Origin of the sequence: Candidatus Soleaferrea massiliensis AP7, from assembly GCF_000820765.1 — a bacterium.
GTDB classification, from domain to species: Bacteria; Bacillota; Clostridia; order Oscillospirales; family Ruminococcaceae; genus Soleaferrea; species Soleaferrea massiliensis.
In genome coordinates, this window is sequence record NZ_CCYH01000029.1 from 1 (window position 1) to 230,686 (window position 230,686).

Sequence of the window (230,686 nt, forward strand, 5' to 3'; positions counted from 1 at the left end):
GACCACAGGGGCCGCAGGGCATCCAGGGCATTACCGGACCGCAGGGGTCGGAGGGACCGCGCGGCATCCAGGGCGTCACCGGTGCTCCGGGCGAAACAGGTCCACAGGGAGACCCCGGCAGCACTGGTCCGATTGGTCCCACCGGACCGCAAGGCCCGCAGGGAACCGTTGGGCCGACCGGCGCACAGGGCATTCGTGGAGACACCGGACCGATTGGGCCCGCCGGACCAACCGGCATCACCGGGCCGACCGGTCCCATCGGCGACATTGGAGCAACGGGGGCAACTGGCGCAACCGGTGCTACAGGCGCCGCAGGACCGACCGGCGCTACAGGCTCCACCGGCGCTGCGGGGGCAACAGGCCCGACGGGCGCAACCGGAGCTACAGGCCCTACTGGACCAACCGGGCCGGTTATAAACGTCACGGCATCCCTTTCCAGCCATGCCGCACAGACCTTCACAGCCCCCACCTATGGTCTCATCAGCTTTGACCGGGCATTTGGAATCAACAACACCTCGCTTGACGCTTCCGGCAGAAATCTGCAGATACAGGAAAGCGGCATGTACATGATCAGTTACGGTGTGCTGTCCACTACCGGAGCCCCCGGCACCTTTACGATCAGCTTCACACCCGGCGGATATGACGATTCCGGCGAACTGCGGCTGACCGCGAACTCCATGGTATCCGGCGTCATCATCCGGCGGATGGGAGCGGGAACACTCGTTGGCCTGCATATTGATTCCGTAGACAACAACACCACCATCTCCCTCCCTGCCACCACCAGATATGCCAATGCTTATCTGGCCGTAGCGCGCATCGGTCCATATCCCGATACATAAAAGCATCATGAAAACCGGCGGTGTTTTGTGAAACGCCGCCGGTTTTTATGATGACCCAAAAGACAGTACCCGTCAGGCAAATAATCTGTATCAATCGGCTTCACAGGTATTTACATTATGAAATGGGTGTGCTACAATGTTTAGCAAACAGGATGTTCAATATTTTATAACACATTTTTAATTTATTTTATTTCTTAACAACTTTAATTAATAAAATAAAAGAATGTTACATGGGCAGACCGTAACTTCATGGTACAAATCTCCATACTTCCCTTTTTTGCGTGCCAGACGAGGCAAATCTGGAAAACGATCAGACAAACGTCCATACCAAAGCATTGATCGTTCCTTGCATCTTCGTTTCCCGAAAAGCCCGTCTCACATACATCCCGCACCGTTTCGGTCCGGGTATATCCGTACACACACCGCCGGCTTGTCAGGCTGAAAGGAGGCTGCCGCCTGCCGGTAAAAAGAGAAAAAATGAAAAAACAAAATGGAGGAACCAACATTGAAAAAGAGGCTATTTTCGCTATTTTTATCTCTCACGATGGTTGCAGGCAGCATCAGTGTTCCGGCCGTCTTTGCTCAAAACAATGCCGATTCCAATTCATCCCGCTATGAGGCGGTGCATGAAGCGGCCGAGGAACGAAAAATCTCCTTCAACGAGGACTGGAAATTTTATCTGGAAGAGGGACAAAGCGTCCCTGATGCATCGAAAAAAGACTTTGACGACTCCTCGTGGAGAACGCTCAGCCTACCGCACGACTACAGCATCGAACAGGATTTCGACCCCAATTCCCCGGGCGGCAGCAACACCGGCTTTCTGAATGGCGGTGTTGGATGGTACCGCAAAACCTTCGTACTGCCCAAAGAGATGGATGGGAAGACCATCACCATCAACTTCGGCGGCGTATACATGGACTCTTCAACCTATGTCAACGGAAACTTCGTCGGCAACTACCCGTATGGCTATACCGCGTTCTATTATGACATCACCGACCAGGTCGTCTGCGACGGCGTAACCCAGAATGTCATCGCCGTCAAGGTCAACCATGAGGACCCCAGCAGCCGGTGGTATTCCGGAAGCGGCATCTATCGGAATGTCGACCTCGTGGTAACCGATCCGGCCCATCTGAGCCGGTACGGCACCTATGTGACAACGCCGAATCTGGAACAGGAATATCAGAACGGCCGCGCCGTGGTCAACGTCAAGACCAAGGTACAGAACGACGGCGAACAGCCTGCCGATGCGGCGGTGAAGACCACCATCTATGACGACGAGGGCAACCTCTTCGCCGATACCCAGACAACCGGCGTGCAGAGCGTCGGCGCGGATGTTGTCGAGTTCGAACAGAACATCGAGACCACAAAGCCAGCGCTCTGGTCGACCGACGAGCCAAATCTTTACACGGTCGTCACCGAAATCACCGTGGGCGGCGCTGTCGTCGACACCTATGAGACGACGCTCGGCTTCCGCTGGTTTACCTTCGATCCAAACGACGGCTTCAGCCTGAATGGACAGTGGATGAAGATCAACGGTGTCTGCATGCATCACGATCAGGGTGCGCTCGGCGCGGTCGCAAACTATCGGGCCATCGAACGGCAGATGGAGATCATGAAGAGCATGGGCGTCAACGCCATCCGCACCTCGCACAATCCGGCCGCGGACGAGCTGTATGAGATCTGCAACAAAAAAGGCCTGCTGGTCATGGATGAATCGTTCGACTGCTGGGAATCCAACAAACGATCCAAGGACTACGCGCGGTTCTTCAGCAAATCCGCCACCCATCCTGACGCTGCGGGCATGACCTGGGCGGAATACGACATCAAGCAAATGGTGGACCGCTCCAAAAATGAACCGTCCGTCTTCATGTGGTCGATCGGCAACGAGATCGTCGGCGCAAGCGTCGGCACCGCACAGAAGCTGAACCGCTGGGTCAAGGAAATCGACGACACCCGTCCGACCATCCAGGGCTTCAACAACTTCATCGGCAGCTTCAACAACGCCGGATCCAAAGAGGTCGCCAAACAAAGCGACATCGCAGGCTTCAACTACGGTGAGAAGAACAACGGCTACAGCTTGGACGCGGCGCATCGCGAGTTCCCCGAATGGCTGATCCTGGCAAGCGAAAGCTCCTCGGCAGTCCGCAGCCGCGGGCACTATGCCAACGACGACCAGCTTTATATCCGCAGCAGCTACGACGGTTCCGGCACGGTCGGATGGGGCAGCTCGTTTGAGGACACCTATCAAACCGTACGCGACCGGAAATTCGTCATGGGCGAATTCATGTGGACAGGCTTCGACTATATCGGGGAGCCTTCCCCCTATAACAACAGCTTCCCGTCTAAAAGCTCCTACTTCGGCGCGGTGGATACCGCCGGCATCCCGAAGGACGCCTACTATATGTATCAGAGCGTCTGGACCAGCGTCGAAGAAAATCCGATGGTCCATCTGATGCCGCACTGGAACTGGGAAGGCAGCGACCAGCCGATCCGCGTACAGGCATACTCCAACTGCGCGAAGGTTGAGCTCAGACTCAATGGAAAGACGCTGGGCACCCAGTCCTACGAGCAGAAAACCACCAATTACGGCCTGCCGTATCAGGAATCCTCCGATGGACATCAGTACCTGCAGTGGAGTGTCCCGTTCGAGGAAGGCACGCTGGAAGCCATCGCGATGGACGCGGACGGCAACATCCTTGCGCGTGACAGCTACACAACCGCCGGCGCGCCCGCATCGGTGGAGCTGACGCCGGACCGCAACATCATCACGGCGGACGGAAAGGACCTCTCCTACATCCTGGTGGAGATCAAGGACAAGAACGGCAACATCGTCCCGACCGCTGAAAACCTGGTCAATTTCCAGATTTCCGGTGCCGGCAAAATCGTCGGTGTGGACAACGGCAATTCGACCTCCATCGAATCGTATCAGGACAACAAGCGCAAGGCGTACAGCGGCAAGGCGATGGTGATCGTACAGTCGACCAAGGAAGCCGGTCCCATCACGCTGAAAGCATCGTCCGCAGGGCTTCGCGGCGACAGCACGGCCATCTTCACCGCGGACCCCGAACGGGAAGATGAAAATTATCTGCTCGGTTATGAGAGCTTTGCAGACGTACTGACCGAGCGCGGTGAAATTCCACAGCTTCCGCAGGCCGCGACCGCAATCTACAGCAAGGGCGAAACCAAAGAACTCGCCGTCAGCTGGAAGCCGTATGACGAAGGTCTGCTGGAGCAGATCGGCGCCTTCAACGTGGAAGGTACTGTCGATGAAACCGGCGACACCGTCAGCGTGCGGGTTGTCGTCGCGGATGTCATCGGCTACAAGGATGTCAGCATTGTGACCGCGCGCGGCACGGTTCCCCAGCTTCCCGATACAGCCGACGCCGTCTACAGCACCGGCGAAACCCGTCCGGTTCCGGTTACCTGGGAACCTCTCACCGCAGAGGATGTCGCAGAGGTCGGCACCTTCGTCAGATACGGCACTGTGGACTCCGACAGCCGGAGGGTCAGGATGAACGTCCGCGTGGACGAAGCCGAGGTGAGCTACCGCTACACCGACGTCGCCGCCAAGACGGCTGAATGGCCGGTTGAACCGAGCGCATCGTTCGAACAGGGCGGCGATTACATCCGTTATATCAATGACGGCATCGTCGGACGCAACTCGGCAAACCGCTGGACCACCTGGATGAGCGATCATTCCAAGTTCCCGCTGACCGCCTGGACACAGCTGACCTTCCCCGAAGAGATCACAACAGGCCGTGTCGGCATGGACTTCTTCTACAACACCGAATGCGGCGCGCCGCCGAAGATGACCATCCAGTACAGCGACGACGGCGAAACCTGGACGGACGTCACCGGACAGGACAACTTCAGCACATTTGATGAGACCAAAGAGAACTACATCAATTTCGATCCGGTCACAACCAAATACCTGCGCTGGTACATGTCCTCCGAGACAACGCCGAAAAAGTGCTACGCATTGACCGAGCTGCATGTCTACACGCCGGCCCAGGAGATCGTCACGCCGCCAAAAGCCAACCGCACCGCTAAGCTTGACAGCATCACCGTCGGTTCAGAAGCGCTCGAAGGCTTCGATCCCGACACCATGAGCTATACGGTTGATCTCCCCTACGGCGCAGAAATCCCCGAAGTAACCGCATCCGGCGAATCCAGCCGCGCAACCGCCTTTGTGGTCCCGGCCATCAGCGCCGCCGATCTCACGCAGATTCTGGTCACCGCTGAGGACGGGGAGACCGTCAACGTCTACACCATTCAGTGGAACGAACAGGCGCCGGTGCTCCACGAGGCCGCGCTTGAAATCGAAAAAACCGACCTGACCGAAGACGATGTTCTTCCGATTGTCCTGACCGCCAAAAAACAGGATGGCTCGGTCGTTTCCAACAGCCTGTTGGATGTCAGCTATACCATTGACTCTACCGACGGCGGAGAAATCCAGATTGTGGACGGCAAGGTGTACGCCTACACGGCCGGCACCGTTTCTGTTACGGCCGTCGTCAGCTATGAAGGCGTCACGGTGGAAAGCGCGCCGCTGCTGCTCAGCATTGCGCCGAACACCGTCAAGAAAACCATCATCTCCTATGAATCCGTCAGGATCACGACCGATAAGGGCATCGCGCCGGTGCTGCCGCAGAAGGTTCGGGCTGTCTTCGACATCGGACTGCCGCGCGAGGTAACGGTGAACTGGGATGAGATCCCGGCAGACCGTTACGCGAAGTTCGGCGAATTCACGGTATCCGGCACGGTGGACGGACAGGATTTGAAGCCTGCCGCGAACGTTCTGGTCAAGGGTGTAGTCGGCGTCCAGCAGTTCTCGGCTGTCACGCCGCTCGGCATGATCCCGCTGCTGCCGGACCGCGCATCGGTGTATTTCAGCGACGGCAGCGTCGATGAATATGCGGTCGACTGGAATGAAACAAGCCAGTCCCCGTTTATGGTGGACGGCGCTATCGTCACGGTCGGCGGCACCGTCAAGGGCGTCACCTATTCGGATGGCGGCGCGGTGACGGCGCAGACCTCCATCCGCGTGACCGGCAACACCCGTAAGGGCGACAACTTCACCGGCTATAAGAACGGTTTCTATCTGCCGCTCGGCATCGCGTCCTTCACGAATCCGCTCGGCGTCTCCAAGGACAGTGCTTCGAAGCTCAACGACAACATCATCTCCCATGAAAACGCCGGCAACAACCGCTGGACCAACTGGACCAGCGCCGGAAGACCGGACGGCGATTGGGCAGGCGTCATCTTCGGCCTGGAGGAGATCACCTCCCGCTATATTGACAACCTGGAAATCGATTTCTACATCGATCACGGCGCGTCCCTGCCCGCCTCTTATGAAATCCAGTATTACGACGGACCGGCATTCGCCAAGCCGTCCAACCCGGACAACGTCGATGCGGCACACCCGCTGTCAGACGATAAAAACTGGAAGAGCGTCGAACATCTGACGCTGGATGCTCCGGATGCGCTCAGCGAGACGGACACCAACTATTTCAGCTTCGACGCGGTCAAGACCTGCGCCATCCGCATCAATATGAAGCCGCAGTCCGGCAAAGCTCTGGCCATCACCGAAATGGTCGCCTATGACAAGGTGCCGACCGCAAATTCCGCCATCCGGACTGACAGTATCCTTGTGGACGGAAAACCGCTCGATGGATTTGACGAGACGGTTACCGGCTACAACTATACCGTCAGCGGCGACACACTGCCTGAAATCACGGTGCAGACCGGTTCAAACAACGAATCCGCAACGATCGTGAACGCCAAGGACGCAAACAGCGAAGCAAAGATCATCGTGAAGGCGGAGGATGGCGTAACCAGCAAAACCTACACCATTCGGTTCAGAAAATCATCCGGCATGACCTTAGAGCAGGCTGCGGACGCACTGGAGCAGGTGCATGCAGACGAAACCAACGTCCCGCTTTCCCTTGAAATGCGCGACAGTCTCGAGGAACTCCGCGCGGCTATTGGCAATCCTCAGCTTGGCGAGGATGAGAAAGACGCTTTAATCCAGAAGGCGGAAGCGCTGCTTGCGCGCGCCGGAACAGAAGCGCCAACCAAGCTTGGCGACACGGACGGGAACGGAACGCTCAGTATCGTCGATCTGATTCTTGTCAAACAGGGCATTCTGGGTGTGACGGACCTGACACCTGCACAGAGAACCGCCGCGGACTGCAGCCAGGACGGCAAAATCAACATTTTTGACCTGCTGCGTATTAAACTCGATATCCTGAATGGAAATCTATAAGTATTGAGAATGCGGCCAAATCCCGTATCAGAAACGCCATGGACAGATCTGTCCATGGCGTTTCTATATGGAAACCTATAAAAATGCTGATCTTACATCTCATATCCGCAGCCTGTCAGAATCTTTAACGGTATTTCTGCCAAAGCATGCGGCAGACAGATAAACCGATATGTTACTCCCCTGCCTGATCATTTTCCGTATAAGGACGGACATGTGCCGTTTTTCATTCAGGACAGCAACGACTCGATCAAACCGCTGCAGGAATTGGGGCTGGCGGTCGGTTCCAGACGCGCCATCACCCGGCCGTCGCGGGAGATCACAAATTTCGTGAAATTCCATTTGATATCCGGTTTGTCTTGATAATCCGGATCATCCTTTGCAAGGATATCATCCAGCACACCGGTCAGGGAATGGCCTTCATCGAAACCGCGGAAGCCTTTCTCCTTCACTAGATACTGGAACAACGGCAGCGCATCCGGACCTTTGACCTGCGTTTTGGCAAACAGCGGGAAGCTAACGCCGTAATTTCTGGTGCAGAATTCCTGGATTTCCTCATTGCTGCCGGGGTCCTGTTCGTGGAACTGGTTACAGGGAAAACCCAGCACAACAAAGCCTCTGTCTTTGTATTCCTGATACAGCTCCTCCAGTTCCTGCAGCTGCGGTGTAAAGCCGCATTTGCTGGCGGTGTTGACGATCATCAGAACCTTTCCCTGGAAGCTGTCCAGACCGATCTCCCTGCCGTCCATTGTTTTGACGCGAAAATCATAGATATTCATGTAATACCGCTCCTTTCTATGATTTATTATGGGACTAATCCTGATTGGTATGCGCCGCAGTTCAATTTTTCATTCCAGATGCATCCGTTTCAATTCATCTGATGTTATTCCTAATATAGCATTCATGTCCCCTGCCTTTATTTCAGATACGGCTTCATATTCACCACCTTTACTCCAGATACGGCATTCAAATCCCCCGCTTTTACTCTAGATACTGTATTCAAGTCCAACCACCTTAATTCCAGAGCCGGCACTCAAGTCTATCCGCTTTTATTCCAGATAGGGCACTCAAATTTATTCGTTTTAATTGCAGGTATGGTACTCGTATCCTTCCGACGAACCGGCCGCTGCGTTAAAAGCCGCAAAAGAGCCTCATGCCGCAAAGCTGAGCTTTGCGGCATGAGGCTTTATGGTGTATATAAGCTATGGTTTAGCCATTGAGGATATCAAACTTGACAGCCACGAGGTCAAAGATGTTGAGGATGCCGTTGCCATCTTTGTCAGCCGCGGCAAAGTATGCGCCTGACAGCTCGTCACGGCCCAGAATCGACGACTTCATGCCAAGCAGATCTGCGATGCCGACGAGTCCGTCTCCATCGACATCGCCGGATACAACCACCTCCAGGGTGTCGACCGCTTCGCCGTTTACATAGGAGACCACCTTGCATCCGGTTCCCACAAAGCCGCTTTCGACCGGGGTTCCGTCTGCATGGGTCACTTCAATCGTGACGCCTTCCTTCTGGGCGAACAGCGCAATCAGTTCGTCCGCGGTCAGTTCCTTTGGCGTACCGGAGACATAGCCGTTTTCGCGGTCGATCTCCAGGGAATCCGCATCCAGCGTGCCGTCTACGACATTGACAACGCAGGTCGCCTGCTTGTCGCCGACCGTCGCCGTGATGGTCGCGCTTCCCGTTCCGATGCCGGTTACAACGCCGTTTTCATCGACGGCTGCAACCAGCTCGTTGTCAGAGACATAACTGACCGGTTCATTGTACAGGTTGGTCGGATAGATATCCGCTGTGAGCGCCTTCTGCGCGTCCTTAGCAAGATTCAGCGCGGTTTCGCGCAGCTCGATGCCTTCCAGCGGCGGCATGTTGTATACGCGGATCTCTGCGGCAGACGCATAGTTGCCAACCGATGTGACCGCATACAGACGCAGGTTGGTGACCTCCATCTCTTCAAACTCGATGGTCTTCCAGCCGTCCGAACGCGCGAAGGTGCCGGTTGCGACTGTCTGATAGGTCTGTCCGTTGTCGGTGCTGGCTTTGAGCTCATAGTTCAGGATGGTTCCGTTGCCGGCGCCGGCTCTCGGCAGGTACTGGTAGCTGTTGACCTTGGTAGGACCGTCATTGAACTTGAGGTCGATCCACATCTTGTCACGGGATACGCCGTCCCAATCGGTGTGCCAGAGGGTATTCTCCTTGCCGTCCAGTACCTTGTCGGCCGATTCGCTTGCGGAGTTGGAATCGCCGCAGGTTGCAGTCAGGGAACCAACCGGAATAGCCGTGCTGAACGCCTTGGTCTTGATCATGACAGGCTCGCTCAGATTGCCTGCGGCATCCCTTGCCACGACCTTGTAATAGAAGTATCCGTCGCGCACGACGTCTTCCTTGAAGGATACTGTCGACGATACCTTCAGCAGGCTGTCCGCACCCGGCACAAACTCTGCGTGGTCGGCGCCGTAGATGTCGTACTTGACAAAACCGCTGTTGTCGGCGGACTCGTTCCAGGTCAGGGAGACGATGCCCTTCTCATCCGCCGTTGCTCTCAGGTTGGAAACCGCGCTCGGCGCGATGGTGTCCTCTTCGCTCTGATCCTCTTTGAAGGTCAGCGTGAAGTTCACCGTCTCGTTCTGCGGCGCATCCAGGATGATTTCCGCATAGTTGCCGAACGGATTGATCTTGCAGCTTGCGGTGACATTTTCATTGTCGATCGAGAAGTTCTCGATGGCCAGGTTGTTGTCGTTCAGCGAGATGATCGCCTTGTAGCTGTCGTTTGCAACGATGTCAAAGGTTCCGGTCATGGTCATGGAAGCCTTGTCGTAGCTGACATCCTTCGCGTCAAACGCGCCCTGCAGGACATGACGGCTGGTCGAAAGCAGATACGGATCCTCACGGACTTCGCGGACTGCCATGGTCTTCATCTCGTTCTTGCGGATATCCAGCGACAGGATGTCGGAGCCTTTAAAGCGGCCGATGTAATCCCAATCCCAGAAATCCCAGATTTCATACTCTTTATCCGAATCCAGTCCAACGCCGCCGAACGCGCTGTCTTCTCCAAGGTCGGCGCTGATGGTCTTGGTCTGATTGCTGGTCTGGTTCCAGAACAGCAGGATGTGGTCGTCATACGAGGAATCAAATTTATAATCCAGGACTTCCGGGTTGATGTCGTATCCGCCCTCGAACAGGCCGACCGGTCTGGCCGCGATGCCGTCGATCGGGAACGGTACGATCTTGCCGATATCCTTGATTTTTTCGTCGCTCATGCGGTTGACGCTTTCACCCAGCGTGGTCTTGCCGAAGAAGAAGCCGGTACCGGTGATCTGTGCTCTTCTGAGATCGGCATCGTCGCTCTCGAACACCTTAACGTCGGAGTAAAGCAGCTTGGTCTTTCTGTGGCGGTACCACTGATTGACAGCCACCTTCGCGATGTTCGGATTGAATTCGTTGGTGTCGCCGATGTTGCGCTGGATGTCTATGAGACCGATGGCAAGGTCCGAACCGCTGTATTCCCAGGAGTTCTCACTGACACGGACATCTCTGCCGACATACTTCTTCGGCAGCGCATAGATGTTGCGGTATGCGGAGACCGCCGTCGCATACTTGTCCTCAAAGCCGCCGGTCTTGTCCAGCAGATAGCCGCCGCCGGTTCCCTTGTACTGGCCCGCATAATCGTAGAAGATCGAGCGCAGTCCCGCATCCTTCAGGTTCTGGTAGACGCCCTTCATATGTTCGATGAAATCCGGATCGGTGTAGTCCGGTCCCTCATTCGGGTCGTTGTACAGCATGTGTCCCGGATACTGTTCGCAGTAATCGTCGGAACGATAGGAAGCCTGCATATAGGTTCCGCCTTCGCCGCCCGCGGCCTGCATGCCCGCAATCCAGTCCTTCATGGTCGGATAGGTCGGGGTCAGATGTCCGAAGGAAAGCCAGTGCGCGTCATCCCACCAGAGCTGCTCGTTCGGATTGACATAGGTGTCCGGCTCGACGCGCAGATTCGGGCGTGCATAGTTTGCAAGGCCCCTCGCATACAGGTCTTTGACCTCCTGCACCGCGAAGTCCGCATTGTTCGCGCCGGGGGTAAACCAGTTGACATACCACAGGCATTCATAGATATACGGGTCAAAGTCCATCAGCTGGACATCCATCGCCACAGCCTGCTTGGCCGCGTACTGATCCAGAGAGTCATACGGGTTCTTTTCGGTGAAGTTGATCAGCGCCTTGTCTCCGACATACAGCTGGCCGTCGTCGACAAGCTTGCCGGTGTTGTCATAGATTCTGATCTTCGCGTTGATGCTCTTTCTGCCGCGGTTTTCAAGCGCGCCGTTTGCATCAAAATTCGTGTCGATGGTGTTCTGAAATTCATAAGTTGTGAGTCCGCCGATCAGGAAGCTTTCCAGCTGCGGCTTGTTGCGGTAAGAGATCATCAGGTTGTTTTTGGCGGAGGTGTTGACGCCCTGCTTGACCTGCGGGACGGTCCAGTTGCCCTCGCCGGTCAGGACCGCATGGTTCTCCGCCGGGTTTTCACCTGCAAAGATGCCGCCCTTTTCCGAATAGTTTGCAACCATCGGATACATCTGCATCAGCTTGACACCTTCGCCGGAATGGTTGACAAGGCCGCCGCGCATGACGATATCGCCGCTTGCATCCTCCAGCGCGACATCAAAGACGATGCTGTTCATGCCTGCCTTTTCGCCGATCAGCCGCAGGGTTTTGCCCGCTTCGCCGTCGGCCGTGATGTCTTCCATTTTGAAGGCATAACCATTTATGCTCTTCTCGTCGTTGACCTGGCAGTACGCGTTCAGCACATACGGCTTGCCGCTTTCCTGCTCATAGGCGCTGTAGTAACCGGTCCGCAGATCGAACAGAATGCGCACATCCTTGTTCTGGATCATCGCAAAGCGGCCGGAAATGGTGGAGATCTCAGCCTTCTCAGGCACCTCGACACCGTTCATCGAAACAATCGTTACCTGATCTGAAACCTCGGGATTGCTGTTGGAAACAGCCTTGACATCAAAGCTGCCGGCCTTATTGATCTGTACCAGGCCGTTTTCATCGATCGATGCGATTTCAGGATCTTCCGAAATGATCGACCAGGTGACCGACGGATCGGTTGCGTGCTTCGGCAGCACCGACGCAGCCATCTGCACTTCGCCAAGCTCGGTGCGGATCGTTTCGCCGTCCGCCGGTGCGACAGAGAGCCTTCTGACCGGTACAGTGTCCCCATAATCGGTGTCGAAGAAGATGCCGTTCACAAGCGAATTGGTTTTCAGCGGGCTGTAATTCTCGTTGTTGAACACAACATCGATCGAACCCTTGAAGAAGGTCGTGATGTATTTGCCTTTTGAAAGCTCTTCCATGACGATCCTGTCGCTGACCGGCGTCTGTGTGCCGGACTCAAAGAGCTGTACGCTCTGTTTTCTGCCGTTTTCATTCTCCGAAACCGTATAGAAGGTGATCTGATGCAGCTCGTCGTCGTTCGCTTTGATGCGGACAGTCTGGCGCTTATCGTCAAAACGGTAGCTGATCTTGCGGTTGCCGTCCGGGTCGGACGGATCCTGCAGGCCCTCGGTATACTGCGCGCCGGTTTTCGCGATGTAGCCGCCGCTGCGGTCTTCGGTGATGTAGTTGATTGAATCGATATAGTAAGGCAGGTCTTCAAGATCCGTGCTGCCGTTCCAGCCGCACAGGACATAGCCGTCCTGGCCATATGAGCCGATCCAGTTGCCCTTGCTGGTGTCGTCGGTCATCCAGGAGGCAATGCCTTCGGACAGAACCGTGACGACCATCTCACCGCTCACACCGGAGCCGTCCGCCGCTGCCGCGGTGACCTTGTATTTGCCGCCGCTCTCGACGGTCAGCCTGCCGTCGTCCGTGATCGAGACGGCGCCCGCGTTCTCGCTGTCCAGCGCTTCAGCCGACCAGCTTACATCCTTGTTGGTTGCGGCATAGGGAAGCACCGTCGCCTGCATCTCAATCGGCATATCGGACAGCGTGAAGATGGCATTGCCGCTTCTGGTGGTCACTTCGACGCTTTCCGCCGGAACGTTTTCCAGCATGCCGGTGTCGAAGAAGATGCCGTTGACCAGCGTGTTGGTGTGCAGAGGATTGTAGACCTCGTTGTTCAGCACGATGTCAACCGAGCCGGTAAAGCTTGCGGTCACATATTTGCCTTCCGAAAGCTTTTCCATGATCAGCGCATCGGTCAGAGCATAATTCGTATCCGCGCGGAACATCTGCACGCTCTGTTTTCTGCCGTTCTCGTTCTCCGCGACAGCATACAGCGTTACCTGATGCACCTCATTGTCATTCGCTTTGATTTTGATGGTCTGGCGCTTGTCATCGAATCGATAGGAGATTTTCCGCGTGCCGTTCGGGTCAGCTTTGCTCGGCAGGCCGTACTGCAGGTCGCTGCCGGTTTTGGCGACATAGCCGCCGCTGCGGTCCTCGGTCACGTAGTCGATGGAATCGATGTAATCCGGCAGATTCTTCAGATCGTTTTTATTGTCCCATCCGCACAGGACATAACCGTCCTCGCCATATGCACCAATCCAGGCATTCTGCGTATCGCCATCCACCTTCCAGGCCGATTCGCCGCTGTCTGCCGCGGCTCCAATGATTCCCGTCGAGAGGATCATGGCGCCGGCAAGCACTGCTGCAAGCGCGCGCTGTAATCTTCGTTTTTTCACAAAATTCACTCCTCTTTTTAATTTCCGTCTTGTTTTTTATCTCTATACGATCATTGCGATGGATAAAATCACTGCCTCCTTATATCAAAAATATATGTATGGATAGGTTTAGCAATTAAAGTATATCATTTCAAACTTCATAAGTACATGCAATATTCTACGATTTATTAGTAAAATTCTACGGTATTTTATCCTTTGTATGACTTAAATAATACTTTTTCAAATTCTATTCGAACCAAGGAAACCGTTCCATGATGCATATTCCAGCAGTTCCGTATTTCCATTCTTTGAAGCTCTGGAAAACGGTCGTCATTCCGCCACATATGCTTTCAATTCTAAGCGCACATACCTTCAGGCCCGCAAAAATAAAAAGTCGTGTGGACGGGCCTTAATCCCCACACGACCTTTTATTTTCAGCTGTCAGAAAAAACACACCATTCGCTTTACGTTTTACGCAGCACCACTCGTTTCGCCAATATTTGATTTTTTCCGCAGCGTCATAAAAATAGCATAACAATTCTTTCCTCGTTTTTCAATAACCTCGATCCATAGTTTTTTGTTAAATTTCATTTTACTGTGAGAAATCTGCGATCTTCTATTGCGTCTGCTTCACTCATTATTTTTCCCGCGGCGATTTACGGATTGGATAGATTGTGCTATACTGGTTCATAATGAAAGTTATTGTTCCAGCCGTTGACGTGATTCAGCAAACAGCTGTCTGACCAACCTGAAAAGGAGGAAATCTTTATGCAGCAGAAAGTAAGGGAATATGCCCTGATTACCCTGAGCACGTTTATGATTGCCGCCGGCGTCTACTTTTTTAAATTCCAGAACAATTTCTCCTTCGGCGGTGTGACCGGTGCGGCCGTGGTCATCAGCAAATTGTTCGGCGGGGCCGTATCATCCTCCACCGTCAACTTTGTCATCAGCATGGCGCTGCTGGTCGTCGGGTTCGTTTTCCTAGGAAAAAAATGCGGCATTAAGACGACCTATTCCAGCATCCTGCTTTCGGTCCTGATTTCGGTGTTCTCGTTTCTCTGCCCGCTGGATGGGCCGATCACCGACAGCCCGATGCTGGAGCTCTGCTTTGCAATCGGACTGCCCGCGTTTGGTTCGGCGCTGCTCTTCAACATGGGCGCCTCCTCCGGCGGAACGGATATCATTGCAATGATTGTCAAGAAATACAGCCGCTTCAACATTGGACGGGCTTTGCTGTTTGTCGATGCCCTGATCACACTGAGCGCATTCCTTGTTTTCGATCTGACAACCGCGCTCTACTCCATTTTGGGTTTGATGATCAAATCCCTGATGATCGATACGGTGATTGAGAGCATCAATCTGTGCAAATACTTCAACATCGTATGCGTCAATCCCGAACCGATCTGCGACTATATCACGCAGACGCTGAACCGGAGCGCAACCATCTGCGATGCAGAGGGCGCCTTTTCCCAGGAAAAGAAGACCATCATCTTTACGGTGGTCAACCGGCCGCAGGCGGTGCAGCTGAGAAAATTTATCAAACAGGAAGAGCCTTCCGCCTTTATCCTGATTTCCAATACCAGCGAAATCATTGGACGTGGTTTTCATCAGACCGTTTGACGGATAGCTCTGCAAAAAAACAGCCTCTTCTTTGTATAGGAAGAGGCTGTTTTCCATATGAAAAAGTCTTATCATTACCCTTTCAGTGGCAGACCTGCCTCAAAAACCCCAAGTTTTTGAGGACATCATTCTTGAAAACGACAATTTTAATCAATACATACTAACAGTCAAACGCCGCAGCCCAGTCAGCCTCCTTGAAACCAACCAGAACGGTTTCCGGCGTGATCAGCAATGGACGTTTGATCAGCATGCCGTCGCTGGCAAGCAGCATCAATTGTTCCTCCTGTGTCATCGTTGGCAGCTTATCCTTCAGTCCAAGCGACTGGTATACCCGTCCGCTTGTGTTGAAAAATCTTTTCAGAGGCAGCCCTGAACGGCTTTGCCATGCCTTCAATTCCTCAGCCGTCGGCGTCTCCTCTACTATGTGCCGGCCGGCATATGCGATCCTGCGCTCATCCAGCCATTTTTTCGCTTTTCTGCAGGTGCTGCAGGCCGGATATTCTATAAATTGGGTCATTCCTGTATCCCCCTTTCCTTTGTCCATGCGTTTTCATAGGCCATTCGGGTAATCGGGTCAAAACAGACCATTCTCACCAGTGTGAGCCTATAGTCCTTTTTCAGAACATCCAGTATGGCGTGTACGGCAATTCCGGCTGCACGTTCAAGCGGAAAACGGTAAACACCGGTGCTGATTGACGGGAACGCCACAGTATGGCATCCATTCTGCACCGCCAGCGCCAGGCTACTGCGGTAGCAGCTTTCCAGCAGTGCGTCTTCCCCGTCATTTCCGCCGCGCCATATGGGACCGGGCGTGTGAATCACGTACCTCGCGGGCAGATGATATCCTGCTGTTATTTTTGCCTTGCCGGTCTGGCATCCGTGCAGGCCGCGGCACTCCTCAAGAAGCTGCGGACCTGCCGCGCGGTGGATGGCTCCATCCACACCTGAACCTCCCAGCAGCGACGTGTTGGCGGCATTGACAATCGCGTCAACCTGCTGCTCGGTGATATCCCCTTCTGCAACCTCAAACCGCATCATGAATTCCCCTTCCAATATGTTTGAGCTTCCTGAACAAAACCGCTTCTTCGCATCTGTTCTTTACATCAGTTACTATCAGCCGCTCCCCCTGCCCGCGTGGCATTTGAAAATCATCCTGCAAAGGCCTTCTCCGCATCCCACTCTTTTCGGCGGCCCAGCATAGATTCCCGGCACAGATTTTATCATTCTGATGCCCCGGCGGACAGGGATTTGCGATAAACCTCGGTATAAACAAGCTTCCCTTGAATCCGCTGAGATTTCATCAGGCTGATGGATGAAACCTGCTGTATGAGTTCCGGAACGGATTTTGCAAAGGCATCCGCGTCAAATCCTGGTTCTGGGACCATCTGCCTTCCAAGCGTCAGATGCGGCCTGAATGGACGGTCTTCCAGCTGAAAACCCGCTTTTGTGAGGTTTTTGAACAGCTGTCCATAGAGAGTTTCAAGCTCCCCGCAGGCAGTCACGCCTATCCAGTAAATATCTCCGCCGCTGCGTTTGAACCGCCCAAACCCACTCATACTCAGTGTAAAAGCTTTCGCCGAAATCGCGTTCATGGCCGAACGGACAGACGCCACCCTTGTGGTTTCGCCGATAAAGGCGAGCGTCAGATGCAGATTTTCCCGTCTTGTCAGATTGCCCTGGATCAGACCGGGTTTTAAACGCCGCATGATTCCGCACAGCTGGTCCTTGACATCTTCCTCGAAGTTGATTGCTATAAACAGCCTCATCGCTTTCCCTGCCTTTCTATCAATCGGCGCTTTGCAGATTCTCCCTGCTCAGCCGCTCGACGATTTCCACATCCGCCGGACAGAATGGATATTCCGCAAGCTCCCGCGGTTTTACCCATCGAATCTGCCGATGTACCCGTTTCTCAATCGACCCGGATTGTATCTTCGCCAGATAAAAGACAAAGTGGAACGGCTTGTCTTCATAACAATAATCTGTGCCGGCAAACTCCTTTAGAATTTCAATCTCAATATTCAGTTCTTCACGGCATTCCCGGATGGCACAGTCCGCATATTGCTCCTGACCTTCGCGCTTCCCGCCGGGAAATTCCCACAGCAGGGAGCAGTTCCCGCCCATACCGCGCTGACAGATCAGTATTTGTCCATCCTTTAAAAGAATAGCCGCTGCTATTTCGGTCATATCAGTTTCCCCTTCCCTCTGCTGCCGCGCCAAAACGCATACGGTCTTGTTCAATCAGCTTCCGTTTTTAAACGGGGGACAACCGTTTGAACCAACTGCAGCTTCTGAGCACGGGACAGCCGTTTGATTTCACATTCCCGCTTCATCGCAGCCGATCTGTCAGGAAGAAACTCCGAATAAGCCAGCCTGACCGGACGGCGCACACGGGTATACTTGGCACCTTTTCCATCATTGTGCATTCGCATCCGGTTGTCCAGGTCATTCGTCCATCCGGTGTACAGCGTCCCATCTGCACACCACAGCATATAGACACATGGCATTTTCTGCAATGCGGCTTCCCCCTCTCCTGTACAGGGTATCGTTATGCATTCATTATATCCAAAAAACAGAAAAAAGGCAATGGCCTTCGGTGTTTTCCCGGCCATTACCTTGATTCTGTCTGGATTTTTTACAAATATTCCCATATCGAAACGCATGGAGAAACGCCCCCATAGTTCGGTAGCCTTTACTCCGCCTATGCTTCCCTGTCAGCCGCTTTACAGCTTTTACATTCGGATGCCGCGACCAAATCGACGCTGTACGAGCAGGCTTCTTCGGTTTCCAATGCAACTAAAAAAACCGTTTTTCATTTTTGACACAAAAATGTGCAAACCTTCAAAACGGATTCTATAATCCAATATAAGCGCATTTAGAGAATCATGCTGTTTTGCTCAATCTCTTATTTCGATATCGTCCTTTGCGACAATAATCGTCTTTTATCGACATCCATCCTACTTTATAATGAAAAGATAAATTTCCGGCCCGCCGATTGAAGTATAAAAATGTGGGAAAGCTATCCTCAGGCAGATCTTTCAAACAATCTTTCTATACTTTCTTCCGATTGTATGAGCTTTTTGATCGCAAGCGCTTCATCCAACGTAAATTTGCTGTCCCCTTTCAGCTTCAGCAACAGGGTATTGTAGCCTATGCCCAGCTGCTGTGCCATTTCCCTTTTTGTCATACCGATGGATACAAGCTGTGCTTCAATTTGCTTATACATCATCTTTTCACTCCCATTTTGACACGTAATTTCGTTTTTTCACTACAATATTAACACGATATTATAATGTTGTCAACCATTTTCTGTTTATCCCGGGTTGATATTGCTGGAAGTATTGTTGAAATTCTACGAATCGCATGATATTATGATATTACCACGAGAAGAAAGGGTTGATTCTGTGAGCAGAGAAGAATATATCAAGGAGTTAATCAAAGAAAAAGGGCAAACTATTAAACAGTTTGCACAACAAATCGACATGCCGTACAGCACGTTGTTATCTATGTTGAACGGTTCTATCGGCGGTGCGGCCGTTGACAATGTCATTAAAATCTGCAAAGGGCTGGGCATCTCGATCAATGACCTGCAGAAAGCAGTCGATGAGACGCCTCAATCCCCCGCCCTGCAGCTCAGCGACCATGAACGGCATCTGGTCATGCAGTACCGCAAAAACAAGCAGATGCAGTCCGCAGTCGACACGCTTCTGGGACTGTAAACGGCTTTCCATTCTTCCTTATATTCAGCCATGAATCAATCGTCTCGATTATGGGGTATTTGCCGTTGTGCACATCTGTATGGCAATGTATAAGCATGGGACACACGGCAGATACTATAATTACGAAAGGGGTGTTAACATTATGCAGGATATCAAACGACAGATCATTGCAGAGATCGATGACAGAATGGAAAGACTCAAACAACATCGGGACGATCGAATTGTCGTCACCGGCAATCAGTACGAAGAACTCAACCAGGCTTTATCAAAGGTGATCGGTGTTCCGCTCATCGAAGAGCTGGACAGTCTCAAATCTTACGTACAGCAGCTGTAAACATCTGAAGAGCGCATCAAATGATCCACGGGATTTTTTGTATGCGCTCTTTTCTTTTTGCCGCTGTCCTGCGGCCCTTCTCAAAAATTCGTCCCGGCTTCGCGCTGTAAATATGGTATTATTCCGATGCAGACAATCATATAATAGAGGTAATAGAATGCGTATACGGAGGAATCTGCATGAAAAATTCAAATACTGAGCCGAACAGGGAACGTGCCATAGCCGTGAGCGACAGCGCGCCCTATCCTGAAATCACAGCGGAGCATGTGGACATCAAATATGTGCGGTGGATGACCCAGGACATGGCGGCCTCCAACAGTGAGATGAGCTCCATTTACATGTATCTCTATCAGCACTGGACCTATAAAGAATCTCAGCCGAAGTTCTCCGAAACCATGCGCAGGATTGCCATGGTGGAAATGCATCATCTGGATATTCTGGGTACAATGGTTGCCGGATCCGGCGGCAGCCCGAAATGCCGCTCTGTCTGGGGAAACAACCGTGCCTTCTGGAACGGCGGCATGGTCAGCTACCGGCAAAATTACCGGCAGGCATTGCTCGGCAACATCCAGGCGGAACAGATGGCGTACAATCAGTACATCACACAATCCAACACCTGCCAGGATGAACAGCTGGCCGCCGTTTTCGCCCGGCTTGCCAAAGACGAACAGATACATATTGATATTTTCAAAAAGTTCCTGTCCGAAATTTAAAAGGAAAACAAAGAAGGCCGGATGCTGTTATCCGGCTTTCTTTATTTTGTCCGCACAAAGCTGCCCATCTCCGGGTGTTACTGGCTCTTTTCCTGAAAATCAGGACATGCGGTATCCCCTTCGCCGATGCGCGTGCCTTCACCGATCCGGTAATTCCGGCTGAAGAAAACGCCTTTCTTTTGGCAGAAACAATAAAGAGAGCGGATATAGAGGGTGCTGCGGTCATCCCGGTAAAAATAGCGGCAATCCCTGCAATACCGGGCCGGTCTATTCTTCATTCCGGCTCATCCATCCCTTCAAACGCTTTCCCAATGGGTTCCCTGATCAGCAGGGACGCCTGATGATCGGCCGGCGTAGGGGATTGATTGATCAGGACCAGCTTGTTCCCGCGATAGTACCTCAGCAATCCCGCCGCAGGATATACGACAAGCGAGGTCCCGCCGACAATCAGGACATCCGCCTGTTCAATGTAAAAAACGGCGCGTTCCAGAACATCCGCATCCAGCGGTTCTTCGTAAAGCACAACATCCGGCTTGATGACGCCGCCGCAGGAGCAGCGCGGAACGCCCTGTTCCTTCAAGATATCCTGCAGGCTGTAGGCACGGTGACAATCCATACAGTGGTTGCGATGGATGGACCCATGCAGCTCCAGCACATTCCGGCTGCCTGCCATCTGATGCAGCCCGTCGATATTCTGGGTGATCACCGCTTTGAGCCTTCCGCCGGCTTCGAGCCGTGCCAGCGCACGATGCGCCGCATTTGGCCGCGCGGACGGGCAGATCATCCTGTCCCGGTAAAAGTCATAGAACGCCCCGGGGTTCTGCATGAAAAAATGATGGCTGATGATGGTTTCCGGCTCATACCGGTACTTCTGGTGATAGAGGCCGTCGGCACTCCGGAAATCCGGGATGCCGCTTTCCGTTGAAACACCCGCTCCGCCGAAAAATACAATGTTGCCGCTGTTTTCCAAAACTGCTTGCAGCGCCTGATTCATCGCTGTCCCTCCTTTTTCTTTCAGTATAGCACGTACGCATCCTTTTGCATAGATGTCCGGACCCATCAAATTTAAACTTATTTTATCGCGCCGGTTCTTCCATCTTCTCTAAAAAGATGTTATAATAACGGTATCAAGAAGCACAGCGAGGAAGTGAAAAAATGAAACGATGGATCATGCTTCTGCTCAGTGCAGTCCTGCTGTTGGTATCGGCTGGCTGCAGAGCGGAACCTGAAACAAGCAAACAGGGAAAAAACCAGGCGCCTGCTATCAGCGTCACAGCAGAGGAGATAACCATCCCTTCCACATACGGCCTGAATCAATGGGACGGCAGCGTTTATGACCGGGAAGATACGTTTCTATCACTGATGTCCCCCGTGCAGGACATCAAGGACCTGCCGAACATCAGGCTGCATCAAACCATCCGCATCGAGCTTGATGGGGCGGCTCCCGATTCCTATACGCTGACCGATCAGATATTGACAAAGGAGGGTAAGCTGCGGTATGGGAACGCGGCTACGCAGGATGTGCCGATCACCTTTTCCGGCAGTCACTGTGAATTTGAACTTCTTCCCAACTACGCGGCATCGCTCAGTTCCAACGTCAAGGACTATGAGCCGGGCGCTACCATCCGGGGTTTCCGGCTGACCTGCAGCTGGGGAGATAACGAATGTGAGTATGCGTTTGTACTGCGCACCAATGCCTTTTAATAACAGCAGCTGTACGGCATGAAGAAAATAAGTTTGAAACGAATGTTTGGCAGAAAAAACATCTTCCATTATTGTTTGTACCGGTCTTATGATGAAGCGCAAGTGTACTGTAAAAGTTAAAAAAAGAGCATTTATTGATTCTTCCAGTCTGCACTCCATGTTATTCTAAGTCTTGTGCTGTCCAGAATTTAGCCCAAATCCCGCTGTATCTTACGAACATCCGGGCGCACCCCAAACATATGAAACATTTTGAAAGATGCATCATATAGAAACCCGTGTACAAATCATGATATCTGCTTTAATCATGCGAGTGCGCTTGACAAATTTGTATGGAGGAAATGATCATTGATAATAAAAAAAGTGGTGGGTACAAAAAAGGAATTTATTGATCTGCTGTTGTTGGCTGATGAACAGGAAAACATGATCGACAAATACCTTGAGAATGGTGAAATGTTTGTATTGGATGATAATGGAGTAAAAGCTGAGTGCGTTATAACCAAAGAATCTGATGGTATTTATGAGCTTAAAAACATTGCTGTTTTGCGCCTGAGCATCAACGGAAAGGCTATGGGAAAAGCCTGATAGAATTCCTGTTTGCACATTATACCGACTGTAAGGTTTTATTTGTTGGAACTGGAGACTGTCCTTCGGCCCTGTCCTTTTATCATCGCTGCGGCTTTACAGAATCTCACAGAATCAAGAACTTCTTTATAGATCATTACGACCATCCAATGTTTGAAGATGACATACAACTGGTTGATATGGTTTATCTGAAAAAAGAACGATAAGGTTCAATCCGTCAGGTCAATTGAATGGCATCATTCTTGTGAAAAGATATGCTATTCTTTTTGACTTTCAATAATGGCAAGAAGGACACAGCCATACATAATACTGTACTGCTGTTGTTGGAGGCTCTTTCCCTCTGTGAATGCTTCACTGGGGCTGGTATACCTTCTTTAGAGGCGGCAAAAACAGATGCTATATGGCAGCCTTTCTTGCGGCCTGTTAGATCATCAGAAATGGAGTGCATATACCGTCTGCTGGATTGAAACGGTTTTGATGGATTTTACCCATTTCCCAGAAAGCGCGCTTCATGCGTGATTGTATATTGATTTTCCAACTGAAAAAAACAAAAATTTATCCCCATCTCCCAGCTCTGCAAAACAATGCCGCAAGAATTTATAAGACAATTTCTAGTATATATCGTACTATTGTTTTATGCGGACTTATAAGCTCTCCTATAAAAAGTTGTACGGCTTTATGAACTGCTTTTTTAATCTGAATAAGAAAGAGTGTTTCGTTCTGCACACACGCAGAATGAAACACTCTTTTTTGATATCCGAATGATTTTAAAATGGCCGATACTTCATGGTAATACTTGAGGAAACAATTCAATTGTGTCCCCAGGCATCAAAATCCCTCGGGCAAGCTTTCCGTCACAATCCTACAGAACGATAATGCGATTTAATCGAACCTTCTGGTAAAGATATCGCTTTCCTTCAAAAGGCTCTCCACCGTCTCGAAGCCCAGCCGATGCAGCAGCTCGATGACATAGGGGTTGTCCAGCGGCGTCGGATATGCCGCTTCATCCCCATATACATCCACATGCTCCGCTCCCACCTGGCGGTCAATCAGGACGCGCGGGCCGCCGACACAGCCGCCGACGCAGCCCATTCCTTCCAGAAAGTTGGAGGTGTTCTTTCCCTCCTTGAGGTCGTTGAGCATCTCTTTGCAGGCGGGAACGCCGTTTGCCTGCCTTGCATGCACCTTGATCTTCCTGTCCGGATTCAGCCGGCGGACGGTGTTTTTGACCGCTTCACTGACGCCGCCGGTGCGCGCATAAATTCTGCCCGCGCGTGAGGAGTGATCCCGGTCATCCTCTTCCATTTTGGCCGGATCAATTCCGGTGAAATCAAATACATCCTGAATCTCCTGGAAGGTCAGCACATAATCGACCGCGTCCGCGACATCCTTCTCCCGCGCTTCGGCCTTTTTGGCAATGCATGGACCGATGAACACGACCTTCGCGTCCTTTTCCAGATGCTTGATGGTGCGTCCGCAGGCCACCATGGGGGAAACCGAGCCGGGTACATGCGGCACAAGCTGATGATACACCCTGCGGATCATGCCGATCCACATGGGACAGCAGCAGCTGGTCAGCAAAAAATCCTGGTCGGTCTGGATGGTCGCGTCAAACTCGAGCGCTTCCTTCAATGTCAGGACATCCGCAAACAGCGCAACCTCGACCATGCCGGTAAAGCCCAGCGCTTTGAAGGCACTGCGCAGCATGCCTGGCGTCACCTGCGTGGAGAACTGGCTGATGAAAGCCGGGGCGATGATTGCAAAGATCGGTGATTCGGCTTTTTTCAGTTCACGCAGCACCGGCAGGACATCCTTGCTGGCGACAAGCTTCTTGGATTTACAGTTATCGATGCATTCGCTGCATCCGACGCATTTGTCGTCAAATACCGCAACATTGCCGTTTTCATCGATTTCCAATGCATCGAAGAGACAACGTCCCAGACAGCTGGTCTTGTCGTCATCCGAGCAGTTGCAGTTTCCAACCCGCCAAACCAGCGGGTATTTCTCCGGATTGAGCAGGCACTCCAGCTGATGCGGGTCGAAATCCTCTTTCCGGATTTTTTTAAGCTCCTCTTCCGAAGCATCCTGAGCGGTCGCTTTGACCAGCCGGCCATACAGTTCATTAAACGAAGGCATTGTATCAGATCCTTTCTACGCAGGCGTTTTTGTCATACTCTTATAATATCACCATATCTTTGCCAAATTATGATGACAGCCCAAAAACAATACAAAGATCTTATGAAACACAGCTTGAAAAAGAAACATATGCAATTGTGAAGGATTAAAATCCTGGTCTGTCAATCAGAAAACTGCTTCTTTCATTGTAGCCACAGCAATCAAAAAACTTATGCAATACACATATCCCGTTTAGTAAATTGGACGCATCTCACCTTTCGCAATAGAACCATATGCCGTTTTTGCCAAACGCAAAAGGACCGGGGAGAATTCCCCGGTCCTTTTAAAATGATTATGGCAGATATTACTGAGCGTTCTGCTGATTCTGAAGCTCCAGCTTCCATTTCAGCAGGTCGAGGACATTGACTTTTCCGTTGCCGTCATAGTCGGCAAGGATTACCTGTTCTGGTGTGAATTCGCGCTGGCCGCCGATATACTCTTTGATCCAGGCCAGGTCTTCTTCATCCAGAACGCCGTTGCCGTTGACGTCGCCGCGTACAACGTTCAGTTCCTTATAAGCGGCGCCCAGGGCGGCAACTGCGTCGTCGACATCCTTCTGGGATACATCTGTTCTGTTGTATACATCCAGAACCTCTGCATAGACCTCCTGGAATGCCGCCCACTTCTCAGCGGTGTAGTTGGATTCGTCGAGCAGCTTGGACAGCATGATCATGCCGCAAAGCTCAGATTTATCCACAACAACCTTGGAAGCGTCAAATGCAATGATTGCCGCGCGCAGATCCTTTGCTGCCGCTGCAATCTCTTCCATCGATGCGTCTTCGACCTTGTCGGCGACCTCCTGTGCCGCCGCGATAGCAGCTGAGAAGGTATCGACCGCTTCCTGAGGAGTCTGGCCGTCCAGGATGCCCGGTACAGCTGCTGCGAGCTTCGCATTGGCTTCTTCGATGATCTTGGAAAGCGGAGCGGTCGAGGTCATGAATCTCGGCTCAATCCAGCATGCATGGTCATACAGTGTGTCGTCATATTCGTCAACGACCAGTTTCAGAATATCGTAACCGACCATCGGTACATTGACTTCTATTGTCTCGGAATTGACATCCATAAACTGCTCATACAGGAGTTCATCGTCGCCATAGACCTTGTAGACCACATTGCCGTGACCCTGTGCCTTGTCGTTTTCCTTTACTTCGTCGCCAAGGCCGATCTTCGCGGTGAAGACACCCGGCGCGCCGTTCAGGTAATAGGTGACAGTACCCGGTGCATTGACCTGGAAGCCGCCGTCCGGTCTGCTGTAATCGACGCCGTCGAGCATCAGAGGACCGCCGTCCACGTTCTGGCCGTCCACAGGATTTCTCCAGTATCCGGCAGCGGACATGGCGTTTGCGATGGTAAGCGCGCCGTTGTTGATGACGGTCGGCTCGTAGGATGTGATCTGCGGGTCAATCCAGTCCGCATGGTCGAAGTCCATGTTGCCGCACTCGTCGACAACCAGTCTCAGATAATCGTGGCCGAGCAACTTGACGTCGATGTCCTTCGCAGCGCCCTTCCACTTCATCGTACCGCTGTCGAACAGGAGCTCGTCATCGCCGTAAACAAGGAAGCGGATATCTCCGTTGCCGCCGGAATCATCGTCGGAACCGCATTTCGCTGTGAACTGGATGCCGCGTCCGCCGATGTAGTAAACCAGCTCGGACGGCGCATGGGTACCGATGCCCTTGTCATAGGTCACGCCCGCGATCGTCAGCTTGTTGCCGTTGATCGAGCGGTCCTGACGGATGGTGCCCCATCCAGCCTTGCCGGATGTCCAGTTGTGTATGGTCAGAGGACCGTCCGGAAGCGGGTCGCCGGTCGCGGCGCCCCTGACGGTGACGATGCTGTCAAAGGTCACCTTGCTGATCTCCTTGTCGCCTGCGTACAGCAGATCCGCGACGATGGTCAGCGGAGCGTTGTCAAGCGCGTCCTCGCCGGCTGTGATTTCCCACTGCACGGTGAAGGTGCCGCCGGTCGACAGGTCGTTGCCAACGGTGGAGGTAAGCGGTCTGACCTTGAAGCCTGCCGGCAGGTCCAATTTCAGTCCAACGTTCTCAACATCGATCTTGCCGCCGTTTGTGAACTTCGCAGAGACAATCGCGGTCTCTCCGGCCTTCAGCGTATTCTTGGAAAGGGAACCGATGACATACGCGCCCTTTTCAATGTTTTCGTTCGGCTCGATGATGTACATCTTGACGCCGTGGGACGGAACGACTGCGGATGCGATCGCGGAATCAAATTCCACATTGGTGCCGTCTTCGTTCTTCTCCCATACGTCTTTCAGATGATAGACATAGGTTTTGTCCAGATTGTAGTGGTTCTCATAATAGTACTCGTCTTTCTCTTTGACCAGATTGCCGATCTCCGCAATTTCCATGCTCATCGGAGCCGCTTTCGCGGAGCGGTTGAACATGACTAAGGAAATCCTGCCGCCGGTCAGAGGCTTGACAAGGTATTCGAGATCGCCGTCGTCTTTGAACTTGATGCCCTGAATGCACAGTTCATCCTGGTCAACTGCGATAGCGTCTTCATTTTTGATGATCTGCAGCACTTCGCCCTCGTCCTCGAGCTTTCTCAGGTCGTTGCCGAGGATCAGCGGGGATGCCATCTGGCACCACAGCGTGAAATGCGAAATGTTTTCGTCGTGGGTCAGAGAACCGTTGCCGACCTCGAGCATATCCGGGTCGTTCCAGCCGTAGTCCTCTGTCTCGCCATGATATTTGCCTGCGTACTCGTACAGGTTGACGTTGACGTCATAGATGCTCATGACGGAATTCCAGTTTGCACTGATATCTCCGGTGGTTCTCCAGAGGTTGCCGGTCTCTCCGCCCCAGATCCAAGGCTGACGGCCGCCCCATTCGCAGATGCTGAATGCGATCGGTCTGTTCGGCTGATTGTTCTCTTCAGCGTATTTCTGAGTCGCCTGCATGAGGTTGTCTCTCATAACGCCGTAGTTGTATCTCGCGGTGTCATAGTCTCTCTTTGCCGTGGTAATCGGGTTGTAGAAGCGCAGGGTGTTCTCGCCCGCTTTGAGCTCCAGCATCGCCGCCGCACGGCTGCCCGGTGCGCCGCCGTTGTAATTTGTCGCCGGAAGCATCATGCGGTACGGGTGCTTGCTGTCGCCGTTGATGTCGACAAACATCGGAACCTCGGTGCTGCTCGGTTTCTTGTAGAAGTCGAGATTCAGCGCATAGGTGCCGTCCTCCGGAACGGTGACCGTGAAGGTCGCGGAACCGGCGTTGTTGCCCAGGCCGTCGATGTAGCTGGTACCGACCATCTTCGCGGTGCCCTCCAGCTTCGCGGAGGTCGCCTTGTATTCATAGATCTCGGTTCCAGGCGTGTTCGGCTTGCCGATCTTCAGGCCATAAATGCCGTAAGCGGTGGTGGACAGCTGCACATTGTGGCAGTAGTCATACTTGAAGTAGTCGATTCCCCATTCCGCGAAGCTTGTGGCATCCGAATACTCACGGAATTCGGACGCAGGCATATCCTGACAGGTGAACAGGCCGTTCGAGGTGTAAAGGCCGATCTTCAAATCCCTGTCATGGGTATAATCTGCAAGCCATTTCATGCCGTGCGGGAAACGCAGCGGGTCATTCTGAAGCCTGCCGTTGACATCCCTTTCGGACGACTGCCAGTTGTCGTCGAGGTTGACATACTCATAACCAACGTCTCTCAAACCGTGTTCCACCATGGCGTCTGCGGTGTCTTTGATCAAATCTTCGTCAATGTTGGCCCAGAAAGCATTCCAGCTTGACCAGCCCATCGGCGGAGTCTTTCCCACACCGTTGTCATGTGCGCTTGCTCCTGCTGTCAGCATAGCGGCAGCCAGAAGAACGGTTGACACGGATGCGGCAACTTTTGTTGTTTTCTTCATGTTGAATCCTCCTTGCTTGAAATTTTGATCTTCTTTAGGTTCTTGACATTTATAATCTCTGCAAGCTCTGGCGGCAGACTGGCAACGTCAAGTTCTGTCGGAAAAGTGCAGCAATGTCCTGCTATAAACTCTTCAAATTCGCTCACATACCGCGCTCTAACCGCTGTCCGGTGGATAAAGCAGGGATGATGGTCGTCAAAGAATCTGACGCATCCCTTCAAAATCCCCGCCTCCGTAAACGGAAGCTCCGAGACAGCACAGCGCAGAATGTCCGAGCCCTCCAGTGTCAAATATAGTTCAGCCATGTTTTATCCCCTCCAAAGGTTGTAGACGCCCAGGGCCGTAAAGCCCAGGAAGAGGATGAACATCAGCAGTTTGATCAGGGATTCCCTGTTCGCAAATTTTCCCGCCACGTCCGTATACTTCTTTCCTTTATAAACAAGCAGTGTGACTATGACGGCCGGAAGCGACATCATGACCGCATAGATCAGGAAGACAAACGCGCCGATGAGCATATCGCCCGCGCTGGAGTTGAAGTAGTACAGCACGGTTGCGGCGAACAGCTGGCCGGTGCACAGGAATTCTCCGACGGCGACAATCGCGCCCGCGATCAACGCCGCGATGAACAGCGCCCTGCCGGTGGAAATCTTTTCAATATGCTTCTCATAAAACGCCTTCATCTTCGGCGGGAACTGCAGAATCGCCTTGCCGGACTGACCCTTCTTCGCGCGGATAAAGTCGATCAGACTCAGCACCGCGAAGATCACGCCGATCACGATAACAAGAATGGCGATGGCCAGATTGATGCCGGAGATGACCGCCTTGTCAATGACGCTGAGCAGTCCGAAGAAGACCGTGCCCAGCAGGAAATACATGATGACGCGGCCGACCACGAAGCCGAAGCCGCCGCCCAGCACCTTGCGCCTGTCCGCAATCAGCAGAGAAAACAGCAGCAGAATCAGCGACATCGAGCACGGGGAAAGCCCGCCGATAAGACCGGAAAGCGCAATCCAAAGCACGTTGACAATCGTCATCGGTCCGCCGCTTTCGCCCATCGCGCCGCCTTCGCCGCTCGAGAGGACATCGACCAGGTTTCTGCTGATCTGGTCGTATCCCACCAGATAGCCGCCGTCATACAGGATGATCGGCACCCGCTGCTCCTCCGGCTTGACGTTGTGCTGGTTGTAAAGGTCGTTGATGCGTTCTATTTCAGCAATGTCGCCGGCGTTGATCTTATCCACCTTCAGCGGCTTCACTGTGGTGGTGCCGTCGTCATTCTTCACTTCAATTTCAGTGATCCCCTCGAGGAACTTGTTCACCTTTTCACAGTCCGAGCATCCATCCGCGTACAGGTACTTGACCGATACGTTTTTCGACGCCTTGCCGGTATTTTCCCGCAGATAGGTCGCGACACTGCCCTTAAAGTTGTCGCCAAGCTCCTGCGAACCGATCATGACCGCATCGCCGATAAAGACAATCGGCTGCAGCATCAGCTTTTCCTCATCGATGTCGTGGTTCTGGAATTCCACCTTGAGCTTTTCCAGATTCTCCTCGACCGCGACGTTGTAGGCTTCCAGATTGACCGTGACGTTCGGAAAATCCATCTTCACCATGGCCCGGATGTTGTCCTCCACCGTCTTCTCCTCTTCGCAGGTCAGGCAGCGGTTATAAAAGTAGTAGATGATGTCCACTTCGCCCGGTGACTGATCGGCATCCGGATTGACCGACACGGTGTCCTCCGCGGAAAGCGAACCGCCGTCATCCGTGTGTCCGCCGGCCGGCGGCTGTGTGGTATCCTCGCCGTTGATCTCCCCATAGGTGACGATTGGACCGTCGCTGTTATCCGCCGCGCGCACTGCCGAAAAAAGCAGGGAGGACAGGATCAGCAGCAGCATGAGAACCGAAATATATTGTAAAGACCTGTGATGTTTGTGCATAAGCGTTACTCCTCAACTATGTATTTGCCGATTTTTCAGAAACCCGTTCATAGATCCTCTCTTTCATTCCCTCATAGATTGCAGAACTATGAAATCCTCAGTGGTATATTTGAAATGTTCAAATGAAGACATAACTCCATATTCTATAATCCTTTTTTAGTTTACCACGATCTGAATAGATTGTAAATATAAAATTTCTACGATTTACCTGCAATAATCTACGATTTCCTTTTATTTGATAGGTTTATGGCCGTAATTCTCAGTCTTGCACTGATTAACCAATTTCCTTTTCCCATTTTTCATGGCCATACCGCACATGAATATGCTGAAAATCCATCCGCTTCAATAATCTATTTGACAAATTGATGACAATGTGTTATTCTTTGATTGAATAAGTAATCAATCAAAGAAAGGTGGTATCCTGCTTTTGCCGAGAAGTGCAGACAGCTTTAAAAAACTGCGGGAATTTTCCCAGCAGATGATTCTGGACAAAGCGCTGAAGGTTTTTGCCAAAAAAGGGTTTGACGCCACCAAGATGGCCGACCTCAGCAAGATCATCGGGATCAGCCAGGGGCTGATCTATCACTATTTCCCCTCCAAGGAGGAGCTTTTCAACACGCTTGTGAAGCGTGCGACCGATATCAGCGCCCGGGCTCTGCGGTCGATTGCCAATATGCAGGCCTCACCCAGGGAAAAGATCGAGGCTCTGTCCAGGCGCATGGTCCAGCTGGCGGCGACCGACGAGGTTGCGGTCAACAACTTTATGCTGATGATCCAGGTCGGCATGCGGAATGGCTTCAATGAACAGGTACAGGCATATGACAGCACGCCCGTACGTATGCTGAAAGAGATCATCGAAGAGGGTCAGCGGTGCGGGCAGGTTGTCATGGGCGACCCCATCCGGCTGACATATCTGTATTGGGCGTGCGTGGAGGGTATCTGCGTCAACAAGATCACCCATGGAAACCAGTTTCCAATCCCGGAAGCGCAGCAGCTGAACCGTCTGCTTCTGGTTTAACATACATTCCTATTCTAAATTAAAAGGAGAATATTTCAATGAGGAATAAAATCAGCAATATCCTGTGGGGACTTTTACTGATCGCACTCGGCGTCGCCTTTGCGGGCAGCGTCGTGGGGCTTTGGCATTTTACAATCTTTTTCCGCGGATGGTGGACGCTGTTCATCATCGTCCCCTGCCTGATCAATATGATCAGACGCGGCATCCATATCGCCAACACGATCGGCCTGCTGGTCGGCGTCATGCTGCTTCTGGCCGCGCAGGGCGTCCTGTCCGGTCTGATGATCGGCAAGCTGATCTTCCCGCTGATCCTGGTCATCATCGGCTTCGGCATCATCTTCCGGGATCTGTTCGGACGGCGCATCAAGCGCATTGAGGGGCTTAATTCCGGAGCGGAGATGGACTATACCGCCATTTTCAGCGCACAGAAGGTTCAGTTCCCGCCGCAGCCGTTTGAAGGCGCCAACATCACCGCCATCTTCGGCGGCGTGGATCTGGATCTTCGCGGAGCGGTCATCAGCCACGATATCGTGATCAACGCGACCTCGGTCTTCGGCGGCAGCGATATCTTCGTCCCGTCAAACGTCAAGGTCGTCGTATCCTCCCTGCCGATCTTCGGCGGCGTCAGCAACAAAAGCATTAACAGCAAGGATGCGGACGCTCCGACCGTCTATGTGAAAGCGACCTGCATCTTTGGAGGAGTTGATATTAAATGAATACAGCACAGCGCGTGATAAAATATGTGGCGATGACCTTTGCACTGCTGCTTGCGGCCGGCATCATCGCCGCAATCTTTAATGTGGGAATCGGGGTAATGAATATGTTTGGCATGACTTCTTCCTCCAGCGGCACCATCGACTTCAATGAAACCTATCAGAATGTCCAGAATCTTGAGATTTCCTGTTCGTATGGCGAGCTTGAAATTATACCGTCCAACGAATTTCGTGTTGAAGCGGCCGACGTCTCCTCCGACTTTAAAAGCGAGGTCAAAAACGGCACCCTTGTCGTGAAGGACCGCCGCGGTTTCGGTTTCTTTTCCGGTTTTGGCGCGCATTCCAAGATCATCGTCTATCTGCCGAAGGACCAGTCCTTTGAATCGGCCAAGGTGGAATGCGGCGCCGGCGAGGTCCATGTGGACCAATTGATCGCAGATAAGCTGAAGCTGGAAATCGGCGCGGGAGCCTTCTATGCCAAACAGATCGAAGCGGATGAAGCCGACATCAAAGGCGGTGTCGGAGAGCTTCGCATCACCGATGCAAAAATCAACGATCTCGATCTTGATTCCGGCGTCGGCCAGTCGACCATTGAAGGCATCGTGACCGGGGACAGCAAGGTCAACACCGGCATCGGCCAGGTGAGCCTGACGCTTGACGGCCGCGCAAACGATTATTATTTTGATTTGAAAAACGGCATCGGTGAAATCTCCGTCGACAACCAGTCCTATCATGGGGACAGCAAGGTGGGCGACAAATCGGCTGCCAATCGCTTCAAGATCAACGGCGGCATCGGTCAGGTCACGGTTCGATTCGGCAACTGACAGCCAGCGATTTTTGATACCACCATACTGTTATGGCGGTATTGGCCAGATGGTTCATATAGTACATCATATGGCATTCAGAGCCTTATACTGACGAATGTTCGTTATATTGTTGAAAGCGGCACAGTCATGAATCATGACTGTGCCGCTTTGCGTTCAGATACACTGGAAGACGGCATCCTGCTATTACTTGTATGGATAATTGGGTGCGCAAAGTCATTTTTCTTCTACTGCTTCGGCCTTATGTTGTTTTCTTTTTTCTGAACTGTTGTGCTTTCTATGTTCATTTACAATTGCACTGATTTTTACAGTGCTGAAGAAGGTTAAAAGACATCTGTATTTCCGGAAGAAAGCTCATTTCCCGTCGAAACAGCCAGCGCTGCTCAGAAAAGTTGGGCTCATCCATCATTTTCCGCATTCTGCGGACATACGTTATAGAATAGGGAATTCTATAGAGTGTGAGTGTGGTGGAATTATGAAAAAAATCCGCGTATTCTTTCTGAACGCCTTTATCCTGACGGCAACCTCTTTCTTCATGAACCTAATCGGCGTTTGGTTCAACCTGTATGTGACCAACAAGATCGGCGTGACGGCGATGGGTGTGTTCCAGCTGGTCATGTCGGTTTATATGTTTGCCGTGACGCTGGCAACCTCCGGTATCAATCTCGCGACGACGCGGCTGGTGGCCGAGGAGCTTGGGCGCGGCTGCATTGCCGGCGTGAAGAGCGCCATGCACAAATGCCTTGCCTACAGCGCGGTGTTCGGAACGGCTACCGCCGTGATCCTGTTCACGAACGCCCAGACAATCGGCGCCCGCTTCCTGGGGAATGAGCAGACCATCCCCGCTTTGAAGGTTCTGGCCGTCAGTCTGCCGTTCCTTGCCATGGCCAGCGTGCTCGGCGGCTACTTCACAGCGGTGCGCCGCGTGGTCAAGAGTGCCTCGACGCAGATATTGGAGCAGTTCGTCAAAATCGGCTGCACCATGATCGGTCTCAATATCCTGATGCCGAAGGGGCTGGGATACGCATGCCTTGCCATCGTGCTGGCCGGAACCATTGCGCAGGTCGTTTCCTTCCTGCTTTCCTTCCTGCTGTATTTCTTCGACAGCCGGCGTTACCGGACAACACAAAAGCCCTCCCCCGATATCGCCAAAAGGATGTTCGGCATCGCGCTGCCGATCGCTTTCAGCTCCTATCTTCGGATGGGCCTTTTAACCGTTAAAAATCTTCTGGTTCCGATGCAGCTCAAAAAATCCGGCGTCAGCAGCGACGGCAGCTTTGCCGTGTTTGGGATGATCCAGGGCATTGTGATGCCGGTCATCCTGTTTCCGCTCTCCATTTTGACCGCGTTCTCCAGCCTGCTGGTTCCCGAGCTTGCGGAATGCTACGCGCTGAACCCGCACATCGATGAGAACCGGCGGGTGCACTATATCATGACCAGGATGTTTCAGGCCGCCATGCTCTTTTCGATCGGCGTATGCGGCATCCTGTTCTGTTTCTCCTCTGAAATCGGGAGCGCGCTGTACGACAACAAGAGTGTCGGCGCATATATCCGCATCTTTTCGGTGCTTGTCCCGGTCATGTACCTCGACAATGCCGTGGACAATATGCTCAAAGGTCTCAACGAACAGGTCAGCTCGATGCGCTACAATGTGATCGACGCGTTCATCAGCCTGGTGCTTGTGTATACGATGCTGCCGTTTAACGGCGTGCGCGGATACATCTGCGTCATCTTCATCAGTGAAATTCTCAACACTGCTTTAAGCTTCAACCGGCTGATCACCGCTACCAATTATAAATTTCAGGTTTTTACCTGGCTGGTCAAGCCGCTTGGATGCATCGCCGCGGCCACCATCTCGGTGAGGCTGCTGATCGGCGCGCTGCATGTCCCGTTCAGCTCCGGCATACTGGAAGCGGTTTGTGTGATAGCCGGTTCCTTCGTCCTATACCTCGTCCTGCTGCGGCTGACCGGATGCTACAGCACCGAAGACGCGCGCTGGCTCAAAGGCGTCCTGCATCCTTCCAAGGCTGCGGCCCGGCATTGTGATTGAGGGCCGGCTTCTGTTCCAGGATGAGAACGCTTGATCAAGCTGTGACACAGTCATACGATACAGTAAAAAATAAATCTCTGCGCAAAGAATGCTGCCTGGGTGCAGCGTCCAGCTTCCTTATTGCGGCTCCGTATCATTATGATGCACACGATGCTACGGAGCTTCATTCCTTTGGCAGGTGTTCTTTCCATTCCTCTATAGACGACCGGATCTGTTCAACAATCCGGTCGTCTTTTTCATCCTTTGGAAGATGCCGGACCAGTTCATCCAGTGACCGATGCAGCTGCTCCATCTGTTCTTCCAGAGGATTCCCCTCTTTATGATCCTGTTTCTTCATATTCAGCATCCCCTGATGTAACAAATAGACGAACGCTCGTCTTCTAACCGCTGTCCCCTGCTATTCGAACCGCGGGTTTAGACATCCACGCCTAAAAACTGCTTGACCAGCAAACCGACAACAAAGGACAGCGTCGCCACGCCCAGGCTGATGCCGGCCATCTCCAAAAACCTGCTGCGGAATTGAAGCCCCTGCGCGACAGAGATGTAGTAGTTGAATACAAAGATGATCGCCACGACGATCACGAGCATCGTGATCAGAGACGCCCAGAAGGCGTTTTCCGGCATGAGCAGATAGGGCAGCACCAGCAGCGCCACCGTGATCAGATAGGCGATCCCGGTATAGATGCTCGATTTCAGCGCGTCCTTCCTGCCCTCGCTGCGTGCGGACAGGAATTCCGACGACGCCATCGAAAGGGTTGCGGAAATGCCGGTGATCAGTCCGGACAGCGCCACCAGGCTGTTGTTCTGAAGCGCAAAGGTAAGGCCTGCCAGCGTACCGGTCAGCTCCACGAGCGCATCGTTCAGGCCAAGAACCATTGAGCCGACATAGTGCAGACGTTCTTCATCCAGCAAGGCAAGCAGCTGCGCCTCGTGCCGCTCCTCATCCTCGCTGATTCCGCGCGCTTCGGGCACCTCGTCCACCAGCCGGATGTACTTCTCCGTGCCGCGGTCCTCCCCCTTTTCCATCAGCTTCAGCGTGAAGGTGAAGCCGAAAAGCAGGCTGATCAGCGAGTACCAGAACACCTTCAGGCGGTTTGGCTTCGCCTCAATCCCGGTATATCCCTTCCAAATGCCCGCATGTCTGCGCTCATCCTCGCCGATGCGGGTCAAAACCTCTCTGTTGTGCGCATCCTTTGTGCGGGATGCAATCTTCCGATAGACATAATACTCGGTCATCTCATTTCGCTGCAATTTCAGCAGTGCGGAAACCGTTTTTTCACTGAGCTGATTCGACATGAAGATTCTCCCTTTCCACCCTTATTATTCAAAACCTTGTATGACAATTGTATCACAGATTTCTCGTCCTGTACAGCTGTCTTTGACAAATTTTTTATTTTTTCTTCAATCTAAAAAGTTCCGGATACAGGACCACTCTTTCTGCAGTCGCTGCATCGAGAACTGTGCGTTCGCCGGGCTTGTGGAGGGAAGCTTCAGGCAGGGCAGATCGATCTTCACCTTGCAGAATTTCTGATAGAGCTGCATGGCTTTGGCTCCATTCAGGAACACCTGCCGGATTGGGCACTGTTTGACAAGCTCCTCGACCGGATTCGGAACCGGATTTGTGATGGAACTGTCAGCGGCGCCGACGACATCACAGCTGTGCAGCACATCCCAGAGGGCGATGTCATGCCGCGTCAGCATCCGCTTTTTTTCATCGACGCTCTGCGGGACCTGCTCGTCCAGCAGAGACGCCATCAGCGGCCAGAACCGGTTGAAGCGATGCCCGTAATAGAACTGCACCTCCCGCGACGCGGGCGACGGGTAGGTGCCAAGAATCAGAATCTTGGAGGTTGGCGTAAAAACAGGATCAAAGGACATCGGGCGTTCCCCCTTCTTCCGTATGCAGCGTGAACCGCCAGCAGCAGGCACAGTCAGGATCGGTCACCACGGGATGGCAGCTCACCGCTTCACAGGTAAACCTGTCGTCAATGACCTTGGCAAAGCCGCTGTATTCAATCAAACCGACTTCACGGCAGGGATGCAGCTCCATCCCCTTTCCGGTCCGCGCGTCCTGCACGCGGCAGTGAAGCGTGCGGTAGGTCAGCGTATTTCCGTCAATCAGGATTTCGTCGTCGTTGATGTTGGCATAGAACCGCAGCCGCAGCGCCTGCCGAAGCCCTTCGATGCCCGCACGCTCCTCCAGACGCAGGAACTTCTTGATCCGCCTGGCCTCGGTGACGGTAAAACGCCGCCAGGCATTCGCATCGTGCTCCATCGCCTCATCCATGCCGAACTTCTGTTCCACCGACTGGAACCAGACTCCGTCCATTGCCAGCCAATTCTTTGCATAGAGCTCGATCAGTTCGATCAACTCTTCCTTCGAATATGCCTGTAAACTTTTGTTCTGCAACAGTATCCCCCGCTTCAAGCTTTTCTTTTATTATAACATGAAATTCTACAGATTCCAAAGGCTTTCGATCAACATTTTATTATTTTCAAATAAAAGGACACCGCTTCTTTTTGAAAGCGATGTCCTTTTATAAGCTATATCAAACATTTATGCATCTTTTTTAACAACCGGCATCCATACCTGCGTGGTATATCCCGGCACACTCGGATCTCCCTCGGGATAGACCTCGATGTCCGGCGCCTGCGCATAGTCGTAGCCGGAGGAGGGCAGCCATTCGGTCACAATACGCCGCTGCAGCTCCTGCATGGACTGGGGCATCGGGCCTGTGCAGTCGAAGACGGCCCAGGTCGCCGCCGGCACCTCGTAGGAATACATGCCGTCCGGCACCTCTTTGTCGGTCGGCGCCGCGATGTAATAGTAATAATAATCTTCCCCATCCATGCAGGTGCTGACGCCCATCACGCCAAACGGAGGCTGGTTGACCAGCGCGCCGATGCGTTCGACCATCCCCTCCTGATAGCACTGGCCCCAGAACTGCGGCACCTGCTGAAAATTCTGTTCCACGTCAAATCTGAGCTTTACGCGCGCGCCGACGATACGGAACGCCTCTTTGGTGATAATTTTGTAATTCATTTCAGTATCCCCTTTGATTGATATGGTGAAGGTCATACGGGGATAGGCTTTGAGCTGAACGCCCTGTTCCCGCGCCGCGGACGGCGGCAGGCCGTGAACCTGCTGGAACGCGCGGGTAAAGGATGTCGGCGACTCGTAGCCGTATTTCAGCGCCGCATCCAGCACCTTGATATCACTGCACTGCAGTTCAAACGCGGCGGCGGTCATCCTTCTTCGGCGGATATATTCACTCAGCGGTACGCCTGCGATGTAGGAAAACATCCGCTGATAGTGGTAGGTGGAGCAGCACGCAATCCTTGCGGCTTCGTGGAAACTGATCTCCCCCGCCAGATTCTGTTCAATGTAATCCACCGACTGATTCAACCGGCTCAGCCAATCCATCGTATCATCTCCTTCTGTTATCAGGATACCTGATTTTGTCCGGCCTGTCCTCTCATTTGATGCACAGAATCGAGAGACCGCCGAATTTATGTGTATTCATTATAGGGGATGCCGATCATCGTGTCAACCGGCAGGTTTCCCCAAAAGTATTCGTATAAGAATAAATTCAATTCAAAGAAAATGCATCCATCCATTTTAGAAGGTAGAAGCAGTCACGAAATCCTTGTTGATAACTCTCATCTTCACAGATACAAATTTGACGGCTTGTGATCTCTCCTAACCGACAGACTGTCTCCGGGTCTTCTTTAAGTTTGTCTGATATTTCATTTAACAGTTTGATAAATTCCTCACCAACCATTTGCGTATGTGGATCATCTTTTCTTCTTTGGATCGCATGCGCTCTTCTTAATGCGGTTTCAAAAGGACTACTCACGACTTCAACTCCCTTTCTCTATTTTTTTAATTTGTCGTACATTTCAATAATACTCAATTTTACCAACTCCGCTTTGCTAATCTTTAATTTTTGTGCGCAAACGTCTAACTCGGCTTCTGTATCGGAATCTAATTCCAATACCAAAATACGATTAGAGGGTTGCTTATCAGTAGCTCTTTTCCTGTTATCTGAAAACATTTTTACCACCTCATTTTTCTGGGCAACTATATTCTACATTACATGCCCATAAAAATCAAGTATTCTGACGTCTATTGTCGAAAATATTTTTATTTTACAGTACGACATTTTAAAAGGCGATTGTGAAAATCACAATCGCCTTTTTATGACATCTATTTTTCAAGTTTACTGTGAATTTGATGAATGCCACGTCGAACGACTTCTGCTTTGGAGATTTCCAAAAAATCAGTACATTCTTCCAGCTTCATTTCTGTCTCTTGATCAAGCATTACTTTTAAAACAATTGTTTTTGGATTATCAGTTGGACGTCCTCTTTTTTTCTCCCCCAAGTTCTATCACCTCGCCCGAAATTTTAAGTATCTATATCATAAATTATTTGACCATGAAAGTCAAGCATCCCGATAAATTTGCTGCTTTCTTTAGAATGGGGTAAAAATTATTCAAATAAGCAAGATTATAAGTAGGATACACTTATCATATTTCTCCACATGCCGTTTTACTGCCATAGCCCCGCTAACAAAAGTCCGCAGGCGGCTGTGCACTGCACAGCCGCCTGCGATTGGGTGAAGATATTCAATCAGATGTGATGATTATCTTTTGCGTCTTTTGATACCAGCCGCCGCAACACCGCTAAGCATGAGCAGCGCCATGGCCAGAGCGATCGGAGAGCCGTCGCCGGTGTTGACGTTCTTCTTCGGTGTGTTAGCCGAAGCGGAACCGGTGCTGGCGCTGCCGGAACCGTTGACATTGCTGCCCGGTTTCGTGCTGCCGCCATTGCTGTTATCCTTGTCATTGTTTTTGTCGTCATCTTTATCGTCGTCTTTGTCTTTATCGTCATCCTTGCCATCGTCAGGAACCTTTACAAGAGCTCCCATCTTTATGGAGACATTGTCCTGAGCCGCTTTAACCTGCTCTTCGGTAGCTTCTTTGTTTTCCAGAACTTCCTGTGCTTCATCGACTGCCAGCATCAGAAGCGCAAAGCTTTCAGCGGTGTAATCAGCTGCGTCAAGCTCATTCGCCTCGTTGACCAGATTCTGAAGCTGCTCTTTGTTCGGGATGCGTCTGAGACCGACGATCGCGTCCATCAGATTCGACCATGCCGGCATGATTTCATCATCCAGTGCGTACTTGTCGTCCGCAACCTTCTGAGCGGCCTTCATGGCGGATTCAAATTTCGCATAGGTGCTCGGGATATACAGGTCCTTCTCCGCTGCGATACCGGCAGCAAGCTCGAGTGCTTCGTACAGGTCGCTCTTGTCGCCCTTGAACTCGAGATAGCTGATGGCGTCGATCAAGCGTTCTTCCGCATCGCGGATGGTTTCCTGAGAAACGGTCGGACGGGAGGAGACCGCGTTGTTGTAAACGCTGTTTGCAAAGCCGAGGGAATCGTTGAAGTATTCTACAGCCGCTTCAACCACGCCGTTCAGCGCGCCGTCGACCTTGAGCTGCTGCGCCTTGTCGATGAGGTACTTCAGGGTGTTGACCTTGAGATCCGGTTTCTTCTGGGTGAACAGCCAGTCAAACACGTTGGTGCGATATTCTTCGGAATAGTAGTTCTGCGCCATGCGCACCCATACCCAGTGGTCGTTCGGATAGCCGTTTTCGCCCGGGTTCAGATGGGTCCACTTGATGTTTCCGCCGATCGAGGTCAGGGTGTTGTACGCCGCCTCGGTCGCCGCCAGGGTGTCGTTTCCGGTCTGGAACATCCAGATTGGGAGATCCTTGACTGCGCTCAGAACCTCTGCGCTCTCGTTGCTGCCGCCCGGTGCGGTGATCGCCGCCGCGAACAGTTCCGGCTCGGTCAGGATGGAGCTCCAGGTTCCAGAGCCGCCCATCGAACAGCCTGCAATGTAGACACGGCTCGCATCGATGTCCGGATACTGCTCAAGCAGTTCCTTGACCAGGGCTACGACTCTGTCGCCTTCCCATCTGTTCGGATGGACGACCTGCGGAGCCACGACATAGGCCGGGTACTTCGACTGATTCATCGGATCTGCGAAGGCCAGTCCGCCGCGGTTTGCAAGCAGCTGCGCTTCGTTTGTACGGACGCCAAGGCTTCTCTCGCCTGCGCCATGCAGCCAGATGACCAGCGGATAGCTCATACCGGCATCCTTTTCCGGTGTAAAGAGACGGTACTCATAACCGGATGCCTCACTGGTCTCAAAGGAGAAGTCATCGACCACTTCGTTGACGATACCGGCACACTCGAAGTCGTAGTATGCCGCAGTTACGGTATTTTCACCGATTTCAAAATCGTTGGCCTGGGTCACTTCATAGTTCAGGGTCAGCGGGATGTTGACCGAACCATTGTAGAGCAATGTGGAAGCGCCTTCGACGGTGAAGCCGACTTCGAGTTCCAGAATGATGTAACGGCCCTTGGCATCGCCCTTGCCGTCGATTTCCTTGTCATTGCTGACATAGGCGTTCACGACTTTGCGGTCGCCTTCATATACGGTCGAGCCGTCCAGCGGGTTGATGTTGGTGGTGCTCACCGCGAAGGTATCCGCATTGATGGCCAGTCCGTCAACCTGCGTCTTGGTGTCGATGACAACCGCTTTGACGTTGTTGCCGTAATCATAGGTTTCGGTAACCAGTTCAAAGTTGCCCTTGGTGTTCTTCTGGGCAAACAGCCAATCGAACACGTTGGTTTCATATTCTTCGGAATAGTAGTTGTTCAGCGGGAGAATCCAAGACCAGTGTCCGTTGTAGTTGCCGGATCCGCCTTCTTCTTCGTACGGAATGTTGGCTGGCTCGGTGTATTTGAGGTCCGCCGGATTCATGCCTTTCAGCTGGGCAATGGTGTTCTGCGTTCTGCTGACATTGATGGTCGGGTCGTCAGCCGCGTGGAAGAACCACATCGGGGTATCCTTCACGGTCATGGCCTCGTCGTCGGTCCAGGAACCTGCTGGACAAATTGGCACTGCTGCTGCGAAGTATCCCGGATATCTTTTCAGGAAGGTCAATGTTTCGCCGCCGCCCATTGAGCAGCCGGAAATATAGACGCGGTCCGGATCAACCTTGCCTTCCGCGGCAAGTCTGTTGATGACTGCGATGACCTTATCGGTGGAGTACTCGGCATTGCCCTGCTGCGGAGCCAGCACATAACACGGATAATCGTCCTGAACCCAACCGATGCCGCCCATGTTGGCACGGAGCTGCACGCCTTCGTTTTCTGCGGATTCACGATAGGTCTCGCCGCCGCCGTGGTTCCACAGAACCAGCGGGAGCGCTTCGCCGTTTTCGGCTTCGTCCGGTGTATAGATTCTGTATTTCGTGCCTTCCTCTTCTCTGTACTCAAACTCGTCGACGATCTTGGTGGTCTCGCGGGCCTGTTTGTAAACGGTGTCGGCCGGAATGCCTGCGATGTCCTTGATCTGTTCGACGGTATAGTTCATGTCGAGCAGCTTATTGACGCCTCTGTAGATCAGAGCGGTTGCGCCCTGCACAGTGAAGCCGTGTTTGAGTTCCAGAACGATGTAGCGGCCGCTTTCCGCCTCCACGCCGTCCACATTCTTGTTGTCGCTGACATATGCTTTTGTGATGGCCCTTTCGCCTTCATATACAACGGAACCATCAAACGGGCTGATGTTCTTCGCGGTGACCTCGAAGGTATCCGTATTGATTGCGGAAGCACTGATTTCTCTCTTCGCATCGATGACGACCGCGACGGTATCCTGTCCATATTCGAAGACTTCGGATACGATGTCAAAGCCCATCTTGTTGTTCTTCTGGGCAAACAGCCAGTCAAACACGTTGGTTTTGTATTCTTCGGAATAGTAGTTGTTCAGCGGGAGAATCCAGGACCAGTGTCCGTTGTAGTTGCCCGAACCGCCTTCTTCCTCATACGGGAGGTGAGCCGGCTCGGTATACTTGAGGTCCGCCGGTGCAAGGGCTCTGAGCTGTTCAACGGTGCCGCGGGTTCTGTCGACCTTGATGGTCGGATCATCTGCGGCGTGGAAGAACCACATCGGCAGATCTTTCACGAGAGCGGCTTCGTCGTCGTTCAGCGTGCCTGCCGGGCAGATGGGAACCGCTGCCGCGAAGTAATCCGGATAATTTTTCATGAAGTTGAGGGTTTCCGCGCCGCCTGCGGAGCAGCCTGCCACATAGATGCGCGAGGAGTCAACCTTGCCTTCTGCAACCAGCTCGTCGATGGCTGCGATGATCTTGTCTCTCGAGTACTCGGTGTTGCCTCTCTGCGGAGCCAGCACATAGCACGGATATTCATCCTGTACCCAGCCGGTGCCGCCCATGTTGGCACGGATCTGTACGCCTTCGTTTTCTGCGGATTCACGGTAAGTCTCGCCTGCGCCGTGGTTCCACAGAACCAGCGGGAGCGCGCCGTCCGCATCCGGCGAGTAGAGTCTGTATTTCGCGCCGTCTTCTTCTTTGTATTCAAATTCGTCGACGACCAGTGTTCTTTCAGCGGATTTGCTGTAAACCGTTTCGGTTGTGAAGCCTGCAAAGTCTTTGAGCTGCTCGACGGTAAAGTTCATTTCCAGCAGCTTGTTGACGCCCCTGTAAACCAGCGCAGTCGCGCCCGGTACGGTGAAGCCGTGTTTGAGTTCCAGCACGATATAACGGCCGCTTTCTGCCTTCGCGCCCGGATCCTTGCTGGCGCTGACATACGCGTCGGTGATTTCCCTTGCACCTTCAAAGGCGACGGCGTCATTAAACGGGCTGATGTTGGTGGTGGAAACCGCGAAGGTGTCTTTATCAATATCGGATGCACTGACTTCCTGTCTCGCATCGATGACAACCGCCGTGGTGTCCTGTCCATATTCAAACACCTCGGAAACAACGTCGAAGCCGAGCTTTTCGTTCTTCTGGGAGAAGAGCCACTCATATACGGTGGTTCCGTATTCTGCGGAATAGTAGTTGTCGGAGGTAGGCACCCATACCCAGTGGTCGTTCGGATAGCCGTTTGCGCCGGGTTCGAGATGGGTCCATTTGATGTTTCCGCCGATCGAGGTCAGCGTTTCAAACGCCGCCTTGGTTGCCGCATAGGTGTCGGTTCCGGTCTGCAGCATCCAGATCGGGAGATCCTTGACCGCGCTGAGCGTCTCGGCGCTCTCATTGCTGCCGCCCGGGCAGGTCAGAGCCGCTGCGAACAGGTTCGGATTGGTCAAAATGGTTCTCCAGGTTCCGGAACCGCCCATGGAGCAGCCGGTGATGTAAATTCTGGAAGTGTCGATATCCGGATTGTTCGCAATGACTTCATTGATCAGGTCGACAACTCTGTCGCCTTCCCAACCGGTTCTGTTGACACACTGCGGAGCCAGCACATAAGCCGGACGTTCGGACTGGTTCGCAGGATCTGCATAGGCAACCGCGCCGCGGTTCGCCATGATCTGCGCTTCGTTTGTTCTGACAAAGCTTGCTTTTTCGCCGGAGCCGTGCAGCCAGACAACCAGAGGATATTTCTGGCCGGCTTCCTTTTCCGGGGTAAAGAAGCGGTATTCATAACCGGAAGCTGCGCTGGTCGCAAACGCGAAGTCATCCACAACTTCGTTGATGATGCCGGATTTCACATACTTTATGTCGCCAGCCTTGACGCTGCCGATATCTTTGACCTGTTTGACTTCATAGTTCAGGGTCATGGGAATATTGAGCCCGCCGGTGTAGATCAGCGTGGATGCGCCGTCCAGCTGGAAGCCTGTTTCCAGTTCCAGAATGATGTAACGGCCGGAAGCATCCCCCTCGCCGTCAATGATTTTGTCGTTGCTGACATATGCGTCTGTGATCGGACGGCCGCCTTCATATATCACCGAATCGTCCTGCGGGTTCAGATTGGTGGTATTGACTGAGAAGCTGTCCACATCGATGTCGCCGGCCTTAACCGAACCCTCTGTGTCGATAACCACAGCTTTGACATCCTGGCCGTAACCGTAAACCTCGGTCACCAGTTCAAAGTTGTTGGCCTTTCCTTCGTCCCCTGCGAATGCGGGAAGCATCGGAACCATTGTAGAGATCATTGCAACGGATAATACGGAAGCTAAAATCTTCTTGAATCTCTTCATTTTACATGTTCCCTCTTTCTGTATTTTTTAAATTTCCGAATACGGACGTCTGTCCCCCTTTCTTTATTGTATTGATAGAAACCCTTGTGACAAGAGTTTTCACACGCTGTAAGAAGTAAACCGTTACCATACCCGCTTCACATGCCTTTTCGACCTTCCTTTGAACATCGTCCTTTTTTCTTCATAATTCTATGTTATTTTTATTAATTTTTATCGCATTTCCATCTGCATTATAGCATAAATACACAAGATAACAAGCGAAAAAAATCCAAATTCCATGTGACAAAATCCAAATATTGTTTTCATTTTTCACATCAGTTTCACTATTTGAAAAAAATACCGTCAGTTGTTTCAATTTATCATACTTTATGGTGAAAAAATGCAACAAAAAAAGGATCTCTTTCTTTGACAAGAGATCCTTTTTTCCAGTTTAAAAATCCTGGTCACAGTGCTCCGGCAGGATAATCCTGATCGATGTTCCTTTTCCTGGCGCACTGTCCGCCTGTATCCGATAGTTTCCATGATATAAGAACTCCAGCCGCATGCGGATATTGTAAATGCCGATGTGTTCCGGTTCCCCGTCTACGCAGGGTTTGGGCGGCTTATCGCGGAAAAACCGGCGGATTGTCTCATCCTCCATACCGACGCCGTTGTCGGTCACTGTGATGACGATGTTCTCCCGCTGCCCCGCGACCGAAACCTCGATAATGCCGTCCACAATCTGCCGGTTCTCATCCTTATGCAGCAGAATGCCGTGCTTGATCGCGTTTTCAACCAGCGGCTGCAGGATGTTCTTCGGGATGTACAGCGACAGATCCTGTTCTTCCGCCAAAAAGCGGAGCTCCATGCGATTGTGGCACAGATACTCCTGAATCAGCATGTACTGCCCGAGCACCTGCTTTTCCTTTTCCACCGTGTCAAAGGTCTTGTAGTTTTTCATGCTCAGCCGGTCCTTGAGCGTCCCGATCAGCGCTCTGTTGACCGCGACGATCTCCTGCGACCGGTCCATCTTTGCGAGAAAGCTGATGGTGTTCAGCGTGTTGTAGATGAAATGCGGGTCTACCGAAGAAACCATCAGGCTGTACTGCATCCGCTGTTCCCGCTTCTGGTGCCGGATAATTTCGTGAATGTTGTCCTTGATCCGGGATACCATCAGGTTGAAGGTCCTCGCCAGGTTCCCGATTTCGTCCCCGCTGCTATCGTCGAGCTTCACATTGTAATCCCCGCCGCGCACCCGGTCCATCTGGTGTGAAAGCCTGGTCAGCCGTCCCAGCACGCCTTTGAGCGTCAGGCAGACGATGACAATGAAGACCGCGAACAGCGCAAACAGAATGCCCTGGAACATCTGGAAGGTCTGTTCATAGGGCGCAAGCAGCACATTCTTCGGCACATGGATGTACAGCTTGAGATTTTCATAGGAGTAGGTGCAGCGCACAGCGAAATCGATGCCGTCGTCGTGATAGAAATACAGCGTCTCATACTGCTCGCCGTCCAATACCTCCTGCGGATACTCTCCCAGCCTGATATGGGAATCCCGCTCGTTTAAGTTCCGGTACAGGATTTCGCGGTCCTCCTTCACAAAGGCATAATCCTCAATTCCAATCTTCTCAAGCCGGGCGAACAGGTTTTTGATATCCGAAAACTCCACAATGGACATCCCGTAGCACATCTTTTCGGAAGCCAGAAACGGATCCTCGACACACATAAAGGAATAATCCCGGCCATTCCGCCGCACGGTGAAGATCGGCGAATACTCAAATTTCAAGGTTCCCTCCGGCTTCGGGTCCTGTTGGATTTCTCGATACCAGTCGGAATTCACGATGGCAGGGATCAAATCCCTGTTTTCCGGGCGGCAGAACACGTCCCCGTCCTCGGTCGTCACCATCATATAGCTCATCACGCTGATGGCGCCGGGTTCGTCGAGATACGGCGAGCGGTTGCCCAGCGTGAAGGTCGGCAGCAGCGCTTCAATTTCCTGCCGGACCGCGTCTTTCTCAGCGTCGGGCGCATCATACGCATCCAGAAGGCCGAGCAGTGTCTCATCATATCCGAAATTGCGCACCCAGGGGTTGTTGCGGGTATAGATGTAGCTGATTCCGGTTGCGCTGGCGCTTGCAAGGCCGGAAATGTGGTTGCAGAAATAGGGCTTCATCAGCTCATAGAAGATGGATGGAAGCATCATGCTGACCGCCAGCAGCAACGCCAGGCCGATGCCCAGAATGATGGTGATGCTCTTCTTTGTGACGGTATTGAACCGCGGTTTTCTCAGCTTCATTTCGGATCCTTCCTGTATTCCTGCGGGGATACGCCGCAGACCTTCTTGAATACCCTGGAAAAATAGGAGACCGTCGAATATCCGACCATCGAGCAGATTTCCGTAATCTTATACCGGTCGGAGCGCAGCAGGCGTTTGGCATTCTCCATGCGCACGTTGGTCAGGTACTTCCAGACCGTATCCCCGGTTTCCTCCTTCATGATCGCATTCAGCCTGTTTAAGCTCAGGCTGACACGTTCCGCAATATCCTCCGCGGTCAGATCGTAATCGGTGTAGTGCTGATTGATGTAGGCGACCACGCGGCGCACCTCGTCGGAGTACCGGCAGGCTCCGTTGTCCTGCCAGCACTCGGAAAGCTGCATATATTTCTGTTTGATCCACTGCACGATGTCAGCCGCGCTGTACCAATAGGAAGCCGCCTGATGGTCAAACAGCTGAAAGACATCCCCCGTCCTGTAGTCCACCACCCGCTGGTGGTAAGGCTTCAGGCAGGATAAAAAACATTCCACCATCCGGCACAGCGCCTCATAATCCTTTACCTGCGCAATCTGCAGGTAGCAGGCGTCGAGCTTCATACAGATGTCGTCGATGCGGTTGTTCTTCAGCAGCGACTCGATCTCCTCGGCGTCCAGCCTGACGCCGCTGGAGACGTTTTCCGGATGCTCCGGCGCGGCAAACACCATCGACATGGCATAGAAATACCGCTGCCGTGTAAAATCCCCGCACCGGTAATACCGTTCGATGCATTCCGATACCGGCGCATCCTCACACATGCACAGGACGGAAAAGCGCGCGTGCAGACCTGTCTGCAGCGCATTGCGCAGCTCATACGCTTCATTCTGTCCGGTGTGAACCGCATTCAGAAGCACCAGATACCGGTACTTTTCCGCCTTGATCACAGCGAAGACACGGCAGGGGGAATCGTAGCAGATTTTCTTGACGGTGTTTTCGTGCACCTCCTCGGTGCTGCACTGGGAAAGCGCCGAAATGGCAGGCAGGATGTGATCCTGCTCGACCAGCAGCAGGCTGCAGGCATCCCGGCAGAATTCCCCGCAGCGCTCCCGGAACTGGGCCTGATCCAGATAGGGATAATCGGACAGCAGCGCCGTGAAATTGCCCTCCTCGTAGTATTTGCTGCGGGAGCCCTTCTGCCTCAGCAGCTCCCTGACAGCGCTGAGCTTCTGCAGCAGGGTGTCCTCTTCCGTCTCATGCTTCAATACGTAGTCAAAGACTCCCAGATTCAGCGCCGACCGCACATAGCTGAATTCCTCATAGCTGGAGAGGAAGATCACAACCGTTTCCGGGGAAACCTCTTTGATCCGGCGCGCAAGCTCGATGCCGTCCATCCCCGGCATCTGGATATCGGTGATCACCAGCTGGGGACGGTATTTCTGGAAGTCAATGAACGCTTCAATGCCGTCCACCGCAGCGGAAATGATATGAAAGCCGTTCTTTTCCCAATCGATTAAACTGCTGAAATATTCCAAAGAAAGCTTGTTGTCGTCTGCCAGCAATACCTTTATCACTTGAATTCCTCCGTCGCCCTTTTCTTTGTCAATGATTCTTTATAATTTAAAACATCGTACAAATTTATCAGCAAATTTTCTATTTTATATGACTATAATAACATATTTTCTCTCTTTTTTCTACACAATCCTACATATCCAGAGAATAATTTGCATTCCAAAATACATCGGAGCATATTTTTACGATGACCGTCCATGCTTTCTATCGATAGGCATTGTCCCGAAGCTGCTTTTACCCGGCTGATTCAAAAATTTCATCTTTATGCGCAGCAGGTACCAAAGCAGCCAGGCATATCCATCCTTTTACGGAACAGATATCACAATGGTCTGTGCATGCTCATCCTTTTACAATACTGATATAACAACAGTCCAGGCATGTTCATCCTTTCGCGGAACAGATATTGAAACGGTTCAGGCAGGCTCCTTGCATATCGCAGGAAAATAGTCTATGATGGGTATCAATCCTCCACTATAACACCAGGGTTATTCGATCCTTTATCATACCAGGGGGAGGTGTGTCCATGAACACCTATTATACATCTGAAGTGGCGCGCATCATCGGCATCCATCCGAATACGGTGCGGCTTTACGAAAAACTGCAGCTGATTCCCGCGCCGGAGCGCAGGGCGAACGGCTACCGGATATTCACAGATTTCCATATCGAACAGTTTCGGCTCGCAAGGACCGCGATGCAGGTGGAGGTGCTGCAGAACGGGCTGCGCAAAAAGGCCATCCGGATCATTCAGACCGCCGCGCAGAGGAATTTTACCGAAGCCAAGCTGCTGGCCGCGCAGTACAAAGCCGCCATCCGCCGGGAACAGCGCAACGCGGAAGAAGCCATCGAAAGCGTCCATGAGATCCTATCCGGCAGACGCGCGGCGCATCATCCGCCTTTAAAACGGCAGGAAACCGCCGACCTGCTGGGAATCTCGGCGGATACGCTGCGTAACTGGGAGATGAACGGGCTACTTTCGGTCAAGCGCAGACAAAACGGATACCGGGTCTACACCGATTCGGATATCCGCCGGCTGAGAATCATCCGCTCGCTGCGGTGCGCAAACTATTCCCTTGCCGCCATCCTGCGTTTGCTTCACGCGCTGTCAGAAAACCCGCAGACCGATCTCAGACAGGCCATCAACACGCCGCGTGAGGACGACGACATCATTTCGGTCTGCGACAGGCTGCTCACCTCTCTGCGGCAGGCCGAACAGAATGCCGTTGAGATACAGAAGCAGCTCGATCAAATGCAGCGCAGATTCGGCTGAACCCTCCACCTTAACACCAGACTTCCGTCTGGTGTTATTCTTTTATCATCATAAAGAACAGGAGGAAAAACGCAGTGGAAAAAACCATCGATGTCAAAAATTTATGCAAATCCTATGCCGGCATCCCGGCGCTGACAGAGCTGAGCTTTACCGTTTCCAGAGGGGAGGTGTTCGGCCTGCTCGGCGCCAATGGAGCCGGAAAAAGCACGGCTCTGGAGTGCGTTTTGGGCACCAAATCCGCCGACAGCGGGTCCGCGCGCATTCTGGGGATGAATCCCGCAGCCGACCGGAAAATGATCTTTCAGCGGGTCGGCGTACAGTTCCAGGAAAGCAGCTTCCAGGACAAGATCACCGTACGCGAGCTCTGTGAGGAAACTGAAACCCTTTACCGCTCCCCCGCCGGTTACAGCAGCCTGCTTGCCCGGCTTGGGCTGGATGGGAAGGCGAAAAGCCCGGTCAGCGAGCTGTCCGGCGGGCAGAAGCAGCGGCTGTTCATCGTCCTGGCCCTGATTCCCGGTCCCGAGGTCGTCTTCCTCGACGAGCTGACCACCGGGCTGGATGCCAGAGCGCGGCGAGATGTTTGGAAATACCTGCTTCGTTTGAAGAAAGAGGGGCTCACGATTGTGCTGACCTCGCATTTTATGGATGAGGTGGAGGCGCTGTGCGACCGCCTGTGCATCCTGCGGAAGGGACGGACGGTGTTCTCCGGAACGGTATCCGAGACCATTGCCGCGAGTCCCCATGATTCCCTGGAAGACGCCTATCTCTGGTTTACAGGAGAGGAGGAAACTGAATATGAAAGCGTTTAGAACCATGCTGAAAACAGAGCTGAAATTGTCCCTGCGCGGGATGGACATGTTCATCTTTGCAATCTGCCTGCCGGTTGTGATGATGGTAATCCTCGGCATCCTCTATGGGGACGCGCCCGCTTACGCCGGGGCAAACCACACCTTCCTGCAGCAGTCGTTCCCGGCCATCTCCACCATCGCCATCTGCGCGGGCGGCGTGATGGGGCTGCCGCTGGTGGTCTCCGATTACCGGCACAGGAAAATCCTGAAGCGTCTGCGCGTGACACCTGCCGGCCCTGTCCTGATCCTGATGGTACAGGCGGTCATCTACGCGCTGTACGCGGCTGTTTCACTGATTCTTGTCTACCTCACGGCGGCGGTCTTCTTCGGCGTTTCCTTCACCGGATCGGTGCCGCTGTTCCTTTTGTACTACGTACTGGTCATGCTGTCGATGTTCAGCATCGGCATGATGGTGGGCGGCATCGCGCCGAACAGCAAGATGGCGGGCCTCATAGCAAGCTTACTGTATTTCCCCATGCTGATCTTTTCGGGCGCCACCCTGCCCTACGAGGCCATGCCCGCCGCGCTGCAGCATATAGCGGATGCGCTCCCTCTGACGCAGGGCATCAAGCTGCTCAAGGCCGCCTGTCTGGACCTTCCCACGGGCGACGTCATCCTTCCAATTCTGATTATGGCCGCCCTGACCGTCGTCTGCGCAGGCATCTCCATTCGGTTTTTCAGATGGGAATAGCCGTATAGCCTGCAAAAATCCCCTGCAGGCAGCTTATCTCAGGCTGCCTGCAGGGGATTCGTCTGTCCATTTTCCACTTTGGCTGTTCGCTTTTTGCTCTGTCTGTTCGTTTTCCGCACGGAACATCTATTTCACATGCCTGTCAGATCAAAGCCTTCTTTTATCGGATCCTGCCTGCTTTTCACAGATGTGCCGGCGTGTTCATGCATTCCCCGATGGTGCCGCATCTTCATGACGATGGTTCGTCTGCTTCCTGCCCGCGGTACAATATCCGGTGGCTGTGACCGACGCGACCAGCGTTCCCAGCTCATCGCGGACATCGATCTGGTAGTAGCTGGTGGTCCTGCCATTCTTCACGCAGACCGCTTCGGCAATCAGCTTTTTTCCCTTCGCAACGCCCAAAAACGTGATGTTGGAGCTGAGCGATACCGTCCCAGTGCTCTGCCAGTTGGACGCGACCGCAAACGCAAAATCCGCCAGCGTGAACGACACGCCCCCCATGACCGCGCCCATCGCGTTTCTGTGCCGCGCCTGCAGCAGAAGGCTGCACTTGGCGTAATGATCGCCGATTTCATCGATGACCGCGCCGTTCTCGGTTGCAAACCGGTCCTCTGCAAAGATTGCCCGGACCTCTTCTATGGATTTCATTTCCATGATGACCTTCTCATTCCTTTCAAATTGCATGCATCCGCATTTGCGGTTCATGCCATACCGGACTGGATGCATGTTACGCCCAGATAAACAATTCCACCGTGGGAAGGGATACACCATGTCCTTCACCGATGGAGCATCTTTCAGTCCGTGCATATGGATTCCTATCTGTTATTTTATAAAAGTACAGAGCTTGTGTCAATACCATCAAACCATTTGTTCCGTTTTGAACGGCAGATATGCTTGAGCGGCACATGGAAATCAGCATTTCCATGCTTCATCCATTCAAACCCGTGCGTTCCTGATTCGCCCGCAGGTCTTCTCCCATCAGCTGCAAACCCCGGATACAGACCTCGACGTCTGCATCCGGGGTTTGCTGCAGGGATGGCATTCAACCGGCAGCGCGGTGTTTCTGACGGGGGACTGCGGAATGTCCTGTCATCCTCATGAAGGCTGCCAGAACGCCTGCCAGAAGCAGGACTCCCGCTGCCGAATAACCAAGCACCACCGGCACTCCATGCGCTGTTATGATGCCGCTCGCCATATTGAAAACCGGCAGCAGCGAGCACCACCATGCAAAATCCAGCCCCATCGAATAAAGTACCACGGGGACCAGCAGCACCAGCATACTCGAAAACAGGGCCTGCAGATGGTTTTTCAGCCTGTCGGAAAGGAACAGCACGATCAGGGTGATCACCGCGATTGTCAAAAGCTGCATGGCAAACATCAGGACCACCCACAGCACAATCGGCAGATTGAGCCCCATCTCCTGATAGCCGGGCAGGCTGCGCGTGGAAGCTGTGAATTGATTCATCGGACAGCAGCGCAGAATCTGCGCCACGCGGCAAATCCACAATACCAGGCTGACTGCGAATGCCGCCGCTAGGCTGATCACGATCTTGCACCGGACAATCCGCCTTTTCCCCTGCGCCGTGGACGCCAGCAGATTCCAGGATTTCTTTTGGTATTCCATAGAGAAGACCGCGCTGAACGCCAGAATGACACAGGCCGTGAGCAGCACGAAATCCATCAGGCTGCCGTTGTCCGTCATGCCAAACAGCAGCAGATAGCCGGTATCATAGATGAAAGTCCCATCCGAGCCTTTGACATACTCGTACTGCCGCAGTACCCGCTGAAAAGAGGGATAAAACGCGGTTTCACTGTAATACGGCGCCTTCATGGATTCGCCGGTCTGCTCGTCGATTTCCCCGGAAGCCACCAGCGCGTCAATCCTGTCGATCTGGGAAAACGCCTCCTCGTATTTATGGTTTTCCGCCGCGATCCGCTCCTCCTTTTTCGGCGTCAGCTTTCCCTCCAGCTGCAGCATAACATCCTGGTAATAGGTTTCCGCCGGCGTCAAAACGTAGGTTTTGGAAAGATGCTGGTAGCCCAGCAGCACGCTGAAGAGAAGCAGGATGATAAGCGCCCTGTTCATAATCAGGATTTTGTATCCCTCATGCCGGTACAGGCTTCCATGCTCCTTAAACCGGATGGAAAACGGGAGACGCAGCGCGGAAAGCCCCAGGTTCCTGCACTTTAAGAATGAAAAGACGCTGAGAAGGCATCCTGCCAGCAGATAACCGCCCAATGCGATCCAGGACATCAGCAGCCGGGATACCGGATAGCCAAAGAAATTGAAATTCAGATAGCTTCCATACAGGTTTTCCGTTTTCATAAGCCCGAAGAAGTTCAGGAATTTCAGCCAGTTTGCTGAAGAATAGGATGGCACAAAGAGATAGAGCGCAAGGCATAGGCCAAGCAGCAGCAGGCCTGCCAGATAGGGGGCAAAGCTGTGCTTTGCGAGAATGGCCGCCAGCATCAGGAACGCCCCGAACGCAAACAGCGCCGCCGCCTTGGTCGCCACCGTCAGCAGCAGGTACGAAAGCACCGTAATGGGCAGGTTGCTTTCGATGAGGGGGGAAACGGACTGGATACTTCTGAACAGATCGCCGATCCCTGCCGTGCCCGCGAAGAAGAGCAGGTTTGCTCCGTAAAACAGGACGGCTGCCGCGAAGCAGTGAACCGCCAGCGCGGACAGCTTCGCCAGGATGCTTCCGGTTCTTCCTCTGAGAGACGCCCTGGTGATATAGAAGAGCTTCTTTTCCTTCTCTTCAAAGATCAGGCTTGAGGCAAACAGGAACACCGACAGCAGCAGAAGGAGATCGGTGGCGGCTGACTGCGTGGCGGAAACAACGCCTTTGGACGGGTAAAAGCTCGTGTGCACGCCGCCTAAGCCCGCATAATCCGCCGCCTCCCGCTCAATGTTCCGTTCGGAAAAGGCGTCGGTTTCCCCCGATGAAAAGATGGAGATGCCCAGCATCGTCTCCTTGCGGGTCTGGATGTCCTTTAGATAGGCGTCATAGGAGAAAACCCTCTGCGCCTCCTCATAGACCTCTGTGATCAGCGCGGCTTCCTGCTCCAGCGTGCCGGTATATTTCAAATAGCTTCCATCCATATAGCTGTCATAATACCGCTCAAACACGCCCGGCTGCTCCGCCATCATCTGCTGCGCCGCCGCCTTGCCGGCATCGTCGGAAGCGGCGCGGGCATTCAGCACATCCCGCACCAGCCGGACGCCCTGGATGTCCTGGTACAGCTGCTCCACACAGCGCTGCTTTTCGGATTCTGACATCCTTTCCAGCTCGCTTCCAAGCGCCTTGTACGAGCCGGGCTGTGGCGTCGTTCCGTCGGACAGGCCGGAGTACCACAGAATAAAGATGTTGACCGCCAGCATCGCCGCCACGGCCAGGAGAAAGCTGCGTCTTCTCCATATCTTGTGAAGCTCAAAAAACGTCAGCTTATTCATGATCCGCTTCCTCTCCGAACAGCTTCATATAGACCTCCTCCAGATCCTTTGCACCGCCGAACCCGCTGCACAGGGCATCCACGGTATCTCTCGCAGCCACCTCGCCGGCCTTCAAGACGATGATCTCCTTCGCTATGGACTGGATGTCGGACACGACATGGGTCGCCATCAGCACAATCCTGCCTGCTGAAAGCTCCTTGATCTTTTCCCGGATGCGCACCCGTTCCTTGGGATCGAGTCCCGCGGTGGGTTCGTCGAGGATCAGCAGCCTGGGATCTCCCATCATGGCCTGCGCGATCAGAAGGCGCTGCTTCATGCCCCCGGAATAGGTGCCGACAGGCCGGTCGAGCTTCTCCAGCAGATTGACATAGCCCGCAGCATGCTCGATCTCGTCGTGCATCTGTTTTTTGCGGATGCCTTTGAGCGTGCCCATATAGCAGAGGAACCGCCTTCCGGTAAAGGATTCGTAAAGGCCCTGCTGCTGCGGGGCGTATCCCAGCAGGCTGCGGTACTGTGCACCCAGCTTCTTTACAGCGATCCCATCCCAGCAGACCTCGCCGCTGTCCGCCTTCAAATTGTCGGTGATGATGTTCATCAACGTGGACTTGCCGGCCCCGTTTGGACCGAGCAGACCATACACGCCCTCCGAAAGGGAAAGGGAAACGGCCTGCAGCGCATATTTCTCCCCGTACCGCTTGGTGACATGTTTGATTTCAAGCATTCCTTTGCACCTCACATTCCTGTTCCAATCAGATCGATGGGCTGATAGTTCGCCCGGCCCTGATAGAGATCTTCTTTGGCTATCAGCGCATACTGGTATCCGTAGATGCTGTACTGTCCGTTGTCATAGGCGGTGTCCAACTCGGCATCGATATCGCTGATCACCAGGAAGGCGTCCTGCATCTCCGCAAGGATTTCGATGGGGGTTTCCATGACGGACACCGTCAAGTCAGAGCGGTCGATCGTTCCATCCCGCAAATGGATGAAATACTGCGCCCGGTCCGTGCCGTCCCATGTACCGCAGAGCAGGACATCCCGATAAGCGGACAGGATCTGGCCTGCCTGCGTCTCGGCAAGGACGCTTTCTTCCTTTGTCTTCAGATCAATCCGGTTGACGCGTCCTTCTCCCTGTGAAGATACGTAGAGCGCGCCATCCCGGACCGCAGAGGTGTTGAGGTTCTGGTTCCGCAGCTTTACGAGCAGCTCCGTGCTGCCGTCGGACGGACGGAACGTGGATATATGGGTTTGAGAATTCCTGTACGCATCCAGATAGGTGTCTTCATCGAACCTCTCCTGCTCGGTCAGTTCGCGGTCAAACACAATCTGGCTAACCACCAGGGCGTCATCGAAGGCGCCGATAATCTTCCAGTCTGGCTCCAGCGTGCATACCGCGCTGGATTTCCAGGAATCCGTGTCCACCTCGATCAACGTGCGCTCCGTGGAGGTGACATAGCCGGTTTTGTTGTCCGCCTGCCCGCTGGCAAGCTTTTTGATGACAAAGTAAAGCGACCGGTCCCCTGCCAGAACGATGTCCTCCACCCAGAGATCCGCGGCAAAGGCGTAAACCTGCTCCCTGCCTGTTCCATCGAGATTCATGCGGTACAGGCAGGCCGGAGATCCGCTGAGCGAAGAGCCGCCTTCCTGCATCGGGCTTTTCTCATCGCCGCCCTGCTCGAAGCTCGTGCCGTCCTGATCCTGCTCATGCGAGAATACAAAGAGGGAGTTGTCGTACACGAACAGGCTTCCCGCAGGGTCCGCATCCTTTTCCAGAAAGAGCGCCGGGCATTCGGCCGTGTCATGGGCGCAGCCGGGACGGTTGCAGAGATAGATTTCCTTCCTTGTTTTGTAGTCCACATACATCATATGTCCTGCAAACACGCCGTCCTTCATCCGGGGGCCTTCGTAGGTCAGATAATAATACCCGTCTTCGGTCGCACATTTTAACCTGCCGCTGCCGAGGACAGTAAAGCCGCCGTCAGACGGTTCGGACGGCGTTTCGGAATCCGAACCGTTTGACGAAGCGCCGGAAGACCGGCCGGCATCGGATTGATTCGAAGCGGCGGCGTTGTCCGGGGATTGGTCACAGCCGGCAAAGAGCAGCAGCAATGCTGCGGTGCAAAGCATGAGAATCCATCTTTTCATAAAAAAATCTCCTTATCCGTTTGATAAGGAGATTGTAAGGCCAAAAAGTCAAGATTCCGTCAAGCCCTCTGCACATCTTTGGTATGAAAAGATTCCCTGTTCATGCGACCGAAACGCGGACCTCCGCTTTTGCGCCGCCTTCGGGCGCGTCCGACAGCACAAGCTCCCCGCCGTGCTTTTTACAGAGGATGCGGCTGATCACCAGCCCCATCCCGATATGGCCGCCGGACGCATCGGTGGAAAACAGGTACTGCCCTTTCGACTCCAGAATTTTCTTGGGAAAACCGGCGCCGTCGTCCTGTATGACGGCCGTCAGAATGGTGTCCTCCACGGAAAACGATATCTGTACGGTATGCTTTGCAAACCGCAGCGCATTGGTCAGAAGGTTCTCCAAGACGCGGTACAGAATCTGCCTGTCAACCATCCCCTTGCAGTCGGGTACGGAAATAGCGATCTCGGCGCGAATGCCCTCCTGCCGCGCCATCATGATAAAGTCGTCCGCCATTTCCTCCAGCAGCGCCGGCAGCTTACATGGGATGCGGCGAACCTCCATATCTTCAAGATGATGGATATCCCGTATGGAGTCGGTATAGCGCTCCAGCCGTTTCGCGGCCGTGGAAAGGTTCGATACCGTGTGCAGGAGCTTTTCTTCGGACAGCCTGCCTTCCGGGATGTTCTCCTGCAGGTACTCCGCATATCCTTCGATGATGGAGATCGGATTGCGCAGGTCATGGGCGACCGACGCCTGCAGCATCCGGCGCTCCTCCAGCATGGCCCACAGGGAACGGTTGTTCTCGCAGAGGGTTTCCCGCATCTTTTCAAAAGAATCGCAGAGCTTTCCCATCTCATCCGCGCTGTCGTACCGGACGGTGAAATCCAGATTCTCGTTTGCGATGTTTTCGGTCGCGGCTGAAAGGATCCGAATCGGGCCATCCAGTTTTTTGCGGTAAAACCACGCCGCGCACAGCAGCACCCCCGCAATGGAATAGACCGCAGGCAGGGCAACCATGGCGGCGGACAGGAACGAATAAGCCGCTTTCCGCTTCGGCGACAGCGTTTGAAAACCGTTTTCCACCCGCTCGATCGAATACCGCGTGATGCCCTTTTGTTCCGGCATTTCCTGTGCGTCCCCATCCGCGGTCAGTTTCCCGAGCGCATCTTCCGAGCCGAACTCCATCCTCTGCCAGAACACCTCCTCCGTCCCGTCGTCATAGATCGTTTTGATGCTCAGATAGACCTCATCCGAATCCGGCAGAATCCATTTCTGCAGCGCAAAGCATCCCCAGATGGTCAGAACCGAAAGCAGGATGATCAAAGCGACCGTACAGATCATGGCATAGAAAAAGGACTTTTTCAGTGAAGCCGACTGCATTCTTTTCATGATTTCCATTTGTATCCCATTCCCCATATCGTCTCAATGTAATCCCGGCCGGCTGCGGCCTGCAGCTTGGTCCGGATTTTCCGCACATGCTCCTTGACCACGTTGCTGTCCCCTTCGGCATCATAGCCCCAAACGGCTTCATAAATGCGTTCTTTATCGAACACCTGGTTTGCGTTTGACAGAAGGAACTCGATGATGTCGAATTCCCGCTTGGAAAAGCTGATCTCAGCATCTCCAAAACACACGCTGCGCGCGGACAGGTTGACAATCAGCCCCTGCGACGATATCAGGTCCGACGCCGCGCGGCCGCGCTGGTCCCGGCGCAGATGCGCTTCGATCCGGGCGGTGAGTTCCTTCAGGCTGAACGGCTTTGTGATGTAGTCGTCTCCCCCGCTCTGCAGTCCGGTGACCTTATCCTGCTCGGTGATTCTCGCCGTTAAAAACAGGATCGGGCACACCACATGCCCGCGGATCTGTCTGCACAAGCGCAGACCGTCGATGTCCGGCATATTGATATCCAGCAGAATCAAATCCGGGCGGACCTTTAACAGCGCAAGCGCCCTCTCGCTGGTGTTTGCGGTATAGGGCAGATAGCCGTTTGCTTCAAGATGCTCTGCCAGCAGCTCAGTCAGCATGGTTTCATCATCTACGATCAAAATCTTTTTCTGCATGTTCTCCCTCCTATCCGTGTATATCCTATCCCCCAAAGGTCAATTTTTCGTCAAGCCGCCGCCTTTGAAAAACAGACACTTCGGCGCGGGATGATGTTTTCATACAAAATCAAGGCTCCGTCCATTGTTTGAACATGAAGACAGCCAGCTCTGTCTATGGCTGTGCGGCTGATACCGTTTATCCGAACCATGGTCAAAGCCAGCTGTCTTCGGTCTATCCTTTGTAAAGGATACGCGCCGATCAAATCCGCCGCGGGAGCTTTATGGCATCCACACCGGCAACGCCGGTTTCCAGCAGCTTCTTTCGCATAAGCGCAAAGTTTATATGAACCAATTCCCGGAAAGCCGCCGCGAAACGCCGCCCATCCCCTGTCTTCAGACTTTCCGCAAGGGTCTGCAGAATCCCGGCACAGTCGAGTGCCGGTTCACCGCCGATCTGATTGAACTGCAGCACGCTTCCGTCGAGCAGCAGAAGGGTTATTTTCCCATAGATTTCCCGGACAGCGGCCAGTGGAGCGTGATGCACAACAGCCTGCAGGCAGGCGCTGATCGTCGCCACGACAGATGCGTTCTGTTCCTTTATACTGACCGCACGGGCGATTGCATCCAGCGATTCGGCTGAGCAGCGGGGAAATGTATCGAAGACAACCGATTCGCCGGTGATGGCCAGCAGCTGAAGCGCTTCCAGAAAGGTTATAAAGTTTTCATCCATCATCAGGCTCTTGATTTTGCCTGAAACGGATGTGTCAACGCCAACCACACAGGTCCCCAAACCGTTTCGGGTCTTCACAACGCCCAATTTATTCAGCAATGCTATGGTGCGGCGGACCGTCATTTCAGAAACATGGTAGATATCCGCTAAAACAGCGCCATTTGGAAGATAGGCGCCCGCAGGGTATACGCCCTGACCGATCTTGCGAATCAGATCGATGGCCACCGCGTCATAGTACCGCGCGCGGCCTTTATGGGGTTCCCATGAAAAGCTTATCTGTTTGTCATCTTCGCAAGCCGCCCGCAGTCCGTCTAAATATTGCTCCAGGTCATCATAAAAAGCATGTTCGATATTCTCCAGACGCTTCTTTCCGGCATCATAACGATGTTCCTGACAATCCCGCAGGCTTTCAAGAAGGCACTGGAACAGCCGCTTCCAATATCGCTCCGCCTTTTCATCGCCATACATGGCATACAGGATATCCTGAAAGGCGCTTCCGGCAAAGGCGCCGATGTCATAGTAAAGGCTCCTGACAATCCGGCTTCCCAGGGCCTGGATAGCCTGGTCAAACAGCCGGTAGAGGCATTTTACCTGATCGGTGCAGGTCTGTTCCTCCGCCAAGGGTCCTGCGGGAATCGGTCTTTCCATACAGCACAGCCCCTGAAAGCAGATCGAAGATGAAATGAGCTTCAGCGTCTTGAAAAGATCGGCAAGCGCGGCGATGCGCCGCTGAAAAACAGGGCTTTTTAAATAGTCCTGATAGGGCTTTTTCAGGACAACCGTCGGTTTCCCCCGGCACAGCTTTACAAGGCCTTCTCTTTCCAGGGCCTTGAGCGCCCTCTGCGCCGGGCAGGAGGACACCTGGTAGCGGCGGGCGATATCCTGGACCGATGGAAACCGTTCGCCGTCATCAAAAAAGCCCAGCTGTATCTGTCCTGCCAGACTGCGGTAGATTGTTTGCTCCTGACTGTTGAAATGAGACATCGTACATGCTCCTTTCCTGCAGTCTATTATACTGGAATCGCTCCGCAATTTCCAGATCTATTTGTAACCATTCATCAAATGTACAGAACATGGCATGATATCGGGAAGCCGGAAACGATCACCGGAAGCATTGACGGTTTATACAAAACTATGAGGAACGATTACTGAACCGTGTCAGGAGCATCGTTTCATCTTAAACCGGATGCTTTTACCATATTTCAAAAAAGACAAACCTGCTTTGTAAAAAACGAAACCATTTGTGTATAAAATCATGATTTTATACACAAATGGTTTAAAACGGTATTTATGTTTGATATTTTCTGACCATAACACAGTGATTTTCTAGGTTGTATTACATATCTTCTTTTTATATAATGATTTCGTATCAATTATCAAGAATTGATTACATGATTTTTGTACAGGATGCCGAGTGTTGCCGTCAGCTTCCTGTTATCAACAGAAAGGAGGACGGACACCATACCCATCACCCACATAACCTTGCACCCTGTGCGGCAACTTAAAAAACAACTTCATATCTGCCTGTCTCATCCATTCCGGCGCTGGCAGCGGCTCCGGCCATTCTGCAACGCCGCAGTTGAGACCGGGTAGAAAAAAGGCATTGTCCCTTGAGCTTTTCAAACAGATGCAAAAAAAGGAGAAAAAAAATGAATTTAAAAAAAGGATTGGCAACATTCTTATCTGTCTCGATGCTCGCAGGCATCCTTCCTGCCACGCCGCTTATGAACGCTGCGGCTGCAGAGGACATCACCTGCAAAACCTATGAGCAGCCAACCACCGTCACATTCGACGAATGGGATGTAAAATGGGACAGCGCACAGAACAAATGGACCAATATGGACGTGGTCTCGGTCAACCGGGAGCGCGCAAGGACAACCTACATGCCGTATGACAGCATCTCCGCGGCTCTGGAAGGCGCAGAGCTTGGCAAGCGCGAGACCGCAGGCGGCGAAAAATACCACATGTCCCTGAACGGGGACTGGAAATTCAACCTGACCCTCAGTCCGGACGACGAAAACCTGCCAGACCCGGCAGCCGACGATTTCAATACGGATACCTGGGATACCATGCAGGTTCCAAGAAACTGGCAGACGGCGGACTGGAGCGAGGAAATCGCCGGCAAGGCGGATTATCCGATCTATGTAAACGAACAGTACCCATGGCGCGCAAGGTTTATGAACAACCTGCCGTCATCGATTCATGACAGATACGGCAGCTTCTTAGGCAGAACCGGAAACAAGGAAACCCTGCGTTCGCCGCACGGCTACAATCCGGTGGGCACCTATGTCAAAACGGTAACCCTTCCTGAAAACTGGGACGGCCGCCAGACCTTCATCCGCTTCGACGGCGTGGAATCCTGCTATTACCTGTATGTCAACGGCCAGATCGTCGGCTACAACCAGGACAGCTACACCGCCTCGGAATTTGACCTGACGCCGTATCTGCAGGCCGGAGAGAATGAGATTGCTTTGAGAGTTTACCGCTGGAGCGGCGGCAGCTTCTTTGAAGCGCAGGATATGATCCGCATCAGCGGCATCTTCCGGGACGTTTCGCTTTACTCCACGCCGAAGGTCCACATCCGGGACTTTAAGGTGGAGACCATCCTGGATGAAAACAACGAGAACGCCACCCTCAAGGTGCGCGCCAATGTCTATAACGAGGACGGCGGACGCGCTGACGGCTACACGCTGGAATCCCGCCTGTACGAGTATGACGCCCTCGCGGAGGAAGAGACCGTTGGAACTCCTGTCAGCGCATTGACAGAAAACAGCAATTATCAGGACAGCAATGACACTAGGAACTTCTCCTACATCCAGGGCGACCACCTGCTTGGAACCGAACAGTTTGTCGAGAACCCGAAGAAATGGTCAGCGGAATATCCGAACCTCTATAAGGCGGTTCTGGTGCTCAGGGACCCGGATGGTAAGATTGTCGAAACCGTGAGCCATGCCATCGGCTTCCGCAACTTCTACATCAATCCTGAAGACAACCTGCTCTACACCAACGGCAACTACGTCAAGCTCGTCGGCGCCGACCGGCACGACACCAATCCGGAAACCGGACGCTATCTGCCGCATGAGCTGATGCTTGAGGACGTCATGATTATGAAGAAGCTCAACATGAACACCGTCCGCACCAGCCATTATCCGAACGACCCGTATTTCTACGACCTCTGCGACTACTACGGACTCTATGTCATGGATGAAGCCAACGTGGAATCGCACGGCGAGCAGGGCATTCTGCCGCAGAGCGATCCGAGCGCGACGGTCAACGTCGTAGACCGCATCGACAGCATGATCAACCGGGACAAAAACCACGCCAGCGTGGTGATGTATTCCTATGGCAACGAATCCGCCGGCGGCGAAGCGTTCCGCGCGATGCAGACCCGCTCGAAGGCGCTCGATCCGACCAGGGTCACCCACTACTGCGGCGACAACGGCAAGGCGGATGTGCAGTCCTCGATGTACTCGAGTCCTTCCTCCATCAAGAATTACAGCGGCTCCAAGCCGCGCATCGAGTGCGAATACGCGCACGCGATGGGCAACTCCAACGGCAACCTCGACGAGTACCGCGACGCATGGGAGAGCAACCGCAAGGTGCAGGCTATGTATATCTGGGACCTGGTCGACCAGGCATACTATCAGACCGACAGGGAAACCGGAGAGAGATATCTCAGCTACGGCGGCGCCTGGGGTCCTCCGGGAACACCGAAGGAACGCGCAGGCAACTTCTGTGCCAACGGCATCGCGACCGCCGACCGTGTGATCAAGCCACAGGGCAACGAGGTCAAATACCAGTACCAGAAGGTCTGGTTCGACGCATCCGCCCAAGCGCTTGCAGACGGCAGCATCACCGTCCACAACAAATACATGGACGTCAACCTCTCCGCCTTCGACATCCATTGGGAGATCACCGACGGCAAGAACGTCCTGTCAAACGGTGTCATTGACAACGCGGCGGCTGAACCGTGGGAAAGCACCACCATCCAGATTCCGATGGACGCTGTTCCGGACACCCTGGAAGCGGGCACGGAATACTTCCTAAACTTCGAAGTGACCTACAAAGAGGAGCAAGAACCGCAGTGGATCCGGGATTCCGGAGAATCCTTTGTGGCGGCTTGGTATCAGATGGAGCTTGGCAAACAGGAAGCTAAGCGTGCCGAACTCGATCCGTACGAGGATATCGCAATAGAAGAGGATGGTGCCTCCATTACCCTTTCGGCGAATGGAACCACCGTCAAAATCGACAAGACCGCCGGCACAGCAGGATCTGGAAAAGGCGGTTTCGTCACAAGCTTTGCAGCAGACGGAAAAGAGATGCTTAAGACGCCGATGGTTCCAAGCTTCTACCGTGCACTGACCGACAACGATGCTTTCTCCACCTGGAACTCGTTGTCGTCCAGAAAAAATGCCTATCAGAAATGGGGCAAAGATTCGAAAAACACCGAACTCAAAGACCTGCAGGTGGAAGTGTCAGAGGAACAGCACTATGTCAAAGTAGTGGCAAACATCGACATTAAGACAAACCCAGTCAGTCAAATGATCATGAAATACTACTTCTACACAAATGGCGAACTGGAAGTACAATATTCCTGCAATGTCGCCCCCAATGACTCCTACATTCCGGAGGTCGGCATGATGGTTCAGTTGGACGGCGTCTATGAAAATCTGGCCTGGTACGGCCGCAGCGGCGAAACCTACTGGGATCGCAAGTCTGGCTCCAATGTGCAGGTGAATGAGTCCACTGTGGAGGAGCAGTACTTCAAATACATCCGCCCGCAGGAGACCGGCAACCACACCGACGTGCGCTGGATGACCCTGACCGATGAAAGTGACACCGGCCTGATGGTGATGTCCAAAGATTCCGATGATGCGCTGGAAGCCAATGCACTGCACTACACACCGGATGCCATCACCGATTTAAATTCTGACACCTATCAGAACGGCCTGGAGCGCACCGACAACGTGGTGCTGCGCATCCTCAAGCATCAAAGCGGTCTGGGCGGCGACAACACCTGGGGCGCACAGCCGCACGCGCAGTATCAGCTGGAAACCGGTAAATATGAGTACACCTTTGCCCTGAAAGCTGTCTCAGGCGATGCCTTTGCCGAGGCGAAAACCGAAGCTTATAACCCGGATAAACCTCTGCTCTCGGCAATCACCGTAAACGGCATGCCGATTGCCGGATTTAACCCGGATATTCTGGAATACACATTGCCGCTGAATTCCAATGACGATGTGCCGGTTATAAATGCCATGGCAACCAACGACGCCACCATCGATCAGATCAAACAGATCGACACCGACAGCTATGCGGCAACCATTCGGGCAAGCAACGAGTTTACTTCCAAGACCTACACCATTCGGTTTGAGGTCAGAACGGATCGTTTCAATTATCTGAACGACCTCACTGCGGATTCTATCGAGGTCGGTTGGGGAAGTTTTGGAAATGGCACCAACATCGATGGAGGCATATTGACCATTCTGGAGAAGATGGATGAGGCGGGCAATCCAGTCTATAAAGAGTATGACAACGGCATTGCGGCGCACGCAGCGTCCAGAGTGGTGTATAATCTGCCGGCAGGATGCGACCGTTTCACAGCGGATGTGGGCATCGACCATGTCAGCACCGGCGGCCGACAGGGTGTTGCAAGCGCAAATTTCCTGGTCTACGCAGACGACCAGCTGCTCTTTGACACTTCAACCGTTGCGGAAGGCGGTTCTATGGGCTCCAGAACCCCGCTGATCCACATCGACGTCGAGATTCCCGCTGGATCCAAGCAACTCATTTTGGTGACCGATCCTGGCAAGCAGAACGGGGACGACCACACCGACTGGTGTGACGCCAAGCTTTCCATATCCAAAATGGAAAATACTATTCTGCAAAATCAGATTTCCATTGCGGAAAGCCTGTTCGATTCCCTCAAACACGATGTGGACAAACAGCAGTTTATGCAGGAAATCGAATATGCCAGATCTGTACTGGACAGTGCCGATCTCGACCTGGTCATCCATACGGCCATCGACCTTAAGAATTTCATGCAGCGGTATGTGGCGCAAGGCAGGCCAATCTCCACGCTGACCGTTAATGGAAACGCACTTGCGAGATTTGATGTCAATACACACGTGTATGACTACCTGCTCATCGACGAAGAGCTTCCCAAAATCGATGTACAGCTTTCAGACGGCGCCGTCCTAACTAAGCTGGAACAGCTTTCCGGCGTGCCGGGAACAGTGGTCGTCACAGCGGAGAACGACCTTTTCATCGACAGCTATACCATCCACTTTAAAGCGGCCGTCGCAACCAACATCTACGCAAGCGACCTGACCCCGGATTCCGTCAAGGTCGGATGGGGCGATTTTGGCGTCGACACCAACATTCACGGCGGAAAGCTGACAATTTTGGAAAAAAACGACGCGCAGGACCGTAAGTTCTATAAAGAATATGACAAGGGCATCTCTGCGCACGCAAATTCCGAAATCATCTACACGGTGCCGGAGAACGCCACCTCCTTCAGGGCTGATATCGGCATCGACCATATCAGCATCGGCGATTTTGCCGGACGCAATTTAGCCAGCGCAAACTATGAGATCTACGCGGACGACAAAAAGATCTACGATTCCAAAACCGTGACGGGCGGGCCGATCGGAGAGCTCACTGAGATTGTTTCCGTAAATGTCCGGATTCCGGATGGAACCAAGCAGCTGAAGCTTGTCACCAACGACAATGGCGACGGCAACGGAGACGACCATACCGACTGGTGCGATGCCCGCTTCACAACGGAGCTCAACACGGCCCCGCTTGACAGCATGATGCAGGACACGAAGGCGTTGCAGGATCAGCTCAACCCCAACGGCTTTGTCTTCGATGCTGTTTCCGGCGCGGTTGCGGCGGCGGAAAGCGCTTTAGAGGATGAAAACCTCTCGATTGCAGAGATGTATAACGCCATGTTTGAACTCTGGTATGCCATCCATCTCGGCGACGTTACGGAAGATGGCACACTCGGCGTTGCTGACCTGATCACCCTCAAATCCATCATCTTACGCGCGGCGGATTGTTCAGAGGTACAGTTCAGGCTGGCGGATGTCAATGCAGACGGTGTTCTCAACATCTTTGATCTGTTATTGATTAAGCTTGAAATCCTCAATGGCTGACGGCATCTTTCAAGTCTGAAATTCTCAATGGATGGCCATTTTCCTGCGTGAACCGCAACAATCAATCGTTTTTTATAGGCAAATCCAGTATGAACCAGACAGCGCTAAAGGTTGTCTGAACAAGGGAACTTTCCTGGAGGAGACATCTTTCTCCCTGAAAAACCGTTGAACTAATTTGTCAATAAAAATATAAAACCACTTATAAACAAGTGTTTTGCATGGTCCCAGGAAGGGTAACATACAGATTCAGCCCCTTAAGGGGCATGGTAGGTTTAGCAACATTACCATTTAAGCAGCCGCTTCAAGCGGCTGCTTTTTTATAAGCGCTCCGGCTGTGTGTCGGGGCACTTATAAAAAAAGCCTGTAATCATATTGACTACAGGCTTTCGGTACCTATCGGCACTTCTTTGTCACGAGCACTTACATATTACTTATATTCTTTAGAGAAAAGAATCTCGCCATTTTTATCAGAACATTCAATAATGACGGATTCCGCCTCGGGCACAGCTGTTTTTAACATGGAGAACAATTGCGAATAGGTAGCGGACATACTATCCATTGCACTTTCTAAAGTTTCTTTGACTATCGAAGCGTCCCCAATATCAATCTTGTATTGGTAGCTGTATACCAAGGAATTCCCTCTGGCGGAGACGTCAAGAACCATTCCGGCGCTTTCAAAGGTCGAAGCCAATTGGTCAATCTGATCTTGAATGCTTACAATAAACTCCTCCATGGACTGTCCTCCAACGGGCACTGAACTCTCTGTGGATGCAGTTGATGACGGCGTCGATTGATCCGCGCCAGTTCTGTTCACTCTAATCTTGCAGCCTGCCAAAGAAAAGCAAAGCGCGAAACATGCGATGATAATAACAAGTTTTTTCATTCCATTTTCCTTCCTTCATATAAATTCCTTCTGTTATGTAAAAAACATTGTATACACCAGCTGAAAAACTGCTTCGGTCTGAATTTGGAGTTGCAGAATACTATAAAACGAAACTTTTTCGTTTGCGGAAATGATATTCATTTTTATCCAAATATGCTATATCATTCAAATATTTATTCATTGCAGAGAATCCATGATACATGCACAAACGACCTCAGTTATTCCAATTTCAGCCAGTTTAACAACTAATACTTATATTATACATATTCCATATCAATTTGTCAACGAATATGTATAAGGAAGGGATATCCAGTATGAAAACTTGTTCATATTTCTTATGCTTATTGTCAGCTTAAAACGCTGTATATTTATAAATTTAAAAGCAACGGCCAAAGATTTCATGACGAGCTGTAAAATTGAGAAATGTGCAATCACTTGTTTTTGCAAAGGAAAATTTCTTATATCAATAGAAAACAAGACGCAGCCTGTGCAGGCTGCGTCTTGTTTGCCTGCCCTTCCTTGACAGGAAAAAGCATTTGCGATTCTATTGCTGTAAAACTAAATTACTGGTAGATACCGTTGAGAATATTCAGCTTGATGATCAAGAGGTCGAATATGTTGATTCTGCCATCCTGATTGGCGTCCGCGCTCAATACCTGAAGCGGTGTGAAATCAGCGCGTCCAAGGATATAGGACTTGACGTTCAGCAGGGTGGAGATGTTCGGCACATTGGCGCCGTCCAGATCTCCGAGAACAGACAGTTCATAGCTTCCCTTTACATTCCCGTTCAGCATGATCTGTGCCTTCATTCCGCTTCTGACAGCCGTTTGCGCGTCGACCGCATTGCCGTTTTCATCGACGATGCCGACGATGGCCTTGTCACTGCTGCAGTGGATCGCAGACAGCGCGTTTTCAGCGCTGGTTCCATATTCGATGCCGGAGATGGTGCCGTTCTCTTCGCTGATCTGGTACGTATCCGAAGAGATTGTAACAGGCTCTGCATAGATCAGGTCGACCGACTCGATGTTCACAATGTCGTTCTCCATCCTGAGATAGATGTTCTTCTCGCCCTGCGCTTTGGACTGATCGACGAAATTGGTCGCGTTTCCAAGATAGGAAACGATGTACGGGTTCTGCGTATCCAGCGCGGTCTGTGCGGTGGTGCACTGGCCGTAGGTTTCCCAGTAGCCGTCCTTCGTCGTAAAGTTGATGCTCGCAAGCTCGTTCGCAAGCTGCAGGGAGCCGCCATAGTAAATGCTGTCATAGGTGATTCCGTCGACGGAGGTGGAACGCTTGGCCGGCGTTTCCAGATCATCGGCCTCCAGATAGAACTTGAGCGCGATGGTCGTCGCTGTGCCGCGTGAGAAGTTGACGCGGATTTCTTCGAGGCCAGTCACATCAATTTTGCCGAGATAGACCGTGTCGTTGACCGTGGTCCAGCTCATAGCGCCCGAGCCGCCTTCGAAGCGGAAGCCGTCCGGCGCATAGATCCAAGGCGTATCCAAGGGTTTGACGCGGATGCCGCCGTCAATCTGCTGTGTTTTCTTCGGCGCAATATTGACCGGCAGAACCGTGCGGTTCAGTTCCTCAACGGCAGCTTCCAGTGCGGCAATCGCATCGGAAACCACTTCGCTGTTGACCGGTTCGCTGACGATCTGCCTGATTCCATCGAGCGCCTCGTTAAATGCCTTCTGTTTTGCGGTGGTATACTGCGTCAGGTCAATCTGCTGGGCCTCGAGAATCTTTGCTTCCAGCACAGAGGTATCCACATTGTCCTGCTTCATCTGGAACTTGAGCCAGTTCAGGTCGATGCCCGCGGTATCGAACACAATTTTCAGCTCGTGCGTTCCCTTGGTCAGATGCACAAATCCGTCTGTGCTGCGCGTCACCCATTCGCCGTTTGTCGACTGGATGTAGGAGAATGCGCCGAGTTCTTTCTGCGCGTCATAGACCGTGAAGGACATCTGTGCGAGCGGATTGTTGTTGGTGGCTTTGAAGCGGGAGGAAAGCTTGTAATCTCCCTCTTCCTGAACCTCCACTTTATAAGTGACCGATTCACCCTTTTCGCATCCGGTGAAGTGCTTGCCGCCGCCGATGTCGTTGCTGTCGACCGGCTTGATCGAAGGGGTCATCGCGGCCGGTTCGGTCTCCGCCACCTTCAGCGTGGTATTTAAGTCCTCAAACGCTTTGACCGGCGTGGACGGGCTGTAATCAAAGTTCACATAGTCAAAGTCGGCGATGAACGGGTCGGCCGGCGACTGGCTGCCGGTGGAAGCGGTGAGTCCGAATTTCGGATTCTCATAGTTGGCGGCAGTGGTGCCGAACGAGATGTAATTCTCGCCGTCTGCGCTTGCATAACCGGAATAGGTATTTCCGATTTTCTTGAGACGGAAATAAACCGTTGTGCCGCTTCCAAGAAGATCGGTGATCTGGCTGCCTGAAATCTTGCCGATCGGCACCGGATCCTGTCCTTTGGTCTCCTTGTACATGCCCATGATGCTTCCGTTGCTCTGTTCATATTTCAGATAGATGTAGTTGTTGTTGTCCTGTGAAGCCACGACGCCGACACTCTTGAAATTGTCCTTCGGCTGTTCGTTCAAATCAACCTTGACGTTCGCTTCCCAGTTGCCGTACACATCCTGCTGGAAGAAGTTTTTCAGGTTGTTGTCCCCCTGCCAGAAGTCGCCTCTCTCGGCAATGATGCGCAGGGAGCCCGGCGCTGCTTCCAAGGACCAGTTGTCCTTATTCTCGCCGTTGTTCTGCGTATCGGTGTTGATGTACCAGACATCATTCAGCTCGGTGCTGTCAAACTGATCGGAGGTCGGGAGCTTGCCGAACTGCAGCACATAGGTGTTTGCCTGATCGGTGCTGACACAGCGGACCGATACGCGGTTGTTCTCCGGATCCGGGACTACCGTGGCGGTTACGCCGTCCGGCGCGGACACGGTGACTTCCGGCAGCGGATTCAGCGTGGATACGCCGGCCGCGTAATAGAAGCTGGTCCGGTCAAATTCCTCGAGCGGGCTGCCGTTCACCTGGATATCGTCGAGGTAAGCGTAGGTCGGATTCTCAAACAGCGGCTCCAGTCCGTCTTCGGTTGTGAAGATGACCTTGTAAACCCGCTCCTCTTTGCCCGAGATCGCGATGATCGTGGCGGCCGGCTTCTTGTCGCTGGCCTGCTCAATCTGGATGGTTGTGCCTTCCTGTGCGGTCGCATCGACCGTCGGATACTCGCCGGAGCCGTTGTAGAACGCCTTGTAATCCAGTGTCAGCAGGTTAAACACATCCGCACGGATGCTCTTCCCGCCAATCCGGATGCCCGAAAGCATCGGATCGCCTGGGGTCACATCCTTCTGGACGGTGAAACGGTCCGGTCCAGGAGTAAAGGACGGTTCGTAGGTGATGCCCTCCAGACGCGCGAGCGCCGGGGATTTCACAAGATAGTTACAGATATTCTTCGCGGTGCGCTGCAGTTCGCCCAGCGTCAGATTTCCTTTCTGGTATTCGGAAAGCTGGTTCATGCCGGCAAGATTCTTCTCGGCTTCACCGCTGTTTTTCCTCATGTAGAGATCCTGCTGCGCGCGGACCATGACCTTGCCGTTGGTGCCGGTGCTTGCCCTGTCGTAGAATCCCTGATCCTCGCCGAGAGAAGCCCACCAGTCGGTCATCACGATGCCGTCAAATCCCCACTCATTGCGCAGGATGATGGTATTCAGATCGTAGCTGCTGGAGGTCCAGGTACCATTGATGGCGTTGTAGGAGGTCATGATGCTGCGGCAGTTTCCGCTTCTGACGGCGATTTCAAAGCCGCGCAGATAGATTTCCCTCAGCGCTCTCTCCGAGACGCAGGAGTTGTATTCGCGTCTGTCCTTCTCCAGGTTGTTCGCCGCAAAATGCTTGATGGTAGGTGTCACGCCTTGGCTCTGAATGCCTCTCGACGACGCAGTGGCCATCATACCAACGACCAGAGGATCCTCTGAAAAATACTCAAAGTTTCTTCCGTTCAGCGGATATCTGTGGATATCGACGCCCGGACCAAGAATGGTGTCGACGCCGTTCATGACCATTTCCTGACCCAGATATTCATACATTTTCTGAACCAGATCAACATTCCAGGTGCAGGCGAGCATGGTTCCGTTTGGAATGCTGGATACCGTAACCGATTTATTGACGCGGATACCGGCAGGGCCGTCCGCCGCGATGGCAAGCGGAATACCCATTGCTTCCAGCGACTTGGTGACGCTGCCGAAGCATCCAGCTGCGCCGGTGGTTCCGCGGTCGCTGTCGTTATTTTCCTCACCGATCACAATGGCGGCAAGGTCGTTGTCGGAAAACTGTCCGATAAACTGATCCATCGTGATGGTTCCGTTGTAGACATCGATCAGTCTGTATTCTTTTTTGTCGGTGCGTTCAATTTCCGCCGGGAAATTGTCCCGGATTCTCTGCTCATAATCAACCGTCCGCTGCGGGACATCCTCATAGGTCAATTCATAGGTTCCGTCTTCCTTCAATTCACCCGGCTTCATGCGCTGAAGCGGACGGGTCGGTGCCATGACCTCTTCGAGCACATCGGTTACGCGCGTTTCAGGCTCGTTGTATACCTTGACCTGTTCGCAGCTGCGCACATCGTTTCCAACATAGATTTTGTAATCTCCGGCTTCCAGCACATAGCTGGAATCATTGCCGGTTACGCCGCCGTCATCATAGGAAGCCATATCGTCAATCTTGTAGGAGATGGACATGGTCTGCGATTCGCCCGGCTGCAGGACGCCGGTTTTTGCGAAAGCTGCCAGCTGTTTGGCAGGCTTGCCCAGAAGTCCCTGCGGCGCGCCGTAATAGACCTGTACAACTTCCTTGCCCTTCATCTTGCCGATATTCTCCACCATCACATTGACCGTGACGGAACCGTCAGCGACGGTGACATCATTCGTGGTGGTCTTGAACTCGGTATAGGAAATGCCGTATCCAAACGGATAGAGGACCTTCTCGGGCGCAAAGGTTTCAAAGTACCGGTAGCCGACATAGATATCCTCTTCGTAGTTCAGATTTGCCCACCTGTCGCAGGTGTGGTTTCCATCTGCGGCATAATCCTCAATATTCTTCGCGATGGTATCGTTCAGCTTTCCGCTGGGTGTCACATCGCCGGTCAGAACGTCGGCTGTCGCGCTGCCGCCCTCCATACCGCCCTGCCACGCATAGACGATCGCGGCATTCGGATAATCAGCAGCCCATTTCATGTCGATGATGTGGCCGACATTCAGCACGACGGCTACGCGGTCAAACTGCGCGTAGACCTTGTCGAGCATATCCTTCTCCGTATCGGTCAGCAGATAGGAACCCTTGATATTCTGAGCTTCATGGTCCTCGCCGGCCGTACGGCCGATGATGACAATCGCCATATCGGACTGTGCCTTCGCATCCGATACGATTTCTTCCGTCATGGGCATCTCTTTCTGGCTCCAAGAGGTGTTGTCCGTCCATCCGCCGTTTTCAATAAACGGATTCTCTTTGATCCATGCCTTGTAAATGGATGCGAGATTCTCGTTCACTTTGACATTCGGGTTGCTGCGCAGTCCGTCGGCGATTGTGGTGATGTGATCCACCGCAATTCCGCTGACGCCGCCGCCAGAACCGGTTCCATTCGAATAGTAATAATCCTGCACGACGCCAAAGATGGACACGGTTTGTCCATTTTTGACCGGAAGCACCTTGTCGATTTCATTTGCTTCCCCACCGGTGCCATATGCCGGGTTTTCCAGCAGCACAACGCCTTCCGCCGCCGCCATTCTGGATACATCGGAAAGACCGGGCAGCGCTGCTGCGCTGACAAGTGTCAAAGCATTGGGTACGACCGAGAACAGCATCGCCGCGCTGAGAAGCAGCGATACAAGCCGTTTGGATTTCCTTCTTTCGCTTTTCATTTTTTTCCTCCATTTCTTGATTGCAAGAGACATTCTTTCCTGCTCATTTCTGTTCATAGAATATAAAAACAACAGTGCCGCTTTTCATAACATAAGAAATATTGAAACGTTTCCAAATCCAGTTTCTTATTGTAAGAAAAATATACACTGTTGTCCAGCAAGCTGAATAGCTTTGATATTTATGTATGATCACAATATAATTTTGACAATTTCATGATCGGCTTATCATTTTAGTAAAGGCGACAGCAATCATTATAGTATTTTTATAAAAAAATCAACGTCATACGTGAACAATATATCCAAAAATATAATTTTTAAATTTCAAACACATATTTTATTTATAATTCTTCAATTTTTAGTTTGACCATTTATTTTTTCAAACTATGTATCTTTAATATGTTGCAGCCATTTTAAACTCCAGTAATATGAAGAACCCGCGCACGCTTCATTTTGAAGTCATTCCGCCGAATTTCATCCATATTTTTTTTAGATAAAGGAATAGAATCTGTAGCATTTATTTCAAAAGGAGACTTTCAAAAAAATGAAAGTCTCCTTTTTGATCGAAGATAACCTATTGATCCAAATCTTTAACGCCGGCTTTGTTTTCACACTTTCATATTTTCGCGATGGCATTCCGTCTTTCACCAACGACATAAACGTTCCAGAATCAAAAACCATCAGCGCACAATGCATGAAAAAACGGCGCTGCCCTGGCCCTATTGAAATGCGTTCCACTGTCGTCTATTCCATTGGCATCGAAACCTTCTGCGGTTTGGATTCTTTTCGATAAAGATTTCGGTATACGCTAGGCGTATACCCCGTTTTCTGCTTAAAACAGGTGGAGAAATACTTGACATTCGCAAATCCGGTCTGCTTTGCAATATTGGATATTTTATCCTGTGTCGATTCCAATAAATCCTTCGCCCGGTCAATCCGGCATAACAGCAGATATTCTTTAAATCCCATCTCACTTTTTTTCTGAAACAGAGAGGATAGATACGATGAAGAAATTGGAATCTGTTTGGCTACGACAGCTAAAGTCAGTTTTTCCGCATAATGCTCCTGAATATAAAGCTGCGCCTGCTGAATGATACACTTGTACTGCAATTCTGACGAAGCATCATGAGAAGACCGAAAAAGCACCAGCTGTTTGTTCAAAAACAGACTGAATGAGTTCAGATCTTTAATCTGCAGAATATCCTCTCTATAACAGAACCAATGCTCAAAGACCTCCGGAAAGCTTCTTTGCAGTGCAATCAGGAAGTCAATGGCCAGCATTTGAGCGAAATCCACCGAAGCATTGATTTGACTTAACATGTACATCATATACTCCACAGCGCTCGCAAATGGCTGCCCCGCCTGCAGACAGTTTATTGTATAATCGATGCAGGTCCAGAAAATACAATATTCCTTTTCTTCAATCTGCAACTCGGAGAATGCCACAGATGACCGGCCGTGCAGCATGGCAAACCGCGCCACAGACTGGGCGATTCGAAACGCCTTCGGAAAATCCTGAAACGAAGCAACAGGCTGGCTGAAGCCGCTGTATGGCTGACAGCCATACCGTTCCCAATACTGCCGATTGTATTTTTTCGCCCTTTCACACAGCAGCTGTTGCATCTCACCCGATGGATAATCCGTATGCGTGAATAAGAGACAGACCTCATGATTCAGCGTCATAAACAAACTGACTGCTTCGCTGTTTTCGAGCAGCAGTTCCAAAAACCTGTACATCAGACCCTCCCGGTCATCAAACGCCGGATTGTCATCAGGTGCAAACAAATACACAGACAGCGAATAAGCAGGCGCTGACATCGGAAGGCCAAACTGTTTTAAAAGGGACTTGGCCTGATCTGCATCCTCCGGCACGCCGCCAGTGATGAGCAGATTGCAGCAAAAGCGCTTCGCCGTCTGGCTGAGCTGTTTTAACTGTGACCTGATCTGTTGATCCTGTTCTTCCCTTTTCATGTTTTTTATAATCAGCTGTGCCAGTAAATCCACCGCATGCAGCACATTGTTCATATTATCTAACCGCGGGTCTTTGATCAAATACCGGAAGCCCCCCAGAATCATGGTGTCGATCAGCGCTTCATCGTATATTTGTGTGGTATAAAGCATAAAACGGCACTGCGGCTGAAAGGACAGAATGTCGTCCATCATATTCAGCCCATATCCATCCGGCAGGCACAATTCCGTCACGATAATGTCCGGATGATATCGCTGGGCCATCTACCGGCCTTTTTCAACACTGTCCGCCCAGAAGCATCCCCGAATTTGATGCGCTGTCCAATCAATGCCCTGAATCAGCTCATATATCTTTGGATCACTGTCCACAAACAATATCTGAATCATAGATAGCGGCAACTCCCCACGTTTTTTTCCATTATATCATAAAAAGACAAACCTGTCTTATCCATATCAAAACTTTACGATACAAGCTCCATACATTTTCATAAAAATGTTTTATTCATATGGACCAGGCTTTACAAGCTGCCGAAGCGGTATTTCTACTCCGCAAACAACATATCGATATGATCGGACTTTTTTATCCGGCCGATTGGTACATACGTACCAATCCCATGTTCAGCATACCGGATATGTAACGGATTCTTCCGGCATAGGCCAAGCGGCAGTCTCTTTGCATAAAAAGAGCTGCGGACAAATGTCCGCAGCTCTTATAAAAAACGAAAACTATGCGTTTAAGATCATCAGTTTGATATGCAGCAGGTCCAAGATGTTGATCCTGCCGTCGCCGTTCACATCGGCCAGGCGCTTCTGTTCATCGGTGAAGCCCTCATTCGTGAGGATATAAACCTTGACCTGAATCAGGTCCTGCAGTCCCAGAACGCCGTCCCCGGTCACGTCGCCCGGAAGCGGCGCGGGAACATTGGATACCTTCTGTACAAACACCTTGGAACCCGGCATTGCAAACCGGTAGACGCCTTCTTCTATCTTCTCAACGTCAATCGGGCTGCCGTTTTCATCGGATACGCTCAAGGTTTCCGTCTCTTCATCCAATCCTTCCACATAAAGGCTGACCGGTTCATTCTCATAATAGAATTTGAAGTCGACATGTGCCTGCAGATCGGACGCGTCGATCTCCACCGGATGATAGCTCTCCAATGCCGTTTTGTCGGCATCAAACAGATAGGTATGAAGCTCCATATACATCATATCGCGCACAACACGTTCCAGCTGGTTTCTGGTCAGATCCCCGCTTTCCAGCGCGGCGGCGACGTCATGCGCCTGGTCATAGCTGCTTCCAATACCGGGCATCTTCAGCGCGCTGCCTGCCTTGATCTCATCCAGCAGCGGAGCCAATGCGCCCCAGTCGGTCATGACCATGCCTTTGTATTCCCACTCGTCCCGCAGGACGGTCTGCAGCAGGTCCTCGTGCATGGATGCCCACTTGCCGTTGATCTTGTTGTAAGAGGACATCACGCACCACGGATTGGAGGTGGAGATGGCGACTTCAAACGGTTTGAGGTAGATTTCCCGCATTGCGCGTTCCGAAACCATGCTGTCGCTGTTCTTGCGGTTGGTCTCGCTGTTGTTCGCCGAAAAATGCTTCAGCGTAGCGGACACGCCCTGCGACTGGATACCGTTGATCTGTGCGCCCGCCATGATGCCGGAGATGAACGGATCCTCCGAATAATATTCAAAGTTCCTGCCGCATTTGGGGTCCCTGTGGATGTTGGTGCTTGGCGTCAGCATGATGGGTGAACCATGGTTGTTCAGCGAGTACTCAAGATACTGGGTAAGCACCTTCAATTCCCTTGCTTCCTTCGCCAATGCTTCTCCCGCGGCTTTCACCAGCTCCGGATTCCATGTGCAGGCCTGCATTGTTGCGCACGGCCATGCAGTGGACGTGTATTTATAGTTGCGGATGCCTGCCGGGCCATCGGAGGTCTGCAGCCTTGGGATGCCGTACGCGAGGTTCTCCATTGTGGTCGCCGTGATGCCGCCGTCCAGGATTTCGCGGAAATCGCTGGTGCCGGAGCCATATGTGAGACGGATCAGCTCTTCATCGGTCAGCTGCGCGATAAACGCACTCATCAGGGATGGATCCTCAGCCACATCCGAAAGCTTTATGATCCCTTCGGACTGCGCGGAAGCCGCGCCGTCTTTCACGGCGCTTGCCGCGGCGTTCGAAGAAGCGGACGCAGGTACGGGGGCGGCAGACGCGTCGTTCCAGATGGTGGTTTCATAGCTGGCAGGGCCCGTGCCGTCCAGCCTGCGCTGCAGCTGGTTTTCCTCATCCACAGGCTGGAAAATCTTTGTCAGCTGCTGTGTCACCGTCAGTTCATCGACCGTATAGGAGCCTGCTGCCTGATTGTCCCGAACGGATTTTCCGACATAGATATCGTAGACGCCCGGTTCCAGCACATAGGCGGATTCTTTGCCGGTCTTTCCAATATCGTCGTAGCTCGCCATCTCATCGATATCAAAGGACATCGTGACGGTCTGAGATTCGCCGGGCGCTATCTCGCCGGTCTTCTGGAAGGCCGCCAGTTCCTTGCTCGCCTTTGGAAGAAGCCCGTCCGGAGCGCTGAAATAAACCTGTACGACCTCTTTTCCCGCCCGCTGTCCATTGTTTGTGACCTTCGCGGAAACATCGATGGTTCCTTTCGCTTCATTCGGCACAGCCTGGACATCCGAAATTGCAAAGTCCGTATAGGACAGGCCGAAGCCAAACGGATAAACGACCTTTTCCGGGGCAAACGTCTCGAAATAACGGTAACCCACAAAAATATCCTCTTCATAGGACACATAGGAATTGCTTCCCACATTCTTATACGTGCCGGAGGACGGATAATCCTTAAAGCTGGTCACAAAGGTATCGGTCAGCCTGCCGGATGGATTGACGTCGCCGCAAAGCGCATCCGCGACTGCGATGCCGCCTTCCATGCCGGGCTGCCAGGCAAGCAGGATGGAATCGATCTTCCTGCCGGTGCTGCTGGATACGTTGGCGGCCCAGTTCAGATCCATGACGCCGCCGATATTCAGGACCAGCACGACCTTTTCAAACTTTTCAAGCGACGCTTCGATCAGCTCCTTCTCCCTTGCGCTGAACTGATACGAATTGGAGCCGGGATTGGTGTCGACATCGGAGCCCTCTCCCCAGCGTCTGGACAGGACGACAACCGCTGTGGCGTTTTCCTTTGCGGCCGCGGCGTCCATGAGCGGTTCCACCAGGCTGAATTCCGGCTCGTTGGTGGAGACGCTTCCGCCGTTGGTATAGTAATAGTTGTTGTAGAATTCGACCAAGGCATCATCCAAACGGATCTTTCCGTCATAGGCCTTGTCCTGCAGGCCTTCCGGGATGGTGCGCACGAACGCGGATTCGACATCGCCGGAGCCGCTGCCGCCCTTCACATAGCTCACCTGTCCCAGGCCAAGCAGCGCAACGTTCTCGCCGTTTTCCAGCGGCAGGACGTCGTCCTCGTTTTTCAGCAGCACAATGCCTTCCTGCGCGATCTCTCGGGACAGCCTGCTGTGTTCGTCGCTCTCATCGATCAGCTTCACCGTGATGTCCTTGGAAACAACATCCGGATGGGATTCGGAACGCGCCCGAAGCACCAGCTGGTCCGCTTCCTCGCTGAAGGGAACGGTCAGCACGCCGCTGCTGTCGATGCTGGCGCGGTTGCTGCCTTCCAGCTCCCAGGTGACAAAGGGGTTGCAGTTTTTATCGCCCAGCGCCTGCGCGAAAAACGTGGTCGATTTTCCCTTGACCGCTTCAAACGGCTCTTCGCCGACAACGTTGACCGCTGTAACCGCCGCGTCCGGGTCGATGGTCAAACGCTCAAATTTCAGCAGGCTCAAATTGAACTGCGCCTTGAACTCGATGCGGATCACATGGTTGCCCGGAGCAAGGCGAAGGCCTACCGGGTCGGAGGACTTCCAGTTCTGCCAGCCGTCGGTTCCCGGACGGGAAAAATTGGACACCAGCTTTCCATCGATGTAGCACACATAGCTGATGGCGTTCTCAGCCGAGCCGGAACGCGCGACATGGGTGGTGAACAGAAACTCCCCGGCGGATTCCTCGGACAGGAAGAGATTGTACTCCATCCAGGCCCCGGCCATCGTTGAGCTGGGGTTCTTTCCGCTGCTGACCTCCGGATTGGAGCAGTTCTCCTGCCCGATGCCGCTGGAAGAAGAAGTGTAGTCCACCGCGTCGATCCGGATGGCGTCGCCCGTCATGGTGGAACGCTCCAGCTTAAACAGGCTGACGTTGCATTGCTTTGTCACGAGCATCTTGATGACATGCTTGCCGGGGGAAAGGGTGATTGCATAAGGGCCGTCGTTGACCCAGTTGAACCATCCGCCGGTGCCTGCCCGGTTGATATCCACCTTTCGTTCCCCGTCAACGAAGAACTGCACGCCCACCAGATTCGCATTGGTGGTGGCGCGCGCCACATGGGCATACAAATCGTAACGGCCGGCCATCTCTTCAGAGACATACACGTCGAATTCAAACCAGTCCCCGGCGTACACCCCTTTGGGGATGGTTCCGATAACGGCCTCCGGGTCCTTGCTGTCCTCGAACTCCGAGTAGGACTTGTTTGCCCTGTCATATTCAATGATTTCGATCAGATTGGATTCCTCTATCGGCCTTGCTTCTATGTACCGCTCCAACTGAATCCAGCTCAGGTCAAAGGTACTGCCAAATTCAATTTTTAAAATGTGCTCCCCTTTTTTCAGTTCCATCCTCTGAGGGGCTGTGGTGAACCATGGCACGCCTTCGCCGGAAGGGTCTCCTTCCGCCACCGTTAATTGGGAAACATTGTCCACAAGGACATTCATGGTCGGTTTGTCACCGGCCGACTGCACCCGTGCGGAAAACGTATACGTTCCATCTTCCGGGACATTGATGTTAAATTCCAGCCAGCTGCCGTTCTGTGTGGGGCCGGCCATCTGTTCGTCTATCTTTTCCGCATCGGAATTGGCGATCAGGCCAACGCCTGCCGATGCCGCGGAAAATGCCGAGGAAGCAATCTGGCCCGGGAGCTGCGCCGCCGCGGCTTTCACCTCCAACGGACCCGGGTACGCAAACGCATGGATGACACTGGTTAAAGTCAGAATGACCGCCAGGACCATTGACACGAACTTCTTTGTCATTTTTCCATCTCCTTTTTCTATTTATGATCGGGCGCTTCATGATGAAATCGATTCTTTTCCAAGATTTATATTGCCGCGTCAAATAATTTGTCATAATTTCCAGAAAAATATTCATTTTCATCACGAAGCAACATGAATTATATCATATAGCATTAAAAAAGTAAATAAAAAAACGTTTTCATTGTATAATTTACACTTTTATCATAATCATTTTTCCGTTTTCTGCAAAAATAAATCAAATTTATCTTTAATAAAAAAACGGCTTTTTCTAACCGATTCATCAAAAGCGGCCGAATATCTTTGTTCAATATACAAATTGATTTTCTGCATGTAATTTGATAACCTGATGATGTAAGCTGATATCCTTTGCCATCAGCGCCGGTGCCGGGATCAGAAGGGTTCGAAAGGAGGAAACACCGCGGAAAATGTCAAGCATTGCTTTGTTCCCTGCACGCGCAGAGCATTCCATAAAAGAAGGGATCCGCGCGCTGAGCATGCTGTATGCAATCCACAACACAATTTCTATTGAGAAAGGAGAAAACAATGAGAAAGAGAAAAGGGCTGTCGTTCTTTCTAGCGGCGGTGATGCTTCTGACCAGCATCGCCCTGCAGCCGCTGGCCGCTTCAGCCGAAGAAGATGCTGCCGCGATCGTGCTGGAAGACCCTCTTCGAAACCAATCCTTCAACAGCGACTGGAGATTTTACAAGACCACGGATTTTTCCGAGGATCACTCCGCACAGCATGCGGATGATTCCGATTGGGAAACCGTCGATCTGCCGCACGATTGGCTGATCGAGCAGGTCAAGGACCTCTATCAGACCTCCTGCGGATGGTACCGCAAAACCTTCTACATCCCGCAGGATAAGCGGGGCAAACGGATCAAAATCCGTTTTGACGGCGTCTACCAGGATTCCACCATCTATGTCAACGGCCGGGAAGCGGGCGGATGGGGCTACGGCTACACCACCTTTGAGGTGGACATCACCGATTTTGTCCGCTATGGCAACGAGCCGAACAACATCACCGTGCGGGTGGACCACCGTTCCAGGAACACGAGATGGTACACCGGCGCGGGCATCTACCGCAACGTCTGGATCAGCTATCTGGAGGACACCCATGTCGACTTCAACGGCACCTATCTGAGCAACGACGGAAAAGGCGGCAATCTGGACATCAAAACCGAAATCCTGAACGAATCCAATGAGATGCGGGAAATCACGCTCCGGCAGACCGTTTACGACGCAGACGGCCGGCCGGTGGCGGAACAGCTCAGCGATCCGGTCAGTATCCCAGCTCGAGAGCAAAAAGCCGTTTCACAGGCGCTGAAGGTGGAAAACCCGCGCCTGTGGGGAATCGACGATCCGTACCTGTACCGGGTCAAAACCGAGATTCTGCGGCAGGGGCAGGTCGTCGACACGTACCAGAGCACGACCGGATTCCGATCCATCCGGGTGGACCCGGACGAGGGCTTTTATCTGAACGACGCGTATATGAAGCTCAACGGCGTCTGCCTGCATCACGACCAGGGGGCGCTCGGCACCGCGATCAATCTAGCGGCGCAGCGCCGGGAACTGCGCATCATGAAGGAGATGGGCGTCAACGCCGTCCGCACCTCGCACAACATGCCCGCGCCGGAGTTTCTGCAGCTCTGCGACGAGATGGGCATCATGGTGATGGTGGAGAGCTTCGACACCTGGTATGAGGGCAAGAACACCTATGACTACCACATCTTCTACGACGAATGGATTGAACGGGATGTGCGCAGCTGGATTCGGCGGGACCGCAACCATCCTTCGGCGATCATGTGGTCGGTTGCGAACGAGATTCCCGAGATGCCCAACGACGGCGGTCCGGGCGGACGGGCCGAAACCGAGCTTCAGCGCATCAACGGCTGGATTCGCGAGGAGGACCCAAACGGCAACGCGCTGCTCACCTTCGCGACCAACGCGCTCGGCAACGCGAATACGCAGAATCTGGGCCAATACGAGCAGGCCGTCGGCATGAACTACGGCATCGGCTCCGCGGCGGGCATCCACAGCAGGCATCCGGGCTGGGCGATCTACGCTTCCGAATCCGCGTCGGCGGTGCGGTCCAGAGGCATCTACCATCCGCCCGCGGATGTGCCCGTCGCCAGCAATTCGGACGACCAGCAGGTCTCCAGCTACGACAACGCCAAGGTGCCGTGGGGCAACTTCGCGGAGGAGGCTTGGCGGTTCAACCGGGACAACAAGTGGTTCCTCGGCGAATTCGTCTGGACCGGCTTCGACTATATCGGCGAGCCGGCGCCGTACGCCTCGAAAAACGCCTATTTCGGCATCGTCGATATGACCGGCATCCCGAAGGACATCTACTACTTCTATCAATCGGTCTGGACAGAGGAACCGATGGTGCATCTGCTGCCGCACTGGGACTGGAACGAGGGCGAAACCGTCTCGGTCTGGGCCTATTCCAACGCCGCATCGGTCGAGCTGTTTCTCAACGGGAACTCACTGGGCAGGCAGGCGGTCGATCTCAAGACCGCCGAGGTCATGCACTATGCCTGGGAGGTTCCATACCAGCAGGGCGAGCTTGTCGCCATCGGCCGCGATGAAAACGGGAATGAAATCGCGCGCGACGCCGTTTCCTCCTTCTCCGACCCGGCTTCGCTGGTTCTGAATCCCGACCGCGGCACGATCAAGGCGGATGGGAAGGACATCTCCTTTGTGGAGGTCAGCACGCGCGACGCGGATGGAAACTTCGTCGCGAACGCGACCAACCGCGTCGAGATCAAGGTCGAGGGGGCCGGCGAGCTGGTCGCCTACGATAACGGCAGCTCCCCGGACAACGACTCGTTCCAGAGCGCCGCGAGAAGGCTCTTCTCCGGCAAGGCGATGGCGTACATCCGTTCGGACGGCACCGGCGGTCCAATCACGGTCACCGCATCCTCGCCGGGCCTTTCCCCCACGACCGTGACGCTCCATGCCGTGCATGAAAAACCGGTGCGGTCCATGGCGCTGGACGGCATCGACGGCATCCGGGACATCCATGAACCGGGCGGCACCCTGAAGATGGTTCCGGCGCTCTCCCCCGCTGTCCCGGACTTTGACAAGGTCTCCTACGCGGTCACTGAGCCGGATGGCTCCGCAACCGACAAAGCGTCCATCGACGAATACGGCGTGCTGAAAGCCAACAAGAACGGCACGGTGCGCGTGACGGCGACGGCCAGGGACGGTTCGGGCGTCTCCGCGTTCCGGGATGTCGAGATTTCCGGACAGGACGGCTTCACACCAGTGTCCGCCATCACCATCAGCGGCGCGGACACGGTCGACCGGATGAACGGCAAGGCCGTGTTCACGGCGTCGGTCCAGCCGGCTCAAGCCTGCCAGGATATTGTCTGGAGCGTCTATGACGAATCCGGCAGCGCGGTCAGCCCCGCATCCATCAAGCAGGACGGCACGCTGATGGGCCTGCATGACGGCACCGCCGTTGTACGGGCGACGGCGGCGGACGGCTCCGGCGTTTACGCGGAAAAGGCAGTGACCATTTCCAACCAGATGGATGCCGGCAGCTATGCGCGCAAAATTGAACTGCAGGTGATGATGGGCAGCCAGGCGCTGAGTGACGACAATCCGGAAGCTGTGATCCGCTATCAGGTCTTCCCGGCCGAGGCCGAGGCCGACGTGCGGTTCCGCATCATCGACAAGGACGGCTATTCCGCCAATAAAAGCGCGATGGTCATCGACAACGGCGACGGCACCGCGACGGTCACGGGCATCACGCCCGGGCAGTTCCGCCTGTACGCGACCTGCGGCAACGGCACCGGACAGCAGGCTGTGCTCTCCTATCTGCCGTTCACCTGCGCGGTCAACACCGACTACGAATACCCCGAAGATCCGGATATCGTCTGCGAAGCGGAGCTGTCCAGGAAGTATCACATCGACAACTACCTGATCGAAGGCGGCGGCGCCGCGGTCGGCGGCATCCGGGGCGGCGATTGGATCGCGTTCGACGCGGACTTCGGCATTGTCGGAACCAAATCGGTCACGGTGGTCGGCTCGAACGGCACCGGCTCGGATATGAAGGCCGAAATCCGCGACGGCGCGCCCGACGGCCCGCTGCTCGCGGCGGTCACGTTGAAGCCGACCGGCGGATGGGGCGATTACCAGCCGTTCACCGAAAAGATGACCGCGCTGGGCGACGGGCATGAAATCTATGTGGTCTTCCCGGGCGGGGGCGTCTCCTTCGACAAGGTGATCTTCACGCTGGACATCCCGACACCGGTCTACGGACAGCGCATCAGCGCTTCGTCCTACAGCACCGGCAGCAAGGAATTCGCACAGGAAGCCGGCGGCATCGGCGGCATCTTCCCCGGCGACTGGATGATCTTTAAGGACCTCAACTTCGGCAGCGGCCCCAGAAAGATGACCCTGTCCGCCTGCACCATTAGCGATTCCGCGCGGTTTGAAATCCGCGAGGGCGGCAAGGACGGCCCGCTGCTCACCACCGTCACGCTGAAAAACAGCGGCTCCTGGACCGAGCCGGCGCAGCAGACCTTTGAACTGACCGGCATCACCGGCAAGAAGGACCTCTGCTTTGTGTTCATCACCTCCGCGATTGTACTCGACTGGTTCGAATTCATCCCGCAGAACCAGCCGTACCAGTCCATCGGGGGCGGTATGTACGACGACTGCCGCGGCTCCTTCACCGAGACTGAGCTGGGGCTTTCGGGCATTCAAGGCGGGGATTACCTGGTATACAAAAACCTCGATTTCGGCGGCAGCGGCACCCGGCAGCTTCAGCTGTGTGCGGCGTCCGAAACAGCACAGCAGGTGCAGGTCCGCGAGGGCGGCGCGGATGGAGAAATCCTGGCCGCTGTGCAGCTCAAGGCCACCGGACCGGACACCGTGAAGGAACAGCTGTTCGCGCTGCGCGGCCTGACCGGCGTCCACGACATCTGCCTGCGCTTCTCCGCTCCCGCCGTCCTGCAGTCGTTCCGGTTCTATGAAAACTCGCCGTACGCACAGATCAACGCGGAAACCTTCGATGTCGGCTCGAAGGAGCATTTCAGTCCCGGAGACGTCGGGCTCGGCGGCATTGCGCCCGGCGACTGGATGACCTTCCAGAACCTGGACTTCGGCCGCGACGGCTCGGATACCATCATCGTGAGCGCCGCCTCCCCGAACCAGCCGGAGGTGCAGATCCGCGAGAACGGTCCAGATGGAAAACTGCTGACATCGGTCCGGCTGAACAGCAGCGGCGGATGGGACAAGGCGGCGGTGACCACCCTCGACCTTTCGGGCCTGCGCGGCGTCAAGGACCTCTGCTTCGTGTTCCCAAGCGGCTCGATCATCTTCGACTCCTTCCAGTTCACCAAAGCGCGGGCCAGCGCCAATGTCGACGCGTTCTTCCCGGTCGAAGCGGAGGATTACGACGACGCGCTGACCAGCGGCACAAGCTTCGGCTTCGGCAGCTATACCGATGAAAATGGCCGGGAACAGAAGGTCGTCACGGGCCTTGGCAACAATATGTCGCTCTACTATAAAAAGATCAATTTCGGGCTGACCGGATCGAGCCGTATGGCTGTCAAGGGCATGACGCCGCTCGAGCGCTGCCGCATCAGCCTGCTTATCGGGGAAAGCCGCACCGATCTGGAATTTGCGGGCGGCGACGGCTACCGCACACAGGTTCTCGATCTGTCCGAAAGCTATACCGGCATCCAGACGGTCACCTTCATGTTCCTGCCCGGCAGCGAATTCAGCTTCGACTGCTTCACCTTCTCGAAGGATGCTGTCATCCTGCCGGTGGAAGCCGCCATCGACGGCATCGGGGATATCGGCCAGCTTTCCGAAGCGGACCGGCCGAAGGTGGAAGCGGCCCGAAAAGCATTTGACAGGCTGGACCGGGAACAGCAGGTCTTCGTCTTAAACCAGAGGAAGCTGCTCGACGCGGAGAAGAAACTGCAGCTGCTCGATTTCAAGCTGTCACTGCGGGACGGTTCCTCCCTCTATCTGGAAAACGGCATCCTGTCCGGGCTGGACACGGGCGTCTCCGTCAGCACGGTTCTTTCCCAGTTCTCGGAGATGCCGGGCGCTGAAATCTTTGTGCGCAGCAGGGACGCAGAAGTGTGCGATCCTGCCGATTTGGCGGAAACCGGCTTCATCGTATGCATGAAGGTGGACGGCATCATCACCGATCAGGTTCGGATCGCAGTATACGGGGATGCCGATGGGGACGCCCGAGCCGGCGTGTCCGATCTGCTTGCCGTGAAGTCCTTTATCCTGGGCCGCTGGAATCCGGATGAGGCACAGCGGGCGGCCGCGGATGTCAACCGGGACGGCGTCATCAACATCTTCGATCTGGTAACACTCAAGATGCAAATCCTGAAGTCCTAACCATTGAAAATAAAAAGAGGAAGGCCCGACAGCCTTCCTCTTTTTATTTGTCGTCTATGAGCTTTTGAATCAATTGCTGATCCGCGCCGGAATAAAGCGTCCCATCCCATTTGAGGCTTGGGCCGTTCGGGCAGTTTTTCATGCAGCCGGTCACCTTGAACTGGAACCCTCCCCGCTTGCTGACGCCGCCGCTCTTCACCTGAAAGGCATCCTCCACATAGCGGTGCAGTTCCCGGCAGCCGCGTTTGCGGCAGCGTTCCCCGCCGCACATCTCCAGGAGATGCGGCGCTTCCTCGGTGCGCAGGCTGGGAAACCGTTTGACCACTGCCGACAAAAAGGTTTTTTTCAGCTTCAGCGCATCCGCTATTTCATCCAGAGCCGCCGCGGGGATTGTGCCGTCAGAATGCTCCTGCACCTCGCGCAGCAATGCCACAAGTGCCTGCTGATCCTGGGGCGCGTTCCTCCCCTTGTAATAATCGATGGCTTCCCGCAAGCTCCATCCCTGTTCCATAATGTACCTCCGTTACACAGCGTTTTTACAGTCCTGTCTTTATTGTATCCGGACTTCCCTGATTTATTGGATAATATGGTCGGCGCACACCCTACATTTCATCAAGTTCCATCTGAGCTTTTGGTAATCAGCAAGCTTGATTCAAGGCGCAAAAAAGCAGTAAGTCTTCATTGATCGAAGGGCTTACTGCTTTTACAAGTACTAAAAGTTATTTATTAGAGCTTTTTTGGTATTTTTGTTGGTTAAGTAAGGCATTAATCAGGTTTATCAAAGTGGTTCTATCTTGCAAATCCAAATGTATTATATTTTCAATTATTTTTAACGAAGCAACTTTTCCTCCAATAATTTTTATATCAGTGTTTGCATCTTCCCAACTCATTCTTGTTACGCTGTTACCCAATAAGTAATCCGTGCTAACATTAAAGTACCTCGCCAGTTTCACGAGAGCTTCATATTCTGGAGCACTTACTTCATTCTCGTAATTAGAAATTGTCGAAGGAACAACATTAAGTGCAGCGGCAAGTTCTATCTGCTTCATATCTTTTTCTTCTCGTAAATTTCTTAATCTATCACCGATACCCATGTTGCACCTCCCCTTTTATTTGTGTTTATGATAACATGTTTTGACATTATTTTTTCTAAAATTCAAGTATCTTCATTTAATCTATTTACAAATCAAGATTATTGAAATATAATGGTCTTACTCAGAATAAATTGATATTGTGAAACCCTTTATGGAGAAATACTATGCAAAAAGTTATTGTTGTCAGTGATACACTGGGCAAAATAGAAAATCTGTATGCCAATCTATTATTGGAGGATGCGGACATCGTGATTCATCTGGGAGATTATTATTCCGATTCCCGCAAAATCCGGGCCATGATGCCGGACAAGACCTTTTACTGCATCGGCAGTTATGCGGAGCACAGAAGCTCGCCTGAAATCGAGGAATACATGCTCCTGCGGCTGGAAGCTCTGAACCTGCTTTTGATCCACAACTTCGTCCATTACAGACTGATCAAAGAGATCACATCCCGGGAGGATATCGACCTGATTCTGTTCACCGACCCATACCGGCTGGAACAGCGCACCATCGATGGGGTTCGGGAGATTGGGACAGGCAGCTTCAACGGCGGGGAGGAGACATCCTGCTATATCCGCCTCGCCATCGACAGCAGGTCCGTCCAATGCGAATATGCCAAGCCGCTCCGGGTCATGGAGGAAGCCGGCGCATGCAGCGCATTTGCCAAACGCTACGCCCATCAAAAATCTTACTATCCCATTCTGAGGGATTTCTACGAATACGGTCTGAGCAAAGCGGACCTGGCCCGCAAATATGGCCTATGCATCTCAGATGTGTTTTCCATATTCGATCTGTACCTGAGGGAGCTGATCACCATTTTCCAGACGATCCATTCCGTATCCTATAAAAGGCGGGACATCGAGCCATTTGTCAAATACGCATTTGCCCCGGATGAAAATTTTCTGTTGAGAAAAACAAAGCTTCGCAGGCCGTACAGCCCGCAATACCTCTGCCATGCGGCCCTGGAGCGGCTGGCGGATATCCGGAACCGGCACAGGTAACCCGCTTTCAGGATACCCGATGTGTTCCGTCCTTTGACAAAGGCATCCGCGCTTTTCGTTCTCTTTTAAAGTCCAATGATGAGAACAATTCCATATGGAGCGCGGTGCTCTGCGGCGGCGAAATCGTCATCTTGGCGCTCTCCCAGGCGGGCAGCATTGGATTCCTGCCGCTCACAGTCTATTATGAGATTGACGGCTATGACACACCGGCCCATTGAGAACACCCCCATCCGGCAAGTTGCAGGCGCAATGTCGGATGGGGGTGTTTTTCTTTTTACTTTGACCCGGATGGATAAGGGGATTTGCGACCGGAAAATGAGAATACCTGAGATGTAAATATCTGTTGAAGATTTTTTCTATTCCATATATTCTGTCGTACATTGGCCGGATAAATTGACATTTGTCGTTTTTTGTGATAAACTTATTTGGTAGAGGTACACAGAATATTTGGTGTGAAATTATTCTCCATAAACAATTTAAGTTGGTGATATAACGATGACCGTTAAAGAATGTTATCAGAAAATGGATGGCAATTATGAAGCAGCTGTTCGTTTAATGGGCAGTGATGAACGAATTATAAAATATTTAAAGATTTTACAAAGAGATACCAATTTCAGTTCTCTTTGTAAGGCAATTGATCAAAATGATCTGGAAACTGCATTCTGCGCAGCGCATACATTAAAAGGGATTGCCCTGAATTTGAGCTTGACATCCCTTGCAGACAGCACAAAAGAGCTTACCGAGATGCTTCGCAGTGGAATGCCCGACAAAAATATGGGTTGGCTGCTTCAAAATACAAAAAGGGCTTATGCATTGGTGCTGGAATGTGTGAGCGCTCTGACAAATATGTAGCGGAAAGGGTGATAGGATGAAACTCCAAAATAAAGTTCTGATTGTAGACGATTCTGAGCTGAACCGTTCTTTGCTTGCAGATATGCTCCGTGATGAATATGAAATCTTAGAGGCCGATAACGGGCTGCAGGCAGTAAAGCTTTTGGAATTTCATCAATTTGAGATTTCATTGGTCCTGCTTGACATTGTCATGCCGGAGATGGATGGGTTTGAGGTGCTGGCAATGATGAATAAAAACAAATGGATCGAGCGAATCCCGGTCATCATCATTTCAGCAGAAACAACGGCTTCTTATATCGATGCCGCTTATGATTTAGGCGCAACCGAGTATGTCAACCGTCCTTTTGATCCCAAAACGATCAGACGGCGTGTTTCCAACACCATTATGCTTTATTCCAAGCAGAAGTTCCTTGAAAATGCAGTCACAGAACAGGTGTTGGAAAAAGAAAAAAGCAATCTTATTATGGTTGAGGTTTTAAGCCACATTGTAGAGTTTCGTAACGGCGAGAGCGGAATGCATGTCCTTAACATCCGCACTATCACGGAAATGCTGCTGAAACAGCTCTGCGCTTTAAGCAGCCAATACCGTTATCTTCAATCCCAAATTTTATTGATTTCAAACGCATCGTCATTGCATGATATTGGTAAAATTTCGATTGCTGAGCAAATTTTAAATAAACCCGGCAAACTCACCTTTGAAGAGTACGAGAAGATCAAAGAGCACAGCGGTATCGGCGCAAACATGCTGGAAAAAACTCGATATTATCCCAATGAAGAGATCGTGCGGATCGCAAGGGATATTTGCCGGTGGCACCACGAGCGGTATGACGGCAAGGGTTATCCGGATGGTCTGGCAGGCGATGAAATCCCCATTGAGGCACAGGTGGTTTCCCTTGCGGACGTGTATGACGCTTTGACCCACAAGCGTGTTTATAAGGAAGCCTATTCGCACCAGAAAGCTTTTGAGATGATTTACAGCGGGCAATGCGGTGCGTTCAATCCGTTGCTGCTCCAATGCTTGAAAGATATCGGCCCTATGCTGGAACGGGAGCTGAAACACCGTTCGCTTGGCTATGTTACAAAAGAAGAGATCAAAGAAATAACCCGAACCATCCTGCAAAGCGGAGAGGCTTCCAATCGCACATTGGCCCTATTGGAACAGGAACGCATTAAATATCAATTTATTGCTGAAATGTCGAAAGAAATTCTTTTTGAGTATACATATCCAACTGATATTCTGACTCTATCGGAAGAGGGTGCTGTTCAGCTTGGATTGCCAGAAATCATAGTTAATCTGAAAGAGGACAGGCTGTTTCAACAGGTTATGAAAGCTGAGGACTATCAAGATCTGCGCAACAAGCTTCGATGCGCATCGCCAAGCAAACCTACAATTTCGGAAAACTACTGCCTGTGTGTCAAGGGGCAGTGGCGATGGTACAAAATTATAGCCCGCCCGCTCTGGCTGGGGAATAATACGAATGCAGTTACAGGAGCCATTGGAAAATGTACAGACATTCATGCGGAAATTACGGAACTGGAGCTTTTGAAGAAAACAGCGCATATTGATGATGTAACAGGTTTATACCGCAGAAACTTTGCCCGCACTAAAATCAGGGAAATTCTTGAAAAAGAATATTCCTCGAACAAAAAATATGCACTTATGCTGTTCGACTTGGATTTCTTTAAAAACGCGAATGATCTGTATGGACATATGTTTGGAGACCAAGTACTGCGTGAAGCAGCACAAAAAGTCCAAAAATCGGTACGAAACTCAGATATTATTGCCAGGATCGGCGGAGATGAATTTTTGATTTTTGTGGAATATAAGAATGATATCACGCCGGTGGCTGAACGCATTTTTCAATCGATCGGCGGAATGTACCAAGATTTTTATATTCGTGCGAGTATGGGGGTTTCGCTCGCTCCCACTCACGCAGCAGAATATGAAGATTTATTTCATTGCGCAGACCAGGCTCTTTATGCCGCAAAGCACAAAGGACGGAATTGCTATTGTATTTACGACAATTCCATGGACAGCTTTTTGTCCGTCCTATCAGAAGAAACGCCTTATGAGGAAAAAATGAGATGAAATATGATAAATTTCAATATGACAGGATATTTGAGATTATAAAGAACAAAATCGAATCCGGACTGATGCCGAAAGGTACGGTACTTCCCTCCTATGCCGCCCTTTGCAGGGAATACAAAGTATCCAACAAAACAATACGCCGTGTGGTGGCCATGCTGTCTGACGCAGGACTCATTGAGACAAAAGAACGACAGCTTTCTGTGGTTATTTTTGAACAAGCGGACCCGGAAAGCGATTCAGCACACAATTTGAAAAAGCCAAATATCCCCGTCATGACAGACATCTTAAAAACGGCGGAAATTCTTTACTATCCTTTTATATGCCACGGAATTTCTCTGTGCGACAAGTTCGATTGGGATATCCCCGAAAAAATTGTTCAGCAATTGAATCCGGAAACACCAAAACTCTTTTGGAAAAACTCTAAACTGATCTGGCGTTTTTTCATCGCCAGATGCGAAAACGAGCTGAGCCTTCATATCGTTGATGCGCTTGGCTTTCTAGGAGTCGAATATAGGGAAAACAACTTTTGTTCACGCGTCACATATCAGCAGACACTCATGGATTTTATTCAAAAAAGCAGAATAGCGGCGCCTGAAAGCAGCGTCGTCAAAGATTTTCTTGCGTATATCCACTTTATTACAATTTCAAGGGAAGATTTTCAATGTTATGTTCCTGCCGATTCGCCCTTTCGCATCGGTGTTCAGGGACTTGATCAGTGGATGAAAACAGCGGAAGAGCGCTATTCCAGCGTATACCTGGATATTTTGGGGCTTATCTCTATCGGTTATTATCAGCCTGGAGACAAGCTGCCTTCTCACGCCCAGATGCAGAAGCAGTATGGCGTCAGCGTAAACACGACGACGCAGGCGATTCAATGTCTGCAGAAATGGGGCATTGTAGAGGCAACCCGAGGAAAGGGAATTTTTGTCTCTACGAATATAGAGACGTTAAACGATATTCATGTGGACCCGAAGTTAATTGCCAGCCATCTCAGAAGATATTTCGAGTGCTTGGAGCTGCTTTCCCTTACCATAGAGGGAGTGGCATACCATGTTGCGGCTCATGTTTCTTATGAGCAAATTCAAACATTAATTCAGCGATTAGACGAAGCGAAAAAATACAGCAGTTTATACCAACCGGCGCCTGTTGTTTTGCTGGAATTTTTAACAGAGCATATTCCATTTGATGCTCTGCAATCGGTCTATAGGATTATACTCAAAAACTATCGAATCGGCCGAAAAATACCTAAACTAATAAACAAGTCCAACGCATCCGGAAAACTGGAAATCCATCGCAAGTGTGCAGCAGCGGCAAACGTATTGCTCGGCGGGGATCAAAACGCATTTGCAAAACAAGCCGCGGAGATGTTCCAGTATACCCATCAACTCATCATCGAAGAGTGTAAAAGGCTGGGCTACTGGAAGACGGTTAAGGATATATATGACGGCTCTCAGTTGTGGAAATAGTATTGATACTACAATTTTAATAAATAAATCGACCGGTACTTGCAGTGCCATTCTATGCCGAGGGGGGCGGGAACCAAAATGAAAAGAGAAATGAATGGCAAGACAAAAAATGTCGGAGCGGAAATTCTGCCGCGTCTCAGGCAAATAACCATTCTGCTGGCGTTTCTGCTCATCTCCGAGATCTTTTTGTTTACCGCTACATATCGTCATTTAAACCAGTCCATTCAAAATGAGCGGATCGACTCCATCGAGCAGATGAGTACCCTCATTTCGGAAAAGCTGTTTTTGCTGAGACAGCATTATGAGGATAAGGTACGGCAGGCGGCCTGCGTCATCATGAGCAGCCACATCCAGTCGCTGGATCAGGGGCAGGAGCTGCTTACGGCCTTTGAGCAGTTATACCTGCTGGCTGAGGACGGCTCCTGTATCTCCTTGACAGGAGAAAAAATCGTACTGTCCGAATCGGAAGAAACCAAGAAACTTAAAATTTCGGATGAGGTTCGGACGGATTTCTGTACGGTACAGACCAAAGGTGATTTTTGGGTTTTTATGTCCCCGCTTTCCAATGTAACCATAGATAATAAAGAGTACTTTGGCGTTATCATGCTGGTGGACTCAAACACCTACGCAGAGATTGCAGCCACTGCCCTGTATGAGAATCAGGGCGCTTCCTATGTGGTGAATCAGCTGGGCGTGATCGAGCTGCGGCCAACTGATTCAACCGCCAACGACTATTTTGGCGGATATAACCTGCTCCATACCTTGCGGGAAAAGAAGGTGGACGAGCAACAGATCCTTGCGCTGCAGCAGGGACTGGAACAGCAGCATAAAGTGGAATTTATAACAAAAACAGATGGAGAAACCTGGCGTATTCAAAGCTTTCCGGAAAGTGAGGGCAACAGCATTGTATTGGCAATCCCTGTTTCCATTACAGCCCGAAAAACCTTTGAAGGAATGCAAAATGTTGTCGTTATGATCGTCCTTACCCTCTCAACCGTGGTGGCCATGGCTGTAGTTTGGATCTACTACTATGTGAAAAAAGGACAGCAAGTCAAGCTGGAGCAAGCAAAAGCCACCTTGAAGAGCGACTTCATGAACAAGGTCTCCCACGATATCCGCACACCGCTGACCGCCGTGATCGGGCTGAACGATCTGATGCTGCACAATGCGGGCGAACCGGATATCGTGGCCGACTGCGCGCAAAAAGCGAAAAAGTCCGGTGAATATCTCATCTCCATTATCAATGACGTATTGGATATGAGCCGCATCGAAAGCGGAAAGCTGCGAATTTCCCATGCGGTTTTTGATATGAAGGAGCTGCTGGAGACCGTTATTCAGCTGGAAACCTATCCCTCAGGCGAGAAGGCGCTGAACTTTCGTCTGGACTGTCCGGACAACTTCCACAGAGGATTCTTGGGAGACGCCGTCCGCATCAAGCAATGTCTCGTCAACTTGATTTCCAACGCCATCAAGTTTACCCCCGAGCAGGGGGACGTAACCCTTACTTACCGGGAAAACCCGGAAAGCGGCAGGTACACCAGGGCCTGCTTTACCGTCGAGGACACGGGGATCGGCATGAGCGAAGCGTTTATGCAGCAGATGTTCCATCCCTTTGAGCAGGAACAGTCCTCTCTCACCGCCGCCCATGTGGGCAGCGGTTTGGGGCTTGCGATTGTACACAGTCTTGTGACCCTGATGAACGGTACCATCCATGCGGAGAGCAAATTGAATCGAGGGAGCAGATTTGTCATAGAGCTTCCTCTGGAGCGAACCGAACTGAGTGAATCGGACCCGGAAGACGGGCGTACCGATGAACTGCCCGCATATCTGCTTGGCAAGAGGATCCTGTTGGCGGAAGATAACGAAATCAACCGCGAGATTGTCGCAGATCTTTTGGCCGGACTCGGCTTTGTGGTTGACGGGGCAGCCAACGGCACGGAGGCTGTGGAGCGCTTCAAAACCTCTTCCATGGGATATTATTCCATTATTTTGATGGACATCCAAATGCCGGTGATGAATGGTCTCGAGGCCGCCGCAGCCATTCGCGGCTCGGCTCACATGGACGCCCCAAGCATCCCCATCATCGCCTTATCCGCAAACGCTTTTGAGGAGGATGTGGAAAAATCTCTTGCCCACGGAATGCAGGCCCATATCAGCAAGCCGGTAGATATAGAGATTATCAAAAAAACATTCATTAAATATATACATTGAGGAGGAGGTCCATGTGAAGAAACAGAAACTGTTGATCTTATTTTTGGCAGGCGCCATGCTGTTGGGAATGGCCGGCTGCGCCGATGCGCCGCACAAAATCCAGACGTCGGCGTTGTTCTGCGCGGACAATGAGATTTTGACCTATGAGCCGGTGAATTTTGATAAAACGGTTATCACCATTGGTACATACGCGCCCTGCAGCGCGAAGCCGGTGGAGCTTGCCATCGAAACGGAATTTCCTGACGTCGACATCGTTGTTCTGGATCAGGCCAGCATTCCCGACATCCAGAAGCATGTGAAAAATCCCCAGATACAGGGGGATTTGGAGGATATTATTTTTACAGGCGCTATAAAAGATGTAGAAATAAACAGCAATATTTTTTACGATCTGTCAGCGGAGGATTTCACCTCCCGGTACAATCGATCCACACTGAACGACTTGAGCTCCGATGGGAAGCTCTACCAGCTTCCTATTAACAGCTCGGTCCAGGGAATCTTTTACAATAAAGATCTATTTGAGGCTCATGGATGGGAAATTCCGGAAACGATCGATGCATTTTACGCCCTGTGCGATGAAATTTCCGCCGAAGGCATCCGCCCCTTCGTGCCCTGCTTTAAGTATTCCATGGATGGGGTCGGACTGGGGTTCAGCAACCGCACCGTCTTTTCCTCCGAGGAAAAACGGGAGCAGTATGACCTGTTTTGTAACGGTCAAGCCTCCTGTAAGGGCGTGCTGGAGCCGTATTTTGCGGCACACAAAAAACTCTATGACCGCGGGATCGTTGTGGAGGAGGACTTCTCTTCCAGCTTGACGAAAAACCGCCATGCCCTTTACGCAGGCGAGATCGCCATGCTGCCGGAACAATTAACCATGTTTTCCCTGTATGAGGACGAACAGCCGGCGTGTGAAATCGGCTTTTTCGGCTACCCAACCGACACCCCCGGGGAACGCTGGATGCAGATGTCTCCTGGGCGCAGTATGGCGCTGTCAAAAGCGTCCATGGAGGACGCCGATAAAAAACAGATACTGCTGGATATCTTTGCGTTTCTCAGCACTGACAAAGGTCAGGAGGCTTTGCTGGAGGTCTTTTCGGGGCTGAGCAGCGTAAAATCCGTTCAGGCAAATTTGAATGAAGCGTATTGGGATATACAAAATTGTATTGAGAATGGGCAAATCTTTTTCGCAGACAGAATTGGGAATGATCTTCATAACCAAACAATGAAAGAATATTTAGCAGACAATCTGACAATGGAACAGGTCATTGCCGAAACGGACGCCATGTATGAAAAAATCTCAGCTGCTCAGAAGCCGGAGGAGTCCATCGGAACGGCTGCGGAGGAATTTACGATTCTGGAAACCAGCAGCTTTATCGCCGACGCCATGCGTTCCGCCACCGGGGCGGAGATCGCTCTCATTCCCCACTGCACTTATTACAAAGGGAATTTTGCAAAATTCTATGAAGGCGGGGTGACCATGCTGTACCGCTTCTACCTGCGTGGCTTGGACACCGAAGACTACCTGACCACCTATGAGATCACCGGTGCAGATTTAAAGGCTCTCATGGAGCATCCTATTATCAACGGTGAGGAGATCAACGCCATGTACGCGTTTTCCGGCCTTGCCATGGAATATGCTCCCTGGCGGGACAAGAATGAAAATGTCATCAAGCTGTCCTTGGCCGATGGCAGTGAGATCGAAGACGGCAAGGTTTATACCGTGGCCGCCTGGGAGACCTCCATTGACGAATCGTACATTGTTTCCACCGTGAACGTCCATAGTGAGGCCGGCAGTAATATTGATCTGGTTTCTGCTGCCGTTAGACAGGCAGGGACCATCTCTCCGGCAAAGGATCATCGGCTTACACTGCGATGGGATTAAAGTCAAGAGCAGGCACAGGTCAATATCTCACAGAAACAACATGTTTTTGCGAGACAACTATTTGAGTAGGAGTCTATATGAAACATTCTATAAATCAGTCAAAAAAACATAGTATGAAAGTTTTTACTGTGGTGGTATTGCTTGCTATTCTGCTTTCAAGTGCCGTTTCGGTTTCCGCCGCGGAAGAACAGCCTATCCGGCTTCGTATCCCATTTCCGGAAGCGGAAGGCTTTACTATGACCGACGAAAACGGGAAACGCTACGGTCTGGTGGTAGATTATCTGTATGAAATCGCAAAATACACCGGTTGGTCCTACGAATTCATTGATACCGACGCCAACGACATGACGGGGGAGTTTATTGCCGGTAAATATGACCTTATGGGCGGCACATACTATTCAGAGACTTTTGAAAAATACTTTGCCTACCCGGATTACAGCTGCGGCAATACCAAAGCGGTACTGCTGGCCCGCCAGGATAATGAAGACATTAAAGGTTATGATTTAAGGGATTTGAATGGAAAAACCATAGGCGTTGTGGCACGGGCAACCGATAATGTGCGCCGGCTGGAGGAGTACCTCTCTGTCAATGGCCTGGACTACACACTCAAACCATATACCTCCGAAGAAGTAGCCGCCAATCAAATCAACCTGGATTTGGAAACCGGGAAAATCGACCTGAAACTTGGAAATGCGACGGATGATACAGGTGAGTTTCGTGCGGTAGCGTACTTCGATGCACAGCCTCATTATCTGGTTGCGCAGCCGGACAACAAGGAACTGCTTGACCAGCTGAATTGGGCAATGGAGCGTATTCTGTTATCGGATCCCCACTTTTCGGAAGAAGTATATAATCGATATTTTGATGATACAGGTGTGGAAAACCTGCTGCTCACCGAGGAAGAAAAAGCCTATATTGAACAGAAGGGCACAGTGACTGTGGCGGTCCCCGATTATTTTCATCCGCTTTATTGTATTGGTTACGAAGATGGTGACCATGTTGGCCTGGTTCCGGAACTGCTGAAAAAAATAACCGTGCGATATGGGATTGAGTTTTCCTACATATTGACAGACTCCTATGCCCATGCTCAACAACTCGTTCTCGAAGGCAAAGCCGATATGGCCGGCATTTTTTTTGATGATGCCGCGGATGCCATGCGGGAGGAATTGGCGCAAACCAAGCCCTATGCCGCATTAAATGACTTAATTGTACGCAACCGAGCTGTGACCTATCCGGAGGACGGATTAACCTGCGGCCTTTTAGAAGGCCGTCAACTGCCCTCGTATGTAAAAGCAAGCGAAGTAACGTATTTTAAGACCATTGAAGAAGTTTTGTCTGCGGTGAATACCGGTAAGGTGGATTTTGCCTGCGGGCTTTCTGCACGGGTGGAACAGATGATGCAGGACAACATTTATACCAACGTGGTTCCCGTTACCTTATCAGCAAACCGCATGAGCATCAGCTTTGCTATGCCCATGCCCGCAAATCCTGAGCTGCTGTCCATCATTAACAAAGGTATTAACAGCTTATCCGATGATGACAGGAATTCTCTTTTAGATCATAATCTGGTCTCTATCGGAGACGTTAAGATATCACTGAAAAATTTTATGGAGACCAATCCCATTTTATCAATCGTCGTTATATCAACTTTTTTACTGCTCGTCACAATGGTGATTATTATAATATCCAATATGCGTGTAAAGAATGCCAATATGCAAAAAAACATTGCAAAAGCAGAGGCGGATAACAAAGCAAAAAGTGCATTTCTTTCCCGAATGAGCCACGAAATCCGTACGCCGATGAACGCCATCGTTGGGACGACCGCCCTCATCGCAATGAAAGATGATGTCCCCGAAAGCATAAAAGGAAATTTGGCAAAGCTGAACGCAACTTCACAGTATTTATTGGGGCTGATCAATGATATTTTAGATATGAGCCGAATTGATAACGGTATGCTTTCAATTGCAGATGAAGACTTCTCCTTACAGCAACTGCTTGATGAACTTTGCAGCATGATGCAAACGCAGGCACAGGCGCGGGAAATAGCGCTTTGCTGTGAAACAAATTTCAAGCATTCTGATTTAAAAGGTGATGCGATCCGATTAAAGCAAGTTTTGATGAACCTGGTTTCAAATGCCATAAAATTTACTCCGCCGGGAGGAACCGTACATCTGACTGTGGAAGAAACCACAGCCTCTGACCAGCAAGCCGCCTATTTGTTTAAGGTCTCCGATACCGGCATCGGCATCAAAGCCGAGGATTTAGATCGCATTTTTGAATCCTTCGAACAGGCTGGAGCCAATCAAATGCGCAGCCAAGGGACTGGGCTGGGCTTACCGATCAGCCGGAACATTGTACAACTCATGGGCGGCACTTTGAAGGTGAAAAGCAAGATAAATGTGGGCAGCGAATTTTTCTTTTCCATTCCTCTTTCCTTTGGGAAACCCATAGAATTCAAAACACCGCATGCGCCTTCTGTCCATTTTGAAAATGTACGGATTCTGCTGGCCGAAGATAACCCAATAAATGCAGAAATCGCTATGGAAATTTTGGCCTTAAAAGGAATGCAGATAGAGCTTGCCGAGGATGGAGTAAAGGCAGTCAATTGCTTTGAGCAAAGTACCACCGGCTATTATGATCTTATTTTAATGGATATGAGGATGCCTAACATGGGAGGTTTAGAAGCAACAAAGGCTATTCGAGCTTCAGCCCATTCCGATGCAGTAAAAATCCCCATTATCGCCCTAACCGCCAACTGTTTCCAGGAAGATCGAGATATGGCAAGAGATGCGGGTATGGATGATTTCCTTACAAAGCCATTGGAGATTGACCTGCTCTATGCTGTACTTCAGAAGTGGCTATCAAATAAAAACGAAAAATCCAAGTAAGTATTACATATCCCGAAAGATATATAAAGATAAATAAGTTGGATATCAAAAAGTTTTCAGAATCTGGTGGCTAATCATGAGAATAAGAGATTGATCGTTTAAGTTATGATCGTTGTATAAGCATTCGTTACTGTTTTTTCAGTGCTCATTGTCAAAAATCCCCGATTATACTTGACATAGTTTTCATATAATAACTTAATAGATTTTTGATTATCTCTTTATAACTTCTCAAATGCTGGGAAAGCCCGTAACTCCGTGCTTTCCCGGCTTTCTTTATATTGGAAGGACCTCACATATCCTCATAACCGCTCACGTCTTTGCTATCAGAAAAAAGAGGAAACCGCACCGAACTGTGCTGTCATAACATAACGGTACAGTTCGGTGCGGCTGTCCCTGTTCTATATCAAAATTTATTCCCGCCGTATTTGCCACGCAGCCCCGGCGATGCGCCGAAATCGGCGCAGGGGATATTGCAGGCCGCCCCTGGCAGGGCTGTCATAACTCCACAGCGCCGTATCTAACGTGCGCCGCAGAGTTCCCCCCAAGTCATTAGGAGACCGTGAGGAAGTTTCATTATCCCCCGCACTGTCGTCGCGCCCGATGTGCCTCACCGGGTCTAAGGCTTGCGTAGATCGCTCAGACAGCTCGTCCTTCACCTCCTTGGGACTGTCGTCATGGCGCCGCGCCTTATACCGCTATCACGCGGGTTTTGTGCCTGCAACACCGTATATTCAGTTGTCATGGTTCAGGGAAGCATGTCCTTCACCCTTCACGTTTTTGCAGGTGGTTTCGCACCCTGTTTTACCTTATTTTTAGAAGTTTTTTCTGGCCTTGATGCTCTATCAAGTAATAAGGTGGAATGTTACATTTGATACTATTTACGCCATTCTGTACAAGACGAGGAGTGGCATGGAAAGGGACAAGCAATACAGGAAAGTAAGAATATTCAGCAAAGCGCCACAGCTCTTAGTTATAGAGCTGTGGCGCTTTTTTCATCCACAAAATGATTTCCAAAGTCTACCGATCCATCAAAAACCAGAAAACGGCTTTTAAGCAACAGAGTTTCCGGTTTGTTTCGGTGCCGATCCCCTCTGCATCCGCTTCGATTGTGTGAACCAAAAATTGAAGCGGAGGAAAGGAAAATGTTTGATAAGAGAAGTGATTATGCGCAAAACAAGCGCGAGAAAGACTCCATAGTCTGCATAAGTGTAACCGGCCCGGTTCTATTGACCCGTGCTGCGTTTGCCAGTGAGGACGAGTTCATAAAATGGAAAGACTGGTCCGATAGTGATTACCATGCCGTTGAAAAGATGGGGCGAGACGGGCCACAATAGAATAGGCCCGTGTTTTTAGGGGATTCAGCTCACAGAAGCGGCGCAAAAGTATAGACACGGGCTAGACATTCCTCGGTTTCAAAGGGCTTTGAGATAGTCGTCAGCCCTATTTGAATGTCTCCAGCTTATCGGCCAGTGCCGTCGATGTAGAAAGAATCAGGATAGGCATGGGCCTTAAACCCCGCAGGGTCTTTAATAGTTCCATTCCGTCTGCTTCAGGAAAACAGGCATTGAGAATAACCAGATCGTATTCCTTACCCGCCAGCACCGTCAGCCCTTCCCGGATGTTTAAGGTATAATAGGCATCTGTTTTTCACTATCTACATTGTACTTGATGTACTTGCAGGTTTGTAAATCATGGTCAATAATTAAAACTCTGTTTTCCGCAATACTTACCCCTTTCCCGGAAAAGGCTCGATCAGCATAATCGAAAGGTCTTACCTCCACCGCTATATTTCGCAGATTATTGCTTGACTAAATAAAATGAAATGTTCACAAAGTGCCTTTTTCACTAAGTTTGTTTTTGGCCTTCAATAGTGGCCGGACGAACGTAAAATCGCAGACATCACCATTGTCGTTGATATAGAACACGGTTAGAATTTCACATGGACCACATTTTTCAGCAGCCGAGTCCAGTCGCTCTCCATAAAAACTAACGCTTGTTTCTCCTTCCTTATAGGCTTTTAATAACGCTTCCCTAGACATTGTCTTCATAGCCTCTTCTTGACAATCTGGATGTAGTAATTTTTTTACAGCTTCAAGAAAATCATCATAGTTATCATTCTTAAGAGCAATTGATGCTATATATTCACCTGCTTCCATGAGGGAATATCGATTGCAACTTAGGTTAACGGAGAATATCAGTGGATAATATGTAGCAATTGCACCAACCATTTTGCTCAACTCACCTATATTCGTTGTTGCACCATCCATTGGTAATGTCGAGTGACCTTGATACAGGTAATTTTCTTTCTCCATTTCAGGAGAGTAGAAGGCATAATCATTTTTTCCATGGCGCTTTACATGATATAATGCGGTATCCGCCTTTTTGTAAAGAGTAGAGAAGTCGTCTACACCGGTTTTACCAAGTACTGCCCCGATACTACAATGCATGGATTGTTCATCTTTTTCTCCAATGACAATAGAAGACAGCTTACGCAGTAAAGACGATAGAGAATTTTTCAGGCCTTCTTCGCCTGAAGCATTTGGTAGAAAGATGAGGAATTCATCGCCTCCAATTCTGCCTATTATATCCGAATGCCTAAAATGTCCGAGTAAGATATCCCCAATCGCACGCAGTGCCCTGTCACCTTCGTTATGACCCAGCGTGTCATTGATTGTTTTTAAATCATCCAGATCAAGAACTAAAAGAACGCAGTAATTCCCTCCTCGCAGCAATTTTTCCTGAACACGAGCCTCTACGGTAGAACGATTATAGAGCCTGGTCAGACCATCACGTTGGGCGCGAATAATAAGATCGTCTTCTTTGAGTTTATCTATTGTTACGTCATCCATATAAATCGTGGCGGTAACTGGCTTTCCATCTCCGCCCAATGCTAAGAAATAGCGAGCCTTTAACCAAACTGTATTATTTCCGGATGCCCGTCTCTCGAAGATCCATTCTCCTTCACATGGATTTCCAGCGAGAATGTTTCTGTAAAAATCGAGGTATGTTTCCGTACTATCTTGCGAAATATATGAGTGTGCTATTACACTGTCAGGCACATTCTCGACAACTGCTGGCAGGCCCAGCAGTTGTCGCATCTTCTCTGGCAGATAAGCGGTTTTGCTTGAAATATTATATGTGTAGATAAGACGATCCGTGTTCTCGACTACAAGTCGGTAGCTCTCCTGACTGACGCGCAACTCATCAATGAGATTATGACGTTCGGTGTTATCAAGGTATGTTGTAATATATCCGACGTTCCCTTTGCTATCCACAAAACGCGCTCCGTTTGCAGAGAGCCAAATGAGTTCACCATCTTTTTTCACAATACGATATTCAAACGAATAGTGGTCGGGACGATTATCATACACTTCACGCATTTTTTTTGTTATCATATCGACATCTTCAGAATAGACCGCACCACTGATTCCGCATTGTATAAAAGATAAAATTTCCTCATGATTATAACCGAGTTTCCTGGGTAAATTACCTATCATAATCGGAGGAAGCCCCCCAGTTTGATAACGCAAGATAATCATCTCTGGGCTGAACCGATCAATCAGCTCACAGAAATAAAGGCTCTGCGTTAGTTCATCAGATGTAGCTTTTAAAGCGGATTTGAGCGCTGCTTCATTTTTTTTCTGATTATCAATAATACGGAACAATGTGATTTCCAGGACATCATCGTCGTAGGGGTTGTTCACACGCAATACAATGGTTTCAACCCAATGCAATACTCCATCGTCTCCTACCTGCCGATGTTCCAGCCTTACCGTATTCTTTCCCTGCCCAAAGGCATCAAGTAAATTCTGGCGAGAAAAAGTAGTGCGAAATGCTTTTTTATCTTCCTCTTGTATAGTTTTAATAATATCCTCAACAAACTGGTCATAAACACCATGTTCGGCCATCTTTTTTACAAAGAAGGTATCACTTTCAAGTATATGATAGTTGTTTTGCGTCAGATTTACAGCAATCGACAAGGGATATTCAATGCTGATAGCCTTATATATCCCAGCAAATCCAAACGCTTTATTTTTATCAAGTATGCGTTCGTCCGTAACTTCTTTACAGGTCACAATAGCGGAAACAGGTTTATTGTCTTGACCAAATACACTATTGAACTCCATGCGGAACCAACAATATTCACTATCTTTTCCTTTTGTACGACACTCGGCAGTACCCACCCTGTCACCACACTCGATCCGGTTAAAGAAATCTAACCATTTATCCACGCTCTCTGAAGCCACAATGCCAGCGCTTACAAAATAATTTGGTGCGTCCGGGAGTGAAGTGGGAATTCCGAACATCGTGGCAGTTTCCTCCGACAATTCCATGCAATGGTCGGCTATAAGATACCGATAAATCATTCTATCGCTAAATTTTACGGCGGTTTGGTATTCTTCCTCTCGTATCCGCAAAGCATCCTGTGCACGGTGTTGTTCAGTTACATCAAAAATCTGTGCATAGGCGCGCATCACACAGTCTTCGCCGCGTACTGACCTAAGAGTATCCATAGCATATCGGACACTTCCGTTTTGATGCAGAAAACGGTATTCGATGGTCATAGTCTGTGGCTGTTCTCTCAGATGATTTAAGGCTGATCTTACATATTCCCGATCTTCTGATAAAACTATTGCAAGGGGGTCAGCTTTCGTGAGATCGCGAAAATCCTCGTAGCTGTACCCGTTCATTCGGAGTGTCCCCTCGCTGATAAACTCCAGATACATAGGTGCATCAAGCCGCCAACGACATACGCCACCGGGAGCATTTTCCATAACTTGATTAAGCTCAGTTTCTGACGCCAATCGAAGTTCTTCCGCTGATTTTCTGAAGGTTATATCGGTATAGATGCCGTAAAAGTATAGATTATCACCGTCTAATACGACGGGGTTTGCAATTAAATTGACCCAGCGGATCCCGCCAGCTTTGGATAAAACACGCATATCAAAATTGAAGCGCTGCCGGGACCTTGTAGCCGCAGCAACAGCTATTCTCAATTTAGCAAAGTCATCGGGATGGACGCGTGACATAGCATCATTCATATCAAGGGATGGACGGTCATCCTCGGTGTATCCGAGGATGCGATAGGCTCCTTCGCTGAGGTAGGTGCGGTGGACTTTGCCGTTCATATACCGAAACACAGCCAGACCACTGGGTATGGAATTGATAATAGTTTGTATCTCCGTTTTATCACGCGCTAAGCTGGCCTCCAACCGCTTTTGTTCCGTGATGTCAATCATCACCGTAGTCACTACCACACCGTCGCCTTCACGTTTTAGAATCACAGCATTCATCTGCACCCAACGATAGGATGCATCCTTACAGATATGACGAAATGTAATGGAGCCTGTGTCTGACCGTGACGTACCGTTAAGGACACTATCTGTCACCTCCAGAATTTTTGCTGTATCTTCTGGATGAATCGCATTTTTTATGCCACCTTTATACAAGTTTGGGTATTCGTCTAACGTATATCCAAACATCGTGGCAGCAACCTCGTTAAAGTACAACAACTCTGTTCCATTCGGGAATATCCTAATATCTTGCACTGCTCCAGGGATACTGTTGACAAGAACAGTGAGCTGCTCTGTCAGTTCACTGTTGTGTATCTCCAGCTTTTTGCGCTTCGTTACATTTTCAATGTAATGATAAAAAATGTAGCTTCCAGCCTTTTCTGCGAGGCAGCGCACCCTGCAATAGGTCCATATAGGTTCCCCTCCTTCTACCAGGGGGTAGGAATAAATGGTACAATCGGCTTCATCATCTGTCCGGATTGCTGTCTCCAGCATTTCGATGAAGACAGAACGCTGGTCTGGTGGAAAGCGGTCTTGGATATGATATTGCCAGGTTCGAAATGATTGCCGGGTAGCCCCCAGCTCTTTTAAAAATTTATCATTGATACGCAATGCCGCAATATTGCCTTTTTCATATTCCAAAATTACAGCACCACCCATAAACGTATTAAACAGTAAGGTGGCTTGAGCAGAGGTATTAAGAAAATCGATAGAACCGTCAATACCTGGATGAAAGCGGCATTTGCCTTTATGGGTATCGTCATACTTTTCAATGAGCAGTTTCTCAAATTCCTCCACGGGGAGAGGTTTGGAAAAATAGTGGCCTTGCATAAAGAAGCAGCTTATGCTTTTCAGATATTCTGCATGTTGATATGTTTCAACCCCCTCCGCAATGACAGGGAGTTTAATGGAATGCGCCATGCGTACAATGGCACTAAGAATGTTACCGCCACGGTCGCTATCTATATCCTCAGCGATGAATTTCATATCAAGCTTGAGAATGTCCACCGGCACATCTTTCAGCATATTCAATGAGGAATACCCACTACCAAAATCATCCATCTCAATATGAAATCCGCATTTTTGTAGCTCCGCTACGATTCGAATAAGTTGTTTCGGATTTTCCATGTATGCAGATTCAGTAATTTCCAAATGTAACATATCTGGTGTAAGACGGTACTTTGACACTAAATCTTTAAATATATCAACAAGGTCAGGTAGATAAAAATCACGCCGTGAAACATTGACAGAGATGGAGGGAAGGGGTATTCCTTTATCGTGCCACTGTCGAATCTGTATGCAGACCCGTTCCCACATATATCGATCCATCTCACAGATAAATCCATTACGTTCAAATACAGGAATGAATTTCCCCGGTAAAAGTATACCCTTTTGTGGATGCAGCCAGCGTATTAAAGCCTCCGCACCAATGATGCCGCCAGTATCATAATTATACTGAGGTTGATAGTAGACGATAAACTCTCCATTAGAGAGCGCCTGTTTCATCGTAGAATCAATCTCTTGCTCCTCCACAATCTCCATGCGCATGGATTCGTCATACCATGCGTAATTTTTTCTATAGTTACCCTTAATGGAATTAAGGGCCATAAGAGCGCGATCACACATAACGCCTACATTAATAAGAGGACTCTCAACGCGATAGAGGCCAAGGCGGATTGAAAAGTTATAGTCAGGGTAGACTTGGCAAAGCTGCTCAAGCGTGTGTTCATAAAGTTTTTGTGCCTCGAGCTGGCTGGACGCCCAAAGAGAAACAAAGTGGTCGGCATCCCAATGTCCATAGGTTAATCCACCGTGCAGACCGTTTCCTTTTTTGCTTTCCATATATTTTTCTCCGATGTCCAGAAGTAACTGGTCACCGGCTGCAACACCAAAAGTATCATTAAACACTTTGAAATTATCAATGTCCCATCGGGCAATCACGTATTCCCCGTCCGCATGTTCTTTCAAATATTTCTGTGTTTTACTACAAAATGACTCCTTGTTCCAAATGCCAGTTTTCGGATCAATTTGCGAAATACGTGTCAACTCGGTACGCCACTTTGCTTCTTCCAACCGGCTGCTTTCTCTGATGGAGGAAAGAATATTTTCCACACGATATTGAACGGTTTCCGGTTTATAGGGCTTTGTGATTACATCTATCGCACCCATTTGGAGCGCCTTATGCTGGCCCCGCATGTCGTCACAATTTGCTACAACCACCACAGGTATGCGGCGCATCGCCTGGCTTTTGCGTATCTTTTTTATGATGTTATAATCGTCTATGTCAGGGGTATTCATATCGAGAATTACTATATCAACTTGAACTCCGCCACGTAACTGCTTCATTGTCTCTGCACAACTTTTTGTCTCAAGAACATGATACTTCTTATCAAAAATTCCTTTTAGAAGAAGGCGTGAATCCGTGTTGCCATCAACGATAAGCATTATCAAAGTATTAGTCACTTTCATAAATTTACCTCCTATTCTTTTCAATCCAGCATTCTAATGGCATGCATACCAAAAACAAAACGTTCTGTGTCCTTTACCGAGACACAGCTACGCAAAAAAATGAGCGATCGTCTCACCGCCGTGTGTCCCTATATGAGACACACAGTGTTATAAGAATGGCCGCCCGCAGACGGCCATTCTTATTATGTCTTAATAGCAGCAAGGACTGCTTCCACATAACAGTTAATTATTTGTTTTGCCGATATGCAATTCTCAACGTCACTATACATTTCCGGAGCGACGGCAAGTCGTGATAACATACCAGAGAATGACGTAGATATCCATGCATGAGTTAACTTCAAATCAAGATCACTGCGAAAACTACCATTCTCAATACCTTCTTCCAAAAGACCCTGGATATAACCATACCTGCGTTCTTTGTATCCATGACGCTGAAATTCAAGTGTGGGACCGAGCAATTCGTGAGGAGGTGTTTCCCCTTGCCGTTTCCAAAAAGCCTCCAGTTCCTGCATTACAATAATTGATGGCATTCCTGGTTGAAAAAGGTAGACATGCATCCTTAATGCAAATTCCAACTGCTGCAAAGTGCTCAGTCCATCCACGCTGTATGATCTAAACAGCTTTTCATATTGCTCATTAAAGGTACTCATATATTGATAAGTGGCAGCACGTAAAAGATTCATTAATGTACCAAAGTAGCGTTGTAACGAACGGGTACTCAGATTTGCCTTCTCCGCAATTAACTCCCGGGTACAGTTTGAAATACCATCCGTCTCAAAGCAAGAGATAGTAGCCTCAATGGCAGCTTTTTTATTTCGATCTCGATCTTCTGCCGTAGGCAATAGGTATTCACCCCTTTTCTGAACTAGTATATTAAGGCCTGTTTTAAAAAATTAGTCATTGTTTATTATACCTCCAAGTTCGACACAAAACAAGTGATTTTATATAGTTTCCGAATCATTATTTAGCTAATAAAATGAGCCTGTAATATAATGATTGGATTTATGTTAAAATAGGGTATAGGGAGATATCCTGCTATATCCGCCTCGCCATCGACAGCAGGTCCGTCCAATGCGAATATGCCAAGCCGCTCCGGGTCATGGCGGAAACCGGCGCATGCAGTACGTTTGCCAAACGCTATGCCCATCAGAAATCTTACTATCCCATTCTGAGGGATTTCTACGAATACGGTCTGAGCAAAGCGGACCTTGCCCGCAAATACGGCCTGCGTATCTCAGATGTGTTTTCCATATTCGATCTGTATCTGAGGGAGCTGATCACCATTTACCAGACGATCCATTCCGTATCCTATAAAAGGCAGGCCGTACAGCCTGCAATACCTCTGCCATGCGGCCCTGGAGCGGCTGGCGGATATCCGGAACCGGCACAGGTAACCCGCTTTCAGAATACCCGATGTGTTCCGTCCTTTGGCAAGGACAGCCGCGCTTTTCGTTCCCATTTACAGGCCCATCCAGAAGAAAAAAGCTCTCTGATTTCTCAGAGAGCTTTTTTCGATTATATTGCAGATAAAATGGACCGCAACAAAAGCACAATGCCGGCGAAACACACCTCCGCCGGCATTGTGCTTTCCTCATGTTATCCGAATAAAACGCCTGACCGTATAGTTCGGTCCATCTTATTATATAATAATCCTGACCTCTTGATTTGGATCATTTTATTGGGATATGGATTTTGACCTCATTGTCCGGGTCGTCAAACGACCGCACCTTTCGTTCATATACCTCGAAATCCTCGCGGTCATCCAATTCTTCCTTTGCCATCGGCAGCCATGTGCCAAAGATGTACTGATAGGTTTTAAACAGGTTTGCAAAGGTTCCCCGATGGGTGAACACGGCATATCTTCCCCCGCTGAGCGTTTTTCTGGCCAGCGCCGGCGGCAAACCGTCGAAGTTCTGCACCGGACTGCCCACCATCGCCAAAAAACGCACATCCCCGTCCTTGCTGTAGATGGTCGGCTGCGTTTCACAGATGCCGTATCCTGTCCCTGTGAAAGCATAGACATCCTGATAGTACCGCAGAAACCGATCCCACAACTCCGGAAGCCGGTTATCGGAAAGCGAAGTCGTCGCCCGCAGGCCGGCTATCTTCGTTTCCTCCAGATAGAGAATTTCAGGGGCATGGGATATGTTGTTCGCAATATGACGCACATCTTTGGGGGCCAGCTCCCTTTTGGCATACACCACAAGATCAAGCCCCGCTTTCCGGTATTCCGCCGGACTGCTGCCGAAAACGGCTTTAAACGCCCTGCTGAACGCTTCGGATGATTCAAATCCACAGTCGAGCGCAATATCAAGGATCCGCCTGTCGGTATGAAGAAGCTTCTGCGAGGCGTTATACAGTCTGCGTCTGTTGATATACCGGCCGACCGATTCGCCCAGCACAGCGGAGAACAGCCGCGTCATGTGGCAATAGGAATAGCCGGTTTCCCTTGACACATCGCTTAAGCCGATCTCTTCATCCAAATGCTCCTCGATATATTCGACTGCCCTTTCCAAGGGGGATAATTGTTTCAAGCCGGCACCTCCTTTCTTTGTTTTCATTATACCATATTTGATTTTATATCTCCAGACCAACATAACTCAGCAAAAAATATCATGAATGGGACGCGATCCTTTGTTATGATATCATGTGATATTCATGATGTTTTGAACAGCAAAGGAGTGTAATGGAATGGAAGAAACAAAGAAAACCGCGGCGGATATTCTCACCGCGCTGGTGATTGCGTTCCTGTTGTGGTATGATAGTAAATGGAAGAGAAATGAGGTGTAAGCAGATGGCTGATATTCTTGTACAGGGACTGACCCAGAACAACCTGAAGCATGTCACATTCAGTATTCCAAAGGAGAAGATCACGGTGTTTACCGGGGTGTCCGGTTCCGGCAAATCGAGCATTGTCTTTGATACCATCGCCGCCGAATCGCAGCGGCAGATGAACGCCACCTACCCGGCGTTTGTGCGCGCAAGGCTGCCCAAGCATCCCAAACCGGCTGTGGAACGAATCGACCATTTAACGGCGTCCGTCGTGGTGGACCAGTCCCCGCTGGGCGGAAACGCCCGTTCCACAGTGGGAACCATCAGCGGCCTGTATGCCAGCCTGCGGCTGCTCTTTTCGAGAATCGGCAAGCCGTATGCCGGCACAGCGTCCTGCTTCTCCTTTAACGACCCGAATGGGATGTGCAAAACCTGTTCCGGTCTCGGAAAGATCACAAAGGTCGATGTAGCGGCCATCCTGGACCTGGATAAGTCCTGGAACGAGGGCTGTGTGAAGGATTCACTCTACCGTCCCGGCTCCTGGTACTGGAAGCAGTACGCCCAATCCGGCCTGTTCGATCTGGACAAGCCGGTGAAGGCCTATTCCAGCGAGGAATACAACCTCCTTCTCTATGGCTCGCGGGACGGCAAGGGGGAACCGGAAAATCCGAAGGTGACCGGACTGGTTCACAAATACACAAAGACGCTGCTGAACCGGGATATCAGCAGCAAAAGCAGGCACACACAGGAAAAATCACAGAGCTTGGTTACGGAGCTGGAATGCACCGACTGTCATGGAAGCCGGCTGAATGAAACGGCTTTGCGCTGCAAAATAGGCGGATATTCCATTGCGGATATGTGCGGGATGGAGCTGACGCAGCTGCGCGAAGTCCTGTCGCGGATCACAGATCAAACGGTGGGGGTGCTGGTGCAGACGCTGATCGAGGGACTGGACAGAATGATCGAAATCGGTCTGCCGTATCTTCATCTGAACCGGGAAACACCGTCCCTGTCCGGTGGGGAGGCGCAGCGGCTCAAGCTGGTCCGGTACATGGGCAGCAGCCTGACGGGGCTTACCTATATCTTCGACGAGCCCAGCGCCGGGATGCATCCGCGCGACGTTTACCGCATGAACAACCTGCTCCGGCAGCTTCGCGACAAGGGCAACACGGTCCTCGTGGTCGAACATGACAAGGATGTCATCTCGATTGCAGATTATGTGATCGACGTAGGCCCGCAGGCGGGACAGAACGGCGGGGAAATCGTTTTTGCGGGCAGCTATCAGGATCTGCTTCATTCCGGTACCCTGACCGGAAGGGCGATGCTTCGGTCCCTGCCGGTGAAGCAGAATCCGCGCCAGCCGAAAGGCAGCCTGCCGGTCCGGGGAGCAAGCCTGCACAATTTAAAGAATGTTGATGCGGACATCCCGCTCGGTGTCATGACCGTCGTCACCGGCGTGGCCGGTTCAGGTAAGAGCACCCTGATATCCCAGGTTTTTGCGAAACAATATGAAAGTGACATCGTGATGGTGGACCAGGGGCCGATCACCGCGACGAACCGCTCCACCCCAGCCTCCTATCTCGGTTTTTTTGACGAGATGCGGAAGCTGCTGGCGCGGGAGAGCGGCAAGCCGGACGGACTGTTCAGTTTTAATTCCGCCGGTGCCTGCCCGGTGTGCGGCGGGAAAGGCATCGTTGTGACCGAGCTCGCCTTCATGGACCCGATCATCACGGAATGCGAGGCCTGCGGCGGAGTGCGGTACAACGAAGAAGCGCTGTCCTGCGCCTATAAGGGTAAGAATATCGTCGAGCTGCTGGGGCTGACCGCGTCCCAGGCGTTGGAGGTGTTTGAGGATCTCAAAATCAGGAAGCGTTTGAAGGTGATGCAGCAGGTGGGGTTATCCTACCTGACATTGGGGCAGCCCTTGAGCACACTGTCCGGCGGTGAACGCCAGAGAATCAAGCTGGCGAAAAATTTAGGAAAAAAGGGCGGCATCATTGTGATGGACGAACCGACCACCGGCCTGCACATGTCTGACATCCAAAACCTCTTAAAGCTGTTTGACATGATCGTCTCCCGCGGGAACACCCTGGTGGTGATCGAACACAACCTGGACGTGATGAAGCAGGCGGACTGGATCATCGATATCGGGCCGGACGGGGGAAAGAATGGCGGCGAGGTGGTATTTGCCGGAACGCCGATGGATATGCTGCGCGGCGCAAAAACGCTGACAGCCGACAGCCTGCGGGCGTCGTGCTTCGGATAAGGAAGGAATCCGATCCACATCAGATTGATTTTCTCCAGACCGGGCAGGAAAAGCAAACAACCTTGGAGGCCAGAAAATGAATGACTTAATCGAGAACATAGGCCGGCTCCACACCACTGAAATGGGGGCAGAACGTATCAGAAGAAATCTGTCCGTGGATGTTGTGCAATGGTGCAGAACCAGAATTCTGGATGAAGATGCGGTGATCAAACGGCAGGGAAAGAACTGGTATGTCCACATCGATCGCTGCACCATAACAGTAAACGGACACAGCTATACCATCATCACAGCGCATCCAGAAAAACATGGACATCCAGCTGACGGTCGGATGGAACATGAGCGGCCTTAGCAAAGCGAACATCCATCATAAATCTTAGATTGAAAGGAACAATCGATATGGTTCATTTGGTGTATTGTGACAATGCAGGCAAAAAAGGCGAGCACGTGCTGGATAAAATCCTCACAGGCACAAAGACAATGGTTGTACGCGGAGCAGCTGGACGCAAGATTCCGCACAGCAGAGTTTTTGAAGGCGAAACGCTTTATTTTATGGAAAAAGGGACCTTACAGATTTCTGCAAAGGCAGCGGTAAAAAATGTACAAAACTATGTAAAACTATCTGATGAAGAGATCACGCAGGTCTTGGAAGAGAATCAGCCGAAGTTAAATCTTTCGGATAAACAGAAGCAGCGCTGGCATAAAAAGTGCCTTTGCCTGGTTGAATTTGAACACGTCGAGGCAATCGCTCCTCTTGAATTTGACCATCAGGGCAATATGGATGACTGGCTGATCATTGAAAAGATAGAAGACGTTGTCGTCGGCACAAGCATCCCCTACAACTATGAAAAATCAAAGTTTTAAGACGCATCGGCCACGCAAGCGCGCAGGACGCAGCGGATAAGCTGATATAGAAAAGGATTGAAAAGATGAGAGAAAGACCGCCTTTAGACACGCATTTAGACAGCAGAACATTTCGTGATTTCTATTATTTAAAAGAGGAACTGGTGGACTTTTGCCGAAAAAACGGTTTGCCGGCCACTGGAGGGAAGATAGAAATAACAGACCGAATTGCCTGTTTTCTTGACACAGGCAATGTATTGCCCGCTTCGGCTTCGAAGAAAAAAACAGTTTCCAGTCAAAGCATAGATGAAAACACTATCATAGAACCGGATTTTGTTTGTTCTGAAAAGCATCGGACATTTTTTAAAGAGCACATCGGAAGCAGTTTTTCTTTCAATGTCGCTTTCCAAAAATGGCTGAAAAGCAACGCTGGAAAAACCTATCGGGAAGCGATTGCTGCATACCATCAAATTCTGGAAGATAAGAAAAAGGGAAAGACCACGATTGACAAACAATTTGAGTACAACACCTATATTCGTGACTTTTTCGCAGACAACAAAGGCAAATCGCTGAAGGATGCGATCAAGTGCTGGACATATAAAAAGCAGTTAAAAGGTCATAACCGTTATGAAAAATCCGATCTTTCGGCGTTGGAATGATATGCTCCAGTTCATCGTACTGGCTGCAAGAAACTTTGCTGAACCGCGTCATCGTTCAACAGGTGCTTTTGATATCCACAGCTGCGCTATGGATAGATTGCATATGTGTAAGCTGCAAGATGAAAAGCTTGACGGTAACAATAAGAACGCTGTAAACCCGTTATTGTAGAAATCGATAGGCCGAAACGAGCTTTCATCTCTCTGCCCTATTTTCATCATAGCATACTTCCCAAGATATCTTGGGCGAATACAATGCGGTATGGATTCCAGCTTGGTATTCAAAAGACAGCCCCCGCGTTAAACTGTTTGTGTCATTGGGTTTTCGGTCCGCTCTCCCCTTTGGCACTTTCTTGCAGTTGACATACTGCATTTTTATTGTATCAAACAAAGTTTTTTATATCCATTGTTCAAGCCTTCCCTAAACCCCCGGCTGTGCCGGGGGTTTTCGCTTACAACAAATAAGCAAAGCCGTTTAAACGGCTTTGCTTATCGCGCCGCTGAACACGCCCTTTTTGGTAAAAGCACGATGTTGCGGCTATTTTCATCTGTGAGAGACACATAAAAAAGATATTTTTGCGGTGGGATTCGAACCCACGCGCCCTTGCGGACCAGTTCCGCCGTGCCGGAAATCAGGGATGTGAATAATCGTTGTTTTCCCTATCCATTATTTCCCTTTACTGCTTTGACCGAAGCCAACAGAGACTGGTTTTAACGCCGCGTTTTCATGTGTCACTCCTCCAACTCCCGGATCAGTTCCCGAAGCCGGGACTTAATCTTCGTTCGGTGAATGCCCGCGTATCCTACTTTCTCCGCCAGGCGAAGCAGGTACTCCCGGTATAGGGCCACGATCTCAGGCTGGGAGATCTCAAAGACGGTAAAGGGCTCCGAAGTATGCACCAGAAGAGCTCTGTGATTTTCCTTGACCATAAGGGAGCTCTCTTGTTCAACAGACCCTTCCAGGGGGACAAAGTGATAGTTTTCGTGAGTGTCCAAAATGTGCAAAATCTTCTTCAAGTGCAGGGTATAGGTTTCCGGGGTATAGTAAAGGGCGCCGACCGACCAGCAGGTGGCGGTGATGGGCACTGTGCCGGCACGGACCTGGTCAGCGCTGGCCAGGTGAACGATATCGATCAGATTGTACTGGTCCTGCTCCTGTTCCAGCCGCTTCATCTCTTGCAGATAAAGTTCGCCCAGGCGTTTTTGCTCGGGATCTTCTCTTTTTCCGATGGAGTCCGCGACAAGTTCAAAGGGCGCGGTCACTGAGGACAAAGAAATCAGCTTTTGTATGCGGAAGCCCTGGGGGGATAGGAATTTCATAAAGCACTGGAACAGCTTTTGGGGTTCCGAGTAAGTATTCAGCATAGGTCGGCACAGGGCGAGATAGGCCTGAAACTCTGCTTCCGTCGCCCGGAGCACCCCCGGGTCTGTGGTCAGCATCGTGGCGTAACTGGTGGGCTCGCCCGCCATGGAATGGGACGCAATCGCGATTTGTCCGGGCTGCATGATGATGGTGTGCCGGTAAAGGCGGTCGCGGATATGAGGATAAAAATAGGCTTTTACCTTGCCGGTCATATAGAGAGGGATCCAGCGGGCCAGGGATTCCAGGATCTGATCGCCCGAGTAGATCGGTGGAATGATGTGGCAGATCTGAAAGCCCCGCCGGATACAGTCCAGCAGCCAGGCCTGCATTTGGGAGGTAAAATCATAATCCTCCATCAGCCAATCGTCGGTCTCATCGGCAAGAATGCAGATCGTGCCCGGTTCCTGCCGGGCCAGCAGGTGTTGATACATGGACCGCACCGCGGCACGCTTTCCCTCATTTCCAAAATGGATAAAATTCCCTTTACGGCTGATGGTTGTGGCTTCCAAGGTGGAGTTGGACGCAACCCCCTTAATGGTCAGCGATTCAAAGCTTCGCATGAAGCGGTCCACTCCGTCATCGTCACCGCACAGCCAGCAAAATAAAAATTCTGACAGTTGATCTTGCTTGTCCATGAGGACTCGTCTGACCCCCGCCATCTCCGACAGAGCTCTTCTCTGATATTCGCCGGTACAGCGTTCGGCAAGAAAATCCGACATGCTGCGCAGCAGCTCCAGATTACGCGGAAGCCCTCTCTTCCCGCTGCGGAATCGGCTGATGATGGAGGGGTCTACCTGCGCTGCCAAGGCCAACTCCCGGTTCGTCGTTTGGGTCAAATTCATGACAAAAATCAGCTTTTCATAGAACTGCACAGTCTCATCCTCCTTTTTTATACCAGTATACCTTAAAGTGATTAAGTTTGCAATAAAATTCGCATCATTTGTCATTTAAAATGAAAGTAAAGTGTCATTGTCAAATACGGATATGCTCTTGAATTTTGCTTAAAAATAAAGTATTCTATAGTTTGAGAGCGATAAAGTTCATTAACTGTCATTTAAAATGACAAGTTTGTATCATTTGCAATTGGATTATATACATATCTGCATGAATAATATAAAGGATTGGGTGTGAGCAATGCTATTCGAGAGAAAAATTTTAGTGGTTGAAGACAATGAGATCAACCGGGCGGCGCTGTGCGTCATTCTGTCTTCTCAATACACGGTTTTGGAGGCAGAAAATGGCGAACAGGCCCTGTCGCTGTTGGAGAAATACAGAGAGGGAATCTCTCTGATCCTGTTGGATATTGTTATGCCGGTCATGGATGGCTACACCTTTTTGAAGCATTTGAAAGCAGACCACAGGCTGAATTCGATCCCGGTCATTGTCACAACGTCCAACAACAGTGAGGCGGATGAGGTGGCCGCGCTTTCCAACGGGGCCACAGACTTCATTACCAAGCCCTACCGCGCCCAGGTCATTTTACACCGGGCAGCCAGCATTATCCGCCTGCGGGAGACCTCCGCCCTCATCCATCAGATCCAGTATGACCGGGTCACCGGGGTGTACAGCAAGGAATATTTCTGCCAGCAGGTCAGGGATATCCTGTTTCGGAATCCGGATGTGAAATATGATATCCTTTGTTCCGACATTGAGGACTTCAAACTAATCAACGATACTTTCGGCATGGCCGCGGGCGACCGCCTGCTGCGGCAGGTGGCGGAGCTCTGCACCCAACGGCTGGGGGATCACGGGATCTGCGGCCGCCTGAGCGCGGACCAGTTCGCCTGTCTTCTGGAGCACCGCGAGGACTATGCGGACGAGATGTTTACCCACTCCGACAGCCGGATCAACAGCGGCTTCGGCAATCAGAACGTGATTATGAAATATGGCATCTACGCTGTGGAGGACCGGGAGGTTTCCGTAGAGCAGATGTGTGACCGGGCGCTGCTGGCGGCGCACAGCATTAAGGGAAAGTACGGCAAGCACTTTGCCCTCTACGACGATAAGCTGCGTGGTACGCTGCTGCGCAGGCAGGCCATCACGGACGGCATGGAAACGGCCCTGTCCACGGGACAGTTTGAGGTCTACCTGCAGCCCAAGTACCAGATCCGGGACGGCCGGCTGGCGGGGGCCGAGGCGCTGGTGCGCTGGAACCACCCGGAATGGGGCCTGCAGCCGCCTGGGGAGTTCATCCCCATCTTTGAGCACAACGGCTTTATTACAAAACTGGACCAATATGTCTGGGAGCGGGTCTGCGCTCTGCTCCAGGAATGGGACCGGAAGGGCTATCCCAGCATCAACATATCCGTCAACGTCTCCCGGATGGATATTTACAACGCGGATCTGGCTGACGTCCTGACGGGGCTCGTTCGGCGGCACGGACTTTCCCCCTCCCGTCTGCACTTGGAGATTACGGAGAGCGCGTACACTGACACCTCAAGACAGCTTATCGAGACGCTGAGCACTCTGCGCAGGCTGGGTTTCGTCATTGAGATGGATGACTTTGGAAGCGGCTATTCCTCGCTGAATATGCTCACGGAAATGCCCATTGACGTGCTGAAGCTGGATATGAAGTTTATCCAGACCGAGATCACAAGACCCACCGGCCAGGGCATCCTGCGCTTTATCGTGGACCTGGCCCGTTGGATGAAATTGAGCGTGGTGGCGGAGGGCGTGGAGACCCGGGAGCAGTTGGAGCGGCTTCAAAACGACGGGTGTGACTACGCCCAAGGCTATTATTTTGCCAAACCCATGCCTGTGGAAAATTTTGTTTCCGTCTTGACAGCGCAGGCCCCTCCCGCAGACATGGAAAACAGCCGCTCTGCCGGTTCTGCGGACCGCATGAACAGAGTCCTGCTGGTGGCCGATGAGGACGAGGAATACCGCGCCCAGGTGCGCGGGACCTTCTCCGACTGCTTCAAGGTACTGGAGGCGGACAGCTATGAGGAGGCAGTTAAGATCCTGGGAAACCGTCCGTATCAGATGTCGGCTGTGATTCTTAGCTTAACACTCCAAGGCGGCACTGATATCCTGACTGCGGTTCAAAAGGAGCGGGGCGCCTGGGAAACGCCGTGCATCGCCACGGGACCGCTGGATATGGAACTGGAACGCAGGGCCATGGAACTGGGCGCCGCCGACTATGCAGCTAAGCCCCACAGTCAGGAGTCGCTGCGCAGGCGGGTCCTGCGGGCGATGAGTATCCACACGCTTCAGGTACGGATGCGTTCTCTTCAAGATGAGTCCTGCAGAGACACTATGACCGGCCTGCTCAACCGCCGGGGGCTGTACACCATCGCCGAATCACTGCGGCATGAGCCTTCCTCCACTGTTTATCTGTTTGAACTGGACGATTTGAAAACATTCAACGAGAAGTATGGCTATGTGGAGGGCGATCATTTGATCTTCCACTTCGTCTCCCTTCTTCGTGCCCACACCCGGGCGGACGATGTGCTGGTCCGAATGGGCGGGGATGAATTCCTTGTTGTGATGCGCCACATAAGCTCCATAGAAGTTGCTCATAAGAAAGAAACGGCTATACTCCGGGCTTATTATGAGAGCCGTTACGTGGATCCGGATTCGGTGGCCTGCTTTGCCGGTACAGCACTTTGGAATGCAGAGGAACCATTGGATGAAATCATACGCCGGGCTCGCGAGGCCATGTATGCTGCAAAGGCCGGCGGTAAGGACGAGTACCTTTCATGAAAGGGGTGAGCATGTGATGTGTCAATATACAAATTTAGAAGTGATATATATCTCTCCTTCCAGCAAGCTGCTACGCGGAAAGGACGGCAGCACCGGCAATCGGGTGGTACTTAAGACCGGAGGCCAGGAGCCCATGACACAGGAGGAAACAGCGCGGATGCGGCGGGAATATCAGATCATGCAGCGGATAGACAGCCCTTATGTGGTAAAGGCGCTTGGCGAGGCCACACTGGACGGGCGCTACTGTCTGGTGGAGGAATTCTGTCCGGGGATCACGCTGAGCAGGCTGCTGAAACAGGGCGCCCTGGAGATGTCGGATTTCTACCGGATTGCGGAACAGTTGGTGATGGGCCTGCGGGACATCCACAAGGCGGGTGTCATCCACAAAGATGTGAACCCCTCCAATATTATGTACGACGCGGAGTCCGGCCGGGTGGCGCTGCTGGACTTCGGTATCTCCTCCATGTTTATACATGAACAGATGTCGGGGACCAGACTTGAAAATATTGAGGGAACTCTCCGCTACATCGCCCCGGAGCAGACCGGACGAATGAATACGGAGCTGGATTATCGCGCGGATTTTTATTCCCTGGGCATAACCTTGTATCAAATGCTGACGGGGCGTCATCCATTTGACGCCGAGACTCCCACAGAGCTGGTTTTTTCTCATATTGCGAAGACACCGCCGGATCTTCGCGTAATATTACCTAATGTGCCGCCCATGCTTGCGGCCGTCATAGACAAGCTCCTGTCCAAGATGGCAAAAGACCGCTATTTAAGCAGCGAGGGCCTTCTTTATGATCTGACACGGTGCCAAAGGGAAAAGGAATTCGTCCTTGGCGAAAAGGATTTCAGCCGGCGTTTTGAATTCGCCCACCGGCTGTATGGGCGGGAAGATGAAATCGCCCAACTGAAGAGTGACTTCAAAGAAGTGGCGTCCGGTTCCAAGATCCTTGTCTCCATCAGCGGCTATTCCGGCATTGGAAAGACCTCGCTGGTCAATCAGCTTCAGGAGGAGGCTCAGCGGACTAACGGTATGTTTCTACAAGGGAAGTTTGACCAGTATCACGCCAATGTACCCTACTTTGCCTTCTTTGAGGCCATCAAACAATTTTGCAGCATGATCTTTATGGAGCCGGAGGAGAGTATCGGCAGGTGGAAGCAGATGCTGTCGGAGCACTTGGGCGGCGACGCCGCTTTGCTGACCGGTAAGGTGGCGGAGATGGCCCTGTTGACCGGCGATCAGCCAACTCCTGAGGATATGGGGCCGCTGGAGGAGCGGACCAGGTTCAAATCCGTACTGGAACAGCTCCTGTACCTGCTGGCTGCGCCGGAGCATCCCCTGGTTCTGTTTTTGGACGATGTGCACCGGGCGGATATGGGCTCCCTAGAAATTCTGGAAGAGCTGTTCAAAAATGAGGATATTCACGATTTGATGATCATCGTGTGCTATCGCGACAATGAGGTAAGCAGCGAACATCCGCTCACCCTCACCCTGAAGAAAATCATACAGCGGGGCGGTCGGGTCACGCAGCTCAACCTGATAGGGCTGGACCCGGAGAGCACCGCACAGATGCTGGGAGACATATTCAAAGCGGAAGCGGACACAACTTCCGCGCTGGCGGAGATCCTTTATAAGAAGACCAAGGGAAATCCATTTTACATCAAGCAGTTTCTGCGGCTGTGCCATTCAAAAGGCTATCTGAAGCTGGATATGGACACCGGAAGCTGGAGCTGGAAGGAGGCGGAGATCCGGGCCTGCCCCGCTCAGGAGAATGTAGTGGACTTCCTGACAGAAAATCTGAACCAGTTTTCGGAGGAGACAATATCCCTGCTGTCCTTTGGCGCCTGCATCGGTCAGAGCTTTTCTGTGGAGGATCTGTCCGCTGTCTGCGGCCTGCCGGAACGCGAAATCAACCGCAGGCTGATTACGGCGGTGGCACAGGAGGCAGTGTATCCCATGGAGAAGGATGGGAAAACCGGCCTGCAGACCATGTATCAGTTTGCCCACGACCGGTTCCAGCAGGTGTTCTATACGGCCCTGTCTGAGAAGGCGCGGGCAAGTGTCCATTACCAGCTTGGAAAGCGGTATGAGGAACACTCGCGCGCCGCAGGCGATCTGGACGAACGGGCGTTTGAGATTGCAGACCACTACGCAATGGGGCTTGGGGAGGCGAAGGATCCGGAAGAACGGCGCCGGATTCAGGAGTTCCTGCTGGGGACGGCGCACCGGTGCGGGCTGGTATCCGCCTTCGACACGGCGGAGCGGTACCTGAACCTCCTGCTTTCCCAGCCGGAGTTAAAGCGCCCGGAAAACCGCCCGTTCCTCACCAAAGTCTACATGGAATATCATGCTGCGCTGTGCAATCTGGTAAAAGAAGAAGAAAGCGACCGGATCTACGGGACGCTCTGTAATCTGGTGACGGAGCCCACCGAGCTGGTAGACAGCTGCCGTCTGCAGATATCAAGCTTCTCCAACCGTGGCCGGTATGAAGACGCCTTTGAGATCGGACTCGCCCTGCTTGAACAGCTGGGAGTTACCTTCCCCGGTGAAAATATTAAGCTGACCCTGGAGCAGGATATCGCATCCTTTTATCGGGAGCGGGAGGCTCTTGGAGCGGAAGATATCCTGAATCTCAAAGAAGCCGAAGACCCGGTGGAAGCCGGGATCAGTAAATTGCTCTGCCGCCTGTGCGGTCCGACCTTTTTCTTTCATCCCGACTATTCCTACTGGACGGTATTTACAGCTGTGCGGCGCATGTTCCGGCATGGCTATACACCCCATGCGCTGCAGATGTATTCCAATCTGATGATGCCTCTGGGGGAATTGCGCAGGGATTACCGGACGTCTTACGCGGCCGGCAGGTCGGCTATGCGTCTGGCCGAAAAGCACCGGTACAGGGAAGTAATCCACTCCATCTACTGTATGTTTGCCCTCCATACCGGTCATTGGTTCGAAGATGTGGTCAATGAAATTCCCTATGCAAAGGAGTCCATCAAGGGCAACGCCCAGATGGGAGACTTTGAGTACGCCTGCTATGGCTATTATGGGCTCATGATGGCGGTCCTGGAAAGCGCGGCCCATGTGGAGGAGCTGTGGAATGAGGTACAGGCCGGAGTCAAGTTTGCGGAAAAGACCGGCAGCGACCATGCTTTGGGCAGTTTTTTGAGCTTTCAGCAGCTGTGCAGGAGTATTCGCGGGGAGCTCTCCCTCACCGGAAGCTTTGATGGAGACGGATTTTCCGAACAGGTGCATCTGGAGCAGTTTTCCCATAATCTGCAGGCAATCAGCTATTACCATGTCATTCGGGCCCTGTCGGCAGTGATCTACCGGGATTATTCCACGGCCTGCCGGCTGTGCAGGGACGCTGTGCCCCTGCTCCCGTATGTCTCCAGCTTTTACAACGTGGCGCTCCACAATTTCCTGTATTCCCTGTCCATCTGCCAGGTTCTGGAGACAGGGGATTATGAGCCGGAAACAAGGTCCCGCTTTCTGCGTGTCCTGGAGGAAAACCAGGATTGGCTGAAGGAACGCAGTAACGACGCGTTCTGCAATTATGGACATCTCTATCTTGTGATCGAGGCGGAGCGGAAAACGGCGGAGGGCTGTATCGGAGAGGCCCTGTGGCTCTACGAAGAGGCTCTGGAGGCCGCGAAAAAGCATGACCGCAGCCTTCATCATGCCATCCTCTGCGATGTGACCGCGCTGCGCTATGAAAGACTCGGGATCAAGTCGGCGGCCAGAAATTATCTGACGGATACCTACCGGCTGTACGGCCATTGGGGAGCAGAGGGCAAGTGCGCCCGGATGCGGCAGGACTACCCGGATCTGGCCGGCCTGTGGAAGAACGACAGCCGGCAGAGTACCCTGTCGGAAGCTTCCATCCGCACCACCGCTTCGCTGGATATGCGCTCTGTGCTGAAGGCATCCCAAGCCATTTCGGAGGAGCTTGAACTGGAAGGCATCCTGGAAAAGCTGATCCACAGTCTCCTGGAATGTGCGGGAGCACAGCATATCTACTATCTAAGCCAGACGGATTCCGGGTATGAGATCCAGGCGGAGGGTCATTCCGGGGCCAAGGATGTATGCATCGTATCAAAGCGGCCGGCGGAGGGCCGGGATATTCCGCTGAGCATCGTGTCGTATGTGGAGAGAACGCTGGAGGCCGTGATCCTGGAAGACGGTGAGAACTCCAGAGTCTTCGGGAAGGACATCCATATTAAAGAGAACCACTGCAAGTCGGTCCTTTGTATGCCCATCCTCAGTAAGGGGGAGCTAAAGGGCATCCTCTACTTGGAAAATAACCTGGCCGCGGGCGTCTTTGACCAGCGAAGAAAAGAAAATCTTATGCCCATTGCGGCACAGCTGGCTATTTCTCTTGAAAATGCCTATTTATATGAGCATCTGCGCTTTCTGGTAGACGAGCGGACGAAGGCGCTGCTGGAGGAGATCAAGGTGCGCAAGCGGGCGGAGGAAAAGTTGGCCCATATGGCAAACTACGACGCTCTCACCGGACTTCCCAACCGCAGACTGTTTCACAAAATCCTATCCCGGCTGCTCCTGGAGGCAGAAACCAGCGGACAGCTGCTTGCTGTCCTCTACTTGGATTTGGATGGATTCAAAGAGGTCAACGACACCTATGGCCATGAAAAGGGTGATCTGGTATTGGAGGAGACAGCCAGACGGCTGATCCGTGCTGTGCGCGGCAGCGATATCGTGTTCCGTATGGGGGGTGACGAGTTCGTTCTGCTGTTGAGCCGAATCAGAGCGGACGAAGAGATCCGGCACGTCTGCGATCGGATTCTCTCTGAGATCAGGCAGCCTTTCCAGCTCTCAGAGGACCTGTTTGTTGAAATGACTGCAAGTATCGGGGTCAGCGTCTATCCCAGGGATGGTCAGGATGAAAAGGAACTTCTCTCCCGCGCCGACCAAGCCATGTACAGGATCAAAAAAAGCGACAAAAACTTTTACTCGTTCACAGAGCCTTTTTCTGAAGCGCAGGAAAAGTCTTAAAAGAAAACACCATACCCAGCGGCGGCCGGCGTGAGCAAGACCATTGTTGGTAATGGAAAGGATGAGATCGATGGAAAAAACAATGACGGCCTGGGAGACCTTTCAGGCTTTTTGCAGCGCCTGGTTCGAGCGGAGAAACGCCGAGGAGGTCTATGCCTTTTTAGGCGATGAGTTCTGCTTTGTGGGGACTGGGGAGGACGAGTTTGCCCACAGCCCCCAGGAGATGAGAGATTACCTGGTCCGGGACATCCAGGAGATCCCCGAGCCCTTCACGGTGGAGCTTACGCTCTTTCAAGAGCAGGAGATCAGCCAGGACATCCGCAATCTGTCCGTGGGGATGCTTCTCAAGAATACCCAGTATCGCTGGCGGCTGCGGGGATTCTTTACCCTGGTCCGGCAGCGGGGGGCCTGGCGGCTGCGCACCCTGTGGTTTTCCGAGCCCAGCAGCAGCCAACGGGGCGAAGAGCATTATCCCCGCGCCCTGGTGATGGAGCACGTCGCCAGACAGAGACAGGAATTGCTCAACGACTCCCTGCCCGGCGGTATGATGGGCGGGTATATCGAGGAGGGATTCCCCTTCTATTTTGTGAACAACCGGATGTTGAAGTATCTGGGCTATGCCAGCGAGGCGGAGTTTGTTGCAGATATCGAGGGTATGGTTTCCAACTGTATGCACCCGGACGATCGGGCCAAAGTGGACGAGGAAGTAGCCCGTCAAATAGCGGAGCGCGGGGAGTACATGGTGGAGTACAGGATGAAGCGCCAGGACGGCTCCTATATTTGGGTCCACGACCTGGGGCGCGAAGTCACGGCGGAGAACGGCAAGCCGGCCATCATCTCCGTATGCATCGACATTACGGCCCAGAAAAAGGCCCAGGCCGAGGTCGTACATCTCTATAACAACGTCCCCGGCGCGGTGTTCCGCGTCAGGTATGATGTGGATTTTTCCGTCGCGGACGCCAACGACGGGCTGTATGAACTGCTGGGCTATACCCGGGAGGAATTTACCGCCCTGGGTAATCAGATCGCCGCCGTGATCTATCCCGACGACCTGGAGGCTGTGCGGGACAAGCTGTTGGCGGAGGAGAACCGGGACAATACCATACAGGATGAGCACCGTCTTGTCTGTAAGGACGGACGCGTCAAATGGATCTCGCTGAAGACCCAGGTGATGCCCGGAGACGACGGGGCGCCGTATTTTTACGGATTCCTCGTGGATATCACCGACGAGAAACTGGCTCAGGAACGCATCCGGGAACTGTACGAAAAGGAACTGACCTACTTTGCTCAGGCCGCTTCCTTGGAGGGCAGCATCCAGGGGCGGGTCAATGTCACACAGGACAGGGTCGAGAGCTATCAATCCACAGCCGATTGCGCCATCGCCCGGACGGGAGACACCTACGAGCAGGCGGTTAGTCAACTGGCGGACTCAGCCGTAGATGCGGCATATGAGGAATACCTGCGTCAATCACTTGAAAGAACACAGGTACTAAATGAGTTTTCCGCCGGTAAAACAGACCTCCATTTTGAATTTCTGCGAAAACGAAATGACGGCAGTGCTTTTTGGAGCAGGACCAGCTTCAAGTATCACCAAAATCCGGAGAGCGGTGATGTGATCGCATTCTTCTACACCATCGACATCACGGAGCAAAAAATACAGGAGCAGCTTCTGAGCAAAGTGACCGAACTGGACTATGAGGTCCTGTCCGACATCGACATCCGGCAGGACACCTTCCATGTGGTCTCATACCACGCCGGTATGGAGACCCTCATGCCGGCGAAAGGACGTTTTCAGGCGGAGGCGGAGACCATTGCGGACACTACGATGGATACCGCGGCGGGACAGAAATATCTTGCCAAGCTGGATCCCGCTTATATGCAGCGTGAATTAGCCGAGCAGGGCAGCTACAGCTTTATGGCAGAGACCCGTGACGGGCACGGGAATACCCGGGTCAAGCGGTATCAGGTCTTTTATATCAGCCGGGAGCTGGGCCGGGTGTGCATCGCGCGCACCGACGTCACTGACATCATCCGCCAGGAGCAGCAGCAGAAGGAGGCTTTGGCCGCCGCCCTGGCCGCCGCAGAGCAGGCCAACGCGGCCAAGACGGACTTTCTCTCCCGCATGAGCCACGAGATCCGCACCCCCATGAACGCCATCATCGGCATGAGCGCCATCGCCGCCCAGTCCATCGATAACGAGGAGCGCGTGGCCGACTGTATCTCCAAAATCGGCATCTCCTCCCGCTTCCTGCTCTCCCTCATCAACGACATCCTGGATATGAGCCGAATCGAGAGCGGCAAAATGCTGCTGAAAAATGATAAGATCCCTATTGAGGACTTTCTAAACGGGCTCAACGCCATCTGCTACGGCCAGGCGGCGGCAAAGTGCGTGGAGTATGAGTGCATCGTGGACCCCACCCTGGACGATTTTTATATGGGGGACGCCATGAAGCTCCAACAGGTGCTGCTTAACATCCTGTCCAACGCCATCAAGTTCACCGGCGAGGGCGGTAAGGTCACCTTCTCCGCTGCGGCCCATAGAAAGGGCAAGAGCGGCGCCACCCTCCGCTTTATCGTCAACGATACCGGGATCGGAATCAGCGAGGATTTTCTCCACCATATGTTCGAGCCCTTCGCCCAGGAGTCCATGGGCACTACGGCCGTGTACGGCGGCACCGGGCTGGGGCTGGCCATCTCCAAGAACATCGTGGACATGATGGGCGGAAAGATCGCCGTGCGGTCCATCAAGGGCATTGGGTCTGAGTTCACAGTGGATGTACAATTGGGCATCACGGAGGAGGAGCTGCTCCGCCACAACAGGAAAAAGGCGCTCCCCAATTTTTCCGCTCTGAAGACTCTGGTGGTGGACGATGATGTGGCGGTATGCGAAAGCGCCGTGGACACACTCAAGGAAATGGGAATCACCGCCGAATGGGTAGACAGCGGACGCAAGGCCATCGAACGGGTACAATCGATGTGGAACACAGGAAAGCATTACGATATGATCCTCATCGACTGGAAGATGCCGGATATCGACGGCATCGAAACTGCCCGGCGCATCCGTGCTATTGTGGGGCCGGAGGTCACCATCATTATTATAACGGCCTATGACTGGGCTTCCATCGAACACGAGGCCACGTTGGCAGGCGTCAATCTGCTGATGAGCAAGCCCATGTTCAAGTCCTCCCTGATTTCCGCTTTCTCCAAGGCGCTGGGTGAAAAAGAGGAAATCAGCGCAGGAAATAAGCCTATGGTCTTTGATTTTACCGGACGCCGGATCCTTTTGGTCGAGGATAACGCCATCAACACCGAAGTGGCTATGGTCCTGCTTGCAAGCAAAGGCTTTTCCGTGGACACGGCAGAGAATGGGCTGCGGGCAATCGAGCTGTTCAGCAAAACCGAGGCAGGCTTTTACGACGCTATTTTGATGGATATCCGAATGCCGCAGATGGATGGCCTGACGGCGGCCAATAATATCCGCCACATGAGCAATGCTGACGCCAAAACCATCCCCATCATCGCCATGACTGCCAATGCGTTTGACGACGACATGGAAAAGAGCAAGGCGGCCGGCATGAACGCGCATTTGGCCAAACCCATTGAACCGGAGAGGTTGTATCAGGTCCTCTACGACTTTATTTTAAGCCAGGAGGAGGAATAGAAAATGGCAGATCTAAAAGAAGTCTTTCAGAAATACGGTATTGACTATGAAACCACAATGTCCCGATTTATGGGCAACGAAAAGATATATTTGAAAATACTCTCCATGCTGCCACGGGATGAGAATCTACGTAAACTGGATCAGACATTACAGGCCGGCGACTACCCCGCCGCTTTTGACGCGGCCCATACATTAAAGGGTATGGCCGGCAACCTTGGTCTGACACGGCTTTATCAGGCGATTTGCGCCATCGTAGAGTCTCTGCGCACCGGAGTGCCGGGGGAGGATTGCGCCGTCCTGTTCCAGTCCGTAAAGGAAGAATTTGAACGGGCCGCCGGTCTGGTGGAGCTGCTGAAAGAGGTGGAGTAAAATGGAACTGACCAACGAATTGAGAGCGGTCCTCGACAGCATCCCCAGCGGTCTGTGCATCTACCAGGTACAACAGAGGCGGCTTTACCCGCAGTATCATAATCCCGCCTTTTATAAAGTGCTGGGGTATAACAACACGCATATTGCTCAAGTCAAGGAGCAGGTGACCTTTATCGGCATCCATGAGGACGACCGCGCCGCGCTGCTGGAAACCCTGAACGACCTGCTGAACGGCGGGGAGATGATGCGGCATACCTGCCGGGTTTTCCACGACGGACTGGGAGAATACCGGTGGATCCAAATAGAGGGTTCCCGGAGGGTGCGGCCTGATGGGAACGAGTTCCTGTACGTGGCATACAGTGATGTGACCGAGCAGCGGCGGCTGGAGCAGTACTTTCAAAACACTCTGAAAAACCTCCCCGGCGGCGTGGTGGTGGTCCGCTATGAAACGGACGGGAGTATCATCCCTGAGTATATATCGGAAGGGCTTGCGGCAACCACGGAGATGCCGCTGGAAGAAACCTGGAAGCTGTATCGTGAAGACGCCCTGACAGGGGTCCACCCGGAGGACCTGGAGCGTGTCCAGACGGAACTGGAGAAGTACTTTGCCAGCGGGAAAAGCCACTGGGAGATCGAATACCGGCTTCTGAAGGGCTCAGGGGACTACGTGTGGGTAAAGAATACCCTCTCCCTCATCGAGCACGAGGGCGGAGAGCGGAAAATTTATTCCGTCTACAACGATATGACAAAGGAGCGGGAGGAGCGCGCCCGTGTCCGGCAACAGTACAACGAGCTGCTGCTGCGCCACCATCAGAGGACCGACCCCAACGTGCTGGTGACGGGCCACTGCAATATTACCCAAGACCGGATCATTCAGATCAGCGACCAGACCGGCGTAGGGCTTTTGGAGACCTTCGGCACCGTCCGCGAGGCATTCTTTGACGGTCTTTCCACCCTGGTCGTGGACGGGAAGGAGCAGCGTATTTTCCGTGACACCTACCTGCGAGAACCTTCCCTGGCTGCTTTTCAACGAGGTGAAACCAAGCAGGTAAAGAATTTCTTTGTCCAACTTCCCAATGAGGATACCGGCCGGTATGTGCAAATAGAGATGAATATGGTGTCAACCCCGGACAGCGGCGATGTGACCGGGATTCTTACGGTGATCGATATCACCGAACAGGTCGTTGCCGACCGCATCGTCCATCAGCTCTCCGTCACCGGTTATGACTTTGTAGCGGATTTGAATCTGAAGAGGGACACGTATCTCATACTCTCCCAGGATGAGAAAGCAAACTGTGTCCCCCCGCGCCAGGGCGTCCACTCGGCTTGGGTGACCGGAATGCTGGAATCCAGGGTCGTGCCCCGGGACCGGGAGCAGTACCGGGATTATTTGGACACCCAGCGTATGTTGGCGCTGCTTCAGCATGGACAGGCCTATACGTTTGCGTTCTCAATGGTGGACGATGCGGGCGATGTCCGAGCCAAAAATGTGACTGTCTCCCCCATCGACCTACGGCTGGGCCGTGTGTGCCTGTCCAGGACGGACATCACTGATTCCATCCGGGAGCAGCAGCGGCTGCTCCGGGTAATAGCCTATACCTGTGAGCTGGCCTGCTTCATCGACGCCGTCACGGGGGAGTTTTCTATGTACACCAGGCAGATGGTCCTGGAAAACCTGCCTCCCCACACTGCCCTGGACTATAACGCGGTGCTGGACAACTTAGCGGGGTATTTTGAGACGGCTATGAGCCGCGAGACGGTGAAACGGCAATTTCACCTGCAGACTCTGCTCGGCAGTCTGATGCAAAAGCCCGAGGGCTATGATTTTGTACTGCCCTACCGCGCGCAAGACGGCTTGCGGTACAAGCAGGTCAACGTACTGTGGGGCGATCAGAACCACAAGACGGTCTGTCTGGTGCGCTCCGACGTGACCGATATGCTTGCCACGGAGCGGGCGGCGAAGGCGGAGTTAGAGCGGGCCCTGGAACTGTCCCGGGAAGCCAGCCGGGCCAAGAGCGATTTCCTTTCGGCCATGAGCCACGATATCCGCACGCCCATGAACGCCATCATGGGGATGACTACGCTGGCCAAGGCCAACATCGGCGACACAGGCCGGGTCCTGGACTGCCTGCAAAAAATATCCGTCTCTTCCAATCACCTGCTCAGTTTAATCAACGATATTTTGGATATGAATCGGATTGAACGCGCCCAAATTACGCTGAACCGGGAGAAAATTTATCTGCCGGATCTGGTAAAGCAGATCGGCGCCATCATCGCGCCCCAGGCCGACCGGGCCGGTCTCCAATATGACATACAGCTCAGCGAAATCAAAAATCCCTTTATTTACGGAGACGCCCTGCGCATCAGCCAGATTTTGATCAACATACTGGGCAACGCGGTCAAATTTACGCCGCCGGGCGGTACAGTTCGGCTATCCGTCGAGGAACTTGCCGCACAAGGAGACATGCATTGGGCGCGTTATCGTTTCACCACCAGCGACACAGGGGTCGGAATGGAAAAAGATATTCAGGACCATCTCTTTGAACCCTTTGTCCGCAGCAATGCCGTGTCCCGCGTGGAGGGGTCCGGCCTGGGCCTGAGCATCGTTAAGGGTCTGGTGGACTTGATGGAGGGCGAAATAGAGGTGCAGAGCACGCCGGGGATGGGATCTACCTTTCTGATTGAGTTAACGTGCGAGATCACGCCTGCCGACGAACGGCGGGATACCTCCGAACCTCAGCCGTCGGGTGGTATTGAGGAGGGCCTTTTTGCCGGGCGTCGCTTTTTAATCGCGGAGGACAATGCAATCAACTCGGAGATCATTTGTGAGATCCTGCAGATGTGCGGGGCGGAGACTGTGGTAAGGAGCAATGGAGCTCTGGCTGTGGAGTCGTTTTGCACCGCAGTCCCCGGGACTTACGATGCCATCCTGATGGATATTCAGATGCCGGAGATGGACGGCTATGCGGCCGCACGATTCATACGGTCAAACAAAAGACCCGACGCTAAAACCCTTCCCATTATCGCCATGACCGCAAACGCATTTGAGGAGGATGTTGCGGCGGCACTTGAGGCAGGAATGGATGCACATATTGCAAAGCCTGTAGATATTGGCATACTCTGTTCAACGCTGGGCAAGTTGATGGATACGGAAACACCGACTTTGGATACAGAACACAGCGAGCGTTAATCTGACTAGCGGCGGTCTTTGGATAGGGGAAGCCTTTGAAAATGAGCTGACAAAAATCGCAAAAGACTGCACCCAAAGGAACTACGGATGATTACAGATTTGGCAGTGGCTATGATAGAGCTATGCGAAAAAGAGAATTGATACAAAATAAAAAAGAGCTGTCAGTTCGCAGCTGTGACAGCTCTCAAGGCAAAAGTAATGGGTCCATTCGCTAAAATCATCCCATTACAGAACGCTCTGGCGGAAGAGGTGGGATTCTAACCCACGAGTCACGTTAGGGACTACCGCGTTTCGAGAAAAGAGATCATCCCCCAAAAGGTATATCGCGGTGTTTTAGCTTATTGTGCTGAGCAACTGATGCTGATTCAGCGGGAAATCCGTATGGAAGTGTTTTAGATATGTCGTCGTTGAAGATGTTGGCGGCAAGTGCTAAAACGGAGAATACTGCAGCACGGAGATGAACGGAGACCCGGATCTGCCGTGAAGCCTCATGACCGTTTATCACCGGCATCTGGATATCTACCAGAACCGCGTCGGTACAGCTCGGCTGGAAGACCGTGAACAGGTTCACCGCTTTTTCCCTGTTAGCGGCGCATCCCACCTCGGCGTCGTACATACGCAGCAGATCCGTCACGATTTTCTGGTTAATCGGTTATTCTCCGCCAACGAATACCTCCCAGCCGGCAGCTGTTCCGTATCGGCCTTTTTCTCCTGAACAGGGCGACGTTCCAGGGCGTCCTTAATCATCGCATGAACACAGTATCTGCCGAATCGCTGCTTAAACTGCCCCTATACTATTTAACGGTATAACAAATGGACAGGAAAATAATCATAGGCATATAACAGAAGTTTTAGAACTGCGATATGATCAAAATTCAACGGAATAATTTTACAATTTTAGAACTCTGTATATTTCATATTTCCTCCATATCGATATGGTATTCTGAGACAGGAGGTGTTTCTATGGCGACGCTGCTGATTGTTGAAGACGATAAAAAGACAAACGAGGCCATCTGCGAGTATCTCAGGTCCGCCGGACACAAGACCATTCCGGCCTATGACGGAACAGAGGCGATACAGATTTTTCGAGAAGAGAAGGATGACCTTGCCATTTTGGATATCATGCTCCCCAAAATGACCGGGCTGGCCGTTTTGCACGAAATCCGGCGGGCAAGCCCTCTTCCCGTTCTCATGCTCACCGCGGTTGAAGACGAGTATACCCAGGTGCAAAGCTTTGACGAGGAGGCGGACGATTATATCACCAAGCCCTTCTCTATGGTTCTGCTGGGAAAACGGATCACGGCGCTTCTGCGGCGAAGCGGTCAAAGTATCCTGCCAGCTTTGATGAACTTTGGGGATGTAACCGTGGACTTTTCCGGCTATACGGCCTGGGATCCGAACGGAAAAATTGAATTGACGCCCAAGGAAATCGACTTGCTGCGGCTGTTTGTAGAGCACAAGGGCCTGGTACTCACAAGGAATCAGATTCTGGATGAACTGTGGGGCGACGAAAATCCGATCATCGACCGGACCATTGACACCTATGTCAAAAACCTGCGCAAAAAATGCCGGCTCGATTGCCTTGTCACGGTGAAAGGGATTGGATACAAATATGAGGTGAGAGAATGAAACGGTTGAAGATCTACCCAAAAACATTTTGCTATACCTTGGGGCTGCTGCTGTTTATTGTACTGGTGGCCCACGCGCTGCTGTATTTTCTCACCCCGCAGGTGCCGCTGGAGCTATCGACCAGCCCCGACCCTGGTGATATGATGCTCACCGGAAAATTTAATTTGACGCCGTATATCACGCAGATGATCCAAAGGGTCCTTCCGATTTCGCTCTTCTGCTGCGTCGTGATTTCCGTCCTCTGCTCCCTGTTGTTCTCCAGGCAAATTACGGTTCCGGTCAAACAAATCTCGGCCGTCACCGAGCGGATGGCACAGATGGACAAAACCGCAGCTTGCGAGCTCCATATGAAGGATGAAATCGGCGTGTTAGCCGACAATATCAACGGACTATATCAAAACCTGCTGGCAACCATTGAAAATTTGGAGATTGAAAAACGGCGTGTACGGGAAATGGAACAGTCCAAAATGGATTTCATGCGGGCGGCTTCACACGAACTGAAAACCCCTATCACTGCCCTGAACGCCACACTGGAGAATATGATCCTCGGCATTGGGAAATATCGAGATTTCGACGTCTACCTGCCGGAATGCAAGGAAATGACGGAGCGGCTGGCGGAGATGATTCGGGATATTTTGGAGACCTCAAAGCTGGGTAGCCCGTTGATACATGAGACCCCGGTAGAAACCGATTTGCCATCTCTGCTGACCCCGCTATGCGAACCATATGAGCAGATCGCCAGAGCGCGCGGAACCATTTTCAATTTGGACTTGTCAGGCGGATTTTCTGTCCAACTGCCGCCGCAGACGTTTGGCAAAGCAGTCTCCAACGTTCTCGCCAACGCTGTCGCTTACACGGAAGCGGGCAAGACAATTTCTGTTTATTTTAATCATTCCGCCCTGGTGGTCGAAAACGAATGTACGCCGATTCCGGCCGAATCCCTGCGGCATGTTTTTGAGCCCTTCTACCGGCCCGACTATGCCCGGAACCGCGATGACGGCGGGAACGGGCTGGGACTGTATATCGTCGATACGCTCTTAAAAGCAATGCATCTTTCCTATTCTTTTTGTCCGATTGAGCAGCCGCCTGGCATGCGATTTGAAATTTATTTATAATTGTAAACGTGAAAGCTCTCTGAGAATTCTGAGAGCTTTTTGCATTCCATACCCATTCCATATACGTTTCATACAGCCTCCATACCGGCGTGCTATTCTAATGTTGCAATCAATATGGAGGTGTTCAATATGGGCTTTATCAAACGGGCGTTTTTATACGTCACCAAAAAAAGAGGCAAAAGCGCTCTGCTGTTCATCATTCTGCTGGTGATGGCGACCTTTGTGCTGACAGGGCTTTCCATTGAGAAGGCGACACGGGTCACGCAGGACAATTTGCGTTACGCATTGGGCGGGGAATTTGAGATGGCGCCCGACTACTCGGAAAACAATCCGTATTACAGGATGGAAACCGACGAAGAGGGCAACTTTACCATAGACACCAAGATGCCCGTCACCCAGGAAATCATCGATCAGGTGATGGGAACGGCCGGGATTAAGAGCTATGACGGCATGTCGCAATGCCTTGTCGCCACGAATCTGGACGTCATTCCCGGTACGGTTCCCGTCAAAGACAAATACAGAGACCGGGTGTACGGCCGGTTTGTAACGGGCACGGAAAACAGCAAACTCTTCCGGGATGAGACGCTGAAGCTCGTCGAGGGCAGCCATGTGCCGGCGGACGGCGGGCATGGGGCGGTCATCAGTAAGGCTTTGGCCGAAAAAAACGGCCTGAAAATCGGAGACAGCATCACCTTAACCGTGGATGGCGGCGAAAAAACCGAAATCAAAATCATCGGGCTGTTTGAGGTGGTAAAACAGGAGCAGGCCTATACCAACGTCAACTCCTTTGATAAACTGGAAAACCAAATCTTTTCCGGCATAGAAGCCTATCAGGAGCTGATGTCAGACTCTGCGGCGGGCTACCAAAGCGTCGTATTTGGGGTAAACGACCCGGCGCAGCTCGACGGGATTGTGGCCGGACTCAAGCAGAACGACGCCATCGACTGGCGGGCGTTCAAGGTGGAGACAAACAATAAAACCTACCAGGCGGCCGCCGCACCGCTGGAAAAATTCCAAACCCTGATTACCACCGTTCTCATCCTGATTGTGGCAGTCAGCGCTGTTGTGCTGTCCCTAATCCTGACCATGTGGGCAAAAAACCGCATCCATGAAACGGGTGTGCTGCTCTCCATTGGAATCAAAAAAACTGCGATCATCGGCCAATATCTGGCGGAGGTGCTCCTCATCGCGGTGTTCGCGTTCGGGCTGTCCTTCTTCTCCAGCAACCTCATCGCGGGCCAGATTGGCAACAGCCTGTTACAGGCGCAGGTACAGTCCGAGGAAGAGCAAACCGTACCGCAGGACGATAACGGGCTGCAAATTAAGATGAAGGACGACGCGAATCAGAACGACATTGTTGTCAATGACAATGGCGACGGCGGGGAATCGATACAGAAGAATGCTTCGGTGGAACCGCTCGATGTATCCATCGGACTCGACAATATGGCCGAGCTTTATCTCATCGGTTTCGCCATTATCATTCTTTCGGTCGGCATTTCCTCGGCGTCGGTTATGCGCCTGAAGCCCAGAGAAATTCTATCAAAAATGAGTTGATGAGGGGAGAAATATCAAATGGCTGTTTTAGAAACCAAAGAGGTCTTTTATTCCTACGCGAAGGGAAACAAGGTCTTGTCCGGGGTGAATGCCGTATTTGAAACAGGATTGATGTATGCGATTCTGGGGCCGTCCGGCTCGGGCAAAACGACACTGCTCTCCCTCTTGGGCGGGCTGGACTCCCCGACAAAAGGTGAAATCCTTTTTGACGGAGAAAACATCGCCGGGCATGGTCTGCAATATTACCGGCGCAATCATGTCTCCCTGATTTTTCAGAGCTATAACCTGATCGATTATATGACGCCGGTGGAAAACGTGAAATTGACCGCCCGGCAGGACGCCCTGCCCATTCTGGAGCGGCTGGGACTGACGACGGAGGAGGCGAAGCGCAATGTCCTCAAGCTCTCCGGTGGCCAGCAGCAGCGGGTGGCCATCGCCCGCACGCTGGCATCCGGCGCCCCGTTTATCCTGGCGGACGAGCCCACGGGCAACCTGGACGAGGACACGGCGGCTGAAATCACAGGCATCTTAAAGGAAAGCTCCCATGAACTCGATAAGTGCGTGATCGTTGTGACCCATTCAAATGAACTGGCAAAGCAGGCGGATGTGGTTTTGAAATTGAAGCGCGGCAGCCTGCAGACGGTGAAAACACAGTAGCGATTCGCCGGCATCCAACGCTGATTTCTATAGACGCCGAAAAGCGGAGAGAATGTATGCCTGATACAGACGCAGCGTAGGACAGGACTCCATAGAGAAAATAAATGGATAAACGGCCTGTACTAGTCTCCTGGAGGAGGGACTAATACAGGCCGTTTTAGAGAATTACGCAAGGCAGACCTGTAACTTGCCAATGGATACCGCTCTGCCTTATGTGGATTGGCCCTTTGCAGTATTTTATAAAGAATACAAGCATGGGATTTGCATATGCGGGCTTGCTCTGCTTCCGTGTTTATGGTATTTATGGCACAGCCTGCGGCAGCCCGCCCGAAAAGACAGCAAAAAATATTAAAAGCCCGCCTGTATTCGTTTCCTTGGAAACAAGTGGAGATTGACAAATGGAATCTACTATGGTAGACTGTAATAAAATCTACACTGGTAGTCTAAGGAGGATGTTCTATGGAAATTAAACTGCATGACGCGGAACTGAAAGTGATGGACGTCATCTGGAGCGAGGGAACGGTGAGCGCTAAGCATATTTATGAAACGCTCAAGGAGAGGTTCGGCTACAGCCGCAGCGCCACCTATACCCTGATTAAGCGGTGCATCGACAAGGGTGCCATTGAGCGCATCGAGCCGGGATTCCTGTGCGAGGCGCTGGTACAAAAGGAAGAAGCGCAGGAGCTGGCAACCAGAGAGCTTATCAACAAGCTGTACGACGGCTCAGCAGACAAGCTGGTGGCCTCCATCCTGGGAAAACGGGATTTGCCTCATGAGGAGATTGAGCGCCTGCGAAAAATAGTAAGGGATTGGGAGGAATAGTATGACTCTGTTTTCGGTACAGCTGCGGGCTGCCCTCCTGATCCTGCTGATCGTGGCGCTCCGCTCGCTGTTTCTCTACAAGCTGCCGAAAAAGGTTTTCCTGGGCCTGTGGACGCTGGCGCTGCTCCGGCTGTTTATTCCCTATACCGGAAGTCTGTCGCTGGGATTTTCCATTCCGGGTATTGAGCAGATCTGGCTCGCTTTGCTGCCGGTTTCCAACGGAACGCCCGGCGCTCAGACCATCGACACGGCAAATGCCAGTATGGTGTTTATCACCTATTCGGTTCCAAGCTTCCTGCTATGGATTTGGCTGGCGGGCTGCCTGGCCTTGGCCGTCTGGTTTATCATCGGCCATCTTCACGGCAAGCGGATTTTTCGCTTTGCCTATCCCGCCGAATCAGAGGCTGTAACGCACTGGATGGATGAAAACAAAATTCAAAGAAGGGTTCGGATTTTGGTCTGCCCGGAGCTGTCCTCCGCCTTGACATACGGTATATTCCGGCCCGTCATCCTGTTGCCGGCCACAATGGATTTAAGCGATACCGAACGTCTTCCTCTCATCTTATCCCATGAACTGGAGCATATCCGGCACTTTGATGTTCTGTGGAAATGGACCTCCGCTCTTGCGCTCTGCCTATTCTGGTACAATCCCATGGTTTGGGCCATGCACATCCTGCTGGGCCGGGATTTGGAGCTGCATTGCGATGAGTGCGTGCTGAAAAAGCTGGGCATCACCAAAAAGAGCAAGTCGGAATACGCCATGGCGCTGCTCTCACTCGCTGAAGAAAAGAGCACGTCGTTTTCCATGTTCAGCCATTTCGGCCAAAGCGCCACCGAAGAGCGCATTTTGTCGGTCATGCACAGCCGTTACGCACCGGCCATGTTCATGGGGCTTGCCCTGCTGGGAATCGTGATTTTAGCGCTGCTTAGCTTTCTATCATTTTCCATGGCAGACAGCGTGGCGTTTACACTTCCAATACAGTAAAGGAGCTGAATATATGTATCTGCTGAAAAACGCCCTGAAAAATCTGAGCCGGAATAAGGGGCGCAATATCCTGATCGGCCTGATTACCCTGGCGATTATTCTCGCCGTCTCGGTTTCCATTGTCATCAATACCACAGTGGATTCGATTACCAAAGACTACAAGTCACGGTTCGGCGCAGAGGTGACCCTGTTCCTCGATACGGAGACCGCCAAACAGCACACCGACATCCAATATCCCACAGCACAGCAGCAGATGGAGATCGCCAAATCTGGCCTACTGCAAAAGACGGACTATGCAAGCACCCTCTCCGTGGCGCTTCAAGATTTGGAGGCGATTGGCGGTACAATGGTCGGCGGCAGCGCGGACCTTTCCGGCGCGGACGACATATCGCCGGGCGCGAGGGTTAAAGCGACCTCTAACCCCAATATCAGCGAGGATTTTGCAAACGGCAGCCGCTCGATTGCAGAGGGGCGGGCTTTTAAAGAGCCAAACGAGTGTCTGATCAGCGAGGAGCTCGCAAAGCTCAACGGTCTGTCCGTCGGGGATCAAATTACCGTCACGAACACCATGAAAGACGCGCTCATGCCCCACACCTTTACTGTCTGTGGGATTTACCGGGATAACCTTCCGGAGGAAAACACCGGCTTCAATGTTCCACAGCTCAACCGGGGCAATGAGATTCTCACAGACTTGGACACCGCTTTGGGGATGGAGATGTACGGAGCGCGGGGCGTCCTGAACGCCACCTATTTTCTGAAAGACCCTGGTATGCTGGAGGCATTTCAGAGGGAAGCGGCGGAGAAAGGCCTGGCGCCCTACTACCGCGCCACCACCGACGAGGACGCCTACAACAAAATTGTCGGCCCGGTGGAGGGCATCTCCAAAATCGTGACCATCTTTCTGGTGATGGTTTTGATTTTCGGCGGAGTCATCCTGCTGTTCCTCTCGGTGATGGCTGTCCGGGAGCGGGGGTATGAAATCGGCGTGCTGCGTGCCATGGGGATGAAGCGGGGCAAGGTAATCGTGGGCATGATCTGCGAATCCCTGATGATCGCCCTTCTCTGCCTGACCATCGGTCTGGCGCTCTCCACCACGCTCTCCCAGCCCATTGCGGATACGCTGCTTCAGGATCAAACCCGCATTGCTGAGGAGCAGCGGCAAAACAGCGGAACCATGGAGCTTATCCCCGGCGCGCAGGAGAAAAACACGATTTCTGAGATTTCGGTGCGGCTGACCCCACAGGCTATCGGGCAAATCGGCGGTTTGGCGCTGGTGCTGGTTTTGATCTCTTCCTCGGCGGGAATTCTCTACATCACAAGATTTGAGCCAATGAAAATCCTTTCGGAAAGGGGCTAACCATGAGTATTTTATCGCTGCAGAACGTGACCTATCAGTATGAGGGCACGAAGAAATCAGTTTTGAAGGACATCGACGCCGAATTCGAAACCGGCGCGCTCTACGGGATTATGGGAAAATCCGGGGCGGGCAAGAGCACGCTGCTCTCCCTGATTTCCGGTTTGGATCTTGCAACCAGTGGTCTCGTATCCTATGGCGGCAAGGATATGCGCCGTCTTGACCGCGACCGCTGCCGCGCAAAAGACATCGGCGTGATCTTTCAGGGATACAACCTGCTTACCAACGCCACGGCGGTCGAGAATATCGAGCTTTCCATGCATATCTCAAAGGCAAAGATGAAAAATAAGCGCAAAGCCGCCTACGCTATGCTGGAGCGGGTGGGGATTGACCGGGAAACCGCCGATAGGAAGGTCCTCAAGCTGTCGGGCGGAGAGCAGCAGCGGGTGGGGATCGCCAGGGCGCTTTCCCATGATCCGGCGCTCATCATCGCGGACGAGCCCACCGGCAATCTGGACGGCGACACCGAAGAGAACATCATGGGAATCCTCCGGGACATTGCCCATGAGCAGGGCAAGTGCGTCATCATCGTCACCCATTCTGACAAGGTGGCCGCGCACTGTGATGTCGTACATCATCTGGAAAAGGGTAAGCTGAGGGTTGTCGGCCAATAATAGCTTGGAGGATTATATGAAAAGGAGAAAACTAACATGGAAAACAAACAACCATCTGTAATGGATTTACTGATTGAAACGCACGCGGAGTTGGAACGGCAGGGGCCTGGCAGCCCGGAGATGACATGTAAGGCATTGGGCTTTCTTGATCATTTAGATCAAATCTCGCGCACAGCGGATTTAGGCTGTGGAAGCGGTGGGCAAACCATGGTGCTCGCGCAGCATCTGGCTGGAACCATCACCGGCTTAGACCTGTTTCCCGACTTCATCCATGTGCTGAATGAGAACGTGCAAAAGCGGAACGTTGAGGAACGAGTAAGGGGCGTTGTCGGCTCAATGGATGATTTGCCCTTTGAGAAAGAGACTTTTGATCTCATTTGGTCGGAGGGCGCGATAGACAACATCGGTTTTGAAAAAGGGCTTGCCCATTGGCACGGCTTTCTCAAAAAGAACGGCTATGTCGTCGTGACTTGCCCCTCATGGCTTACGAATGAGCGGCCGGCCGTCATTGAAAAATTCTGGTCCGATGCCGGAAGCGGCCTGGACGCGGTCGGGCATAACATTGAAGTCCTGCAAAAATGCGGCTATCAGTTTATCGCTTCCTTTGCGCTGCCGGAAACATGCTGGACGGACAATTACTTCATTCCACGCGAAGCGGCGCTCAAAGGGCTTCTCAAAAAATATCCCGGAAATGAAACCGTGGAAGCGTTTGTCGCGGAGAACCGGTATGAGGTGGAACTGTATGCAAAGTACAAACAGTATTATGGATACATCTTCTATATTGGCAGGAAAATGTAGGGCAAGAGAGATTCCTTATGAAAATTGAGACATGCATATATGTTCTTTCCCATTAGAAAACCAGAAACAAATCTCTTCCGCGTTCCTTTTGAAAACAGGTATCCGGCCTAATCAGAATATGAAGGATATTGATTGCATTGAAAACGTCAAACAGCTGTTTTTGGAAATGCACCCTTTTTAGAAAGGGGAAGAGCATATTGCGTCAAAACGGCCGCAAAGCCATAGAAATAGCCGGAGGTGCAAAGAGACGGCGGGAGCTTCGGTAACCGCCGTTTTTCTCACGGATTCCCTTACAATCGCGGTTGCCGCAGACTGAAAAATTTTTTTCAATTCTGGAGATATATGCCAGTCTGTCATATCCAGTGTATGACAGAAATCCATAAGAAAACGAACAAGCGGCCTGCACCGTCAAACGTGTGCAGGCCTTTCTTGCGTTTTTTAACGGTTCATGCCGCTATGTTCTGAGACTTTTGGGAGTTTGGCAGCAGAAAAACAGCTGTGTCCAATCCTCCTTTTCCAAGACGAAAGGCAAGCAGACTATCTAGGAATATGCACCAGCTAACCGGGGAGTTCTACACCGCAGGTATGATTCTGGGCCACAGCCTGAAGGGTACGGGCTTCCAGTTTGGAATATTTACCAACCTGGAAGTCAGACCGCGCAGTATGAGATATAAGATTGGAACGCAAAAAATTTGTGCTGGACGCCTACCACAATGCGCTGTTCCGAAAGTAGAAATCGATAAAAACATTGAAAATTAGCAGAGTACAGAATGAATATTCGCAGATGACTTTGGCAACTTACAAATTTTGTTACCATTTATTATCATCAAAATGTCACCAGAGAATCCAGCCAGAATGCATAGGATGAATGAAGAGAGAAAAGACGTGGTGACAATGTCACCACGTCTTTGTCACCATTTCGATGAAAGCGTGAGAATTGAATGAAAGAAGGCAAAGAAAAAACCCGCGCAAACCTAGTGTTTGTGCGGGCTTTTGTCTAATAGCGGTAATATTGATACAAATTATCGTTTGCCCCTGCTGAAACCGCATCGGCTGCATTCCATTTTTAGTGGTTGATAAATCATAAGAGGGTTGCACTTTTTCGCGAATAAATTATTATAATAATTTTGTATGCAATTTCACATTGACAAAATTTGATTTGATGCATATACTAATAACATATCAAATATTTTTGATATGAGGTGATAAATTGGCTACGATATATGAAGAACATGCAAAAGTGTTCAAGGCGTTCTGCGACGAAAAGCGCCTACGGATACTTGAACTGCTGCGTGGCGGTGAAAAATGCGCCTGTGTTTTACTGGAACAGTTAGACTTGGGTCAGTCGGGGCTTTCCTACCACATGAAAATTCTGGTTGAGTCGGGTGTAGTGGAAAGCCGACAGGAAGGCAAATGGACGCACTACAAAATCAGTGAAGAGGGCTGCTCTTATGCTGGTATTCTGCTGAAAGATCTGACAACGCCGGACACGCATATAGAAGAAAATAATTGTTGTAAATGATAGAGGCCATCTGACGATGGCTTTTAACAGGCAGAATACATCAAAATTTTTTGATATGATTGTCCGTTTTCAGAAAGAGGGGTTATTTGATGCAAGTATTAAAAGCTATCTGGGATTTTTTCCAAAACCAAATTCTCGGCATGAAATGGTTAAATGAATTAATTGGAAGCGTATTATCTGTTTTTGGGCTTGACACCTCGAATCGTTTGATTGGGAGTATTCAGTTTTTCATTTACGACGTTGTAAAAATTATAGTATTGTTATGCTTCCTCATTTTTATTATCAGCTATATCCAAAGCTACTTCCCCCCGGAACGCAGCAAAAAAATATTAGGACGGTTTCACGGTATTGGGGCAAACTCTGCCGCGGCACTTCTTGGTACGGTAACGCCATTTTGCTCCTGTTCATCCATTCCGCTATTTATAGGCTTTACATCCGCTGGTTTGCCGCTCGGAGTAACTTTTTCATTTTTGATTTCCTCGCCAATGGTAGACCTCGGCTCTCTTGTCCTGCTAATGAGTATATTTGGTGCAAAAGTCGCCGTTTTATATGTAATTTTCGGCTTGATAATTGCTGTGATCGGAGGCACCTTAATTGAAAAATCGCACATGGAGAAGCATGTTGAAAGCTTTATCCTGACAGCCAGAAGCGTTGATATCGAATCTCCCGATCTCACAAAAAAAGATCGTTTGATTTATGCAAAGGAACAGACACTGTCCACCTTTAAAAAGGTTTTCCCATACATACTGATCGGCGTGGGCATAGGTGCAATAATTCATAACTGGATACCAGAGTCATGGGTGGTATCCCTGCTTGGAAGCAATAACCCCTTCGGCGTAATCTTAGCGACACTTATAGGCATACCGATGTATGCCGATATCTTTGGCACAATTCCGATTGCTGAAGCTCTGCTTTTTAAAGGAGCTCAGCTGGGTACTGTGTTGTCTTTTATGATGGCGGTTACCACACTGTCATTGCCATCCATGATTATGCTCCGCAAAGCGGTTAAGCCAAAACTGCTGGCGCTATTCATTGCTATTTGTACGATTGGAATTATAATTGTCGGATATTTATTCAACGCTTTACAGGCGCTGATAATATAGGAGGAAAAAATTATGGCAAAGACATGGTATCCTGTTATTGATTATCTTACATGTGTTGGGTGCGGCACCTGTGTGGCAAAGTGTCCCCACGGAGTATATGACACAGATAAGGCGCCCTCTCCTGTCGTAAAAAATCCAGAATCCTGCATCGACCACTGCCACGGCTGCGGAAACCGCTGTCCAGTCGGAGCAATTACCTATGTTGGCGATGACACCGGTTGGACGCCGCCGAATGGAGAGCAAACAACGGAAGAACCTTGCTGTTCCTGCGGATGTGAATCGGCTTCTGAAAAGAAAGTTGTTGTTGAGTATATCTATCTTGACCTTCAAACCTGTGACCGTTGCATCGGGACAGACAACGTTCTTGACGAAGTAATGCTAACGCTCACCCCCGCCCTGAAGCTTGCCGGATGTGAGGTTGAGTATAACAAAGTAAAAATGGAAACAGCGGAGCTTGCCAAGCAGTATCAATTCCTGTCATCTCCTACAATCCGCGTAAACGGGCGAGACATTTGCCAAGCTGTTTCAGAAAACAGCTGTGGTTGCTGCAGCGAAATTAGCGGACGCGATGTTGACTGCCGGGTATTTGAATACAATGGGCAAAGCTACGAAGTTCCCCCAAAAGAAATGCTTGCTGAAGCTATCCTTCAGGTTGTATTTGGGCAGTCTGAGCCTGGCTGCTCCTGCAGCGGTTATGAACTGCCGGAGAATTTGAAGACCTTTTATGAAGGAAAGAAAAGCAAATCGGGATGCTCTTGCGGGGGCAGCTGTTGCTAAACAATAACATTAACTTATAAAGGAGAGTATGAATATGTCACTATTCGGAAAGAAAAAGGAAGAAAAAACCTCCTGCTGCTGTGGAGGAAACTGCGATGCTGAAAGCATGGCAAAGGCAGAGAGTGCTAAAAGCGAAGGCGCGAGCGTGAAGGTGCTTGGAAGCGGATGCGCAAAATGCAATCAGCTTGAAGCGGCTACAAAAGCAGCTCTTCAGCAGCTCGGAATGGATACAGCCATTGACCATGTAACCGATTTCTCACAGATCGCAGCCTATGGCGTCATGACGACGCCCGCTCTTGTCATAGATGGGAAAGTGGTTTCTTATGGCAAAGTCCTTAAGACCGAGGAAGTCGTTAAGATTTTGCAAAAAGTCAGATGATATTTCAGATATTAGCCAAAAAGCGCTGTATGCCCCTGTAATTTTAGGGCTATACAGTGCTGTATATATTACATAAATCAACCGGGTATCGGTGTTTATAGTTATTTCAGAAGCAAGCACACATTAAATATTTATAAAAGCTCAATTGATTTAGAATCGTATCGTATCAGACCGTCCTTTTTCATTTTTGCCAGTTCCCTTGATAATGAAGTGCGCTGTACGCCGATTTTTTCTGCCAATGCTTTTTTAGTTATACTAAGCTTAATAAGATTCGAGTTTTGCTTTTTTCGTTCATAATTTAGATAACTCATGATGCTTTCTCGTATTGTTTTATTGACATAGTGTTTTATTCTATCACCGAGAATCGTTGCGTGATCTGATATAAATTCGAGATAGCATCTTAAAAATTCATGGTTGTCAGAGAAAAGCTCGAATAATCGTTCTTTATTGATCTCCAAAATCACGGTTGGTTGTTTTGCTGTAATGGTCATAGGGTAATTCGGGTTTTTTGAAAACAGCAGATTACCCCCCAGGATTTCGTTTCCGAAGAATTCCGCTATTGTCATGAGATTTCCTGATTCGTCAATGCGTTCAATGACAACCTTTCCGGTAAGAATAATTTCCAGCTTAGAACATCTTTCTCCAACAAAATGTACAATGTTGTTTTTATTATAAGTGCTTATTTTGAAGCTCCTATCCTTTAGATAGGAATTAACTTCCTCAGGGGATATAGAACTTAAGAGAATGCTTTTTCCCACAAGACTCACATATTTATTCACAATTATATGCCCTCCCCTTAAAAAGGTGTTACATTGGTAACACCTTTTTACTTATTATATCAGTATACTTGAAACATATCAAGGAGAGGAGGACATTTATGGACATATTTACAATCCTATTCTGGGTCATCGCAATTGTTCTTACCATCATATCCTTTGTAAAAAACAAGAAGAAAACCCTTGCCGCAATGAAGAAATCAAAGGGTATGATGGGAAATATGATGAGCGAAATCATCGCCATCATATTTTTAATTGGACTTGTTCTAACCTTTATACCGCCAGAGACGATTAAGTCAGTTCTCGGTTCGGCAAACACTTATGTTTCGACTGTCGTAGCGGCACTTGTTGGGAGCATCACTCTCATCCCTGCCTTTGTAGCGTTTCCGTTGGTCGGTTCTTTAGTTGATGCAGGAGCCAGCATTGTTCCGGCGGTTGCATTTCTTACGACACTTACGATGGTGGGCATTGTTACATTTCCACTTGAAAAGAAAGAGTTCGGAACAAAATTCACTCTGACAAGAAATGCTTTGAGTTTTGGCTTTGCTGTTGTAATTGCATTAACTATGGGGGTGATTCTATGAAAGCCGTTACAATCATCAAAAAGAACAAGTTGCTTTTCCTTGTCGCTTTGGCATACGCAGTTATATTTATTGTTTCGCCCGAAAAGGCAACAAAGTCAGTCGGAAACAGCGTATATTATCTGATCGAGATGCTTCAGGTACTCCCGGTTATCTTCCTGCTCACCGTTGTGATTGAAGCATTAGTTCCAAAAGAGCTTATCATGCGGGGTTTCGGAGAAAAGTCTGGCTTCAAAGGAAATCTGCTTGCGTTGTTGCTTGGTAGCATATCAGCAGGCCCTGTTTATGCCGCGTTCCCCATTAGTAAATCTTTACTTGGAAAAGGTGCGAGCATATCCAATATTGTTATTATTTTAAGTTCATGGGCAGTTATTAAAGTGCCTATGTTGGCCAACGAAGCTAAATTTCTTGGTGTGAATTTCATGGCAATTAGATGGATGCTTACCGTCATCGCCATATTTATTATGGCATATATCATGGGATCTTTTGTGAAAAAGAAAGATCTGCCCACCGAGGCGAGCCAGCAGGGGGTGCTTGAAATAAAAGAGGAATACTGCGTCGGCTGCGGGCTATGTGAAAAGCTACTTCCTGATTATTATGAGATGAAAGACAATAAAGCTGTTGTCAAAATGATGCCCGAAGGAAAAGAAGTAGCACAGATTGTTCGGGAATCAGTAGACAAATGCCCTTCGAAAGCTATTGCCTTTAATATGGAGGGAAATGCATCATGAAGTATATCGTTACGGCAATCAGACTGTTATTCTTGGCAATATTTCTATTTCTGATTGCAAACGGGAATATGATGCTGTGGCTTGCTCTATTTGTCCTTAGCCTTGTAGTAACATTCTTCTTCGGCAGAGTTTATTGTGGATATGCGTGTCCCATGAATACTGTGATGAACTCTACAGAATGGCTCTCAAAGAAGTTGAAAATCCAAACCAATCATACTCCGAAATGGCTAAAAAGCGGAATATTTGCTTGGATATTCCTAATTGTTAGCGTGGTAGCCATGCTTTTATCAAAGAAGCTGTTACATACCAATCTGCCCATCTTGCTTATATGGCTGGTTGTCTCCATGTTAATTACGCTCAGGTATAGACCAGCTGTGTTTCACAACCTAATATGTCCATTCGGCGTATTGCAAAGAGTGGCCGGAAAGTTTTCCGTACTAAAGAAAAGCGTTGACAAAACCTCCTGTGTCGGATGTAAACTGTGTGAAAAGGTTTGTCCCACTGAGGCCATTGCAGTGCAAAACGAGGATAGAAAGGCAGTCATTAACCGAAAACTATGCATTCAATGCACAAATTGTCAGCAGGCCTGTCCCAAAGGGGCTATTCATTACATGAAATAGACCAGCGTTTTATCTTGGTTTGTTGTAAATGCAACAGAATAAGAATGGGATAGTATGGTAGAATAAATCTATGAGACAAAAGTCTTTCTTTTATGGGATAATATATAGCAAGGAGGTTCTGTATTATGGTTGAACAAATATTCAAGTTAGCCCGAGGAAATGAAAAGGCTGTAGAAAGAGTTATTTCCGATGAAAACGTTCATTATCTTCACATGGTGTTTAATAAGGATGAAGGTCTTCCCGAACACTTTTCCAATTCGAACGTGTATATGACCGTTATAAGGGGTAAACTTTCCATTGGACTGAATGATCAGGAGATTCATGAATACGATGCCGGAACATTATTGAAAATCCCGTTTAATACAAAAATGAATGTCAAGAACTTAAATTCGGATACATTGGAATTGATAATTGTAAAAGCCCCGGCTCCGAAAAGCTGAGATATCCAATTAATAATATCAACGGCGTACACAAAAACCCCGCAGGATGGTTCAAACAAACCATCCTGCGGGGTTTGGTATGTCTCTTATACTTGTACTTTAAGTTCCATGCCGTTTTTGAATAAAAATGTGAGGATGCCAGTCGAAGCCACCATAACTGTATCTACGGTGGCATACCATAATTCCTGATCGAAAGCCTCGACAATGCTGTCCCGCTGACGAAGGTCAGCGAGGAACAGCGATATGCTTTCACGCTTGACCCCACGTGCCTGCTTTTCATCCGAAATGGCATCCAGTCGGTTCTTGGCCGTTTCATACCGCGCAACTAATCCGTTATAACGTTCCTGGTATTCGTCCTGATCCATCGCGGAATGGGCGTTTTCTTCCACGCATCTGCGGATAAGCTCCATGACCACCGCACATTCATCTCGCAACTTTGCGCTTTCCTTATCCAGCGCGGCGGTATCCATAAGAACCCCGATGATCGCCTCGAAATCCTCGATGATCCGGGCTTTGTCCTCAACGACCCGGTTGAATGCCTCGACGAATGCCCGCTGCAACGCTTCCTCCGAAAGATGGGGCGTTTTACAGCGCGTCCCGTTTTTGAACTTGTTATTGCATTGCCAGACGGTACGTCGGTATTTATCCGTGGAATGCCACACCTTGGAGCCATAAAAGCCACCGCACTCACCGCAGACGATTTTACTTGAAAAACCGACCACACCACTTTGCCGCCGCCCCATAGGCTTGCGCCTCTTGATTTCAGCCTGCACCATATCGAAAACCTCCGGCTCTATGATGGCCGAGTGCGAATTCTCAACGTAATATTGCGGAACCTCACCCTCATTGACTTTAGTCTTTTTAGTGAGAAAATCCACCGTGAAGCGCTTCTGTAAAACTGCGTCGCCCTTATACTTCTCGTTCTGCAGGATACTCAGAATTGTCGAGACATTCCATTTTTGCTTACCTCCCGGGGTGGGGATGCCCTTTTCCGTCAAATGCCGTGCTATGAAATTCTGCGTTTTTCCCTGTAAGTACAGCTTATATATCAACCTGACTATTTCGGCCTCCGACTCCACAATCTTCGGTAACCCGTCCGCCCCCTTTTCGTATCCAAGGAACTGTTTGTAGGGCAGGCTCACCTTACCATCCGCAAATCGCTTCCGCTGTCCCCATGTGACGTTTTCCGAAATGCTGCGGCTTTCTTCCTGCGCCAGTGAACTCATGATGGTAATGAGCAACTCGCCCTTGCTGTCCAGCGTGTAGATGTTTTCTTTCTCGAAATAAACCTCCACGCCTTTTTCCTTGAGTTGGCGCACCGTAGTCAGGGTATCCACCGTATTTCGGGCGAACCGGCTAACCGATTTGGTGAGGATCAGGTCGATTTTTCCGTCGAGAGCGTCCTGTATCATGCGCTTAAAACCGTCGCGCTTCTTCGTGTTGGTGCCCGAAATACCCTCGTCCGTGTAAACCTCCACGAACTCCCAATCGCTGTTTGACTTTATATGCTGGGTATAGTAATCGATCTGTGCCTCATAGCTCGTTTGCTGTTCTTCGTCGTTGGTCGATACCCGCGCATAAGCGGCCACGCGCTTTTTAACATGCATGCGCAATATGTTATTTTGAAGGCGGGTAATGGTTGGCGGTATCACTGTCACCGCCCGTGCCGTACTCATTCGCGGTTCCTCCTTTTCAGGTTTTCAATCTGCTGCTCCCGCGCCGCCTGACGCATCGCGTCATCCCAACTGTCCCTGCGGGATTTATCCTGCCATATCTTTTCCACCCTGCGCCCATCGCGGAAAATAAAAAGGAGCCGGTTGTTTTCCGGCACCTGAATCTCTGAAACCCGCTCGGCAAAAATCTCCGCGTCGAACACTTGAATTCCGAGCACCTCCGCCGTAACAGTATACAGAGTATCCTCGGGAATTTGTTTTGCGGGACAGGTCGCTTTTCCTTCCTGCAGGTAAGTGGAGCAATTCCAATAAAAATTATCGTTTGCGGTTTTGCGCTTATAGTTCTTACCGCAATTGACGCACAGGATTTTCCCGCTGAACGGGTAACGATTCGGCGTATCACTCTTTGTCCGAAAGCGCTGCCTGCGCTGTTCCATAATGGCCTGCGCCTTTTCAAAGGTATCCGCATCGATGATAGCGGGGTGGGTGCCTTCCGCGAAATACATGGGGAGAACTCCTTTGTTCCAGACTTCTTTTTTAGTCAGATGGTCTGTTACATACTTTTTCTGCAGAAGCGCATTCCCAGCATATTTCTCGTTCTTAACGATGGCCACCACGCGTTCACTGTCCCATGTGCCGCCGCGCAGGGCGGGAATATCCATTGCCCTGAGTTTTTGGGCGATTTTACTGCCGCCCATGCCGCCGATATAATCGTCAAAAATCATGCGGACGATGGCGGCTTCCTTTTCATATACCTTCACGTCGCCCTTCACGATGCGATAACCGAATATGAACCGCAGGCTGACCAGCTCGCCGTTTTTAAACCGCTTCCGGATACGCCATTTGCAGTTTTCGGAAACCGACCGGCTTTCTTCCTGCGCATATGAAGCGAGGATGGTGAGCATTACCTCGCCATCCCCGCTGATCGAGTGAATGTTCTCTTTTTCAAAATACACGTCGACGCCGAGCAACTTCAGTTCCCGCACCGCCTCCAACATGGTCACCGTGTTTCTCGCAAATCGTGCGATGGATTTGGTGATGACCATATCGATCAGCCCGTTTCTACAGTCGTTCATCAACCGCTGAAATTCCGGCCTTTCGTCTTTAGTGCCGGTGAGCGCCTCATCAGCATATACGCCGACATATTCCCAATCGCGCCGTTTTTGGATCATTGCGCTGTAATAACTGATTTGCGCGGATAACGAATGGAGCATAGCGTCCTTGCCGCTGGAAACCCGGGCGTAAGCCGCCACGCACTTTCGCGCTGGTATTTGCGGTGCCGAAGGTTCGAGTTTCGTGATGCTTCGCATAAAAATCCCTCCTTTCTGGGGGACATGATACCTCTGAATGACACATACATCAAGACGATTTTATCTGCAGACCGCCGATAATTGGCCGATACTTTTTAATTAAAATTGTATCAATTTTTCCGAACTCTCTGGCGTTTAGCAACCCGTGCATAATTAAAATTCTAGCGACAGAAATGGTGACCTGATAGTTCAGCTCCCGTTCAAACTGTTCCTTAGTCATCGTGATAAATGTGTTCATTGGCGCGCCTCCTTCCCAAACCGGCCTTTGATGTAGCAGGCATGGCAACAGTATTTGCGGGTCTTATTGCCATAGCTGTCAAACGGCCTGCCGCAGTGCGCGCACGACATATGATATATTGCCTTGCGGTTCAGCCTATCACGGTGGGCGCTCCACCACGCATGGCGGCACTGGTCGTCGCAAAAAGACTTAGGCTTGCTTTTCGGCGTCTGCTCCAGGCGCTTGCCACATTGTTTGCATTGACCCTTATTTTCTTCTTTCACCGTAACGTTGAAAGCATTGTGGACAGGCAGGTTATTACGCCAGCAGTACGATTTTACGGTACTCACGGGGAGAGCGAGTGAATTGGCGATCTTCGTATAACTCAAGCCCTGCAGCCGCATTTCCTGTATACGCTGTTTCTGTTCCTGAATCATGACAGTTCACCTCCGTAAAACAACAAGGGCAGCACGTTACATGCCACCCTTGTTCCCAAACTGTTTTGTACTCTTAACATTTGGAAATCCATTTCGTTACAATGCTCTCTGCTGGTTTGGATCAAAAAGATCACAGAGATGTCATGTTTTACGATGCCTACGTTTGATTTATAAAAAGGCATTGTATCATCCCCCTTTGGAGGACTGATAGTACCTCTAGAACGGCAAGACATCAAGGCAATTTTACCCGCAGGCCACTGATAATTGGCCGATATTTGCCGATGAGAATTTTATCAATTTTATCGTACTCTTTCTCGGTAATCAGCCCCTTGAAAAGCAGCGTTTTGGCAAGGGAAATAGCCGCACCATAGTTTTTCTCGCGGTCAAACTGTTCCGCAGTCATTGTGATTGTGTTCACTGGCGCGCCTCCTTCCCGAACCGGTCTGCAATGTAGCAGGTGTGACAGCAGTATTTACGGGTCTTATTGCCATAGCTGTCAAACGGCTTACCGCAATGCGCACACGACATGTGGTAAATTGCCTTACGGTTCAGCCTATCACGGTGGGCGCTCCACCACGCATGACGGCATAGGTCGTTGCAAAAAGACTTAGGCTTGCTTTTCGGCGTCTGCTCAAGACGCCTGCCGCATTGTTTACAGTGTTCTTTGTCATCATTGTTTTCCGTATCTTTGGAAGCATTGTAGATAGGCAGGTTATTACGCCAGCAGTGTGATTTTACCGTACTCACGGGAAGACCGAGTGAATTGGCGATCTTCGTATAACTCAAGCCCTGCAGCCGCATTTCCTGTATGTGCCGTTTTTGTTCTCCGGTCACAACAATCACCTCCATGGAGAAAAAGAGGGGGCGGCTCCTTTCAAGCCGCCCCAGCCTTACTTTGGAATTTTAAGAACCTGCCCGGCATGAATGGACGTTGAGGATAGTCCGTTCAGGGACATGATCTCCGGGTATCGGGCACCGCTTCCGAGCATCTTTTGCGCGATGCGCCAAAGGGAATCGCCCTTAGCCACTGTGTAGACGGTATAGGTTTCTTCAGTCTGACCGTCGACAACCTGCGATAGGACATCCTTATCCACCCATGTGTTAATGCCCGCTTCCTCGGATCCGCCCGACTTTTTGACTTTTTTACCGAGGAGCACGCAGGTTTTACCGCCCTTAACTACCGGCTTGCCACCAGAAGTGACCTGCGTCACTCCGTGGTAATAATCCGAGATCACCCATGACGGAATCTTCAAGCTGCCCGGGTAGTAGTATGTCGTCCCGTTTTTGATGGCCACCAGCGACCCGACCGCGATATCGGAAGGCGCGGGTTCAGGTGTCAGCTGGGGATCGGGATTGGCGTGGACGGCGAGTGACTGTCTAACGGCGGCGCGGAAGGAGTCCATCGATTTACTAAAACGGGGGAACCAGTGCATCACATCGGCATGGTTGCTGGCAATGCCCAGCTTATAACCCTCGGAGTGGCAGACAATGTTTTCCTCTGTCAAGCCATAAAGTCCGCAGAGATACACGCAAAGCTCCACGGCTTCCTTGTAAACGGCAGAAAAATACGAGGAATCGGTTAAACCGTCCTCGCAGATCTCGAAGCCGATGTGTGTGTCATTGGCCTTACCGCCCGCGTGCCAGCCGCGATAATTCCACGGCAGCGTCTGATATGTGGCAATTGAACCGTCCGCCAGTTTGCCGATGAAGGCGTGAACGCAGACCTGGCGGCCATCGGGCTTATCCTGATTCCAATGGTTGTTATACTGGTTCTTACCAAGTAGCCCATCGTCCGGGCCGACGTAGCGTTTCAGCCACGGGTTGTTTGCCCCCGTCGAGTGTACCATGATGCCCTTGGGCGCGATGGTGCGGCCTGCCTTGAAACAGGCGTTGTTCGTGAGTATTTGTTTTCGCAGATTCATCGTAAATCACCTCAAAATTAAAAGTTACAGATTTGGAGGATACAGATGATAGGTAAACTTCAAATCACAGTAAGCGGTCGCTGATGTGCCGTTGCTTCCCAAACGAATAAACAACCCATATCCGATTGGCACCCGGCTCTGACGCATCTGAATATGAACATGCTGGGCTTCGGTGGTGCTGTCTGCTCCGATAGGCGTACTCCGGGAGATTCTGGTGAAATTCTGCTCGTCGTTGGAAATATACAAATCCAGTTCTTTCTCGCTCGTATCAGATTGGCGGCAAAGGGTTATAAGATGGCAGTCGTAAGCCACCGGGACAAGCAGCCCGCTTTGCCCATCTATAGGCACGCTGCCGACAGGCAGTATCGTTTGCAAAGGCCCTCTGATGCTATTGGCACCGCCCGCACCGGAGACATTGCCAGACATGACGTATCTCAGATATGCCGCTCGGGTAAAGGCATTGATTACCGATGCTGCAGTGGATGTCAGCGTCAAAGCCGTGTTCGCGTCCTCAGCCTTTTCCAGTAAAAACAGGCTCTCGCCCGGAGCAATGGCAATATCACCGATGGAAAACCTCTGACTCGTCCAGTAGGCCATAGATGCCGGGTTTGTGTCTGTCCCTGTTCCATAGGCAATGTTCGCTTCATCTTGGACGCCCCTTATAGCGTCGGCAAGTTTCTTGACGGTATTGCGGAGGGTGCCTTGGATAAGTACCTGCACATTATTTGTGGACGGACTGCCCAAGGATGTAACAAACGTATATGTTACCGGGCCGAGTATGACGTTGTTGCCAGCCGAGATGTTTGTGAATGTGATGGACGCCCTTCGGCTCGCCATATCCGGAGCCGTAGCCGTTTCCACCGGGTGCAAATGGTTGAGCAGGATTCCCGTTCGTGTGTACAGCGTGTTACGCGTGTCTTCGAGCAGGTTGTGCGTGGTGTCTAGCAGCGCATAGTTGTTATTTAACAGGTTGTAGGTGAGATTCAGCAAAGCATATGTGTCGTTCACATCGAGCGCAGCTAAGGCCGACAGCACCTGATTCAGCCACTCCTGGGCGGGGGGCTCCGGCGGTTCGGCTACACCGTCCGCAAGGGCTTCCTCAACAATAGTAAGTATCCGCACGCTTTTCCCGACCACATCGCCGTAAGTGATCCTGATCTCCAGCCGCCCGACGCCGACGAGTGATGTGTCCGTCGCACTGGGCGACCATGTCAGCACACCATTGGCATAGGTCGTGACCACGGGATAGGCGACCCCGTCAGGCCGCATATATATGGCATTTAAGGCGTCACCGGGATACGTATCATCTAACAAGCTGGAAACGTCAAACTCAAGATGCCGGTAATGGTGCTCACCGCGCCGCCCGATGAATACCGTTGCCGCTTTCGTGGGATCAATCATGTTCCATCACCTGTCTTTGGCGGCTCCCCATCACGCCCGTGTAGCTGCTGTAAAACCTCCTTAAGTTTTTCAGGGATGGGCAGCCCAAGATGAGCCGAGTTTTCGAGGAGGGAAACACCCTCATTGCTCAGGTAGAAGAAAATCACTGCCGTGCGGAGAGTGCCGCCGGTGCCGCTCAATACCTGCGCGTCGAGGATATGGGCGACGCCTACCAGCACAAAGATGAGCACCTTTTTGAAGATACCCTTCGCGCCGATTTCGCTGGATAGCTTCTTGTCTATGATGGCACAGAGCACACCAGTCAGATAATCCACGGCGACAAAAGCGATCAGCGCGTAAAGAAAGCCGTCCATCCCACCGAGAAACCACCCAAGAAATCCTCCGACAGCGGCAAGAGCCAACTGTACCCAATTCCAAATCTCTTTCATTAAAAACACCTCCGTTCATAAATTTGTGTATTGAAAAGCGCCCCCGCACAAAATGAGAGCGCTTAAGTCAAGCGGAGCTTTATAAGGTCAGAATCAAATTTTGAAGCTGCTGCATCACGTCCGCTTTTGGCCACCCCGTTCCAATAGGCAGCCATGTGACGGTCGGGATATCAAAGGCCGGTGAGACGTCAAAGTCGTTGATCATCGTGATGACCGCCTCAATGGCTCTTCGAAGCTCCGTAATATGAAACGGCCAGTTCTTGATGGTGGTCTTGCCAGCGACGATTTCTTCACTCCAAGTTATTGGTGATAAAAAGTAGTAGTTTCGCACCGCGTTGACCGCCGTCCGGAGTGCTTGAATATGCGCCGCCCGCACATGCGTTGCGTTCGCGGTAATCGGCTCGAAGGGCGTAGACAGTACTGTAAAGGTGCGGATGACCTCCGGACTTGCCGACTCGATATCGCTGTCAAGGCACCGGAAGGTTGCCATATGGTTTCCTGCAGCCAGCGTTGCCGCTTGGTATACCGTGTTGACGCCGTTCCCGAGATAGCCGCTGGTGGAGAACATCTCGGGATCATCCACGCTGTTATGCCACGGGTCTGAATCGATCTTTACCTCCACGATCTGCGTCTGACCGTCCGGCTCGATGCCCGTTGTGATCATGAAACGCGGCGCGGTGTTGTAAACGGAACTGCCCTGCACCGGACAGACGATCACCGGCATGGCGGGCGGGCTGTTCTTCTTGACTGTGCCACTGACTACATAAGCGGAAACTGCGTCCAGAACATCGGCCACGCTGATGCGGTAGCGGGTATATGTTCCCGCTATCGGGGATGCGTTCGCCTCATAAGTACCGGAGGTCGTGCTTGAAATGATGGTCGCCAGTGCCTCGTATGCCGACCAGTTCACACCGTCTGTGGAGGTTGCGCGCTGGATGACATATTGCTTGATGGTACTGGTGCCCGGAGCTGCGCCGCTCCATGTGAGGGTTACTGTATTTACCTCATAGATGGCAGGAGAGGCGGTAAAGGAAGACGGCGGTGTAGGCAGTGTGTTTCTGCGGACACTGTTGCTTGATACCGTCCAGTCGGAGTAGAAGCTTTCACCGGCGGTACCACGCGTTCTGACTCGGAACCGGCGGTAATTGCCACGTGTGGCCGGAGGGCTGACGCTCACGCTGCTGCCTGTCGCGGAAGTGTTCACCGTGGTTAACGCCGTCCAATCGCCCCAGTTGCTATTATCAGGAGAGTCGCTGTACTGTATCTCAAAGGATGTGATAGCATTGCCCGCGCCACCCGTCGCGCCGCTCCACGAGAGGGTAACGTTCCCTTCAGATAGCGTAGCGCTTACCGAGCAAACGGTCGGTGCCCCGCAGGCAGTGACGTTGCAGTAGATGCTGCCTGTGACCTTCTCTACTGAGTAGACATCAAATGTGTCGATTGTCCAGATACCAAACTGCGTATATGTTCCCGGCGTTCTCGATACAATCGGGTTATAGCTGCCTCCGCTGGCCGCCAATGTCAGCGTGGTCAGAACGTTCCACGAACTCCATGTGCTGTTATCCGTAGATGTGCGGCTGGCGATCTGGTACCCCTTAATTGGGCTGGTGCCGCCTGATGCTCCGCTCCAAGTCAGCGTGATGATCTCGTCGCTGTATGCTGAGGGAGATGCGGTAGCTGTCACCGCCGGACTCGGTGCCGTATTCCTGCGGACGGAGTTCGTGGATATTTTCCAGCCGGAGTAATAACTTGCCCCCGCCGCGCCGCGCGTACGCACTTGGAATCTGCGGTAATTGCCCCTTGTTGAGGGTGGTGAGGTAGCCACACTGCCGCTTGTCGCGGAAGTATCCACCGTGGCCAGCGCCATCCATGCTCCCCATGTGGCATTGTCTGTAGATTCGCTATACTGAATCTCATAACCGGTAATCGCATTATTTATTCCGCCTGATGCTCCACTCCAAGAAAGGGTCACACCGCCTTCCGCGAGTATCGGACTAACCGAACAGGATGTCGGCGCTCCGCAGGCCGTGGTCAGCAGAGGTGCGCTTAACACCGTATAGCTTGAGTTGTCGATCACTCCGGATGTCAGGGGCAGCCGCCCGTCCGACACCACCTGAAAGCGTACACCCTGCTCCGTGTTCCCCGTAGTGGAAGCGCAGGTCACCGAAACATATCTGAGTCTCGGCGTGGTTCCGTCCCAGTTGTCGCCATCCGCCGCCTTGATACGCACCTGCGCGGAAGATCCGTTTACGGTCATGGTGCAAAGCAGGGCGTAACCACTGTGGATGTAAGAACCTGACGAACCCAATGCGGCGGATATGGTGAAGTTATAGGTCATTTGGTTATTGTTCGGACGGCTCTTGGAATAGGTTATCGTGTAAAAAACGGATGGGCCAGTACCCGCCTGCAGAGTTACGCCGTAAATATCCGCCACTGTCGTTCACCTCCTATTCATAGATTGCCGTCACAAGCGAATTGACAGTCCCGCACAGGCTGGCATTCAATCGGGTATCGGTGATGTTATTTGGAGCTATGGATGTCGCTGCAGCTGGTACAAGCACATCGGCGATGCCAAGCTCATAGACGTCGCTGGTTCTCGTCAGCGCAGGTGCCACCGGCGTCGCGGCGGGAGTGCCGGTGACAACGGCAAGCTGAATGCTCCGGCTGATCATACTCAGGCGAACCACAACCCGGTCGATGCGGGGATTACTTCCGTTTGCCGTCGCCAGCGGCATGTTTAACGCATCAGTATTCTCATACCGGTATCCGTTGATCCATGCGCTTCCCTCCGCCACGCCCACCGCCAAGCCGGTTCCAGGCGACACCTGCAGGTTTGCCGCTGTGGCGTAAAAAATACCGTTGGAGACAAGGCTTCCGAAATATGCCGCGAAATCCGTTGCGTCATAGACCCTGTCTCCACCGGATGAGTTGAAAAAACCGCTTTTTTCCATACGATATTTCCTCCTTCTCAGACGGTTTTCGTAAACTCGATAATTGCAAAACCAGTAAAGGCTGTCCGGTCATTACCGGGTTCGACAACGATATTGGTCATATCCGCGTAGAGGCCGATTTGCGAGGCAAAGTTATTGTACCGCGCGAGCGGCAGCGGCAAAAAGACAGTTCCGTTGGTCGCCATGCCAGTTAATCGGATAACGGTACTGATGTTTGATATACCATGCGCTACGCTCCCGGGCGTCGCGTTTGGAAGCGAACCGAGGTTTACCACCTTGCGGTAAATCGTCTTGCCATCTATCCATTTGCACCCTGTGTTTTGCTCTGTCGTGGAATAATTAGTAAACGCAGCGACCATGTTAGCAGCTGTAATCGTGTTTGTCGCTATATCCATTCCGGTAATGGTACCGTCCGCAATTTTTGCGCTGGTAACCGCTCCGTCTGCGATTCTCGTTCCGGAAACCGGAGCATTGTAGACATTGTTGATACTGGCTGCAAAGGTGCTTCCCCGGATGGCGGCCGCGATATCCGTGAGCGCGCCGAGCGGGAAGCTTATCCAGTTTGCCTGACCGGACGGTGTATTAAATAGGAATAGAGAGATCACGTAAAAGGTCATAGTGTTCCGGCTTATAAAAAAGCCCATTGCCCGCTGATAGCCGTTTCCCGTGTCATCTCCGTTGTGCTTCACCAAAAAGACATGCCCGTCGTCACTTGGCTGATCGCTGAATTTATTCCCGCTCCATGAGGTGAAATACAGTGAATCTCCCGGAACCATATTGTGCAAGGCATACTGGCCGACCGACGTCGTGCCTGCGCCCACGGTCACTTCTAGCACAGGGAGTTTCCCGAACAGGTTGTTGATGGTTTCCGTGACGGTGTCCCCTTGGATTTCCGGGGGTACTTGCGTCAAGTCGCCGATGGTTTCCGCTACCTCCGATACGCCGGTCGGGGCCGAGAGCGCCGTTTTGACCTGACTCAAATCGGAGCGGATTTTCTGCGCAATCGAAAGCTCAGATTTCCCAAATACCACACTGATGATCTGGCCGTCCGCGTCATAGGTTTCTTCGATCTCCATGATCCGGGTGGTCATGGAAACACCCCATGTCTTGGAGATGACCGTGACGGTCTGGCCGAGGTCGAAGTCTACCTTATATATAAGGTTGCTGTGAGGGTTGACCGACGCATCAAAGGAATAGCGTATTGCCAGTTCACTGAGCTTACTTTGACCTCGGAAAGTCAACGCATCTGTGTAATCCCCGCCGAAGTCCTCGCTCCGCAGGTCTTTGGCGTCCACGAAAATCTCGCGGCGGGATTCTCCGGAGCCGCCCGTGATGGCCACGAAGGTTCGTTCAGCGCCCTCGCCCTCGCCGCCGACAAGCGCGGAATTGGCATAATCCGCCGCGCTTTCCGTATAGGTCTGCTCGGTCAGGTTTTCGTACTCCTTGGAGAACACCGCCTGTGAGACGGCTCCCGCATATAGCGTTACCGTAAAAGCGCCCGTCGCCGGGATGAACACGGTCTTGATCCCGATGTCCGAAGCCTCACCAAGTTCTGTGACCGCCTCCAGCAGATTCCGGTACGATATCTGGGCGCTAATAGGCACGCCGAGGCTCGGCGACGAAAAGGATATGCCGTCGATCTTCCGCGCCGGGTCAGAGGGGTTTATGAGGTTATTGTTCAAAAGCTGTCCCACACAAGCCGAAAGATCGCCGGAGAGCGTTTCCGTTTCCCACACGATGCGCCGGGCGAGGAAGGATGTAGCGAAACGTCCGCTCGCTGTAATGATTTCGCTGTCGGTCTGGGACAGTTCCAGATGCTCGATGATCCCGGCTTCCTCGTCGTCGCTCTTCCATATGATGTTTCCCTCCCGCAGGAGCGCGGAATTCTCCGGCGTGGCGATGGCCTTCAGCTCGAAAGAACCACATTGCGAGTAGCGCCGCGTCCAGCGCAGGTATTCGAAGGATTCCACTATGCCCGCGAGCTCCCGAACAGCATTGAAGATATACAGTTCCATGCTCACACCCCCAGAAACTGAGATCGATAATAAATGCTGACCTCCAGCAGTTCCATATTGACCGAAGCGTCGTAGCGCAAGGTATTGACCCCGGCGGCAAGCTGGAAGAACGCCGAGCCGGTGTCCAACAAGGAGAAGGCATTCGTCACTGTGGAGCCGTCCACGCTGACCACGCGCTTGCCCGCAAAGTGGGTATATACCCGCAGCTCATCTCCGGCGCTCATCGTCGTGAGAAGCCGGATATACTCGCCTGTGTCAATATTCAACAGTTCCGGGTTCGTCACCGTGCCCAGCGCCTGAAACACGATCTCGCAGCCGCAGGGCACGTCGCCGATGTTGTCCACCGTGATGATCTGGCTGGGCTGGCGCATGCCGAATTCCATGCCGCCCTCTGGTATCTCTAGTTCAAATTCAAACATCGGTATCCACGATGCCAGCTCCTGCCGCACCTCATCCAGCGTTTCGAAGAACGGCGACGGGCAGAGCAGGCTGACGAAGAAATTCGGTATGCGCTGCCGGGTGGAAACGGTAAAGCCCGCTTCCTCCACCACACAGGAAATCTGCCGCCCCCTGTACAGGAGCGTGCCGCGCAGCTTTGGGCTGAATATCTGTAGGAAGCGCTGCCTGCGGGTGTACGCCTCATCCGGTGTATCAGCGATGACCGTGCCCTCCAGCGTGATGTTGCGCATATCCAGCGTGGAGGAAATATAAAAGGCACCGTCCTGCTCCGGTGCCTTGAAGGTATTGACCGTCTGCCGCACATTGCCCGTGCCGTCTATCTTGGTTAAAAAATATGGGCGGCTTTGTTTGAGAGTGATGCTCTCACCGCCCGCGTTGGTATATTTCAGCTCCATATGCCGCCCCCCTTAATACGCCAGAGCCAGCTTGCGGGACAGGTTTTTGAATTCCCGCGCCAGTTCCTTTTCTGATAACGGCTTGGGTGTGACCACAGAAATGCTCTGGTTGATAGTGGTTCCGTTTGCGCCAAGACCCGCGGCGCTCCGGGCAAGAGAGCCAGACAGGTTGAGTCCTGCGTTCACGTCGAAGTTGGTGGGGATGGCGTTCTTCATATCCTCACCAACACGCTTCATCGCCTGCTCGAAGCCGACGCCGATGCCGAGTCCCATATCGCCGCCCAATTCTGCGAACAGAGAGGACGGGCTATGAATGCCGAAAAAGTTTTTGATCTTCGACATCACATTCCCGAAGAAGCCGGATATCTTATCCCAGAGCCACGCGGCCGCGTCGTTGATACCTCTCCACAAGCCCTGTATCAGCTGGAGACCTGCCTGTGCCATCTGAGGAATACTCTGCACAATTGCCTTCACAATGGCGACGATGATCTGCGGAATGGCCTTGACCACCTCCACGATGATTGTCGGCAGATTGGCAATCAGCGCCACCAGCAGTTGCACACCGGCAAGGATGATCTTGTCGATGTTCCCGAGGATAGCGCCAACTATCGAGGTGACGATCTTTGGTATCGCCGCCACGATGGTGGATATGATCTGCGGCAGGTTCTGGATCATCGCGATGAGCAACTTGATACCCGCGTTGATGAGCAGCGGTATCGCCGCAAACACAGCGGTCAGGATGCTGTCGATAATTTCCGGTATCGCCGCCACAATCGCATCTATGATTTCGGGCAGCGCCTCCACCAGCGAGGTCAGAAGGTCGATGCCCGCCTGAACGATCTGGGGTATGGAAACCAGCACTGCACCGACGACCCCGTCGATGATCTGCGGCACCGCCTCCAGTATTTGCGTGATGATGGAGGGGAGCGCCTGCACGAGAGATACGAAAAGCGCCACGCCTGCCTGTACGATTTGAGGTATGCTTCCGGTTATCATCGTGACCAGCGCCTGCACGATCTGCGGGATCACCGCAACGATTTGAGGTATGGCGTTGGTGACAAAGCTGATAAGCGCATCAATGACGGCGGGCAGCGCGTCAATCAGCACCGGGATCGCATTAACGATGCCCTGTGCCAGACCGAGCACCAGTTGAAGCGCCGCGTCAAGGAGCAGCGGCAGGTTTTCTATCAAAGCCGTCGCAATCTGGGTTACGGCGGACACGGCAGCGGGGATAAGCTCGGGCAGCGCCTGCGCAATGCCGGAAACCAGCGTCGCTATCATCTGCACCGCCGCCTCCACAATGGCGGGAAGATTGGCGATGATGCCGTTCACCAGAGCCAGCACCAGCTGAAGCGCCCCTTGGGTAATGCCGGGAAGCGCGTCGATCAGCCCCTGCAGGAGCGTCATAACGATCTGGGTAGCCGCGTCTACAATAATGGGCAGGTTCTCTATGATCGCCGAGCCGATGGAAGTCACGATGCTCAGAGCCAGTTCGATGATCTTGGGCAGCTGCTCCAATATCATGGTTACGATGCCGCCCACGGTGCTACTGATGACCGCGCTGATCTTCGTCCAGTCGCCGTTGGCCTCGTTCAGCCCCCGCGTAAAATCACCCAGCAAGCTCACGCCATCGTCGGCCAGAATCTGAAGCTGCGGAAGAAGCACCATGCCGAGGGCATTCTTGGCAGCTTCTCCTCCGGACTTGAGCCGTTGCATGGAATCGTCAAACTTGGCGAGAGCCTCCAGCGATTCCTGACTCATGACGGCACCCATCGCCTTAGCTTCCTCGGTGAGCTGCGCGATACCTGCCGAACCTTGCTCAATAAGGGGATTCAGCTCTTGGGCGCTCTTGCCAAAAAGCTGCATCGCAAGGGCATCGCGTTCGGTTTCGCTGGATACATTGCCAAGCGCGTCGATGGCATCCCAGTATACGGCTTCCGAGTCCCGGAGGTTGCCGTTGGTGTCGGTAACGGAAATGCCCAGCGCCTTATACGCTGCTGCGGCGGTTCCCGTACCCTCGCGCGCGGAGGTCATGGAGCGTATATTCCGCGCCATGCTGCCGGTCAGGGTTTCCATCGAGGTATCCACCAGCTCGGCGGCATATTTGTACGCCTGCAGCGATTCGGTGCTCATGCCGGTGACCGTTGACATTGTAAGGATATCGTCGGCATATTGCGAAGCGCCTACGGTCATATCGGTGAGGGCTTTGGCCGCTCCGACCGCCGCCGTGCCGACCGCCACAAACGCCGCGCCCATTGCGACGCCAATGCCTTTAAGCACCGAGCCGAGTTTTTCGAGTTTGTCCGAGGACTTTTCTACATCGTCGGTTGACTCTTCGACCACATTGCCAAATTCATCAACCTTTTGTCCGGCATCGTTATATCCGCGATTCACATCACGGAGGGATTCTTCATTATCCGCAAGCTCGCCCTCCATGCCGTTGAGCTCCGCTTGCGCCTTGTTCAGCTGGATCTGCCAGTTTTGCGTGCGCCTGTCGTTTTCCCCGAAAGAGGAGGAGGCATTGTCCAGCGCGGCCTTGAGGGTGTTGATTTTTTCCCGCTGTGCGTCGATTTCCTTATTCAGAACTTCGTTGCGGGCAGTGATTGCCTGCACGGACTTGTCGTTTTTGTCAAATTGGCTGGCCACGAGGTTCATCTCGCTGCCGAGCACCTTGAAAGACTGATTGATATCCGAAAGCGCCTGCTTAAACTCTTTTTCGCCCTCAAGCCCGATCTTCAGTCCAAAATTATCCGCCATACTGTCTCACCTCCTCAAAAAGGGCATGAAAAAGGAGCAATCTTTCGATTGCTCCTGAGTGGGTTTTATGGCTATCCTATTTTAACTTTTCGAATCCTAATGAGTGTAATCAATATACTTGATGCTATCCGGCAAATCGTTTACAATAAGCTCCTTCATTTTCTTTGCAAAGGGACAGGGGTAGCCGATCGGAGTTCCTTTTTGGATACAAGAAGCAAATACGATTGTGTCCGCTCCTCGTTTTACCAGTTCCCGTGCCCTTAAAACAGCTTTCTTGGCCGGACAGCCGCCGCAATTTATAAATCCGACGATCTCTATTTCTTCTCCAACGCCCTCGAAAGCGCCCTTTTTTTCTTTTATCATCTTAAAGTCGGTTGTCCCCGGGCAGTAATCTTCCGTCTGAGCACATCTAATAATCCCAATTTTCATTATTCTGATATCCCCCAATGTGATTTGTAGCAACTTTCAATCTATGTATGTTTACATAGGCAAACATATCCCTAACGGCATGAAGTATATCACAATTAATTATATATTTCAAATGCCGTTAGGGATAATGTCGTCAATCGTAACGGCCTTCTTGGGTTTCTCGATGCCATGCCACTGCTTATGGCAGGCCCACAGGTCGAGAAACAGACCGATGGGCATAAGCCAGAATTCCTCCACGCTCATGCCCATCTGCACAACTCCATAATAGTAAAGTCGGGTAAAGACCTCAGCATCCGTTACCCGACTTCCGCGTTTTTTGGGGCTTCTTCCTCACTTTCGATATTTCGCTTGGTGCCTCTAAACATCGCCTCGGTGATGGCGCTCTTATATGCCGCCAGTTCCAGCGGCGAGGTCAGAAGCTCCACGTTCTCCTCAGACAGCGTTTCTTTCGGGTTATCCTTATTCTTGAGGTTATGGACAAGGATGGACTGGTTCGCCAGCAGCGTGATCAGCCACACAATTTCATCCAGTGCCATTTCAAAGTTTTCGGACTTAAGCAATTTTTCGCCCAGGTTCTCTAATCCGCCATACCTCCGGGCGATCTCCTTCGTTGCGCGGGTGGTGAGTATCAGTTCAAACTCCGCGCCACCGATATTTATAACAGCGCTTCTCTCGTTATCCATTATTCAATCCTCCTACGGTTCCGGTGTATAGACAGGCTCGTAGACCTGAGAGAACCAGCCGGTGATGGTAGCGGAAGATACGCCTGCGTCGCCATCGGTGACCTCCGCTTTCCACGGGTGCTTGCCCATACCATCCAGCTTATTCCGGCGCATGACCGTTCCTTCGATGGTGGGCGTAGAGAAGGTGATGGAATCAGCCTTCGTCTGCAGGTTCGTCGCGGGCAGTCCGAACTTCACGCGATAGAGCCAGAAATACCGGTATTTGCCGTTGGCTTTCTGCGCGCGGAAACCCACCGCACAGGGCGTCCCCACGTTCTCGCTGGCCGAAACCAGCACGCCGTTATCGTCCGTGGTCGCGCCTGTCAGATCCGCCGCGACCGTGGGGCCAATATCGTCCACGCCGAGGGTGAGCGTCCCGCTGTTGAAGTCCTTAACCACCTCTGCGGCACCGTCATCCGCGTACAGGATTGCCTCCACCAGCTCCACCGACAGCTCGGCGTTGATGGCTTTGGCGAGTACAAGGGGTGTCGCGTAGGTTTCCTCGCCGTTGGAATCCTCGGTTATTTTTGCATAGTACAGCTTGTCAAGACCAATCGTTGCCATGTGTTATTCCTCCAATCCGTAGTTTTTTGCCACGTCAATAACGTAATGGTGGTAGCCGGTATCATCCTCGTGGCCGATATACCGACGCTCGGTTACCGTAAAATCCGCGTTCAAAAGCGCCGTCGTGATCTGCTTTTTCCGCAGCCGGTAATTGCCTTTTATAAACAGCGATAACCGAGCTTCCTGCACCTCGTATCCCGGACGGTTATCCGCGTGGACTTCGAAAATGTCCGAAAGCGGGAGTATCACGACATACTCATCCGGGGCTTTGCCAGAAAAAACGCCGGTCTCCACGGGAAGCGGGACGGCGTTCACAAGGGTATTCAGTTCCGATAAAATGCTCATAGCTTGCCGATCTCCTCCTCCAGTTTGGCGATCATCGCGTCGGTGCAGGGTTTCCGGGACGCCGTCTTTGCCGGTCGAAGGAACGGCTTTGCGGGTTGGCCGTGCTTGCCGTATTCGATGATGTTGGCGATCTTGGCGTTGCTCTCACCGTCCGTACGCGGCTCTGCGAAACCGACCTTTACATTGTAATTGCCGTTCCTGTCCTGTTTAGCGTCCGAAAGGCCGAGAGAGGAAAGCAGCTCGCCCGTGGTTCTGGAAGGATATGCAGTTCCTTTGCCGATGGCCGTGCGCAGGTTGCCTTTGACCTTTTCCAGCACCACCTCGCCGCCGACCTCCAGCACCTTCGGTACGATCACGTCGATTTGATCACCCAGCCGGGATATACGCAGGAGAAATTCCTTCGGCATTTGCACATTCACTTTCGCCATATCCGTCACCCCACGGAAGGCTCCAGCCGCTCGGCCAGAACCTCGATATACATTCCGCGTCCCCGAACATCCTCCGCGCTGAGTATCCGGTACCGCCCGTCGTCACAGGTAATGAGCATTTCAGCGGTGACCTCCATGCCGGGTATTTTCCTGAACCGGAATAGAGAAGACGCGGTAGAAAACGCCGCCATATTCATCCACCGCTCGCCCCCGTGGCGATCTTCCTTGTATGCGCGGACGGAAGCGAGGATGGTGTCGCCCGTCGTTGCAAAGCCCTCCGCATCCTTAGTGGGAGTCGTGCTGACGATGTCGATGAAGGTGTTCATCTTCCCAAAGCTCATATCAGACACCCCACTCCCGGTCGAGCCGCAGGAGCATATTCACCGTATCCCATACCTGCTGCCCGGCCTGCACATTGTCCGCAAAGAAACCTGCAGTCGAGCCATCCCTGCTTTCGTAGAAATGGCTCGACAGCATGATGACAGCCTGTTCGGTGGTCGGCGGCATGGTATGCGTTGCATACCACCCGGCGGCGATATGCTGGTAGCTCTCCGCGTAGGAGACGGCGGCGGTGATGTAACTCAGCAGGAGGTCGTCGTCCGCATCATGCATGAGGATCAGGTTTGCCTTAACCTTGGGTAAAAGATTATCCGCTGTTGCCATACCGTCCGCCTCCTTCCGCTCATTCCTCGTCGGCCTCCATCAGCCCCGCCGCTTTCAACTTGGCGAGTAGGGCGTTAAAATCGGCGACCAGTCCGGCAACATCAGAAGCCGTGCTGTCCGCCTGATTCTCCGCGACCGGAAGCCCCGTTACCGAGGCTCCCGGCAGGATTTCCAGTGCGCCGCCGACGACCCATTTCTCGCCGCCCTGTTCCATGTGGTTTTTTGTTGTATAGCTCAAAGGTCAACCCTCCTTACGCATGCTGCTGGAGAACTTTGATAGCCTCCGGCAGGATCAGCTTGCCATCCACGCGCTGGGTAGCCACGAAGCCTACCTGCCCGGTGACGGCATAAAGCTCGTTGAGCCGTCTGAACACACGCCCCTGACGGTCTGCCACCCAGTAATAACTGAAGTCGCCAAACACGACGGTCTTGGCAGCTGCCGCAATAGTGGGTACATATGCCGAGGTGTATACAGGACGGTTCAGGATGGTGTCGGGCGTGCTCGCCTGCAGGGAGGGCTGCCAGAGGTACTGCCCCTGACCATCCTTCAGTTTGCGGATTGCCTTTACGGTGGCATCATTCATGACGAACACAGCCCTATTGCGATAGGGCGCCTTCAGCGCGTAGAACAGGTCGAGTACCTCGTCGATGGTGACAGCCGTGGCACCCGCCGTGGTCACACCGATCTGCGCGCCGCCCGATGCCGCGAGGATTCCGATGGGCTTGCCGGAGCCGTCACCCGTGAAGAAGGCTTCCTCTTCCTTATTACCGATGCGCCGGGCAAACTCTCTGGAAATGTATGCTTCGAGGTTGAACACGCTGTCGTTGAGTAGCTCCTCGGAAACCTTAATCAGAGTACCCAGCTTGTAGGCTCCGATGGACACCTGACCGAAGCTGTCGTCACTTTCGGGTATGGTACCTTCCTCATCGATCCAGCTCGCAGTGCCCTTGGATGCTACGACGGGAATCCTCCGGTCGCCGGAAGAGGTGGTGATGACGCTAGCCAGTGTGCGGAAGATGTTCTCATCTTCGAGGGCTTCCACAAGGGTACGCTCGAATTCGTCGGGCACGAGGTAACCGCCCTCGGTGTCGGTGCCGATCTGCAGGGCGTTTTTTACATTCGGATCAAGCCCTTCGCCTGCGCGGGTGCGCATGGCGTTCCAGAACGCCTTCCTGTACTCAGCGGATGCACGGCCTGTCTTTTCCTCGGTGCCCTTGGACGGCGTGTTGGTGATCGGGCTGCTGGTGGCTTTGGAGAGTTCCATATCGATGACAGCCTGACGCTCAAGGCGCTCGATTTCCTTGCCCAGCGCCACAACGTCGCTTTCCATTTTCTCGTAGGTGGCGGTATCTTCGGCGGACAAAAGCCCATCGCCACCTCGCTTGCTGTCGAGGAACGCTTTGGCCGCGTCCCACGCCTTGGCGCGCTTCTCGCGCAATTCAAGAATTTTACTCATTGTAATGCTCCTCCTTCAAATTAGTGGGAAATTAAAAAGAGCCGCTTTTCCAGCGACTCAATCGGGGTACTTGTTTTCGGTTTTTGCTTCTTGGGGATCTTCCCGAGCAGGGAGTTGTACACGGCGGCGCGGGAGAACATGAGCATCTGTCCCGTGTCCTGCGGGATACGTTCCTCGTCCTCCGTGAACAGGAGCTTATCGGCGAATCCAAGCTCGATGGCTTTGTTCGCGTTCATCCAAGTCTCTGCGTCCATGAGGTGCGAGAGCTTCGCCCGCGAAAGGCCGGATTTAAGTTCATAGGCGTTTATGATGCTTTCCTTGACCTCGTCCAGTAGGGCCTTGGCACGGAGCATTTCCTCGCTGTCGCCGATGGCGATGGTCGAGGGGTTATGGATCATCAGCATGGAAACGGGCGACATATACACATCGCCGCCCGCCATCGCAATGACCGATGCCGCGCTTGCCGCCAGTCCGTCGATCTTCACGGTGACATGCCCGGTATAGTCCATAAGCATGTTGTAAATCTGCGCCGCCGCGAACACGTCGCCGCCCGGCGAGTTGATCCACACCGTGACGCTGCCGCTTCCCGCCAGCAATTCGTCCTTAAACATCTTCGGCGTGACCTCGTCGCCCCACCAGGTTTCCTCCGAGATCACGCCGTTGAGATAGAGGGTGCGCTCCTCTGTGGTTTCATCCCGCACCCAGTTCCAGAATTTCTTCATTTACTGACCTCCTTGCATTGTTTGTCCGGCAAACGCTCCCGCGTCAGCCAGCTTAGTCATGTTGCCGTTGACCAGATACAAATCGCCGCCCTCCTCGGCGGGGATACGGTTCATGTCCTCCAGTTCTCGGATATCGTTGGCTGACATCCATCCGTTCTGCCGCCCGACGGCGTAACCGTTCATACGGCTTTGGTAATCGCCCCGGAGCAGGCCGTCAAGGTTAAACTTGATGAACAGTGATGGTTTCTCGGAGGGCAGGATAAGGGATTGCTGCAGGCTCTGCTCCCAGCGCACCACCCACGGATCGAGCGTATATTTTACGAATTCCAGCGATTGCTGCTCTATGTTCGAAAAGCTGGATTTCTCAAGGTCGCCCACCATATGGGGCGGCACGCGGAAGATCCGGGCGATTTCGTTGATTTGAAACTTCCGTGTCTCCAGAAACTGCGCCTGTTCCGGTGGTATTGACATCTGATGAAACTTGAGCCCTTCCTCCAGAACCGCCACTTTATGGGCGTTGTGTCCTGAAAACTGCGCGTGCCAGCTCTCCCGCAGTCTTTCTGGGTCTTTCACCACGCCGGGGTGCTCAAGCACGCCGCCCGGATTTGCACCATTGGCAAAAAATGCCGCGCCGTATTCCTCGGTGGCCAGTGACATGCCGATGGCGTTTTTCGCCATGGCGATGGGGCTATATCCAATAAGTCCGTCGAAGCCCAGACCGGGGACGTGAAGCACCTCGTCCCTGCGGAGCGTTACCGTTCCACCACTTGGATTAAGCCTGCTTTCCTCGGTGTCACGGCGGTATGTGTAGACCAATTCGCCGTTCGTCGCTCGGCTGACCTCCATTTTGTTTGGTAGCAGAGGGTAAAGCGCCACGGCCTGACCGCGCCCGTTCCGCACCACCTGCGCGTAGGCGTTGCCCCAAAGCAAAAGATGACTCATCAGTGTTTCTCGGAACACGAATGAAGTCATCTCAGGGTTTGGTTCGTTATGGAGCAGGTAATAGAGCGGGTGCTGTGCGACGCGTTCCTTGCCGCCGTCCATGCGGTACCGGTAAACGTGCAGCGGCAGCCCAGCGATGGCCTCGGACAATATCCTCACGCAGGCATATACAGCGGCGGATTGCATGGCCGTCCGCTCATTGACCGTCTTGCCGCTGGTCGTACCACCGAACAGGAAGGAGAACGCACCACCAACGCGGTTTTGAGGCTTATCCCTAGAACGGAACAGTCCTGAAAAAATACTCATAGGATCAATAACCCCCTCTCGTTATACACCGATTCGCCACCGTTGCCGGAGCCGCAGCGAATGGCGCGGTCGAGCGCCATAATGGTCGCCACCGCACCGTCGATTTTCTCAGTCGCCTTTTCCTTATCCGCCTTTATATTTCCCGCAGAGTCGGTTCGGATATAGATGTTGTCCATCATCCATCGAAGTACCGGATGCCCGCCGTGGGCAATTTTCTGTTCCAGAGTCAGTTTCATCAGTTCTTTAGTCGGTGGGGACATATCTTTAAACCCCTGTCCGAAGGGCACAACCGTGAAGCCCAGCCCTTCGAGGTTTTGGGTCATTTGAACAGCTCCCCAGCGGTCGAAGGCAATTTCTCTAATGTTATATTTCATACCAAGTTCCTCGATAAAGGCTTCAATAAATCCATAATGAACGACATTCCCTTCGGTTGTTTGAAGAAAACATTGTTTCTTCCACAAATCGTAATTTACATGATCCCGCCGGACACGCAAATCGATGTTATCCTCCGGTATCCAGAAGTAAGGCAGGATTTGATATTTGTCGGTCTCATCCAACGGGGGAAATACCAGCACAAAAGCTGTGATATCGATGGTACTGGACAAGTCAAGTCCTCCGTAGCAGGTACGCCCGCGCAGGCTGTCCGCGTCGACGGGAAAGGCGCATTTGTCCCATTTCTCCATCGGCATCCAGCGTACTGCCTGTTTGACCCACTGATTCAACCGAAGCTGCCGAAAACTGTTCTCCTCGGCGGGATTTTGTTTTGCGCTCTCACAAGCCGCTTTCACTTTGTCCATTCCTATTGTAATCCCAAGAGAAGGGTTTGCTTTTTTCCATACCTTCGGATCAGTCCAATCGTCTGCTTCCGCTATGCCATAAATCACTGGATAAAATGTTGGATCCGTCTTGCGTCCCGAAAGAATATCCAGCGCTTTTTGATGTACCTCATAACAGATAGAGTTAGTATTGTCACCAGCTGTGGTAATCAAAAAGTATAACGGCTGCATTCTGGCGTCTCCGCTACCCTTGGTCATAACATCAAACAATTTTCTATTTGGCTGCGTATGCAACTCATCGAAAATTACGCCATGGGTATTGAAACCATGCTTATTTGCCACATCGGCTGAGAGTACCTGATAAGTGCTCTCCGTTTCTGTATATATAAGCGTCTTTGTAGATTCACGGATTTTGACCCGCTTGTTTAATGCTAGCGATTTGCGCACCATAGCCTCGGCAATCTCAAACACAATCTTTGCTTGGTTTTTGTCCGAAGCACAGCTATATACCTTAGCACACTGTTCTCCATCAGCGCAGGTCAACAGAAGCGCAACTGCAGCAGCGAGCTCTGACTTTCCATTCTTTTTTGGTATTTCGATATATGCTGTATTAAACTGACGGTATCCGTTTGGCTTCAAAACACCAAACACATCCCGAATGATTCGTTCCTGCCAATCTATAAGTTCAAAAGGCTGCCCATCCCATATGCCACTGGTATGACGCAATTCCTGGATGAAAGCGACAGCATAGTCGGCGGCTTCTTTGCTGTAAACAGAATTCTTCGCCATAAAACGGGTTGGTGTGTATTTCTTGAGTTTTCGTATATCCGCCGCCTCCTTTCAAATAAAAATGTACAAAGAAAAAAGGAGCTTCTTTTGAAGTCTCTTTTTTAGCGCTCTGCATGGATTCCTATGCCCAATATGCCTTCGCACCCGGCGCGGATTTCTACAGATCGACAAGAAAAAGAGCCTCCTCGGAAGCTCTCTTTCTCTGGAAGTGGATTTCTTCGCACCTATCTACTGCGGCTCTACTTCTTGCCGTGCAAGATAAACTCCGTATACTTCTCGGGAAATTCCTCCAGCAAGACCACCAGCTCGTAGAATTGCCTGCCATGCGCTATGTGCTGTACGCCCTTGATGTCAAACATGTTGATCTCTCCAGAAGTCCGGATTGCCATGATTTGTTCCACAATCCTGTCGGTAAATAGCGTCTTATCCATTATTTCACCTCTCTTTAAAGTGGAGCATGTGGAGTCACGCACCGCTTTGACAAATATAGCAAGGTCGAACCTCGCATTCACATACCCCTCTTTTATCACCTCGAAGTAATACCTGCTCGGCGAGCCGAGGGGTCTGCCTTCATTCATGATATAAATCATCGCTTCGACCCATTTGCCTTTGTATCTCACCTTGACCGTTTCCTTGCGGTAAAGCCACGGATAACCCTCGTACCGGTCGAGCGCCACCTCGTCCTGGGGCGTGATTTTCCAAACCAGCACCGGAACGCTGCAACCTTTTTCTTTCTCAACGGTTGCCACCGCGCCACCTCTGTCACCCCGGAACAAAAGCCTGTAACCGGCCAGCTTCGCGCCGCCCATAACTTTGGCGGTGGGGCAACGCTGCGCCATTTGCCTTAAATTCAAATTGCTGCCGTATGCAGCATAAAGCGTGCTGCTTTCTGTATTCATAAAAACCCTTGCCCTTTCTTGCGTTGTGCGCCCGCAGGTTGCCCTGTGGTGCGCTTTCTTTTTACGCCCATAACCATTCGACCGAACGGCATGCCAAAACGGAGGGCGGCTGTCCGCCCCCGTTGGCAGCCTTTATCTATGCAGCTGTCCGAAATCGCCACGCCGCGTTGCCCTCCAGATGCTTGCAAAGGTGTTCCTGGCAGTTTGCGAATTCCTCGCCAATCAACCCGATGCGGTTGAGGTAGGTGCGCATTGCGAATTTCTCGTTTTCGATCTGCGGCTTTTTGCTGCTGGCGCATTTCTGCGTCAATGCCTGATGGTTGAGCGCTAAGGCAAGGACTATATAACTGCGTATCTTTCCGGCGTGAAGCTCGCTGTTGAAGCCGCGAAGCTCGACCGTGTGGTTGCCGTTGAAAAAACTGTGCAGATTCAGAAAATGGTATCTGCTGCCGTGATAATGGTAGCTGCGGCTCTCATCGTAACCCTCGTACCAAATGCGTTCGAGTTTATCCATTGTCTTGGGTTTGCGCCGGTTCATTTTTGCCACCAGCGCTGCGTCCATTTTCTTGCAATACGACATTCTGGCCGCTTCGATCTGCAAGGCTTTATAGAAAAGGTCATTTTTGCTTGCGATAATGTTTATGAAGTTTCTGAGGCTGCGCGGCGTGTGCGACGCGCCGTCCAAATGAATATGAATCCCGCAGGAGCTGTTCGCAAAACCGCCCGCCTTGCGGAGCCTTCGAATCAATTCCTGCAGGATTTCAATGTCCTCGCGGTAGGTGAGGATGGGTGTGACCATTTCGACTTTATATTCATCATCTGCTGAAACGATCTGCCCCCTAGCTTTTTTCTGGGCCGCGATGCTGCCGTCATACACAAACTTCCAAACCCGCCCATCCGGTGCGATGACTGTTTGTGCCGCATCAACCCTGCCGCCCAGAAACTCCGCAGCAGCCTCCGCTGCTTTTGTTCTTGTGATCCCGGTGAATTCGACCTCGACTCCGATCCTTGTTGAAAACATCTTATTTTCCTCGCTTTCACTGTGCTTTTTGCCTTTTGGTAGGACACATTAGGCCATGAAAAACACAGGATAGCAAGGCAATTCCACGCGAAATCCCGCAAGAGCTTCAACAAATTTTGCGGTAGAAACTGTGTAGATTTGGGCGATTTACAACGATTGTATGTCGGCTTGGCCGAAAAGTCCGCGTTATATGTGGGCACCGTTATATGCGCCTGATCACATCTTCTCCATAGGCCGCGCCCAGCGTGCTGCCGCAATCCCAGTTGATGAACACGGTGCCGATATCGTCCACGAAATTTACCGTCCCTTGATCACCGGATTTGAGTTTGCTGTACGGGTCGTTCATGCTGACCAACTCCACACGCGTACCAGTGGGGTATTGTTTACGGATCCGCTCCACGGTCTCCTTTGAGGGAAACTTATTCATCCTATACCTCGCTTTCGAGCCGCTGATCGCTCTCCGTTTTCGGCGGTGCGCCATTCTTGAAAGCGCTGTTGCCGGAAAGATTTTTCAGCAGAATTTTTCGGGCGGTCTTATACTCGTCTCCCGTAAAACCCAATCGTATGAGGAATACCCGAAAGGCGAACTTCTCGTTCTCCACGGGCTTTTCTTTTGCGTTGACACGCTTTTGCTCCTTGGCCGCCGTGCAAAGGGCGCAGACGAGTCGGGAGTAAGCGTCGACCTCTTCGCTGGTCGCGCCGAAGTGGAACCATGGGAATTTTAGCAGCGTTTCCGTTCGCTCGACGGGCAGCGCATCCGCACCGACAGCCTTTTTGATGAGCGCGGCCTTGCTGGCGATAAGCCGGTCGAGGTTTTCAAGCGCCGTGTCGGTGAAACCCTCCAGCGGCATTTCAACTATCAGGCGGTCGGGTTCGTCACTTTCGGGCTGTCCGTAAGCGGGTGGTTCCTCCTCGTCGCGGTAGGGGCTGACCCTGCCGCCGAGAGCGGCTTCATAGGGAATTTGCACATCATCGGGAACAGGCTCCGCTGCCGGAAGCGGCGTGTCGTATTCCTCTGTTTCGGCCTTGAAATCGTGCAGGCCGCAAAGGTCGGCGACCAGTCCGTAGTTGTCCTCTCCCTCAAGGACTCCGTTCTTGTCGATACGGTAATCGCCCACCTCGTAGGCGAAGGTCGGTGCTCCGAGATACTTGGTCGGCGCGTTTAGTTCTTGGCTGATTGCTCCTACCAGCGCTTTTCGTTTATCGCCGGTCACATTGTAATTGATCCTCATTTTGTAAGCCTCCTTTGCTTATCTGGTGCTTACATTAATCACTCTATAGCTGTGGGATTGCAAGGCGTTTATTCAAAGAATAACGAGACATTATTTACCCCTCTGATTGCGTTGAATCCACAATACCGGATACATCCGCATAGTCTGTTTCCTCGCCGCCGCGCAGAAGAAGAACCCGCTCCGCGCCGCCAGCCTGCTCAATGTACCGTTTTACAATCACGTCGCAGTATTTCGCATCCAGCTCCATCATGAAACACACACGTCCGGTCTGTTCGGCGGCGATCATCGTGGTGCCTGAGCCGCCGAATAAATCAAGCGCTGTATCACCGGTACGGGAACTGTTGAGCATGGCCTTGGCTACCAGCGCTACCGGCTTCATCGTGGGATGCTCGACCGATACTTTCGGGCGGGGAATATCCCACAAATCCGATTGCTTACGGTCTTTTAGCGGGCAGAGGCGGGTGCCCTCAGGCCAGCCATACCAGATCGGCTCGTATTGTGTATGATAATCCTTGCGGGAAAGGATGAGGCTGTCCTTTGCCCAGATAATCGTGCTCGACCAGTGGTATCCAGCCTGCCGCGTAGCATTCATGACGTTGCCCCATTCCTGCGCGCTCATCACCACATAGGTCATACAGCCCGGTTCCGATACATCGCGCATGGCTTGAAATGAAGCCAACAAAAAAGCACCGAATTGTTCGGTGCTCATTTTATCATTGAGGATTTGTCGCGGCTTCCAGCTTGGGTGACTGGCATCCGAGCCGTAATCGACATTCCACGGCGGATCCGTAAATACGAACCGCGCCTTTTTACCATCAATCAGCTGACGCACATCCGAAAGCGATGTACTGTCGCCGCACATGAGGCGGTGCTTGCCAAGCAGCCAGATATCGCCGCGCTGCGTAACCGGCGTTTTGATTTCCTCAAGCGCTTTCTTTGCGTCAAAATTGTCCTCCTTGACCTTACCAGCCGTTTTTTCCTTAAACAGCTCATCCATCTCGGCTGCATCGAAACCGGTCAGGGACACATCGAAACCGTCCTCGTTCAAATCGCGCAACAGGTCGGTTAAGAGGGGAATGTCAAACTCGCCGCTGATTTTATTAAGAGCCACATTCAGCGCCTTTTCACGCTGCTCATCGATATCCAGCACCACGCAGTCGATTTCCTGATAGCCCATCGCTTTCAGCACTTTGAACCGCTGGTGGCCGCCTACGATGTTGCCCGTCCGGCTGTTCCACACGAGGGGTTCCACATACCCGAATTCCTCTATGGAGCGTCGCAGCTTCTCATACTCCACATCGCCGGGCTTCAGGTCTTTTCGGGGATTGTATTTCGCCGCCTTGATTTTTGAAACGGAAACCTTCTGTATATCCAAACCTTATCCCTCCAGTCTGACCGCTTTTTCACCGGTGAAATCTTCCCAGCGCTTGACCGCCAGATCGCAGTAAACGGGGGAAATCTCCATTGCGTAGCAGCGGCGCTCGGTCTGCTCCGCCGCGATGATCGTCGTACCGCTGCCCGAAAACGGCTCCAAAGCGATGCCGTCCCGGTCGCTGTGCATCTTGATACACCGCCACGGCAGCTCGACGGGGAACATAGCGGGGTGCTCCTTGTTGGCGCGCACCGTAGTCATTTCCCAAATGCCCGCATAGCCCCACTTTTTCCGTTCTTCCTTCGTGAGCCGTTTGACAAACCGATAGCTGTGCCCGGCGAATGCCGAGAGCCACACATATTCCTGATCGTTATATTCCTCGGCCTCGCCGTTCTTTGAAAACGCCGAAATGTACTCGTATTGTTGTACGGGCTTGTTGGAAACAAGGTGATAGGGGCCGATGCCGAAATTCATCCCTTGCTTTTTCCATATCCTGATCCAGATGGGGCGGTAGCCGTTATCCGCGAACATATTTACAGAATAAACGCTGGTCGGCTCGATGAACTGGGAGCCGGTGGCGTAAAGGTCACCGAGGTTCCAGCAGACGATGTCCGCATTTCTGCACAGATTTTTGATGACCGGTCGGATGGTTTGAAACCACGGCTCGATGCCCGCCTTTTCATATTCTTTGCCCACACCGTAAGGTGGGGAGGTAACCGCCACCTGCGCGTGGCCGCCGTCCATCAGCTTTTCAAAATCGGCCTCGCTGGTGGAGTCACCGCACATCAGCCGATGTTGGCCTAACATCCAGATATCTCCGCGCTGCGTGACCGCACCTTCACCTTCAATACGATCTTTTTCTTTATCAATATCGAAATCGTCCTGCACCGCTTCCTTGGCATAAAAGCGGTTGAGCAGCTCGTCGATTTCCGAAGCGTCAAAGCCGGTGAGAGATACATCGAACGCGCCCGCGTCAAGGTCGGCCATCAACTCAGCCAGCTTTGCTTCGTCCCAAGAACCCTGAATGCGGTTTAACGCTACGTTTAAAGCGCGTTCTTCCTTGTTACCCAAATTTACAATAACACAGTCAATCTCTGTATAACCCAATTCCAACAGCACTTTGAGTCGCTGGTGACCTCCCACGAGATTGCCGCTGCGTTCGTTCCACACAAGCGGCTCCACATAACCGAAAGTTTCAAGAGAACGTTTCAATTTTTGGTATTCCGGATCACTGGGCTTTAAATCTTTTCGCGGATTATACTGAGCGGCGTTGATCTTCGCCGCATTTATTTTTTCGATTCTCATCATCGTGCCTCCTAAAAAAGCATCGGCGAAATGACCTGCACCAACTCGCCGATCCGTTTTGAACCGTACCCCGGCTCATCCAATATCACCCCGCATGACCATACCTTGCCTTACCTGCCTTGGGGAGCGTTTTATTTCCCACGCCGGGCTTTGAGCAGACGCTCCATCGCATCATCATGGGGCGTCATGCCTCTATAATCCGCAGCGTTGTTTTCCTTTACGATTTGGTATATTTGAAACCACAGATTGTTAACCTGTTTCATGAAAGATTGCGACATCGCCACATAAGGCGACGGGATAGCATTGCCCGTGGTGGGGTGCTTGGCGAGAAACCCGAACTCGGTTATACATTCCTCACACTGTATCCACCGCGACACGCTCATGGCATATTGCTCCAAAAGCTGCGCAGGGATAAGATGAGCGCACCGACGCTCATACAGCCATTGCCATGTCTTTTCATATATCTCCACAGCCAGCATTGTTTTCCCGCTTTTCTGCTTGGCAGATAGATATTCACGGGGCGGGGGCATCGTCTGACCTTCCAAATCCGCCGTGTCCTTGAACTCCACAATCGTCAAAGGTCGCCTGCCGGGATTACCCTCCAGAATTTTATCGTGCAGGGGCTTCTTTTTTTGTCCAGCGCCTACCCGCGCACCGCCCCGATTGGTACCGTCCTTCGCCATACACATCACCTCGCTTTATGTTAAAAATGCAGGGGGTATATACCTTGTTTGAAACCGCGACTTTTCGCGCGTGACCCCACGCCCGTTGCACGAGAGAAGAGTCACAGAGATTTCGACCGCCCCTACCGATTCCATCGTCCGCCTTCGCGGGCGGTGATCTCGGAGTGACAAGGCGTACATAAACTCATAAGGTTTCGCTCGTCATGGGTGCCACCCTCGGATAAAGGAATGATATGGTGCACTTCTTCGGCTGGCGTGAGCTTGCCAGTCTTAAGACACCGCGCGCACAAGGGGTGCGCCGCAATATACCGGTCACGGATGCGTTTCCATGTCCGACCATACCGCTTGCGAGTGGCTGGGTCGCGTTCGTATCGGTTATATCGCGCGTCGATTTCCTTTTGATGCTTTTCACAATACCTGCCATCCGTCAGCTCCGGACAGCCCGGGTAACTGCATGGCCGTTTGGGTTTTCTCGGCATATAGCCACCTCCCGGGTAAAGCAAAAGCCCTCAGAGCAAATGCTCCGAAGGCTTTTGAAAACGTTCCACAGTTTTTGATATTACCAGTATAGCACCTCGAAACGCAAAAGTCGTCCGCGATTTTGGACATATTATTTTCCGTAAAGCAGAATAGCCAGACGTTCAAGCGTACGGTTTTTCTTTTTATAGGCCGAAGAACGTTCAATATGGAACCGGTCACTGATTACCCCAATCGCGTCGGTCTGCCGCGCGTCCTCAATGCGATAGAACTCCGACAGGACAAATTGCTCTTCCTCGTTTAGAGCGTCCCACGCAGGTTTGAACCAATCCATATACTCCAACGCTTGACGGTAGCGTTCTTTCAGAACGTCGATTTCGTCAATACAGGAGATGAGTTTGTTTTCGCCCGCTTTGGGATTATGAGCGGAAGGCATACCGGTTAGGTGGGAGGAGCGGATCGAGGTCAGGCGTTCCTGCACTTCCTCCAAATCCTCTTGATGGTTCTTGATGATATACTCCATGCTGGAGTAATCCTTCAAGGCGTCGATGGCCGCCGCCTTTTTATCTAAGTAAATCCAAGCTATCGACATGAGCTGGCACCTCCAAGGTATCAAGAATGGTTTTGACATCCTCGACGCTTGTCACTTTGAAGGCTTCGCCCTTAGCAGCTTTGATTTTCCGAATCGTAGTTTCCTGAAGCTTTGTCAACTTGCCGGATGGTGTTTTAACCTCAAAGACGACGAACCTGCCGCCAACGCAGCAGATGATATCCGGCAAACCGGCTGTGCCGTACATGCCGCCATGTTCTTTCCAACAAAAGCAGAGAGGCACAGTCTTTAAATAACGCATGATCGCGTTTGTGATGTCCTTTTCTGTCATACCAGCCCTCCAATCCGAACGGGCTGCGAACGGGTCTGAAATCGAAATTATCCAGTATCTACGCGTGTTTGAACGGGTTGAACGGGTAACCAGCCGCTTCTTATATATATCTTAAAATATTTACTACATATAGCATTCTGGTTCTATACGCAAGAAATAGGGAAAAGTGGTTCAACCCGTTCAAAGCCTTATATCATGCGGATTCCCCGCCATGTTTTGCGGCGACTGACCCGTTCAAATCCGCGCTCGACCCGTTCACCTAAGCTCTCAATATCCTTGTTAAAGTTGGCCTGCGACATGGGCTTCAGGCCGTTTTTGTTGCAATACTCCCGATATTGCTGGAACAGCTCCTCGCGTATGCTTTCCGCATTTTCATCCAGCTCGCAGCAATCCTCCACGAAAGATAGGACGCTGTTGCTTTCCACCTTGTACCGCTGCAGCTCCGCTCGGGTCGCGTCGGTTTCGGAAAAAATGTAGCTGTTGGCCATGAGCCTTTTTAATCCCGTCAGCGCCCACATAAAAATGCCGTCGCGTTCCACGGCCAGCTTATCCAGCAGGTTGGGATCGCGCTTTTCAGGCGGCACCGTATTTTCGAACCGGATGATGATTAGCCTGCGGTAAAACCCCTCGCTGCGGTCACCGTAGTTGCGCGGGATTTCGTTGCAGGAAAACAGCAGCCGCGCATACGGCTTGAAGCTGAAGGGGTTCTTGTTTTTGCGCTCGGCGGTGATGTAATCCTCACCGGTGAGTGCCTTGAAAATGCCGTTATCGTCCACGCTCTTGGAGGGCAGGTCGGCGAAAATATTCGCCAGCTTGCCGAACAGCTCCGCCGTCTTGAACCGGTCGGAGAGCGATTGCCACGGGACGTTCGACACGTTTTCGCTGCCCAGGAGGATTTCCTGCACGATGGACAGCAGCGTCGATTTGCCCGCGTTGGGCGCGCCCACCAGCACAAAGCTCTTTTGCGCCTTGTTGACGGGAATCAAAAAATACCCGAGAATTTCCTGCAGCAGATAGACCTCCGGTTCCTGCAGAACGCTTTTTATGAATTTCATGAACTTGTGGCATCCGGCGTTCTCCCTGTACGCCGCCTTGAGCTGCACCGTCGAATAATACTCCGGCGTGTGCGGCTTGAAGCTGCCGTCAAGGACGTTGTACAGTCCGTTTGCCGCGTTGATGATGAACGGGTTGCAGTTGATCTCCCGGATCGGCTTATATATAAGCATGCGCCACTGACCCTCGGTGTCGTTGATGGCCGACATGGTCGCATAGCGACCGATCAGATGCTCGCGCACCTTGGCCGAAGCCTGCAAATCCGACGTAGCCTTATACACACCGCTTTCATAAAGATAATAACTTTCCGCTCCATAAAAGGCGTCCACGTTTTTTGCCATGTGATTGGCCAGCAGCCCCGAAACGAAATGCAGGCCCCGATCCGTCACCTCGTACCAATCGGGCAGCTCCTCGCCGGAGGTTTCCCGCTTCGTGTCCTTGTTATCGCGGTATGCCTTGTACAGCTCCTTTTGCTGCGCCACTAAAGGCTTGACCGCGCTGGTTTTCAGGCCGAAATGCTCCTTGAGCTCATACTCAATGAACGTCCCCGCAACGACCGAATCCACGTTGTAAAGATAATCGCGGACGAAATCCTGCGCGGTCTGCATATCGTCCACCGCAGACCTCCGGATCTCCAGTTCCGAGAGAAACACACGCAGTTCCTCGACGGAGAGCGCCTTGTAACAGAGAGCGGCGGGAGACTTGCAGCCGCAGCTGCCATCCTCCATTTTGGGACAAACGAAACCTTTCTCGGCAATCCTCCGACAGGTGATGGGCTTCGTGCCGCTCTCCAGAAAATGATTAATTTTCTCCTGTGTCTCGGCACGCTTATAGCCGGGATAAGGCTTGGAAAGGGTATGGATGACGAGGTCGCCGCCCTCGAATACCGCGAGGTTTGTGATCATCGAATACCAGTCATGCTCCGGGAGAGTTTTCGCATTGTCCCGACAGTGCTGCACAAAAAGACACCGCTTGCCGACCAGAGCCAGCCCTTTGCGAGTGCCTTTGGGCGCTGGCGCTTTGATTACCGGGTCGTCCGGCACCTCGGGCAGCGCCGCCTCCAGCTCTGCCTGCGTATAGCGCAGTTCCGGATTGAATTTGATGCACTCCACCATGATCGGCTCGTTTTTGCAATGGTAGAATCCGGGCAGCCGAAGCACACGGCTTTCATTGACGCAGGCCGGGTCGCCATGGAACCGCGCGATGAGCCGCTTTTGCACCCTGCGAAAATCTGCGACCTTTGCGTCCTTCAATAACCAATAATTGTGCAAAGATTTTCTTGTTTTGACGATCAGCGAGGGTTCGATGGGAAACGCTTCGATCTGCGCCATCTGCTCTTCGATGGATAGCTCGTCGCATTCCACAAACTGCGCGTTGATACGCGTGATATCGGCGTCCTCATGGCCACCGTAATTGACCACGAAATAAATGCCGCGATTCTGTTTGTTATGTTTTTTCAGAGTATCCACCATGGCGGCGATCTTCCCGGCCTCACACTCCAGCTTCTGTCCGCGAAACGCTCCTGTTTTGCGGTCATCAAATATACGCAGGCAGACCGTTTCGCTCGCATCGAAAAAAGGCCGCAGAAACTCTTCCAAAGGAATGGACAGCGCCTTCATGTCAAAACCTCCTGAATCGCCGCAAACACCTCACGTAGCTCCTGTAAAGCGGCATATTTTTGCGTGAATGCCCTCATGTCGTTCTTTGCGCAGTCCAGCAGATACTCATATTCAGCGCGATTTTCCACCACAGCCGAAATTGCCTTATAGCCGCGCTCCGATTCAGACTTCACATTCACAAACGCCCTGACCGCCACGTTCTGCGAATCGCTGCCGCTGACACTGACGGCCACGATATTTCGGATCAGCTCGCCTGCCTGATGCAGTCGATACCGCTCCGCCGCGCTTCGGTCGTCCCACTCGAAACAATCGTGAATGACGCTCGTTTTTACCTTGGCCTTTTCGACCACGGCTGCCGGGGTGATGAATCCCTCGCTGTTTTTACAGCTTTCTATTTCCTCACCGGCTTTTTGCGCGGGGATGTTATATAGATTGGGTATTTTCCACTGATAGACCATCTTCATGCCTCCTTTGCTTAAAGCGGCGGTTTTTCTGCAGAACCGCCAAACTGCCCATGCGGCGCGTTACCGTAACAAACCGTATCTCAGCCCACCCGACCTTACCCGGTCACGCCTGCCTTACCTAACCAAATCCTGCCCTGCCAAACCGTACCGCACCTCACCCCACCTGAACATACCAAGCCTGCCAAACCCCGCCTTACCATACCGAACATTGCCGGAACTCACCCAGCCACACCTTGCCTGCCATGCCATACCCCGCACTACCGCGCCCCAACCAGCACTACGCTGCCTTACCCCGCCTGCCACGTTCAGACGATGCGATATGCTCCGAAAATACCGCCTTTTTCACAGCGCCAGTCCCCGATGCCGACTGCGAACCCTCCGAAGTTGAAAAAGTTGATGATCTGTTCCAGAGAATAAACCGAGGAGTTGTACACCACCTCAAATTCAATCGACCATTCGGTGAACTCGGCTCTATACCGGATTTCCGGCGCGCCGTTATTGATGACGGCGTAATCCTCGCGCATTCTCGGCATGCCGATTATTTCAACCAGCTCGCCGCCGAGGATATGGAACGCGCCGTAAACGCTGACCTTGTCTTTGGTCAGTCCCGCGCGGTAAGCCGCCGAAACCGCCGATTGTTTTAGCCCCGTGGCAGGGAATCCGAATTTCGCGCCTTTTGCCAAAACCGCCTCGAACGCCTCTTCGGTGTATTCCGTAGGCATGGGCGTGATCCAGTGCAAGCTCTGCATAAATTCCATTACTGGATTTTTTGGCTCCTTGCCTGATTTGGCCTTTTGCATGCATTTGTCCAGAATTTCTTTCCGGGCTTTTTCCGAAAATTTATGGACGATGAGCGGGGTCGTTCCCTCGATGCGTAACACAGCCCGCTTAATTTGAATTTCCGGTATGACTACCTGTACCGATTTGCTTGCCATCTGAATTGTCCCTCCTTGACTTTTTACCTTGGACGTACCCCGTGAAGACACTGGCCGGAATAGCCAGCAGGAGCAGCAACTCGCCGCCGCCGTGAATGACCGGCTGCCCGCGCGAAAGAAACACCTTGACGCAAAGCCCGGCGCTGAAGCCGATCACAACCAGCGCCATATAAAAGGCTGCGATACCCAACCGTCTGAGCATATCCATTCATTTCACCTCTGTGCCTTGATTGATGAATAACCGAATCCTGATTCCAAGGCCCCGTGCCCGCTCGATTTCCTGCCGCATGCCTTTGGAAATCGTGCTGCCGAATATCCAAATTTCATCGCATTTTTCCAAAAGCACCAGCCCGAAATAAAGACCGAGGCTGCGTTGCGACTTGATCCGGTCGTCCAAAAACTGCGGATAGATCAAGTGGGGCGCGATGGGAACCGCGCCTTGCTCCACCGCATATTTGCAATACCGCCGGGCGTTCTGTAGGTTCCGCTCCACATCGCCCGCAAAAGGGGAGCAGATGAACACCAGCGGTCTGCGTCTGCTTTCTTTTTTTTTCCGTTCGATAGCCGTGAGCGCCTCGTAGGGGGTGGGATCGTAATACCGTTCGTGGTTATATTTGTTTACGCTCATAGCCTCACGCCTCGTTGATGGCCGCCCAAACCTCCCGGGGCATGGCGACAATTTGCCAGCCCACACCTTCCAGCGTCGTGGCGCGGTCATAGTCCGGTACGTCCTGCGACGCGCGGGTGACAGCGTTGGATAAACCGTAAAGCGATAGGTCACCGCCGCTGATTAGGTGTTGCAGGATGTCGTTTTCCTCAGTCTGGGTCAGCCCGTACTGTTTCGCAGTCAGCTCCACCACCTGTGGCACCGGTGCGGTGATTCTGACCTCGGCGGCCTCCCGCAGCTTATCGACCACCGTGGCGAACCGCGCCTCGTCGACGGCGGTGCGCACGATATCGGCCAGCTTGAGCATAAATGCGGTGTCCTCGGCCTGCAGCGTCTCATCGCTATACAGCTCCCACGATTCCTCAAGCTCACGGCCTGCATGATATTTCCGCTGACCGAAGTCGCCCACGATCATACCGTTCAGACATACCAACCGATAGGCCAGCGGCATGACCGACACACTGCCGAGGCCGACCTCGCTGTTGCTGATCACGATGCCCGCCTGCACGATGTCGCCCTTTTGCACCTCGGCCTCCAGCCGGGGATTGACCACCTTTATGTACATCCGCGTTTCCGTGACCTCACAACTGATGACCTGTGCGTCCGGCATCTTGCTAATGATCGGCAGCGTCGCTTTGGCGATGTCGTAATTGTCGATTCTGCGGTATCTATCGCTTAAAAATGCTCTGGCCGTCCCATCCAGCGTGCGGATGGTATGTTTTGACGGTACATGCCTGAACCAGCCGTTGACGTTCTGTGCCAGAAGCTCCGGATATTCGCCGCGCATTTTATCGTAATACTTTGCTGGAATGCCCAGCGCAGCGCCAAGCTGTCGGTGAAACAGATCAGTCATCCCGTATGGCGTAACCTCGCGCATTCCGCTCGGAAGCGGGCGGCACAAGCTGAAAAGTTCCGCGCTGTCCTCCAGCATCATTGCGTCGGAGGTTACGATAAAATCGCGCTTGGCTTCACGTTGCCGGTCAAGCTCCCGCGCTAAATCTTGCAATGTTCTTCCTGTTTTCATGTTCCTATACCTCCAATTCTTTTAGTTCGCCGAAACGAGGGCCTGTCGCCGCTTCGGCCACAATGGGTATGTCAAACCCTTCGAAGGGCAGCGCCTCCATGCAAGCCTTGATGAAAACCGTTGCTTCGGGCACCTTGTCGTGGGGCAGCTCGAAAACCAGCTCATCGTGGATTTGTAATAAAGGCCGGAGCCACATGCGGTCAGTCAATCCGGCAACGATGCGGCCAAGCGCCAGCTTGAGGATATCCGCCGCCGACCCTTGAATGGGCGTGTTGAGCGCGCACCGCTCGGCAAAGGACTTCTTGCCCCAATCCTGTGAGGCGATGCCCGGCAGGTAACGCCGCCTGCCCAGCCACGTTTCCGTATATTTGTGGTATTCAGCCCGTTTTTTAACTTCCTCCTGCCACCGCGAGAGGCGGGGGTACCCGGCCTTCAGGTTGTCGATGATCCGCTCGCATTCCGACAGCGGCGTATTCAGTCCTGCCTTGAATTTCAAGTTGCGATACAGTCCTTTGGGGAACAACCCGAAGAACACCCCAAAGTTGCAATTCTTGGCGATGGTACGACACTCTTTGTAATGCTCGGCGTTTTTGTCCGCTGCATCCTCAAAAGGAATATGGTAAATAACCGAGGTGGTCTGGGCGTGAATGTCGCCGCCTGTGCGATAGATTTCCAGCATCCGTTCGTCGCGGCAGTAAAACGCGCCGACTCGCAGCTCAATTTGTGAAAAGTCCAATGAAAGTAAAACCTTGCCTTCTGGTGCCGCAAAGAAGTTACGGATGCCAATATCGTCCGTACCGGCGCGAGGCATGTTTTGAAGATTGGGCTTCCGTGCCGCAAAACGCCCCGTCTCTGTGGCCAGCGGCATAAGGTCGGCGTGGATCCTGCCGGTAGCCTCGCTGATATGTTCCAGATAGCCGTCGATGTAAGTGGATTTGATCTTGCCCCATTTTCGATATTCCTGAATCAGTTTGAACAGCGGCACTAAATCCGGGCGGTTTTCCTCGCACCACTCGGACAGCAGCACCAACGCCTCGTCGTCCATGGCCTCCTGAAACTTGGCCGTCGTTTTGAACACCGGCAGCTTCAGATCGTCGTATAAATACTTTTTGAAGGCTGAGGTGGCGGCGTTCGCGCCGATATTCACGTCGCCGGTCATAAAGGCAATCTCCTCCCGGAGCTGAGCCAACCGGTTATCGGCTTCTTCCTGCTTGGCGGCCATCAGCTCCCGATCCACCGTTAGGCCGTTGTATTTCATCAGCCCGCAGTAAATCGCCGTGGGCGATTCGATCTGCTCCACGATGAAGCGGTGTTTCGGCAGGTATCGGTCAAACCATCTGTTGAACAGGTGATAAAGCCGCATGGCATAATCGCTGTCGGCGCAGGCATAGCGGACGGTTTCCAGGTCCTGCGGATCCAGCTCATCAAAATACCGACCTGCCGTGACATCCTCGAAGCTGGGCAGCTCGGTTCCGAGCAGCTCCGGCACCAGCGTTTTCAAACCGCTGTCGGCCAGCGACCGAAACTGTGTGTGGCTCTTGAGCGTCATCTGCGCGGCGGCGATGGTGTCATATACGGGAGCCTGCATGACAATACCGAGAGCATAGAGGAACATCGCCTCAAAGCTCAGATTGTGCGCGACCTTGATGATTCCGGTATTTTGAAAGAAAGCCCCGGTCAGCCAGTGCCATATAGCTTCCTGATCGGTGGCGTTTCCCCCGGTGCGGTGAGCCAGCGGTACATAAATCGCCGACTTCTCGGCCACCGAAAAGCTGACGCCCACGATGTGTGCCTTGTGCGCGTCCAGCGCGGCACGCTCCTCATTGCGATAGTCGTCCAACGGACTCGTTTCAAAATCGAAAGACACAAGCGTTGCGCCGCCGAGATAATCCTTAATTTCGGAAAATGTTTTTACACATTGATAGTCCATGATTTCCTCCTTGCCGCCTGTGACGGGAGGCGGTCTGCGCCGCGCTCCCGCCATAGGCCGATTCTTATCTCAGCGGTTCGATGACTTCGCCGGTGGCTGGATCGATTTCGGCGAAATCCTCTCCATCGTCATCCAGCGTATTGTCGAAGTTGAATGCCACCTGCTTGCTGAATACTTTTACCTGCTCGGACAGCTTCTCCAGCAGCGCGTATTCCTGTGGCGTGAGGACGCGGTCGATGGCGAACTGTGCCTGTGAATAGGCGATGCCGCCGCTGTTCGTGGCTTTGCGCAGCGAAAACCGCGTGACCACGCTGTTGGATTTTCTACCCTTGCCCAATAGCCGCTTGATGTACTTCGTGAACTCCTTCAAGCTGCCGGTCGGAAGGGAGAGCAGCAGCGGGAAAATCTCGCCCTCCCGCAGCACAAAAATGCGGCGGCGGTTTTTGCACGCTTTGGAACCATTCTCGCCCGAGCCGAATTTGTTGTACGGGCAGGTCTTGCAGCTGCCGCCCGGATCGCCCTCCCCGGTGATCCCGTCGAAGCTGCCGCAATCAGGCGGGTTGTTGCCTCCGGTATACTTGCTCTTGTAGTAGGCGAAAAGCGGGTGATGGTACAGGATCACCGCCGAGAACTCTTTGACGGTATCCGGTTCCCCCGGATTTTCTCCCGGAACCTCGAACACTGTGCTGCCTGCGGAAGGAATCTTGATCCGCTCAAAGCTCATGTCCAAGCCGTCCAGCTCCTCAGTCATCATCTCGGCCATATTCACATCCGCCAGCTGAAGAAAGCCGCTGCTTTTATGCTCTGTGAGCGCCGTTTCTTTTTTGTTTGACATTTTGAAATCCTCCTTAAATGTGTTATTTTGAAGCCTTGCGAACCCCGACCGAGGTCTTTTCAAAGACGTTCACCAGCCCTGAAAGCCAGTCGGGTAAAACATCCTCGTTTTCTTCGATTTGCTCCTTGACGAAGGATGACAGGGAGTTGGCGTTGACGGTTTCCGTCACCAGTTCGCCGTAGCCCTCGCGGCGAAGTGCCGCGAACAGCTCCTCCTTGCAGCCCGCCACGGCGGACGCCCGCGTTTTCGTGACCAGATAGAACATCACGCCGCCGCGCGTAAAATTCTGCGTTTCGGATTCTGCCATCAGTTCCGAGAGCCGGTAATCCGTCTCATTAATCTTGGCATTCAGCTCCTGAAGCTGCTGCTCGGCGGCTTCCTTTTGCTCCCGAAGCACTCGGAGCTGCTCGGCCAGCTCAAACATTTTTTCGCTGTCCGACAGTGTGCCGTCGAGCTGACCGCTTCCTTCGTAATCCTGCGATTGCAATGCTTTTCACCTCCCGTCTGAAAAGGGATTCAACCCGTTTCTGTAATCGTCCACCAGCATCCTCGCCAGATCGGCCTTATCCCGCAGCGCCCTGATGACCCGCACATCCACCGTCCCTTTGGCTGTCAGGTATATGTAGGTGCAATTTTCCTTCTGGCCGACACGGTGAATGCGTGCTTTTGCCTGCTCGAAGTTCGACATGGAGTAATCCAAGCTGTAAAAAACCATCGTGCTGGCGGCGGTGAGGGTCACGCCCAGCCCCGCTGTGGCGATCTGTCCGACAAACACCTGCACCTGTGGGTTGCTCTGAAACGCCGACACCTGCATATCCCGGTCTTTCACGCCGCCCATGATCAGCGAATACCGGATTTCCCTCTTTTCGAGCATGCTGCGGATGGCGTTGATCTCCGGAATGAAGCGCGCCATGACCACCAGCTTTCTGCCTTCCTGCAGCACGTCATCGACGATATCCTCGAGCGCCTCCTGTTTGGCTGCGCTGACCCGCTGGGGCGCGTTGCCTTCGTCGTCACCGAGAAAACCGCCCGTGAGCTGTGACAACCGGAGCAGGCGCGTGAGGACGTTTGTCACCGTTACTTCGCTCTGGCCAAGCGCGGCATAGCTGTCCTTGACCAGATCCATGTAAATTTTCGCGGCGGCAGGTTCCAGCTCGACCTTGCGCACGATGTCCGTGGTTTCTGGCAAATCAAGGCATTCGGCCTTGGTCGCCCGAAAGGCGATGCTGTGCAGGCGGCGCATTAAATCCTGTTCCATCGACCGCTTGAGCACCGGCGTGTGTTGGCCATAGCCCGTCATATCAAAATACCGGTTCCGGAACACATAGAAACTCTGGCCGAAGATCGCCGGATTGAGAAACTTGTACTGGCTGAATACGTCGATGGCTTTGTTCGTGATGACCGTGCCGGTGAGCAGCAGCTTATACCGCGTCCGCGCGCCCAGCCTGTGCATGGCTTTTGAAGCGGCGATATTGTGTGTCTTGATCTTGTGCCCCTCGTCGGCGATCATCAGATCGGGATTCCACGCCTGCAGCTCCTTTTCCAGCCGCCACGCCGATTCGTAATTCACCACCGCCACCTGCAGGGGAGAACCCCGCATATGCCGCAGGGTGTCGGCCTTTTTCGCGCCGGTACCGGTAAGCACTGCCAGTGTGTAATCGAAAGCCGCGAACTTGGCGAATTCCTCGTCCCATACGCCGAGGATGGAGAGCGGCGCGACCACCAAAACCCTGCGGATCCGGCTTGCCTGATAAAGGGCGCCGGTGACGGCGATGCTGGTGATTGTCTTGCCTGTGCCCATTTCCATAAGCAGCGCCGCGCCGGGGGAGGCCATCCCACTCACCGGAACCAAGCCGAACTTCCCGCATACGAAGTTGAATGCATCGACCTGATGCTTATAAGGCGCGGCTCTGATCGGCATGGGTAACTTCGGCGCTGGCTGCTCCATCCTGACTTTTCCTCCTTTCCGCTGATGCCGATTTGTCAAGCAGCGCCAGCTTTCTCGCCAGCCGCCTTGACACCACGCTGATGGCGGTCAGGACGCCGATCAGCTCCTCCGTCGTATCCTCGCTCTGCGCCAAGGCGGCATGTGCGTTTTTTCTCATGGATTTCACCTCCGATCCGGGGCAATAAAAAAACCCCCTCACAATCCAAAGGAAAGTGAGAGGGCAGTTGATAGAGAAAAAACTAAAAATTTTTTTCTATTAGCTTCCGGAGTTTATCCAGAAGCCTGTTTTTGTGGTAATTTACCGTATTTTGAGAGACACCGATCTCCTTGGCAACCATGCGCTCGGACTTTTCCTGATAGAACAGCGCGTCGATCAGGAACCGCTCATCGTCGGTCAACTCCGCAAGCGCCTTAAACAGCATGTCCAGCAGAAGCTTGTCCTCGACGATTTCATCCACCAGCGCCGCTTCGTCGGGCACCTCGAAGCCATCGTCCGCGAGGGCGTTGAGCGACAGCTCGTTGTCGGAGCGAACTTGTCTGCGTTTGCGCTCCCGCCAAGCCGGGCGCTTGAAGGCGTAATATACTTCCTCCGAAACGGGTATCCGTTTCCCGTTGAGTTCGATGTAATACTCCTTGCTCATCCAGTTTCACCTCCTTCCACGAAAACTCGGGGGGAGGAAGTCAGGGAGGAGCGCGAGGGAGCGGTCGCCTAAATCCGGCAACGCCTGACTTTTTTCGTAATAAAAAAAGCGCGGGACATGACTTCACAGTCATATCCCGCGCTTGGCGGCATATTTTAATACATTGGCTCGGTTTTTGTCGGATACATAGACAAAACACGGCGCTACCTCCTTGGTACCGCCGTCAAAAAGGGCGCACTTAATACACCCACCGTTTGCCTATTTTTGAAAAAGAAAAAACGGCGGCTTTATTCTGCTTCAGTAAATAAAAGCCGCCGTTATCGCCTTATAGTGTTATTAAGTAAATCTATGTACAACAGGCACGGCGGCGCTCGTCAAAAGCTCTGCAACAAACCATGCTGCGCAATTCTGCCGCCAGACAAAAAAACCCGCCGCTAAAAAGGGCAGGTGTAAATACATATACATCTGCGGCAACCAGGCTATCATAGTACCCGTAAGTACCTTAGACCCTATGGCTTTGCGTCCCTGCCTTTAGGCAGGTTTGCCCTTAGCGCTGATAATTTACTTTTTTATAAAATAATTTATAATAACTTAAAATGTTTTTAATTAGTGAGTTTTGGCTTTTTCAGACACACTATTTTAGATAAAATAAATGTATCATCCTCCTACATAATTAGACGATGTTATTCACAATTTGTTCCATTACTTCAATCATTTCATATGGGTTCAGCCTTGCCTGTGTGCAGGGGGTATATGAACTTTCCTCTTCAAATACTCATTTTAGCAAGGCTTTTTATCAAATGCCTATTTACTATGGATTGAAGCAGTTGAAATCAATAGCAGTGCCAGCAGGCCAAAATTTAGGCTACCTGGCAGACAACAGACGTGACGACATTTTCTCGGTCTGGGCATTCTCACCATCCTCATTCTATAATCGGCATATGCCATTAACTAAATATAAATTACCGCTATTAATGTCATATGTCAACAAGCATAAGAACCGTTCGCTGCTGATCCGACAGGGAAAGCATTGTACAGCGTTTCGTTAAAAACCACACAGGAGAGCTTGTCCGCTTTATCTATTGAGATAATTTAAGAAGTTTCTCTGCGTTTTCCCCAAGTATTCCGTTAATATCTTTAATGTCAAGGTTTAAGGATTTAATTAACGAAATATCTAAATATTGATTTCTCCAAGGGGAATCAGTTCCGAACAGTACTTTATTTGCACCGTGTTGCTTTATAAATTTTTCTGTTCTTTCTATACCCATTTCATGGATTGAATATGCAGTATCAAAATAAATTTCACAACCTAATAAATGTTTTTCTGCTTCATCCCAATACCTATATCCACCCATATGAGCAGCTATAATATCAGCCCCTCGAAATATATCTACTACTTTTCTTAATCTTGAGGGTGTACAGTGAAAAGGTTCTGAAAAAGCCCGATCAACGCCCGAATGAAAAAGTATGATTAAACCTTCATTAATTATTGCTTCATATATTTTAAGCATTTTAGGATCGTCAACATAATACCCTTGACAGTCTGCGTGAAATTTAACGCCTTTAAACCCTTCACTCGCTAACCATTTAACTTCTTGTTTCCATCCAGGAAAATCTGGGTGAATTGTACCGAAGCTCATTATCCCCGCCTGTTTTACATGGGCTGCCCATCTATTCATTTTAACAGTCTGTTCAGGTTTATATGATATAGGTTGCAATACCCCTAAATCAACCCCCGCTTCTGACATTGAAGCTTTCAGTCCCCCTATAGTCCCGTCCGTAACAGGCGTAATTCTAAATCTTTGTGAACGAATTGATATTGCTCTTTGTGCAACTTCATCTGGGAAACAGTGTATATGTATATCTACTATCACTTTAAGCTATTGCCCTCCAATTACAAAAAAATATAATATTATTATAAAGGTAAAAAGAACTAACATAAACATAATTATTCTAATTGCTGTAGTTAAGTAATGCTAGTTAAAATGTCCTTCTCAGGGCATATTTTTTATGCTTTAACTCTCTCATTTCTTGTATTTTTGAACTTTTTCGATAATAATCTGAATTCTTTCTCTTGGAGCATCAATTCCATAAAATCTACAAAGATTATGACGTATTATTTTGCATTCCCATCCATAGTTAACCCATCTCTTTATTGCCTCTTTAATCTCTGACGTTCTACAATGCATAATGCTATACCCCCCCCTATCATACATGTCGAATTATAGGGAATTATAGCATGATTTATCGGTTTATTACAATATCTTGTTACATAGGTAGATTATGGTTACAATTATACTCCAACTCGTTCAATATAGTTTTTGCAATAAAATAAACCGGTCAACATAGACTTTTCGTCATGTCGACCGGTTTTAGTTCTGTTTGTCTATTCCATCTATTAAATCGCTGTATGAAACCCCCAAAGCTTCAGCAAAAGCCTTGATCTCAATATCCGTCACAAATCGCTGACCTGTCTCGATCCTTCTTATCACATGATTATCCACATCATATCCCATCACCTGCATCTTATATGCAAGTTTTCTTTGGGATAAGGGGGGATCCATATTTAGCCGTAATTTCTCAATGTTCTTGCCACATAAGTTGTTGCTGCCATCTGATGATTTTAATTTGAACACTCCAAAACCGCCGTTTCTGTTGAATACTGTTTACAATCAAGTGTATTTTACAGTATAAAAACAGCTCTGGTGGTTAATACTATTTGCATAAATCGCTTCCCGAGCCACAGCTGCACGGAGAAATTCAACAATATACATAGATACTGGATTATTTTAACATAATAAAGATGGTGGATTTTGTAAGAGTGCCACTATGTACCCCAAAAAGAAAAAGAGGTATAAAATGTTTCAATATATAAAAAAAGTATTAAAGCATTTAAAAAATAAAAAGACAAATGATGAGGATAGTGCCCCTCAATCATCTCAGCTATCCCTATCCCTTGATCTTAATAGTAATCTCGATACATTAAGAAAAATTTTCAGTATAAGCAGCGATATTGTTATCCGCGAATTTGCTTTTGGCCAAAAACCGCAAATTCATGCTGCACTAATCTATGTTGACGGCTTGGTAGATAAAGCTACAATTAACCAGAGTATAATAAAACCGTTAATGTATGATAGTCGTACCATCTGTTCGGAAGAAACACATAAAGAAAATATCGACCATATTAAAACAACCCTGCTTTCGGTAGGAGAAGTTAAACAGATTACTTCCATAAATAAACTCGTGGATGGTTGCATGTCTGGTGATACAATCCTATTAATTAATGGATTTGATGAAGCTCTTGTAATGAGTACCAGGGCTTGGGAGACCCGTGGAGTTCAGGAGCCTCAAACAGAAAATGTCGTTCGAGGGCCGCGCGAAGGATTTTCCGAAACGTTACGTATCAATACATCTTTATTAAGGCGCAAAATAAAGAACCCGGACTTAATATTAGAAACAATGAAAATAGGCAACAGAACGAAAACAGATGTTTGCATTGCCTATCTCAACAGCATCGTTAATCCGGCGCTGATCGATGAGATTAAGCGCAGACTAAACAGAATTAATACGGACGCTATCCTTGAATCAGGATATATCGAACAATTCATCGAGGATGCACCGTATTCTATTTTCGCAACTGTTGCTAATAGTGAAAAACCGGATGTGGTGGCTGCAAAAATTTTGGAAGGGCGAGCGGCGATCTTTATAGACGGCACCCCCTTCGTGCTAACCGTTCCTATGCTCTTTGTTGAAAGTTTTCAAACCTCAGAGGATTACTATTCCCGAACCTTTTTTTCAAGCATTATAAGGATATTAAGATATGTATCGTATATGATTACAATTCTGACTCCTGGAGTCTATGTTGCAGTTTTAGCGTATCATCCTGAATTGATACCGACTCCTTTAATGTTCACTTTGATGGCCTCAGAGGAAGGCCTTCCTTTCCCTCTGTTCTTGGAACTTTTTGTTATGGTACTCGTATTCGATATTCTAAGAGAAGCCGGTGTGCGGTTGCCCCGCCCCGTCGGTCAGGCTGTCAGCATTGTAGGTGCTCTGGTAATCGGTGAAGCTGCTGTTGCGGCCGGAATAGTTTCTGATTTTACGGTTATTGTCATTGCGATTACTGCCGTAAGTAGTTTTGTGATTCCCGCACAAACAGATTCCGCAAGTATGCTTCGATACATTCTGCTGATACTTGGCGGAGTCATGGGAGGATACGGCATCATTATAGGGTTGATTTGCGCTTTGGTTCACTTGGCTACATTACGTTCATTTGGCACTCCATATTTATCGCCATTGGCTCCTTTGGTTAGACGTGATCTTAAAGATACGTTTATCAGGGTACCAATATGGGGCATGGCTACCCGCCCTGAAGATATCGGAGCACAGGAGAGTAAGAGACAGTCAAGTGGATTAAAACCTACTCCTCCGCCCGAAGAAGAAAATCAAACAAGATCATAGGGTATAAAAGTTATGAAAAAAATAATGAGTCTAATGATATGCATTATTCTAACATTCAACTTGACCGGTTGCTGGAGTTACCATGAATTGAACGATTATGCCGTTGTAGTTGGCGTGGGCATCGATAAAGCCGAAAGTGGGAATGTATTACTAACTGCTCAAATCGCGAAACCGAGTGCCTTAGCAAAGGATAGTAAAGGCGGCGGCAGTCAAGAGAAAGCATACTGGAATATTACAAACGAAGCAGAAACGATCTTTAGTACAGTACGGAGTTATACCCATGAGTCTCCTCGCAAATTGTATTTTCAACACAATAAAGTACTCATATTCAGCCGAGAGGTAGCTGAAGAGGGGGTTCAAAAATATATCGATTTTTTTGTGCGCGACAATGAAACACGTATTATTACTTGGGTTTTGGTTGCAGACAAAGATAAGCCAAGCGATATTTTAGATATAGAGCGGGGGCTGGAAAAGGTGCCTGCAATAAATATCGATAAATTGGTCGAAGCTCAACAGTATAACGCTGAGACATATTCAATGAAATTGCTGCCTTTTTTACAACGCCTGATGAGCAAAACCACAGCGCCCGTAGCCCCGCTTATTGAAATCTCGGGTGAAGGTGAAGAACAAAAGATTGTTATATCAGGCTCTGCTGTTTTCAAAAAGGGTAAGCTCGTAGGCCAGCTAAACAAGACTGAAACCAGAGGCTTGTTATGGGTGGATGGTGAAGTCAAAAGCGGAATTATTGTAGTCGAATGTCCCGACGGCGAGGGAAAAGTCGATCTTGAAATTATGGAGGCCAGCAGCACTGTCACTCCTGAAATCAAGGACGGCAATATTTCCATAAAGATTGAAATCAAAGAGCAAAGCAATCTTGGCAGTCAGTCGTGTGCTGAAAACTTAGCCACTTCTGAAATATTAAAACTTGGAGAAAAGAATGCCTCGGCTATTCGCAATGAAATTACAGCTTCAGTAGAAAAAGCTCAGAAACTAAACGCTGATGTCTTTGGCTTTGGTGAAGCGGTGCAGCGTAAATATCCCGGCCAATGGAAAGAACTCGAGAGCAAATGGGATGATATTTTCCCAAATATTCAGGTTGAGATTGAAGTAGACGCTGAGTTGTACGGAACAGGTAAGATTGGAGAACCCGCGCATCCGGATGAGGAATAGAATTTATGATGAAATTAGAAAAAGGTATCATATCAAGCTCACAACTGATATTTCTAATAGGAATTTTTATTCAAGGTTCCATATTTTCGACTACCTTTGTGTTTGACATCACCCCAAAGGATGTCTGGCTAGCTTTGTTAACATCCTTTGCTGTGATGGCACTTTTCGCATTGGTTTACGTAAAGCTAATGCAGAAGTTTCCCGGTAAAAACCTTATACAGCTCAACAATATCGTGTTTGGCCCTTATCTAGGCAAGATGGTTTCTGTATTATATATTATATTTTTCATATTAATGGCTACTGCAAATTTAAGGTTTCTATCCGATTTCATAGCCGGTTTATTTATGGTAGATACGCCTGTAATCATATTCGCTGTTATGCTTGTATTTGCTTGTGCTTGGGCAGTCCGAAACGGAGTAGAGACTCTTGCTCGGATCAGCTTGATATTTTTAGTAATCGTATCAATATCAGTCATATTGATTGTAATTTTAACGGCTAGCAAATTCGAATTTAATAATTTATTACCGGTTTTGAATGTTCCCCTTATGGATTTCATTCAGGCGAATCATATTATTCTTACCATCTTCTTTGGCGAGATATTTGTTTTTATGATGCTAATCCCATATATAAACAACATGAAGAAGGCAAAGAAGTCAGTTCTTCTGGGATTAACCATTGGCGCGGCAACCATGTTTATCTCCTCGGTAATGGTCAGCGGGGTTCTGGGTAATATGGCTAACATTGCAGGAAGTCCTATCATTACAACGATTCGTCAGATTGAAGTAGCAAAAGTCTTAACCAGAATGGATTTTATTGTTGTGGGTATGTTAATATTCTCAATTTTTATGAAGATTTCTGTTATTCATTACGCAGTCGCATTGGGTATCGGCCATTTATTTAATTTACAGTCATATAAGCCGGTGGTGATTCCGATTGGAATTATCTTTATCGGCTTGGTAGTACCGATGCATGACAATCCGGTTTCGCAAGTTGAAAGTGCGATGAAAACATGGCCTTTCTTTGCAAGTATCTTTGAATTTTTACTTCCAGTCATTACATTATTGGTGGCAGCTCTGCGCAGACTTCCTAAAAAACAAGGAGGGTAATACGGATGATATTTTTCGTTATTGCTGTTTTTATCGGTATAGGTTTTTTGGGGTCTCGTAATCTGATAAAAAAGAAAAGCTGGCGGGAAGTTGCCGTCTTCTTCATTCTTTTGTCATTTGGTTTTACGCTTATTGCTTTACAGACCTTAGACGTAAAAATACCCAGTCCGGGGGAAGGTATAAGAACTTTTTTCGAAAAAGTATTATATCTGAGTTATAAATGAGAGTTTTTATGATGTCGTAGCCTTTTTAGATGGTTGCCAATGCCTTTGAATCTTTTCACGATACTTCATATCTGTTCACGTTTCTCAACTTTTTCACGAAAGGTTGGAATGTGCCGTAGAGTGGTTGCATCTTACCACGATACGTTATCAAAAAGACAAGAAAGCCGCCTGTCAAGGCGGCCTGATTTTTCTCTTGAAATATGAAAAAGCCCAGTATTACTGGGCTTTTTCACTCGTCAACATTGTATCAATATTAACGTTTGTTTATGGCGGAGAAGGTGGGATTCGAACCCACGTGCCCTTGCGGACAACCGCATTTCGAGGAAGGAGAGAGAGGGAAAACATATGTGTTTTCCCCTTTATCTTTATATAGAGAGATGTGTAAAAGCACGCTTATCTAGAAATCACCCTTTATGTAATAAGTTCATTTCATTAAGTGTTTATTAGGATTGTGGCACCATTATGTAACCTCGTAACAAATTGAACTTTCGCTGTTGAGTAAATAAGATAAATATTATTTACTATCTTCCCTAAAGTTTACAAGCATATATTTCACATTCACCTATAACTTCATAAAAAAACCATCCGTTTCAAAAATATGATCGAGTTCATCAGTGTTTTGCGCCTTTAACACTTTTTCCCTTACAGTACCATGTGACAAATCCAATCGTTTAAATCTTTGCTTTCCCGCTGGGTCTTTACCCTTACGTATTAGTTGTACTCTTCCAATTCTCGGCTCTTCTTCTGCATATCTCGCAAGACCCTTTGCCTTTCCAAGATTATCTTTATAGTCCGGATTATGTGGTTCCAAAACATCAATGACATATGTAAGCACAGGATCGCTTCTGATAATTAAAAAATCAGGATAGGTCGGTTTTATTTCACCGTTCATCTCATAGGGAAGACATAAGGCCCACTTTTGCCTGGAGGGATTCCTAAGCCAACAAACAAAATCGGACGCTTTTGACTCTTCCGTAATAACACCTTCTTCCCAGCCATTAAGATTAATTTTGGCAATACCTTTCTCATCAGCAAAAAGATGATTATCAAACTCTGTCCCGTCCTCTTCGAGACGTACACTGATTGTTTCAGGCAGGATAAAGTTATGTTTGCTGACAATATCTCCGTCAGCAATGATATCGCTGTATTGCTTTCTGTATTTCTCAGATTCATTGACAACATATTTTCGGTATCGATCATTCAAATTATGAAATTTATTCTTTGCATATGCGTTCAGTTTTGCTATACAGTCATCGTCTGCCGCAAACAAAATACAATCAATCTTAAAAGCATTCGGATTTTCTGTATCGTAGTATTTTTTTCCATAAGCATTTTGAAATCCACAATTTCCGAGCTTTGCATCAGCAGCACGAAGCTGTCGATCAAGGTCGCTTTCAGATGCAGTAAAAAAATCCTGAATAGTATTGTTAAGGGCTTCTCCAAATACATCAAAGATGGAAACAGACAATTTAAAATTGAGTACCTGTGCGGCAAGTTCATCATATTTTCCCGTTTGATGCAGTTCGCTGATATAAGAGCATATCATATTTATAACATCATCTTTGATTTCATCGTTTGCTTTTGCGTGGATATTCGTCTGGGTAAGCAAAGCTGCAAGACTCAACAAGGATTTCAAATAGCTGTTTATTCTAACAGTACGCACTACATACGTCAACAGGCCCTGTTCGTTGATAAATTTAGTGATTTCCTCTCTGTCCAAAGAGTATTTGGGAAACTTAATCTGCTTACCAGTCTCTGGAGCGAACACATCCGACTCGGTTCTCTGTGAACTAATTGAGAATGTGGGAGTCGGTGTGCTTTGCGGCCGGATCTGCTGTTGATTCTCAGAAATATCTACTTTTGGTAAAAAAGATTCATCTGTAGGCGACTCTTCCTGTAAATCGACAGTATTATCCTCCTGCTGTACGGTTAATTCCAATTGTCCTGGTATAGGCAGGTCTTCCTTCCGGCGGTAGCGTACTGTCCAAGGAACATAACTCGGCCGTTCCATAGATTCCCCGTCAATCACAGTCGGGATTTCTCCACCTTCGGTATTTTGCAGTTCTTCAATCACCTCTTTGACGGTGTTCCTATTAAAATAGGGGAGAAATAACCGCACATCATTCAGAAAATCGTCAACCAGAATATGACACTGTAATGGTGTTCTCACCATCCTGCCGAGAAGCTGTGCAATATAAGTGGCATCTTCTGCGTGTCGGAATGACATCATGGTTTCCGCTCGGGGACAATCCCAGCCTGTCGAAAGATTCTCTTTGAACAGTACTACGCGGATGCGCTTATCATCTGTAATTTCAGACGGTTCCACATGATGTACTGGCAATCCATTGATTGACAGCGTGGAAACCGATCCAAAAGTATGCACCACTTGATGTTCTTGAAACGAATCGCCGGTTCGCTCTTCAATTTTAGCGATGACATCATCCAAATTGGTTTCGGAAACCTTATTTCCTTTGCCGGCAAGTACTTGAATCAGGAAGATTGGATTAACCTGAGCATAATGCTGTTCGTAAGAGTATTGATACCAATGCTCGCACTTGTTTTTCCACTCGTCAGTTGCTGCCTGTAGAACCGCCATTTCGTTGTTCTTTTCCAGATCATCCGGATAGGTGATGACAATCCGATCTTTCAGCAGGCCTGATGCGCGAACATCATTGGCGGTTATAATGCATTTTTGCAAGGTCGAGTTGGTGTCACCAACTAATTGGTTGAATCTGGCGGCAGTTGCACTGATGCCGATGACAACCGGCATGGGAGATAAGTGATGTGCTTTGCTTCCTTTGAGAAAACGCTGCATAATGGAGGTTGCTCTACCCGCCTCTCGCCCCTGCATACCACGATGTGCTTCATCGATAATAAAGTAGAGGTGGTCTGCCTTTTCTTTTGCTGTTTTTTTCCAAAGTTTCCCAGATTGTAAATTGACGAGTGTCTGAATGCTTACCTAAATTCGCAGCTTTTCCCAGCTTCTGCGTGTTAAGAAAGTAAATATGTCCATCCTCCAGCAGTTCCATATCAAAGGATTCATCTTCAATGGTGACACACTGGTCAAAGCGGATTTTATCCGCCTTAAAATCAAATTTTTGCTTTGATTGTTCATTGAGCGCGGGAGAATCGGATAGCCAGACAAAGATAGCTTCCGGTTGTTCCGTATACTGGTCTGTACCAGAATATATATCCTCTACAAGCGCTGCCATGATAAGCGTTTTACCCGCACCAGTCGGCGCCTGCAGGGAAACCACCTGCGGGACATGCATGCGTCTGTAGCTTCCCAGTGCTTCCGCTACTTTCATACGCAGGTCAGTGACTGCCTTATTTTGAAAAGGAAATAATTCAACTTTCATCCTCAGTTCCTCCCTGTATTGATCCTGAAATTGTCGAGATAATCCCGGTATAGCTGATAAGTATTGGAAGCGTTCAGGTTTTTTGCCATAGCACGATATCCCGCCTCGTAGTCAGTGACAATGAAGACTGTTTGAATTTCAGGTTGGGCATTCACTTTTGCTTGAAAATCCGGAAAGGCAGATTCTTCTGTGAGTATGGCAAGTTTATTCTCGGGCAGAACGAGCATGGCAGGAATCTCATCCCCGTCCTGTTCAGGACAGGGCCCATACGATCCGGCTTTCATCCAAAGGGTGGGCAGCATTTCCTTGAACTGCCTGCCAAGCGCAACGGAGGTTTTATCAAGAAAACCAAGTTTGAAATAAGCCACATTTGATTTGAACCCGTCTGCCATAGAAATATCGCTGCCGAGATAATTCCCCTTGAGTGGATTGCCATTAACGTCATGCCCTTCAATACTACAGACGGTGCGCGGCCAGGTGACATAGCGTGCGATGCCCAGCTTCTCCCATTCCGGGTCACCAGGATGATAACCTTGCTTGGTGAGAGATTTCGCTTCGTCGACTGATACTTCATTATTGGTGACCATAATACAGCGACGATGACCGCCGTCTTCTGCGTTGAGGAGGTTGACCGCATGTTGTGTAGTGCCTGAGCCTGCGAAGAAATCGATGATTAATGCATTGGGTTTGTTAGCAACAAAAAAACGCAATGTATCCTTTACAGCATAGAGTGATTTCGGAAATGAAAAGCGTCTATCATGAAAAAAACCATTTAAGAGCATAGTTCCATATTCACTCGCTGAATGAGATTTTTTATGCCATATTGTTAACGGTCTAATGTCTTTATCTAAAGACGATTTTAATTCAATAATGTATGCTCCATCTTCGTCTTGACCAACAATATCATACATACCATTGTTAAAATTATTTTCTTGACTTTCGGATAAATAATAACCCGTGCGTCCTTTTCCATTCCATTTTCCAAAGCTCAAAAAATGTTGACGTTGCTTTGCCATTAATGTTTCAGGTTGTAAATTCCACGTTAATTCTGTACCATTTGAGCCGATTGGCCACATAGCTACTGTTCCTTCTGGAGGTTCATATGTATTTCTATCTTCTTCAATATTGGGTACAGGCCCAGGTCCCAAAAATTCCCCTGTATCTTTTTTGAATATAAGAGGATAAAAGAGATTGGGTCTGTCTGTTCTCTTGCCATGATTGCTTGCCTGTCTAAGCAATGCCCTCAACCTCACAGATCGGTCTTTTTGTTCTACATTATCATCTTTAATAGCATCACGAAGCATATCTGAACCATTAGATATAATATATGCATTTCCGACATAGATAAAGAATATATATTCTTCACACCTTGAAAACTCATTATCTCTTCTATTTCCTTTAGGATTAATAACTGAAGAAATCATCTGCAACCTCGCCTCTGGAAACATTTCTTCCAGCAAGCACCCCAAATGCAGATATTCTTTTTCATCAATGGTAACAATTAGCACCGAATCCTTCGAATTCAAGAGTTTCTTTGCTATCCTCAACCGCTTTTGCATCATAGACAACCATTTGCTGTGCCTATATGCATCGTTGTTGTCTACATAATCATTATTGTATTTCCAATCCTTTGCGCCAGTGTTATAAGGCGGATCGATATAGATACAGTCTACCTTTCCGGCATAGAGGTATTCCAGCAGCTGGAGGGCATGATAATTATCTGCCTCAATCAGCGTATGCCACAATTCGCTATCAGGGGCATTACATATGGTATCGACAGGCCTGAGGCAGGGATAGATTGCTTCTCCAAACTCCGCCACAGCTACCAGGTCCGTCAGCGGAATCTTTACTTCATCTTTACTGCCTTTTGGCATGCAGATTACTGTGTCCTCCTCGATTTTTAGAACGACATAGTTTTCACTCACCTTGCCGGTCTTACGTGCAACAGTGCTTCCCTGTTTGATTGGGATATCATATAGTGGCGTGCATTCCGGCAGGTGCTCTTCGAACACCAAGCCAAACTTTTTCTGTTTATTCATCCGGTCCACTTCTGCCTGAATGCGAGCTTGTAACTCCGGATTGTCTATTTGATTAATTAAATCATTGATTGCCGCCATAAAATCACTCCTATTATTGCGCTATAAGCAGTTATATAAAAATTGCACAAACCATTATCTTATATCAGAACAGCATTGGTTGTGTATCTGGTCAATATTTGTAATAATGAAAGCTTGTCCTGCATGACAACACGATTCTCCCATCACTATGTTTGTAGCATGTGAGAAAAGAAAAACGCGATGTTTTTACGATTTATTCGAAATATCTTCAACTACATACTCAACAATATCCGAAAGCCCGCAATCCAGCGCCTTGCAGATGCGTTCCAGCACACCGTAGTCGATTTTACGGACACGGTCGTGATACATGGCGTTGATGGTCGTCTTGGATACACCTGTCATACGGGACAGTTCCGCCATTTTAATGCGCCTTTCACCCAGCAAAGTGGATAATCTACAATGAATAGCCAAATTTTGCACCTCCATTTTTCTTAGTATAACATTTTATAAGTCCTTTTGGCAAGTTAAATGATAAAAAAGGCTCTGTAGGTGATACAAACGCCCTTGACTGTGTTATATCCGTGTGGTAATATAGGCTTAACAAGAAGTTTAATATACCACTTATAGAGGCTAAAAGGAGGAGAATATGTGTCCCATTTTTCCATATCTGGACAATTTATATTTTGGAAACTTGAACCCAAACGAGAACCTACATTCATCAGATCCTGAATTCAATGAGATTCAAAAACAAGCGTGTGAACTGGAAGATCAAATCGAAAGCAAACTCAATCTTTTAGATAAAGATCTGTTTCACGCCATGTTGCATACGCGCGGCAGCGCATCCGCAATGGAGGTTCGGGAGGCCTTTGCCGTGGGATACCAAATTGCCACAAACCTATTACTGGAGGCGCTTGGATTTAGAAAGCAGGATGAGGAAGGCGGCGAAACAAATTGAAGCTGGAGGCGTTGCTGAAAGAGAATATTGCAGATTTGCCCATCTCGTTTACGGAGCACTTATACGCTGCGTTTTCAGAAGCTCAATCCGATCTCTGTATGCGTAATAAGGAGCGTAATGCAGAATATCAGCGCAAGGAAAAACAGTACAGCCAGGTCTTTGATGAAATCCGGAACCGGCTTGGTAAAAATCGCAAGCTGATGCTTAAGCTGGAACGCTTGCAAAATGAAATAAGCTCCATGGACTGCGACCTTATCTATCTTCAGGGGTTTATCGATTGCGTTACGCTGCTCAAATTGATTCAGCTGATCTAGGCGGCGCAGGAGGAGAATATGGAAATTAAAGTGAAACGAATCATCAGTTGGTCCTGTTTGCTTTGTGAATTATTGCTTTTGCCGGCATGCACTACCAAAGAAACAGCAAGCTCTGGCTCTGAAGAGTTATCCAGAGTGCAATCACTAGATAGCATACCGGCGGAAGCACCGACAATAACACCTACAGAGCCGGCATCAGAGCTTTTCTCCGCTGTGTATACAGTGGCAAGTTTATCTGGGGAGCCATCAAATCCCTCCCAAATCACTGAAAGCTCCTCAGAAGTATCAGAAAATAAAATGAGCTCCTCGCCTGAAAGAGCGGTTTCTTCACCATCCAGTGAAGCGACCGCAGCACCGCAAACGGCTTCTTATCCCCCAGAGGAAGCGTATCAGTCGGAAACGTCGCCTCCCGAACTTTTTGATACACCGCCGCCGGTACTTTCTGACGCCCCAAGAGTGGAGGCGATGGGAAGCGCATATCTTTATGATTTATTGTCAGGAGTCAACTCACATAGAAGCAAGTCCTTGAATATGGATGCTGATTTATCAGTCTCCGCACAGGCGCACGCGGAGGAAATGGCACAGTCGAAAAGCTTGTACCACTCCTGCTCCGGTGTTGAATCTGTTGGGAAAGGTGCCTTTGAGGACGGGGTAAAAGAGGGCTCCATGCTGACAGTACATTGTTCAGACCTAGCTTCTGAGGAGCTTATACGGATTGGTGCAGGAGCGGCGCGAGATGAAGACGGCTCAATTTATGTCTGTATTTTGGGAAAAACTTATTAACCTAGTGATCGTATGTGATATGGATTATGAAGGGATCAGAAATTTACCGAAATGTCGCTGAAAAGCTAAGGCTGCTGCGCACTCTCACTGGCGTTTCTCAACAACAGGTTGCCGACTTCATTCATGTAAACCGCTCCACCTACTCCTATTATGAATTAGGAGCAAACAAGCCGCCGCTGGATGTCCTCTGCGCGTTGGCAGAGTATTTTGATGTCAATCTTGGCTATCTGACAGGGACGGAAGAAATCAGACCTGGACACAAGTTTTATACGCTTTTATAATATGGAATAAACGCAAGGAACCCGCCGCGTCACTTGAACACGGCGGGTTCCTTGTACTTTTTTAATCCGAGAATCTTATTTCTCCGACATGATCTTCATAGTAATCCACTCAGGCTTAGAATCCGAATAACGCATAGTACCATCACGGAGCAGAAATAGTGTCCCTTCGGCAGTACCGTAAGGCCTGTCCGTTTTTTGCATTTTCGTGTCCACAAACAAATCCGTTCTGATTTGAATGATAGCGTAGATGTCTTTGACGTTGATTTCACTGTTATTGCACGGCAGAAACATAAACATATCCTCCTTTCCTAAATTGGAAACGAATCCGCCTTCCGGAGCGACTTTTTCGTCTCAACTATAATATGAAGGACATTGACCGGATTTAGTAACGCTGAACCGTCGTTTTTCACCCAACGGTCGTTTTCAAAAACGGACCCTCTTTAGAAAGGGGTGAGAGCATATTGAGTAAAAACGGCCGGAGGGCCAAATAAACCGCCGGATGCGAATATAGACGGCCGGAGCTCCGATAACCGCCGTTTTTCTCATGGATTCTCTCACAATCGCGGTTGCCGCAGCCTGAAAAATATTTTTCCAATCCTGGAGACATATGCCGGTCTGTCATACTCTGGGTATGACAGAAATCCATAAAGAAAACGATCAAGCGGCCTGCACTTGCGCCCAGCGGGGGCATGGTGCAGACTGTTTTTTGTTTTCTGAGTAGTTTTAGCTGAAACTTTTTAGAGCTTGGCAGGAGAGAAAACAATCATAGCTCAATTCTCCTTTTCTATCTGTTTCATAAATCCTTTCAACCTCCTGCATATTTAAGTTGTCAGCAAAATGAAGAAAGGAGTGAAACGCGATGCTGTGTGTTTGCACAGAAAGAAATAAAAGGAAAGGGGGTTGCACAGATGAGGAAAACAAACAATCAAGCGCCGTACGTCCGTGAGGATACGCTGCTTAAAACCGTGGAACAGATGAGCCGCATCAGCGGTATTGGGGAAAACAAACTGCGCCAGCTGATTGAGGACCGGCAAATTGAGTATGTCGAGAATGGAAACCGAAAGCTGCTGGTGGAAGCCGCGATTTGGGATTGGTACGAGCGGAATAAAATCCGTGTGAAAAAGGAGGCGGAGTAATGTCGGTATCGACGAGACAGGTAAAAAACAAGAGAGATGGAAACGGAGCTTTGACAGGCAAGGCAGGTGTTGTCTATGATGTCAACGTGAAATACCAGCAGCAGGGCAAATGGAGAACCCATGTGAAGAAAGGCTTTGCCACAAAGAAGGAGGCTGTCCAGTATGAGGCGGAGATGCGCACGAAGCTGGCAAGCCCATCCTATTCCCCTATTGACATGGCAAAGGGCAAGCAGACGGTTCAGGAGTACATGGAGACCTGGGTAGAGCAGCACGGCAAGGCCAATCTGCGCCCCAGCACCTTTGACGGCTACAAGAGCTACATCCGCAACCATATCGGGCCCCATATCGGCTACGTACAGCTGCGGGCGCTCACACCCGCTATGCTGGATGAGATGTTTCAGAAGATGTTTGACGAGGGACTGTCCCAAAGCTCTGTACGCTACACCCAGCGCATTCTGAGCGTGGCGCTGGAGGCGGCGAGGAAATACCGCTACATCGACCATAATCCAGCCCGTGATATTCTGACCAAGTTTGGAAAACAAGGAAAAACGCCTGACCCGTACACCATCCCGCAAATGCAGCAGCTATTTGGCCTGCTCACCGGTACTGAATGGGAGATGATCGTCATGCTGGCGGGCATGTACGGTATGCGCATGAGCGAGATTCTGGGCCTGAGATGGCGCAATGTGGATTTGGAAAATGGCTGCTTCTTAGTAGTGGAACAGCTTCCCTATAAGCTGCCAACAGGAACAACAGAAGTTAGTGAGATGGCTCCCGTGAAAGGAAAGGGAGCCGATGGCTCCGGCGAGCGCACGCTGCCGATTACCGAGGTGGCAAGAGAGTATTTCGAAAGACAGCTGGAGCTTCAGGAACGTCAACGTAGCCTGGCAAGAAACGGCGGTGGAAGCTATTATGAAAACGACCTGGTCAACGCAAAACCCAACGGCGCTCCGAACCGCCGGGACAGCGTATCCGCGAATTTTGCCCAGTTGATCCGGCGGCTGAGTTTGCCTCACCTCCGATTCCACGACCTGCGCCATTCGGCGGCAACCAACATGCATCAGCTGACCGGAGACTTTTATACCGTGGGCATGATCCTGGGCCACAGCCTAAAGGGTACGGGTCTCCAGCTTGGGATTTCTACCAACTTAGACGCCGTAACCGCGCAGTATGTGGACGTGAGATTAGAACGCAAGAAATATGTGCTGGACGCTTACCACAACGCACTATTCCCGAAAGCGAATACTGAAAAAAACGAGGAGAATCGGCAGAACGCCGAATGAATACCCCCAGATGGCTTTAGCAATTTACAAACCCTGTTAACACTTCTTATCACCAAAATGTCACCAGAGAATCTAACCAAAATGCATAGGATGAATGAAGAAAAAAATTGTGGTGCCAATGTCACCACAAAATTGGCACCATTTCATTGAAACCTCGAAAATCGAATAGTGAAAGGCAAAGAGAAAACCCGCACAAACCTAGTGTTTGTGCGGGTTTTTGGCGGAAGAGGTGGGATTCGAACCCACGTGCCCTTGCGGACAACCGCATTTCGAGTGCGGCTCGTTATGACCACTTCGATACTCTTCCGTATCATAAATATGCAGTTTTAGGAGATTATCACATTATTTCGAGTGCGGCTCGTTATGACCACTTTGATACTTCTCCATGTTGTAAATATTCAGTTTTAGCGGAAGATCACATGATTTTGAGCACAGGCTGTTACAGCCACTTCTACACGCTTCCAGCTATCAAACTATCGCCGATATCTTCCATGCCTTTGTTATGGATCATACTCGTGCAGCGAACATTAATATATTACCACATCTTCCCCCTAAAAGTCAAACTTTTTTTCATATTTTTCAGAAATTTTTGTTCCTGCAAATACCTCCGGAATAAAGTTGCACTCCAGCTTATATCATAATACTTTTCACTCTTTCCACAAACCGTGTACTGTCATCAAAAAAGAATTCATTTCATATGATATTTCAGAGAAAATTTTTCTGGGAGGGGTATTCTATGCCAACCGTTTTGCCATATAACCGTCAAAGGGCGTTTGACTATGCCGAAGCATGGGCGTACCGCCGCAACCCGAATTATCTGGATTTTTCGGATCTCGGCGGAGACTGCACCAATTTTGCTTCACAATGTCTGTACGCCGGAAGCGGCGTCATGAACTATACGCCGATCTACGGCTGGTACTACAACAGCTCCAGCGACCGGACGGCATCCTGGACCGGCGTGCAGTATCTGTACAACTTTCTGACCAGCAACAAAACCCAGGGCGTCTTTGCAAGCGATACCACCATCGACCGCATGATGATCGGCGATATTATACAGCTCGGCAACTACTCAAACGAGTTTTACCATTCCCTTGTCGTCACCGGTGTGGGCAATGAGCCGGATGAAAGCAACATTTTGGTCAGTACCCACTCCTTCGACGCGCACCAGCGGCGGTTGAGCTCCTACACCTATGCCAACATCCGCTTCCTGCACATCGAAGGCGTTCATAAAAGCTGGTGAGCCGCTAAAAACAGCGCTTCTGATGACTTTTTCCGCAATGGCCTTCCTCTTCACAGCGGTAGCAGATCTCGTTGTCGAGCGGCGACTCGTCAAAGTAGGCTTTCAGATTGTCCATTGTAACCTTGGCGATATTGTGGAGCGCTTCTTCGGTCAGGAAGGCCTGATGGGAGGTCACAATGACATTCGGCATCGCAATCAGCCCCGCCAGTACATCGTCGTCGATGATAGAATAGGACAGATCCTCATAAAACAGGTCGCTCTCCTCTTCATAGACATCCAGTCCCGCTCCGGCAAGCTGCTTATTTTTCAGCGCAGCCAGCAACGCTTCGCTGTCAATGAGCGCGCCGCGGGAGGTATTGAGAAGATAGGCGGTGTTCTTCATCTCGGACAGGGCCTTTTTATTTATGATGTGGTCGGTTTCCTTTGTCAGCGGGCAGTGCAGAGAGATGACATCACTGCGCCTGCACAGTTCATCAAACGGAACGTATTCGAAATCCGCATCCTTGGCGGGATAGGGGTCGTAGGCAATCACCTGCATGCCGAATCCCTTGCAGATGTTGATGAATACGCGTCCGATCTTTCCGGTGCCCACCACGCCGGCCGTTTTCCCATGCAGGTCGACGCCGATCAGATTGTTGAGACTGAAATTGTATTCCCGTGTTCGGTTGAAGGCCCGGTGGGTTTTGCGGTTCAGTGTCAGCAGCAGCGCCATCGCATGCTCTGCCACCGCGTATGGGGAATAGACCGGTACCCGCACCACGTGCAGTTTACCATAGGCATGCTTGAAATCGATGTTGTTATAGCCCGCGCAGCGCATGGCGAGGATGCCGATCTTTTCCCGATGCAGCGTCTCGATGACCGGCTGATCGATCGTATCGTTGACAAATGCGACGACTGCGTCGCAGCCGGCTGCCAGCACGGCTGTGGAGGCGTTGAGGTTGGCTTCATGATAGATGATCTCAAAGCCATATTCCTCCTTCATACGGTCGAAATAGATGCGGTCATACGGCTTCGTATCATAAAATGCGATTTTCTTCATAGCGGTTCGCCCTCCCTTTTTCTGTTAGTATGCGTTCCTCTAACCCCTGCTATTCCTCCAACATTCTCACCTTCCCCTTCCGCTCCATTGAAAAGGCGCTTTCACCCAGGTGAAAGCGCCTTTTCTGATGATATGAACCATTGTCTGTCGATGCCTTTGATGCTTGCTTATGAAAGCGACGCGCCGAAATCAAACGCCTGCTTGGGATAATCGGTCTTCTCGATATCCTCGCGCGTGTAGACGCCGAAGGCTGTGAGCGAACCGACATCCTGCCAGCCGAGATATTGACAGACCGTCTGATAGTGCGCCTTCAACGCATCCACCGCCCATTTGTCCTGATCGCCGCAGGTGACCAGCAGAGCCGTTTTCTTGGCATTCTTCCGCAGAACCTCGTTGTTCGCAAAAAACCGGTCGATGACCCGCTTCATCTGTGCCGTCATGCCGAAGTAATACAGCGGCGTCACGAACACGACCATATCACAGCCAAACAGCACCGGGTTCAGATCGGTCATCGCATCCTGGTAAACACAGCTGCTCTCGTGCTCCCAGCAATACATGCAGCCCTGGCACGGGTGGACATTCTCAAACGCGGCGTCAAAGCGGACAACCTCATGTCCGGCGCTGAGCGCGCCCTTGATGAAGGAATCCGCCAGAAGCGCGGAGGTGCCCTTCTTATGCGGGCTTCCGGTGATGACAAGTACTTTCATATACAATGCCCCCTTTTGCAGTCATTCCCCCTGCCGTATCCAACATGCTCTGCTGCCGGCAGCGGATGTTTCCCAAAACAATCATCAGCCTGTTTTAAGACTCGTGATGACGCTTGTTAAAGATCAGCTTGCGGATGGTGCCGATCGGCAGGATGATGATGACGCCGAGTACCACAACGGCCCATTCCTGCAAATTGAGGCCGGCTGTACGCAGGATGGCGCCGCCGATATAGGTCATCAGCACCTGCACGACGACAATCAGCGCCATGACGCTTAAAAAGCCCTTGTTGGCCGTGATGCCCTCAAAGATGTTGATCTTATCGGTGCGGACGTTCAGACCGTTCAGCATGGCCGACAGCACATAGAAGCAGAAGAAACCGGTCAGGAAGTAAAGGTCCGCGTTGCCCGCCGGTCCAGCCCTGAACAGCGTGCGGAAGAACGGAACCAGCAGCACCACCAGACAGGCCGCGGTCAGGTAGCCGCCGACCGTCAGGATGCTCGACCACATGTTTCTGTTGATAATCGATTCGTCGCGGCGCTTCGGCTTTTCCTCCATATAGCGCGGCAGCGGCGGTTCACCGCCCAATGCCAGCGCCGCCAGCGTGTCCATGACAATGTTGACCCAGAGCATCTGCGTGACCGAAAGCGGCGTTCCAATGCCCAAAAACGGGCCGATGAAGGCAATCAGCACGGCGCTGACGTTGATGGTCAGCTGGAACACGATGAATTTGCGGATGTTGTTGAAGATGGTGCGTCCATACAGCACGGTTTTGACCACCGAATTGAAGTTGTCGTCCAGGATTGTGATGTCGGCGGCCTCCTTGGAAACCTCGGTGCCGGAGCCCATTGCGAAGCCGACGTCGGCCTTCTTGAGCGCCGGAGCGTCGTTGACGCCGTCGCCGGTCATACCGACCACCAGGTTCAGCTCCTGCGAAATGCGCACCAGCCGGCTCTTGTCGGTCGGCAGCGCACGGGCCACAACGCGCAGCTTCGGCAGGATCTCCTTGAGCTGCTCGTCGCTCAGCGCGTTCAGCTCATCGCTGGTCAGCGCAAGGTCGTTTTCCTGCTGGACAAGGCCCGCGTCGCGCGCAATCGCGAAGGCTGTTTCCTTCTTGTCGCCGGTGACCATGACGACCTGGATGCCCGCTTTGCGCGCCATCTCGATGGCGGTGACCGCTTCGGGGCGCAGCTCGTCGCGGATGCCGACCAGCCCGATGAAGGTCATCTCCTTGAGCAGGTCGTCGCCGATCTGATTGGACGAGGTCGCAAACGCCAGCACGCGCATCGCCTTGGTGGCCAGCGCGTTGATGCGGTTTTCGATCTTCGCCTTCATCTCCGCGGTCAGCGGCTTCACCTGCATATCCTCATCATAGTAATATGTACAGTACTGCAGCAGTTTCTCCGGCGCGCCCTTGATCAGCGCGCGGTCCTCGATCTCGGAGGCCGAGTACTTGTTTTTGGAGTTGAACATCAGTTCATCCTTGATGCTGATGTTGTAGCCGATATACTGCCGCTCGCCTTCGACGCCCAGGAATTCATGCAGCGCGCGTTCGGTCACGTTGCCGCCCGAAATCTCCAGCTTGCCGCTGTTCTCGATACAGACCGCGTTGGTGTTTCCTTTAATGCTGATCAGCAGCATCTCGCGCAGCTTGTCCGGTATGGAACCGTAGTCCCCATACTCCCGGTCCTCGGAGGAATAGAAGCTGACGACCTGCAGCTGCCCCTTGGTGATGGTGCCGGTCTTGTCGGAGTACAGGATGTTGAGGCTTCCGGCCGTCTCCGCACCGTCGATCTTTCGGATCAGGATGTTGTCTTTCAATAGCTTTTTCATATTGAGCCCGGATACCAGCGCGATCATCATCGGCAGGCCCTCCGGGACCGCCACGACGATGATGACGATGGCCAGCGTGACCGAATGCACGACGTCCATAACGATCTCCTGCCAGTTGGCCATGGAGAAGTAGGTCGTCGCTTCCGGCGCGATGCTCGGGTTTAAAAACATGCAGTTGATCATAAACGCGACGGCGATCAGCGCGCCGCCGATATAGCCGAATTTCGAGATGTTGTCGGCCAGCTTGCCAAGCTTTAATTTCAGCGGGGATTCCCGGTCGTCCTCCTCGCCAAGCTCCTTGGCAAGCTTTCCGAACTGGGACGTGTCGCCGACGCATTTGACCAGCATGACCGCCTCGCCGCTTGTGACGACCGAGCCGCGGTACACCTTGTGCTCGTCGAGGAAATCGACCTCGTCGGGACTGAACGCGTAGTCCTGAGCGGCCGCGGTCTTCTCGGCTTCCTCGCTTTCGCCGTTCAGGCTGGCCTGGTTGACCTTGATCTCCCCGTCGACGATGACGCCGTCGGCGCTGATCTTGTCTCCGGCCTGCAGAAGGATGTAGTCGCCGACCACGATCTCGTCGATCTTGATGTCGCTGATCTTGGTCTGACCGCCCTTTCTGCGGAACACCCTGCAGATGATCTTGGAATATTCATCCTGCAGTTTCTGGAACAGCTTGTTGTTGGAATACTCGCTGTAGGTAGAAACGGTGGTTGCAAGCACGACGGCAATCGCGATGCCGACCGCCTCAAGCCAGTCTCCCCATCCAAGCAGCGCAAACACCAGCGTGACGACCAGCGCTACGGTCAGAATGCGGATGAGCGCGTCGCCGCGGAAATTTGCCCAAAGCTCCTTGAGGAAGGAGGTCTGCTTCGGCGGGGTCAGCATATTGCTGCCGTGTTCTTTTCGGCTTTTCAGAACCTCTTCTTCATTCAAGGGGTTCATCTTGTGTGTGATCATCGGTTCATCTCCTGTTCTCTTTCTCAGTCTTATACTGCAGATGATGGTTCAAAAAATGCTCCATTACCTCCTGACTGCCCAGAATGCCCGGGCTGTCGGAATAGTGTATCTCGAAATCAGGATGAATCTCCTGTAATTCGCAGCCTGCCAGGGAATAACGGATATCCGACGCCTTCAGCATCGGGATATCAAAGTAGGAATCGCCGAACGACGTTACGCTGTCCGCCTGTTCCCGTTCCCTGATATACAGCAGTGCGCGGGATTTGTCGACCGCCAGCGGGGAGAGATAGAGCTTCTTGCCCTGCTCATAAAGCTCCCATCCGCAGTCGTGGTAATACATGCGCAGCTGCTGGTAGGCACGGCGGTCGAACCGTTCCCCGTCGGTGAAGAACACCGCCATGTATTCGTACCGCTTGGACATGCACAGGATACCGCCGACCTCATGAAGAATCTGATCGATCGCCTCATCGAAGCCGAACTGTGTCTGGGCGGCCAGCGCGGCGACGATCTCCCCATACAGCTTGTCCGGGCGGTCGTCGCGGTAGATATACAGCCCGTTCTGCGTGACGACATAGTCACAGCGTCCTTCCTGCACAAACCGAATCCGTTTCGCCTGCTCGATGCCGCGCATCGTGTTGGCGACCAGAACGGTTCGGCGCATGATCTCCTGAAAATAATAATAAGCCCTCGGCGTCATGAACGAGCAGTCGACGCCCTCGCGCTGCTCGACCGGCACAGTTTGAACCTTTTTCGGGTCGAACCGGCGCTTCGAGAAGATCAGCGTACGGTCCAGATCGGTTGAAAAGATCATAGCTCCACCCTCTTTTGATTGGATATCAGCCCGCAGCAGATGTACGGCATGTCGCGGTAGACTTCCACCGGGACGTTCTTTTCCTTTGCCAGCTGGAGGATGTGCGCAACCTGTGCGCTTTCCGTATCCTGGAGCAGGATGCGGTCGGGCACCCGGCGCAGCAGCACGCGGGTGGTCTCCCCGATGCTCGGCTTGACACGGTTGATGTCATCCACACCGAACACCGCTGCAATCTCCCGGACCGCCGACATCCCGCGGAAGGTCGGCGTGCGGTCCTCGCGCAGCAGCGCGTCCAGCATCCTTTGCGCCTGGGCCTGTACGTCCTCAAACAGCTCCGTCACGCCGTCCAGGTAGAATGCCGTCAGGTCATCATTTTTGAACTTTTCATACACCTTGACGCCGTGGTAATCGTCGGGGCCGATGAAGGCTTCGTTCAAAACACTGCGTGAAATCAGCCCGCACACGGTGCTGTTCAGGCAGCTTGACGGGTTGACAAAATCCTCCCGGGTCGCGTACAAGTCGGTGCAGCAGGCCGGGTCGGACAGCACCGCCAGAACCGGCCGGACAGCAGTTCCATATTTCTTGTTAAAAACTTCACAAGATTCCTTCAGCTGGGATGCAATCATCCCCTTGCCGGTCCATCCGTCGACAAACACCGGCGTGCAGCCGGGATGGGCGGACAAAATATCTTTGAGGGCGTTTTCATCAAAGCCCACGCCGCGTATAATGGAAAGCCCATAGTGCGCGACTTCCCGGTGAAGATACCTCTGTGCGTACCGGCGCATCAGCACGCCGGCCGGCGTGCCCGCGCGCACCAACGAGACAAAGACCGGATGCGAGAACTCCTGCAGCACAAGCTGTGTGAGCACGGCTGTGTAGAGCGCAACCCTTCCGCAGTTCTCCCGGAAGAGCTGATGAAAGATCTTCATATATTCCTCGGACGGCAGCTTTTCGATTGGCAGGTCCATACAGTAGTGCCGTCCATGTTGTATCTCTTTTTCCCGAACGGCGGTCGGCCGTTCTTCGACAAGGCTGGAGACATCCTTGAGAAGCAGTGTGACGTCCTCCTCTAAAAAGCTGCCCTTTGCCCTGTTCTGTTCGCGTATCATTGCATGCCCCCTTTTTTGATTTATAAGTATATCATAAATATCTGATCGATGCCACCATCTTTTAAATAAACACACAATTCTTTTAAGCCGGTTTCACAGGTGTGCCCGGCCTCCACAAAGAGGAATGCCCGCTCATACTGTCCCGGCACGACATTGTAGAGATATCCCGCCGCGCTGTAGCAGTCCGGCGCATGATAACGCACACCGCATTCGATGGCGGAGCCGGCATTCGGGTAAGGCATTACCGGGCTTTGGGTCGTGGACTGACAGCGGGAATTCTCATCCAGAAAAGCCGCAAGCAGCATCGGCAGGAAGATAAACTCCCCGGTGCCGATGTACGCCGTCCTGCTATGGGTCTGTCCGTGAGCGGGCTTCTCATCTTCCGCCGTCTTATTTGGTATCCTGCCGGATATGGCATCGGGTCGATCATTTGCCGGTATTCCCGCCTGGTTCTCTCCCAATTGCAGCGTCATCTGGTAATCTTTCAAGCGCAGCGCCGCCTTTCTGCATCGGTCTGCCAGTGCGTCGCGCTCCGCCGCCGTCAATCCAAACCGCCCCTGTACAGAGAAGCTCTCCTGCCCTTCCCCGGCAAAATCTTTAAACAGATCCCGGCAATCGATCCTGTAAATGGTGCCATACATTTCCCCGCTTTTACCGCAGAAAACAGTATGCGAAGCTTCGTCCCGCATTTTGTGTGCCTCTCCGTTACCGTTCTCAAACGGCTCCCGAAGAATGGCAGAACTATTCAGGATGTCTCTATCCAATTCACAATTGCATGCTGTGGCATGCGGAGCTTCGTTCTCCGTCTTGTGTGCTCCTCCATCGATCTTTTCTAACGGCTCTCGGAGGCTGGCTGAACGGTTCAGGCACTCCTTGTCCGTTTCGCAGTTGTTCGCTACTGCTTTTTTATCCTCGGAATCCAGCTCAATCCCCTGCCCTTTTCCCCGGTAATCCGCAAGATTTTTCGGCTGTGTGGGCATCGTGTAGGACACCTGCCGGATCCGGCCGCGGATCAGGGACAGGACTTCAATCTGTATCCGCAGTTCCTGCTCAAGCTGCCGGAACTGTTCGAGATGCTCGTCCCCGCGCCAGTCAAGCAGCGTATAGATCGTGTAGCTCGTTACGCCGAACTGCCGGTGCAGCGCCCGGATCAGGTTGCGCATCGTGTTGCCGGTTGTCAGCTCGTCGTCAATCAGCGCAATTCTTCTAAGCCCCTGCATAAAGGAGGACAGCCGTCCCAGATACAGATAATGCTGCTTTGCGTGCGAATGCTCCTCCAGAAAATCGAGGAAGCTGTCGTCATCCGCTTCTACACGGGTCGTATTCACATAGGCGCAGTCCCCACCGAAGCTGTCGAAAACGCTCTGGGCAAGCCCGGTCGCGGTCTCGGCAAAGCCGATGAACAGTGTCCGCCGCTCTTTCGTCAGGATGTTTCTGCTGTGCATCAGGCGTGCATACACCGTCTCAAAATCCGCCTCGGAGTCTCCGTTTACGATGTCCGCAAAGAAGGAAAGCTCTGCTTCATCATGCGCCGCATCGTTTCCCGCACAGCTCAGCAGCTTGGCGGCCGACAGCATCCGTTTCGGCGCGACCGGCAGATGCTTGCCCAGCACCCTGCTGACGAACAGAAACGGACGGTTCGGGTTTTCCCGGATGCTCACGCCGAACAGCGCGTCCGGGCGCAGGCCGAAGCGGGTCCGCTCCAGCTCCAGCGTCAATTCGAGCGCATCCGCTACACGGTAAACACGTTTAACCGGCTGGTTCATGCGTCGCCCTCCTCTGCTGAAGCCCGGATTTGCCGCATAGGTTCTTCCACCAGGTTGGCCGCGCCGATGCGTCTTTCATGCTCGTGCTTCAGAAAGAGTTCGACCAGCTCCCTGCAGCCGGTGTCCGGGCGGTAGACGCCGAACGTCTGCGCGCGCTTCAATATTTTATTCGCCCAGATTTCATGCGGGCGAAGTTCGTTCATCTTGTTGTGGTAATCGCTGGAGATCACGCCGTTTCGGTCCGGATCGGCCTCGGCGATCGACTTCGCGTCGATATACTGCTCGTAATCGACCGTGTGCACCGACTGGATCGGCACCAGCTGCATTGGGTGCACGGCGGTTTTGCCGAGCATCCCGTTTTCCAAATTCAATGCGGTTTCCTTCATCAGGAATTCGATCTCCTCATAGCTTCCGGTGCGTTCAATCTCCTGTACGCTTGTGAAGTATTCCCAGACGGGGCCGCTCACGGTGTATTCATCCCGGAACGCGAACACCCGGATGATATCCTCCATACAGCTTCGCATGATGCCGATGTTGTGGACATGGGTGCTCTTCCGCCGCCGGATGCCGTACATGCCGCACAGGTCGGTCGCGCCGACGCGGATGTTCAGCACATATCGCCCATACCTGCTTACGATATCGCGGTACTCCCGCAGGGTGCGCAGGCGGTCGGTGCTGGTGATGAACTCCGCCGATTCGATGATCGGCATCGCGTAGAAGATCTGCGTACTCTTTCGATTGATCTGCGCGGTGAGTTCCAGATAGCGCGGCAGGCTGTCAAGCGTGACCTTCGGGAAGACGGCGCCAGCCAGGATTTCGGCATGCCCGCTGAAAAAATCCTGCAGCGCTTCGAGCATCGGGACATCCTTGACCCGCACAAAGATCAGCGGCAGACGCTCCCGGTTTATCCGGCCTTCCTCCAACGCTTCTTCCAGCAAAGCGGTCTGCCGCTTCAGGTTTGACATGCTCTTTTTGCGCACGCCGTCCCCGATCGCATCCTCCAAACAGATGCAGACCGCCGCCGCGCCGGTGATCTTTGAGGCGATCAGCAGCTGGGCGATGTCCTCGCGGTCGGCCGGGATATACAGCAGCGCGCCGAGCGACGTGCGCAGCAGTTCCTTGTCACTGTCACGGAAAAAGGGTCTTGGAATCCGATAAAAGAGCCTGTCCGACTCCTCTTCTGTTAAAAATTGATAATACTGCAATGCATCAACTTCTCCCATGTTTTGCTGATTTTGAAAAAAGGGATGATTCTGAAATCATCCCTTTCCATCTTCTCTTTTGACTGTACCTTAGACATCCAGCCCGTAGGTCCTGCACAGGGCTTCGAGTCCGCCGTTGAAGCCGGAGCCAACCGCGCTGAACTTCCATTCGCTGCCGTAGCGGTAGATTTCCGCGAAGACAATCGCGGTTTCGGTCGAGTAATCCTCGCCCAGATCGTACCGCAGAAGCTCTTCGCCGGTCTGCTGGTCTACCAGGCGGATGTAGGAATTGCTGACCTGGCCGAAGTTCTGCCCGCGTTCGGGCGCTTCGAAGATGGTGACGGTCACGACGATCTTCTGGATGCGCTGCGGCACCTTGTCGAATTCGACCATGACGCTCTCATCGTCGCCTTCGCCCTCGCCGGTCCGGTTGTCGCCGGAGTGCGTGACGCCTTCGCCCTGCAGGTTGTTGTAGAAGATGAAATCCTCATCCCGCTGGCATTTACCGTTCTCCCCAACCATGAATATCGATGCATCCAGGTCGAAGTCATAGCCGCTGTCATACTGCTTGACATCCCAGCCCAGTCCGATCATCGCGATTTTCAGGGATGGAGCGGCCTTGCTCAGGCTGATTTTTTGTCCTTTGGACAGATTGATTGGCATGTAAGATGCACTCCCTTCTATCTATCGATCCCGCTTTCCGGAGCGGGATATCCTGTTATCGGTAACGCTGAACCAGATCGTTGAGTCCCGCATCCTGATACGGCTGCCCGATGGCGTTGAACTTCCAAGCGCCGTTCCGGCGGTAGATCTCGCCGACCACCAGAGAGGTTGCGCCCGCATAGTTCTCGGTCAGGTTGTAGCTCGCGATGGTTTCACCGGAATCCCGGTCCACAATGCGGATGTATGCGTTCTGCACCATGCCGAAATGCTGCCTGCGCGCAACGCAGTCATAGATGTTGACGACAAAGACCAGCCTTTCCACCGCCTGCGGGATGGTGGCGAGCGTCACATAAATCTGCTCGGAGTCGTCCATACCGGTCATCTTGCCGCCGACCAGGTTGTCCCCGGCGTGGACGACGCTGCAGGACGGGTCCTGCTTGTTTCCGAAATAGACGATGTTATTCTTGTGATCATATTTGCCATCCTTGTTCAGCAGCAGAACCGATGCGTCGATATCGATTTCGGTCTTGCCCTTGAGCGAAGCGAAGAAGCCGCGCCGTTCAGGCTGCGCTTCCTTCCATCCAAGTCCGATCAGCAGGTTTTTAAGCTGCGCGCCATCCTTGGAAAGGTCGATTTTCTGGCCTTTCTGTAAAGAGATTGCCATTCACATTCCCCTCTTTCCTATGTTCGTCCCGGCAGGATGCCCGCATCCGCCGGTGAATGATTTTCAAAATACCGATTTTCTGCCGCCAAGTGCCGATTTCAGTTCCTGACGGGAGGACTTTCGTTCAACCACATTCATCGTCAAAATGGGCAGCGATCAGTGCGGTTAGACCGGATGCCCGTTTCGGGTCAGCAGGTTCTGTCCGTTATATGCTGAAACCGTGGCGCCCCATCAATCGCACTCGCTGTCAAATTTGGCAGCGATGAACGTATAAAATCTGATGATCCGATCCGGCACAGCAAATTCATTCTGCGCTGTTATACGCTGAGGCCGTAATTGCGGCAGAGCGCTTCCAGGCCGCCCTGGAATCCGCTGCCGATGGCCGCGAACTTCCATTCGCCGCCGTTGCGGTAAAGCTCCCCGGCGATGACCGCGGTTTCCACCGAATAGTCCTCGTTGAGATCGTATCGGATCAGCTCTTCCCCGCTGTTCACATCGACAATGCGGATGTAGGAATTCTCAACCTGTCCGAAATTCTGCGAACGGGTGGCCGCATCGTAGATGGTCACGGTGAAGGCGATCTTCTGCACATCGGCAGGAACGGTGCTGAGCGTGATGGTGACCTGCTCGTCGTCGCCCTCGCCCTCGCCGGTGCGGTTGTCGCCCATGTAGACGACGCTGCCGGATGCGTCCTGCGGGTTGTTGTAGAATACAAAATTCGTATCCTTCTCGACAGAGCCGGATGCGCCGGTCATGAAGACCGACACGTCGAGGTCAAATTCCCCGCCGCCGTCGTATCGGTTGACGTCCCAGCCAAGTCCGACCAGAATTTTATCGAGGCCTGCGCGGCCCTTGGTCAGATCGATTTTCTGACCCTTGCTCAAATTGATAGGCATTTGTAAAGCCCTCCTTTATCGATGCGTTACGCATTCATCTTTGCTTTATACTCTTCTTTGATCTTCTCAAGCCGCTCGGCATCCTGTTTGCGCTTTGCGCTGGCCTCTTCCTGGATACGCTGCGTTTCGTCGATGCCGTTGACAATGGTCCGCCAGGTCTTTTCGAGCGTCTCGATCTTGACCGAGCTGCCGGATGCGAGCTGCGCGGTCAGCTTGGTCTGCAGCGCGGTGTTCTCGGCGTTCTTAATCAGCATCTCGTTGGTCTTGTCGTCCAGCGCCTGCATGGCCTGTGTCTGGAGCCGCTGGCGTTTGAGCAGGATGGCCTGTGTCAGCGCCTGCTTGAAGATCGGCATCGTGATGATAAACGCCGAATTGATCTTGCGGATCAGGTTCATGTTGCTGAACTGCATCGCCTTGATCATCGGGATTGACTGCATGGCGACATTCTCCGCAATGCGCAGGTCCTGTACGCGCTGTTCCAGCAGCATTTTGCCCTGCTCGAGGTTGTTGATGTCGAACTTCAGCATGTTATCCTGCGTCTGTTCAAATTTCTGGTTCAGGTCCGCAAGGTAGGTGTCGATCTCCTTGAGTCCCTGTTCGCCGGCCAGGATATATTTGACAAGCAGCTGGTAGTAATCCAGATTGGTCTGGAACATCTGCTCCAGCGTTTTGTTGGAATCGTTGATCTCAGATTCATAGGTCTTGAGCTGGAGGTAAATCTTGTCCACCTCGTCGCCCATCGTGTGGTATTTCGCCAGAATCTGTTCGAGCTTCTTCTGGGCGGAGTTGAACATCTTCTGGAAGAAGCCGGTCTTCTCCTCCTCGGCAATCTCCTCGAGATCGAACTGGTCCATGATCTTCTTGAGATGGGTCAGCATCTGGGACGAGCTGCTGAGCTGCTGCATGTTGACGTTACTGAGCACCGCGTCGGAGCACTTGGAAATCTCGGTTGCGGCGTCGTTGCCGAAATACAGGATGCTGTTCGGGTCGTCGAGCGTGATCTTGCTGACAAGAGCGTCCACCTCCTTGGAACCTTCGAGCTGCTTGGCCATCTGATCCCTTTTCTGGACGAGGTCAAAGCTTTCGACTTCGGCCGGTTCTGCGGTCGTCTGGCCGGAACCGCCGGAAGACGGCGTAAACTGGAGTGCCATTTACGAATTCCTCCCTTTTTTAAAGATACGGTTGAAGATCGATCCCACGCCCCCATCCAGCATGGAGGAGGTGCGCAGGTCCGGTATCTGCAGATTGTACAGATACGGCCCGATGTCGTACTGTTCGAACGCCGCCGGGCTGATGTATTTCTCAATATTGCGATACCCGGTCGGCGTGAAGATGACGATGTCAAAGCCGACAAGGTTTAAGAATGCGATAAAAATGCAGTCCTCGAGACTGAGCATCGACTCATAGATATCGACCAGTACCAACTTCGGAAGCTGGCCGACATAGTCGAAGTTCTGCAGCATGCGCAGGATAAAGCGGTCCATACACAGGATGGTCGCCGCAATCAGCGGGTTTACGTCCCGGTCATAGTCGCTGATCCATTTTAAATCGATCAGCTCCTGCATCTTTTCCAGGATGGTGTCCTGCAGATCATCCGACAGGTAGTCGTATGGATAGCCCTTGGTGCGCTTGATCGTCTCAAACTGCACCTCCCCGTTTTTGACAAAGCGCAGACTGTTCGAGACCATCGGGTTGGCGATATCCAGCTTGATAAACGGAATCTGCGTGACCAGAACGGTCTTGTCGGTGATCAGCCTGCGGACATTGTCCCAGTAGGCATTGATCTTATTGTCCTCAATGCCGGTGATCTTCGCAAAGATGTTCGGCACCGTGACATAGCCGTCCTTGGTCTCGAAGGATGGCCGGTACTTCGCCTCCTGCTTCCACAGGATCTTGATCTCGTCGAAGGTGGTTTTCAAAGTGACCGGGCGCACACGGGTGAACTGCCGGCGGCGGTACATGCCGGTATCGCTGTACATGATCTCATCCAGCTCCCTGGATGCCTGATAGGCGGCGGTCGCGACCCGCACCTTCGTCTCGCGCTGCGGATACGGGAACACCGCCGCGCTTCCCGCAAGCTCCTCGACCTTTGCGTCGATCGACTTGGCATGCTGCATCAACAGCTCCTTACAGGATTTGTCCGGGTTGATGTACACGATGTCGACGCCCATCCGCGACAGGAATTCCAGAAACATCAGCTCATAGGCCGTGATATCGCCATAATAGACGACTGCCGGCTGATGCTCAAACTGGTAATTGGCGTACAGCTTCGACTGGAAACGGCCCAGCCAGCAGAGCAGGCGGACGCCGTGGTTGTACAGCCTGCCAAGGCTGCCTTCCTCCTGCTGCTCCATGATCTGCAGAAATGACCGCTGTGCCAGCAGCGTCAGAATCCGGTCATCGCAGACATGGATGCGCGACACAAGCTCCCAGAGCAGCGTCTGGCGGTCGGTATTCGTATACTGGATATCCTTGTAGGGCTGCGTTTCCTCAAAGGTCGGGTTCATGAGCTTCTGATCGATCAGCAGCCAGTTTTTCTTGGAATGCTCCAGATCCTCCTTGAGGTGAAACAGCCGGTTGCGGTACTCGTCGAGGTTTGCGTCCACGCCGAGATAGACCGCGAAGAAGTTGAAAATTTCCGGGTTCACGGACCGATGGCGTTCGCTGTTGGAGAGCAGCAAAACCTCCAGAAACGGCCGGGTGAGCCAGTCGTTTGTGCTGACGGCGTTCTGCATGCCGTCGATCATCTGCCGCAAATTCTGCGTTTTCTGCCCGAGTTCCTGCTCTTTCTGCAAAGCGGCGAGGTCAATCGGCTTGCGGATGCGTCCCAGGACCGCTTTAGAAAAGCGGGATTCCCGGTCGGTCTTCAGATAGCTGTCATCCGACTGGAAGTTCACATAGGCGACGTCGCAGCCGCTGCAGGCCAGAATATACAGCATATAGACTTCATATTTCGAGATATCGCCGATGTACAGCACCTTGGGCGGCTCGTTTCCAAGCGACTTCATCACGGCGCCGAAGATGTTGTGCATCCAGCACATGAATTTGATATAGGCGTTCTTGAGGATATTGTCGTTGACGTTCTGTTTTTTCAGCTGGTCGAGCAGATGGTGTACGGCTTCGCTGACAGCAGTCACCTGAAACGGTTTCAGGCTGCCCATCCAGAGCCGGATGTTCTGCTGGATCGTATGTAAATCATACCGATAGTTCGTTCCAACTGCCTGATAGAACTGCTGGGTTTCCTCGATTGTGGGGTTCGGGATGGTGCGGTCCAGAAAGATGCCGTTCTGCCGGGCCTTTGTGCGCAGAGTCCCCAGAAAAGCGGCAAACGCCCTTTCATCATCATACCCGATAAACCGCGTGAAGTACACGCCTTTCTGCGGGCGGCTGTTCAGTTCCTTAAAGTAGTCGTCTCTGTGCCCCAACGTCAATATCGGAAACAACCCGCAGCCCTCCTCTATCAAAAAATTGTTTGTTTAACCTTTAACAAATCGTTCGGATTCTTTCTTATTATACTATACTCGCACTTTGATTTCAATAGAATCCCTTCACAAACCGGTTTCATGCTGCATTTTTCCGTTCGGATTCTTCCGCTGTGCATACCGTTCTGCAAAAAATCAGCCCAGCGCGACGTCCAGCACCATCATGATCACAAAGCCGAGCATGGCGCCAATCGTGCCGGCATGCGAATGATGCTCGCCAGCGTGCGCTTCCGGCACCAGTTCTTCGACCACGACATAGATCATTGCGCCAGCCGCAAAGGACAGCAGGAACGGCATGACGTGCACCACCGTCAAGGCCAAAACCACGCCGAGCACACCGGCAATCGGTTCCACGATGCCGGACAGTGCGCCGTATATAAACGACTTCGGTTTTGAAAGGCCTTCCTTCTTTAGTGGCAGTGATATGGCCGCACCCTCCGGGATGTTCTGCAGCGCCATGCCCATCGCGAGCGCCATCGCGCCCGAAAGCGCCGCCGGGGAACCGGTCTGAGATGCCAGCGCAAAGGACAGCCCGACCGCCATGCCTTCCGGGATGTTGTGCAGCGTCACGGCAAACACCAGCATCGTGGTGCGTTTTAAGGAGCTGCGCATCCCTTCCGGCTCATTGAAGCCCGCGTGCAGATGCGGCAGCAGACGGTCCAGCAAAAACAAGAACAACCCGCCGGCCACAAAGCCGCCAGCCGCAGGAATCCACTCGCTGCCGCCCTGCTCCGCCGCCATCTCAATGGACGGAATCAGCAGGGACCAGACCGAAGCCGCAATCATGACGCCCGCCGCAAACCCCAAGAAGGCTTTGTGCATATTGACGTTGACTTCCTTGCGGACCAAAAAGACCGCCGCCGCGCCCAGCGCCGTCGCCAAAAAGGTGAATCCCGTACCCAGCAATGCCAAAATCAACGGATTCTCCATCTTTCTCACCTGTCTTTCCAAAATGATGTTGCTCTAAGTATAGCATAACCAGCCGCGGTTTGAAATAACAAAAACAAGTTTTATTCTTGACAGGGCCGCTTACGATGGGAATCTGACCAGCCGTTCTCCGCCGAAAAGCCGCATTTCCCATATCGATAACGGCACATTACAGCTTATTCAGACCGATCGGTGTGTTTCTTTATTGAAAATGTGCTATAATATATCTGTTCCTCTAATTTTGACAGGATGTGATTGTTTTGAAAAAAGGAAAAGTATTCGGCATCATTCTGCTGATCCTGCTTCTGCTTGCCGGCGGCGTCTTCGCGGCTTATAAGCTGATGGACCCGCACAATGGCACCATCCGCAGCGCCGAACCGTCGCGGCCGGTTGAAGATGTGCTGACCTTCGAACAGGCCAGAGAGGATTTGGACCGGATGGTCCAGCTCATCGCGGAGAAGCACTACGCAACGATTGACGGTCTGCCGTCCGCGCTGCAAAGCCAGTATGACCGGGAGATCGGCGAGCTGCAAAGTATGCAGGCCATCACGGTGCTGGACGTCTGGGGCGCTGCGGACCGGATTGCCAACAAGCTGAACGACGCGCATACCGTGCTGGGGTACAGCTACGGTTCGGATGAAAATATGAAATATGCCGATATGGACCTCACGGTGGCGGACGACGGCAGCGCTCAAATCGAGATCGAGGGTATCAGCTACCCGGTCACCGCCGTCAACGGCGTCCCGATTGAAACGCTGTTCAACAAAGCGTCCGGGATGCTTTCCTATGAAAATAAGTACCGGCTTGCGGAACAGTTCGAAACGCATCTGCATCTGCCGGAATTCCTGGCCGTTCTGGGCGCCGATTATAAAAAGGACAGGATCACGGTTGCGTACAAAAATACCGGCGGACAGGTACAGGATGCCGTTTTTCTCTGCAAATCCTCTGCCGACCCGGTTGAAGTGCGCGAACCCATCCGTTACACCATAGACGAGCAAACAAATACCGCCCTGCTGACCATCGATTCCTGCCAATATGATGAGTATTACAGATCGACCCTGCGGGAGTTTTTTACGCAGGTCAAGGAAAAGAAGATTGCCCATGTCATCCTGGACCTTCGTGAAAACGGCGGCGGAAATTCCCAATGCGCCAACGAATTTCTTCGGTATTTGGACATTGATTCCTACAAGGATTATGGTTCCAGAACGCGCTACAGCTTTCTGCATTTCAGCACGGACCCCGGCATCACCGCCAACAAGCGGGCGGCGGAGCTTACGTTTCAGGGCAAGCTGTACCTGCTGACCTCCCGCAAAACCTTCAGTTCGGCTGTCATGTTCGCCGCGCTGCTGTATGACAACCAGCTTGCCACCGTCATCGGCGAACCGGCCGGGAATGCGCCGTCCTGTTATGGGGATGTCCTCACCTACCAGCTTCCGAACTCCAAATTGACCTTCAGCACCACCTACAAGTATTTCATCCGTCCGGATGCGCAGAATACCGCCGATACCATCCTGCCGGGCTATGTCACCTCCAGTGAAGAGGCGCTGGACAAGGCATATGAATTGATCGGAGACTAATATGGCGCGGCAAATACGGATAGAACCGTCACGCAGGCAGTCCTGAAGAAGTTATCAATATAAAAAAATGTGCAAAATCATTCATTGTATTTCTGCACCCGTCGGACGGGTGCTTTTTTTCTGCTCAAAACCGCCGCATCTGCAGATACGGCGGTTTATCTTGTAAAACAACTTGTCACAAAAAGATCGAAGGCACATAGAATAGACCATGAAACTTGACAAGCGCCTCCTCCATAGGCAAACCTTTTCTGTATAAAGTTACATAGAATTCATCCATCCCAATCAACAAACAGAAGCAAATCTCATTCCCCAGCTGGATGCTGAATTCTATGTTACAACGAAAGAAAAGAGGTAAGATATCAATGGACGCTATGGTATTGGCCACACAAAAATGGCTGAATCACACGTATGGAGGAGACATCCGCTACAACCCTGTAGAGGAAAACGGAAAGACCGGCTGGCCGACCATCTACGCGCTGACAAGGGCGCTGCAGATCGAGCTGGGAATTCTCTCAACGGCAGACAATTTCGGCCCAACCTCCCGGGAATTATACGGCAAAAACCCGCTTCGCAGGGTGGACGGACTGCACAGCAACAAGTTCGCCATCCTGCAGGGCGCGCTGTGGTGCAAGGGATATGATCCGGGGCACTACGCTTCCGAAAACCCGTATGGATATGTATCGGACGTATTCGATGAAAGCGTCGAATACGCCGTCAAGCTGTTAAAGATGGACGCCGGCCTGAACGACTTTACCGGCACGGTGACCACCAACCTGATGGCCGCACTGCTCTCAATGGATCAGTTTCGGCTGCTTTCCGACTATGGAGGCGACTCAAACATCCGCGTATTCCAGCAGGAGATGAACCGCAAATATGAGGACTATATCGGACTCATGCCGTGCGACGGCATCTACGGCCGAAACACCAACATCGCGCTGATTTATGCCCTGCAGGCAGAGGAAGGGCTTCCAACGGATGTTGCAAACGACAATTTTGGACCTTCTACCCAAACGCACTGTCCGACAATCCCCTATAATGGAGATGAAGTCGATTATGACGGTAAATCATACGGTTATTCTCAGATTCTGCAGTTTACAAAGATTCTGAAATTCGGGCTTTATGTGAATGGTTTTGGAAACGGCGTTTTCACCGGTACACTGATGAGTGATGTTGTCACCGCGTTCCAGAACCATCATGCGCTTCCGGCCACCGGCATTGCCGATCTGGACACCTGGATGTCGGTCATGATCAGCTGCGGCAACCCTGAGCGGAAGGGTACGGCCTGTGACACGCGTTTTGAGATCACCAATGAGGCGCTCTCCACTCTGAAGGCAAACAACTACCAGTATGTCGGCCGTTATCTCACCGGCGGCGACTTTAAGGTAATCCGTCCCGGTGAACTGCAGCGCATCTTTGCCGGCGGACTGAGCGTCTTCCCCATTTACCAGACCTACGGCATGGACGCCGACTATTTTACAGGCAGCCAGGGCGTTGCCGATGCGTTGATGGCGGAAGAAGCCGCAAAGAACTACGGCGTCCCGTCCGGAACAACCATCTATTTTGCAGCGGACTTCGACGCGCTGGACTATGACATCACCTATAATATCCTGCCGTATTTTGAATCCGTCTGTGCAACCCTGCAGTCCTATCGGGTCGGCATTTATGGTACAAGAAATGTCTGTTCCCGGGTGTCGAATGCATGCAATATTACCACCAGCTTCGTGTCCGATATGTCCACCGGTTATTCCGGAAACCTCGGTTTCCCGATGCCTGACAACTGGGCGTTTGACCAGATCGACAACCTGTATCTCTATCATGAGGACAATAGTCTGGAGATAGACAACGATATTTGCTCCGGCAGGGATCATGGCTTCAATACGGTGGAATTTAATAAGGGATATAAGCCTGCGCCATCTGTGGAGGATTTGCCATCAAATGGAAATGTTTTGATTAATGAAAGTGATTTTGAAATTCCTGTATATGAAAAAACCATTCCTAGCCAAAATCACACAGGTGGAATTACAGCCGGAGGAGAGAAAGTTGGATTAATACTCCCACATGATATTTATAGTCGAGAGAATGAAAAAAGCAACTTTACTTTCTATTCAGTTTTGTTTTATGACAAGAATAGCAATTCAGTAAAGAAGGGATATATAGAAACAGCAGTCGGCACAGGAGTTATGCATCCATGGAAAGACCAGCAAATGCTATTTTATATCTCAACTGGCATAGACGATGGAACAAGATCTACAGAGCGTATTGAAGGAAAAACATGTTCTATATTCAGCACGAGATGTGAGTTGGATCGTCTCAATACCAACGGTGTGAAAATTGCTACAATTCCAGCCGCAACACGTTTGGGAACTGATGGGGCCCCAAGTTGTGGAAAAGGAAATCCTAATTTTATGTATGTTGAATATCTCTATGACGAAAAATTAGGAAAATGGGTTGGAGCTGGAGGACGTGAATATCTTTCCACT

At 51.4% G+C, this 230,686-nt stretch carries 173 protein-coding genes, 1 tRNA gene, 3 pseudogenes and 1 riboswitch (1 of these 178 cut by a window edge); of the genes and pseudogenes, 64 read left to right on the top strand and 113 right to left on the bottom strand.

Features of this window, described 5'->3' with window-relative positions; genetic code table 11:
- A pseudogene (locus BN348_RS14305) lies at positions 1–839 on the top strand (hypothetical protein); the annotation flags it as partial.
- Positions 840–1,344: 505 nt separating this feature from the next.
- Entirely contained in the window at positions 1,345–7,104 is a 5,760-nt protein-coding gene (locus BN348_RS13125) for an Ig-like domain-containing protein (protein ID WP_197068298.1), read from the top strand.
- A gap of 227 nt (positions 7,105–7,331) precedes the next feature.
- On the opposite strand, the gene BN348_RS06720 is transcribed toward BN348_RS13125, so the two are convergent.
- Both BN348_RS06720 and BN348_RS06725 read right to left on the bottom strand, forming a co-directional pair.
- A complete protein-coding gene (locus BN348_RS06720) occupies positions 7,332–7,880 on the bottom strand; it encodes a glutathione peroxidase (RefSeq protein WP_040197076.1) in 549 nt (182 codons plus the stop codon).
- A 430-nt stretch (positions 7,881–8,310) separates the two neighbouring features.
- Positions 8,311–13,788 carry an Ig-like domain-containing protein gene (locus tag BN348_RS06725; protein WP_040197077.1) on the bottom strand — a complete coding sequence of 1,826 codons (5,478 nt, stop codon included), beginning with the start codon at positions 13,786–13,788 and terminating at the stop codon, positions 8,311–8,313.
- A 747-nt stretch (positions 13,789–14,535) separates the two neighbouring features.
- Between BN348_RS06725 and BN348_RS06730 the strand changes: the two genes are divergently transcribed.
- The gene (locus BN348_RS06730) at positions 14,536–15,387 is read left to right on the top strand and encodes a YitT family protein (RefSeq protein WP_040197078.1); all 852 of its coding nucleotides are present in this window, start codon (positions 14,536–14,538) and stop codon (positions 15,385–15,387) included.
- Between the two features lie 160 nt (positions 15,388–15,547).
- Here BN348_RS06730 and BN348_RS06735 read toward each other — a convergent pair whose 3' ends face one another.
- The 6 genes from BN348_RS06735 to BN348_RS06760 form a co-directional block, all read right to left on the bottom strand.
- Positions 15,548–15,904 carry an arsenate reductase family protein gene (locus BN348_RS06735; protein ID WP_040197079.1) on the bottom strand — a complete coding sequence of 119 codons (357 nt, stop codon included), beginning with the start codon at positions 15,902–15,904 and terminating at the stop codon, positions 15,548–15,550.
- A complete protein-coding gene (locus BN348_RS06740) occupies positions 15,901–16,422 on the bottom strand; it encodes an O-acetyl-ADP-ribose deacetylase (protein WP_197068312.1) in 522 nt (173 codons plus the stop codon). The genes BN348_RS06735 and BN348_RS06740 overlap by 4 nt, the downstream gene beginning before the upstream one ends.
- A 185-nt stretch (positions 16,423–16,607) precedes the next feature.
- On the bottom strand, positions 16,608–17,153 hold the full coding sequence (gene thpR, locus BN348_RS06745; protein ID WP_040197081.1) for an RNA 2',3'-cyclic phosphodiesterase: 546 nt from the start codon (positions 17,151–17,153) through the stop codon (positions 16,608–16,610).
- A gap of 19 nt (positions 17,154–17,172) precedes the next feature.
- Positions 17,173–17,571 (bottom strand): (deoxy)nucleoside triphosphate pyrophosphohydrolase, encoded by a 399-nt coding sequence (locus BN348_RS06750; RefSeq protein ID WP_040197082.1) that lies wholly within the window; start codon positions 17,569–17,571, stop codon positions 17,173–17,175.
- 50 nt (positions 17,572–17,621) lie between these two features.
- Positions 17,622–18,047, bottom strand: a complete 426-nt coding sequence (locus BN348_RS14365) for a GIY-YIG nuclease family protein (protein ID WP_320408668.1) — start codon at positions 18,045–18,047, stop codon at positions 17,622–17,624.
- 362 nt (positions 18,048–18,409) lie between these two features.
- Positions 18,410–18,613, bottom strand: coding sequence for a hypothetical protein (locus BN348_RS06760; protein WP_052446784.1), 204 nt, complete (start codon positions 18,611–18,613; stop codon positions 18,410–18,412).
- Between the two features lie 142 nt (positions 18,614–18,755).
- On the opposite strand from BN348_RS06760, the gene BN348_RS06765 reads away from it, so the two are divergent.
- From BN348_RS06765 to BN348_RS06775, 3 genes are all read left to right on the top strand, one after another.
- Positions 18,756–19,103, top strand: coding sequence for a helix-turn-helix domain-containing protein (locus tag BN348_RS06765; RefSeq protein ID WP_278247743.1), 348 nt, complete (start codon positions 18,756–18,758; stop codon positions 19,101–19,103).
- Positions 19,104–19,245: 142 nt separating this feature from the next.
- Positions 19,246–19,437, top strand: a complete 192-nt coding sequence (locus tag BN348_RS06770; protein ID WP_040197084.1) for a hypothetical protein — start codon at positions 19,246–19,248, stop codon at positions 19,435–19,437.
- A 179-nt stretch (positions 19,438–19,616) separates the two neighbouring features.
- Positions 19,617–20,150 carry a ferritin-like domain-containing protein gene (locus BN348_RS06775; protein WP_040197085.1) on the top strand — a complete coding sequence of 178 codons (534 nt, stop codon included), beginning with the start codon at positions 19,617–19,619 and terminating at the stop codon, positions 20,148–20,150.
- A gap of 274 nt (positions 20,151–20,424) precedes the next feature.
- Here the strand turns inward: BN348_RS06775 and BN348_RS06785 are convergent, their stop codons facing one another.
- A complete protein-coding gene (locus tag BN348_RS06785) occupies positions 20,425–21,144 on the bottom strand; it encodes an NAD-dependent protein deacylase (protein WP_040197087.1) in 720 nt (239 codons plus the stop codon).
- A 161-nt stretch (positions 21,145–21,305) separates the two neighbouring features.
- Here BN348_RS06785 and BN348_RS13130 point away from each other — a divergent pair, with 161 nt between their 5' ends.
- Both BN348_RS13130 and BN348_RS06795 read left to right on the top strand, forming a co-directional pair.
- Positions 21,306–21,854, top strand: a complete 549-nt coding sequence (locus BN348_RS13130) for a hypothetical protein (RefSeq protein ID WP_052446785.1) — start codon at positions 21,306–21,308, stop codon at positions 21,852–21,854.
- A 345-nt stretch (positions 21,855–22,199) separates the two neighbouring features.
- A pseudogene (locus BN348_RS06795) lies at positions 22,200–22,642 on the top strand (GNAT family N-acetyltransferase).
- Positions 22,643–23,318: 676 nt separating this feature from the next.
- On the opposite strand, the gene BN348_RS06800 reads toward BN348_RS06795, so the two are convergent.
- The 4 genes from BN348_RS06800 to BN348_RS06815 form a co-directional block, all read right to left on the bottom strand.
- Complete coding sequence (locus tag BN348_RS06800) at positions 23,319–24,572, bottom strand: [Fe-Fe] hydrogenase large subunit C-terminal domain-containing protein (RefSeq protein WP_040197088.1); 1,254 nt, start codon at positions 24,570–24,572, stop codon at positions 23,319–23,321.
- A 343-nt stretch (positions 24,573–24,915) separates the two neighbouring features.
- Positions 24,916–28,479, bottom strand: a complete 3,564-nt coding sequence (locus tag BN348_RS06805) for an NPCBM/NEW2 domain-containing protein (protein ID WP_040197090.1) — start codon at positions 28,477–28,479, stop codon at positions 24,916–24,918.
- Positions 28,476–28,784, bottom strand: a complete 309-nt coding sequence (locus BN348_RS06810; RefSeq protein WP_040197091.1) for a hypothetical protein — start codon at positions 28,782–28,784, stop codon at positions 28,476–28,478. Before BN348_RS06810 ends, BN348_RS06805 begins: the two co-directional genes overlap by 4 nt.
- A gap of 3 nt (positions 28,785–28,787) precedes the next feature.
- On the bottom strand, positions 28,788–30,416 hold the full coding sequence (locus tag BN348_RS06815; RefSeq protein ID WP_040197093.1) for a cytochrome c biogenesis CcdA family protein: 1,629 nt from the start codon (positions 30,414–30,416) through the stop codon (positions 28,788–28,790).
- A 427-nt stretch (positions 30,417–30,843) separates the two neighbouring features.
- Between BN348_RS06815 and BN348_RS06820 the strand changes: the two genes are divergently transcribed.
- From BN348_RS06820 to BN348_RS06835, 4 genes are all read left to right on the top strand, one after another.
- Positions 30,844–31,434 (top strand): TetR/AcrR family transcriptional regulator, encoded by a 591-nt coding sequence (locus BN348_RS06820; protein WP_040197094.1) that lies wholly within the window; start codon positions 30,844–30,846, stop codon positions 31,432–31,434.
- Between the two features lie 38 nt (positions 31,435–31,472).
- The gene (locus BN348_RS06825; RefSeq protein WP_040197095.1) at positions 31,473–32,150 is read left to right on the top strand and encodes a LiaF transmembrane domain-containing protein; all 678 of its coding nucleotides are present in this window, start codon (positions 31,473–31,475) and stop codon (positions 32,148–32,150) included.
- Positions 32,147–32,971 carry a DUF4097 family beta strand repeat-containing protein gene (locus tag BN348_RS06830; RefSeq protein ID WP_040197096.1) on the top strand — a complete coding sequence of 275 codons (825 nt, stop codon included), beginning with the start codon at positions 32,147–32,149 and terminating at the stop codon, positions 32,969–32,971. The genes BN348_RS06825 and BN348_RS06830 overlap by 4 nt, the downstream gene beginning before the upstream one ends.
- 475 nt (positions 32,972–33,446) lie before the next feature.
- Positions 33,447–35,021 carry an oligosaccharide flippase family protein gene (locus tag BN348_RS06835; RefSeq protein WP_040197097.1) on the top strand — a complete coding sequence of 525 codons (1,575 nt, stop codon included), beginning with the start codon at positions 33,447–33,449 and terminating at the stop codon, positions 35,019–35,021.
- A 163-nt stretch (positions 35,022–35,184) separates the two neighbouring features.
- Here the strand turns inward: BN348_RS06835 and BN348_RS06840 are convergent, their stop codons facing one another.
- The 10 genes from BN348_RS06840 to BN348_RS06895 form a co-directional block, all read right to left on the bottom strand.
- Entirely contained in the window at positions 35,185–35,358 is a 174-nt protein-coding gene (locus BN348_RS06840; RefSeq protein ID WP_156136447.1) for a hypothetical protein, read from the bottom strand.
- A 77-nt stretch (positions 35,359–35,435) separates the two neighbouring features.
- Positions 35,436–36,317, bottom strand: coding sequence for a VIT1/CCC1 transporter family protein (locus BN348_RS06845; RefSeq protein WP_040197099.1), 882 nt, complete (start codon positions 36,315–36,317; stop codon positions 35,436–35,438).
- Between the two features lie 105 nt (positions 36,318–36,422).
- Positions 36,423–36,899: a DNA-deoxyinosine glycosylase gene (locus BN348_RS06850; protein ID WP_040197100.1), complete on the bottom strand. Its 477-nt coding sequence runs from the start codon at positions 36,897–36,899 to the stop codon at positions 36,423–36,425.
- Positions 36,889–37,431 (bottom strand): DUF6125 family protein, encoded by a 543-nt coding sequence (locus tag BN348_RS06855; RefSeq protein WP_040197102.1) that lies wholly within the window; start codon positions 37,429–37,431, stop codon positions 36,889–36,891. Before BN348_RS06855 ends, BN348_RS06850 begins: the two co-directional genes overlap by 11 nt.
- Positions 37,432–37,578: 147 nt before the next feature.
- Positions 37,579–38,445, bottom strand: coding sequence for an AraC family transcriptional regulator (locus BN348_RS06860; RefSeq protein ID WP_040197103.1), 867 nt, complete (start codon positions 38,443–38,445; stop codon positions 37,579–37,581).
- A 166-nt stretch (positions 38,446–38,611) separates the two neighbouring features.
- Positions 38,612–38,878: a hypothetical protein gene (locus BN348_RS06865; RefSeq protein ID WP_040197104.1), complete on the bottom strand. Its 267-nt coding sequence runs from the start codon at positions 38,876–38,878 to the stop codon at positions 38,612–38,614.
- Positions 38,879–39,228: 350 nt separating this feature from the next.
- Positions 39,229–39,405: a CopG family transcriptional regulator gene (locus tag BN348_RS13570; RefSeq protein ID WP_082020838.1), complete on the bottom strand. Its 177-nt coding sequence runs from the start codon at positions 39,403–39,405 to the stop codon at positions 39,229–39,231.
- 261 nt (positions 39,406–39,666) lie between these two features.
- Positions 39,667–45,096 carry a prolyl oligopeptidase family serine peptidase gene (locus tag BN348_RS06880; protein ID WP_040197108.1) on the bottom strand — a complete coding sequence of 1,810 codons (5,430 nt, stop codon included), beginning with the start codon at positions 45,094–45,096 and terminating at the stop codon, positions 39,667–39,669.
- 430 nt (positions 45,097–45,526) lie between these two features.
- Positions 45,527–47,371 carry a sensor histidine kinase gene (locus tag BN348_RS06890; RefSeq protein ID WP_040197110.1) on the bottom strand — a complete coding sequence of 615 codons (1,845 nt, stop codon included), beginning with the start codon at positions 47,369–47,371 and terminating at the stop codon, positions 45,527–45,529.
- Positions 47,368–48,897: a response regulator transcription factor gene (locus BN348_RS06895; RefSeq protein ID WP_082020839.1), complete on the bottom strand. Its 1,530-nt coding sequence runs from the start codon at positions 48,895–48,897 to the stop codon at positions 47,368–47,370. The genes BN348_RS06890 and BN348_RS06895 overlap by 4 nt, the downstream gene beginning before the upstream one ends.
- Before the next feature lie 521 nt (positions 48,898–49,418).
- On the opposite strand from BN348_RS06895, the gene BN348_RS06900 reads away from it, so the two are divergent.
- The 3 genes from BN348_RS06900 (at position 49,419) to BN348_RS06910 (ending at position 51,701) form a co-directional block, all read left to right on the top strand.
- Positions 49,419–50,162, top strand: a complete 744-nt coding sequence (locus tag BN348_RS06900) for a MerR family transcriptional regulator (RefSeq protein WP_040197112.1) — start codon at positions 49,419–49,421, stop codon at positions 50,160–50,162.
- A 74-nt stretch (positions 50,163–50,236) separates the two neighbouring features.
- The gene (locus BN348_RS06905; protein WP_040197113.1) at positions 50,237–50,971 is read left to right on the top strand and encodes an ABC transporter ATP-binding protein; all 735 of its coding nucleotides are present in this window, start codon (positions 50,237–50,239) and stop codon (positions 50,969–50,971) included.
- Positions 50,958–51,701: an ABC transporter permease gene (locus BN348_RS06910; protein ID WP_040197114.1), complete on the top strand. Its 744-nt coding sequence runs from the start codon at positions 50,958–50,960 to the stop codon at positions 51,699–51,701. The genes BN348_RS06905 and BN348_RS06910 overlap by 14 nt, the downstream gene beginning before the upstream one ends.
- A gap of 201 nt (positions 51,702–51,902) precedes the next feature.
- Here the strand turns inward: BN348_RS06910 and BN348_RS06915 are convergent, their stop codons facing one another.
- From BN348_RS06915 to BN348_RS06945, 7 genes are all read right to left on the bottom strand, one after another.
- On the bottom strand, positions 51,903–52,355 hold the full coding sequence (locus BN348_RS06915) for a PaaI family thioesterase (RefSeq protein ID WP_420885257.1): 453 nt from the start codon (positions 52,353–52,355) through the stop codon (positions 51,903–51,905).
- Between the two features lie 388 nt (positions 52,356–52,743).
- Entirely contained in the window at positions 52,744–55,158 is a 2,415-nt protein-coding gene (locus BN348_RS06920; protein ID WP_040197115.1) for an ABC transporter permease, read from the bottom strand.
- The gene (locus tag BN348_RS06925) at positions 55,151–55,879 is read right to left on the bottom strand and encodes an ABC transporter ATP-binding protein (protein ID WP_040197116.1); all 729 of its coding nucleotides are present in this window, start codon (positions 55,877–55,879) and stop codon (positions 55,151–55,153) included. Before BN348_RS06925 ends, BN348_RS06920 begins: the two co-directional genes overlap by 8 nt.
- An 11-nt stretch (positions 55,880–55,890) precedes the next feature.
- Positions 55,891–57,300 (bottom strand): hypothetical protein, encoded by a 1,410-nt coding sequence (locus BN348_RS06930; RefSeq protein ID WP_040197117.1) that lies wholly within the window; start codon positions 57,298–57,300, stop codon positions 55,891–55,893.
- Between the two features lie 100 nt (positions 57,301–57,400).
- Complete coding sequence (locus BN348_RS06935) at positions 57,401–58,690, bottom strand: HAMP domain-containing sensor histidine kinase (RefSeq protein ID WP_040197118.1); 1,290 nt, start codon at positions 58,688–58,690, stop codon at positions 57,401–57,403.
- A complete protein-coding gene (locus BN348_RS06940; protein WP_040197119.1) occupies positions 58,678–59,352 on the bottom strand; it encodes a response regulator transcription factor in 675 nt (224 codons plus the stop codon). Before BN348_RS06940 ends, BN348_RS06935 begins: the two co-directional genes overlap by 13 nt.
- Before the next feature lie 241 nt (positions 59,353–59,593).
- A complete protein-coding gene (locus BN348_RS06945) occupies positions 59,594–61,048 on the bottom strand; it encodes a GntR family transcriptional regulator (RefSeq protein WP_040197120.1) in 1,455 nt (484 codons plus the stop codon).
- Positions 61,049–61,713: 665 nt separating this feature from the next.
- Here BN348_RS06945 and BN348_RS06950 point away from each other — a divergent pair.
- Positions 61,714–67,221, top strand: coding sequence for a glycoside hydrolase family 2 TIM barrel-domain containing protein (locus BN348_RS06950; RefSeq protein ID WP_040197121.1), 5,508 nt, complete (start codon positions 61,714–61,716; stop codon positions 67,219–67,221).
- A 427-nt stretch (positions 67,222–67,648) separates the two neighbouring features.
- Here BN348_RS06950 and BN348_RS06955 read toward each other — a convergent pair whose 3' ends face one another.
- The 4 genes from BN348_RS06955 to BN348_RS13145 form a co-directional block, all read right to left on the bottom strand.
- Positions 67,649–68,104: a DUF4854 domain-containing protein gene (locus tag BN348_RS06955; RefSeq protein ID WP_082020841.1), complete on the bottom strand. Its 456-nt coding sequence runs from the start codon at positions 68,102–68,104 to the stop codon at positions 67,649–67,651.
- A gap of 563 nt (positions 68,105–68,667) precedes the next feature.
- On the bottom strand, positions 68,668–74,025 hold the full coding sequence (locus BN348_RS13135; protein WP_197068299.1) for a glycoside hydrolase family 3 N-terminal domain-containing protein: 5,358 nt from the start codon (positions 74,023–74,025) through the stop codon (positions 68,668–68,670).
- Between the two features lie 741 nt (positions 74,026–74,766).
- Entirely contained in the window at positions 74,767–76,182 is a 1,416-nt protein-coding gene (locus BN348_RS13140) for a helix-turn-helix domain-containing protein (protein WP_197068300.1), read from the bottom strand.
- Between the two features lie 534 nt (positions 76,183–76,716).
- Complete coding sequence (locus BN348_RS13145; RefSeq protein ID WP_052446788.1) at positions 76,717–81,144, bottom strand: glycoside hydrolase family 3 C-terminal domain-containing protein; 4,428 nt, start codon at positions 81,142–81,144, stop codon at positions 76,717–76,719.
- 543 nt (positions 81,145–81,687) lie between these two features.
- On the opposite strand from BN348_RS13145, the gene BN348_RS13150 reads away from it, so the two are divergent.
- Positions 81,688–87,516 (top strand): carbohydrate-binding protein, encoded by a 5,829-nt coding sequence (locus tag BN348_RS13150; RefSeq protein WP_052446789.1) that lies wholly within the window; start codon positions 81,688–81,690, stop codon positions 87,514–87,516.
- A 43-nt stretch (positions 87,517–87,559) separates the two neighbouring features.
- On the opposite strand, the gene BN348_RS06980 is transcribed toward BN348_RS13150, so the two are convergent.
- Both BN348_RS06980 and BN348_RS13155 read right to left on the bottom strand, forming a co-directional pair.
- Positions 87,560–88,027, bottom strand: coding sequence for an NAD(P)H-dependent oxidoreductase subunit E (locus BN348_RS06980; RefSeq protein ID WP_040197123.1), 468 nt, complete (start codon positions 88,025–88,027; stop codon positions 87,560–87,562).
- A 208-nt stretch (positions 88,028–88,235) separates the two neighbouring features.
- Positions 88,236–88,610: a helix-turn-helix domain-containing protein gene (locus BN348_RS13155; protein WP_052446790.1), complete on the bottom strand. Its 375-nt coding sequence runs from the start codon at positions 88,608–88,610 to the stop codon at positions 88,236–88,238.
- A 164-nt stretch (positions 88,611–88,774) separates the two neighbouring features.
- On the opposite strand from BN348_RS13155, the gene BN348_RS06990 reads away from it, so the two are divergent.
- The 8 genes from BN348_RS06990 to BN348_RS07030 all read left to right on the top strand — a co-directional run bounded on the left by BN348_RS06990 (position 88,775) and on the right by BN348_RS07030 (position 102,330).
- The gene (locus BN348_RS06990; RefSeq protein ID WP_040197124.1) at positions 88,775–89,611 is read left to right on the top strand and encodes a metallophosphoesterase family protein; all 837 of its coding nucleotides are present in this window, start codon (positions 88,775–88,777) and stop codon (positions 89,609–89,611) included.
- 495 nt (positions 89,612–90,106) lie between these two features.
- Entirely contained in the window at positions 90,107–90,463 is a 357-nt protein-coding gene (locus BN348_RS06995) for an Hpt domain-containing protein (protein WP_040197125.1), read from the top strand.
- A gap of 16 nt (positions 90,464–90,479) precedes the next feature.
- The gene (locus BN348_RS07000) at positions 90,480–92,552 is read left to right on the top strand and encodes a diguanylate cyclase (RefSeq protein ID WP_040197126.1); all 2,073 of its coding nucleotides are present in this window, start codon (positions 90,480–90,482) and stop codon (positions 92,550–92,552) included.
- Positions 92,549–94,018 (top strand): GntR family transcriptional regulator, encoded by a 1,470-nt coding sequence (locus tag BN348_RS07005; protein WP_040197127.1) that lies wholly within the window; start codon positions 92,549–92,551, stop codon positions 94,016–94,018. Before BN348_RS07000 ends, BN348_RS07005 begins: the two co-directional genes overlap by 4 nt.
- Before the next feature lie 432 nt (positions 94,019–94,450).
- A complete protein-coding gene (locus BN348_RS07010) occupies positions 94,451–96,229 on the top strand; it encodes an ATP-binding response regulator (protein WP_242844319.1) in 1,779 nt (592 codons plus the stop codon).
- Between the two features lie 13 nt (positions 96,230–96,242).
- On the top strand, positions 96,243–98,108 hold the full coding sequence (locus BN348_RS07015) for an extracellular solute-binding protein (RefSeq protein ID WP_040197129.1): 1,866 nt from the start codon (positions 96,243–96,245) through the stop codon (positions 98,106–98,108).
- Between the two features lie 77 nt (positions 98,109–98,185).
- Positions 98,186–100,996 carry an ATP-binding protein gene (locus BN348_RS07020; RefSeq protein WP_040197130.1) on the top strand — a complete coding sequence of 937 codons (2,811 nt, stop codon included), beginning with the start codon at positions 98,186–98,188 and terminating at the stop codon, positions 100,994–100,996.
- A 1,142-nt stretch (positions 100,997–102,138) separates the two neighbouring features.
- Complete coding sequence (locus BN348_RS07030) at positions 102,139–102,330, top strand: hypothetical protein (RefSeq protein WP_040197132.1); 192 nt, start codon at positions 102,139–102,141, stop codon at positions 102,328–102,330.
- Positions 102,331–102,436: 106 nt separating this feature from the next.
- On the opposite strand, the gene BN348_RS13575 is transcribed toward BN348_RS07030, so the two are convergent.
- The 4 genes from BN348_RS13575 to BN348_RS07050 all read right to left on the bottom strand — a co-directional run bounded on the left by BN348_RS13575 (position 102,437) and on the right by BN348_RS07050 (position 111,293).
- Positions 102,437–102,616 carry a response regulator gene (locus BN348_RS13575; RefSeq protein WP_082020843.1) on the bottom strand — a complete coding sequence of 60 codons (180 nt, stop codon included), beginning with the start codon at positions 102,614–102,616 and terminating at the stop codon, positions 102,437–102,439.
- Between the two features lie 206 nt (positions 102,617–102,822).
- Positions 102,823–108,759: an EAL domain-containing protein gene (locus BN348_RS13160; RefSeq protein ID WP_052446792.1), complete on the bottom strand. Its 5,937-nt coding sequence runs from the start codon at positions 108,757–108,759 to the stop codon at positions 102,823–102,825.
- A 182-nt stretch (positions 108,760–108,941) separates the two neighbouring features.
- A complete protein-coding gene (locus tag BN348_RS07040) occupies positions 108,942–109,601 on the bottom strand; it encodes a TetR/AcrR family transcriptional regulator (protein WP_040197133.1) in 660 nt (219 codons plus the stop codon).
- Between the two features lie 828 nt (positions 109,602–110,429).
- Positions 110,430–111,293, bottom strand: a complete 864-nt coding sequence (locus BN348_RS07050; RefSeq protein ID WP_040197136.1) for an AraC family transcriptional regulator — start codon at positions 111,291–111,293, stop codon at positions 110,430–110,432.
- Positions 111,294–111,553: 260 nt separating this feature from the next.
- On the opposite strand from BN348_RS07050, the gene BN348_RS07055 reads away from it, so the two are divergent.
- The 4 genes from BN348_RS07055 to BN348_RS07070 all read left to right on the top strand — a co-directional run bounded on the left by BN348_RS07055 (position 111,554) and on the right by BN348_RS07070 (position 115,296).
- Positions 111,554–113,797 (top strand): ATP-binding cassette domain-containing protein, encoded by a 2,244-nt coding sequence (locus BN348_RS07055; protein ID WP_040197137.1) that lies wholly within the window; start codon positions 111,554–111,556, stop codon positions 113,795–113,797.
- 76 nt (positions 113,798–113,873) lie between these two features.
- The gene (locus BN348_RS07060) at positions 113,874–114,146 is read left to right on the top strand and encodes a DUF3781 domain-containing protein (RefSeq protein WP_052446793.1); all 273 of its coding nucleotides are present in this window, start codon (positions 113,874–113,876) and stop codon (positions 114,144–114,146) included.
- Positions 114,147–114,193: 47 nt separating this feature from the next.
- Entirely contained in the window at positions 114,194–114,658 is a 465-nt protein-coding gene (locus BN348_RS07065; protein WP_040197138.1) for a hypothetical protein, read from the top strand.
- 65 nt (positions 114,659–114,723) lie between these two features.
- Entirely contained in the window at positions 114,724–115,296 is a 573-nt protein-coding gene (locus BN348_RS07070; protein ID WP_040197139.1) for a DUF6434 domain-containing protein, read from the top strand.
- 729 nt (positions 115,297–116,025) lie between these two features.
- Here the strand turns inward: BN348_RS07070 and BN348_RS07075 are convergent.
- Positions 116,026–117,528 (bottom strand): hypothetical protein, encoded by a 1,503-nt coding sequence (locus tag BN348_RS07075; RefSeq protein WP_040197140.1) that lies wholly within the window; start codon positions 117,526–117,528, stop codon positions 116,026–116,028.
- A gap of 262 nt (positions 117,529–117,790) precedes the next feature.
- Here BN348_RS07075 and BN348_RS07080 point away from each other — a divergent pair, with 262 nt between their 5' ends.
- The 5 genes from BN348_RS07080 to BN348_RS07100 all read left to right on the top strand — a co-directional run bounded on the left by BN348_RS07080 (position 117,791) and on the right by BN348_RS07100 (position 132,592).
- Positions 117,791–120,358 (top strand): EAL domain-containing protein, encoded by a 2,568-nt coding sequence (locus BN348_RS07080; RefSeq protein ID WP_040197141.1) that lies wholly within the window; start codon positions 117,791–117,793, stop codon positions 120,356–120,358.
- A gap of 16 nt (positions 120,359–120,374) precedes the next feature.
- Entirely contained in the window at positions 120,375–125,372 is a 4,998-nt protein-coding gene (locus tag BN348_RS13165) for a diguanylate cyclase domain-containing protein (protein ID WP_052446794.1), read from the top strand.
- Between the two features lie 70 nt (positions 125,373–125,442).
- Complete coding sequence (locus tag BN348_RS07090) at positions 125,443–129,033, top strand: response regulator (RefSeq protein WP_040197142.1); 3,591 nt, start codon at positions 125,443–125,445, stop codon at positions 129,031–129,033.
- Positions 129,034–129,036: 3 nt separating this feature from the next.
- Complete coding sequence (locus tag BN348_RS07095) at positions 129,037–129,402, top strand: Hpt domain-containing protein (protein WP_040197143.1); 366 nt, start codon at positions 129,037–129,039, stop codon at positions 129,400–129,402.
- Between the two features lie 19 nt (positions 129,403–129,421).
- Positions 129,422–132,592 carry a PAS domain-containing hybrid sensor histidine kinase/response regulator gene (locus tag BN348_RS07100; RefSeq protein WP_242844320.1) on the top strand — a complete coding sequence of 1,057 codons (3,171 nt, stop codon included), beginning with the start codon at positions 129,422–129,424 and terminating at the stop codon, positions 132,590–132,592.
- A gap of 304 nt (positions 132,593–132,896) precedes the next feature.
- On the opposite strand, the gene BN348_RS07105 is transcribed toward BN348_RS07100, so the two are convergent.
- The gene (locus BN348_RS07105) at positions 132,897–133,241 is read right to left on the bottom strand and encodes a response regulator (RefSeq protein ID WP_320408671.1); all 345 of its coding nucleotides are present in this window, start codon (positions 133,239–133,241) and stop codon (positions 132,897–132,899) included.
- A 314-nt stretch (positions 133,242–133,555) separates the two neighbouring features.
- Between BN348_RS07105 and BN348_RS07110 the strand changes: the two genes are divergently transcribed.
- The 13 genes from BN348_RS07110 (at position 133,556) to BN348_RS07170 (ending at position 145,961) form a co-directional block, all read left to right on the top strand.
- A complete protein-coding gene (locus BN348_RS07110) occupies positions 133,556–134,221 on the top strand; it encodes a response regulator transcription factor (RefSeq protein WP_040197145.1) in 666 nt (221 codons plus the stop codon).
- Complete coding sequence (locus BN348_RS07115) at positions 134,218–135,336, top strand: sensor histidine kinase (RefSeq protein WP_040197147.1); 1,119 nt, start codon at positions 134,218–134,220, stop codon at positions 135,334–135,336. The genes BN348_RS07110 and BN348_RS07115 overlap by 4 nt, the downstream gene beginning before the upstream one ends.
- Positions 135,337–135,465: 129 nt before the next feature.
- Positions 135,466–136,890: an ABC transporter permease gene (locus BN348_RS07120; protein WP_040197148.1), complete on the top strand. Its 1,425-nt coding sequence runs from the start codon at positions 135,466–135,468 to the stop codon at positions 136,888–136,890.
- A gap of 18 nt (positions 136,891–136,908) precedes the next feature.
- Positions 136,909–137,547 carry an ATP-binding cassette domain-containing protein gene (locus tag BN348_RS07125; RefSeq protein ID WP_040197149.1) on the top strand — a complete coding sequence of 213 codons (639 nt, stop codon included), beginning with the start codon at positions 136,909–136,911 and terminating at the stop codon, positions 137,545–137,547.
- Between the two features lie 459 nt (positions 137,548–138,006).
- The gene (locus BN348_RS07130) at positions 138,007–138,369 is read left to right on the top strand and encodes a BlaI/MecI/CopY family transcriptional regulator (RefSeq protein WP_040197150.1); all 363 of its coding nucleotides are present in this window, start codon (positions 138,007–138,009) and stop codon (positions 138,367–138,369) included.
- Position 138,370: 1 nt separating this feature from the next.
- Positions 138,371–139,354, top strand: a complete 984-nt coding sequence (locus tag BN348_RS07135; protein ID WP_040197151.1) for a M56 family metallopeptidase — start codon at positions 138,371–138,373, stop codon at positions 139,352–139,354.
- 13 nt (positions 139,355–139,367) lie between these two features.
- On the top strand, positions 139,368–140,711 hold the full coding sequence (locus BN348_RS07140) for an ABC transporter permease (protein ID WP_040197152.1): 1,344 nt from the start codon (positions 139,368–139,370) through the stop codon (positions 140,709–140,711).
- Between the two features lie 2 nt (positions 140,712–140,713).
- On the top strand, positions 140,714–141,382 hold the full coding sequence (locus tag BN348_RS07145; RefSeq protein WP_040197153.1) for an ABC transporter ATP-binding protein: 669 nt from the start codon (positions 140,714–140,716) through the stop codon (positions 141,380–141,382).
- A gap of 36 nt (positions 141,383–141,418) precedes the next feature.
- Positions 141,419–142,180 carry a class I SAM-dependent methyltransferase gene (locus BN348_RS07150; protein WP_040197154.1) on the top strand — a complete coding sequence of 254 codons (762 nt, stop codon included), beginning with the start codon at positions 141,419–141,421 and terminating at the stop codon, positions 142,178–142,180.
- 1,210 nt (positions 142,181–143,390) lie between these two features.
- Positions 143,391–143,702, top strand: a complete 312-nt coding sequence (locus tag BN348_RS07160) for an ArsR/SmtB family transcription factor (RefSeq protein ID WP_040197156.1) — start codon at positions 143,391–143,393, stop codon at positions 143,700–143,702.
- Between the two features lie 89 nt (positions 143,703–143,791).
- Positions 143,792–144,805, top strand: a complete 1,014-nt coding sequence (locus BN348_RS07165; protein WP_040197157.1) for a permease — start codon at positions 143,792–143,794, stop codon at positions 144,803–144,805.
- Positions 144,806–144,817: 12 nt separating this feature from the next.
- A complete protein-coding gene (locus BN348_RS13580; RefSeq protein WP_082020846.1) occupies positions 144,818–145,582 on the top strand; it encodes a DUF2703 domain-containing protein in 765 nt (254 codons plus the stop codon).
- Positions 145,583–145,616: 34 nt separating this feature from the next.
- A complete protein-coding gene (locus BN348_RS07170) occupies positions 145,617–145,961 on the top strand; it encodes a thioredoxin family protein (RefSeq protein ID WP_040197158.1) in 345 nt (114 codons plus the stop codon).
- A gap of 131 nt (positions 145,962–146,092) precedes the next feature.
- Here the strand turns inward: BN348_RS07170 and BN348_RS07175 are convergent, their stop codons facing one another.
- On the bottom strand, positions 146,093–146,740 hold the full coding sequence (locus BN348_RS07175) for a Crp/Fnr family transcriptional regulator (protein WP_052446796.1): 648 nt from the start codon (positions 146,738–146,740) through the stop codon (positions 146,093–146,095).
- A 98-nt stretch (positions 146,741–146,838) separates the two neighbouring features.
- Here BN348_RS07175 and BN348_RS07180 point away from each other — a divergent pair, with 98 nt between their 5' ends.
- The 4 genes from BN348_RS07180 (at position 146,839) to BN348_RS07195 (ending at position 149,109) form a co-directional block, all read left to right on the top strand.
- The gene (locus BN348_RS07180) at positions 146,839–147,321 is read left to right on the top strand and encodes a permease (protein ID WP_040197160.1); all 483 of its coding nucleotides are present in this window, start codon (positions 146,839–146,841) and stop codon (positions 147,319–147,321) included.
- Positions 147,318–148,049 carry a permease gene (locus BN348_RS07185; RefSeq protein WP_040197161.1) on the top strand — a complete coding sequence of 244 codons (732 nt, stop codon included), beginning with the start codon at positions 147,318–147,320 and terminating at the stop codon, positions 148,047–148,049. The genes BN348_RS07180 and BN348_RS07185 overlap by 4 nt, the downstream gene beginning before the upstream one ends.
- A 71-nt stretch (positions 148,050–148,120) precedes the next feature.
- Positions 148,121–148,669: a 4Fe-4S binding protein gene (locus BN348_RS14420; RefSeq protein ID WP_420885258.1), complete on the top strand. Its 549-nt coding sequence runs from the start codon at positions 148,121–148,123 to the stop codon at positions 148,667–148,669.
- 125 nt (positions 148,670–148,794) lie between these two features.
- On the top strand, positions 148,795–149,109 hold the full coding sequence (locus BN348_RS07195; protein ID WP_040197163.1) for a cupin domain-containing protein: 315 nt from the start codon (positions 148,795–148,797) through the stop codon (positions 149,107–149,109).
- 86 nt (positions 149,110–149,195) lie between these two features.
- On the opposite strand, the gene BN348_RS07200 is transcribed toward BN348_RS07195, so the two are convergent.
- From BN348_RS07200 to BN348_RS07450, 52 genes and pseudogenes are all read right to left on the bottom strand, one after another.
- On the bottom strand, positions 149,196–150,785 hold the full coding sequence (locus tag BN348_RS07200) for a recombinase family protein (protein WP_040197164.1): 1,590 nt from the start codon (positions 150,783–150,785) through the stop codon (positions 149,196–149,198).
- A complete protein-coding gene (locus tag BN348_RS07205) occupies positions 150,782–152,092 on the bottom strand; it encodes a recombinase family protein (protein ID WP_040197165.1) in 1,311 nt (436 codons plus the stop codon). Before BN348_RS07205 ends, BN348_RS07200 begins: the two co-directional genes overlap by 4 nt.
- Positions 152,093–152,141: 49 nt before the next feature.
- A complete protein-coding gene (locus BN348_RS07210; protein ID WP_040197166.1) occupies positions 152,142–152,330 on the bottom strand; it encodes an SHOCT domain-containing protein in 189 nt (62 codons plus the stop codon).
- Entirely contained in the window at positions 152,327–152,746 is a 420-nt protein-coding gene (locus tag BN348_RS07215) for a serine integrase family protein (protein ID WP_040197167.1), read from the bottom strand. The genes BN348_RS07210 and BN348_RS07215 overlap by 4 nt, the downstream gene beginning before the upstream one ends.
- Positions 152,747–152,978: 232 nt before the next feature.
- Positions 152,979–153,164: an SHOCT domain-containing protein gene (locus tag BN348_RS07220; protein WP_040197168.1), complete on the bottom strand. Its 186-nt coding sequence runs from the start codon at positions 153,162–153,164 to the stop codon at positions 152,979–152,981.
- Entirely contained in the window at positions 153,161–153,580 is a 420-nt protein-coding gene (locus BN348_RS07225) for a serine integrase family protein (protein ID WP_040197274.1), read from the bottom strand. Before BN348_RS07225 ends, BN348_RS07220 begins: the two co-directional genes overlap by 4 nt.
- A gap of 56 nt (positions 153,581–153,636) precedes the next feature.
- Positions 153,637–154,668 (bottom strand): N-acetylmuramoyl-L-alanine amidase, encoded by a 1,032-nt coding sequence (locus BN348_RS14435; RefSeq protein ID WP_040197169.1) that lies wholly within the window; start codon positions 154,666–154,668, stop codon positions 153,637–153,639.
- A 24-nt stretch (positions 154,669–154,692) separates the two neighbouring features.
- Positions 154,693–156,069, bottom strand: a complete 1,377-nt coding sequence (locus BN348_RS07235) for a hypothetical protein (protein ID WP_040197170.1) — start codon at positions 156,067–156,069, stop codon at positions 154,693–154,695.
- On the bottom strand, positions 156,066–156,497 hold the full coding sequence (locus BN348_RS07240) for a phage holin family protein (RefSeq protein ID WP_040197171.1): 432 nt from the start codon (positions 156,495–156,497) through the stop codon (positions 156,066–156,068). Before BN348_RS07240 ends, BN348_RS07235 begins: the two co-directional genes overlap by 4 nt.
- Positions 156,498–156,576: 79 nt before the next feature.
- Positions 156,577–158,931, bottom strand: coding sequence for a fibronectin type III domain-containing protein (locus BN348_RS07245; RefSeq protein WP_040197172.1), 2,355 nt, complete (start codon positions 158,929–158,931; stop codon positions 156,577–156,579).
- Positions 158,932–158,944: 13 nt separating this feature from the next.
- The gene (locus BN348_RS07250) at positions 158,945–159,448 is read right to left on the bottom strand and encodes a hypothetical protein (protein WP_040197173.1); all 504 of its coding nucleotides are present in this window, start codon (positions 159,446–159,448) and stop codon (positions 158,945–158,947) included.
- 17 nt (positions 159,449–159,465) lie between these two features.
- Positions 159,466–161,463, bottom strand: coding sequence for a siphovirus ReqiPepy6 Gp37-like family protein (locus tag BN348_RS07255; RefSeq protein WP_040197174.1), 1,998 nt, complete (start codon positions 161,461–161,463; stop codon positions 159,466–159,468).
- A 2-nt stretch (positions 161,464–161,465) separates the two neighbouring features.
- Positions 161,466–162,317 carry a phage tail family protein gene (locus BN348_RS07260; RefSeq protein ID WP_040197175.1) on the bottom strand — a complete coding sequence of 284 codons (852 nt, stop codon included), beginning with the start codon at positions 162,315–162,317 and terminating at the stop codon, positions 161,466–161,468.
- A gap of 12 nt (positions 162,318–162,329) precedes the next feature.
- Positions 162,330–165,074, bottom strand: a complete 2,745-nt coding sequence (locus BN348_RS07265) for a phage tail protein (RefSeq protein ID WP_040197176.1) — start codon at positions 165,072–165,074, stop codon at positions 162,330–162,332.
- 96 nt (positions 165,075–165,170) lie between these two features.
- Entirely contained in the window at positions 165,171–165,503 is a 333-nt protein-coding gene (locus BN348_RS07270; RefSeq protein ID WP_040197177.1) for a CGGC domain-containing protein, read from the bottom strand.
- A 108-nt stretch (positions 165,504–165,611) separates the two neighbouring features.
- Positions 165,612–165,752 (bottom strand): hypothetical protein, encoded by a 141-nt coding sequence (locus BN348_RS14055; RefSeq protein WP_197068303.1) that lies wholly within the window; start codon positions 165,750–165,752, stop codon positions 165,612–165,614.
- Between the two features lie 47 nt (positions 165,753–165,799).
- A complete protein-coding gene (locus BN348_RS07275) occupies positions 165,800–166,186 on the bottom strand; it encodes a hypothetical protein (RefSeq protein WP_040197178.1) in 387 nt (128 codons plus the stop codon).
- Positions 166,187–166,198: 12 nt separating this feature from the next.
- Positions 166,199–166,789 carry a major tail protein gene (locus tag BN348_RS07280; RefSeq protein ID WP_040197179.1) on the bottom strand — a complete coding sequence of 197 codons (591 nt, stop codon included), beginning with the start codon at positions 166,787–166,789 and terminating at the stop codon, positions 166,199–166,201.
- Between the two features lie 3 nt (positions 166,790–166,792).
- Positions 166,793–167,134: a hypothetical protein gene (locus BN348_RS07285; protein WP_040197180.1), complete on the bottom strand. Its 342-nt coding sequence runs from the start codon at positions 167,132–167,134 to the stop codon at positions 166,793–166,795.
- Complete coding sequence (locus tag BN348_RS07290) at positions 167,131–167,562, bottom strand: HK97 gp10 family phage protein (protein WP_040197181.1); 432 nt, start codon at positions 167,560–167,562, stop codon at positions 167,131–167,133. Before BN348_RS07290 ends, BN348_RS07285 begins: the two co-directional genes overlap by 4 nt.
- 5 nt (positions 167,563–167,567) lie before the next feature.
- Positions 167,568–167,903, bottom strand: coding sequence for a head-tail adaptor protein (locus BN348_RS07295; RefSeq protein ID WP_040197182.1), 336 nt, complete (start codon positions 167,901–167,903; stop codon positions 167,568–167,570).
- 1 nt (position 167,904) lies between these two features.
- Positions 167,905–168,225 carry a head-tail connector protein gene (locus BN348_RS07300; RefSeq protein ID WP_040197183.1) on the bottom strand — a complete coding sequence of 107 codons (321 nt, stop codon included), beginning with the start codon at positions 168,223–168,225 and terminating at the stop codon, positions 167,905–167,907.
- Between the two features lie 19 nt (positions 168,226–168,244).
- Positions 168,245–168,463: a head fiber protein gene (locus BN348_RS07305; protein WP_040197184.1), complete on the bottom strand. Its 219-nt coding sequence runs from the start codon at positions 168,461–168,463 to the stop codon at positions 168,245–168,247.
- Between the two features lie 13 nt (positions 168,464–168,476).
- Complete coding sequence (locus BN348_RS07310; protein WP_040197185.1) at positions 168,477–169,682, bottom strand: phage major capsid protein; 1,206 nt, start codon at positions 169,680–169,682, stop codon at positions 168,477–168,479.
- A 20-nt stretch (positions 169,683–169,702) separates the two neighbouring features.
- On the bottom strand, positions 169,703–170,404 hold the full coding sequence (locus tag BN348_RS07315; RefSeq protein WP_040197186.1) for a head maturation protease, ClpP-related: 702 nt from the start codon (positions 170,402–170,404) through the stop codon (positions 169,703–169,705).
- Positions 170,405–171,652 carry a phage portal protein gene (locus tag BN348_RS07320; protein ID WP_040197187.1) on the bottom strand — a complete coding sequence of 416 codons (1,248 nt, stop codon included), beginning with the start codon at positions 171,650–171,652 and terminating at the stop codon, positions 170,405–170,407. It lies immediately after the preceding gene.
- Positions 171,649–173,253 (bottom strand): terminase large subunit, encoded by a 1,605-nt coding sequence (locus BN348_RS07325; RefSeq protein ID WP_040197188.1) that lies wholly within the window; start codon positions 173,251–173,253, stop codon positions 171,649–171,651. Before BN348_RS07325 ends, BN348_RS07320 begins: the two co-directional genes overlap by 4 nt.
- 203 nt (positions 173,254–173,456) lie before the next feature.
- Entirely contained in the window at positions 173,457–173,648 is a 192-nt protein-coding gene (locus BN348_RS14310; RefSeq protein ID WP_278247747.1) for a DUF5049 domain-containing protein, read from the bottom strand.
- Positions 173,649–174,116, bottom strand: a pseudogene (locus BN348_RS07330) (gamma-glutamylcyclotransferase family protein); the annotation flags it as partial.
- A gap of 136 nt (positions 174,117–174,252) precedes the next feature.
- The gene (locus BN348_RS07335; protein ID WP_040197189.1) at positions 174,253–175,137 is read right to left on the bottom strand and encodes an amidoligase family protein; all 885 of its coding nucleotides are present in this window, start codon (positions 175,135–175,137) and stop codon (positions 174,253–174,255) included.
- Positions 175,138–175,339: 202 nt separating this feature from the next.
- Positions 175,340–175,564, bottom strand: a complete 225-nt coding sequence (locus BN348_RS07340; RefSeq protein ID WP_040197190.1) for a DUF4314 domain-containing protein — start codon at positions 175,562–175,564, stop codon at positions 175,340–175,342.
- A 1-nt stretch (position 175,565) separates the two neighbouring features.
- Positions 175,566–176,369 (bottom strand): hypothetical protein, encoded by an 804-nt coding sequence (locus BN348_RS07345; RefSeq protein WP_040197191.1) that lies wholly within the window; start codon positions 176,367–176,369, stop codon positions 175,566–175,568.
- Between the two features lie 94 nt (positions 176,370–176,463).
- Positions 176,464–177,744, bottom strand: coding sequence for a site-specific DNA-methyltransferase (locus tag BN348_RS07350; protein WP_040197193.1), 1,281 nt, complete (start codon positions 177,742–177,744; stop codon positions 176,464–176,466).
- A gap of 3 nt (positions 177,745–177,747) precedes the next feature.
- Positions 177,748–179,046 (bottom strand): site-specific DNA-methyltransferase, encoded by a 1,299-nt coding sequence (locus tag BN348_RS07355; RefSeq protein ID WP_040197194.1) that lies wholly within the window; start codon positions 179,044–179,046, stop codon positions 177,748–177,750.
- Positions 179,047–179,177: 131 nt separating this feature from the next.
- Positions 179,178–179,729: a P27 family phage terminase small subunit gene (locus tag BN348_RS07360; protein WP_040197195.1), complete on the bottom strand. Its 552-nt coding sequence runs from the start codon at positions 179,727–179,729 to the stop codon at positions 179,178–179,180.
- Positions 179,730–179,851: 122 nt separating this feature from the next.
- Positions 179,852–180,208 carry an HNH endonuclease gene (locus BN348_RS13585; RefSeq protein ID WP_040197196.1) on the bottom strand — a complete coding sequence of 119 codons (357 nt, stop codon included), beginning with the start codon at positions 180,206–180,208 and terminating at the stop codon, positions 179,852–179,854.
- Positions 180,209–180,339: 131 nt separating this feature from the next.
- The gene (locus tag BN348_RS07370) at positions 180,340–180,798 is read right to left on the bottom strand and encodes a hypothetical protein (RefSeq protein WP_040197197.1); all 459 of its coding nucleotides are present in this window, start codon (positions 180,796–180,798) and stop codon (positions 180,340–180,342) included.
- Positions 180,770–181,087: a VRR-NUC domain-containing protein gene (locus BN348_RS07375; protein WP_040197198.1), complete on the bottom strand. Its 318-nt coding sequence runs from the start codon at positions 181,085–181,087 to the stop codon at positions 180,770–180,772. The genes BN348_RS07370 and BN348_RS07375 overlap by 29 nt, the downstream gene beginning before the upstream one ends.
- Before the next feature lie 188 nt (positions 181,088–181,275).
- Complete coding sequence (locus BN348_RS07380) at positions 181,276–183,759, bottom strand: phage/plasmid primase, P4 family (RefSeq protein ID WP_082020848.1); 2,484 nt, start codon at positions 183,757–183,759, stop codon at positions 181,276–181,278.
- Positions 183,756–184,217 carry a hypothetical protein gene (locus BN348_RS07385; protein WP_040197199.1) on the bottom strand — a complete coding sequence of 154 codons (462 nt, stop codon included), beginning with the start codon at positions 184,215–184,217 and terminating at the stop codon, positions 183,756–183,758. The genes BN348_RS07380 and BN348_RS07385 overlap by 4 nt, the downstream gene beginning before the upstream one ends.
- A gap of 311 nt (positions 184,218–184,528) precedes the next feature.
- Complete coding sequence (locus BN348_RS07395; protein WP_156136450.1) at positions 184,529–184,981, bottom strand: hypothetical protein; 453 nt, start codon at positions 184,979–184,981, stop codon at positions 184,529–184,531.
- Between the two features lie 130 nt (positions 184,982–185,111).
- On the bottom strand, positions 185,112–185,366 hold the full coding sequence (locus tag BN348_RS07400; RefSeq protein WP_040197202.1) for a hypothetical protein: 255 nt from the start codon (positions 185,364–185,366) through the stop codon (positions 185,112–185,114).
- Positions 185,367–185,786 carry a DUF7768 domain-containing protein gene (locus BN348_RS07405; protein WP_040197203.1) on the bottom strand — a complete coding sequence of 140 codons (420 nt, stop codon included), beginning with the start codon at positions 185,784–185,786 and terminating at the stop codon, positions 185,367–185,369.
- A gap of 4 nt (positions 185,787–185,790) precedes the next feature.
- Positions 185,791–186,849 carry a DUF932 domain-containing protein gene (locus tag BN348_RS07410; protein ID WP_040197204.1) on the bottom strand — a complete coding sequence of 353 codons (1,059 nt, stop codon included), beginning with the start codon at positions 186,847–186,849 and terminating at the stop codon, positions 185,791–185,793.
- A gap of 4 nt (positions 186,850–186,853) precedes the next feature.
- A complete protein-coding gene (locus tag BN348_RS07415; protein WP_040197205.1) occupies positions 186,854–188,779 on the bottom strand; it encodes a bifunctional 3'-5' exonuclease/DNA polymerase in 1,926 nt (641 codons plus the stop codon).
- 64 nt (positions 188,780–188,843) lie between these two features.
- Entirely contained in the window at positions 188,844–189,614 is a 771-nt protein-coding gene (locus BN348_RS07420) for a hypothetical protein (protein ID WP_040197206.1), read from the bottom strand.
- 22 nt (positions 189,615–189,636) lie between these two features.
- Positions 189,637–190,101 (bottom strand): gp33 family protein, encoded by a 465-nt coding sequence (locus BN348_RS07425; protein ID WP_478209980.1) that lies wholly within the window; start codon positions 190,099–190,101, stop codon positions 189,637–189,639.
- Positions 190,102–190,107: 6 nt separating this feature from the next.
- A complete protein-coding gene (locus BN348_RS07430) occupies positions 190,108–191,562 on the bottom strand; it encodes a DEAD/DEAH box helicase (protein ID WP_040197207.1) in 1,455 nt (484 codons plus the stop codon).
- Entirely contained in the window at positions 191,510–191,719 is a 210-nt protein-coding gene (locus tag BN348_RS07435; protein WP_040197209.1) for a hypothetical protein, read from the bottom strand. Before BN348_RS07435 ends, BN348_RS07430 begins: the two co-directional genes overlap by 53 nt.
- 82 nt (positions 191,720–191,801) lie before the next feature.
- Positions 191,802–192,203 (bottom strand): RNA polymerase sigma factor, encoded by a 402-nt coding sequence (locus BN348_RS07440; RefSeq protein ID WP_040197210.1) that lies wholly within the window; start codon positions 192,201–192,203, stop codon positions 191,802–191,804.
- Positions 192,204–192,669: 466 nt separating this feature from the next.
- Positions 192,670–192,759: riboswitch (cyclic di-GMP riboswitch) on the bottom strand.
- A 523-nt stretch (positions 192,760–193,282) separates the two neighbouring features.
- Positions 193,283–194,077, bottom strand: coding sequence for an amidohydrolase family protein (locus BN348_RS07445; RefSeq protein ID WP_040197211.1), 795 nt, complete (start codon positions 194,075–194,077; stop codon positions 193,283–193,285).
- Between the two features lie 498 nt (positions 194,078–194,575).
- On the bottom strand, positions 194,576–194,839 hold the full coding sequence (locus BN348_RS07450; protein ID WP_040197212.1) for a helix-turn-helix domain-containing protein: 264 nt from the start codon (positions 194,837–194,839) through the stop codon (positions 194,576–194,578).
- 223 nt (positions 194,840–195,062) lie between these two features.
- Between BN348_RS07450 and BN348_RS07455 the strand changes: the two genes are divergently transcribed.
- Genes BN348_RS07455 through BN348_RS07470 form a run of 4 tightly spaced genes read left to right on the top strand, consistent with a single transcriptional unit; the run spans position 195,063 to position 199,164 of the window.
- The gene (locus BN348_RS07455; RefSeq protein WP_040197213.1) at positions 195,063–196,664 is read left to right on the top strand and encodes a spore germination protein; all 1,602 of its coding nucleotides are present in this window, start codon (positions 195,063–195,065) and stop codon (positions 196,662–196,664) included.
- A gap of 12 nt (positions 196,665–196,676) precedes the next feature.
- Positions 196,677–197,834: a Ger(x)C family spore germination protein gene (locus tag BN348_RS07460; protein ID WP_040197214.1), complete on the top strand. Its 1,158-nt coding sequence runs from the start codon at positions 196,677–196,679 to the stop codon at positions 197,832–197,834.
- 5 nt (positions 197,835–197,839) lie between these two features.
- On the top strand, positions 197,840–198,940 hold the full coding sequence (locus BN348_RS07465; RefSeq protein WP_052446798.1) for a GerAB/ArcD/ProY family transporter: 1,101 nt from the start codon (positions 197,840–197,842) through the stop codon (positions 198,938–198,940).
- A gap of 5 nt (positions 198,941–198,945) precedes the next feature.
- Entirely contained in the window at positions 198,946–199,164 is a 219-nt protein-coding gene (locus BN348_RS07470) for a hypothetical protein (protein WP_052446799.1), read from the top strand.
- A gap of 562 nt (positions 199,165–199,726) precedes the next feature.
- Here BN348_RS07470 and BN348_RS07475 read toward each other — a convergent pair.
- The 4 genes from BN348_RS07475 to BN348_RS07485 all read right to left on the bottom strand — a co-directional run bounded on the left by BN348_RS07475 (position 199,727) and on the right by BN348_RS07485 (position 205,066).
- The gene (locus tag BN348_RS07475; protein WP_242844321.1) at positions 199,727–202,015 is read right to left on the bottom strand and encodes a DEAD/DEAH box helicase; all 2,289 of its coding nucleotides are present in this window, start codon (positions 202,013–202,015) and stop codon (positions 199,727–199,729) included.
- 13 nt (positions 202,016–202,028) lie between these two features.
- A complete protein-coding gene (locus BN348_RS14240) occupies positions 202,029–202,523 on the bottom strand; it encodes a DEAD/DEAH box helicase family protein (RefSeq protein WP_242844322.1) in 495 nt (164 codons plus the stop codon).
- A gap of 2 nt (positions 202,524–202,525) precedes the next feature.
- On the bottom strand, positions 202,526–204,640 hold the full coding sequence (locus tag BN348_RS07480) for a site-specific DNA-methyltransferase (RefSeq protein ID WP_040197216.1): 2,115 nt from the start codon (positions 204,638–204,640) through the stop codon (positions 202,526–202,528).
- A 186-nt stretch (positions 204,641–204,826) separates the two neighbouring features.
- Complete coding sequence (locus BN348_RS07485; RefSeq protein ID WP_040197218.1) at positions 204,827–205,066, bottom strand: helix-turn-helix domain-containing protein; 240 nt, start codon at positions 205,064–205,066, stop codon at positions 204,827–204,829.
- 160 nt (positions 205,067–205,226) lie between these two features.
- Here BN348_RS07485 and BN348_RS07490 point away from each other — a divergent pair, with 160 nt between their 5' ends.
- The 6 genes from BN348_RS07490 (at position 205,227) to BN348_RS07515 (ending at position 209,332) form a co-directional block, all read left to right on the top strand.
- The gene (locus tag BN348_RS07490; protein ID WP_040197219.1) at positions 205,227–205,535 is read left to right on the top strand and encodes a DUF6809 family protein; all 309 of its coding nucleotides are present in this window, start codon (positions 205,227–205,229) and stop codon (positions 205,533–205,535) included.
- Positions 205,532–205,849, top strand: a complete 318-nt coding sequence (locus BN348_RS07495; RefSeq protein WP_040197220.1) for a hypothetical protein — start codon at positions 205,532–205,534, stop codon at positions 205,847–205,849. The genes BN348_RS07490 and BN348_RS07495 overlap by 4 nt, the downstream gene beginning before the upstream one ends.
- Positions 205,850–205,867: 18 nt before the next feature.
- A complete protein-coding gene (locus tag BN348_RS13900; RefSeq protein ID WP_156136451.1) occupies positions 205,868–206,632 on the top strand; it encodes a CAP domain-containing protein in 765 nt (254 codons plus the stop codon).
- A 26-nt stretch (positions 206,633–206,658) separates the two neighbouring features.
- Entirely contained in the window at positions 206,659–206,913 is a 255-nt protein-coding gene (locus BN348_RS13590) for a helix-turn-helix domain-containing protein (protein WP_082020850.1), read from the top strand.
- A 908-nt stretch (positions 206,914–207,821) separates the two neighbouring features.
- The gene (locus BN348_RS07510; protein ID WP_040197223.1) at positions 207,822–208,049 is read left to right on the top strand and encodes a DNA-binding protein; all 228 of its coding nucleotides are present in this window, start codon (positions 207,822–207,824) and stop codon (positions 208,047–208,049) included.
- Positions 208,049–209,332, top strand: a complete 1,284-nt coding sequence (locus BN348_RS07515) for a tyrosine-type recombinase/integrase (RefSeq protein ID WP_040197224.1) — start codon at positions 208,049–208,051, stop codon at positions 209,330–209,332. The genes BN348_RS07510 and BN348_RS07515 overlap by 1 nt, the downstream gene beginning before the upstream one ends.
- Positions 209,333–209,550: 218 nt before the next feature.
- Here BN348_RS07515 and BN348_RS07520 read toward each other — a convergent pair.
- Positions 209,551–209,639 (bottom strand) — tRNA-Ser (locus BN348_RS07520).
- A 429-nt stretch (positions 209,640–210,068) separates the two neighbouring features.
- Between BN348_RS07520 and BN348_RS07525 the strand changes: the two genes are divergently transcribed.
- A complete protein-coding gene (locus tag BN348_RS07525; RefSeq protein WP_040197226.1) occupies positions 210,069–210,572 on the top strand; it encodes an amidase domain-containing protein in 504 nt (167 codons plus the stop codon).
- A 4-nt stretch (positions 210,573–210,576) separates the two neighbouring features.
- Here BN348_RS07525 and BN348_RS07530 read toward each other — a convergent pair whose 3' ends face one another.
- From BN348_RS07530 to BN348_RS07590, 13 genes are all read right to left on the bottom strand, one after another.
- Complete coding sequence (locus tag BN348_RS07530; RefSeq protein WP_040197227.1) at positions 210,577–211,611, bottom strand: 2-hydroxyacid dehydrogenase; 1,035 nt, start codon at positions 211,609–211,611, stop codon at positions 210,577–210,579.
- Positions 211,612–211,778: 167 nt separating this feature from the next.
- Positions 211,779–212,318 (bottom strand): flavodoxin family protein, encoded by a 540-nt coding sequence (locus BN348_RS07535; RefSeq protein ID WP_040197228.1) that lies wholly within the window; start codon positions 212,316–212,318, stop codon positions 211,779–211,781.
- A 94-nt stretch (positions 212,319–212,412) separates the two neighbouring features.
- Positions 212,413–215,109 carry a calcium-translocating P-type ATPase, PMCA-type gene (locus BN348_RS07540; protein WP_242844324.1) on the bottom strand — a complete coding sequence of 899 codons (2,697 nt, stop codon included), beginning with the start codon at positions 215,107–215,109 and terminating at the stop codon, positions 212,413–212,415.
- A gap of 4 nt (positions 215,110–215,113) precedes the next feature.
- A complete protein-coding gene (locus tag BN348_RS07545; RefSeq protein ID WP_040197229.1) occupies positions 215,114–215,920 on the bottom strand; it encodes an HAD family hydrolase in 807 nt (268 codons plus the stop codon).
- Positions 215,917–217,029: a cysteine protease StiP family protein gene (locus tag BN348_RS07550; protein ID WP_040197230.1), complete on the bottom strand. Its 1,113-nt coding sequence runs from the start codon at positions 217,027–217,029 to the stop codon at positions 215,917–215,919. Before BN348_RS07550 ends, BN348_RS07545 begins: the two co-directional genes overlap by 4 nt.
- Before the next feature lie 20 nt (positions 217,030–217,049).
- Positions 217,050–218,795: a phosphoribosyltransferase domain-containing protein gene (locus BN348_RS07555; protein WP_040197231.1), complete on the bottom strand. Its 1,746-nt coding sequence runs from the start codon at positions 218,793–218,795 to the stop codon at positions 217,050–217,052.
- Positions 218,792–220,000 (bottom strand): HpcH/HpaI aldolase/citrate lyase family protein, encoded by a 1,209-nt coding sequence (locus BN348_RS07560; protein WP_040197232.1) that lies wholly within the window; start codon positions 219,998–220,000, stop codon positions 218,792–218,794. The genes BN348_RS07555 and BN348_RS07560 overlap by 4 nt, the downstream gene beginning before the upstream one ends.
- An 87-nt stretch (positions 220,001–220,087) precedes the next feature.
- Complete coding sequence (locus BN348_RS07565; RefSeq protein WP_040197233.1) at positions 220,088–220,660, bottom strand: TerD family protein; 573 nt, start codon at positions 220,658–220,660, stop codon at positions 220,088–220,090.
- Positions 220,661–220,715: 55 nt separating this feature from the next.
- The gene (locus BN348_RS07570; protein ID WP_040197234.1) at positions 220,716–221,324 is read right to left on the bottom strand and encodes a TerD family protein; all 609 of its coding nucleotides are present in this window, start codon (positions 221,322–221,324) and stop codon (positions 220,716–220,718) included.
- A gap of 317 nt (positions 221,325–221,641) precedes the next feature.
- The gene (locus tag BN348_RS07575) at positions 221,642–222,220 is read right to left on the bottom strand and encodes a TerD family protein (protein ID WP_040197235.1); all 579 of its coding nucleotides are present in this window, start codon (positions 222,218–222,220) and stop codon (positions 221,642–221,644) included.
- A 26-nt stretch (positions 222,221–222,246) separates the two neighbouring features.
- The gene (locus BN348_RS07580) at positions 222,247–223,371 is read right to left on the bottom strand and encodes a toxic anion resistance protein (protein WP_040197236.1); all 1,125 of its coding nucleotides are present in this window, start codon (positions 223,369–223,371) and stop codon (positions 222,247–222,249) included.
- On the bottom strand, positions 223,372–225,663 hold the full coding sequence (locus BN348_RS07585) for a YceG family protein (RefSeq protein ID WP_197068305.1): 2,292 nt from the start codon (positions 225,661–225,663) through the stop codon (positions 223,372–223,374).
- 174 nt (positions 225,664–225,837) lie between these two features.
- Positions 225,838–226,632, bottom strand: a complete 795-nt coding sequence (locus tag BN348_RS07590) for a ZIP family metal transporter (RefSeq protein ID WP_040197238.1) — start codon at positions 226,630–226,632, stop codon at positions 225,838–225,840.
- 257 nt (positions 226,633–226,889) lie between these two features.
- On the opposite strand from BN348_RS07590, the gene BN348_RS07595 reads away from it, so the two are divergent.
- Positions 226,890–228,206: a S41 family peptidase gene (locus BN348_RS07595; RefSeq protein ID WP_040197239.1), complete on the top strand. Its 1,317-nt coding sequence runs from the start codon at positions 226,890–226,892 to the stop codon at positions 228,204–228,206.
- A gap of 329 nt (positions 228,207–228,535) precedes the next feature.
- Positions 228,536–230,686, top strand: partial view of a glycoside hydrolase domain-containing protein gene (locus tag BN348_RS07600; protein ID WP_197068306.1) — the 5' portion only. Its footprint extends 81 nt past the window's final position; only the first 2,151 of its 2,232 coding nucleotides appear in the window; its start codon is at positions 228,536–228,538; the stop codon falls past the right edge of the window.

Excerpts from the sequence above, each read along its gene's own strand:
- BN348_RS06720 (WP_040197076.1), bottom strand. The coding sequence starts at position 7,880 with ATGAATATCTATGATTTTCGCGTCAAAACAATGGACGGCAGGGAGATC.
- BN348_RS06730 (WP_040197078.1), top strand. The coding sequence starts at position 14,536 with ATGCAGCAGAAAGTAAGGGAATATGCCCTGATTACCCTGAGCACGTTT.
- BN348_RS06735 (WP_040197079.1), bottom strand. The coding sequence starts at position 15,904 with ATGACCCAATTTATAGAATATCCGGCCTGCAGCACCTGCAGAAAAGCG.
- BN348_RS06740 (WP_197068312.1), bottom strand. The coding sequence starts at position 16,422 with ATGCGGTTTGAGGTTGCAGAAGGGGATATCACCGAGCAGCAGGTTGAC.
- thpR (WP_040197081.1), bottom strand. The coding sequence starts at position 17,153 with ATGAGGCTGTTTATAGCAATCAACTTCGAGGAAGATGTCAAGGACCAG.
- BN348_RS06750 (WP_040197082.1), bottom strand. The coding sequence starts at position 17,571 with ATGACCGAAATAGCAGCGGCTATTCTTTTAAAGGATGGACAAATACTG.
- BN348_RS14365 (WP_320408668.1), bottom strand. The coding sequence starts at position 18,047 with ATGCGTTTCGATATGGGAATATTTGTAAAAAATCCAGACAGAATCAAG.
- BN348_RS06760 (WP_052446784.1), bottom strand. The coding sequence starts at position 18,613 with ATGATGTATAAGCAAATTGAAGCACAGCTTGTATCCATCGGTATGACA.
- BN348_RS06765 (WP_278247743.1), top strand. The coding sequence starts at position 18,756 with ATGATATTACCACGAGAAGAAAGGGTTGATTCTGTGAGCAGAGAAGAA.
- BN348_RS06770 (WP_040197084.1), top strand. The coding sequence starts at position 19,246 with ATGCAGGATATCAAACGACAGATCATTGCAGAGATCGATGACAGAATG.
- BN348_RS06775 (WP_040197085.1), top strand. The coding sequence starts at position 19,617 with ATGAAAAATTCAAATACTGAGCCGAACAGGGAACGTGCCATAGCCGTG.
- BN348_RS06785 (WP_040197087.1), bottom strand. The coding sequence starts at position 21,144 with ATGAATCAGGCGCTGCAAGCAGTTTTGGAAAACAGCGGCAACATTGTA.
- BN348_RS13130 (WP_052446785.1), top strand. The coding sequence starts at position 21,306 with ATGAAACGATGGATCATGCTTCTGCTCAGTGCAGTCCTGCTGTTGGTA.
- BN348_RS06800 (WP_040197088.1), bottom strand. The coding sequence starts at position 24,572 with ATGCCTTCGTTTAATGAACTGTATGGCCGGCTGGTCAAAGCGACCGCT.
- BN348_RS06805 (WP_040197090.1), bottom strand. The coding sequence starts at position 28,479 with ATGAAGAAAACAACAAAAGTTGCCGCATCCGTGTCAACCGTTCTTCTG.
- BN348_RS06810 (WP_040197091.1), bottom strand. The coding sequence starts at position 28,784 with ATGGCTGAACTATATTTGACACTGGAGGGCTCGGACATTCTGCGCTGT.
- BN348_RS06815 (WP_040197093.1), bottom strand. The coding sequence starts at position 30,416 with ATGCACAAACATCACAGGTCTTTACAATATATTTCGGTTCTCATGCTG.
- BN348_RS06825 (WP_040197095.1), top strand. The coding sequence starts at position 31,473 with ATGAGGAATAAAATCAGCAATATCCTGTGGGGACTTTTACTGATCGCA.
- BN348_RS06830 (WP_040197096.1), top strand. The coding sequence starts at position 32,147 with ATGAATACAGCACAGCGCGTGATAAAATATGTGGCGATGACCTTTGCA.
- BN348_RS06835 (WP_040197097.1), top strand. The coding sequence starts at position 33,447 with ATGAAAAAAATCCGCGTATTCTTTCTGAACGCCTTTATCCTGACGGCA.
- BN348_RS06840 (WP_156136447.1), bottom strand. The coding sequence starts at position 35,358 with ATGAAGAAACAGGATCATAAAGAGGGGAATCCTCTGGAAGAACAGATG.
- BN348_RS06845 (WP_040197099.1), bottom strand. The coding sequence starts at position 36,317 with ATGTCGAATCAGCTCAGTGAAAAAACGGTTTCCGCACTGCTGAAATTG.
- BN348_RS06850 (WP_040197100.1), bottom strand. The coding sequence starts at position 36,899 with ATGTCCTTTGATCCTGTTTTTACGCCAACCTCCAAGATTCTGATTCTT.
- BN348_RS06860 (WP_040197103.1), bottom strand. The coding sequence starts at position 38,445 with ATGGATTGGCTGAGCCGGTTGAATCAGTCGGTGGATTACATTGAACAG.
- BN348_RS06880 (WP_040197108.1), bottom strand. The coding sequence starts at position 45,096 with ATGAAGAGATTCAAGAAGATTTTAGCTTCCGTATTATCCGTTGCAATG.
- BN348_RS06890 (WP_040197110.1), bottom strand. The coding sequence starts at position 47,371 with ATGAAGCTGAGAAAACCGCGGTTCAATACCGTCACAAAGAAGAGCATC.
- BN348_RS06900 (WP_040197112.1), top strand. The coding sequence starts at position 49,419 with ATGAACACCTATTATACATCTGAAGTGGCGCGCATCATCGGCATCCAT.
- BN348_RS06910 (WP_040197114.1), top strand. The coding sequence starts at position 50,958 with ATGAAAGCGTTTAGAACCATGCTGAAAACAGAGCTGAAATTGTCCCTG.
- BN348_RS06915 (WP_420885257.1), bottom strand. The coding sequence starts at position 52,355 with ATGGAAATGAAATCCATAGAAGAGGTCCGGGCAATCTTTGCAGAGGAC.
- BN348_RS06920 (WP_040197115.1), bottom strand. The coding sequence starts at position 55,158 with ATGAATAAGCTGACGTTTTTTGAGCTTCACAAGATATGGAGAAGACGC.
- BN348_RS06925 (WP_040197116.1), bottom strand. The coding sequence starts at position 55,879 with ATGCTTGAAATCAAACATGTCACCAAGCGGTACGGGGAGAAATATGCG.
- BN348_RS06930 (WP_040197117.1), bottom strand. The coding sequence starts at position 57,300 with ATGAAAAGATGGATTCTCATGCTTTGCACCGCAGCATTGCTGCTGCTC.
- BN348_RS06935 (WP_040197118.1), bottom strand. The coding sequence starts at position 58,690 with ATGGAAATCATGAAAAGAATGCAGTCGGCTTCACTGAAAAAGTCCTTT.
- BN348_RS06940 (WP_040197119.1), bottom strand. The coding sequence starts at position 59,352 with ATGCAGAAAAAGATTTTGATCGTAGATGATGAAACCATGCTGACTGAG.
- BN348_RS06945 (WP_040197120.1), bottom strand. The coding sequence starts at position 61,048 with ATGTCTCATTTCAACAGTCAGGAGCAAACAATCTACCGCAGTCTGGCA.
- BN348_RS06950 (WP_040197121.1), top strand. The coding sequence starts at position 61,714 with ATGAATTTAAAAAAAGGATTGGCAACATTCTTATCTGTCTCGATGCTC.
- BN348_RS06955 (WP_082020841.1), bottom strand. The coding sequence starts at position 68,104 with ATGAAAAAACTTGTTATTATCATCGCATGTTTCGCGCTTTGCTTTTCT.
- BN348_RS13135 (WP_197068299.1), bottom strand. The coding sequence starts at position 74,025 with ATGAAAAGCGAAAGAAGGAAATCCAAACGGCTTGTATCGCTGCTTCTC.
- BN348_RS13140 (WP_197068300.1), bottom strand. The coding sequence starts at position 76,182 with ATGGACGACATTCTGTCCTTTCAGCCGCAGTGCCGTTTTATGCTTTAT.
- BN348_RS13145 (WP_052446788.1), bottom strand. The coding sequence starts at position 81,144 with ATGACAAAGAAGTTCGTGTCAATGGTCCTGGCGGTCATTCTGACTTTA.
- BN348_RS13150 (WP_052446789.1), top strand. The coding sequence starts at position 81,688 with ATGAGAAAGAGAAAAGGGCTGTCGTTCTTTCTAGCGGCGGTGATGCTT.
- BN348_RS06980 (WP_040197123.1), bottom strand. The coding sequence starts at position 88,027 with ATGGAACAGGGATGGAGCTTGCGGGAAGCCATCGATTATTACAAGGGG.
- BN348_RS13155 (WP_052446790.1), bottom strand. The coding sequence starts at position 88,610 with ATGGGTATCGGTGATAGATTAAGAAATTTACGAGAAGAAAAAGATATG.
- BN348_RS06990 (WP_040197124.1), top strand. The coding sequence starts at position 88,775 with ATGCAAAAAGTTATTGTTGTCAGTGATACACTGGGCAAAATAGAAAAT.
- BN348_RS06995 (WP_040197125.1), top strand. The coding sequence starts at position 90,107 with ATGACCGTTAAAGAATGTTATCAGAAAATGGATGGCAATTATGAAGCA.
- BN348_RS07000 (WP_040197126.1), top strand. The coding sequence starts at position 90,480 with ATGAAACTCCAAAATAAAGTTCTGATTGTAGACGATTCTGAGCTGAAC.
- BN348_RS07005 (WP_040197127.1), top strand. The coding sequence starts at position 92,549 with ATGAAATATGATAAATTTCAATATGACAGGATATTTGAGATTATAAAG.
- BN348_RS07020 (WP_040197130.1), top strand. The coding sequence starts at position 98,186 with ATGAAACATTCTATAAATCAGTCAAAAAAACATAGTATGAAAGTTTTT.
- BN348_RS07030 (WP_040197132.1), top strand. The coding sequence starts at position 102,139 with ATGTTTGATAAGAGAAGTGATTATGCGCAAAACAAGCGCGAGAAAGAC.
- BN348_RS13160 (WP_052446792.1), bottom strand. The coding sequence starts at position 108,759 with ATGAAAGTGACTAATACTTTGATAATGCTTATCGTTGATGGCAACACG.
- BN348_RS07055 (WP_040197137.1), top strand. The coding sequence starts at position 111,554 with ATGGCTGATATTCTTGTACAGGGACTGACCCAGAACAACCTGAAGCAT.
- BN348_RS07060 (WP_052446793.1), top strand. The coding sequence starts at position 113,874 with ATGAATGACTTAATCGAGAACATAGGCCGGCTCCACACCACTGAAATG.
- BN348_RS07065 (WP_040197138.1), top strand. The coding sequence starts at position 114,194 with ATGGTTCATTTGGTGTATTGTGACAATGCAGGCAAAAAAGGCGAGCAC.
- BN348_RS07070 (WP_040197139.1), top strand. The coding sequence starts at position 114,724 with ATGAGAGAAAGACCGCCTTTAGACACGCATTTAGACAGCAGAACATTT.
- BN348_RS07080 (WP_040197141.1), top strand. The coding sequence starts at position 117,791 with ATGCTATTCGAGAGAAAAATTTTAGTGGTTGAAGACAATGAGATCAAC.
- BN348_RS13165 (WP_052446794.1), top strand. The coding sequence starts at position 120,375 with ATGTGTCAATATACAAATTTAGAAGTGATATATATCTCTCCTTCCAGC.
- BN348_RS07090 (WP_040197142.1), top strand. The coding sequence starts at position 125,443 with ATGGAAAAAACAATGACGGCCTGGGAGACCTTTCAGGCTTTTTGCAGC.
- BN348_RS07095 (WP_040197143.1), top strand. The coding sequence starts at position 129,037 with ATGGCAGATCTAAAAGAAGTCTTTCAGAAATACGGTATTGACTATGAA.
- BN348_RS07110 (WP_040197145.1), top strand. The coding sequence starts at position 133,556 with ATGGCGACGCTGCTGATTGTTGAAGACGATAAAAAGACAAACGAGGCC.
- BN348_RS07115 (WP_040197147.1), top strand. The coding sequence starts at position 134,218 with ATGAAACGGTTGAAGATCTACCCAAAAACATTTTGCTATACCTTGGGG.
- BN348_RS07120 (WP_040197148.1), top strand. The coding sequence starts at position 135,466 with ATGGGCTTTATCAAACGGGCGTTTTTATACGTCACCAAAAAAAGAGGC.
- BN348_RS07125 (WP_040197149.1), top strand. The coding sequence starts at position 136,909 with ATGGCTGTTTTAGAAACCAAAGAGGTCTTTTATTCCTACGCGAAGGGA.
- BN348_RS07130 (WP_040197150.1), top strand. The coding sequence starts at position 138,007 with ATGGAAATTAAACTGCATGACGCGGAACTGAAAGTGATGGACGTCATC.
- BN348_RS07135 (WP_040197151.1), top strand. The coding sequence starts at position 138,371 with ATGACTCTGTTTTCGGTACAGCTGCGGGCTGCCCTCCTGATCCTGCTG.
- BN348_RS07140 (WP_040197152.1), top strand. The coding sequence starts at position 139,368 with ATGTATCTGCTGAAAAACGCCCTGAAAAATCTGAGCCGGAATAAGGGG.
- BN348_RS07145 (WP_040197153.1), top strand. The coding sequence starts at position 140,714 with ATGAGTATTTTATCGCTGCAGAACGTGACCTATCAGTATGAGGGCACG.
- BN348_RS07150 (WP_040197154.1), top strand. The coding sequence starts at position 141,419 with ATGGAAAACAAACAACCATCTGTAATGGATTTACTGATTGAAACGCAC.
- BN348_RS07165 (WP_040197157.1), top strand. The coding sequence starts at position 143,792 with ATGCAAGTATTAAAAGCTATCTGGGATTTTTTCCAAAACCAAATTCTC.
- BN348_RS13580 (WP_082020846.1), top strand. The coding sequence starts at position 144,818 with ATGGCAAAGACATGGTATCCTGTTATTGATTATCTTACATGTGTTGGG.
- BN348_RS07170 (WP_040197158.1), top strand. The coding sequence starts at position 145,617 with ATGTCACTATTCGGAAAGAAAAAGGAAGAAAAAACCTCCTGCTGCTGT.
- BN348_RS07180 (WP_040197160.1), top strand. The coding sequence starts at position 146,839 with ATGGACATATTTACAATCCTATTCTGGGTCATCGCAATTGTTCTTACC.
- BN348_RS07185 (WP_040197161.1), top strand. The coding sequence starts at position 147,318 with ATGAAAGCCGTTACAATCATCAAAAAGAACAAGTTGCTTTTCCTTGTC.
- BN348_RS14420 (WP_420885258.1), top strand. The coding sequence starts at position 148,121 with ATGCTGTGGCTTGCTCTATTTGTCCTTAGCCTTGTAGTAACATTCTTC.
- BN348_RS07195 (WP_040197163.1), top strand. The coding sequence starts at position 148,795 with ATGGTTGAACAAATATTCAAGTTAGCCCGAGGAAATGAAAAGGCTGTA.
- BN348_RS07200 (WP_040197164.1), bottom strand. The coding sequence starts at position 150,785 with ATGAGTACGGCACGGGCGGTGACAGTGATACCGCCAACCATTACCCGC.
- BN348_RS07205 (WP_040197165.1), bottom strand. The coding sequence starts at position 152,092 with ATGCGAAGCATCACGAAACTCGAACCTTCGGCACCGCAAATACCAGCG.
- BN348_RS07210 (WP_040197166.1), bottom strand. The coding sequence starts at position 152,330 with ATGAACACATTTATCACGATGACTAAGGAACAGTTTGAACGGGAGCTG.
- BN348_RS07215 (WP_040197167.1), bottom strand. The coding sequence starts at position 152,746 with ATGATTCAGGAACAGAAACAGCGTATACAGGAAATGCGGCTGCAGGGC.
- BN348_RS14435 (WP_040197169.1), bottom strand. The coding sequence starts at position 154,668 with ATGAATCTGCGAAAACAAATACTCACGAACAACGCCTGTTTCAAGGCA.
- BN348_RS07235 (WP_040197170.1), bottom strand. The coding sequence starts at position 156,069 with ATGATTGATCCCACGAAAGCGGCAACGGTATTCATCGGGCGGCGCGGT.
- BN348_RS07240 (WP_040197171.1), bottom strand. The coding sequence starts at position 156,497 with ATGAAAGAGATTTGGAATTGGGTACAGTTGGCTCTTGCCGCTGTCGGA.
- BN348_RS07250 (WP_040197173.1), bottom strand. The coding sequence starts at position 159,448 with ATGGAAAAAAGCGGTTTTTTCAACTCATCCGGTGGAGACAGGGTCTAT.
- BN348_RS07255 (WP_040197174.1), bottom strand. The coding sequence starts at position 161,463 with ATGGAACTGTATATCTTCAATGCTGTTCGGGAGCTCGCGGGCATAGTG.
- BN348_RS07260 (WP_040197175.1), bottom strand. The coding sequence starts at position 162,317 with ATGGAGCTGAAATATACCAACGCGGGCGGTGAGAGCATCACTCTCAAA.
- BN348_RS07265 (WP_040197176.1), bottom strand. The coding sequence starts at position 165,074 with ATGGCGGATAATTTTGGACTGAAGATCGGGCTTGAGGGCGAAAAAGAG.
- BN348_RS07270 (WP_040197177.1), bottom strand. The coding sequence starts at position 165,503 with ATGAAAATTGGGATTATTAGATGTGCTCAGACGGAAGATTACTGCCCG.
- BN348_RS14055 (WP_197068303.1), bottom strand. The coding sequence starts at position 165,752 with ATGGGCATGAGCGTGGAGGAATTCTGGCTTATGCCCATCGGTCTGTTT.
- BN348_RS07275 (WP_040197178.1), bottom strand. The coding sequence starts at position 166,186 with ATGGATAACGAGAGAAGCGCTGTTATAAATATCGGTGGCGCGGAGTTT.
- BN348_RS07280 (WP_040197179.1), bottom strand. The coding sequence starts at position 166,789 with ATGGCAACGATTGGTCTTGACAAGCTGTACTATGCAAAAATAACCGAG.
- BN348_RS07285 (WP_040197180.1), bottom strand. The coding sequence starts at position 167,134 with ATGAGCATTTTATCGGAACTGAATACCCTTGTGAACGCCGTCCCGCTT.
- BN348_RS07290 (WP_040197181.1), bottom strand. The coding sequence starts at position 167,562 with ATGGCGAAAGTGAATGTGCAAATGCCGAAGGAATTTCTCCTGCGTATA.
- BN348_RS07295 (WP_040197182.1), bottom strand. The coding sequence starts at position 167,903 with ATGAGCTTTGGGAAGATGAACACCTTCATCGACATCGTCAGCACGACT.
- BN348_RS07300 (WP_040197183.1), bottom strand. The coding sequence starts at position 168,225 with ATGGCAACAGCGGATAATCTTTTACCCAAGGTTAAGGCAAACCTGATC.
- BN348_RS07310 (WP_040197185.1), bottom strand. The coding sequence starts at position 169,682 with ATGAGTAAAATTCTTGAATTGCGCGAGAAGCGCGCCAAGGCGTGGGAC.
- BN348_RS07315 (WP_040197186.1), bottom strand. The coding sequence starts at position 170,404 with ATGAAGAAATTCTGGAACTGGGTGCGGGATGAAACCACAGAGGAGCGC.
- BN348_RS07320 (WP_040197187.1), bottom strand. The coding sequence starts at position 171,652 with ATGAGTATTTTTTCAGGACTGTTCCGTTCTAGGGATAAGCCTCAAAAC.
- BN348_RS14310 (WP_278247747.1), bottom strand. The coding sequence starts at position 173,648 with ATGGATAAGACGCTATTTACCGACAGGATTGTGGAACAAATCATGGCA.
- BN348_RS07335 (WP_040197189.1), bottom strand. The coding sequence starts at position 175,137 with ATGTTTTCAACAAGGATCGGAGTCGAGGTCGAATTCACCGGGATCACA.
- BN348_RS07340 (WP_040197190.1), bottom strand. The coding sequence starts at position 175,564 with ATGAATAAGTTTCCCTCAAAGGAGACCGTGGAGCGGATCCGTAAACAA.
- BN348_RS07345 (WP_040197191.1), bottom strand. The coding sequence starts at position 176,369 with ATGAGGATCAATTACAATGTGACCGGCGATAAACGAAAAGCGCTGGTA.
- BN348_RS07355 (WP_040197194.1), bottom strand. The coding sequence starts at position 179,046 with ATGAGAATCGAAAAAATAAATGCGGCGAAGATCAACGCCGCTCAGTAT.
- BN348_RS07360 (WP_040197195.1), bottom strand. The coding sequence starts at position 179,729 with ATGGCGAAGGACGGTACCAATCGGGGCGGTGCGCGGGTAGGCGCTGGA.
- BN348_RS13585 (WP_040197196.1), bottom strand. The coding sequence starts at position 180,208 with ATGCCGAGAAAACCCAAACGGCCATGCAGTTACCCGGGCTGTCCGGAG.
- BN348_RS07370 (WP_040197197.1), bottom strand. The coding sequence starts at position 180,798 with ATGTCGATAGCTTGGATTTACTTAGATAAAAAGGCGGCGGCCATCGAC.
- BN348_RS07375 (WP_040197198.1), bottom strand. The coding sequence starts at position 181,087 with ATGACAGAAAAGGACATCACAAACGCGATCATGCGTTATTTAAAGACT.
- BN348_RS07380 (WP_082020848.1), bottom strand. The coding sequence starts at position 183,759 with ATGAAGGCGCTGTCCATTCCTTTGGAAGAGTTTCTGCGGCCTTTTTTC.
- BN348_RS07385 (WP_040197199.1), bottom strand. The coding sequence starts at position 184,217 with ATGGTCTATCAGTGGAAAATACCCAATCTATATAACATCCCCGCGCAA.
- BN348_RS07395 (WP_156136450.1), bottom strand. The coding sequence starts at position 184,981 with ATGGAATTTATGCAGAGCTTGCACTGGATCACGCCCATGCCTACGGAA.
- BN348_RS07400 (WP_040197202.1), bottom strand. The coding sequence starts at position 185,366 with ATGGATATGCTCAGACGGTTGGGTATCGCAGCCTTTTATATGGCGCTG.
- BN348_RS07405 (WP_040197203.1), bottom strand. The coding sequence starts at position 185,786 with ATGAGCGTAAACAAATATAACCACGAACGGTATTACGATCCCACCCCC.
- BN348_RS07410 (WP_040197204.1), bottom strand. The coding sequence starts at position 186,849 with ATGAAAACAGGAAGAACATTGCAAGATTTAGCGCGGGAGCTTGACCGG.
- BN348_RS07415 (WP_040197205.1), bottom strand. The coding sequence starts at position 188,779 with ATGGACTATCAATGTGTAAAAACATTTTCCGAAATTAAGGATTATCTC.
- BN348_RS07420 (WP_040197206.1), bottom strand. The coding sequence starts at position 189,614 with ATGTCAAACAAAAAAGAAACGGCGCTCACAGAGCATAAAAGCAGCGGC.
- BN348_RS07430 (WP_040197207.1), bottom strand. The coding sequence starts at position 191,562 with ATGGAGCAGCCAGCGCCGAAGTTACCCATGCCGATCAGAGCCGCGCCT.
- BN348_RS07435 (WP_040197209.1), bottom strand. The coding sequence starts at position 191,719 with ATGAGAAAAAACGCACATGCCGCCTTGGCGCAGAGCGAGGATACGACG.
- BN348_RS07440 (WP_040197210.1), bottom strand. The coding sequence starts at position 192,203 with ATGAGCAAGGAGTATTACATCGAACTCAACGGGAAACGGATACCCGTT.
- BN348_RS07455 (WP_040197213.1), top strand. The coding sequence starts at position 195,063 with ATGTTTCAATATATAAAAAAAGTATTAAAGCATTTAAAAAATAAAAAG.
- BN348_RS07460 (WP_040197214.1), top strand. The coding sequence starts at position 196,677 with ATGAAAAAAATAATGAGTCTAATGATATGCATTATTCTAACATTCAAC.
- BN348_RS07465 (WP_052446798.1), top strand. The coding sequence starts at position 197,840 with ATGATGAAATTAGAAAAAGGTATCATATCAAGCTCACAACTGATATTT.
- BN348_RS07470 (WP_052446799.1), top strand. The coding sequence starts at position 198,946 with ATGATATTTTTCGTTATTGCTGTTTTTATCGGTATAGGTTTTTTGGGG.
- BN348_RS07475 (WP_242844321.1), bottom strand. The coding sequence starts at position 202,015 with ATGCAGGGGCGAGAGGCGGGTAGAGCAACCTCCATTATGCAGCGTTTT.
- BN348_RS14240 (WP_242844322.1), bottom strand. The coding sequence starts at position 202,523 with ATGAAAGTTGAATTATTTCCTTTTCAAAATAAGGCAGTCACTGACCTG.
- BN348_RS07480 (WP_040197216.1), bottom strand. The coding sequence starts at position 204,640 with ATGGCGGCAATCAATGATTTAATTAATCAAATAGACAATCCGGAGTTA.
- BN348_RS07485 (WP_040197218.1), bottom strand. The coding sequence starts at position 205,066 with ATGGAGGTGCAAAATTTGGCTATTCATTGTAGATTATCCACTTTGCTG.
- BN348_RS07490 (WP_040197219.1), top strand. The coding sequence starts at position 205,227 with ATGTGTCCCATTTTTCCATATCTGGACAATTTATATTTTGGAAACTTG.
- BN348_RS13900 (WP_156136451.1), top strand. The coding sequence starts at position 205,868 with ATGGAAATTAAAGTGAAACGAATCATCAGTTGGTCCTGTTTGCTTTGT.
- BN348_RS13590 (WP_082020850.1), top strand. The coding sequence starts at position 206,659 with ATGAAGGGATCAGAAATTTACCGAAATGTCGCTGAAAAGCTAAGGCTG.
- BN348_RS07510 (WP_040197223.1), top strand. The coding sequence starts at position 207,822 with ATGAGGAAAACAAACAATCAAGCGCCGTACGTCCGTGAGGATACGCTG.
- BN348_RS07515 (WP_040197224.1), top strand. The coding sequence starts at position 208,049 with ATGTCGGTATCGACGAGACAGGTAAAAAACAAGAGAGATGGAAACGGA.
- BN348_RS07525 (WP_040197226.1), top strand. The coding sequence starts at position 210,069 with ATGCCAACCGTTTTGCCATATAACCGTCAAAGGGCGTTTGACTATGCC.
- BN348_RS07530 (WP_040197227.1), bottom strand. The coding sequence starts at position 211,611 with ATGAAGAAAATCGCATTTTATGATACGAAGCCGTATGACCGCATCTAT.
- BN348_RS07535 (WP_040197228.1), bottom strand. The coding sequence starts at position 212,318 with ATGAAAGTACTTGTCATCACCGGAAGCCCGCATAAGAAGGGCACCTCC.
- BN348_RS07540 (WP_242844324.1), bottom strand. The coding sequence starts at position 215,109 with ATGATCACACACAAGATGAACCCCTTGAATGAAGAAGAGGTTCTGAAA.
- BN348_RS07545 (WP_040197229.1), bottom strand. The coding sequence starts at position 215,920 with ATGATCTTTTCAACCGATCTGGACCGTACGCTGATCTTCTCGAAGCGC.
- BN348_RS07550 (WP_040197230.1), bottom strand. The coding sequence starts at position 217,029 with ATGATACGCGAACAGAACAGGGCAAAGGGCAGCTTTTTAGAGGAGGAC.
- BN348_RS07555 (WP_040197231.1), bottom strand. The coding sequence starts at position 218,795 with ATGAACCAGCCGGTTAAACGTGTTTACCGTGTAGCGGATGCGCTCGAA.
- BN348_RS07565 (WP_040197233.1), bottom strand. The coding sequence starts at position 220,660 with ATGCCAATCAATCTGTCCAAAGGACAAAAAATCAGCCTGAGCAAGGCC.
- BN348_RS07570 (WP_040197234.1), bottom strand. The coding sequence starts at position 221,324 with ATGGCAATCTCTTTACAGAAAGGCCAGAAAATCGACCTTTCCAAGGAT.
- BN348_RS07575 (WP_040197235.1), bottom strand. The coding sequence starts at position 222,220 with ATGCCTATCAATTTGAGCAAGGGTCAGAAAATCGATCTGACCAAGGGC.
- BN348_RS07580 (WP_040197236.1), bottom strand. The coding sequence starts at position 223,371 with ATGGCACTCCAGTTTACGCCGTCTTCCGGCGGTTCCGGCCAGACGACC.
- BN348_RS07590 (WP_040197238.1), bottom strand. The coding sequence starts at position 226,632 with ATGGAGAATCCGTTGATTTTGGCATTGCTGGGTACGGGATTCACCTTT.